Source organism: Cellulomonas sp. PhB150, assembly GCF_003755175.1.
GTDB lineage: Bacteria > Actinomycetota > Actinomycetes > Actinomycetales > Cellulomonadaceae > Cellulomonas.
In genome coordinates, this window is the sequence record NZ_RKHX01000002.1 from 341594 (window position 1) to 572279 (window position 230686).

General features: G+C 73.4%; 206 protein-coding genes, 2 tRNA genes and 1 pseudogene (2 of these 209 cut by a window edge). 143 read left to right on the plus strand and 66 right to left on the minus strand.

The window, feature by feature from the left end; genetic code table 11:
• Nucleotides 1–484 carry the beginning of a prolyl oligopeptidase family protein gene (locus EDF34_RS08995; RefSeq protein WP_123371025.1) on the minus strand. The gene continues 1634 nt to the left of window position 1, outside the view, so only the first 484 of its 2118 coding nucleotides appear in the window; its start codon is at nucleotides 482–484; its stop codon lies off the left edge, out of view.
• Nucleotides 485–566: 82 nt separating this feature from the next.
• Here EDF34_RS08995 and malQ point away from each other — a divergent pair, with 82 nt between their 5' ends.
• Both malQ and EDF34_RS09005 read left to right on the plus strand, forming a co-directional pair.
• Nucleotides 567–2693, plus strand: coding sequence for a 4-alpha-glucanotransferase (malQ, locus tag EDF34_RS09000; protein ID WP_123371026.1), 2127 nt, complete (start codon nucleotides 567–569; stop codon nucleotides 2691–2693).
• 89 nt (nucleotides 2694–2782) lie between these two features.
• Nucleotides 2783–3223, plus strand: coding sequence for a toxin (locus EDF34_RS09005; RefSeq protein WP_233575284.1), 441 nt, complete (start codon nucleotides 2783–2785; stop codon nucleotides 3221–3223).
• A 34-nt stretch (nucleotides 3224–3257) separates the two neighbouring features.
• On the opposite strand, the gene pepN is transcribed toward EDF34_RS09005, so the two are convergent.
• Nucleotides 3258–5852 (minus strand): aminopeptidase N, encoded by a 2595-nt coding sequence (pepN, locus tag EDF34_RS09010; RefSeq protein ID WP_123371027.1) that lies wholly within the window; start codon nucleotides 5850–5852, stop codon nucleotides 3258–3260.
• Nucleotides 5853–5991: 139 nt separating this feature from the next.
• On the opposite strand from pepN, the gene EDF34_RS09015 reads away from it, so the two are divergent.
• The gene (locus tag EDF34_RS09015) at nucleotides 5992–6606 is read left to right on the plus strand and encodes a DsbA family protein (RefSeq protein ID WP_255414182.1); all 615 of its coding nucleotides are present in this window, start codon (nucleotides 5992–5994) and stop codon (nucleotides 6604–6606) included.
• Nucleotides 6607–6673: 67 nt separating this feature from the next.
• A complete protein-coding gene (locus EDF34_RS09020; protein ID WP_123371291.1) occupies nucleotides 6674–7180 on the plus strand; it encodes a hypothetical protein in 507 nt (168 codons plus the stop codon).
• A gap of 39 nt (nucleotides 7181–7219) precedes the next feature.
• On the opposite strand, the gene EDF34_RS09025 is transcribed toward EDF34_RS09020, so the two are convergent.
• Entirely contained in the window at nucleotides 7220–9181 is a 1962-nt protein-coding gene (locus tag EDF34_RS09025) for a M13 family metallopeptidase (RefSeq protein WP_123371292.1), read from the minus strand.
• Between the two features lie 59 nt (nucleotides 9182–9240).
• Here EDF34_RS09025 and EDF34_RS09030 point away from each other — a divergent pair, with 59 nt between their 5' ends.
• Entirely contained in the window at nucleotides 9241–9690 is a 450-nt protein-coding gene (locus EDF34_RS09030) for a ribose-5-phosphate isomerase (protein WP_123371029.1), read from the plus strand.
• Between the two features lie 50 nt (nucleotides 9691–9740).
• Here EDF34_RS09030 and EDF34_RS09035 read toward each other — a convergent pair whose 3' ends face one another.
• From EDF34_RS09035 to EDF34_RS09075, 9 genes are all read right to left on the minus strand, one after another.
• Nucleotides 9741–10532, minus strand: coding sequence for a class I SAM-dependent methyltransferase (locus EDF34_RS09035; RefSeq protein WP_123371030.1), 792 nt, complete (start codon nucleotides 10530–10532; stop codon nucleotides 9741–9743).
• Between the two features lie 3 nt (nucleotides 10533–10535).
• Nucleotides 10536–11798 carry an enhanced intracellular survival protein Eis gene (gene eis, locus EDF34_RS09040; RefSeq protein ID WP_123371294.1) on the minus strand — a complete coding sequence of 421 codons (1263 nt, stop codon included), beginning with the start codon at nucleotides 11796–11798 and terminating at the stop codon, nucleotides 10536–10538.
• Between the two features lie 34 nt (nucleotides 11799–11832).
• Nucleotides 11833–12168, minus strand: coding sequence for an MGMT family protein (locus EDF34_RS09045; RefSeq protein WP_123371031.1), 336 nt, complete (start codon nucleotides 12166–12168; stop codon nucleotides 11833–11835).
• Between the two features lie 7 nt (nucleotides 12169–12175).
• Nucleotides 12176–13210, minus strand: a complete 1035-nt coding sequence (locus tag EDF34_RS09050; protein ID WP_123371032.1) for an LLM class F420-dependent oxidoreductase — start codon at nucleotides 13208–13210, stop codon at nucleotides 12176–12178.
• A 70-nt stretch (nucleotides 13211–13280) separates the two neighbouring features.
• Nucleotides 13281–14252: a DUF1648 domain-containing protein gene (locus EDF34_RS09055; RefSeq protein ID WP_123371033.1), complete on the minus strand. Its 972-nt coding sequence runs from the start codon at nucleotides 14250–14252 to the stop codon at nucleotides 13281–13283.
• Entirely contained in the window at nucleotides 14249–14596 is a 348-nt protein-coding gene (locus EDF34_RS09060; RefSeq protein WP_123371034.1) for a GntR family transcriptional regulator, read from the minus strand. Before EDF34_RS09060 ends, EDF34_RS09055 begins: the two co-directional genes overlap by 4 nt.
• Nucleotides 14597–14776: 180 nt before the next feature.
• Nucleotides 14777–15361 carry a serine O-acetyltransferase EpsC gene (gene epsC / locus EDF34_RS09065; protein WP_123371035.1) on the minus strand — a complete coding sequence of 195 codons (585 nt, stop codon included), beginning with the start codon at nucleotides 15359–15361 and terminating at the stop codon, nucleotides 14777–14779.
• An 81-nt stretch (nucleotides 15362–15442) separates the two neighbouring features.
• A complete protein-coding gene (cysK, locus tag EDF34_RS09070; protein WP_123371036.1) occupies nucleotides 15443–16378 on the minus strand; it encodes a cysteine synthase A in 936 nt (311 codons plus the stop codon).
• Between the two features lie 434 nt (nucleotides 16379–16812).
• Nucleotides 16813–17178, minus strand: coding sequence for a PASTA domain-containing protein (locus EDF34_RS09075; RefSeq protein ID WP_123371037.1), 366 nt, complete (start codon nucleotides 17176–17178; stop codon nucleotides 16813–16815).
• A 347-nt stretch (nucleotides 17179–17525) separates the two neighbouring features.
• Here EDF34_RS09075 and EDF34_RS09080 point away from each other — a divergent pair, with 347 nt between their 5' ends.
• From EDF34_RS09080 to EDF34_RS09100, 5 genes are all read left to right on the plus strand, one after another.
• Nucleotides 17526–18521 (plus strand): ABC transporter substrate-binding protein, encoded by a 996-nt coding sequence (locus tag EDF34_RS09080; RefSeq protein ID WP_123371038.1) that lies wholly within the window; start codon nucleotides 17526–17528, stop codon nucleotides 18519–18521.
• Entirely contained in the window at nucleotides 18521–19576 is a 1056-nt protein-coding gene (locus EDF34_RS09085; protein ID WP_123371039.1) for an iron ABC transporter permease, read from the plus strand. Before EDF34_RS09080 ends, EDF34_RS09085 begins: the two co-directional genes overlap by 1 nt.
• Nucleotides 19573–20616 carry an iron chelate uptake ABC transporter family permease subunit gene (locus EDF34_RS09090; protein WP_123371040.1) on the plus strand — a complete coding sequence of 348 codons (1044 nt, stop codon included), beginning with the start codon at nucleotides 19573–19575 and terminating at the stop codon, nucleotides 20614–20616. Before EDF34_RS09085 ends, EDF34_RS09090 begins: the two co-directional genes overlap by 4 nt.
• Entirely contained in the window at nucleotides 20613–21425 is an 813-nt protein-coding gene (locus EDF34_RS09095) for an ABC transporter ATP-binding protein (RefSeq protein WP_123371041.1), read from the plus strand. The genes EDF34_RS09090 and EDF34_RS09095 overlap by 4 nt, the downstream gene beginning before the upstream one ends.
• Nucleotides 21426–21554: 129 nt before the next feature.
• Entirely contained in the window at nucleotides 21555–22826 is a 1272-nt protein-coding gene (locus EDF34_RS09100; protein WP_123371042.1) for a peptidoglycan DD-metalloendopeptidase family protein, read from the plus strand.
• On the opposite strand, the gene EDF34_RS09105 is transcribed toward EDF34_RS09100, so the two are convergent.
• The 4 genes from EDF34_RS09105 to EDF34_RS09120 all read right to left on the minus strand — a co-directional run bounded on the left by EDF34_RS09105 (nucleotide 22823) and on the right by EDF34_RS09120 (nucleotide 27039).
• The gene (locus EDF34_RS09105; protein ID WP_123371043.1) at nucleotides 22823–23185 is read right to left on the minus strand and encodes a YciI family protein; all 363 of its coding nucleotides are present in this window, start codon (nucleotides 23183–23185) and stop codon (nucleotides 22823–22825) included. The two genes, EDF34_RS09100 and EDF34_RS09105, sit on opposite strands and share 4 nt — an antisense overlap.
• A 78-nt stretch (nucleotides 23186–23263) precedes the next feature.
• Nucleotides 23264–24355, minus strand: coding sequence for a DNA glycosylase AlkZ-like family protein (locus EDF34_RS09110; protein ID WP_123371295.1), 1092 nt, complete (start codon nucleotides 24353–24355; stop codon nucleotides 23264–23266).
• A gap of 52 nt (nucleotides 24356–24407) precedes the next feature.
• Entirely contained in the window at nucleotides 24408–26885 is a 2478-nt protein-coding gene (locus EDF34_RS09115; protein ID WP_158615071.1) for an Ig-like domain-containing protein, read from the minus strand.
• A gap of 83 nt (nucleotides 26886–26968) precedes the next feature.
• Nucleotides 26969–27039: transfer RNA gene (locus EDF34_RS09120), tRNA-Gly, on the minus strand.
• Nucleotides 27040–27143: 104 nt separating this feature from the next.
• On the opposite strand from EDF34_RS09120, the gene EDF34_RS09125 reads away from it, so the two are divergent.
• Nucleotides 27144–27217 (plus strand) — tRNA-Pro (locus EDF34_RS09125).
• A 6-nt stretch (nucleotides 27218–27223) separates the two neighbouring features.
• On the opposite strand, the gene EDF34_RS09130 is transcribed toward EDF34_RS09125, so the two are convergent.
• Complete coding sequence (locus EDF34_RS09130) at nucleotides 27224–28909, minus strand: AMP-binding protein (protein WP_123371045.1); 1686 nt, start codon at nucleotides 28907–28909, stop codon at nucleotides 27224–27226.
• Nucleotides 28910–29104: 195 nt separating this feature from the next.
• On the opposite strand from EDF34_RS09130, the gene tig reads away from it, so the two are divergent.
• The 6 genes from tig to EDF34_RS09160 all read left to right on the plus strand — a co-directional run bounded on the left by tig (nucleotide 29105) and on the right by EDF34_RS09160 (nucleotide 35348).
• A complete protein-coding gene (gene tig / locus EDF34_RS09135; protein WP_123371046.1) occupies nucleotides 29105–30502 on the plus strand; it encodes a trigger factor in 1398 nt (465 codons plus the stop codon).
• A gap of 235 nt (nucleotides 30503–30737) precedes the next feature.
• The gene (locus tag EDF34_RS09140) at nucleotides 30738–31334 is read left to right on the plus strand and encodes an ATP-dependent Clp protease proteolytic subunit (RefSeq protein WP_123371297.1); all 597 of its coding nucleotides are present in this window, start codon (nucleotides 30738–30740) and stop codon (nucleotides 31332–31334) included.
• Between the two features lie 33 nt (nucleotides 31335–31367).
• Complete coding sequence (locus EDF34_RS09145; protein ID WP_123371047.1) at nucleotides 31368–32090, plus strand: ATP-dependent Clp protease proteolytic subunit; 723 nt, start codon at nucleotides 31368–31370, stop codon at nucleotides 32088–32090.
• Between the two features lie 209 nt (nucleotides 32091–32299).
• A complete protein-coding gene (clpX, locus tag EDF34_RS09150; RefSeq protein ID WP_123371048.1) occupies nucleotides 32300–33580 on the plus strand; it encodes an ATP-dependent Clp protease ATP-binding subunit ClpX in 1281 nt (426 codons plus the stop codon).
• 31 nt (nucleotides 33581–33611) lie between these two features.
• Entirely contained in the window at nucleotides 33612–33926 is a 315-nt protein-coding gene (locus EDF34_RS09155) for a chorismate mutase (protein WP_118767765.1), read from the plus strand.
• A gap of 228 nt (nucleotides 33927–34154) precedes the next feature.
• Nucleotides 34155–35348 carry a hypothetical protein gene (locus EDF34_RS09160; RefSeq protein ID WP_123371049.1) on the plus strand — a complete coding sequence of 398 codons (1194 nt, stop codon included), beginning with the start codon at nucleotides 34155–34157 and terminating at the stop codon, nucleotides 35346–35348.
• Between the two features lies 1 nt (nucleotide 35349).
• On the opposite strand, the gene EDF34_RS09165 is transcribed toward EDF34_RS09160, so the two are convergent.
• The 3 genes from EDF34_RS09165 to valS form a co-directional block, all read right to left on the minus strand.
• Nucleotides 35350–37161: a long-chain fatty acid--CoA ligase gene (locus EDF34_RS09165; RefSeq protein WP_123371050.1), complete on the minus strand. Its 1812-nt coding sequence runs from the start codon at nucleotides 37159–37161 to the stop codon at nucleotides 35350–35352.
• A 100-nt stretch (nucleotides 37162–37261) separates the two neighbouring features.
• Nucleotides 37262–40402, minus strand: a complete 3141-nt coding sequence (locus EDF34_RS09170) for a cellulose binding domain-containing protein (RefSeq protein WP_123371051.1) — start codon at nucleotides 40400–40402, stop codon at nucleotides 37262–37264.
• Nucleotides 40403–40618: 216 nt separating this feature from the next.
• Nucleotides 40619–43249: a valine--tRNA ligase gene (valS, locus tag EDF34_RS09175; RefSeq protein ID WP_123371052.1), complete on the minus strand. Its 2631-nt coding sequence runs from the start codon at nucleotides 43247–43249 to the stop codon at nucleotides 40619–40621.
• Between the two features lie 233 nt (nucleotides 43250–43482).
• On the opposite strand from valS, the gene EDF34_RS09180 reads away from it, so the two are divergent.
• From EDF34_RS09180 to EDF34_RS09190, 3 genes are all read left to right on the plus strand, one after another.
• Nucleotides 43483–44016, plus strand: coding sequence for a hypothetical protein (locus EDF34_RS09180; RefSeq protein ID WP_123371053.1), 534 nt, complete (start codon nucleotides 43483–43485; stop codon nucleotides 44014–44016).
• A 143-nt stretch (nucleotides 44017–44159) separates the two neighbouring features.
• Nucleotides 44160–47999 carry a Pls/PosA family non-ribosomal peptide synthetase gene (locus tag EDF34_RS09185; RefSeq protein ID WP_233575285.1) on the plus strand — a complete coding sequence of 1280 codons (3840 nt, stop codon included), beginning with the start codon at nucleotides 44160–44162 and terminating at the stop codon, nucleotides 47997–47999.
• Nucleotides 47996–49288 carry a M1 family metallopeptidase gene (locus EDF34_RS09190; protein ID WP_123371055.1) on the plus strand — a complete coding sequence of 431 codons (1293 nt, stop codon included), beginning with the start codon at nucleotides 47996–47998 and terminating at the stop codon, nucleotides 49286–49288. The genes EDF34_RS09185 and EDF34_RS09190 overlap by 4 nt, the downstream gene beginning before the upstream one ends.
• On the opposite strand, the gene EDF34_RS09195 is transcribed toward EDF34_RS09190, so the two are convergent.
• Complete coding sequence (locus tag EDF34_RS09195) at nucleotides 49278–49838, minus strand: 4'-phosphopantetheinyl transferase superfamily protein (protein WP_148076607.1); 561 nt, start codon at nucleotides 49836–49838, stop codon at nucleotides 49278–49280. The two genes, EDF34_RS09190 and EDF34_RS09195, sit on opposite strands and share 11 nt — an antisense overlap.
• Nucleotides 49839–49940: 102 nt before the next feature.
• Here EDF34_RS09195 and EDF34_RS09200 point away from each other — a divergent pair, with 102 nt between their 5' ends.
• The 3 genes from EDF34_RS09200 to EDF34_RS09210 are packed head-to-tail and all read left to right on the plus strand — an operon-like array spanning nucleotide 49941 to nucleotide 52929.
• Entirely contained in the window at nucleotides 49941–50966 is a 1026-nt protein-coding gene (locus tag EDF34_RS09200) for a TIGR03557 family F420-dependent LLM class oxidoreductase (RefSeq protein ID WP_123371057.1), read from the plus strand.
• On the plus strand, nucleotides 50963–51730 hold the full coding sequence (gene cofE / locus EDF34_RS09205; protein WP_123371058.1) for a coenzyme F420-0:L-glutamate ligase: 768 nt from the start codon (nucleotides 50963–50965) through the stop codon (nucleotides 51728–51730). The genes EDF34_RS09200 and cofE overlap by 4 nt, the downstream gene beginning before the upstream one ends.
• Nucleotides 51727–52929, plus strand: a complete 1203-nt coding sequence (locus EDF34_RS09210) for a glycoside hydrolase family 3 N-terminal domain-containing protein (protein ID WP_233575286.1) — start codon at nucleotides 51727–51729, stop codon at nucleotides 52927–52929. The genes cofE and EDF34_RS09210 overlap by 4 nt, the downstream gene beginning before the upstream one ends.
• Here EDF34_RS09210 and EDF34_RS09215 read toward each other — a convergent pair.
• Together EDF34_RS09215 and EDF34_RS09220 are read right to left on the minus strand one after the other, a co-directional pair.
• Entirely contained in the window at nucleotides 52913–53284 is a 372-nt protein-coding gene (locus EDF34_RS09215) for a YbjQ family protein (protein ID WP_123371060.1), read from the minus strand. The two genes, EDF34_RS09210 and EDF34_RS09215, sit on opposite strands and share 17 nt — an antisense overlap.
• A gap of 17 nt (nucleotides 53285–53301) precedes the next feature.
• A complete protein-coding gene (locus tag EDF34_RS09220) occupies nucleotides 53302–53865 on the minus strand; it encodes an HhH-GPD-type base excision DNA repair protein (RefSeq protein WP_123371061.1) in 564 nt (187 codons plus the stop codon).
• Nucleotides 53866–53908: 43 nt separating this feature from the next.
• On the opposite strand from EDF34_RS09220, the gene cofC reads away from it, so the two are divergent.
• Both cofC and EDF34_RS09230 read left to right on the plus strand, forming a co-directional pair.
• On the plus strand, nucleotides 53909–54616 hold the full coding sequence (gene cofC / locus EDF34_RS09225) for a 2-phospho-L-lactate guanylyltransferase (RefSeq protein ID WP_123371062.1): 708 nt from the start codon (nucleotides 53909–53911) through the stop codon (nucleotides 54614–54616).
• Nucleotides 54617–54764: 148 nt separating this feature from the next.
• Nucleotides 54765–56135 (plus strand): HNH endonuclease signature motif containing protein, encoded by a 1371-nt coding sequence (locus EDF34_RS09230; RefSeq protein ID WP_158615072.1) that lies wholly within the window; start codon nucleotides 54765–54767, stop codon nucleotides 56133–56135.
• Between the two features lie 151 nt (nucleotides 56136–56286).
• Here EDF34_RS09230 and cofD read toward each other — a convergent pair whose 3' ends face one another.
• From cofD to EDF34_RS09250, 4 genes are read right to left on the minus strand one after another with little or no spacing between them, the layout of a single operon-like run.
• The gene (cofD, locus tag EDF34_RS09235; RefSeq protein WP_123371064.1) at nucleotides 56287–57243 is read right to left on the minus strand and encodes a 2-phospho-L-lactate transferase; all 957 of its coding nucleotides are present in this window, start codon (nucleotides 57241–57243) and stop codon (nucleotides 56287–56289) included.
• Nucleotides 57240–58025: a putative F420-0 ABC transporter ATP-binding protein gene (locus EDF34_RS09240; protein WP_123371065.1), complete on the minus strand. Its 786-nt coding sequence runs from the start codon at nucleotides 58023–58025 to the stop codon at nucleotides 57240–57242. Before EDF34_RS09240 ends, cofD begins: the two co-directional genes overlap by 4 nt.
• A complete protein-coding gene (locus EDF34_RS09245; protein ID WP_199737757.1) occupies nucleotides 58016–59053 on the minus strand; it encodes a putative F420-0 ABC transporter permease subunit in 1038 nt (345 codons plus the stop codon). The genes EDF34_RS09240 and EDF34_RS09245 overlap by 10 nt, the downstream gene beginning before the upstream one ends.
• Complete coding sequence (locus EDF34_RS09250) at nucleotides 59050–60045, minus strand: putative F420-0 ABC transporter substrate-binding protein (RefSeq protein ID WP_123371066.1); 996 nt, start codon at nucleotides 60043–60045, stop codon at nucleotides 59050–59052. The genes EDF34_RS09245 and EDF34_RS09250 overlap by 4 nt, the downstream gene beginning before the upstream one ends.
• 271 nt (nucleotides 60046–60316) lie before the next feature.
• Between EDF34_RS09250 and EDF34_RS09255 the strand changes: the two genes are divergently transcribed.
• The 3 genes from EDF34_RS09255 to EDF34_RS09265 all read left to right on the plus strand — a co-directional run bounded on the left by EDF34_RS09255 (nucleotide 60317) and on the right by EDF34_RS09265 (nucleotide 64730).
• Nucleotides 60317–61081, plus strand: coding sequence for an SDR family oxidoreductase (locus tag EDF34_RS09255; protein WP_123371067.1), 765 nt, complete (start codon nucleotides 60317–60319; stop codon nucleotides 61079–61081).
• A 92-nt stretch (nucleotides 61082–61173) separates the two neighbouring features.
• Nucleotides 61174–62949 (plus strand): ABC transporter ATP-binding protein, encoded by a 1776-nt coding sequence (locus EDF34_RS09260; protein ID WP_370450046.1) that lies wholly within the window; start codon nucleotides 61174–61176, stop codon nucleotides 62947–62949.
• Nucleotides 62946–64730, plus strand: coding sequence for an ABC transporter ATP-binding protein (locus EDF34_RS09265; RefSeq protein WP_233575287.1), 1785 nt, complete (start codon nucleotides 62946–62948; stop codon nucleotides 64728–64730). Before EDF34_RS09260 ends, EDF34_RS09265 begins: the two co-directional genes overlap by 4 nt.
• A gap of 3 nt (nucleotides 64731–64733) precedes the next feature.
• Here the strand turns inward: EDF34_RS09265 and EDF34_RS09270 are convergent, their stop codons facing one another.
• Nucleotides 64734–65489 carry a MerR family transcriptional regulator gene (locus EDF34_RS09270; protein WP_123371304.1) on the minus strand — a complete coding sequence of 252 codons (756 nt, stop codon included), beginning with the start codon at nucleotides 65487–65489 and terminating at the stop codon, nucleotides 64734–64736.
• A gap of 235 nt (nucleotides 65490–65724) precedes the next feature.
• Between EDF34_RS09270 and EDF34_RS09275 the strand changes: the two are divergent.
• Both EDF34_RS09275 and EDF34_RS09280 read left to right on the plus strand, forming a co-directional pair.
• Nucleotides 65725–66132: pseudogene (locus EDF34_RS09275) on the plus strand (phosphoribosyltransferase); the annotation flags it as partial.
• 5 nt (nucleotides 66133–66137) lie between these two features.
• Complete coding sequence (locus tag EDF34_RS09280) at nucleotides 66138–67160, plus strand: phosphotransferase enzyme family protein (protein WP_158615073.1); 1023 nt, start codon at nucleotides 66138–66140, stop codon at nucleotides 67158–67160.
• Nucleotides 67161–67169: 9 nt separating this feature from the next.
• On the opposite strand, the gene EDF34_RS17850 is transcribed toward EDF34_RS09280, so the two are convergent.
• Complete coding sequence (locus EDF34_RS17850; RefSeq protein ID WP_233575288.1) at nucleotides 67170–67823, minus strand: HAD hydrolase-like protein; 654 nt, start codon at nucleotides 67821–67823, stop codon at nucleotides 67170–67172.
• A 308-nt stretch (nucleotides 67824–68131) separates the two neighbouring features.
• On the opposite strand from EDF34_RS17850, the gene ileS reads away from it, so the two are divergent.
• From ileS to EDF34_RS09435, 30 genes are all read left to right on the plus strand, one after another.
• Nucleotides 68132–71389 (plus strand): isoleucine--tRNA ligase, encoded by a 3258-nt coding sequence (gene ileS, locus EDF34_RS09290; protein ID WP_123371068.1) that lies wholly within the window; start codon nucleotides 68132–68134, stop codon nucleotides 71387–71389.
• Nucleotides 71386–72765, plus strand: a complete 1380-nt coding sequence (locus tag EDF34_RS09295; protein ID WP_123371069.1) for a folylpolyglutamate synthase/dihydrofolate synthase family protein — start codon at nucleotides 71386–71388, stop codon at nucleotides 72763–72765. The genes ileS and EDF34_RS09295 overlap by 4 nt, the downstream gene beginning before the upstream one ends.
• A gap of 139 nt (nucleotides 72766–72904) precedes the next feature.
• Entirely contained in the window at nucleotides 72905–73900 is a 996-nt protein-coding gene (gene dhaK / locus EDF34_RS09300; protein ID WP_123371309.1) for a dihydroxyacetone kinase subunit DhaK, read from the plus strand.
• A 51-nt stretch (nucleotides 73901–73951) separates the two neighbouring features.
• Nucleotides 73952–74587: a dihydroxyacetone kinase subunit DhaL gene (gene dhaL, locus EDF34_RS09305; protein ID WP_123371070.1), complete on the plus strand. Its 636-nt coding sequence runs from the start codon at nucleotides 73952–73954 to the stop codon at nucleotides 74585–74587.
• A complete protein-coding gene (gene dhaM / locus EDF34_RS09310; protein ID WP_233575289.1) occupies nucleotides 74584–75309 on the plus strand; it encodes a dihydroxyacetone kinase phosphoryl donor subunit DhaM in 726 nt (241 codons plus the stop codon). The genes dhaL and dhaM overlap by 4 nt, the downstream gene beginning before the upstream one ends.
• A 64-nt stretch (nucleotides 75310–75373) precedes the next feature.
• Entirely contained in the window at nucleotides 75374–76048 is a 675-nt protein-coding gene (locus EDF34_RS09315) for a TetR/AcrR family transcriptional regulator (RefSeq protein WP_123371071.1), read from the plus strand.
• 44 nt (nucleotides 76049–76092) lie between these two features.
• Nucleotides 76093–77787, plus strand: a complete 1695-nt coding sequence (locus EDF34_RS09320; protein ID WP_123371072.1) for an MDR family MFS transporter — start codon at nucleotides 76093–76095, stop codon at nucleotides 77785–77787.
• The gene (locus EDF34_RS09325) at nucleotides 77784–78218 is read left to right on the plus strand and encodes a DUF4233 domain-containing protein (RefSeq protein WP_255414183.1); all 435 of its coding nucleotides are present in this window, start codon (nucleotides 77784–77786) and stop codon (nucleotides 78216–78218) included. The genes EDF34_RS09320 and EDF34_RS09325 overlap by 4 nt, the downstream gene beginning before the upstream one ends.
• Nucleotides 78219–78239: 21 nt before the next feature.
• Nucleotides 78240–78674: a nucleoside-diphosphate kinase gene (gene ndk, locus EDF34_RS09330; RefSeq protein WP_123371073.1), complete on the plus strand. Its 435-nt coding sequence runs from the start codon at nucleotides 78240–78242 to the stop codon at nucleotides 78672–78674.
• 47 nt (nucleotides 78675–78721) lie between these two features.
• Entirely contained in the window at nucleotides 78722–82291 is a 3570-nt protein-coding gene (gene smc, locus EDF34_RS09335) for a chromosome segregation protein SMC (RefSeq protein WP_123371074.1), read from the plus strand.
• Nucleotides 82292–82375: 84 nt separating this feature from the next.
• A complete protein-coding gene (locus EDF34_RS09340) occupies nucleotides 82376–82690 on the plus strand; it encodes a hypothetical protein (protein ID WP_123371075.1) in 315 nt (104 codons plus the stop codon).
• A gap of 34 nt (nucleotides 82691–82724) precedes the next feature.
• A complete protein-coding gene (gene ftsY / locus EDF34_RS09345; RefSeq protein WP_123371076.1) occupies nucleotides 82725–83945 on the plus strand; it encodes a signal recognition particle-docking protein FtsY in 1221 nt (406 codons plus the stop codon).
• A gap of 157 nt (nucleotides 83946–84102) precedes the next feature.
• Nucleotides 84103–85422: an ammonium transporter gene (locus tag EDF34_RS09350; protein WP_123371077.1), complete on the plus strand. Its 1320-nt coding sequence runs from the start codon at nucleotides 84103–84105 to the stop codon at nucleotides 85420–85422.
• Entirely contained in the window at nucleotides 85422–85763 is a 342-nt protein-coding gene (locus EDF34_RS09355) for a P-II family nitrogen regulator (RefSeq protein ID WP_123371078.1), read from the plus strand. Before EDF34_RS09350 ends, EDF34_RS09355 begins: the two co-directional genes overlap by 1 nt.
• 4 nt (nucleotides 85764–85767) lie before the next feature.
• Nucleotides 85768–87552: a [protein-PII] uridylyltransferase gene (locus EDF34_RS09360; protein WP_123371079.1), complete on the plus strand. Its 1785-nt coding sequence runs from the start codon at nucleotides 85768–85770 to the stop codon at nucleotides 87550–87552.
• Nucleotides 87553–87600: 48 nt separating this feature from the next.
• A complete protein-coding gene (gene ffh / locus EDF34_RS09365) occupies nucleotides 87601–89190 on the plus strand; it encodes a signal recognition particle protein (protein WP_123371080.1) in 1590 nt (529 codons plus the stop codon).
• 5 nt (nucleotides 89191–89195) lie between these two features.
• The gene (locus EDF34_RS09370; protein WP_123371081.1) at nucleotides 89196–90278 is read left to right on the plus strand and encodes an amidohydrolase family protein; all 1083 of its coding nucleotides are present in this window, start codon (nucleotides 89196–89198) and stop codon (nucleotides 90276–90278) included.
• A 189-nt stretch (nucleotides 90279–90467) separates the two neighbouring features.
• On the plus strand, nucleotides 90468–90884 hold the full coding sequence (gene rpsP / locus EDF34_RS09375) for a 30S ribosomal protein S16 (RefSeq protein WP_123371082.1): 417 nt from the start codon (nucleotides 90468–90470) through the stop codon (nucleotides 90882–90884).
• Nucleotides 90884–91123, plus strand: a complete 240-nt coding sequence (locus EDF34_RS09380; RefSeq protein ID WP_118766875.1) for an RNA-binding protein — start codon at nucleotides 90884–90886, stop codon at nucleotides 91121–91123. Before rpsP ends, EDF34_RS09380 begins: the two co-directional genes overlap by 1 nt.
• A gap of 90 nt (nucleotides 91124–91213) precedes the next feature.
• Entirely contained in the window at nucleotides 91214–91774 is a 561-nt protein-coding gene (rimM, locus tag EDF34_RS09385) for a ribosome maturation factor RimM (protein WP_123371083.1), read from the plus strand.
• A gap of 1 nt (nucleotide 91775) precedes the next feature.
• Nucleotides 91776–92555, plus strand: a complete 780-nt coding sequence (gene trmD, locus EDF34_RS09390) for a tRNA (guanosine(37)-N1)-methyltransferase TrmD (RefSeq protein WP_123371084.1) — start codon at nucleotides 91776–91778, stop codon at nucleotides 92553–92555.
• A 211-nt stretch (nucleotides 92556–92766) separates the two neighbouring features.
• Nucleotides 92767–93132, plus strand: a complete 366-nt coding sequence (gene rplS / locus EDF34_RS09395; protein WP_123371312.1) for a 50S ribosomal protein L19 — start codon at nucleotides 92767–92769, stop codon at nucleotides 93130–93132.
• Between the two features lie 122 nt (nucleotides 93133–93254).
• Nucleotides 93255–94052, plus strand: a complete 798-nt coding sequence (gene lepB, locus EDF34_RS09400) for a signal peptidase I (protein WP_199737758.1) — start codon at nucleotides 93255–93257, stop codon at nucleotides 94050–94052.
• A gap of 2 nt (nucleotides 94053–94054) precedes the next feature.
• Nucleotides 94055–94795 (plus strand): ribonuclease HII, encoded by a 741-nt coding sequence (locus tag EDF34_RS09405; RefSeq protein ID WP_123371085.1) that lies wholly within the window; start codon nucleotides 94055–94057, stop codon nucleotides 94793–94795.
• Nucleotides 94796–94802: 7 nt separating this feature from the next.
• Nucleotides 94803–95126, plus strand: a complete 324-nt coding sequence (locus tag EDF34_RS09410; RefSeq protein WP_123371086.1) for a DUF2469 domain-containing protein — start codon at nucleotides 94803–94805, stop codon at nucleotides 95124–95126.
• A gap of 110 nt (nucleotides 95127–95236) precedes the next feature.
• A complete protein-coding gene (locus EDF34_RS09415) occupies nucleotides 95237–95593 on the plus strand; it encodes a YraN family protein (RefSeq protein WP_123371087.1) in 357 nt (118 codons plus the stop codon).
• Nucleotides 95594–97117, plus strand: coding sequence for a YifB family Mg chelatase-like AAA ATPase (locus tag EDF34_RS09420; RefSeq protein ID WP_123371088.1), 1524 nt, complete (start codon nucleotides 95594–95596; stop codon nucleotides 97115–97117).
• An 80-nt stretch (nucleotides 97118–97197) separates the two neighbouring features.
• Nucleotides 97198–98418, plus strand: a complete 1221-nt coding sequence (gene dprA / locus EDF34_RS09425) for a DNA-processing protein DprA (RefSeq protein WP_233575290.1) — start codon at nucleotides 97198–97200, stop codon at nucleotides 98416–98418.
• Between the two features lie 397 nt (nucleotides 98419–98815).
• Nucleotides 98816–99748: a tyrosine recombinase XerC gene (locus tag EDF34_RS09430; protein WP_123371090.1), complete on the plus strand. Its 933-nt coding sequence runs from the start codon at nucleotides 98816–98818 to the stop codon at nucleotides 99746–99748.
• A gap of 18 nt (nucleotides 99749–99766) precedes the next feature.
• Nucleotides 99767–100714: a FliA/WhiG family RNA polymerase sigma factor gene (locus tag EDF34_RS09435; RefSeq protein ID WP_199737760.1), complete on the plus strand. Its 948-nt coding sequence runs from the start codon at nucleotides 99767–99769 to the stop codon at nucleotides 100712–100714.
• Between the two features lie 7 nt (nucleotides 100715–100721).
• Here EDF34_RS09435 and EDF34_RS09440 read toward each other — a convergent pair whose 3' ends face one another.
• A complete protein-coding gene (locus EDF34_RS09440; RefSeq protein WP_123371091.1) occupies nucleotides 100722–101411 on the minus strand; it encodes a M23 family metallopeptidase in 690 nt (229 codons plus the stop codon).
• Between the two features lie 426 nt (nucleotides 101412–101837).
• On the opposite strand from EDF34_RS09440, the gene rpsB reads away from it, so the two are divergent.
• The 8 genes from rpsB (at nucleotide 101838) to dxr (ending at nucleotide 109011) form a co-directional block, all read left to right on the plus strand.
• On the plus strand, nucleotides 101838–102842 hold the full coding sequence (rpsB, locus tag EDF34_RS09445; RefSeq protein WP_123371092.1) for a 30S ribosomal protein S2: 1005 nt from the start codon (nucleotides 101838–101840) through the stop codon (nucleotides 102840–102842).
• 106 nt (nucleotides 102843–102948) lie between these two features.
• Nucleotides 102949–103794, plus strand: a complete 846-nt coding sequence (tsf, locus tag EDF34_RS09450; protein ID WP_123371093.1) for a translation elongation factor Ts — start codon at nucleotides 102949–102951, stop codon at nucleotides 103792–103794.
• Between the two features lie 125 nt (nucleotides 103795–103919).
• On the plus strand, nucleotides 103920–104663 hold the full coding sequence (gene pyrH, locus EDF34_RS09455; protein WP_123371094.1) for a UMP kinase: 744 nt from the start codon (nucleotides 103920–103922) through the stop codon (nucleotides 104661–104663).
• Nucleotides 104664–104725: 62 nt separating this feature from the next.
• Nucleotides 104726–105283, plus strand: a complete 558-nt coding sequence (frr, locus tag EDF34_RS09460) for a ribosome recycling factor (protein WP_123371095.1) — start codon at nucleotides 104726–104728, stop codon at nucleotides 105281–105283.
• Nucleotides 105283–106119 carry a phosphatidate cytidylyltransferase gene (locus tag EDF34_RS09465; RefSeq protein ID WP_123371096.1) on the plus strand — a complete coding sequence of 279 codons (837 nt, stop codon included), beginning with the start codon at nucleotides 105283–105285 and terminating at the stop codon, nucleotides 106117–106119. The genes frr and EDF34_RS09465 overlap by 1 nt, the downstream gene beginning before the upstream one ends.
• A 26-nt stretch (nucleotides 106120–106145) precedes the next feature.
• Nucleotides 106146–107273 carry a 23S rRNA (adenine(2503)-C(2))-methyltransferase RlmN gene (gene rlmN / locus EDF34_RS09470; RefSeq protein WP_123371097.1) on the plus strand — a complete coding sequence of 376 codons (1128 nt, stop codon included), beginning with the start codon at nucleotides 106146–106148 and terminating at the stop codon, nucleotides 107271–107273.
• Entirely contained in the window at nucleotides 107270–107824 is a 555-nt protein-coding gene (locus EDF34_RS09475; protein ID WP_123371098.1) for a DivIVA domain-containing protein, read from the plus strand. Before rlmN ends, EDF34_RS09475 begins: the two co-directional genes overlap by 4 nt.
• 11 nt (nucleotides 107825–107835) lie before the next feature.
• Complete coding sequence (gene dxr, locus EDF34_RS09480; protein WP_233575291.1) at nucleotides 107836–109011, plus strand: 1-deoxy-D-xylulose-5-phosphate reductoisomerase; 1176 nt, start codon at nucleotides 107836–107838, stop codon at nucleotides 109009–109011.
• Here dxr and EDF34_RS09485 read toward each other — a convergent pair.
• Nucleotides 109008–110291: an FAD-binding oxidoreductase gene (locus tag EDF34_RS09485; protein ID WP_148076608.1), complete on the minus strand. Its 1284-nt coding sequence runs from the start codon at nucleotides 110289–110291 to the stop codon at nucleotides 109008–109010. The genes dxr and EDF34_RS09485 overlap by 4 nt on opposite strands.
• Before the next feature lie 146 nt (nucleotides 110292–110437).
• On the opposite strand from EDF34_RS09485, the gene EDF34_RS09490 reads away from it, so the two are divergent.
• The 4 genes from EDF34_RS09490 to EDF34_RS09505 all read left to right on the plus strand — a co-directional run bounded on the left by EDF34_RS09490 (nucleotide 110438) and on the right by EDF34_RS09505 (nucleotide 114317).
• A complete protein-coding gene (locus tag EDF34_RS09490) occupies nucleotides 110438–111748 on the plus strand; it encodes an RIP metalloprotease (protein WP_123371101.1) in 1311 nt (436 codons plus the stop codon).
• 22 nt (nucleotides 111749–111770) lie between these two features.
• Complete coding sequence (locus EDF34_RS09495; protein WP_123371102.1) at nucleotides 111771–112118, plus strand: iron chaperone; 348 nt, start codon at nucleotides 111771–111773, stop codon at nucleotides 112116–112118.
• Between the two features lie 114 nt (nucleotides 112119–112232).
• A complete protein-coding gene (gene ispG / locus EDF34_RS09500; RefSeq protein WP_199737806.1) occupies nucleotides 112233–113369 on the plus strand; it encodes a flavodoxin-dependent (E)-4-hydroxy-3-methylbut-2-enyl-diphosphate synthase in 1137 nt (378 codons plus the stop codon).
• A 57-nt stretch (nucleotides 113370–113426) separates the two neighbouring features.
• Nucleotides 113427–114317, plus strand: a complete 891-nt coding sequence (locus tag EDF34_RS09505) for a DUF4081 domain-containing GNAT family N-acetyltransferase (protein ID WP_123371104.1) — start codon at nucleotides 113427–113429, stop codon at nucleotides 114315–114317.
• A gap of 3 nt (nucleotides 114318–114320) precedes the next feature.
• Here EDF34_RS09505 and EDF34_RS09510 read toward each other — a convergent pair whose 3' ends face one another.
• Nucleotides 114321–115211, minus strand: a complete 891-nt coding sequence (locus EDF34_RS09510; RefSeq protein ID WP_123371105.1) for an Fpg/Nei family DNA glycosylase — start codon at nucleotides 115209–115211, stop codon at nucleotides 114321–114323.
• Nucleotides 115212–115296: 85 nt separating this feature from the next.
• Here EDF34_RS09510 and EDF34_RS09515 point away from each other — a divergent pair, with 85 nt between their 5' ends.
• On the plus strand, nucleotides 115297–117066 hold the full coding sequence (locus tag EDF34_RS09515) for a proline--tRNA ligase (RefSeq protein ID WP_123371106.1): 1770 nt from the start codon (nucleotides 115297–115299) through the stop codon (nucleotides 117064–117066).
• A gap of 4 nt (nucleotides 117067–117070) precedes the next feature.
• Here EDF34_RS09515 and EDF34_RS09520 read toward each other — a convergent pair whose 3' ends face one another.
• Nucleotides 117071–118138: a DUF4439 domain-containing protein gene (locus tag EDF34_RS09520; RefSeq protein WP_123371107.1), complete on the minus strand. Its 1068-nt coding sequence runs from the start codon at nucleotides 118136–118138 to the stop codon at nucleotides 117071–117073.
• A 118-nt stretch (nucleotides 118139–118256) separates the two neighbouring features.
• Between EDF34_RS09520 and rimP the strand changes: the two genes are divergently transcribed.
• The 5 genes from rimP (at nucleotide 118257) to rbfA (ending at nucleotide 123665) form a co-directional block, all read left to right on the plus strand.
• Nucleotides 118257–118805: a ribosome maturation factor RimP gene (rimP, locus tag EDF34_RS09525; RefSeq protein WP_123371108.1), complete on the plus strand. Its 549-nt coding sequence runs from the start codon at nucleotides 118257–118259 to the stop codon at nucleotides 118803–118805.
• 1 nt (nucleotide 118806) lies between these two features.
• Nucleotides 118807–119820 (plus strand): transcription termination factor NusA, encoded by a 1014-nt coding sequence (gene nusA, locus EDF34_RS09530; protein ID WP_123371109.1) that lies wholly within the window; start codon nucleotides 118807–118809, stop codon nucleotides 119818–119820.
• Entirely contained in the window at nucleotides 119817–120155 is a 339-nt protein-coding gene (locus EDF34_RS17950) for a YlxR family protein (protein ID WP_123371110.1), read from the plus strand. The genes nusA and EDF34_RS17950 overlap by 4 nt, the downstream gene beginning before the upstream one ends.
• A 143-nt stretch (nucleotides 120156–120298) precedes the next feature.
• Nucleotides 120299–123109 (plus strand): translation initiation factor IF-2, encoded by a 2811-nt coding sequence (infB, locus tag EDF34_RS09540; protein WP_123371111.1) that lies wholly within the window; start codon nucleotides 120299–120301, stop codon nucleotides 123107–123109.
• A 106-nt stretch (nucleotides 123110–123215) separates the two neighbouring features.
• A complete protein-coding gene (gene rbfA, locus EDF34_RS09545) occupies nucleotides 123216–123665 on the plus strand; it encodes a 30S ribosome-binding factor RbfA (RefSeq protein ID WP_123371112.1) in 450 nt (149 codons plus the stop codon).
• Between the two features lie 100 nt (nucleotides 123666–123765).
• On the opposite strand, the gene EDF34_RS09550 is transcribed toward rbfA, so the two are convergent.
• Entirely contained in the window at nucleotides 123766–125232 is a 1467-nt protein-coding gene (locus EDF34_RS09550; RefSeq protein ID WP_123371113.1) for a DHA2 family efflux MFS transporter permease subunit, read from the minus strand.
• A 78-nt stretch (nucleotides 125233–125310) separates the two neighbouring features.
• Between EDF34_RS09550 and EDF34_RS09555 the strand changes: the two genes are divergently transcribed.
• Together EDF34_RS09555 and truB are read left to right on the plus strand one after the other, a co-directional pair.
• Entirely contained in the window at nucleotides 125311–125934 is a 624-nt protein-coding gene (locus EDF34_RS09555; protein ID WP_233575293.1) for a TetR/AcrR family transcriptional regulator, read from the plus strand.
• Nucleotides 125931–126863 (plus strand): tRNA pseudouridine(55) synthase TruB, encoded by a 933-nt coding sequence (gene truB / locus EDF34_RS09560; protein ID WP_123371114.1) that lies wholly within the window; start codon nucleotides 125931–125933, stop codon nucleotides 126861–126863. Before EDF34_RS09555 ends, truB begins: the two co-directional genes overlap by 4 nt.
• A gap of 1 nt (nucleotide 126864) precedes the next feature.
• Here truB and EDF34_RS09565 read toward each other — a convergent pair whose 3' ends face one another.
• Nucleotides 126865–127272, minus strand: coding sequence for a DUF3224 domain-containing protein (locus EDF34_RS09565; RefSeq protein WP_123371115.1), 408 nt, complete (start codon nucleotides 127270–127272; stop codon nucleotides 126865–126867).
• Nucleotides 127273–127386: 114 nt separating this feature from the next.
• Here EDF34_RS09565 and EDF34_RS09570 point away from each other — a divergent pair, with 114 nt between their 5' ends.
• Both EDF34_RS09570 and EDF34_RS09575 read left to right on the plus strand, forming a co-directional pair.
• Nucleotides 127387–127713, plus strand: a complete 327-nt coding sequence (locus EDF34_RS09570) for a YciI family protein (RefSeq protein WP_123371116.1) — start codon at nucleotides 127387–127389, stop codon at nucleotides 127711–127713.
• Entirely contained in the window at nucleotides 127710–128930 is a 1221-nt protein-coding gene (locus EDF34_RS09575; RefSeq protein WP_123371117.1) for an RNA polymerase sigma factor, read from the plus strand. Before EDF34_RS09570 ends, EDF34_RS09575 begins: the two co-directional genes overlap by 4 nt.
• Nucleotide 128931: 1 nt before the next feature.
• On the opposite strand, the gene EDF34_RS09580 is transcribed toward EDF34_RS09575, so the two are convergent.
• Genes EDF34_RS09580 through EDF34_RS09595 form a run of 4 tightly spaced genes read right to left on the minus strand, consistent with a single transcriptional unit; the run spans nucleotide 128932 to nucleotide 131417 of the window.
• Complete coding sequence (locus tag EDF34_RS09580) at nucleotides 128932–129717, minus strand: alpha/beta fold hydrolase (RefSeq protein WP_123371118.1); 786 nt, start codon at nucleotides 129715–129717, stop codon at nucleotides 128932–128934.
• A 25-nt stretch (nucleotides 129718–129742) separates the two neighbouring features.
• Nucleotides 129743–130045, minus strand: coding sequence for a DUF3349 domain-containing protein (locus tag EDF34_RS09585; protein ID WP_123371119.1), 303 nt, complete (start codon nucleotides 130043–130045; stop codon nucleotides 129743–129745).
• Nucleotides 130045–130266 carry a hypothetical protein gene (locus EDF34_RS09590; RefSeq protein WP_123371120.1) on the minus strand — a complete coding sequence of 74 codons (222 nt, stop codon included), beginning with the start codon at nucleotides 130264–130266 and terminating at the stop codon, nucleotides 130045–130047. Before EDF34_RS09590 ends, EDF34_RS09585 begins: the two co-directional genes overlap by 1 nt.
• Before the next feature lie 11 nt (nucleotides 130267–130277).
• Nucleotides 130278–131417, minus strand: a complete 1140-nt coding sequence (locus tag EDF34_RS09595; RefSeq protein WP_233575294.1) for an inorganic phosphate transporter — start codon at nucleotides 131415–131417, stop codon at nucleotides 130278–130280.
• A 200-nt stretch (nucleotides 131418–131617) separates the two neighbouring features.
• Here EDF34_RS09595 and EDF34_RS09600 point away from each other — a divergent pair, with 200 nt between their 5' ends.
• Together EDF34_RS09600 and EDF34_RS09605 are read left to right on the plus strand one after the other, a co-directional pair.
• Nucleotides 131618–134929 carry a glycoside hydrolase family 9 protein gene (locus EDF34_RS09600; protein ID WP_148076609.1) on the plus strand — a complete coding sequence of 1104 codons (3312 nt, stop codon included), beginning with the start codon at nucleotides 131618–131620 and terminating at the stop codon, nucleotides 134927–134929.
• A 162-nt stretch (nucleotides 134930–135091) separates the two neighbouring features.
• Nucleotides 135092–136096 carry a bifunctional riboflavin kinase/FAD synthetase gene (locus EDF34_RS09605; protein ID WP_123371123.1) on the plus strand — a complete coding sequence of 335 codons (1005 nt, stop codon included), beginning with the start codon at nucleotides 135092–135094 and terminating at the stop codon, nucleotides 136094–136096.
• Between the two features lie 7 nt (nucleotides 136097–136103).
• On the opposite strand, the gene EDF34_RS09610 is transcribed toward EDF34_RS09605, so the two are convergent.
• Together EDF34_RS09610 and EDF34_RS09615 are read right to left on the minus strand one after the other, a co-directional pair.
• On the minus strand, nucleotides 136104–136955 hold the full coding sequence (locus EDF34_RS09610) for a YrhK family protein (protein WP_158615074.1): 852 nt from the start codon (nucleotides 136953–136955) through the stop codon (nucleotides 136104–136106).
• On the minus strand, nucleotides 136952–138364 hold the full coding sequence (locus tag EDF34_RS09615; protein WP_123371124.1) for a glutamate decarboxylase: 1413 nt from the start codon (nucleotides 138362–138364) through the stop codon (nucleotides 136952–136954). Before EDF34_RS09615 ends, EDF34_RS09610 begins: the two co-directional genes overlap by 4 nt.
• Before the next feature lie 205 nt (nucleotides 138365–138569).
• On the opposite strand from EDF34_RS09615, the gene EDF34_RS09620 reads away from it, so the two are divergent.
• The 9 genes from EDF34_RS09620 to EDF34_RS09660 all read left to right on the plus strand — a co-directional run bounded on the left by EDF34_RS09620 (nucleotide 138570) and on the right by EDF34_RS09660 (nucleotide 148375).
• On the plus strand, nucleotides 138570–139643 hold the full coding sequence (locus tag EDF34_RS09620) for a semialdehyde dehydrogenase (protein ID WP_123371125.1): 1074 nt from the start codon (nucleotides 138570–138572) through the stop codon (nucleotides 139641–139643).
• Nucleotides 139644–139645: 2 nt separating this feature from the next.
• A complete protein-coding gene (locus EDF34_RS09625; RefSeq protein ID WP_158615075.1) occupies nucleotides 139646–140896 on the plus strand; it encodes an NAD(P)/FAD-dependent oxidoreductase in 1251 nt (416 codons plus the stop codon).
• A gap of 72 nt (nucleotides 140897–140968) precedes the next feature.
• Complete coding sequence (rpsO, locus tag EDF34_RS09630; RefSeq protein WP_118766485.1) at nucleotides 140969–141238, plus strand: 30S ribosomal protein S15; 270 nt, start codon at nucleotides 140969–140971, stop codon at nucleotides 141236–141238.
• Between the two features lie 215 nt (nucleotides 141239–141453).
• The gene (locus EDF34_RS09635) at nucleotides 141454–143673 is read left to right on the plus strand and encodes a polyribonucleotide nucleotidyltransferase (RefSeq protein WP_123371127.1); all 2220 of its coding nucleotides are present in this window, start codon (nucleotides 141454–141456) and stop codon (nucleotides 143671–143673) included.
• Nucleotides 143674–143675: 2 nt separating this feature from the next.
• Complete coding sequence (locus tag EDF34_RS09640; protein WP_123371128.1) at nucleotides 143676–145016, plus strand: pitrilysin family protein; 1341 nt, start codon at nucleotides 143676–143678, stop codon at nucleotides 145014–145016.
• A gap of 20 nt (nucleotides 145017–145036) precedes the next feature.
• The gene (gene manD, locus EDF34_RS09645) at nucleotides 145037–146284 is read left to right on the plus strand and encodes a D-mannonate dehydratase ManD (RefSeq protein WP_123371129.1); all 1248 of its coding nucleotides are present in this window, start codon (nucleotides 145037–145039) and stop codon (nucleotides 146282–146284) included.
• A gap of 45 nt (nucleotides 146285–146329) precedes the next feature.
• Nucleotides 146330–147139, plus strand: coding sequence for a hypothetical protein (locus EDF34_RS09650; RefSeq protein ID WP_123371130.1), 810 nt, complete (start codon nucleotides 146330–146332; stop codon nucleotides 147137–147139).
• Nucleotides 147140–147164: 25 nt separating this feature from the next.
• Nucleotides 147165–147914, plus strand: a complete 750-nt coding sequence (gene dapB / locus EDF34_RS09655; RefSeq protein ID WP_123371131.1) for a 4-hydroxy-tetrahydrodipicolinate reductase — start codon at nucleotides 147165–147167, stop codon at nucleotides 147912–147914.
• Nucleotides 147914–148375 carry a hypothetical protein gene (locus tag EDF34_RS09660; protein WP_123371132.1) on the plus strand — a complete coding sequence of 154 codons (462 nt, stop codon included), beginning with the start codon at nucleotides 147914–147916 and terminating at the stop codon, nucleotides 148373–148375. Before dapB ends, EDF34_RS09660 begins: the two co-directional genes overlap by 1 nt.
• A 19-nt stretch (nucleotides 148376–148394) precedes the next feature.
• Here the strand turns inward: EDF34_RS09660 and EDF34_RS09665 are convergent, their stop codons facing one another.
• From EDF34_RS09665 to EDF34_RS09680, 4 genes are all read right to left on the minus strand, one after another.
• Complete coding sequence (locus EDF34_RS09665; protein WP_123371133.1) at nucleotides 148395–148949, minus strand: GNAT family N-acetyltransferase; 555 nt, start codon at nucleotides 148947–148949, stop codon at nucleotides 148395–148397.
• Nucleotides 148949–149533 (minus strand): TIGR00645 family protein, encoded by a 585-nt coding sequence (locus EDF34_RS09670; RefSeq protein WP_123371134.1) that lies wholly within the window; start codon nucleotides 149531–149533, stop codon nucleotides 148949–148951. Before EDF34_RS09670 ends, EDF34_RS09665 begins: the two co-directional genes overlap by 1 nt.
• Before the next feature lie 95 nt (nucleotides 149534–149628).
• On the minus strand, nucleotides 149629–149949 hold the full coding sequence (locus tag EDF34_RS09675; protein ID WP_123371135.1) for an AzlD domain-containing protein: 321 nt from the start codon (nucleotides 149947–149949) through the stop codon (nucleotides 149629–149631).
• On the minus strand, nucleotides 149946–150644 hold the full coding sequence (locus EDF34_RS09680) for an AzlC family ABC transporter permease (protein ID WP_123371136.1): 699 nt from the start codon (nucleotides 150642–150644) through the stop codon (nucleotides 149946–149948). Before EDF34_RS09680 ends, EDF34_RS09675 begins: the two co-directional genes overlap by 4 nt.
• A 269-nt stretch (nucleotides 150645–150913) precedes the next feature.
• Here EDF34_RS09680 and EDF34_RS09685 point away from each other — a divergent pair, with 269 nt between their 5' ends.
• The 5 genes from EDF34_RS09685 (at nucleotide 150914) to EDF34_RS09705 (ending at nucleotide 156415) form a co-directional block, all read left to right on the plus strand.
• Nucleotides 150914–152215: an HNH endonuclease signature motif containing protein gene (locus tag EDF34_RS09685; RefSeq protein ID WP_158615076.1), complete on the plus strand. Its 1302-nt coding sequence runs from the start codon at nucleotides 150914–150916 to the stop codon at nucleotides 152213–152215.
• 224 nt (nucleotides 152216–152439) lie between these two features.
• Nucleotides 152440–153243, plus strand: coding sequence for a thymidylate synthase (locus EDF34_RS09690; protein WP_123371138.1), 804 nt, complete (start codon nucleotides 152440–152442; stop codon nucleotides 153241–153243).
• Nucleotides 153240–153737: a dihydrofolate reductase gene (locus EDF34_RS09695; RefSeq protein ID WP_123371139.1), complete on the plus strand. Its 498-nt coding sequence runs from the start codon at nucleotides 153240–153242 to the stop codon at nucleotides 153735–153737. The genes EDF34_RS09690 and EDF34_RS09695 overlap by 4 nt, the downstream gene beginning before the upstream one ends.
• A 60-nt stretch (nucleotides 153738–153797) precedes the next feature.
• The gene (gene dapA, locus EDF34_RS09700) at nucleotides 153798–154715 is read left to right on the plus strand and encodes a 4-hydroxy-tetrahydrodipicolinate synthase (protein WP_123371140.1); all 918 of its coding nucleotides are present in this window, start codon (nucleotides 153798–153800) and stop codon (nucleotides 154713–154715) included.
• Between the two features lie 14 nt (nucleotides 154716–154729).
• Complete coding sequence (locus tag EDF34_RS09705) at nucleotides 154730–156415, plus strand: ribonuclease J (protein ID WP_123371141.1); 1686 nt, start codon at nucleotides 154730–154732, stop codon at nucleotides 156413–156415.
• Between the two features lie 126 nt (nucleotides 156416–156541).
• Here EDF34_RS09705 and EDF34_RS09710 read toward each other — a convergent pair whose 3' ends face one another.
• A complete protein-coding gene (locus EDF34_RS09710) occupies nucleotides 156542–157516 on the minus strand; it encodes a DMT family transporter (RefSeq protein WP_123371142.1) in 975 nt (324 codons plus the stop codon).
• Between the two features lie 127 nt (nucleotides 157517–157643).
• On the opposite strand from EDF34_RS09710, the gene EDF34_RS09715 reads away from it, so the two are divergent.
• Together EDF34_RS09715 and EDF34_RS09720 are read left to right on the plus strand one after the other, a co-directional pair.
• Nucleotides 157644–158396, plus strand: a complete 753-nt coding sequence (locus tag EDF34_RS09715) for an MBL fold metallo-hydrolase (protein ID WP_123371143.1) — start codon at nucleotides 157644–157646, stop codon at nucleotides 158394–158396.
• 40 nt (nucleotides 158397–158436) lie between these two features.
• Nucleotides 158437–158886, plus strand: coding sequence for a hypothetical protein (locus tag EDF34_RS09720; RefSeq protein WP_123371144.1), 450 nt, complete (start codon nucleotides 158437–158439; stop codon nucleotides 158884–158886).
• A 1-nt stretch (nucleotide 158887) separates the two neighbouring features.
• On the opposite strand, the gene EDF34_RS09725 is transcribed toward EDF34_RS09720, so the two are convergent.
• Both EDF34_RS09725 and EDF34_RS09730 read right to left on the minus strand, forming a co-directional pair.
• Nucleotides 158888–160033 carry a winged helix DNA-binding domain-containing protein gene (locus EDF34_RS09725; RefSeq protein ID WP_123371145.1) on the minus strand — a complete coding sequence of 382 codons (1146 nt, stop codon included), beginning with the start codon at nucleotides 160031–160033 and terminating at the stop codon, nucleotides 158888–158890.
• 34 nt (nucleotides 160034–160067) lie between these two features.
• Nucleotides 160068–160649, minus strand: a complete 582-nt coding sequence (locus EDF34_RS09730) for a TetR/AcrR family transcriptional regulator (RefSeq protein WP_123371146.1) — start codon at nucleotides 160647–160649, stop codon at nucleotides 160068–160070.
• A gap of 75 nt (nucleotides 160650–160724) precedes the next feature.
• Here EDF34_RS09730 and EDF34_RS09735 point away from each other — a divergent pair, with 75 nt between their 5' ends.
• The 3 genes from EDF34_RS09735 to EDF34_RS09745 all read left to right on the plus strand — a co-directional run bounded on the left by EDF34_RS09735 (nucleotide 160725) and on the right by EDF34_RS09745 (nucleotide 166126).
• Nucleotides 160725–161126, plus strand: a complete 402-nt coding sequence (locus tag EDF34_RS09735; RefSeq protein ID WP_233575295.1) for a hypothetical protein — start codon at nucleotides 160725–160727, stop codon at nucleotides 161124–161126.
• Nucleotides 161127–161198: 72 nt separating this feature from the next.
• Complete coding sequence (locus EDF34_RS09740) at nucleotides 161199–163883, plus strand: DNA translocase FtsK (RefSeq protein WP_123371147.1); 2685 nt, start codon at nucleotides 161199–161201, stop codon at nucleotides 163881–163883.
• Nucleotides 163880–166126 (plus strand): bifunctional diguanylate cyclase/phosphodiesterase, encoded by a 2247-nt coding sequence (locus EDF34_RS09745; protein WP_233575296.1) that lies wholly within the window; start codon nucleotides 163880–163882, stop codon nucleotides 166124–166126. Before EDF34_RS09740 ends, EDF34_RS09745 begins: the two co-directional genes overlap by 4 nt.
• A 3-nt stretch (nucleotides 166127–166129) precedes the next feature.
• Here EDF34_RS09745 and EDF34_RS09750 read toward each other — a convergent pair whose 3' ends face one another.
• Nucleotides 166130–167434 carry a CapA family protein gene (locus tag EDF34_RS09750; RefSeq protein ID WP_123371149.1) on the minus strand — a complete coding sequence of 435 codons (1305 nt, stop codon included), beginning with the start codon at nucleotides 167432–167434 and terminating at the stop codon, nucleotides 166130–166132.
• A gap of 52 nt (nucleotides 167435–167486) precedes the next feature.
• On the opposite strand from EDF34_RS09750, the gene pgsA reads away from it, so the two are divergent.
• The 3 genes from pgsA to EDF34_RS09765 all read left to right on the plus strand — a co-directional run bounded on the left by pgsA (nucleotide 167487) and on the right by EDF34_RS09765 (nucleotide 169082).
• The gene (pgsA, locus tag EDF34_RS09755) at nucleotides 167487–168074 is read left to right on the plus strand and encodes a CDP-diacylglycerol--glycerol-3-phosphate 3-phosphatidyltransferase (protein WP_370450047.1); all 588 of its coding nucleotides are present in this window, start codon (nucleotides 167487–167489) and stop codon (nucleotides 168072–168074) included.
• Entirely contained in the window at nucleotides 168075–168554 is a 480-nt protein-coding gene (locus EDF34_RS09760; RefSeq protein WP_123371151.1) for a CinA family protein, read from the plus strand.
• 186 nt (nucleotides 168555–168740) lie between these two features.
• Nucleotides 168741–169082: a helix-turn-helix domain-containing protein gene (locus tag EDF34_RS09765; protein WP_123371152.1), complete on the plus strand. Its 342-nt coding sequence runs from the start codon at nucleotides 168741–168743 to the stop codon at nucleotides 169080–169082.
• 75 nt (nucleotides 169083–169157) lie between these two features.
• On the opposite strand, the gene EDF34_RS09770 is transcribed toward EDF34_RS09765, so the two are convergent.
• A complete protein-coding gene (locus EDF34_RS09770; RefSeq protein ID WP_123371153.1) occupies nucleotides 169158–169916 on the minus strand; it encodes a DNA-formamidopyrimidine glycosylase family protein in 759 nt (252 codons plus the stop codon).
• Entirely contained in the window at nucleotides 169917–174914 is a 4998-nt protein-coding gene (locus tag EDF34_RS09775; protein WP_123371154.1) for an ATP-dependent helicase, read from the minus strand.
• Between the two features lie 59 nt (nucleotides 174915–174973).
• Between EDF34_RS09775 and EDF34_RS09780 the strand changes: the two genes are divergently transcribed.
• The 6 genes from EDF34_RS09780 (at nucleotide 174974) to rny (ending at nucleotide 181774) form a co-directional block, all read left to right on the plus strand.
• Nucleotides 174974–175207: a DUF3046 domain-containing protein gene (locus tag EDF34_RS09780; protein WP_123371155.1), complete on the plus strand. Its 234-nt coding sequence runs from the start codon at nucleotides 174974–174976 to the stop codon at nucleotides 175205–175207.
• The gene (locus EDF34_RS09785) at nucleotides 175204–177318 is read left to right on the plus strand and encodes an alkaline phosphatase family protein (protein WP_123371156.1); all 2115 of its coding nucleotides are present in this window, start codon (nucleotides 175204–175206) and stop codon (nucleotides 177316–177318) included. The genes EDF34_RS09780 and EDF34_RS09785 overlap by 4 nt, the downstream gene beginning before the upstream one ends.
• A complete protein-coding gene (locus EDF34_RS09790; protein ID WP_123371157.1) occupies nucleotides 177315–178079 on the plus strand; it encodes an MBL fold metallo-hydrolase in 765 nt (254 codons plus the stop codon). Before EDF34_RS09785 ends, EDF34_RS09790 begins: the two co-directional genes overlap by 4 nt.
• Nucleotides 178080–178327: 248 nt before the next feature.
• Nucleotides 178328–179368: a recombinase RecA gene (gene recA / locus EDF34_RS09795; protein WP_118765759.1), complete on the plus strand. Its 1041-nt coding sequence runs from the start codon at nucleotides 178328–178330 to the stop codon at nucleotides 179366–179368.
• Nucleotides 179369–179381: 13 nt separating this feature from the next.
• Nucleotides 179382–180092 (plus strand): regulatory protein RecX, encoded by a 711-nt coding sequence (locus tag EDF34_RS09800; RefSeq protein ID WP_233575297.1) that lies wholly within the window; start codon nucleotides 179382–179384, stop codon nucleotides 180090–180092.
• A gap of 143 nt (nucleotides 180093–180235) precedes the next feature.
• Nucleotides 180236–181774: a ribonuclease Y gene (rny, locus tag EDF34_RS09805; RefSeq protein WP_233575298.1), complete on the plus strand. Its 1539-nt coding sequence runs from the start codon at nucleotides 180236–180238 to the stop codon at nucleotides 181772–181774.
• A 2-nt stretch (nucleotides 181775–181776) separates the two neighbouring features.
• On the opposite strand, the gene EDF34_RS09810 is transcribed toward rny, so the two are convergent.
• The 4 genes from EDF34_RS09810 to EDF34_RS09825 all read right to left on the minus strand — a co-directional run bounded on the left by EDF34_RS09810 (nucleotide 181777) and on the right by EDF34_RS09825 (nucleotide 185101).
• A complete protein-coding gene (locus EDF34_RS09810; protein ID WP_123371159.1) occupies nucleotides 181777–182640 on the minus strand; it encodes an amino acid ABC transporter permease in 864 nt (287 codons plus the stop codon).
• Complete coding sequence (locus EDF34_RS09815) at nucleotides 182637–183326, minus strand: amino acid ABC transporter permease (protein ID WP_123371160.1); 690 nt, start codon at nucleotides 183324–183326, stop codon at nucleotides 182637–182639. Before EDF34_RS09815 ends, EDF34_RS09810 begins: the two co-directional genes overlap by 4 nt.
• 75 nt (nucleotides 183327–183401) lie before the next feature.
• Nucleotides 183402–184247, minus strand: a complete 846-nt coding sequence (locus EDF34_RS09820) for a glutamate ABC transporter substrate-binding protein (protein WP_370450042.1) — start codon at nucleotides 184245–184247, stop codon at nucleotides 183402–183404.
• A 71-nt stretch (nucleotides 184248–184318) separates the two neighbouring features.
• The gene (locus tag EDF34_RS09825; RefSeq protein ID WP_123371161.1) at nucleotides 184319–185101 is read right to left on the minus strand and encodes an amino acid ABC transporter ATP-binding protein; all 783 of its coding nucleotides are present in this window, start codon (nucleotides 185099–185101) and stop codon (nucleotides 184319–184321) included.
• Between the two features lie 118 nt (nucleotides 185102–185219).
• On the opposite strand from EDF34_RS09825, the gene miaB reads away from it, so the two are divergent.
• Both miaB and EDF34_RS09835 read left to right on the plus strand, forming a co-directional pair.
• Nucleotides 185220–186770 (plus strand): tRNA (N6-isopentenyl adenosine(37)-C2)-methylthiotransferase MiaB, encoded by a 1551-nt coding sequence (gene miaB, locus EDF34_RS09830; protein WP_123371325.1) that lies wholly within the window; start codon nucleotides 185220–185222, stop codon nucleotides 186768–186770.
• Between the two features lie 27 nt (nucleotides 186771–186797).
• A complete protein-coding gene (locus EDF34_RS09835; protein ID WP_158615077.1) occupies nucleotides 186798–188168 on the plus strand; it encodes an NYN domain-containing protein in 1371 nt (456 codons plus the stop codon).
• Here EDF34_RS09835 and EDF34_RS09840 read toward each other — a convergent pair.
• Complete coding sequence (locus EDF34_RS09840) at nucleotides 188165–188689, minus strand: YbjN domain-containing protein (RefSeq protein WP_123371163.1); 525 nt, start codon at nucleotides 188687–188689, stop codon at nucleotides 188165–188167. The genes EDF34_RS09835 and EDF34_RS09840 overlap by 4 nt on opposite strands.
• Nucleotides 188686–189276 carry a YbjN domain-containing protein gene (locus EDF34_RS09845; protein WP_123371164.1) on the minus strand — a complete coding sequence of 197 codons (591 nt, stop codon included), beginning with the start codon at nucleotides 189274–189276 and terminating at the stop codon, nucleotides 188686–188688. Before EDF34_RS09845 ends, EDF34_RS09840 begins: the two co-directional genes overlap by 4 nt.
• 107 nt (nucleotides 189277–189383) lie before the next feature.
• Between EDF34_RS09845 and EDF34_RS09850 the strand changes: the two genes are divergently transcribed.
• Genes EDF34_RS09850 through EDF34_RS09870 form a run of 5 tightly spaced genes read left to right on the plus strand, consistent with a single transcriptional unit; the run spans nucleotide 189384 to nucleotide 192826 of the window.
• Nucleotides 189384–189926, plus strand: a complete 543-nt coding sequence (locus EDF34_RS09850; protein ID WP_123371165.1) for a YbjN domain-containing protein — start codon at nucleotides 189384–189386, stop codon at nucleotides 189924–189926.
• An 8-nt stretch (nucleotides 189927–189934) separates the two neighbouring features.
• The gene (locus tag EDF34_RS09855; protein ID WP_123371166.1) at nucleotides 189935–190639 is read left to right on the plus strand and encodes a hypothetical protein; all 705 of its coding nucleotides are present in this window, start codon (nucleotides 189935–189937) and stop codon (nucleotides 190637–190639) included.
• On the plus strand, nucleotides 190636–191592 hold the full coding sequence (miaA, locus tag EDF34_RS09860) for a tRNA (adenosine(37)-N6)-dimethylallyltransferase MiaA (RefSeq protein WP_123371167.1): 957 nt from the start codon (nucleotides 190636–190638) through the stop codon (nucleotides 191590–191592). Before EDF34_RS09855 ends, miaA begins: the two co-directional genes overlap by 4 nt.
• Entirely contained in the window at nucleotides 191589–192518 is a 930-nt protein-coding gene (dapF, locus tag EDF34_RS09865) for a diaminopimelate epimerase (RefSeq protein ID WP_123371168.1), read from the plus strand. Before miaA ends, dapF begins: the two co-directional genes overlap by 4 nt.
• On the plus strand, nucleotides 192515–192826 hold the full coding sequence (locus EDF34_RS09870; protein WP_123371169.1) for a thioredoxin family protein: 312 nt from the start codon (nucleotides 192515–192517) through the stop codon (nucleotides 192824–192826). Before dapF ends, EDF34_RS09870 begins: the two co-directional genes overlap by 4 nt.
• Here the strand turns inward: EDF34_RS09870 and EDF34_RS09875 are convergent.
• Together EDF34_RS09875 and EDF34_RS09880 are read right to left on the minus strand one after the other, a co-directional pair.
• Complete coding sequence (locus EDF34_RS09875) at nucleotides 192790–194199, minus strand: MFS transporter (RefSeq protein ID WP_233575299.1); 1410 nt, start codon at nucleotides 194197–194199, stop codon at nucleotides 192790–192792. The two genes, EDF34_RS09870 and EDF34_RS09875, sit on opposite strands and share 37 nt — an antisense overlap.
• Nucleotides 194196–194813, minus strand: a complete 618-nt coding sequence (locus tag EDF34_RS09880) for a class I SAM-dependent methyltransferase (RefSeq protein WP_123371170.1) — start codon at nucleotides 194811–194813, stop codon at nucleotides 194196–194198. The genes EDF34_RS09875 and EDF34_RS09880 overlap by 4 nt, the downstream gene beginning before the upstream one ends.
• A 151-nt stretch (nucleotides 194814–194964) precedes the next feature.
• Between EDF34_RS09880 and hflX the strand changes: the two genes are divergently transcribed.
• The 3 genes from hflX (at nucleotide 194965) to EDF34_RS09895 (ending at nucleotide 199713) form a co-directional block, all read left to right on the plus strand.
• A complete protein-coding gene (gene hflX / locus EDF34_RS09885; RefSeq protein WP_123371330.1) occupies nucleotides 194965–196485 on the plus strand; it encodes a GTPase HflX in 1521 nt (506 codons plus the stop codon).
• 53 nt (nucleotides 196486–196538) lie between these two features.
• On the plus strand, nucleotides 196539–198647 hold the full coding sequence (locus tag EDF34_RS09890; RefSeq protein WP_123371171.1) for an ATP-dependent DNA helicase: 2109 nt from the start codon (nucleotides 196539–196541) through the stop codon (nucleotides 198645–198647).
• A gap of 64 nt (nucleotides 198648–198711) precedes the next feature.
• Nucleotides 198712–199713 carry an L-lactate dehydrogenase gene (locus EDF34_RS09895; protein WP_123371172.1) on the plus strand — a complete coding sequence of 334 codons (1002 nt, stop codon included), beginning with the start codon at nucleotides 198712–198714 and terminating at the stop codon, nucleotides 199711–199713.
• 57 nt (nucleotides 199714–199770) lie between these two features.
• Here EDF34_RS09895 and lexA read toward each other — a convergent pair whose 3' ends face one another.
• On the minus strand, nucleotides 199771–200511 hold the full coding sequence (gene lexA / locus EDF34_RS09900; RefSeq protein WP_199737763.1) for a transcriptional repressor LexA: 741 nt from the start codon (nucleotides 200509–200511) through the stop codon (nucleotides 199771–199773).
• Between the two features lie 331 nt (nucleotides 200512–200842).
• Here lexA and EDF34_RS09905 point away from each other — a divergent pair, with 331 nt between their 5' ends.
• From EDF34_RS09905 to EDF34_RS09920, 4 genes are all read left to right on the plus strand, one after another.
• Entirely contained in the window at nucleotides 200843–201232 is a 390-nt protein-coding gene (locus tag EDF34_RS09905) for a LysM peptidoglycan-binding domain-containing protein (RefSeq protein WP_123371174.1), read from the plus strand.
• 399 nt (nucleotides 201233–201631) lie between these two features.
• The gene (gene nrdR, locus EDF34_RS09910; RefSeq protein ID WP_123371175.1) at nucleotides 201632–202123 is read left to right on the plus strand and encodes a transcriptional regulator NrdR; all 492 of its coding nucleotides are present in this window, start codon (nucleotides 201632–201634) and stop codon (nucleotides 202121–202123) included.
• A 34-nt stretch (nucleotides 202124–202157) separates the two neighbouring features.
• Nucleotides 202158–204080, plus strand: a complete 1923-nt coding sequence (locus EDF34_RS09915) for a S9 family peptidase (RefSeq protein WP_123371176.1) — start codon at nucleotides 202158–202160, stop codon at nucleotides 204078–204080.
• 91 nt (nucleotides 204081–204171) lie between these two features.
• Entirely contained in the window at nucleotides 204172–204360 is a 189-nt protein-coding gene (locus EDF34_RS09920) for a DUF5302 domain-containing protein (protein ID WP_123371177.1), read from the plus strand.
• Nucleotides 204361–204442: 82 nt separating this feature from the next.
• Here EDF34_RS09920 and serA read toward each other — a convergent pair whose 3' ends face one another.
• Nucleotides 204443–205642: a phosphoglycerate dehydrogenase gene (serA, locus tag EDF34_RS09925; RefSeq protein WP_123371178.1), complete on the minus strand. Its 1200-nt coding sequence runs from the start codon at nucleotides 205640–205642 to the stop codon at nucleotides 204443–204445.
• 61 nt (nucleotides 205643–205703) lie between these two features.
• On the minus strand, nucleotides 205704–207902 hold the full coding sequence (locus EDF34_RS09930; protein WP_123371332.1) for an AAA family ATPase: 2199 nt from the start codon (nucleotides 207900–207902) through the stop codon (nucleotides 205704–205706).
• 267 nt (nucleotides 207903–208169) lie between these two features.
• Between EDF34_RS09930 and EDF34_RS09935 the strand changes: the two genes are divergently transcribed.
• The 5 genes from EDF34_RS09935 to EDF34_RS09955 all read left to right on the plus strand — a co-directional run bounded on the left by EDF34_RS09935 (nucleotide 208170) and on the right by EDF34_RS09955 (nucleotide 212861).
• Nucleotides 208170–209378, plus strand: a complete 1209-nt coding sequence (locus EDF34_RS09935) for a PP2C family protein-serine/threonine phosphatase (protein WP_370450043.1) — start codon at nucleotides 208170–208172, stop codon at nucleotides 209376–209378.
• A complete protein-coding gene (locus EDF34_RS09940) occupies nucleotides 209375–210958 on the plus strand; it encodes an ATP-binding protein (RefSeq protein ID WP_233575300.1) in 1584 nt (527 codons plus the stop codon). The genes EDF34_RS09935 and EDF34_RS09940 overlap by 4 nt, the downstream gene beginning before the upstream one ends.
• Before the next feature lie 25 nt (nucleotides 210959–210983).
• Complete coding sequence (locus EDF34_RS09945) at nucleotides 210984–211424, plus strand: response regulator (RefSeq protein WP_118766220.1); 441 nt, start codon at nucleotides 210984–210986, stop codon at nucleotides 211422–211424.
• A gap of 145 nt (nucleotides 211425–211569) precedes the next feature.
• Complete coding sequence (locus EDF34_RS09950; protein ID WP_123371179.1) at nucleotides 211570–212502, plus strand: PAC2 family protein; 933 nt, start codon at nucleotides 211570–211572, stop codon at nucleotides 212500–212502.
• A gap of 155 nt (nucleotides 212503–212657) precedes the next feature.
• Nucleotides 212658–212861: a cold-shock protein gene (locus EDF34_RS09955; RefSeq protein ID WP_118766222.1), complete on the plus strand. Its 204-nt coding sequence runs from the start codon at nucleotides 212658–212660 to the stop codon at nucleotides 212859–212861.
• Nucleotides 212862–212927: 66 nt separating this feature from the next.
• On the opposite strand, the gene EDF34_RS09960 is transcribed toward EDF34_RS09955, so the two are convergent.
• Complete coding sequence (locus tag EDF34_RS09960) at nucleotides 212928–213728, minus strand: spermidine synthase (RefSeq protein WP_233575301.1); 801 nt, start codon at nucleotides 213726–213728, stop codon at nucleotides 212928–212930.
• A gap of 174 nt (nucleotides 213729–213902) precedes the next feature.
• Here EDF34_RS09960 and EDF34_RS09965 point away from each other — a divergent pair, with 174 nt between their 5' ends.
• The 3 genes from EDF34_RS09965 to EDF34_RS09975 are packed head-to-tail and all read left to right on the plus strand — an operon-like array spanning nucleotide 213903 to nucleotide 216161.
• A complete protein-coding gene (locus tag EDF34_RS09965; RefSeq protein WP_158615078.1) occupies nucleotides 213903–214418 on the plus strand; it encodes an SAV_6107 family HEPN domain-containing protein in 516 nt (171 codons plus the stop codon).
• Complete coding sequence (dinB, locus tag EDF34_RS09970; RefSeq protein ID WP_123371181.1) at nucleotides 214415–215722, plus strand: DNA polymerase IV; 1308 nt, start codon at nucleotides 214415–214417, stop codon at nucleotides 215720–215722. Before EDF34_RS09965 ends, dinB begins: the two co-directional genes overlap by 4 nt.
• A 37-nt stretch (nucleotides 215723–215759) precedes the next feature.
• Entirely contained in the window at nucleotides 215760–216161 is a 402-nt protein-coding gene (locus EDF34_RS09975; RefSeq protein WP_123371182.1) for a DUF3040 domain-containing protein, read from the plus strand.
• Here the strand turns inward: EDF34_RS09975 and EDF34_RS09980 are convergent.
• The 3 genes from EDF34_RS09980 to EDF34_RS09990 are packed head-to-tail and all read right to left on the minus strand — an operon-like array spanning nucleotide 216106 to nucleotide 220642.
• Nucleotides 216106–218400, minus strand: coding sequence for a DUF3488 and transglutaminase-like domain-containing protein (locus tag EDF34_RS09980; protein WP_123371183.1), 2295 nt, complete (start codon nucleotides 218398–218400; stop codon nucleotides 216106–216108). The two genes, EDF34_RS09975 and EDF34_RS09980, sit on opposite strands and share 56 nt — an antisense overlap.
• Nucleotides 218397–219644 carry a DUF58 domain-containing protein gene (locus tag EDF34_RS09985; RefSeq protein WP_123371184.1) on the minus strand — a complete coding sequence of 416 codons (1248 nt, stop codon included), beginning with the start codon at nucleotides 219642–219644 and terminating at the stop codon, nucleotides 218397–218399. Before EDF34_RS09985 ends, EDF34_RS09980 begins: the two co-directional genes overlap by 4 nt.
• Nucleotides 219644–220642 (minus strand): MoxR family ATPase, encoded by a 999-nt coding sequence (locus EDF34_RS09990; RefSeq protein WP_123371185.1) that lies wholly within the window; start codon nucleotides 220640–220642, stop codon nucleotides 219644–219646. The genes EDF34_RS09985 and EDF34_RS09990 overlap by 1 nt, the downstream gene beginning before the upstream one ends.
• Before the next feature lie 368 nt (nucleotides 220643–221010).
• Here EDF34_RS09990 and mraZ point away from each other — a divergent pair, with 368 nt between their 5' ends.
• From mraZ to ftsW, 9 genes are all read left to right on the plus strand, one after another.
• On the plus strand, nucleotides 221011–221487 hold the full coding sequence (gene mraZ / locus EDF34_RS09995) for a division/cell wall cluster transcriptional repressor MraZ (protein WP_123371186.1): 477 nt from the start codon (nucleotides 221011–221013) through the stop codon (nucleotides 221485–221487).
• Between the two features lie 199 nt (nucleotides 221488–221686).
• Nucleotides 221687–222718, plus strand: a complete 1032-nt coding sequence (gene rsmH, locus EDF34_RS10000; RefSeq protein WP_123371187.1) for a 16S rRNA (cytosine(1402)-N(4))-methyltransferase RsmH — start codon at nucleotides 221687–221689, stop codon at nucleotides 222716–222718.
• Complete coding sequence (locus EDF34_RS10005; RefSeq protein ID WP_123371188.1) at nucleotides 222715–223128, plus strand: hypothetical protein; 414 nt, start codon at nucleotides 222715–222717, stop codon at nucleotides 223126–223128. The genes rsmH and EDF34_RS10005 overlap by 4 nt, the downstream gene beginning before the upstream one ends.
• The gene (locus tag EDF34_RS10010; RefSeq protein ID WP_233575302.1) at nucleotides 223125–224960 is read left to right on the plus strand and encodes a penicillin-binding protein 2; all 1836 of its coding nucleotides are present in this window, start codon (nucleotides 223125–223127) and stop codon (nucleotides 224958–224960) included. The genes EDF34_RS10005 and EDF34_RS10010 overlap by 4 nt, the downstream gene beginning before the upstream one ends.
• Before the next feature lie 73 nt (nucleotides 224961–225033).
• The gene (locus EDF34_RS10015) at nucleotides 225034–226635 is read left to right on the plus strand and encodes a UDP-N-acetylmuramoyl-L-alanyl-D-glutamate--2,6-diaminopimelate ligase (RefSeq protein ID WP_123371189.1); all 1602 of its coding nucleotides are present in this window, start codon (nucleotides 225034–225036) and stop codon (nucleotides 226633–226635) included.
• Nucleotides 226632–228071 carry a UDP-N-acetylmuramoyl-tripeptide--D-alanyl-D-alanine ligase gene (gene murF, locus EDF34_RS10020; protein WP_123371190.1) on the plus strand — a complete coding sequence of 480 codons (1440 nt, stop codon included), beginning with the start codon at nucleotides 226632–226634 and terminating at the stop codon, nucleotides 228069–228071. Before EDF34_RS10015 ends, murF begins: the two co-directional genes overlap by 4 nt.
• A complete protein-coding gene (gene mraY, locus EDF34_RS10025; protein WP_123371191.1) occupies nucleotides 228068–229150 on the plus strand; it encodes a phospho-N-acetylmuramoyl-pentapeptide-transferase in 1083 nt (360 codons plus the stop codon). Before murF ends, mraY begins: the two co-directional genes overlap by 4 nt.
• Nucleotides 229151–230572, plus strand: a complete 1422-nt coding sequence (gene murD, locus EDF34_RS10030; protein ID WP_123371192.1) for a UDP-N-acetylmuramoyl-L-alanine--D-glutamate ligase — start codon at nucleotides 229151–229153, stop codon at nucleotides 230570–230572. It abuts the gene before it with no gap.
• A protein-coding gene (gene ftsW, locus EDF34_RS10035; RefSeq protein WP_123371193.1) for a putative lipid II flippase FtsW crosses the window boundary here: on the plus strand, nucleotides 230569–230686 show its start. The gene runs 1121 nt beyond the window's last position; only the first 118 of its 1239 coding nucleotides appear in the window; it begins with the start codon at nucleotides 230569–230571; the stop codon falls past the right edge of the window. Before murD ends, ftsW begins: the two co-directional genes overlap by 4 nt.

Below are 230686 nucleotides of genomic sequence, written 5' to 3' on the forward strand. Positions count from 1 at the left end.
CGAGGACGTGCAGGACGCTCTCCTCGGTCCCCCCGGTGGACACCTGGTACGCGAGCAGGTGGCCCTCCTTGGAGGGCTGCCAGGCGTCGAGCGTCGTCGTGCCGGCCGGGTCGAGCGCCACCGGGTCGACGAGCACGCGCTCGTCGTCGCCCTCGGCGACCACCACCACGGCGTGCTCCTGGTCGCCCGACCGGCGGGAGAAGAAGCGCCGGTCGCCGCGCCAGGCGGGCGTCCCGACGAAGCCGGCGCCCAGCAGCTCGCCCAGCCGCGCGGTCAGCGACTCGGCGCCGAGGGTGCCGTCGGTGCGGTACGTCGCGCGGTGCGCCGCGTACAGGTCGTCCTGCGCCGACGACCACGCCTCGGTGTCCGCGGCGGCCGCGTCCTCGAGCCAGCGGTAGGGGTCGGCGACCGCGTGGCCGTGCAGGTCCTCGACGAGGTCGAGCCGGTGGGCGGGCGGGTACGTGCGCAGCGGGGTGGCCGTCATGGGTCGCAAGGCTACGACGGAGCGGCCCCACGGCCGACGTTGCTCCTGCGTACCGGCCTGTCCCTCTGGCAGGATCAGTCCAATGGTCGACGACACGGACGCACCCTCCGACGCCCTGCTGCGGCTCGCCGCCGCCCACGGCGTCGCGCCCGACCACTGGGGGTTCCACGGGGAGCTGAAGGCGGCGACCGCGACCACCTTGCGTGGCGTGCTCCGCGCGCTCGGCGTGGACGCCTCCTCGCCCGAGCGGATCGACCTCGCGCTGAGCCACGTCGACGACACGCCGTGGCGCCGCGTGCTGCCGCCCGTCGTCGTCGTGCGCGAGGGCCGCACGGTGCACGTCCCGGTCCACGTCACCGACGGGGACCCGGTCTCGCTGTGGGTCGAGCTGGACGAAGAGGCCGGCGGCGGGCGCCGCGACCTCACGCAGACCGATGCCTACGTCGCGCCCCGGACGGTCGACGGCCGGCTCGTCGGCCGCGCGACCTTCACCGTTCCGACCGACCTGCCCCTGGGCTGGCACGAGCTGCGCGCGGACGGCCCGAGCGCGCAGGCGCGTGCCGTGCTCGTCGTGACGCCCGACCGCCTCGAGCTGCCCGCGTCGCTGGACGGCCATCGGCAGTGGGGGCTCATGGCCCAGCTGTACTCGATCCGGTCGGAGCGCTCCTGGGGGATCGGGGACCTCGTCGACCTCGCCGACCTGGGCGTGCTCGCCGGCGGCATCGGCGCCGACTTCCTGCTCATCAACCCGCTGCACGCGGCCGAGCCCGTCGCGCCGATGACCCCGTCGCCGTACCTGCCCACGACCCGGCGCTTCGTCAACCCGATCTACGTGCGGCCCGAGGCCGTGCCCGAGGCCGCCTACCTCGCGTCCGCCGACCGCTCGCTCGTCGAGTGGGCGGCCGAGCCGGTCACGGCGCTGGACACCGACCCGGGGCCGATCGACCGGGACGCCGCGTGGGAGGCGAAGCGCTCGGCGCTCGAGGTCGTCTTCGCCGTGCCGCGCGGGGCCGCGCGGCAGGCGAGCCTCGACGCGTTCGTCGCGGAGCAGGGTGCGGGGCTCGAGACGTTCGCGCTGTGGAGCGCTCTCGCGGAGAAGTACGGCTCCGAGACGATCCCGGCGACGCTGAGGGACCCTGCCTCCGCGGCGGTCGCCCGTGAGCGCGAGGTGCTCGCCGAGCGCGTCGCGTTCCACACCTGGCTGCAGTGGGTGGCCGACGAGCAGCTCGCCGCCGCCCAGCGCAGCGCACGCGAGAACGGGATGGCGCTCGGCATCATGCACGACCTCGCGGTGGGCGTGCACCCCGCCGGCGCCGACGTGTGGGCGCTCGGCGACGTGCTCGTGCGCGGTGCCACCGTGGGAGCCCCGCCGGACATGTACAACCAGCAGGGCCAGAACTGGTCGCAGCCGCCGTGGCACCCCCAGGAGCTGGCCCGCGCGGGCTACCGCCCGTACCGCGACATGCTGCGCACGGTGCTCCGGCACGCGGGTGCCATCCGGATCGACCACGTCATCGGCCTGTTCCGGCTGTGGTGGGTGCCGGAGGGCGCCGGGGCCGACGAGGGTGCGTACGTCCGCTACGACCACGAGGCGCTCATCGGCATCCTCGCCCTGGAGGCGCAGCGGGCGGGCGCGGTCGTCATCGGCGAGGACCTCGGGGTCGTCGAGCCGTGGGTCCGCGACTACCTGACCACGCGCGGCGTGCTCGGCACGTCGGTCCTGTGGTTCGAGCACGACATGCACGGCAACCCGCTGGCGCCGCAGGACTACCGCCAGCTCGTCCTCGCGACGGTCACCACGCACGACCTGCCGCCGACGGCCGGCTACCTCGCGGGCGAGCACGTGGCGATCCGCGAGCGGCTGGGCCTGCTCACCGAGCCGGTGCCCGTGGTGCGCGCGGCGGCGGACGCCGAGCGCGACCGCATGCTCACGGCCCTGCACGAGCGGGGCCTGATCAGCGACGACCCGTCCGAGCGCGAGGTCGTCGAGGCCATGCACCGCTACATCATGGCCACGCCGGCCGTGCTGCTCGGGGTCGCGCTGACGGACGCCGTGGGGGAGCGGCGCGCGCAGAACCAGCCCGGGACGGACCAGGAGTACCCCAACTGGAAGGTGCCGCTGGCGGACTCGTCGGGCCAGCTCGTCCTCATCGACGACCTGTTCGACAACGCCCGGCTGCGCTCGCTGGCGGCCGTGCTCGGCTCCTGACCGGGCCCGCCGCGCGGCGCATCCGCGTCGTCGGCAACAGCGGCGCGGGCAAGACGACCTTCGCGCGCGATCTCGCGCGGCGACTGGGCGTGCCGGCGCTCGAGCTCGACGAGGTCTTCTGGGACGCCGGCTGGACCAAGCGGGACCCCGACGAGGCACGAGCGCTGATCCGGGACGCCGTCGCCCGAGCACCGGAGGGCTGGGTCGTGGACGGCAACTGGACCAGCAGTGTCGGCGACACCCTGGACGCTGTCGAGGCCTGGGTGTGGCTCGACTACCCGCGTCGGGTCGTGCTGCCGCGCGTCGTCCGCCGGACGCTGCGGCGGGGCATCACGCGCGCCGAGCTGTGGCACGGCAACCGCGAGGACCTGCGCTCGCTGCTGAGCCGCGACCCGCACACGAACATCGTCGCGTGGTCCTGGACCGCACACCGACCGACCCGGGAGCGCTACGCGGAGCTCGCCCGCACGAAGCCGGTCGTCCGCCTCCGCACCCCGCGTGACGCGAGGCGCTGGCTGGACGCGCTCTGAGGAGGTGCGCCCCGCAGGGCGCACCGCCTCGGAGTCAGGGGCGCAGGCGGTCCGCCGCCTGGGCGGCCAGCGCGCGGCGCACGCCGTCACGGGCCTCGACGACGAGCCGGCGCAGGGCGGGCGACGCGTCGGGGTGCGCCTCGAGCCACGCGTCGGTCGCGCCGGCCACGTCCACGCGGGAGTCGTCGGCCAGCTCGGTCGGGTAGAGCCCGACCACGATGTTCTGCGCCATCTCGTTCGTCTTGCCCGCCCACACGCGCTCGAGCTCGGCGAAGTACGGCTCGACGTAGGGCACCAGCAGCCCGCGGTCGTGCACCCGGCCGAAGCCACCGATCGTCGCGCCCTGGATCGCGTTGGCGAGGTCGTCACCGTCCAGCACGGCGCTCCACGCCGCGGCCTTGGCCTCTGCGGTGGGGATCGACGCGCGCGCCGCGGCGGCGGCCCGCTGGCCGGTGGCCGTCGCGTCGGCGGCGAGCTGCACCGCGATCTCGGTCTCGCCCGAGCGACCGCCCGCGACGAGCGAGGACAGCAGCTCCCAACGCAGGTCGGTGTCGATCGACAGGTCGCCGAGCGTCTCGCGCCCGTCCAGGATCGCGGCGACCGCGTCGAGGTGCGCCTCGGTCGACGCCCGGCCCGCGAACGCCTTGACGAGCTGGAGCTGGGTGTCCGAGCCGGCCTCGGCCGCGCGCGCCAGGGCGAGCAGGGCGTCCGCCGCGGCGACGTCCGTGGCCTCGCGGTGCTCGGGGGCGACGTACAGGTCGAGCGTCGTGGCGAGCTGACGCAGCAGCACGAGGACGACCGACGAGTCGGACTCCTGCGCGATGTTGCCCAGCACGAGGTCGACGAAGTCGCGGCCGGGCGTCTCGCCGTCGCGCGTCGCGTCCCACGCGGCCGCCCAGACGAGGGTGCGCGGGAGCGAGTCGTCGAACGCGCCCAGGTGCTCGATCGCGGCGGCCAGCGAGTCGGCGTCGAGGCGGATCTTGGCGTAGGCCAGGTCGTCGTCGTTCACCAGCACCAGCAGCGGGCGCCTCGTGCCGACCAGCTGCGGGACCTCGGTGCGGGGGCCGTCGACGTCGAGCTCGACGTGCACGGTGCGCGCGAGGCGGCCGTCGACCAGGTCGTAGCCGCCGATCGCGAGGCGGTGCGGACGCTGCACGGGGTACTCGTCGGGCACCTCCTGCAGGACCGCGAACGCGGTGATGACGCCCTCGTCGTCCACCGTGAGATCGGGCCGCAGCAGGGTCACGCCGGCCTTCTCCAGCCACAGGGCCGACCACGAGGCGAGCTCGCGGCCCGAGGTGACCTCCAGCTCGGCGAGGAGGTCCTTCAGCTCGGTGTTCCCCCACGCGTGCTTGGCGAAGTACGCCCGCACGCCCTCGAAGAACTCGTCCTGGCCGACCCAGGAGACGAGCTGCTTGAGCACGCTCGCCCCCTTGGCGTAGGTGATCCCGTCGAAGTTGACCGCGACGTCCTGCAGGTCGCGCATGTCGGCGACGATCGGGTGGGTCGAGGGCAGCTGGTCCTGGCGGTAGGCCCAGCTCTTCTCGAGCGAGGAGAACGTGGTCCACGCGCTCGTCCAGCGCGTCGCCTCGGCCGTCGCGAGCGTGGAGGCGTACTCCGCGAAGGACTCGTTGAGCCACAGGTCGTCCCACCAGCGCATGGTCACCAGGTCGCCGAACCACATGTGGGCGAGCTCGTGCAGGATCGTCACGGCGCGGCGCTCGACGGTCGCCTCCGCCACCTTCGAGCGGAAGACGTAGGACTCGAGGAACGTGACGGCTCCCGCGTTCTCCATCGCGCCCGCGTTGAACTCGGGCACGAAGAGCTGGTCGTACTTGGCGAACGGGTACGGCGCGGCGAACGCCTCCTCGTAGAACGTGAACCCGGCACGCGTGACGTCGAGGATCGCGTCGGTGTCCAGGTGCTCGGCCAGCGACCCGCGGCAGTACACGCCGAGCGGGATCTCGCGGCCGTCGCTGCTCGTCAGGGAGCTGTGCTCGTGGTGGTAGGGGCCCGCGACCACCGCGGTGACGTACGACGCGAGGCGGGGGGTCGTCTCGAACGTCCAGGTCGCGGTGCCCTCGTCGACGCCGCCGTTGAGGTTGGTGCCGCCCTCGACCGGGGCGGGTTCGCCGATCACCGGGTAGTTCGACACGACGACCCAGTGCGCGGGCGCGGTGACCGTGAACGCGAAGGTCGCCTTGAGGTCGGGCTGCTCGAAGACCGCGAACATGCGGCGCGAGTCGGCGACCTCGAACTGCGAGTACAGGTAGACCTCGTCGTCCACCGGGTCGACGAAGCGGTGCAGGCCCTCGCCCGTGTTCATGTACGCGCAGTCGGCGACGACGACGAGCTCGTTCTGCTCGGCCAGGTCCGCGAGCGCGATCCGGGAGTCGGCGAACACCGCCTCGACGTCGAGCGACCGCCCGTTGAGCGTGATCTCGTGCACCGTCGGGGCGATGAGGTCGACGAAGGTGCTCGCGCCCGCGGTCGCGGCGAACCGCAGGACGGTCCTCGACGCGAACGTCGTCGGCCCCGTCGTCAGGTCCAGCTGCACGTCGTACGACTGCGTCGCCACGAGGGAAGCGCGCTCGCGCGCCTCCGCACGGGTCAGGTTCTCAGCGGGCACGCGGGTTCTCCTTCGAGCGATGGATCGGTGGCTGGTGGCCGCCGCCGATCATCCCACGTGGTCGCCCGTCGGTCCCGATGTGCACAGGGGGCACCCCCGGGGTGAGACTGCAGGTCCATCGTCTTCACCGGAGGAAACCGTGCCCCAGAACACCGCCGTACCCGTCGTCGACTTCTGGTTCGACCCCGCCTGCCCGTGGGCGTGGATGACGTCGCGCTGGATGGACGAGGCCGCGCGCCAGCGCGACGTCGAGGTGCACTGGCACGTGATGAGCCTGGCCGTGCTGAACGAGGGCCGGGACCTGCCGGAGAGCTACCGCACGATGCTGGACGGTGCCTGGGCCGCGGTGCGCGTCGTCATCGCCGCCGAGCGCGACCACGGGGAGAAGGTCGTCAAGCCGCTGTACGACGCCCTCGGCACGCGCATCCACCCGGGCGGCCGCAAGGACACCGCCGCGATCATCGCCGAGGCGCTCGAGGAGGTCGGCCTGCCCGCCGAGCTCGCCGCCGTCGGCGACACCGACGAGGTGGACGACCTCCTGCGCGCCTCGCACTCCCGCGGCATCGGCCTCGTCGGCGAGGACGTCGGCACGCCCGTGGTCGCGATCGACGGTGTCGGCTACTTCGGCCCGGTCATCACACCCGCGCCGACCGGGGAGGACGCGGCGCTGCTGTTCGACGGCCTCGTCGCGATGGCCCGGGTGCCCGGCTTCTACGAGCTCAAGCGCACCCGGACCGCCGGCCCGCAGTTCTGACCAGCCGGTTGGCAGGTCCGGTTCGTCCCGTGTGATCCTGGGTGCCGAACCGACCCACGGGAGCACCATGACCTCGACGCGCGCCATCCGTACCTGGCTGGTGGTCGACGTGCTGCTCGTGATCGTGCTGCTCGTGCTCGTCGTCGTGGTGACGTCCGGCGGGTCACCCAGCGCGCACGCGAGCGCGCCGACCGTGACGCCGTCCACCTCCGCGCCCAGCGCGGCCACGGAGACCGCGGCCGTCCGTCTGCCGAGCGGCAACATCGCGTGCACGCTGTCCGACGACGGCGTGACCTGCACGATCGCGAGCATCACCTTCGACCCGCCCGCCGTTGCGGGCTGCACAGGCGAGACGGGCCACGTGATCGTGCTCAACGACGCGGGGGTCTCGTTCACGTGCGAGACGGGACCCGCGCCGACCGTGGCGGGCGCGGACGTGCGGACGCTCGACTACGGCTCGGACGTCACGGTCGGCGACTACACGTGCACGAGCGCGACCAACGGCGTGACCTGCGTGGACGGCGACGGCAAGGGCTTCCGCCTGGCCCGCGCGGCGTGGACCGAGGTGGGCTGAGCGGGCCCCCTGCCGCCCCGCTCAGCCCTCACCGGCCGATCACCAGATGCGGACGCGCTCCGCGGGGTCGAGGTACAGAGCGTCTCCCGGCTGCACGTCGTACGCCGCGTAGAACTCGTCGATGTTGCGCACCACGCCGTTGCAGCGGAACTCGTTGGGGGAGTGCGGGTCCATCGCGAGGCGGCGGATGACCTCCTCGTCACGACCCTTGGAGTTCCAGACCTGGCTCCAGCCGAGCATGACGCGCTGGATGCCGGTCAGGCCGTCGATGACGGGTGCCTCCTCGAGGGGCCGGCCGAGCGCGATGCGGTAGGCCTTGAGCGCGATCGACAGCCCACCGAGGTCGCCGATGTTCTCCCCGATGGTCAGCGCGCCGTTGACGTGGTGCGATCCGCCGAGCTGGGCGGGCGAGAACGCGTCGTACTGCGCGATGAGCGCCGAGGTGCGCTTCTCGAACTCGGTGCGGTCCGCTGCCGTCCACCAGTCCTCGAGCCGGCCGGCGCCGTCGTACTTCGAGCCCTGGTCGTCGAAGCCGTGCCCGATCTCGTGGCCGATGACCGCGCCGATGCCGCCGTAGTTGACGGCGTCGTCGGCCTCCGCGTCGAAGAACGGCGGCTGCAGGATCGCGGCCGGGAAGACGATCTCGTTCATGCCCGGGTTGTAGTACGCGTTGACGGTCTGCGGCGTCATGAACCACTCGTCGCGGTCGAGCGGCTTGCCGATCTTGCCGAGCTCGCGGTCCTGCTCGAACGCCGACGCACGGCGCACGTTGCCGACGAGGTCGTCGGCCGTCAGCTCGAGCGCCGAGTAGTCGCGCCACCGGACCGGGTAGCCGATCTTCGGGGTGAAGGAGTCGAGCTTGGCCAGGGCCTTCTCGCGCGTCTCCGCACCCATCCAGTCCAGCGCGGTGATCGACTCGCGGTACGCCTCGACGAGGTTCGCCACGAGCTCGTCCATGCGCGCCTTGTGGGTGGGCGGGAAGTGCCGCTCCACGTAGACCTCGCCGACGGCCTCGCCCAGCACACCCTGCACGAGCGCGACGCCGCGCTTCCAGCGGTCCCGCAGCTCCTGCGCGCCGGTGAGCGTGCGGCCGTAGAAGTCGAAGTTGGCCTCGACGATCTCCTGGGTCAGGTACGGAGCGCGGTCGCTGACCACGTGGTACGTCAGCCAGGCCTTCCAGTCCGCGAGCGGCTCGGACTGCCACAGGGCCGCGAACCCGCTCGCAAACGTGGGCTCGCGCACCACGACGTGGTCGAGCGAGCCGGCCGGTGCGCCGAGCGCGAGCGCCCAGGAGTGCCAGTCGAACCCCGGCGCCTGCTCGGCGAGCGCGGTCAGAGTCGTCGGGTTGTAGGTCAGGTCCGCGTCGCGGTCCTTGACGACGTCCCAGTGGGTCGCCGCGAGCTTGGTCTCGAGCGCGACGACGCGCGCCGCCGCGTCCTCGGCCCCCGGCACGCCGGCGAGCGTGAGCATGCGGGCCACGTGCGGGCGGTAGGCCGCCAGGACGGACGCGTACTGCTCGTCGCGGTAGTACGCCTCGTCGGGCAGGCCCAGGCCCGCCTGGTTGAGGTAGACGACGTACGTCTCCGGGTCCTTGGCGTCGTTGTCGACCCAGAAGCCGATCGCGCCGCCCGCGCCCGTGCGCTGGAGTGCGCCGAGGGCGCCGGTGAGCTCGGCCTGCGTGGTGGCCGACTCCACGATGCCGAGGTCGAGGCGCAGCGGTGCGGTCCCGGCCGCCTCCACCGCGTCGGTGTCCATGAAGCTCGCGTACACGGCGCCGATCTTCGCGGCGACACCCTCGGCGTCCTCCGTCGCGGCGTCGGTGATGATGTCGCGGACGTGCTCCTCCGCCTGGTCGTGCAGCGCGCGGAACGAGCCGTCCATGGCGCGGTCCGCGGGAATCTCGTGGGAGTCGATCCACCGACCGTTCACGTGCCGGAACAGGTCGTCCTGGGGGCGGGTGTCGGGGTCGATGGCGCTGAGGTCGATGCCGCTTCGAGTCATGACCACAGCGTACGGACGCGCGCCGACATGTGGGGTCGACCTGCGGCAGGATGGGGGTCATGCGCATCCACATCGGTTCCGACCACGCCGGTTACGAGCTCAAGTCCGCCCTCGTCGAGCACCTGCGAGCCGCCGGCCACGACGTCGTGGACCACGGCGCGCACACCTACGACGCGCAGGACGACTACCCGCCGTTCTGCCTCGAGACCGGCGAGGCCGTCGTGGCCGACCCCGGCTCGCTCGGCGTCGTCATCGGCGGCTCCGGCAACGGCGAGCAGATCGCGGCCAACAAGGTCGACGGCGTGCGCGCGGCGCTCGCCTGGAACCTGGACACCGCCAGGCTCGGTCGCCAGCACAACGACGCGAACGTCGTCGCCGTCGGCGCCCGTCAGCACTCGGTTGACGAGGCCACCGCGCTGATCGACGCCTTCGTCGCCGAGCCGTTCAGCGGCGACCCGCGCCACCAGCGGCGCATCGACCTGCTGACGGCGTACGAGGCCAGCCGCTAGGGCTCCGCACCGACCGCACCGACCGCACCGACCGCACCGACCGCGCGCGGCTACGCGTGCGTCAGGAAGGCGGTGAACTCCTCACCGGGCTCGCCTGGCTCGCAGTCGCCGGGAGCGCTCGGCGGATCGACCTCCCGGACGGCCAAGCCGGCCCGGGCCGCCAGGTCGGCGATGGTCTGGCGCGTCTGCCAGTGGATCACCCACAGGCGGTCGACGACCTCAGGCGGGCCGACGGTGGGGATGCGCTCGTAGGTGACGGCGGTACGGCGGGTACGACGTGCCGGGTCGTACTCCTCGGACAGGGCGGTGTAGCGAAGCACCGTGCCGTCGTCGTCGACGGCCTCGCGCGGTACCCCGAGCTGCACGGCCGGTGTGGGCTCCGCGATCCACAGCGGGACCATGATCGTGCCGCCCGGGGAGAGGTGGCGACGGAACACCTCCAGCGCGCGCAGGGCAAGGTCGTCGTCGGGCAGCAGCTCGAAGGTCGGGCCGGCCAGGTAGATCGACCGGTACTGCCTGCCGAGGTCCATCTCTTCCATCCGGGCGACGTGGAGCCCGACGTCGAGTCCCTGCCGTCGGGCCTCGGCACGCGCCCGTCGGATCATGTCGGACGAGGAGTCGACGCCGTCGACGTCGAGCCCGTCGCGGACCAGATGGAGCAGGGGTTCGCCCGCGCCGCACCCCACCTCCAGACCCGGCTGCCCCTGCGCGCGGACGAACGCGGCGTACCGCTCAGGGTCGAAGGCGTGGGACCTCAGCGCTGAGTACGCCTCGGCGACGAGCCCGGTGTAGAAATCGGCAGGATCGGCGACGTCGTCAGACCTCGCCTGGTCGGGAGACACGTCCTAGAACACCCAGCTGCAGACGGGCGCGACGGGCCACGCGAACGCGCCGCCCGCGGCCTGGGCCGCCCCGGGGCGATGCTCGACGACGAGCCCCGCAGCGGCCAGCGCCGTGAGCGAGCGGCCGCCGAGGTAGGCGGCCCCGAGCTCGCGCACGTCGACGGCCAGGTCGGCGGCCGCGTCCGAGGGCTCGACGCGGGCGTCGTACGTGCCGTCGTCGGCGCGCTCCCCGGTCACCAGGCGCCAGGCGCGGGCGTTGGCGGGCAGGCGCGCGTCGGCGACGTCGAGGACGACGTCCAGCGGCGCGCTGTACCGGCGCCCGGCCAGGGCCGCGGGCACGTCGAGCAGCCGGACCCAGATGTTGTCGTTGAGGCGAGGGACGACGGCGCGGGCGTCGACGAGCAGGTGCAGCAGCGCGTCGTCGACGGGCATCATCCCGCTCTCCACCTCGTGGGTGAGGTCGAGGTCGAGCAGGAACGACCAGAGCCGGTGCGTCGCGGCGGCGTCGACCGCGACGGCCTCGCGGATCTTGACCGGGTAGCGGGGCCCGGGCTCGGCCCAGACCTCCTTGCGGCGCAGCGTCGCGTAGGCACGCGGGTCGCCGGTCGCGTCCCGCACGACGACGATGCGCAGCGGCTCGGCGCCGTCGCGCCAGGCCGGCGGGTCGTTGAGAGTGCGCAGCGCGTCCGTCGTGCGCAGCACCCAGCCCGGGCGGCCCGCGCCCGCGCGTCGGTGGACGTCCTGGACGAGGTCGGTGTGGCGCTCGCGGTCGACCGTCTCGAACGTCACCGTGAGCTCCTCGGTGCCCGGGACGTCGCGCAGCGCGGCGCCGCGCGGGATCTTGACCCGCACGTCGTCGGCGGCCGACCCGTAGCCGAACCGGCCGTAGATCGCAGGCTCGGCGGCGAACAGGGCGGAGACCGGCTCGCCGCGGCCGAGCGCGCGCTCGAAGTGGGTCGCGATCATCGACGTCAGGAGCCCGCGGCGGCGCTCGTCGGGCCGCGCACCGACCCAGGTCAGCCCCGCGCACGGCACGGTGGCGCCCGGGACGGGCAGCGTGAACGCGTACGACGAGTGCACCGCGGCGAGCACGCCGTCGGGCCGCTCGACGGCCATCGTGCGGTCCCACTCGAGCGTCGTCGGGACGATCGCTCGCGTCTCCGGCGTCGCCTCGAACGCGAACGCGAGCTGGTCGACGTCACGGAACTCGTCCTCGCGCTCCGCGGGGACGGCGACGGTGCGGTATCCGGCAGGCAGCGGTGTCATGCTCGCCATCGTGCCGCGCGACCTGCGCGCCGGCCTAGTCGATTTCGTCGGGGAACCAGACCGCCAGCCGCAGCCGCACGCGCGTCCCGTCCGCGCTCCGAGGCGTCCCCTCGGCGACCAGCTGCTCCATCGCTCGCGCCAGGTGCCGGGCCGGCGGGTTGCCCGACGCGTTGACCACGCGCCACCAGGGCACGCCGCTGCCTGCCTGGGCCAGCACGGCGCCGACCTGCCGCGGCCCTCCGCGCCGCGGCAGCCCGGCGGCCTCGAGCCCGTCGGAGACGATCTCGGCGATCAGCCCGTAGGTCATCGCCCGGCCGGGCGGGATGGCCCCGACGAGGTCGAGCACCGCCTCCGCGTAGTCGTCGTCCACGTGCTCCTCAGTCCTCGGTGAGCAGACCCGCGATCGTCGGCAGGGTACGTGGGTCGCCCTGCACGAGCATCGTGGTGACCGCGGTCGAGCGCCAGGCCGGCAGCTGGGCGCGGATGTCGTCGGGGGTGCCGACGAGCGCCACGTCGCGGATCAGCTCGATCGGCACGGCGGCCGCGGCGCGGACCTTGTCGCCGGCCAGGTAGTGGGCCTGGATCTCGTCGCACGCGTCGGAGTAGCCGAGGCGGTCGAGGACGTTGCGGTGGAAGTTGGCGCCCTTGGCGCCCATCCCGCCCGCGTAGAGGGCGACGAAGGGCCGGATGGTGTCCGCCGCGCTGTCCACGTCGTCGCCGAGGACCACCGGCACGGCGGCCGTGATCTCGAACTCCGCGGGGTCGCTCAACCCGGCCTGCCGGACCGCGAAGCCCTCGGCCAGCAGCGCGCGGTACTCGTCGTCCATCCGCGGGGAGTAGAACATCGGCAGCCAGCCGTCCGCGATCTCCGCCGACATCGCGATGTTCTTCGGCCCCTCGGCGGCCAGGTGGATCGGCAGGTTCGCGCGCAGCGGGTGGACCGTGGAGCGCAGCGGCTTGCCCAGGTGCGTGCCGCCGTCGAGCGGCAGCTGGAAGAACTCGCCGTCGTAGGTCACCGGCGCCTCCCGCGCGAGGACCTGCCGCACGATCGCGACGTACTCCCGCGTGCGCGCCAGCGGCTTGGGGTAGGGCTGGCCGTACCACCCCTCGACGACCTGCGGGCCGGAGGCGCCCAGCCCGAGGACGAACCGGCCGCCCGAGAGGTGGTCGAGGGTGAGGGCGGCCATGGCGGCGGCGGTGGGCGTGCGCGCGGACAGCTGGGCGATGGCCGTGCCGAGCCTGATCCTCTCGGTGCGCGATCCCCACCAGGCCAGGGGGGTCAGGGCGTCCGAGCCGTAGGCCTCCGCCGTCCAGACCGAGTCGAAGCCCAGCTGCTCGGCGGCGACGACGGTCTCCTGCGCGCCGACCGGGGGACCGGCCGACCAGTAGCCCATGTAGTAGCCCAGACGCACGACGACCTCCCTCTCGACGCGTCGGCGGTGACGCGAGCGCCCAGGCTATCGGGTGGTTACTCGCGAGTAGCTATGCCGTCCGCGCGCGGTCGGCGAGCGTGTTGAGCAGCGCGGCGCCGGTCTCCGCGTCGTCGACCGTGATCACCGCGACGCGGTCGCCCGTGCGGCGCACCTCGAGCGCGTCGCCGCCGCGCAGCACGATCCCGGTCCGGCCGCCGCGACCCAACCGGTAGCCCCAGCCGCCGAAGTCCTTCATCGGCTGCACGGTCGTGACACCCGCCGCGACGACCTCGGCGAGGGGGACGCGCAGCGTCGGCCAGCCGAGCAGGCCGCGGGCGACCAGGCCGCGCTCGTCGACGGTCACGTCGAAGGCGACCATCGTCAGCAGCAGGACCGCCAGCAGCACGGCGAGCAGGCCGAGCGGCCACACCCGCGTGACGACCGTGAGCACCAGGATGACGAGGACCGCCGCGACGCCGACGACGAGCGTGCTGCGGGAGAACGCGCTGCGGTGCCACACCGCGCGCTCGGACCCTGCCAGCGCCAGGCGCGGGGCGTCGGCGGCGACCGGCCGGGTCGAGGGCTGGTCGGCGTCACCCGGCGTCACGAGCGCCGCGACGGCGCCCGCAGCGATCCCGGCGGCGATCGCGACCAGCAGGCTCGTCGTCACTCCCGAGGCCTGCGTGGCATCCGCGAGGCCGCGCTGCGCGTCCAGCGGCCCGAGCAGCACCACGCCGAGGAAGGCGGACATGCCGACGCTCGAGCCCGCCGCGATCCTGCGGGTCGACGCGGAGTGCCCGGCGAGGAACGCGAGCGCCCAGGCGCCCATCGCCAGCAGGGCGCCCACGACGACGATCGGGACGATCGCCGAGGCGAGCGTGCCGAAGCCGGCGGGTCCGTCGGTGCCCCAGTGGACGGCGACGGGGTCCGGCAGGTCCGCCGACCAGCTGAGGGCGACGAGGACCGCGGCGCCGAGGACGACGAGCGGGACGACGAGCGTGATGAGCGTCGTCGCGACGCGGTGGGGGACCGGGGACCTCATCGCAGTGCCTCCTTGAGCAGGGCCACCGTGGTGGCCGGGGGGATGTCGAGCCGGCGGGTCGTCGCGACCAGGGCAGCGATCGCCTCGTGCAGCGGGCCGTGGTCGGGCGCGCTGGCGACCACCGCGCCGCGACCGCGCCGCAGCTCGATCACGCCGTCGTCGCGCATCTCCTGGTACGCCCGCAGGACCGTGTGCAGGTTCACGTCGAGCGACGCGGCCAGGTCGCGCGCCGAGGGCAGCCGCGTGCCGACCGGCAGTTCCCCGCGCGCCACGAGCGCACGCACCTGCCCGCCGATCTGCTCGAAGAGCGGCTCGGCAGACGAGGAATCGATCCGCAGCAGCACAAGCCCACCCTACTTGTTACCCCACAACTAGAACAACTCGGGGAATGCCGATCGGAAGGCCGAGCGGGCGGTTGCGCACGCTATGCGGGCGGGAACCGTGCGTAACCCCCCGTTCGGCGGGCGGGGTCGGCCGGGAGGGGAGGGGCGGGCGGGCGGGGAGGGCCGGGGTGGGGCGGGCTGTCAGATGTAGATGGCCGGGTCGTCGATCTCGGCGTCGAAGGGGGGCGTCGTCGGGCGGAGGCGGATCTTGGCGGGGATGCCGACAGCGATGCCGTTGGGCGGGACGTCGTGGATGACCACGGCGTTCGCGCCGATCTGCGCTCCGTCGCCGATCCAGACCGGGCCGAGGATCTTCGCGCCCGCTCCGACGACCACGTTGTCGCCGAGCGTGGGGTGCCGCTTGCCGTGCCGCATGGACTTGCCGCCGAGAGTCGAGCCGTGGAAGAGCACCACGTCGTCGCCGACCTCGGCCGTCTCGCCGATCACCACGCCCATGCCGTGGTCGATGAACAGGCGGCGGCCCAGCCGCGCGCCCGGGTGGATCTCGATGCCCGTCAGCGCACGCACGAACTGCGAGAGCAGCCGCGCGGGCAGCCGCAGCGACGGCGTGCGCCACATGTGGTGCGCGAGGCGATAGGTCCACACCGCGTGCACCCCCGGGTACGCCAGGGCCACCTCGAGCAGGGAGCGCGCGGCCGGGTCGCGGCGGCGTGCGGCGTCGAGGTCCTCCCGGAGCGTGGCGAGGAGGTGCTGCGGGTCGGACATGGTGTCTCGGTTCTGTGGAGCGGGTGGGGGACGCCGCGCCCGGGCCCGCGCGGTCGGCGCGGGCCCGGGGTCGGTGCGTGATCAGTCGAGCAGGTCCGCGTAGAGGATCGTCGACAGGTAGCGCTCGCCGAACGACGGGATGATCGCGACGATGAGCTTGCCGGCGTTCTCGGGACGCTCGGCCAGCTGCTTCGCGGCGTAGAGCGCGGCGCCCGACGAGATGCCGACGAGCAGGCCCTCCTCCGCGGCGGCGCGGCGGGCGTACTTCACGGCCGTCTCGGCGTCCACGTCGATGACCTCGTCGTACACCGTGGTGTCGAGGATTTCCGGGACGAAGTTGGCGCCGATGCCCTGGATCTTGTGCGGGCCGGGCTGGCCGCCGTTGAGGATCGGGGACTCGGCGGGCTCGACGGCGACGATCTGGATGCCGGGCTTGCGCTCCTTGAGCACCTGGCCGACGCCCGTGATGGTGCCGCCCGTGCCGATGCCGGCGACGAGGATGTCGATCTCGCCGTCGGTGTCGGCCCAGATCTCCTCGGCCGTCGTCCTGCGGTGGATGGCCGGGTTGGCCTCGTTGGCGAACTGGCGCGCGAGGATGGCGCCCGGGCGCTCCGCGACGATCTCGTCGGACTTGGTGACGGCGCCCTTCATGCCCTCGGAGGCGGGCGTGAGGATGAGCTCGGCGCCGAACGCGCGGAGCAGCGCGCGGCGCTCCTTCGACATCGACTCCGGCATCGTCAGCACGACGTTGTAGCCGCGCGCCGCACCGACGAACGCCAGCGCGATGCCCGTGTTGCCCGACGTCGCCTCGACGATGGTGCCGCCGGGCTTGAGGTCACCGGACGCCTCGGCGGCGTCGATGATCGCGACGCCGATGCGGTCCTTGACCGAGTTCGCGGGGTTGTAGAACTCCAGCTTGCCGACGACCGTGGCGGGTGCGCCGTCGGTGATCTTGTTGATGCGGACCAGCGGGGTGTTGCCGACCAGCGCGGTCGCGTCGTCGTAGATGCGTGCCATGGTTCCTCTTCGGTCGAGCCGCCGTCGACGACGGCGTGCGGGGGACTGCCTGACGGGGTTGCCGCGTCCCGGGTGGGAGTGGCGTGGTGGGGGACCCTCACGCGGCGGCGAGGGGCGGGGCGAGCACTGGCGACGGCGCGTGCCCGGTCAGGGGCTGCGCGCGTGCGGGAGCGGCCAGCGCTCTACCGACAGCGACAACAGGGCGCGAGCAGGGCGCGCGGGGAGGTGGCGGGGGCGGCATTCTGCACGCTCATCGCTCGAGTCCCTCCGAGACCGGTGTGGTCGGATGCGGCCGTGGCTACGGACGCGATCGACACTGACGCTAGCCGCAACGTCGGGAGGTGCGCAAAGCATCCCCACCAGGCGGACACCCGCGGGTGACCTGCGGGTACGACGAAGGCCCGCACCCGACGAGGGTGCGGGCCTTCGGGTCGTCAGGAAGCCTTGCGCACGACGAGCGTGACGGCGCTCCCCACGGGGACCGTGCCGGTCTCGGGGTCCTGCGAGACGACGAGCCACTTGGCACCGTCGTCGCCGATCACGACGCCCTTGCCGTCCTCGTCGACGATGTTCGTCGTGAGGCCGAGCAGGTCGAAGGTGCCCTGCGCCGCGTCGACGGTGAGGTTCGTCTGCGAGATGACCTCGACCTCGGTCGGGGCGGCGGTCGTCTCCGCTGCCGACGCGGACATCGACGGCGAGGCGGCCGCGTCGGAGTCGGAGTCGGAGTCGTCCGAGCAGCCGGCGAGCAGCAGGCTCGAGGCGAGCAGGGCGGCAGCGGTCAGGGTGATGGTCTTCTTCATGGTGGGAGGCCCCCAGGTCGATCTGATGTCGGTCGTTGCCCCGCGTGGGGCGTCCCCGGGCGGCATGGGCCCGGCGTGCCGCGAACCCGCAGGTCCGCGGCGTGAGTGCGGCGACGCAGGCGTCGCCGGATGTGCCTGATCGACCGTACGTCCGATCACCCGGACGGGGGCTACCTATTTAGGAAGATCCATGACAAGTCGGACAGCGACGAAGATCACTTTCACGGGGCAATCGTCGCCACGCCGCTGGTCGGACGGGGCTTGACCGGCTCAGGGGCAGTCCATAGGTTTGCCTCACCTAACTCGACGCGGCTCTCGCGTCGGTGACCCTCGGAGGACCCACCCCCATGCAGCGACGCCTCGGCGCCCTCGCCCTTGCCTCGATCCTCGTGCTGGCCGGCTGCTCGTCGGCCGACGAGCCCGCGTCCCAGGAGACCTCGGCCTCCTCGGCGGGCTGGACCTACGTGTCGGGCGACGGCAAGACCTACACGGCCGACGCCGTGCCGACGCGGATCATCGCGCACGCGTACGCCGCCAAGGCGCTCATGAGCTACGGCATCACGCCCATCGCGATCTACGCCGACGGCCCGATCGACGGCGACGTCGGCCTGAAGGGCGCGGACTTCGACGGCGTCGAGATCCTCAGCGAGGAGTGGGGCGTCATCAACGTCGAGAAGGCCTCGACCCTGAAGCCCGACCTCATCGTCGGCGACTGGTGGCCGGCCGAGGACGCGTACAGCGGCTTCGAGGGCGGCGTCGAGGAGGCCAGCAAGAAGATGGCCGACCTCGCGCCGGTCGTCGGCCCGTCCCAGGGGGACTCGATCGTGGGCCTGGTCGACGGCTACGCCGAGCTCGCCGCGTCGCTCGGCGCGGACACGAGCATCGTCGACCAGCAGCGCGCCGACTTCGACACCGCGCTCACCGCGTTCAAGGCCGCGACCGCGGCCAAGCCCGACCTCGACGTGCTCGCCATCAGCCCGTGGGAGGACACGTACGCGGTCGCGGTCCCGAAGTACGCGCCCGAGCTGCTCGACCTGCAGAGCTGGGGCCTGGACGTCATCGACCCGACGACTCCGGACGCCGACTTCCCGTACTGGGAGTCGCTGTCCTTCGAGAACGCCGACACCTACCAGCCGGACGTGCTGCTGTACGACGACCGCAACTACCCCGGCAACGCCGACACGCTGGCCAAGCAGCCGATCGCCGCCAGCATCAAGGCGTTCGCCGCGGACTCGACGACGACGTGGCCCGCCTACTGGCTGCACACGTACCCCGACTACACCGCGCAGCTCGAGCGGCTCACGACGTTCGTCGACGGGGCCGACGAGACCATCGGGGACTGATGGCGGCGGCGTCCTCGCTCGCCGTCCCGGTCGCCGCCCGGACCCGGGGCGGTCGCCCGCGCGGTGCGCTGCTGGCCGGCCTGCTCGTGGCCCTCGTCCTGCTCGCCGTCGTGGCGTTCGCGAGCGTCGCGCTCGGCTCGCGCGCGATCACGCCGGCGACGCTGCTGCACGCCTTCACGGCGTTCGACCCGACGAGCACCGACCACACGGTCATCCGCGACATGCGCGTGCCGCGCACGCTGCTCGGCCTCGCGGTGGGGGCAGCGCTCGGCCTGAGCGGCGCGCTGCTGCAGGGGGTCGCGCGCAACCCGCTCGCCGATCCCGGGATCATGGGGATCAACGCCGGCGCGGCGGTCGCGATCGTCCTCGCGGTGCTGCTGCTCGGCGTGCAGCAGGCCTCGACGTACGTGTGGTTCGCGTTCGCCGGCGCGGGCGTCGCGACCGTGATCGTGTACGGCATCGCGTCCTTCGGCCGCGAGGGGGCGACGCCGGTCAAGCTCGCGCTCGCCGGGGTCGCGGTGACCGCGGCGTTCTCGTCGATCACGTCCGCGGTGCTGCTGACGAACGTCGACGCGCTCGAGCAGATGCGGATGTGGCAGGTCGGGGCGCTCGCGGGCCGGTACGCGCCCGTCCTGCACCAGCTGGCGCCCTACTTCGTCGTCGGGATCCTCGCTGCGCTCCTCGCCGGTCGGGCGCTCAACGGGCTCGCGCTGGGGGATGACGTCGCGCGCGCGCTCGGGCAGCGGGTGACGCTGACGCGCGGCGTGCTGTTCGCGGTCGTCGCCCTGCTGTGCGGCGCGGCGACCGCGGCCTGCGGGCCGATCGTCTTCCTCGGCCTCGTCGTGCCGCACGTCGCGCGGATCATCACCGGCCCCGACTACCGCTGGCTGCTCGCGTACGCGGCGGTGCTCGGGCCGCTGCTGCTCCTGGCCTGCGACATCGTCGGCCGGCTCGTCGTCGCGCCCGGGGAGCTGCAGGTCGGCGTCGTGATCGGCCTGCTCGGTGCGCCGGTGTTCGTCGCGCTCGTGCGCTACCGACGGATGGTCGAGCTGTGACCGCGCTGCTCGAGCCGGCCGTCGCGTTCGCCCACCACCGGCGGGCCCGCGCCCGCCGCGCGCTCCTCGTCACGGCCGGGCTCGCGGTCGCCGTGGTCGCCGCCTTCGTCGTGACGATGTCCGTCGGCAGCTCGGGCGTTCCGCCGCTCGACGTGCTCCGCTCGGTGCTGCACCTGGGCAGCGACCCCGGGACGGACTTCATCGTCCGCGAGCTGCGGCTGCCGCGCGCGACGGCCTCGCTGCTCGTGGGGCTCGCACTCGGGGTCGCGGGAACGGTGTTCCAACGGATGCTCGCGAACCCGCTCGCGTCCCCGGACATCCTCGGCATCGCCTCGGGTGCGGGCACGGCAGCCGTCGCCGGGCTGGTGCTCGGCAACCTCGGCGGCCTCGCGCTGTCGGGCGCCGCGCTCGCGGGTGCGCTGGCCACCTCCGCGGTCATCTACGGGCTGGCGTGGCGGGGCGGCCTGTCGGGCTACCGGTTCATCCTCGTCGGGATCGGCGTCGGCGCGCTCATGGAGTCGGTGACGAGCTACCTCATCTCGCGCGCCGAGGTGAAGGACGCGCGGGCGGCCGTCGCGTGGCTGGTCGGCTCGTCGGGCCTCGCCGGGCCGACCCAGATCGCGGTGCTCGGCGTCGCGGTGGTCGTTCTGCTGCCGACGGCCGCGCTGCTCGGGCGGCGGCTGACGGTCCTCGAGCTCGGCGACGACACGGCCCGCGGTCTCGGGCTCGACGTCGAGACCTGCCGCCGGCTGCTCATGCTCGTCGCCGTCGTGCTCGTCGCGCTCGCCACGGCCGCGGCGGGCCCGGTCGCCTTCGTCGCTCTCATGGCCGGGCCCCTCGCCACCCGGTTGCTCGCCGGTGCCGGCTCGGGCGTCGTCGCGTCCGCCTGCGTCGGCGCGCTGATCATGCTCGTCGCCGACCTGCTCGCGCAGCACGCGCTGCACACCCCCCTGTCCACCGGCGTCGTCACGGGGCTCATCGGCGCCCCGTACCTCGTCTGGCTGCTGATCGCCACCAATCGGAGCGGAGCCGGCGGATGACCGCCCACCACACCCTCGACGTCGTCGACCTGCGACTGGGCTACGAAGGCGGCCCCGACGTCGTGCCGGGCCTGACCGCGACGATCCCCACCGGGGCCGTCACGGCGATCATCGGCGCCAACGCGAGCGGGAAGTCGACGCTCCTGCGGGGGATCGCGCGGCTGCTCGCGCCCCGCGGCGGCCAGGTGCTGCTCGACGGCGCCTCCGTGCACGCGATGCGCAGCACCGAGGTCGCGAAGGTGATGGGCCTGCTGCCGCAGTCGCCGGTCGCGCCCGACGGCATCACCGTGGGCGATCTCGTCGCGCGCGGCCGGTACCCGCACCAGGGCTGGTTCCGGCAGTGGACCGCGGCAGACGACGCCGCCGTCGGGTCGGCGCTCGCGGCGACCGGGACCGCGGACCTCGTCGACCGGCACCTGCGCGACCTGTCCGGCGGGCAGCGGCAGCGCGTCTGGATCGCCATGGCGCTCGCGCAGGAGACCGACGTCCTGCTGCTCGACGAGCCGACGACCTTCCTGGACATCAACTTCCAGGTCGAGGTGCTCGACCTGCTCACCGACCTCAACCGGGAGCGGGGCACGACGATCGTCATGGTGCTGCACGACCTCAACCTCGCGTGCCGGTACGCCGACCACGTCGTCGCGATGCGGTCGGGGCGGATCGTCGCCGAGGGACGCCCAGCGGACGTCATCGACGCCGAGGTCGTCGCGGAGGTGTTCGACCTGCGGTGCGACGTGCTCGTCGACCCGCGGTCCGGCACGCCCATGATCGTGCCGATCGGCCGTCACCACGCGGGCGTCCGGGCCTGACCCTCGACGTCTCACCGCAATTCGGTCACCCTGAGGGCTCAGGCTCGTGCCCATGGCAACCGATAAGTCGGTGGGACCCGGACGAGCGATGCCGGTGCCAGCACCGTTCGTCGATCTTGGAGTGATGCCATGAGCCCCCGCCCCGCAACCCGAGCAGTCCTGCGGATCGGAGCGGCCACCGGCGCCGGCGTCCTGCTCGCGAGCCTGCTGCTGTCGCCCGCGCAGGCCGCGACGAGCACGCCGAGCCCGACGTCGACCGCGAAGCCCACCGCGACGGCCACGCCCAAGCCGACGGCCACCGCCACGCCCAAGCCGACGGCGACCGCCACGCCCAAGCCGACGGCCACCGCGACGCCCAAGCCGACGGCCACCGCGACGCCCAAGCCGACGGCCACCGCGTCGCCCAAGCCGACGGCCACCGCGACGCCCAAGCCGACGGCGACCCCGAAGCCCACGCCCAAGCCGACCGCGACGCCCAAGCCCCCGGCCATCCCCAAGAAGCTGACCCAGGCGAAGACCGCCGGCGGCACGACGGTCGTCCTGCCGCTGGTCGCCAAGTCGTACACGATCACGTCGGCCTACGGCGCGCGCTGCATCCCGGTCCGCGGCGGCTCGACCTTCCACTACGGCCTCGACCAGGCCGTCGCCGACGGCACCCCGATCTACGCGGTCGCCTCGGGCACGGTCTCCTCGGTCGTCCCGCCGCGCAACGGCGCCGCCGGGTACGTCTCGGTCCGCAGCGTCATCGACGGCCAGGTCACGTACATCGGCTACGTGCACATGTGGAACCCGGGCAAGTACGTGAAGCTCGGCCAGAAGGTGTCGGTGGGCCAGCACATCGCGGACGTCGGCTCGTCGGGTCCGGCCACCGGCCCGCACCTGCACCTCGAGGTGTGGAAGAACGCGTTCTACGGCTGGGGCACGGCGGTCGACCCGGCGAAGTGGCTGGCCGCGCAGCACCTGCCGGTGATCTCCCTGGCCAAGGCGTACCGCGCCGCGGCCGCGCCGACGAGGTGCACGTACTACCCGACGTACGGCCTGCGCCTGCGCACCGGCCCGTCGACCTCGGACAAGATCCTCACGACCGTCCGCGCGAACACGACGCTGGCGAACAAGCCGGGCGTGAAGGTCAACCGGTTCATCCCGGTCACCGTCACCACGGCGTCGGGCAAGAAGATCTCCGGCTGGGTCTCGAGTGACTACATCAGCCAGTACAAGACCTACTCGCTCGCGAAGAAGGCCACCGTGCGCGCCCGGGCGACGAGCGCCTCGGCGCGGGTCGCGACGGTCTCCGCCGGTCGGCAGCTCACGCTGCTGGGAAAGTCCGGCAAGTGGAGCCACGTGCGCGTCGCGGGCTACACGGGCTGGGTGCCGACGACGTCGGTGCGCGGGGGTCTCTAGTCGCCCGAGTGGTCGATCGTCGGGCGGATCTCGGCGGTCTCGGTGAGGGTCTCCGCGACGAGTGCGACGAGGCCGTCCAGGTCCGCGGTCCGCACGACGTAGAACCCGCCGAGCTGCTCGACCGCCTCGGTGAAGGGCCCGTCCGTGATCTCGGCGGGTCGCCCGACGCCACGTCGGACGATCCGCGCCGTGCTCGCGATCGCCAGCTCCTCGCCGGCGACGATCTCGTGGCCGCGGTCCCTGCAGCGCGCCGCGAAGGTCCGGTGGCTCTCGTCCAGCGCCGCCATCGACGTCTCGTCGCGCGCCGCCCACTCGCTCTCGTCGCCGTGCAGCAGCACCACGTAGGTCGCGGTCGTCATGTCATGCCCCTCTCGTCGGTGCAGGGCGCTCGTGCCCCGCTGATCCCATGACGCGCCGCGACCGGGCGATCGACACTGTCACCGGGGGAGAACCAGCTCGAGCTCGAGCCACGCGGCCAGGTCCACGATCTCGCGGTGCACCGCCTTGGCCACGGTGGCGCTGAACGGGTCGTCCTCGTGCACGGCGTGCACGCGCAGCACGCCCGCCGTGGTGTCGGCGCGCGCGTCGAGCTTCCCGACCAGCCGGTCGCCGTACAGGATCGGCAGCGCGTAGTAGCCCCAGCGCCGCTGCGCCTCGGGCTTGTACATCTCGAGGACGTACTCGTACTCGAACAGGTCGCCCATCCGCTTGCGGTCGCTCAGCAGCCGGTCGAAGGGGGACAGCAGGGCCGCGCGGCCGCGGAACGGCTGGCCGAGCAGGCTCGGGTCGACGCGCCACTGGCCGCGCACGCCCTCGATCACGGCGGGCTCGCCGGCCTCGTTCACGTCGAGGGGCTCCCCGGGGGTCGCCGGGCCGCGCGCGCGGGCGATCCCGAGGGCGCTCAGGCGACGCGCGTCGCGGCGGGCCCGTGCCTCGTCGGCAGGGAGCGGGTCCTCGTCGTCCGGGTAGATGCGCTCGGCCAGGTCCCACAGCCGGTCCCGCCCGCGGCCACCGGCGGCCGCGACCTCGCCCCGCTGGACCAGCAGGTCGAGCATCATGCGCACGTTGCGGTTGTCGTTCCAGCCGCTCGACCTCCACGGCCGTGCGCAGGTGTCGGGCAGCTCGCTCGTCGGCAGCGGCCCGTCGCGGCGCAGCCGGTCGAGGATGTCGAGCCGGCACGCCCGGTTGTCCTGGACCCACTGCGCGAGGCTCGCCTGCCACTCACCCTCGCCGGGCCATGCGGCCATCTCCGGACGCAGGAGGTTGATGTCCTCGGCCACGCGCACCATGCCGCGGAACTCGACGAGCCGCAGCTCGTCCATCGCGTCGCGCAGGTCCCGCGGGTCGTAGCCCGGGCCGAGGCGGCTGAACAGCACCAGGTCGGCGCTCGGCGCGACCGCGCTCGTCGGCTCGAGCTGCACCAGGCCGACGCCGCGGACCGCGTCGAGCAGATCCGTGGGCCGCTCGGCCGTGAGCCGCTGCGCACGGATCGCCACGCGACGCGCGTCGGCACGGCTGAGCTGGTGCATGCCGGCGAGCCTAGGAGAGCCCGCCGACACGCGCCGCGTCAGAGGGGTGTCGTCAGGAGCGTCCGTGGCGGCGTGCGCGCGTCGCCAGCGCCGCGCCGAGGAGCAGCAGGGCCGTCGCGAGCGCACCGACCGGCCAGACCGACGCACCGGTCCGCGCCAGGTCGTCGGGAGCAGGTGACGGGGTGGGCGTCGCCGTCGGGGTCGCCGTGGGGGTGGGCGTCGGGGTCGGGGTGGGCGTCGGTGTCGGTGTCGGTGTGGGCGTCGGCGGGACGACGGCCGGCCGCACCGTGACGGTCACCGTCGCGTCGTCGCACAGGACCGGCGTGCCGTCGTCGCACACGATGACCGTGAACGTGTCCCGACCCACGAAGCCGGCGTCGGGCACGTAGGTGTACGTGCCGTCCGCCCGCACGGTCGCCGTGCCGTGGTCGGGCTCGCCGACGAGCGAGACCGTGAGCGTCTGGCCGGCGTCGGGGTCCGAGGTCTCGACCGTGCCCGGCACCGCGGTGCCCTCGGTGGTCGTCACCGCGTCGTCGTCCGCCACCGGCGGGAGGTTGCTGGGCGGCGCCACGGTCACTGTCACGGTGGCCTCGGCGCAGACGTCGGGGTCCTGCGGCGAGCAGATCTCGTAGTCGAAGGTGTCCACGCCCGTGAAGCCGGCGTCGGGCGTGTACGTCACCTGCCCGTCCGCGCCGACGGCGACCGTGCCGTGGTCCGGCTGGTCCGTGACCACGGGCGCGTCGACGTCGCCCCGGTCGTTGTCGAGCACGGGGATCGCGACGGCCGTGCCCGGCGTCGTCGTCGCGGCGTCGTCGCGGGCCAGGGGCAGGACGTGGATCGTGATCGTGCCGGTGTCGCACAGGCGGGGGATGCCGTTGTCGCAGACCTCGTAGGTCAGCGTCTCGGTGCCCGTGAAGCCGCGCGCCGGCAGGTAGACCGCCGTCCCGTCGGGCCGGAGGACCGCGCGCCCGTGCTCGGCGCTGCCCGTGAGGGTGTACGTGAGCTGCTGGTTGGTGTCGGCGTCGGTCGCGACGACCGCGCCGTTGACCGGGATGTTGACCGGTGTCGTCACGGTGACGTCCGGCGCGACGGGCGGGGAGTTGGTCGGCAGTGCCGGAACCACGATGGTGCGGACGGTGGCGGCGGGGGAGGTCCCGTTGTTGTCCGACGGCTCGGGGTCGTCCGTCGCCGACGTCCCCGACGCGGTGTCGGTCAGGACGCCGCTCGCCGGCGCGGTGCCGGTCAGGGTGAGCGTCCGGGTCTCGTCGACGCCGAGCGTCCCGAGCGCCCACGTCACCTCAGCAGGTCCGACGACGCCAGGAGCCGACGCCACCGGGTCGAGCAGCGCCACCGGGTACGCGTCGCTCACGACGACGGCCGTCGCCTCGTCGGGCCCGGCGTTCGTCACCGTGATCGTGTAGGTCACGGGCGCCCCGGCGAGGACGAACGCCGGCCCGGACTTCGACACCGTGAGGTCCGCGGACCGCTCGGTCGGCACCGGCGGCGTGGCGCACGACGCGGGCGCGTAGCCGGCCGCGGGCGGCTCGACCGTGCCGGCGACGACGTTGACGACGCTGCCGGCGCCCGCGTCGAAGATCGGGCCGGTCGGCGTGGTGTCGTCGACCACGATGGGCTCGGCCGCGGAGTCTCCCGCGAAGCTGCCCTGGTTCGTGGTGTCGCCCGTGAAGCGGTACTGCCCGTAGCCCGTGAAGTCGCCGTCGTTGCGCAGGCTCGCGCCCGTGGTGATGCCCGGGGTCGTCTGCGACCACGACGCGTTGTTGGTGACGCCCCCGACGACCACCAGCGAGCCCGTGTTGAGCGTGCTCCCGTCGTTGATCAGCGTCGACTCGGCCCGCAGGACGCACGCGTTGGTGACGGACGCGTTCGCGTTGATCTCCACCGCGCCCGTCGTGACCAGGACGCCGGAGTTCCGGACGTCCCCGTCCGTGACGAAGGCGTTCGCGACGCGCATCACGCCGGAGTTGTCGACCGACGTGTCCGCGTTGAGCTCGAGCCGCGCGAAGTTCGCCGTCCCCTCGTTGGTGAACGACGTGCCGGCGGACAGCGTCATGTCCGAGGAGACCGCCCAGATGCCGCCCGCGCGGTTGACCAGGACGGCGGCGCCGTTGGTGTTGAGCCCCGACGCGATCGTGACGCGGCCTGAGCTGTCGAGCACGAAGCCGGTGCTCGTGCTCAGGCTCGGGAGGTTGACCGTGCCCTCGCTGAGCACGTGGCCGGCGGCGTTGTTGATGTACGACGGCGCGAACGTCGCACCGTCCGCGACGCAGACCACGGCGCCCGCGTCGAACGCGTTGAGGCCGCCGCTGAACGTGCCGGCGGCCAGCAGCGCGACGTCGCCGGCGTGCAGCTCTGCGGACGCGGACGACGAGGCGTCGAGCGTGACGGTCGGGTCGGCGCAGTCGGTGGCGAAGTCGCTGCGCGGCTCGGCCGATGCGGAGGAGGTCAGGCCGAGGGTGAGCATCCCGGCGACCGCGACGAGGGCGGCGGACCGGTGGAGCGGGACGTGCACGTACACCTCGCGAGTTCTCAGGCCCCTGCCGTGACATGGCATCGGCAACCACGCGCCGGTCGCCGGCCGTGAGAACCGTTCCGAGCGGACGACGGGAATCGAACCCGCGTAGCCAGTTTGGAAGACTGGGGCTCTACCATTGAGCTACGTCCGCACAGGTCCTGGCGCTGTACTGCCCAGGACCGCGCCACCCAGGGTACCGGGTGCGCGGGGGCGGATCGTGCACCGGCCGGGCTCGCGCCCGGATGCCGGTGTGCACGGGATGTGGCGCAGGTTGGTAGCGCGTCCGCTTTGGGAGCGGAAGGTCGTGGGTTCGAATCCCGCCATCCCGACTGACGTCAGGAGGTCGTCGCGAGCAGGTAGTCGTCGCGCACGACGCGCCGCAAGACCTTGCCGATGAGCGAGCGGGGCAGCTCGTCGAGCACCACGAGGTCGCGGGGCACGGCGTACTTCGCCACCCGCGGGGCGAGCCAGGCGCGCACGGCCGCGAGGTCGACCGACGCGCCGGGGGACAGCGTCACCGCGGCGACCACGTGCTCGCCGAGGTCGCCGGCCGGGACCCCGATCACGGCGACGTCCGCCACACCCGGCATCTCGCGCAGTTGGTCCTCGACCTGGGACGGGTACACCTTGAACCCGCCGGTGACGATCATCTCCTTGATGCGATCGACCAGGACGACCATGCCGTCGTCGTCCATCCGCACGATGTCGCCGGTGCGGAGCCAGCCTCCGGGCAGCAGCTGCTCGGCGGTCTCGTCGGGTCGGTTCCAGTAGCCGGCGAAGACCTGCCGGCCGTGGATCAGCAGCTCGCCCTCGTCGACCTCACGCGTCGTGTCCTCCGGGTCGACGATGCGGATGTCGGTGCTCGGGAACGGCAGACCCAGCGCGCCGGGCCGGCGGGCGGGGGACAGCGGGCTGCCGAGCGCGACCGGCGAGGTCTCGGTCAGGCCGTAGCCCTCGACGACGTACCCGTCCGTGAGGCGCTCCCAGCGCTCCGCGGTCGCGCGCGGCAGCGGCATCGCCCCGCTGATCGCGTAGCGGAAGGACGTGAGGTCGGTGCCGGCCGCCTCCGCGGCGGCGGCCAGGCGGTCGAGCATCGGCGGGACGGCAGGAAGGAAGGTGCCGGGCCGACGACGCTGCGCGGCGAGGACCTGCGCGGGGTCGAACTTGGGGAAGACGACGAGCGTCGCGCCGATGCGGCTCGCGTACGTGAGGCACAGCGTGAGGCCGAAGGCGTGGAAGAACGGCAGGACGCCGTAGATCGTCTCGGTGCCCTCCTCGGCCCCGGTCCACGCCTGGCCCTGCACGGCGTTGGCGACGAGGTTGGCGTGCGTGATCATCGCGCCCTTGGGCGTGCCTGTGGTGCCGCCCGTGTACTGGATCAGCGCGAGGTCGGACGCGTCCGGCAGCGGGTGCGTGGCGGCCAGCGGGGCTGTGCGCGCGACGAGGCGGTGCCACGACGGCGTGCCGGACGGCACGGGACCCCGCAGGGCGTCGCGCGTGCGACGGGCCGCGGGGACCGGCAGCCGCAGCGCGAGCCGCGAGCGGCGCGGGAGGTCGGCCGACAGGTCGACGGCGACGACGGTGCGCACGGCGGTCTCGGCCCGGACCGACAGGACGGCCTCGACGGCCTTCTCCCAGACGACCGCGACGACGGCCCCGCTGTCGGCGAGCTGGTGGGCGAGCTCGCGGGCCGTGTAGGTGGGGTTGTGCTCGACGACGACCGCGCCGATGCGCAGCGCGGCGTGGAACGCGACGACGTGGGCCGCGCAGTTCGGCAGCGCGATCGCGACGCGGTCGCCGGGCCCGACGCCGAGGTCGACGAGCGACTGGGCGGCGCGTGCCACCTCGTCGGCCAGATCGGCGTACGTCGTCGTCGCGCCCAGGAAGTCCACGGCCACCCGGTCCGGCCACGCGGCCGCGGCGCGTGCGAGCGAGGCCGGCACGGCCTCGTCGGGGATCTCGACGGCCGCGGGCACGCCCGGGCCGTAGGACGCGTGCCACGGGCGGGAGAGGTCCGACATGACGCCACCGTAACCTACGGAACCGTAAGTTACCCGTGAGTAGCAACACAGGCTGGTTGCCCGGTTTGGTGGGGGCCGGGGCCCGTGGCGTACCATCGAGGGTCGCTTGCGCGCCGATGATGTCGGCTGCGCGGCTCATCGTGCCAGCCGCCGGACTCGCCGGTGCAGGCCCCCGATCAGTTGGAGACCATCGAAGTGAAGAGCGCCGTCGAGACCCTGGAGCCCACCAAGGTCAAGCTGACCGTCGAGGTGACCTACGACGAGCTCAAGCCGAGCATCGCGCACGCCTACGAGCACATCGCGCAGGACGTGAACATCCCCGGCTTCCGCAAGGGCAAGGTCCCGCCGCGCATCATCGACCAGCGCATCGGCCGCCCCGCGGTCATCGAGCACGCCGTCAACGAGGGCCTGTCCGGCTTCTACGCCGAGGCCGTGCGTGACAACAAGCTGCGCCCGCTCGGCCAGCCCGAGGTCGAGGTCACCAAGGTCCCCGGCCTCGTCGCCGGCGACGAGGGCGAGCTGCACTTCTCGGCCGAGGTCGAGGTCCGCCCGGAGATCACGGTCCCCGAGCTGGACGGCCTGTCCGTCACGGTCGACGACCTCGAGGTCTCCGACGAGGACGTCGACGGCCGCCTGGACGCGCTGCGCGAGCGCTTCGGCTCGCTCGTCGGCGTCGACCGCCCCGCCGCCGAGGGCGACTTCGTCGTCATCGACCTCGTCGCCACGATCGGCGACGAGGAGGTCGACAACGTCTCCGGCGTCAGCTACCAGATCGGTTCGGGCAACATGCTCGAGGGCCTGGACGAGGCGCTGACCAGCCTGTCGAGCGGCGAGACCACCACGTTCGTCACGAAGCTCGCCGGCGGCGAGCACGAGGGCGAGGACGCGCAGGTCACGGTCACCGCGACCACGGTCAAGGAGCGCCAGCTGCCCGACGCCGACGACGAGTTCGCGCAGCTCGCCTCGGAGTTCGACACGCTGGACGAGCTGACGGCCGACCTGCGCGAGCAGGCGTCGAAGATCAAGGCGTCCAACCAGGCGGTCCAGGCCCGCGACCTGCTCCTGGAGCAGCTCCTCGCGGCCACCGAGATCCCCGTCCCGGTCGGTGTCGTCGAGGCCGAGGTGCACCGTCACCTCGAGGGCGAGGGTCGTCTCGAGGACGACGAGCACCGCGCCGAGGTCGGCGAGCAGGCCACCACCGCGCTGCGCAACCAGATCCTGCTCGACACGCTCGCCGAGACGCTCGAGGTCAAGGTCTCGCAGGGCGAGCTCGTCGACTACCTCGTGAGCGCGTCGCGCCAGTACGGCGTCGACCCGAACACGTTCATCCAGAGCCTGGACCAGAACGGCCAGATCCCGGCCATGGTCGCCGAGGTCGCGCGCTCCAAGGCGCTCGCCATCGCGCTGCGCCGCGTCGCGGTCGTCGACGGTGCCGGCACGGCCGTCGACCTGTCCGAGTTCATCGGCACGGACGAGGACGACGCCGCCGAGGCTGCCGCCGAGCAGGCCGCGACCGAGGGCGTGACGGACTCCGCCACGGACATCTCGTCGGTCGCCGGCGGCTCGGACACCGAGGACGACGTCAAGGCCTGACGCACCACCCGAAGGGGCCTCGCCGCGACCGCGGTGGGGCCCCTTCGTCGTCCGCCTGCGCGGTGCTGCGCCGACAGCGAAAACGGCCCCGAGCGGGACTGGGACCGCCCCGTGGTCGCGTTAGGGTCACTGCAGCGCGAGAGGCGGACCGTCCAGGTCGGCCCCACGCACCGCAGGACAGAGAACGACGCAGCCGCCAGACGAAGGAGCCTTCGTGAACCAGAACGTGCCGGCGATGGCCCGGAACGACTCCCCGGCCTTCGGCCTCAACGACAGCATCTACAACCGACTGCTGCGCGAGCGCATCATCTGGCTCGGCTCCGAGGTCCGCGACGAGAACGCCAACGCGATCTGCGCGCAGATGATGCTGCTCGCGGCGGAGGACCCTGACAAGGACATCTTCCTGTACATCAACTCGCCCGGCGGATCGATCACCGCGGGCATGGCGATCTACGACACCATGCAGTACATCCAGCCCGACGTCGCCACGGTGGCGATGGGCATGGCGGCCTCGATGGGGCAGTTCCTGCTCTCCTCGGGCGCCAAGGGCAAGCGCTACGCGACGCCGCACGCCCGCGTGATGATGCACCAGCCCTCGGGCGGCATCGGTGGCACGGCCACCGACGTCCGCATCAACGCCCAGCTCATCCTGCACATGAAGACCGTGCTGGCCGAGCTGATCGCCGAGCAGACCGGCAAGGACGTCGAGCAGATCACCGCCGACTCGGACCGCGACCGCTGGTTCACCGCCCCGGAGGCGCTCGAGTACGGGTTCATCGACCACGTCGTGGAGTCGGCGGGATCCGTCGCCGGCGGCGGCGGCACGGCCTGAGCCCCTTCCACTCCAGACGCTGAGGAGAATCACGTGAGCACCGAGTCCCAGTTCATCGCCCGCGCGGGCCGGCTCGCCGGGCCGTCCGGCTTCGGCGGGTTCGCCCCCGCCGCGCCCTCGTCGCGCTACGTCCTCCCGCAGTTCGAGGAGCGCACCGCCTACGGCTTCAAGCGCCAGGACCCGTACACCAAGCTGTTCGAGGACCGCATCGTGTTCCTCGGCGTGCAGGTGGACGACGCCTCGGCCGACGACGTCATGGCGCAGCTGCTCGTCCTCGAGGGCACGGACCCCGAGCGCGACATCACCATCTACATCAACTCGCCCGGTGGCTCGTTCACCGCCCTGACGGCCATCTACGACACCATGCAGTACATCAAGCCGGAGATCATGACGGTCTGCCTCGGCCAGGCGGCGTCCGCCGCGGCCGTGCTGCTCGCCGCCGGCTCGCCGGGCAAGCGCCTCGCGCTGCCCAACGCGCGCGTGCTGATCCACCAGCCCGCGATGGAGGGCGGCGGCTACGCGCAGGCCTCCGACATCGAGATCCACGCCAACGAGCTCATCCGCATGCGGGAGTGGCTCGAGGAGACGCTCGCGCACCACACGGGCCGCGACCTCGAGCAGGTCCGCAAGGACATCGAGCGCGACAAGATCCTCACCGCCAAGCAGGCGCACGAGTACGGGATCGTCGACCAGGTGCTCGCCAGCCGCAAGGGCGTGCGGGCCACCACGGTCGAGCCGTCGCAGATCGAGGCGTGAGCCCGTTCTAGCTCCGAGCGTGCGGTCCGGACCTGCGTCCGGGCCGCACGCTCGAGTTTTCAGCCAGGTTGGAGCAGGACACGCCGCGCCCGACGACGGGGTACGGCTGACATCGCGCCCGTCGTGGTGTGCAATGGGGTGGGCGCCCCCGATGCCGGGGGCCAGACGCACCGTCCGTCCGGGCGGCGCACAGATCGAAGGGACATGACGTGGCGCGAATCGGGGACGGGGCCGATCTCCTCAAGTGCTCGTTCTGCGGCAAGTCCCAGAAGCAGGTCAAGAAGCTCATCGCGGGCCCGGGCGTCTACATCTGCGACGAGTGCATCGAGCTGTGCAACGAGATCATCGAGGAGGAGCTCGCCGAGGCCACGGAGGTCGGCCTGGTCGACCTGCCGAAGCCGAAGGAGATCTTCGAGTTCCTCGAGAACTACATCATCGGCCAGGAGTCCGCGAAGCGGGCCCTGTCGGTCGCGGTGTACAACCACTACAAGCGCATCCAGGCCGGTGAGGGGCTCCGCACCACCACTGAGGACCACATCGAGATCGCGAAGTCGAACATCCTGCTCGTCGGCCCCACGGGCACGGGCAAGACGTACCTCGCGCAGACCCTGGCCCGCATGCTCAACGTCCCGTTCGCGATCGCGGACGCCACGGCCCTCACCGAGGCGGGCTACGTCGGCGAGGACGTCGAGAACATCCTGCTCAAGCTCATCCAGGCCGCCGACTACGACGTCAAGAAGGCCGAGTCGGGCATCATCTACATCGACGAGATCGACAAGATCGCCCGCAAGAGCGAGAACCCGTCGATCACGCGCGACGTCTCGGGCGAGGGCGTGCAGCAGGCGCTGCTGAAGATCATCGAGGGCACCACGGCCTCGGTCCCGCCCCAGGGCGGGCGCAAGCACCCGCACCAGGAGTTCATCCAGATCGACACGACCAACGTGCTGTTCATCGTCGCCGGTGCGTTCGCCGGCCTCGACGACATCATCGCGGCGCGTGCCCGCAAGCGCGTCGTCGGGTTCGGCGCACCGCTGGTCGAGGCGCACGACGAGGGCGACCTGTTCTCCGAGGTCCGCCCCGAGGACCTGCAGAAGTACGGCCTGATCCCCGAGTTCATCGGCAGGCTCCCCGTCGTGGCGGCCGTCAACCGGCTGGACCAGGACGCGCTCGTGCGGATCCTCACCGAGCCGCGCAACGCTCTGGTCAAGCAGTACCAGCGGATGTTCCAGATCGACGGCGTCGAGCTGGAGTTCGACGAGGGCGCCGTCGCGGCGATCGCCGACCAGGCGCTCCTGCGCGGAACCGGTGCGCGCGGCCTGCGGGCCATCCTCGAGGAGGTCCTGCAGCAGGTGATGTTCGAGGTGCCCAGCCGCGACGACGTGGCCCGCGTGCTCATCACGCGCGGCGTGGTGCTCGAGAACGTCAACCCGACGCTCGTGCCGCGGGACGTCCCGCGCGAGAAGCGACCGCCTCGCGAGAAGAGCGCCTGACCGCAGGTCGGTCGCGCCTAGGATCGGCCCCGTGAGCGACCTGCCTGCCCCGATCCCCGCCGACCTCGCACGCCTGCGCGGCAGCATCGACAACATCGATGCCGCCCTCGTCCACCTGCTCGCGGAGCGGTTCAAGGCGACCCAGCAGGTCGGTCACCTCAAGGCGGCCCAGGGGCTCCCGGCGTCCGACCCCGGCCGTGAGGCCGAGCAGGTCGCCAGGCTGCGGGACCTCGCGCACCAGGCGGACCTCGACCCGGTGTTCGCGGAGAAGTTCCTGGCGTTCATCGTCAGCGAGGTCATCCGTCACCACGAGGAGATCGCGCAGGCGTCGCGAGACGACTCCTAGGGCCAGCCGGTCAGGCGCACGCAGGAGCGCGCCGGTGCGCGCAGGTCGTCGAGTCGCGGAAGGTCACGTCCGGGATCGCCACGGCGTGCAGCCTGTCGCCGGGACCCGGATCAGGGGTGGCGCGCGGCGGCCAGGTGGGCGAGGGTGGGACGGGTCAGTTCCGGCCGGCCGACAGGGACGGTACGTGCCCGCGGTCGCCGGTGATCGCCGCTCCCGGAGGTGCTGCCCATGGACCTGCACTGGCTCAAGCCGCTGCTCGGACGCCCGTCCCCCTTCACCACCGTCTTCCTCGACGTGACCCGGGCGGAGGTGGCCGGAGAGGCCGAGGCGGCGGACCGGTGGAGGTCGTTGCGGCGCTCGCTCGAGCGCGACGGCGCCCCGGCGGCCGTGCTGGACGAGATCGGCGAGCTCATCGCCGTCCCCACGGGCGGCCGCGGCCCGCACGGCCGCGTGATCATCGCGGACGCCGAGGGCGTGCGCGTCGACCGCGTCCTGTCGGAGCCGCCGGCGCAGTCGGTGGGCGTGCACGGCCCGCTGCCCGCACTGCTTCCCGCGATCCGCTCGGCCGACGAGGCCGTCACGGCGCTGCTCGTCGTCACCGACCGCACGGGCGCCGACCTGACGTGGCGCTCGCTGGGCGCCGCCACCGAGGGCACGTCCGAGACCGACTCCGTCGAGGGCGGTCACGACGACGTGCACAAGACCCGGGAGGGCGGCCTCGACCGGCGCAGCCAGACCCGCGCCGAGGACTCCTGGCAGCGCAACGCCGAGGCGGTGGCGGCCGAGGTCGACCGCCGCGTGCGCGAGAAGGCACCCGACCTGGTGCTCCTCACCGGCGACACGCGTGCCGTCGGGTTCGTGCGTGACGCGCTCGGCCAGGAGGCACGCAGCCTGCTCGTCGAGGTGGCCGGCGGTGGTCGCGGCGAGGGCGTCAACGCCGCGGCGTTCGAGGCGAAGGTCGCCGAGTCCGTCTCGACGTTCCGCCAGTCCCGCCGCCAGGAGGTCCTCGACCGGTTCGCGACCGCACAGGGGCGGGGCGAGAACGCGGTCACCTCGCTCGACGACGTCGTCGAGGTGCTGCGGCGCGGTCAGGTCTCCGAGCTCGTCCTCCACGTCGACGCGCTGTCCGGTGCGCTGGGGGAGCGGGAGCTGTTCGTCGGCCCCGGCCCGCTCGAGCTCGCGACCAGCGCGGAGGACCTCGCGGCGATCGGCGTCGAGGGGGAGGGGGCGCGCTACACGGCCGACATCGCCCTGGTGCGCGCCGCCCTCGGTCAGGAGGCGGGCGTGACCTTCGCGGAGGACGGCGCGGTCGACCTCGTCGACGGCGTCGGCGCGCTGCTGCGCTGGTCCGACGGCTCGACGCCCAGCGAAGCCGTGCCGACCCAGTCGGGGGACCAGGCGCGGCTGCGGACGGTGGTGTAGCTCAGTCGCCGTGGCGGGTGTCGACGTACAGGGCGTCGACCTCCGCCGCGAAGTCCTTGAGGACGAGCGCCCGCTTCACCTTCAGGGACGGCGTGAGGTAGCCGTTCTGCTCAGTGAAGTCGGTGTCGAGCACGCGGATCTTGCGGATCGACTCGGCGCGGGAGACGGCCTCGTTCGTCCGCGCGACCGCCCGGTCCAGGGCCTCGAGCACCTGGGGGTCCTGGCCGGCGGCGTGCGCGTCCATCACGGGCAGGCCGTGGTTGTGCAGCCAGCCGGGGAGCATGTCGGCGTCGAGCGTGACGAGCGCGCCGACGAACGGTCGCTGGTCGCCGACGACGACGACCTGGCTGACGATCGGGTGGCCGCGCAGGCGGTCCTCGAGCGCGGCAGGGGCGACGTTCTTGCCGCCCGCGGTGACGATCAGCTCCTTGGTGCGGCCCGTGATGCGCAGGTACCCGTCGTCGTCCAGCGAGCCGACGTCGCCCGTGCGGAACCAGCCGTCGACGAGTGCCTCGGCGGTCGCCTCCAGGTCGTGACGGTAGCCGCGGAACACGTGCGGGCCCGAGACCCAGATCTGGCCGTCGTCGTCGACCCGCAGCGCGGTGCCCGGGAACGCGGGGCCGACCGTGCCGACCTTGGTCAGGCCGGGACGGTTGACCGTCGTGGGCGCGGTGGTCTCGGTGAGGCCGTAGCCCTCCAGGACGCGCACGCCGATCCCGCGGTAGAAGTGGCCGAGGCGCTCGCCCAGGGGCGCGCCGCCGGAGACGGCCCACTCGCAGCGCCCCCCGAGCGCGGCCCGCAGCCGGGCGTGCACGAGGCGTCCGGCCAGCGCGTGCCGGCTGCGGAGCGCCGCGCTCGGGCCGGCGGGCTCGTCGAGCGCTCGCGAGTAGTCCTCGGCAGCCTTCGCCGCCCACCGGAACAAGCGCAGCCTCACGCCGGAGCCGGCGGACTGCTCGGCCGAGTTGTAGACCTTCTCGAACACGCGCGGCACCGCGAGCAGGAAGGTCGGCTGGAACGAGGCCAGGTCGGGCAGCAGGTGCCGGGCGTCCGGTGCGTGGCCCAGGACCGCGCCCGACGGCACGCACAGCACCTGGATGAAGCGCGCGAAGACGTGCGCGAGGGGCATGAAGAGCAGCGTGCGCGCACCCGGCACGGCGCAGACGTCGCCGAGGCCGTCGACCGCGTTGAGCGCGAGCGTGACGAAGTTGCCGTGGGTGAGCTCGACGCCCTTGGGCCGGCCCGTGGTGCCCGAGGTGTAGATGATCGTCGCGAGGTCGTCGAGCCCGGCCAGCGCGCTGCGGCGCGCGATCTCCTGGTCGTCGACGCCCGCGCCGTCGGCGACCAGCTGGTCGAGCGCGCCGTCGTCGATCACGAGGACCTGCGCCAGGCCCGGCAGGTCGTCGCGGACCTGGGCGACCGTGCGCGCGTGGGCCGGCGTCTCGACGACCGCCAGCCGCGTGCCCGTGTCCGAGGCGATCCAGCGCACCTGCTCGGCCGAGTCGGTCTCGTACACCGGCACGCCGATCGCGCCCGCGGCCCAGATCGCGAAGTCGAGCAGGGTCCACTCGTACCGGGTGCGGGACATGATCGCCACGCGCTCGCCGGGCTCGACGCCGTGCGCGACGAGGCCCTTCGCGAGCGCCGTCACCTGCTCCGCGAACGCGGCGACGGAGACCGTGGTCCACGTGCCGTCCGCCTCGTGGCGCTCGGCGAAGACGCCGTCGGGGTCGCGGGCCAGCCGCGCGGCGAGCAGACCGGGGATGCTGTCGCCCGCGTCCGTGCGGACCGTGCTGGGGGAGCTGAACTCGCGCATGCGCAGACCCTATCGGCGCGCACCGGGCACGACGACGGGCACGACGACGGGCGGGGCCCGAGTGGTCCCCGCCCGTCGTCGTGCCGTCAGGCCCGGTGCGTCAGCTCACGGTGCAGGCGGCCCCGTTCAGCGAGAACGCCGTCGGGCGGGCGTTGGAGCCCGAGTAGCTCGCGCTGAACCCGACGTCGGTGCTCGCGCCCGCGGCGAGGGCGCCGTTCCAGGCCGCGTTGCTCAACGTCACCGCGGCGCCGGACTGGGCCGGGACCGCACCCCACGCGCTGGAGACCTGCTGGTTCCCCGCGAAGGAGAAGCGCAGCTGCCACCCGGTCAGGGCGGTCCTGCCCGTGTTGGTGACCTTGATCGCCCCGGTGAAGCCCGAGCCCCAGTCCGACGCCGTGTAGGTCACGGCGCACGCGCCCGTGGTCGAGGTCGGCGTCGAGGTCGGCGTCGAGGTCGGCGTCGACGTGGGCGTCGAGGTCGGGGTGCTGGTCGGGGTGGAGGTCGGCGTGCTGGTCGGGGTGGTCGTCGGCGTCGGGCTGGTGCCCCCGAACGTCACCCGCAGCGTGCCGTCGGCCGCGAACGACCAGCCCAGCGCGCCGGCGTAAGCGGAGCACGCGGCAGCGTTCTTGCCCGCCCACCACGCGTTGTTGCCCTTGTCGGTGCCGACGATGCGGTCGTTGGACCCGCTGTCGCAGGAGACGTTGCCGCTGAACACCGAGGTGCCGCCGTCGAAGTTGAAGTTCCGCTCGCCGTTGCCGACGCTCACGTTGCCGGAGATGGTCAGGGAGCCCGGGTTGCTGTTGAACGTGAACCCGTGCTTGCCGTTGTCCACCGCGTAGCTGTTCTTCACGACGTGGTCGACCTTGATGTCCTCGCCGCCCAGCTTGAAGCCGTTGCGGTCACCGGCGCCGGCCTGGCCGCCGTTGCTCAGCGTCCCGTTCTCGTACGCCAGCGAGCTCTCGATCGTCACCGGGCTGATCGCTCCGGTGTCGGTCTTGGTGTACAGGTCCCAGCCGTCGTCGATGTTGTTGTGCGAGACGGTGTTGCGGAACACGTTGCCCGGACCGACGGTGAGCTTGGCCGCGAAGCCGTCCGCATCCTCCCCGTCCGAGTCGACGTTGTCGTGGGACTCGGACGTGATGACAAGGTTGTTCGAGGGCCAGTCGGCCTTCGGGGTCTCGGTGGCGATGCGGGAGATCTGCAGGCCGCTGTCGCGGTTGTTCCGCGTCACCACACGCTCGATCACGTTGTTGCTGCCGCCCACGGAGATCCCGTTGTCGCCCGCCTTCTGCACGACGATGCCGTACAGGCGCCAGTAGTCGGCGTTGAGCGACAGGCCACGGTTGGTGGACAGCTCGGTCTGGGCGGAGAAGTCCAGCACCGGGGTCTCACCGGGGTAGGCCGACAGCAGCGTGCGGTCGCTCGCCGTGCCGTCGTTCCCCGGGGCGATGACGATCGTCTGCGACAGGTTGTACGTGCCGCCGCGCAGGAAGATCTCGCCGCCCGAGGCGACCTTGGTGATGGCCGAGGCGAGCGTGGTCGGGCTGGCCAGCGTCCCCGGGGCGGACGCGCTGCCGCCGGGTGCGACGTACAGCGTGCCGGTGCCGGGCTGTGGGCCCCCGGTCTGGGTGGGGGTCGGCGTGGGCGACGTGGTGGGCGTCGTCGTCGGGGTGGGCGTCGGCGTGGTGCCGGCGCTCGCGTACGTCTCCAGCTCGGCGATCTGCGGGGTGCCGCTCGCGCCGTTGATCTGGAGGGTGACCTTCTTCAGCGACGTCGCCGAGAACGTGATCGTCCCCGCGCCGCTGCCGGTCTTCAGCACGGCGCCGGTGTCACCGTTGAGCAGGCTCCACGAGCCGAGCCGGCCGGTCGCGCCCGAGGCCTCGACCACGACGACCGACGCGACGGTCGTGGCGGTCGGCCACTTGACGGAGATCGTGCCGGTGGTCCCGGCGGGCGACCAGTAGGTGGTCCGGTTGCCGTCGATCACGTTGCCGTAGCTCGTGCCGCTCGCCTTGCTCGATCCGTCCGCACCCGCCCCGAGGCTGAGGTTCGTCCCGCTCGGCGCCGGGGTCGTGGGGTTGGAGGTCGGTGTGGTGGGCGTCGTGGTCGGGCTGCTCGTCGTCGGGTTGGGCGTCTGCGGGGTGCAGCTCCCGTCCGAGACCTTCAGGCCCTTGTTGGCGCCGGCCGTCGCGGCCACGACGGCCGGCACGCAGCTCGCCGCGTCGAGGGCGTAGGTGTAGGGGATCGACACGGTGGTCGTCGACGCCATGCCGGGGCCCGCGGGGTTGTTGTCCGCGGCCTTGGCCGTCCACGTGACGTTGTCGAGGATGTTGCCGCTGGTCTGCCAGTAGCCGGCCGCGTCCGTGTAGAACGTGCCCAGCGGGTCCTGGGAGTTCTGGAAGTAGTTGTTCTCCACCTTCGCCTTGGCGCCGGCACGCGAGTTGATGCCGGACTTGACCAGGCCGCGGTAGTGGTTGTCGTACATGTGGGCGATCCCGCCGCGCAGCAGCGGCGCGCGCGAGTCGATGTTGTCGTACAGGTTGTGGTGGAACGTGATGAAGGAGTTCGACACGTCGGACTCGCTCGATCCGATGAGCCCGCCGCGGCCGGAGTTGCGCAGGATCGAGTAGGACAGCGTCACGTACTTGACGTCGTCCTTCATGTCGAACAGGCCGTCGAAGCCCTCGTCCTCGCCGCCCGACGCCTCCAGGGTCACGTGGTCCACCCACACGTTGCGGACGGTGGACTCCATGCCGATGGCGTCCCCGCCGTTGGACGTGGGCGAGCCCGACTTCTTCACGTTCTTGACGTTGACGTTCTGGATGATGATGTTGCTGGAGTCGCGGATGTGGATGCCGATCTGGTCGAACACCGCACTGCCGACGCCCACGAGGGTGACGTTGCTGATCTGCTTCAGCTCGATCACCCCCGCCGCCGTGTTGCAGCTGCTGCCCGAGACCTTCGCGGTGTTGCCGACCGTGATCGTGCCGGTCACCTCGATGATCAGGGGCGTGCTCGCACTGGCGCGGTTGCACAGCGCCGTGTGGATCGCGGTGCCTGTGCTGGCCTTGACGGTCTGGCCGCCCGCGCCACCGGTGGTTCCGCCGTTCTGGGTCGCGAAGCCGGTCGCACTTCCCGTCGCGGCCTGGGCGGTACCCGACACGGCCGTGAGACCGAACGCGGCCGCGAGGACCGCGACGGAGCCGGCCGCGAGTAGTCGCGCTGAAGCTGCTCGTTGCATGAGGTTCTCACCTTCGTCTGTGCATGCATGGGTGGTCGCCGGAGGCCGGGGCCCCGTCTCGGGGCGGCGGCTACGCACGCGTGCGCACCGGGGCGCGACGACTCGTCGATGAGGCGACACGCCCGGGAAACCGGTTACCCAAATGTCAGGCAGCGGTCGGGTGATGACAACCGGTGAAACGATTCGTGCCGGCAAGTGGCCGGCAGCAGGCCGGCCTCAGCCGCGCGTGACGGGCTCTCCGAGCGTGGCGTCGCGTGCGACGACCGCGTCGGTCTCCACCGAGGCGAGCTCGAGCGTGCCCGTGGCCCGACCGGCCGCACGGATGTCGTCGAGCGCGAGCTCGACGGCCCCGCGCGCGGCGGCGGGGACGTCGAGGGTGACAGCGAGGATCTCGGTCCGCATCGAGACCTTGGCCTCGGACTTCACCTTGCGCAGGGCGGCGAGGGCCGAGCCCGCAGCGCCGACGAGGGCCGCGTCCGCGTCCGCCGCGGCCGCGCGCAGGGGCTCGGCCACGGGCCAGGCCGCGCGGTGCACCGAGCCCTCGCGCCACCAGGACCAGACCTCCTCGGTCGCGAACGGCAGCACGGGTGCGAACAGGCGCAGGAGCGTGTCGAGCGCGATGCCCAGGGCGGCCCGTGCCGAGTCGGCGCCGGGGCCCTCGCCGTAGGCGCGGTCCTTGACCAGCTCGAGGTAGTCGTCGCAGAACGTCCAGAAGAACGTCTCGGACAGCTCGAGCGCGCGGGTGTGGTCGTAGGCCTCGAGCGAGGCCGTCGCACGGTCGACGACGTCGGCCAGGCCGGCGAGCATCGCGCGGTCGAGCGGCACCGTGACGAGCGCCGGGTCCAGCGCGACGGTGCCGAACGAGAGGGCGAACTTGCTCGCGTTGAGCACCTTAATCGCGAGGCGGCGGCCGATCTTCATCTGGCCGACCTCGAAGGCCGCGTCGGTGCCCAGGCGTGCGGAGGCGGCCCAGTAGCGCACCGCGTCCGAGCCGTGCTCGACGAGCAGGTCCATGGGCGTGACGACGTTGCCCTTGGACTTGCTCATCTTCTTGCGGTCGGGGTCGAGGATCCAGCCGCTGATCGCCGCGTCGGACCACGGCAGGCAGCCGTGCTCCTGGTGCGAGCGGACCACGGTGGAGAACAGCCAGGTGCGGATGATGTCCTGGCCCTGGGGGCGCAGGTTCATCGGGAAGACGCGCGCGAACAGGTCGGGGTCGCTGCGCCACCCGCCGGCGATCTGCGGCGTCAGCGACGACGTCGCCCACGTGTCCATGATGTCGGGGTCGGCGACGAACCCGCCCGGGACGCCGCGCTGGTCGGCCGTGTAGCCGGCCGGGACGTCGGACGACGGGTCGATCGGGAGCTGGTCCTCGGACGCGACGATCGGGCGGGAGTGGTCGGGCTCGCCGTCCGCGTCGAGCGGGTACCAGACAGGGAACGGCACGCCGAAGAAGCGCTGGCGGCTGATGAGCCAGTCGCCGTTGAGGCCGCCGACCCAGTTCTCGTACCGGACCGCCATGAACTCCGGGTGGAAGTCGAGCTCCGCACCGCGTGCGAGCAGCTCGTCGCGCAGGGCCGCGTCGCGGCCGCCGTTGCGGATGTACCACTGGCGGCTCGTGACGATCTCGAGGGGCTTGTCGCCCTTCTCGTAGAAGTTGGCCTTGCGCTGCGTCTTGACGGGCTCGCCGTCCAGGTCACCGCTCTCGCGCAGGCCGGCGACGACGAGCTCGCGCGCCGAGAACGTCGTCTTGCCGGCGAGCTCGCCGTACAGCGCCTGGCCCGCCTCGGTGGTCAGCCAGTCCGGGGTGTCCGGCAGGAGCCGGCCGTTGCGGCCGATCACCGAGCGCGTGGGCAGCTGCAGCTCGCGCCACCACTGGACGTCGGTGAGGTCGCCGAAGGTGCAGCACATCGCGATGCCCGCGCCCTTGTCCCGCTCCGCGCCGGGGTGGGCGAGCACGGGGACCTCGACGCCGAACAAGGGAGAGGTGACCGTGGTGCCGAACAGGTGCTGGTAGCGCTCGTCGTCCGGGTGCGCGATGAGCGCGACGCACGCGGGCAGCAGCTCGGGGCGGGTGGTCTCGATGTAGACGTTGCTGCCGTCGGCGCCGTGGAAGGCGACCCGGTGGTACGCACCCGGGTAGTCGCGGGCCTCGAGCTCGGCCTGCGCGACAGCCGTCTGGAACGTCACGTCCCACAGGCCGGGGGCCTCGGCCTGGTACGCCTCGCCACGGGCGAGGTTGCGCAGGAACGCCTGCTGGGCGACGGCGCGGGCGTCGGCCGAGATCGTCTGGTAGGTCTTCGACCAGTCCACCGACAGGCCCAGCCGGCGCCACAGCGTCTCGAACTGGCGCTCGTCGTCGACCGTCAGACGCTCGCACAGCTCGACGAAGTTGCGGCGGCTGATCGGCAGCTGGTCGCCCGCCTTGCTGCTCTTGTTGTCGCCGCCCTCGAACGGGGGCGTGAAGTCGGGGTCGTACGGCAGCGACGGGTCGCAGCGCACGCCGAAGTAGTTCTGCACGCGGCGCTCGGTGGGCAGGCCGTTGTCGTCCCAGCCCATCGGGTAGAACACCTCGGCGCCCCGCATGCGGCGGTAGCGCGCCACGACGTCCGTGTGCGTGTAGGAGAAGACGTGACCGACGTGCAGCGAGCCGCTCACCGTGGGGGGCGGGGTGTCGATCGAGTAGACCTGCTCGCGCGTCTTGGTGCGGTCGAAGCCGTACAGGTCCTGTGCGGACCACGCCGCGTCCCAGCGCTCCTCGACCCCGTCCAGCGAGACCCGGTCCGGTACCTGCCGCGTGCCTGCGGAGGTGTTGACGGGCTCGGGGGCAGCGTTCAGGTCGGTCATGGACCACATCATTCCAGACGGACGGCGCCCTGCGGCCGCCCGAGGCGACGGTGTCGGGGCGGGGGCAGGGAGCAATGGATGAGGGCCATTCGGATGAATGTCATGAAATGGCCCACGCGTGCGCAATCCGCCTGAAAGACTCCGTGCGCCGGGACCGAGGGTGTTTCGGGCTACCAAGATGCAAGGGGTGGAACATGACGAGGTCCAGGTGGTTCCGGGTAGTTAGCGCGGCAGTGGCGGCAACAGCCGCACTCGCGATTGCGGCGCCTGCCGAAGCGTCGACCCGGCTGATCGACGTCCAGTACGGCAAGGCCTGCAGTGTCAATGACTTCTACGCGACGGTGAGCGCTTACGGTGCTCGCGACGGCGACTCGAAGATCGATCTCACCAGCCTCAAGTTCGGAGCGGCGGCCCACCTGATCTGTGATGGCATCACGCAGATCTGCATCGACGCGACCGTCATCGGGTATGGCAACAAGTATGGATTCGTGGGGTCGACCCCGACGGGCGGAATTCCGCTGTACTTCACGACACGGAGTTCGGTTTGGAACCCGTCGAATAACACGTACACGTTCAAGGGGACCAACTGTTACAGCACGACTGACGAGAACGTCGGTCGCGCGGTGAACGTGCCGAATGAGAGCGGCTACGTCTTCACGGGCGGTTACGGCAAGCTCAGCAAGGTGACGATCTCGAGCCGCGCGCGGGTCCTCGTGAGTGGCAAGTGGCACTCGAGCCCGACGGCGACCCAGACCTACTCGGGTTGACCGCTACCCGTCGGGTCGCCGCCGGTCGGCGCCCGGCCCGACGGGGTCCTTTCGAGTGGCTCGGCGAACGTTGGTCGACGACACGGTGAATAGAACCTGCGCGTGGCCGGTCCGCCACAGCGCGGCTGAGAGAATCGCTCGACGTGACCACTGACGGGTTCCTCCGCGCCGCGCTCGCCCCCGAGCCGCGGACGCTGCTCGACGTGCTGGCCGCGTCGGTGGCGGCGCACCCCGACGCGCCCGCGGTGGACGACGGCCGCACCGTGCTGACCTACCGGGAGCTCGCGGCCGCCGTGGCGGCCGGGGCGGCGGGTCTCGCGGCGGACGGGATCGGGCGCGGGGACCGGGTGGGCGTGCGCATCCCGTCGGGCACCGCCGAGCTCTACACCGCGATCCTGGCCGTCATGGCGGCGGGTGCGGCGTACGTGCCGGTGGACGTCGACGATCCCGACGAGCGGGCACGGACGGTGTTCCGCGAGGCCGCGGTCGCGCGCGTGCTGGCCGAGGGGGACCTGCCGACCGGGCGTGGTGCGGCGCCCCAGGCGCCGGGGCTGACCGACGACGCCTGGATCATCTTCACCTCCGGCTCGACCGGCACGCCCAAGGGCGTCGCGGTCACGCACCGGTCGGCCGCGGCGTTCGTCGACGCCGAGGCCCGGCTCTTCCTGCAGAGCGCCCCGCTCGGCCCCGGCGACCGCGTGCTCGCGGGGCTGTCGGTCGCGTTCGACGCGAGCTGCGAGGAGATGTGGCTCGCGTGGGGGCACGGCGCGTGCCTCGTCCCCGCGCCGCGCGCGCTGGTGCGCACCGGCATGGACCTCGGGCCCTGGCTGGTCGCGCAGGGCATCACCGTCGTCTCGACCGTGCCGACCCTGGCCGGGCTGTGGCGGTCCGACGAGCTCGTGGCCGTGCGGCTGCTGATCTTCGGCGGCGAGGCGTGCCCGCCCGAGCTGGCCGCCCGGCTGACGGGTCCGGACCGCGAGGTCTGGAACACGTACGGGCCGACGGAGGCGACGGTCGTCGCGTGCGCGTCGCTCATGTCCGGGGTCGGCCCGGTGCGGATCGGGCATGCCCTGGACGGGTGGGACCTCGCGGTCGTCGGCACCGACGGTCTCCCCGTCGCGGACGGCGAGACGGGCGAGCTCGTCATCGGTGGCGTCGGGCTCGCGCGCTACCTCGACCCCGCGAAGGACGCCGAGCGGTACGCGCCCGCGCCGGCGCTGGGCTGGGACCGGGCCTACCGCTCCGGCGACGTCGTGCGACTCGAGGCCGAGGGGCTGGTGTTCGTCGGGCGCGCCGACGACCAGGTCAAGATCGGCGGGCGCCGCATCGAGCTCGGCGAGGTCGACTCGGCGCTCGCGGCCCTGCCGGGGGTCGCCGGGGCCGCCGCCGCGGTCAGGCGCACGCCGGCCGGGTCGTCGGTGCTCGTCGGGTACCTCGCGCCCGCGCCGGGGGTCGAGCTGAGCCTCGACGAGGCTCGCGCGCAGCTGCGCGTCGCCCTGCCCGCCGCGCTCGTGCCGCTGCTCGCGGTCGTGCCCGAGATGCCGACGCGGGGTTCGGGCAAGGTCGACCGCGACGCGCTGCCGTGGCCGCTGCCCGGCCTCGACGCCCCGGGCCGCTCCGCCGCCCTGACACCGACGCAGGAGTGGGTCGCGCAGCGGTGGACGGCGACGCTCGGCGCCGCGGTCGCGGGCCCGGACGACGACTTCTTCGCGAGCGGCGGCGGGTCGCTCGTCGCCGCTCAGCTCGTCTCGGCGCTGCGCGAGCGCTACCCGACCGTGACCGTGGCCGACGTGTACGAGTTCCCGCGGCTGGCGGACCTCGCGCGCCGGCTGGAGGAGCTCGAGCCGGCGCCGGCGGCGGTCGAGCGCACGGTGACGCCGACGCCGCGACGCGCCCAGGCCGTCCAGCTGCTCGCCGCGATCCCGCTGGCCGCCCTCGTCGGGCTGCGCTGGCTCACCTGGCTGGTCGCGGCCGACGCCGTGCTCACGTCGACGGGTGGGATGGGCTGGGTGCCGTCGGTGCCGCACGCGTGGTGGTGGGTGGCGCTCGGCTGGGTGGTCCTGATCAGCCCGCTCGGCCGCATGGGCTCGACCGTGCTGGTCGCCCGGACGCTCCTGCGCGGCCTCACGCCGGGGCGCTACCCGCGGGGCGGGTCCGTCCACCTGCGGCTCTGGTTCGTCGAGAGCTGGGCCGCCGCTGCGGGCGCGGGCAACCTGTCCTGCGCGCCCTGGACCGCGACGTACGCGCGAGCCCTCGGCGCGAAGGTCGGCAGCGACGTGGACCTGCACACGATGCCTCCCGTCACGGGGCTGCTCACGCTCGGCAACGGCTGCTCGATCGAGCCCGAGGTCGACCTGACCGGCCACTGGCTCGACGGCGACGTGCTGCGCGTCGGCAAAGTGCGGATCGACAAGCGGGCCACCGTCGGCACGCGCAGCACCATCGGGCCAGGCGTGCGCGTGGGCCAGGGTGCGGAGATCGCGCCGGGCTCGGGCGTGCTCGTCTCGGTGCCGCCGGGGGAGCTGTGGGTCGGGTCGCCGGCCGCGTTCGAGGGTCCGGCGCGCGAGCACTGGCCGCACCGGCCCGCACCGCGGGGTCGCCGGTGGGTCGGGGTCTACGGGCTGAGCGCGGGCGTGCTCGCCGCGCTGCCCGTGGTGGCGGCGGTGTGCGGGCTGGTGGTCGTCGGCTGGTTCGTGCGCGACTCCGACGAGTGGTCGCAGGCGGCCGTGCGTGCGCTCGCGGCGGTGCCGCTGGGGGCCGTGACGATGCTCGTCGTGCTGCTGGTCGCCACGCTCGTCGGCGTGCGGCTGCTGGGGATCGGCATGACCGAGGGCTACCACCCGGTGCGCTCGCGCGTGGGGTGGCAGGTGTGGGCGACGCAGCGGCTCATGGACGACGCGCGCACGCTGCTGTTCCCGCTGTACGCGAGCAGCCTGACGCCGCTGTGGCTGCGGGCGCTGGGGGCGGATGTCGGGCGCGACGTCGAGGCGTCGACCGTGCTGCTGCTGCCGTCGATGACCACGGTCGGCGACGGCGCGTTCCTCGCCGACGACACGCTCATCGGCTCCTACGAGCTGGGGCGCGGCTACCTGCGGATCGAGCGCGCGAGCATCGGCAAGAAGGCGTTCCTGGGCAACTCCGGGATGATCGCGCCCGGGCGGGCCGTGCCCAAGCGCGGGCTCGTCGCGGTGCTGTCGGCGACGCCCGAGCACGCCAAGTCGGGGTCGTCGTGGCTCGGGTCGCCGCCCGTGAAGCTGCGCAGGGCGGCGAGCGAGGTCGACGCGGGGCGGACCTTCGAGCCGCGCGCGCGGCTGCGGGTCGCACGAGGCCTGGTCGAGGCGTGCCGGGTGGTGCCCGTGATGATGACGTTCGGGCTCGGGGTCGTCGTGCTGCTCGTGCTGCAGGCCGTGGTCGACGCCGGGGGGCTCGGGGTGGCGGCGTGGGCCTCGCCGCTCGTCGTCCTCGGGGCCGCGACGCTCGCGTGCGGTCTCGCGACGGCCGCCAAGTGGCTGCTCGTCGGGCGGCTGCGGGCGGGCGAGCACCCGCTGTGGAGCTCGTTCATCTGGCGCAACGAGCTCGCGGACACGTTCCTCGAGACGGTCGCCGTGCCGTGGATCGGGCCCGCGACGGTGGGCTCGCCGGCGCTCAACCTGTGGCTGCGGACGCTCGGCGCACGCATCGGGCGGGGCGTGTGGTGCGAGACGTACTGGCTGCCCGAGGCGGACCTCGTGGAGATCGGCGACGGGGCGACGATCAACCGCGGTTGCGTGCTCCAGACACATCTGTTCCATGATCGGGTCATGAGCATCGACTCCGTGACCATCGGCGCGGGCGCCGGCATCGGCCCGCACGGCGTCGTGCTGCCCGCAGCGCACGTCGGCGACGGCGCCAGCGTCGGGCCCTCGTCGCTCGTGCTGCGCGGCGACCACATCCCCGCGGGCTCGCGCTGGGCGGGCAACCCTGTCGCGCCGGTGAGCGCATGAGCTTCGGGCCGTCCGAGGGTGCGCTGGACGTCTCGCGCTACGAGCTCGAGCTCGACTACCGGGTCGCCGGCAACCGGCTCGACGCGCGGGCGCGCGTGCACGGGACGGCGCGACGCCACCTCGACCGGTTCTCGCTCGACCTCGCGGGCCTGCGGGTCAGCCGCGTGCTGCTCGACGGCCGGCGGCCCGAGCGGTGGACCCACCGCGGGGGGCAGCTGACCATCCGGCCGGGCGGCGTGCTGGCGCCCGGCGCGCCGGTCGTCGTCGTGGTGCACTACACCGGCAACCCCCGGCCGATCCGGGGGCCCTGGGGCGAGGTCGGGTGGGAGGAGCTCACCGACGGCGTCATCGTCGCGGGGCAGCCCGACGGAGCGCCCTCGTGGTTCCCGTGCCAGGACCACCCGGCCGACAAGGCGTCGTTCGGGATCGTCGTCACCACCGATGCGGGCTACGAGGTCGTGTGCAACGGGGTGCTGGTGTCCCGCACCGCGCGCTCGAGCCGCGTGCGCTGGGAGTTCGACCAGCCCGAGCCCACGGCGCCGTACCTCGCCACCGTGCAGATCGGCCGGTACCGGCGCTGGACGAGCGCGACGGCTCCGGTGCGGCAGGAGGCCGTCGTCCCCGCGCGGCTGCGTGCCGAGTTCGACCACGACTTCGCGCGGCAGCCGCAGATGATCGAGGTGTTCGAGGGCCTGTTCGGGCCGTACCCCTTCCGGGAGTACACGGTCGTCGTGACCGACGACGACCTCGAGATCCCGCTCGAGGCGCACGGGCTGTCCGTGTTCGGCGCCAACCACGTGGACGGCCACCGGGGGACCGAGCGGCTCGTCGCGCACGAGCTCGCCCACCAGTGGTTCGGCAACAGCGTGACCGCCTCGAGCTGGCGGGACATCTGGCTGCACGAGGGGTTCGCCTGCTACGCCGAGTGGCTGTGGTCGCACGCGTCGGGCGGGCGGACGGCCGACGAGCAGGCGCGCACGGCCTTCACGCGGCTGGGCGGGCTGCCGCAGGACCTCGTCGTCGGGGACCCGGGGCCGGACCTGATGTTCGACGACCGTCTGTACAAGCGCGGGGCGCTGACCCTGCACGCGCTGCGCCGGACCGTGGGCGACGACGCGTTCTTCGACACCCTGCGCGCCTGGACGGCCCAGTTCCGGCACGGCAGCGTGAGCACGGCGCAGTTCGTCTCGCTCGCCTCGGGGATCGCCGGGCGGCCGCTCGACGAGCTGTTCGACGCGTGGCTCTACGCGGCGCCGCTGCCGACCATGCCGGCGGCCGTCACGGCGTGACCTCCCGGACGGCCACGACCGCGCCGACCGGGACCGCCACCGCGCCGAGGTGCCCGGGCGGGTCCACGTCGTGCAGCTCGCAGCCGCCGATCCCGTGGGGTGCGTCGACGACCTGACCGTCGCGCAGCACGACACTGCGCGGGTCGACGGTCAGGCCGAGGCCGGACGCCTTGAGGACCGCCTCCTTGCGCACCCAGGCGCGCAGCCGCTCGTCGGTGGTCGCGACGTGCTCGCCTGGCGCCAGGGCCAGGTCGTCGAAGCCCGGCCAGAGCTCGTCGCGGCGTTGCTCCAGGTCGATGCCGACGGGGCCGACGGCCGAGACGGCGACCGCGACGACGCCCGTCCCGCGCGTGATCGAGACGTGCGCGCCCGTCGTCATGGGGGCGCCGTGCGCCGTGCTCCCGCAGGTCGGGCAGCGGCGGCCGACGACGACGTCCGCCGGGTCGACGCCCCGCACGTGGGCCACGGCGCGGCGGGCCAGCGCGGGGGCCTCGTCGGGCGCACCGGGTGCGTGACGGGTCCACCAGACCAGCACCCGCGGTTCGCTCACGCGGTCATCTTGCCGTGCGGCCCGCCCGGAACACGCCGGACCGGTCCCGGCGTTAGGGTCGCTGGAGGCAGCCCGGACGGGGCCGCCGACGATCGACGAGGGATGTGTGGCGTGTCAGGTGTGACGGCGGCCGGTCTGACGGTCGGCTATGCGGCAGCGCTCGAGCAGTTCCCGCCCATGGAGGCGGTCGAGCTCTCGGCGTACGCGGAGCAGCACGGGTTCTCGGGCGTCATGGCGGCCGACCACTACCAGCCGTGGGTGCCCGCGCAGGGCGAGGCGTCCTTCGTCTGGAACGTGCTCACCGCGCTCGGCGAGCGGACGTCCGGGGACATCGGTCCCGGGGTCACCGCCCCGACGTTCCGGTGGCACCCGGCGATGGTCGCGCAGGCGTCGGCGACGCTGGCCGCGATGTACCCGGGGCGGCACTGGCTCGGGCTGGGCTCGGGCGAGGCGCTCAACGAGCACATCACCGCGCAGTACTGGCCCGAGGCGCCCGAGCGCATCAACCGGATGTTCGAGGCCATCGACATCATCAAGAAGCTGTTCTCGGCCTCGCTCGCGGGCAAGGACGTCAAGCACGCGGGCCAGTTCTACAAGCTCGAGTCGACCCGGCTCTGGACCATGCCCGAGGTCGCTCCCGAGATCCTCGTCGCGACCGCGGGGCCGGTGACCGCCAAGCGGGCCGGGCGGCACGCGGACGGGCTCATCACGGTCGGGGCACCGCTGGAGAAGATCAGCGGGCTGTTCGGCAAGTTCGAGGAGGGCGCGCGCGAGGCCGGCAAGGACCCGTCGACGATGCCCAAGGTCCTCCAGGTGCACATGTCGTGGGCGCCGACGGACGAGGAGGCCATGGCGAACGCGATGCACCAGTGGCCCAACGGCGGCATGAAGTTCCCCAAGGGCGACATCCGCACACCGTTCGACTTCGAGCAGATGGCCAAGCTGGTGCGGCCCGAGGACTTCGAGGGACGCATGGTCGTCTCCGCCGACCCGGACAAGCACCGCGCCGACCTGCAGAAGTACGTCGACCTCGGCTTCGACCGGATCTACCTGCACAACGTGGGTCGCAACCAGCGCGAGTGGATCGAGACGTTCGGCGCCGAGGTGCTGCCGAAGCTGGTGCGATGAGCTTCGAGGTCTGGGCGCCCTCCGGGCTGGGGGAGATCACGGCGGGGGACGACCTCGTCGTTCTCCTGGCGGACCTCCTGCGGTCCGACGAGCACGGGCTGGAGGACGGGGACATCCTCGTCCTGACCAGCAAGGTCGTGTCCAAGGCCGAGGGGCGCTCGGTCTCGGCCGACGACCGGGAGCAGGCGATCACCGACGAGACCGTGCGCGTCGTCGCGACCCGTGAGCACCCCGGCGGCGTGACGCGCATCGTCGAGAACCGGCTGGGGCTCGTGATGGCCGCGGCGGGGGTCGACGCGAGCAACACGCCCGTCGGGACCGTGCTGCTGCTGCCCGTCGACCCGGACGGGAGCGCCCGCGCACTGCGCGCCGGCCTCTCGGCGGAGTTCGGTGTGCGGATCGGCGTGATCGTCTCGGACACCGCGGGGCGGCCCTGGCGGCAGGGGGTCACCGACATCGCGATCGGGGCGGCCGGCGTCGTCGTGCTCGACGACCTGCGCGGGCAGCACGACTCGTTCGGGCGTCCGCTGGTGATGACGGTCGCCGCGGTGGCCGACGAGGTCACCGCCGCCGCCGAGCTCGTCAAGGGCAAGGCCGACGGCCGGCCGCTCGCCGTGGTGCGCGGGCTGTCTCACCTCGTGACGGCGGACGACGGCCCGGGGGCCGCGGCGCTCGTCCGGCTCGGGCCGGAGGACATGTTCGCGCAGGGGAGCGCCGAGGCGTACGCGCAGGGCTGGAAGGACGCGCTGGAGGGCAAGGCGTGAGCTCGCGGCGGGCGCCGTGGGTGACGCTCGGGGTCGTCGTGACGCTGGGGGCTGCCGTGCTCGCCGTGTGGTTCGCGCGGCCCGCTGCTGCGCCGGAGGCCGCGCCCAAGCCGGTGCCGTCGTCGGCGACCCCCTCGCCCTCGCCCACGCCCAGCGCCACCCCGGACCCGTGGGACGGGTGGACCCTCGAGCAGCAGGTCGGCCAGGTGTTCATGGTCGGCGTGAACGTGGGCGACCCGAAGGCGGTGAGCACGTCCGCGATCCGCGACGACCACGTCGGCAACCTGTTCCTGCAGGGCCGCACGACGGCCGGAGCGGATGCCGTGCGCTCGTTGGTCGACTCGTTCACGGCCCTCGTCGGGCCGACGTCGACGCACTCGACGCCGCTGCTCGTGGCGACCGACCAGGAGGGCGGCGAGGTCCAGGTGCTGCGCGGGCCCGGGTTCTCGACGATCCCGTCGGCGCTGGAGCAGGCGTCGCTGTCGCCCGCCGCCCTCCAGTCCCGGGCCGCGACCTGGGGGTCCGAGCTCGCGGCGGTCGGCGTCAACCTCGACCTCGCACCCGTGATGGACCTCGTCGACGGCGTGCCTGCCGACAACCCGCCGGTCGGCGCGCTGGACCGTTCCTACGGCTTCACCGCGGACTCGGTCACGACCCACGCGAACGCCTTCAGCGCGGGCCTCTCGTCGGCCGGCGTCGGCGTCTCGATCAAGCACTTCCCGGGGCTCGGGCGGGTCACGGCCAACACGGACGACACCGCGGGCGTCACCGACTCGGTGACCACGCGCGACGACGCCTCGGTGGGGGTGTTCCGGGCCGGCATCGCCGCCGACCCGATGTCGGTGATGGTCTCGACCGCGATCTACAGCCGCATCGACCCGGACAACCCCGCGGCGTTCTCGTCGACCGTGGTGACCGGGATGCTGCGTGGCGACCTCGGCTACGACGGGCTCGTCGTGACCGACGACCTGTCGGGCGCGACGCAGGTCGTGGCGTGGGAGCCGGGCGAGCGGGCCGTGCTCGCGCTGCAGGCCGGCGTGGACCTGGTGCTGGTGTCGAAGGACCCGACGGTCGCCCACGAGATGGTGACCGCCGTGCTCGACCGCGCGCGGAGCGACCCGGCGTTCGCCGCGCAGGTGCGGGCGGCCGCCCAGCGCGTGCTCGTCGCGAAGGGCGAGTGGCTCAGCCCTGCGCCGTGATCTGCGCCGACTGGCCCGTCGCGCCGGGCTCGCCGGCGGGGATCGGCTCGACGATCACGGCCGTGCCGTAGGCGCAGACCTCGGAGAAGTTGCCGATCGCGTCGGTGTCGAACCGCATCGCGACGATGGCGTTCGCGCCGCGCGCCTCGGCGTCGGTGACCATGCGGTGCATCACGTCGTGGCGGCTCTGCGTCACGATCTTCGTGTACTCCGGGATCTCGCCGCCGCCGATGGCCCGGAAGCTCGCGGTGATGCCCGAGCCGATGTTGGTCGAGCGCACCGTGATCCCCATGACCTCCCCGAGGACGGCTTGGATGCGGTAGCCGGGCAGGTCGTTCGTCGTCACCACGATCATGGGTGCGATCGTGCCATCTACTGGGCCTTCGCCGCGGCCTTCTTCGCCTGCTTGAACTCGCGGACCTTCTGCAGGGACGCCTCGTCGACCACGTCGGCGACCGAGCGGTACCCCTCGAGCGCGTAGTCACCCGCCGCGGCTTCCCAGCCGTCCGGCCGGACGCCGAGCTGCTTGGCGAGCAGCGCGACGAAGATCTGCGACTTCTGCTTGCCGAACCCCGGCAGGGCCTGGAGGCGGTTCAGCAGGTCCTTGCCCGACGTCGCCTCGGTCCACAGCCGGGTGGTGTCGCCGTCGTAGTCGTCGCGGATGATCCGGGCGAGCTCCTGCAGCCTCGCGGCCATCGCCGCCGGGTAGCGGTGGATCGCCGGGGGAGTGCTGCACAGCGCGGTGAACTCCTCGGGGTTCGCCGCCGCGATCTCCCGCGGGTCCAGGTTCCCGAACCGCGTGAGGACCTTCCACGGCCCGCGGAACGCGTGCTCCATGCCGTACTGCTGGTCGAGGAGCATCCCGACGAGCGGCGCGAACGGCTGCTCGTCGAGAACCTTGTCAGCAGCCGCGTCGTTGGCGATCCCGAAGCCCATGGGGCCATCGTCGCACGTTCGGATCTGAGTGAGAATTGGTGTCGTGACCTCGGGATCTGCTGCTGCGCGCTGGGTCGTCGTCGTGCCCGTCAAGGTGGCGACCGCCGGGAAGACGCGGCTGTCCGGGGTGCTCGACGACCGGGTGCGCGCAGCGCTCGTGCGGGCGATGGCGCTCGACACCGTGGATGCCGCGCTCGCGGCCTCGCGGGTGGGGCACGTCCTCGTCGTGACCGCGGATCCCGAGCTGCGGGCGGCGGCGGGCCGGTTCGGGGTTGTGGACGAGCCGGGCCTGGGTGGTGAGGGTCCGCGCGCTCCTGCGGCGTCGCCCGACTCTGGTCGTGCCGCGTCGGCTGTCTCGCCGCTGGATGCGGCGGTCCTGGCGGGCGTGGCCGCAGCCCGGTCCCGTGTCCCGGGGGCGGCCGTGGCGATGCTCCTGGGCGACCTGCCCGCCCTGCGGCCGGACGACCTCGATGCGGCACTCGACCTGGCCGCCGCGGTGCCGCTCGGCTACGTCGCCGACGCCGAGGGGACGGGGACGACGATGCTCACAGCCGCTCGCGGCGAGACCCCACAGCCGCGCTTCGGGGCCGGTTCCGCGGCTGCGCACGGGTCCGTCGGCCACGTCCCGCTCGCGGTACCTGGGTCATCGAGTCTGCGCCGGGACGTCGACCTGCCGGCCGATCTCGAGGAGATCGCGCGGCTCGAGCTCGGGGTGCGGACGGCTGCCCTGCTCGCTCGGCTGCGCGGCTGAGGTTGTCCACAGGAGCCCGGCTTGATGTCAGTGGTCGGTCGTACAGTTGTTCGAGTCAGGTTCGGGCGGCTGGGGAGGGTCGATGGGCAAGCCGGGTGGGTTCGTGTCGTCCAGTCGTGACGCGCTGGCCGGTGGTTCGCTGCCTGCGGTGACACCTGACCCGATCGTGCTGCCGGCTGAGGCCTATGAGGCCTCGCCTGCCGGGCTGGTCCCGACGTTCCCCGTGCGCGCCACGTTGACGCAGGTCGCGGGGTTGTTGGAGTCGCTGGACGTGGCGGATCTGAGTACCGCGGAGCTGGTCGAGGTGGTGGCGGGTTGGCAGCAGGCCGCCGCGATCGTCGCTGCGCACCAGGCGCGCGCGGTCCAGGAGGTGCTGACGCGGCGGACCCCGTTGGGGGACTTCGCGACCGACGAGCTCGCGTGCGCGATGGTCACGACGAAAGCCGCGGTCGACGTCCTGGCCGGCCGTGCGTCTGGTATCGCCGCTCATCCGTGCCTGTCCGATGCACTGCTGGCCGGGACGGTCGACGTCCGCAAGGTCGACATCATCCTCGACGGCACCCTCGCGCTGGGGCTGTGCGAGGCGCGGGACCGGTTGATCGTGGAGGCCACCGAGGTCGCCCGCGGGCTGACCCCGACGCAGCTGGTGCGCTGGTTGCGTCGCCGGGTCCTGCTGATCGACCCCGACGTGGCCCGCAAGCGTTGCGAGGCCGCCCGCGAAGATCGCGGGGTGGAGCTGCAGTGGGCGAACGACTCGATGGCGCGGCTGATCGCGTTCCTGCCCGCCGAGGACGCCGTGGCGGCGTTCACCGTGATCGACGCCCTGGCCGGGAGCTCGGACGACACCAGTGCGGACCGGAACATCCACCAACGCCGCGCGGATGCGTTCAGCGACCTGTTCAGCGACATCCTCGACGACCAGGTCACCCCCGGTGGTCGCCCGGTCCCGCAGCGCCACGGGCAGCGCGCGACGTTGCACGTGACCGCCGCCGCGACGACCCTGCTGGGTCTGGACGAGCTGCCCGGTGAGCTCGACGGGTACGGGCCGATCCCGGCGTTCTTGGCCCGTGAGCTGTCGAAGGACGCAACCTGGCGGCGGATCTTCACCGACCCCGCCACCGGCACCTACCTCGGCGCCGGCGCCCGCACCTACCGGCCCGGGGCGGACCTGTCCCGCTCGGTGCGGACCCGGGACGTGACCTGCACCTACCCCGGCTGCCGCCAACCCGCCATCAGGTCAGAACTCGACCACGTCGTGCCGTTCGACAAGACCCGGCCGGCGGAGGAGCAGACGACCGAGGCGAACCTGCACGCCCTGTGCAAACGTCACCACCAGGCCAAGACGAAGAAGATCTGGAACGTCCGCCGCGACAAAGCCACCGGCAACACCGAATGGACCAGCCCCCTGGGGATCACGTACTACCGATCACCCATCCCGGTCCACATCAGCCCCAAGCTCTTCGAGCGTGCGAGTCGGCCACGCCCCGCACCCGACTACGACGGCGACCCACCCTTCTAGGCCTCCGTGCCACCGCGCGCCTCTCGGCTCCATCCCCTCGCACCTCACCTCGGTGTCGCTGTGCTGCGCCCGATGGTCATGGCGCCCGACGGTCGTGGTGCCCGACCGTTGTGGTGCTCCACCATCGTGCGGCTCGACTACGGCGCCGCTACTACGGTCGTGCGCCAGCCAGGTCGAGCGCGGCGGCGGCGATGCGGGCGGCCGCGGGGACGTCGACCATCAAGGTGTCGGTCGCCGAGCTCGTCCAACCCATCGCGCGGAGCGGGTCGACGACGGCGTCGTCGGCGGTGTCGACGAGCCAGGCGTCGAGGATGCCGCCGTCGGCACGCAGGCCGTAGTGCTCGGCCACCGCCCGCGCGCTGGTCTCGACGCCGATCGCGTCGAGGCAGGCGTCGGCCATCCCGCGCACGGGTGCGCCGCCGACGATCGGGCTCACGCCCACCACCGGCCCCGCGCAGGAGCGGAGCGCGTCCCCGACGCCGGGCAGAGACAGGATCGTGCCGATCGACACCACGGGGTTGGACGGCGGCAGGACGATGACGTCGGCCTCGGCGAGAGCGGCAAGCACCCCGGGTGCCGCGGTGGCGCCCTCGAGCCCGACCTGCACGAAGCCCTGGGCGGGGACGGCTGCCCGATGCCGCACCCACCACTCCTCGAAGTGGATCAGCCCGTCGGCGGTGACCACGTGCGTCTCCACCTCCTGGTCGGTCGCAGGCAGGAGGCGCACCCCCGGTTGCCACCGCTCGCACAGTCGCGCCGTCACCTCGGACAGCGGCGACCCGGCACGGAGCAGCTCGGTCCGCGCCAGGTGCGTCGCGAGGTCGAGGTCTCCGAGCGTGAACCACTCCCACCCCAGCCCGTAGGCGGCGAGGTCGTCGCTCGTACGGCGGGACTCGTCGCGTCGGCCCCAGCCCTGCTCCTCGTGCACGCCGCCGCCGAGCGTGTACATGAGCGTGTCGAGGTCGGGGCACACGCGGACGCCGTGCAGCCACATGTCGTCACCGGTGTTGGCGATGACGGTGACGTCCGCCGACGAGCCGAGGTGGGCGAGCAGGCCGCGCGTGAAGCGTGCGCCGCCGACCCCGCCCGAGAGCACGGTGATCTTCATGGCTGGTCCTCCGAAGGTGGCGGGGTGGTCTCGTGGAAGGCGATCACGGGCCGACCGGTGCGCGGGTGCGTGAGCACCTCGGCCTCGACGCCGTAGACCTCGCGCAGCAGGTCGGGTCGCAGCACGTCGGCGGGGTGCCCGGCGGCGACGAGGCGCCCGGCGGACAGGACGAGCACGTGCTCGCAGAACGCGGCGGCCAGGTTGAGGTCGTGCAGCGCGGCGACGCTGGTGATCCGCAGGTCGCGCACGAAGGCGAGCAGCGAGAGCTGGGCGCTGATGTCGAGGTGGTTGGTCGGCTCGTCGAGCAGCAGGAGGCTCGGCTGCTGGGCCAGGGCCCGGGCGATGTGGACCCGCTGGCGCTCGCCCCCGGACAGGGTCGCCCAGGAGCGCGAGGCGAGCGTGGTGGCTTGCGCGGCCGCCAACGCGCGGTCGACTGCCCCCTCGTCGTCGTCCGCGCCCCACAGGGAGCGGAACGGGATGCGCCCCAGAGACACCACCTCGCGGACGGTCAGCGGCACGGTGCTCGACGACTCCTGCTCCACGAGGGCGATCTGGCGCGCTCGTGACCGGCGCGGCAGGTCGTGCACGGGGGAGTCGTCGACCAGCACCGCGCCGGACTCGGGCACCAGCAGCCCGGCGACGAGGCGGAGCAGGGTCGTCTTCCCGGCGCCGTTCGGCCCGAGCAGGCCGGTGAGCGCGCCGTCGGGCGGTGTCGCGTCGATGCCGTCGACCACCCACCGCCCACCGAGCCGCGTGCCGACCCCGGCGATCGTCAGCTCCATGCCGCCCCCTGACGACGGCGCAGCAGCACGGCGAACACGGGCACACCGACCAGCGCGGTGACGATGCCGACGGGCAGCTCGCGCGGGTCGAACACCGTCCGGGCCAGCGTGTCGGCCCAGATCAGGAACACGGCGCCGGCCAGCGCGGTGACGGGCAGCAGTCGACGGTGCGCGGGCCCGGTCAGCGCGACGACGGCGTGGGGCAGCACGAGGCCGACGAAGCCGATCGCCCCGCTCACGGCGACCATCGCTCCCGTGAGCAGCGCGACGAGCGTCATCAGCGTCCAGCGAGTCCGGTCGACGTCGATGCCGAGCGCCCCGGCGGCGGTGTCGCCGAACGCGTACGCGTCGAGCCGCACCGCCTGCGCCAGCACGATGCCGCCGACGCCGAGCACGGCGATCCCGGCGATCGCCACGGACTGCCAGTCCGAACCGGCGAGCGAGCCGAGCAGCCACGACAGGATCTCGCGGTAGGAGTCGCCGGTCGCGGTCCAGAAGATGACCAGCGACGTCCCGGCCGCGCACAGCTGCGACACCGCGAGACCGGCCAGCACCGCGCGCCCCGGCGTGAGCGTCCCGCCCGTGCGGGCGAGCGAGAACGTCGCGACGAGGGCGAGCAGCGCGCCCGCGAACGCGGCCACGGGCAGCAGCAGCGCCACCCCGACGACGAGCACCGCGACCGCCCCGAGCGACGCGCCCGACGACAGGCCCAGCAGGTACGGGTCGGCGAGCGGGTTGCGCGTGAGCGACTGCATGACCGCCCCGGACAGCGCGAGCCCCGCACCGACGGCCGCCGCCGTCAGCACGCGCGGCAGCCGCAGCTCCCAGACGATGGCGTCGTGCAGCCGCGGGACCGGCGTGACGTCGAGGCCGAGGTGCCCGCCGATGCTGCGCGCGACCTCGCCGACCCCGAGCCCGGCCGGCCCGATCGCGACCGCCACCAGGACGGTCACAACGAGCAGCGCCAGGCCGACGACGACGAGGGGCGCCAGCGGCGTGCGCCGGCGCGCGGGGACGGGAAGGATCACTTGCCGAGCGCCGCCAGCTGCTCGTCGAGCGAGACGACCGAGTCCGCGTTCCGCACACCGGCCTCGGTGGCGGCGAACGGCAGCGTCAGGAATCGCTTCTCGCGGACAGCGGTCAGCTCGCGCGTCGCGGCGTTCGTCTCGAGCAGCGTGATCTTGTCCGCGGCCGTGTTCCACGACGCGTCGACGAGGACGATGACGCTCGGGTCGGCGGCGACGATCTTCTCCCAGCCCGCCGAGGTCCACGTGTCGTGCACGTCGGCGAAGATGTTGGTCAGCCCGGCCGCGTCCATGATCATCTGCGGCGAGCCGATGCCCGCGCCGACGTACGGGGTGTCCGTGCCCGACGAGTACCAGAGCGCGGTCGTCGGCTCGGCCGGGGTCTTGGCCGACGAGAGCGTCGCCTTCATGTCCTCGACGACGGCGTCCGCCCGGTCGGCGACCCCGAAGATCGAGCCGACCTCGCGGACCTCGCCGAACACGTCGTCGAACGTGAGCGGGTCCGGCATGTAGTCGGGCTCCTTGCACGCGGCGGGGGAGACGTAGGTGCCGATCCCCAGCTTGCCGAGCGCCGCCCTGTCGCCCGCTCCGTCGTCGGAGAAGTTCGACTCCCAGCCCGCGTAGACGAAGTCCGGGTCGAGCCCCAGCAGTGCCTCCTGGCCCGGGACCTGCGGCGAGAGGACCGGCACGTCGGCAGCGGCAGCGGCCCACTCGTCGGGCACCGGGCCGTCCGCGAACGCCGTGCCGACGAGCCGGTCGCCCAGCCCGAGGGCGAGCATCATCTCGGTCGTCGACGACTTGATCGTCACCACCCGCTCGGGCGGGCTGGTGACCGTCACGGCCGTCCCGCAGTTGTCGAGGCTCACGGGCGCGAAGCCTGCGGACGACGAGGCCGACGCGGTCGGCGACGCGGCGGGCGCGTCCGACGAGCACGCGGCGAGCCCGAGCGTGAGCACGAGCCCCGCAGAGGCGATGGCGAGGCGGGACGTGGGCATGCGGCGGCTCCGGGTGGTGAGGGGGTCGTGGCTCGGCCGGGGTGGGCACGAGCGTTCACGGGCTGGGCGCAACACGCGCCACCGGAGGCCGCCCAAAGGCCGGGCGGCGGTTCCCCGGCCACGTCCGGCCGGGTTCCTGAGGTCAGGTTAGTGCCGGTGGCCGCGGTGGGCCGCGCGCAGTGGTGTGACGAGGGCCGCACCTCCGTCCGGATCGTGGGCGACGACGAGGCCCCGCGCGCACGCCACGCCCGGATCCGCCTACCGTGACGCCATGAGCACATCGCAGAACCGCCGCGCCCTCGTCACCGGTGCCTCGTCCGGGATCGGCGCCGCGACCGTCCGCAGGCTGCGCGCCGACGGCTGGGACGTCGTCGCCACGGCCCGCCGCGCCGACCGCCTCGCCGCGCTCGCCGAGGACACGGGCGCCGAGGTGTTCGCGGCCGACCTCACGCAGGCGGCCGACGTCACGGCCCTCGTCGACTACGTCGAGCAGACCGGCGGGCTGGACGCGGTCGTCAACAACGCCGGTGGTGCGCTCGGCCTCGACCCGGTGGCCACCTCGGACGTCGAGCAGTGGCGCGCGATGTACGAGATCAACGTGCTCGGCACGCTCCAGGTCACGCAGGCGGTGCTGCCGCTGCTGCGCGCCCGCGGAGGGGGAGACGTGGTCGTCGTGACGTCGACCGCGGCGGACGGCGCCTACGAGGGCGGTGCGGGCTACACAGGCGCCAAGCACGCCGAGCGGATGCTCGCGACGACGCTGCGCTGGGAGATCGTCGACGAGCCGATCCGCGTCATCCAGATCGCACCGGGCGCGGTCGCGACCGAGGAGTTCTCGCTCGTCCGGTTCGGCGGCGACGCGGAGCGCGCGGCTGCGGTCTACGACGGTTTCGAGCCGCTCGTGGCCGACGACATCGCCGACGCCGTCTCGTGGACGCTGAGCCGCCCCGCGCACGTCAACGTCGACCTGCTCGTCGTGCGCCCCCGCGCGCAGGCCAGCAACACCAAGACGTCCCGCAAGGCGTCCGACGTCTGAGGCCCGCGCGGCCTGTCGGTGGCCGCGCCTATGGTGTCCAGGTGCCTGACGCAACCAAGCGGGACGCCACCAAGCCGGACGCCACCAAGCCGGTGACGGCGCCCTCCACGACCGCCGCGCTGCTCCGGCTGCGGGACTGGGCGCGGCCCGCGCAGCGTCGGATCCTCATCGGGGGCGTGATGGCCCTCGGCGCGAGCCTGCTCTCGCTGGTCCTGCCGCAGGTGCTCGCCTGGCTGGTCAACGGGCCGCTGCTGACCGACGGCTCGCGCGCGGGCGTCGTCGGGGCGGCCGCCGTGGTCCTCGTCCTCGGGCTGCTCGAGGCGTTCCTGGTCTGGTGCCGCCGTGCCTTCATCGCGACGCCGGGCACGAACGTCGAGCGTGACATGCGGGTCTCGATGTTCCGCCACGTGCTCGACCTGCCGGTGGAGTTCCACGACCGGTGGTCGGGCGGGCAGCTGCTGTCGCGGTCGATGGCCGACCTCGGCTCGATCCGCCGCTGGCTCGTGTTCGGGCTCGTCATGATGTGCGTGAGCGCCGCGACCGTCGTGGTCGGCGTCGCGCTGATGATCGCGACGAGCTGGCAGCTCGGCCTCGTCTACGTGGCCGGCGCGGTCCCGATGATCTGGCTGAGCTTCCGCTTCCGGGAGGACTACAAGGTCGTCGCCCGGCGAGCGCGGGACCAGGCGGGCGACCTCGCGACCGCCGTCGAGGAGTCCGTGCACGGCATCCGGGTGCTCAAGGCGTTCGGCCGCGCGCAGGACGCGCTCGACGACTTCTCCCGGCAGGCCGACGCGCTGCGCGACACCGAGGTGCACAAGGCCAAGACCTTGTCCCGGGTGACGTTCGCGCTGGGCGCGATCCCCGAGGCGATCCTCGCCGTGTCGCTCGCCGTCGGCGTGCCGCTGGCCGCGCACGGGCACATCAGCGTGGGCGCGCTCGTCGCGTTCTTCGCCACCGCGACGATCGTCAACCGGCCGGTGGAGCGCCTCGGGCAGTTCCTCGCGATGACCCTCGACGCACGCGCGGCCACCGACCGGTACGTGCAGGTCATGGACACGGTCTCGGCGGTGCGGGACCCCGAGGTGCCGGTCGCGCTCCCCGCGGCCGGCCCGGGCGGCACGCGCGTCGAGCTCGCGGGGGTGTCGTTCGCGCACCCCACGGGCGCCGAGGTCCTGACGGGGGTCGACCTCGTGCTCGAACCGGGTCTGACGACGGCGCTCGTCGGGCTGACGGGCAGCGGCAAGTCCACGCTGCTCCAGCTCCTGCCTCGCCTCTACGACGCGAGCTCGGGGCGGGTGCTCATCGACGGCATCGACGTTCGCGACCTGGCGCGCGCGGAGCTGCGCGGGGCCGTCGCCGTGGCGTTCGAGGACCCGATCCTGTTCTCCGCCTCGGTGCGCGACAACGTGCTGCTCGGCGCCGACGCCGCCGACGAGGCGCTCCTGCACCTCGCGCTGGACGTCGCGAGCGCGGACTTCGTGGCCGGCCTCCCGCGCGGCGTCGACACCGTGATCGGCGAGGAGGGGCTTAGCCTGTCCGGCGGGCAGCGGCAGCGCATCGCGCTCGCGCGCGCCGTGGCGGCCAGGCCCCGCGTGCTGCTCCTCGACGACCCGCTCTCCGCGCTCGACGTGAGCACCGAGGCGGCCGTCACCGCACGGCTGCGCGAGGTGCTGGTCGGCACGACGACGCTGGTGGTCGCGCACCGGCCCTCGACCGTCGCGCTCGCCGACCGGGTGGCCGTGCTCGAGGACGGGCGCATCACGGGCGTCGGCACGCACGCCGACCTGCTCGCGAACCACCCGCACTACCGCTACGTGCTGACCGCCCTCGCGGCCGAGGACGTCGAGCCCCAGGCGGTGGCGCTGTGAGCACGCAGGCGCACGACGAGCAGCGCGCCATCCGGACGCGGTCGCTCGCGCTGCTGCGCGAGATGATCCGGCCCGTCGCGCGGCCCGCCGCGGGCGCCGCGGTCCTCGTCGTGCTGGCCCAGCTCGCGCTCGTCGCGGGACCCGCGCTCGTGGCCTACGGCATCGACAGCGCGCTGCCCGCACTGCGCGAGGGCCGGTCCGGGCCGCTCCTGCTCGCCGCGGGCGCGTACCTGGTCGCCGCGCTCGCGGGCGGCTGGCTCGGCGCCGCGACCGTCCGGGCGTCGGCCCGCGTCAGCCAGACGATCCTGCTCGAGCTGCGCCGGCGCGTGTTCCGGCACACCCAGCGCCTCGACCTCGAGTTCCACGAGCGCTACACCTCGGGCCGGATCATCTCTCGCCAGACCTCGGACCTGGACGCCCTGCGCGAGCTGCTCGACGGCGGCCTGACCACCCTCGCCTCGAGCGTCCTGGCCATCGCGTTCACGGCGATCGGCCTCGCGGTCCTCGACTGGCGCAGCGGGCTCCTGCTGGTCGCCGCCGTGGTCCCGGGAATCGTCCTGACGCGCTGGTTCCAGGTGCGCTCGCAGGCGCAGTACCGGGCGTCACGGACGTCCGCGGCGCGGCTGGTCGTCCAGTTCGTCGAGGCGATGACGGGCATCCGCGCGGTCCAGGCTTTCCGCCGCGAGGCGCAGACCGAGGCGGCCTACGACGAGCTCGCCGAGGAGTACCGGGCGAACAGCGCCGAGGCGATCCGAGTCAACGGCATCTTCGACACGGGCCTGACCCTCATCGCCAACGTCACGGTCGCGGTCGTGCTGCTCGTCGGCGGTCTCCGCGTGCTCGACGGCGGCCTCGAGGTCGGCGTCCTCATCGGCGCCGTGCTCTACACCCGCCGGTTCCTGGCGCCGCTCGGCCAGATCGGCATGTTCTACAACTCCTTCCAGTCGGCGACCGCCGCGCTCGAGAAGGTGGCGGGCCTGCTCGCCGAGGAGCCCACGGTCCCGGACCCGGTCCGCCCCGTCGCGCTGCCGGCCGTGCGCGGCGACCTCCGGTTCGCCGACGTCACGTTCGGCTACGGGGGCGGCCCGATCGTCCTCCCGCACCTCGACCTGCACGTCCCCGCCGGGCAGGCCGTCGCGCTCGTCGGCCGGACCGGCGCGGGCAAGTCGACGGTCGCCAAGCTGCTCGCCCGGTTCTACGACGTGCGCGACGGGGCCGTGCTGCTCGACGGCGTCGACGTCCGGGAGATCGCGCCGGGCGACCTGCGGCGCGCGGTCGTCATGGTCACGCAGGAGGCGTACCTGTTCTCCGGGTCGATCGCCGCGAACATCGCGATCGGCCGGCCGGGCGCGACCGCCGCCGAGGTGGAGGCGGCCGCGCGTGCCGTCGGCGTGCACGAGCTCGTGGCGGCGATGCCCGACGGGTACGACACCGACGTGGACAAGCGCGGCGTGCGGCTCTCGGCAGGGCAGCGGCAGCTGGTCTCCTTCGCGCGGGCGTTCCTCGCCGACCCGGCCGTCCTCGTGCTCGACGAGGCCACGAGCTCGCTCGACGTGCCCGGTGAGGCGCAGGTGCAGCGCGGCCTGCGCACGCTGCTCGCGGGCCGGACCGCCGTCGTCATCGCCCACCGCCTCTCGACCGTCATGGGGTCGGACCGCGTGCTCGTGGTCGACGACGGCCGCGTCCTGGAGGACGGTTCGCCCGCCGAGCTCGTGGCCGCCGGGGGCCGGTTCGCCCGGTTGCACGAGGAGTGGCAGCGCTCGCTGGCTACGCAGCCCTGAGGCTCACAGGTGGCGCGCCGCGAACAGGTGCAGCGCGTCGCGCACGAACGTCGCGCCCGCCTCGCCGCCGTAGGTCGCGGCGAACCGCGGGTCGGCGACGTACATGTCGGCCAGGCCGGTCACGTACTCGCGCACGGGCGCCGAGCCGTGGCCCGGCGTGCCCGGGATCGAGCCGAGCCAGGCGACGTGCCGGCCCGCGAGGTCCTGGGCGAACTCGCTCGCGGGGTCGTGCCCGGCGCCGGCCGCGGCGGCCCACTCGTCGGCCAGCGCGGCCGTGCGTGACTTCCAGTCGGCCCGCTCGGCCTCGCTCATCGAGCGCCACCAGGCGTCCGACGTGTCGTACGCCGTGCGGCCCCAGCGCTCGACGACCTCTTCCTCGTGCTGCGTGTGGTCGAACCCGTCGAACATCTTCTCGGCCATGACCGTCCCTCCCTGCTCCCTCGTGCTGATGGTGGACTCGACCGCGGCGATCTGCCGGTCGAGGCGGCGCTTCTCGGACTCCAGCCAGGCCAGGTGCCGGCGCAGCGCCGCGGTGCCGTCGTGCTCGTCGTCCAGCGCGCGGCCGATCTCGGCCAGGCCGAGCCCCAGCTCGCGCAGCAGCAGGATCCGCTGCAGCCGCACGAGCGCGTCGTCGTCGTACCAGCGGTACCCGTTGTCGCCGACCCTGCTGGGCGCGAGCAGGCCGACGGCGTCGTAGTGACGCAGCGTGCGGCTCGTCGTGCCCGTCAGCCGGGCGACCTCCTGGATCGATGCCTCCATGCCGACCACGGTAGAACTTGACGTCGCGTCAAGGTCAAGCCCGCGGTGCGGACCGTCCTGCACAGGAACCGCAAGGCGGCCGCGACGCGACGGCAACGTCGCGGCAACATCGGGCGCCTAGCCTGCGGGAGTGACGACGACCGAGGCCGCTGCAGGTCAGGTGCTCCCGCCCGAGCGCGAGGTGCTCTCCTACGACAGGTTCGGCGTGGCGGTGCGCTAGCTCGCCCAGTCCGTCGCCGACGCGGGCTACGTGCCGGACCTGGTGATCGCGGTGGCCCGCGGCGGGCTGCCGCTGGGCGGCGCGCTCGCGTACGCGCTCGGCACCAAGGCGGTCGGCACCTTGAACGTCGAGTTCTACACGGGCATCGACCAGCGCCTGCCCGACCCGGTGGTCCTGCCGCCGCTGCTCGACATCGAGGCGTTGCGGGGCGCGCGCGCGCTGGTCGCCGACGACGTCGCCGACACGGGGGAGACCCTGGCGCTCGTCGGGCAGCTCATGGCCCTGCACTGCGCCGAGGTCCGGACCGCAGTGCTCTACGCCAAGCCCCACTCGGTCGTCGACCCCGACTTCGTCTGGCGGCGCACCGACCGGTGGATCACGTTCCCCTGGTCGGACCAGGAACCCGTCGTGGCGGCGGGCTGACGCCCGTGGCACCTGTCGAGGTCGCGCCAAGCGACGTGGGCTGGCGGCACGACGACGAGCTGGGGGGTCACCTGCGCGCGGGCTTCGGGGTCGTCGTGACGGCCGTCGAGCCCGTCAGCGGCGGCACGGAGGCGCGCGTCTGGAAGGTGCGCGGGGACGACGGGCGGACCTGGGCGGCGCGCTGGTCGCCCGCCGGCGTACCGGTCGGGCAGCACGTCGCGGCGGCCCTCGCGCTCGCCTGCCCGGGCGGCGGACAGGCCGTGCCTGCGCGCGCGACCGACGGCAGCCTCGGGTACGCGTGCGCCGGTGGCACCCTCACGCTCACGTCGTGGCTCGAGGGCCCGACGGCGCTCGCCGAACCCCTGACGGCACCGGCCTGGCTCGCGCTCGGGCGTCTCGTCGGGCGCCTGCACGCCGTCGACCCCGCGTTCGTGCCGGGCCTGCCGGTCGTCGACTTCACGCCCGGCTGGTGGCGAGAGGCGTTCGACGCCGTCGAGCGTGCGCGGGAGTCGCCCGCTGCCGACGAGCGCGCACGCGCCACGCTCGAGACGTGGGACGGCTCGCGTCGGCGCCTGCTGCTCGTGCGGGAACGCACCGAGCGGGTCGGCCACCGCCTGCACGAGCTGCAGCGGCACGAGCCCACGGCCCTGCCGATGGTCGTCTGCCACGGCGACCCGCACCAGGGCAACGTGATCGTCACCGGGCCGGACAGGGTCGCGCTCGTCGACTGGGACTCGGCCGTGCTGGCCCCGGCGGAGCACGACCTCATGTTCGTCCTGGGCGGCACGTACAGCGCCCGGCCGATCACCGACCTGGACGCCGCCGAGTTCTTCACCGGCTACGGCCGGGTCGACATCGACGACGACCGGCTGGCCTACGCACGCGGGGTGCGGCTGCTCGAGGACGCCTCGGACTGGGCCCGCCGGGCGCTCGACCCGCAGCGCCCGGACGACGAGCGTGCGGGGGGGCACGAGATCCTGCGCACCGTGCTCGGCCCGGACGGGCTTCTCGACCTGGCGCTCGGGTAGCGCGCTCAGCTAGAGACCGAGCCGCCGCACGGCCGCCGCGACCAGCGCGTCGGGGGAGTCGACGACCTCGACCGCGCCGGCCGCCTCGAGCTCGTCGTCCTGCGCGTAGCCCCACGCCACGCCCACGCAGTCGATCCCGTGCGCGCGCGCACCGATGACGTCGTGCTCGCGGTCGCCGGCCATCAGCCGGGCCTCGCCAGGCTCCCGGCCCGTCAGGGCGCGGGCGATCACACCCGCCTTCGTCGCGCCGTCGGCCTCGAGCGAAGCGCCGAAGATCCCGTCCACGAGGGGAGCGATGCCGAGGCGCTCGCAGATCGGCACGGCGTAGACCTCGGGCTTCGACGTCGCGACCAGCAGCGTGGCGCCCGCTTCGCGCAGCGCCGCCAGCGCCTCGGTGATGCCCGGGTAGACCGCGTTGTCGAACATCCCGCCCGCCACGTACGCCGAGCGGTAGTGCGCGACCATGGTGTCGGCCTGGGAGACCGACATGCCGCGCTCGAGCAGCGCGTCGTGCAGCGGCGGGCCGACGAACGAGCGCAGCTCGGTCGGCGTCGGCACCGTGAGCCCTGACGCGGTGAAGGCGTGCACCACCGACGACGCGATGCCCGGGTAGGAGTCGGTGAGCGTGCCGTCGAGGTCCAGGAGCAGCAGGGGTCCGGTCACGGGACCAGTCTGGCGCGGCCCGCACCCGGACGGCACGCGCGGGACGGTCCGCGAGCCGTCGGCTAGGCTGGGAGCACAGGCATCGACCCGGCCATCACCGGAGAGCCTCCGGAAGAACGGGCCGCTCCGCCAGGGTCCCAGTAGAACCGGACGGGTAGGCCCGTCACAGCCCTCACGAGTGGTCGACGCCCAGCGCACAGCCCGTGCGCAGCGGACGCCGGCAAGCGAGGTGGTACCGCGGTGGTCCCGGTCCGTTCCGGGGCGATCGTCCTCGTAGCCGCACGCGAACGACCACAGGAGACCGCACGGTGGCCACGAACTACCCGCTGCACCGGACCGATTCCGCTGTCCCCGCATCCCCGGACCTGCCCGCGCTCGAGCGCGAGGTCCTGGCCCACTGGGACGCCGACGGCACCTTCCAGGCGTCGATCGACCAGCGGGACGCGGGCGAGAACGGCGCGAACGAGTACGTCTTCTACGACGGCCCGCCGTTCGCCAACGGCCTGCCGCACTACGGGCACCTGCTCACCGGTTACGCGAAGGACGTCGTCCCGCGCTACCAGACGATGCGCGGCCACCGGGTCGAGCGCCGGTTCGGCTGGGACACCCACGGCCTGCCCGCCGAGCTCGAGGCGCAGCGCGTGCTCGGCATCACCGAGAAGTCGCAGATCGATGAGCTCGGCATCGACAAGTTCAACGCGGCGTGCCGCGAGTCGGTGCTGAAGTACACCGGCGAGTGGCGCGAGTACGTGACCCGCCAGGCCCGCTGGGTCGACTTCGACCACGACTACAAGACGCTCGACACCCCCTTCATGGAGTCGGCGATCTGGGCGTTCAAGCAGCTGTACGACAAGGGGCTGGCCTACGAGGGCTACCGCGTCCTGCCGTACTGCTGGGTCGACGAGACGCCGCTGTCGAACCACGAGCTGGGCATGGACGACGACGTCTACCAGTCGCGCCAGGACCCGGCGCTGACCGTCGGCCTGCGCCTGGAGACGGGCGAGCTCGCGCTGATCTGGACGACGACGCCGTGGACGCTGCCCAGCAACCTCGCCGTCGCGGTCGGTCCGGACATCGACTACGTGACCGTCGAGCCCGCGCCGGGCTCGCCGTTCGCGGAGGCCCACCCGGGCGAGCGCGTCCTGCTCGCGGAGCCGCGGCTCGCTGCGTACGAGCGCGAGCTGGGCGAGGCGACCGTCGTCGCCACCGTGCGCGGCGCCGACCTCGCGGGCCGCCGCTACACGCCGCCCTTCGACTACTTCGCCGACCGCGAGAACGTCCACCAGGTGCTGGTCGCGGACTTCGTCACCACCGAGGACGGCTCGGGCATCGTGCACCTCGCCCCCGCCTTCGGCGAGGACGACATGACGGTCTGCGAGGCGGCGGGCATCGCGCCCGTCGTGCCCGTCGACTCCGGCGCGCGCTTCACCACCGAGGTCCCCGACTACGTGGGTCTGCAGGTGTTCGAGGCGAACAAGCCGATCATCGCCGACCTCAAGGCGGGCACCGGCCCGCTCGCGCGCGTCGCGGCCGAGCAGCGCAGCGTCGTCGTGCGGCACGAGACCTACGAGCACTCCTACCCGCACTGCTGGCGCTGCCGGAACCCCCTGGTCTACAAGGCGGTCTCGAGCTGGTTCGTGCGCGTCTCGCAGTTCCGCGACCGCATGGTCGAGCTCAACCAGCAGATCACCTGGACGCCGGAGCACATCAAGGACGGCCAGTTCGGCAAGTGGCTGAGCAACGCCCGTGACTGGTCGATCAGCCGCAACCGCTACTGGGGCACGCCCATCCCGGTGTGGGTCTCGGACGACCCGAGCCACCCGCGCGTGGACGTCTACGGCTCCCTCGCGGAGCTCGAGGCCGACTTCGGGCGGCTCCCGGTCGACGAGCGCGGCGAGGTGGACCTGCACCGGCCGTTCATCGACGACCTGACGCGCCCGAACCCCGACGACCCCACGGGCGCGAGCACGATGCGGCGCATCCCCGACGTGTTCGACGTGTGGTTCGACTCGGGCTCGATGCCGTTCGCCCAGGTGCACTACCCGTTCGAGAATGCCGACTGGTTCGAGAACCACTACCCGGGCGACTTCATCGTCGAGTACATCGGCCAGACCCGCGGCTGGTTCTACACGCTGCACGTGCTGGCCACAGCGCTGTTCGACCGTCCCGCGTTCAAGAACGTCATGTGCCACGGCATCGTGCTGGGCGACGACGGCCGCAAGGCCAGCAAGTCGCTGCGCAACTTCCCCGACCCCGTGATCATGTGGGACAAGTACGGCTCCGACGCGGTGCGCTGGTCGCTCATGTCGAGCCCGATCCTGCGGGGCGGGAACCTCGTCGTCACCGAGGAGGGCATCCGCGACGGCGTGCGCCAGGTGCTGCTGCCGCTGTGGTCGACGTACTACTTCTTCACGCTCTACTCGGGCGCGGCCGCGGGCGGTGCCGGCTACCGGGCGACGCGGGTGGACGCGGCTCGAGTCGCCGGGATGGCGCCCATGGACCGCTACGTCCTGGCGCGGACGGGTGACCTGGTCGACGACGTCACCGCGCACATGGACGCCTACGACATCGCCGCGGCGTGCGAGGCCGTGCGCGTGCACCTCGACGTCCTCACCAACTGGTACGTCCGCACCCAGCGGGACCGGTTCTGGGCGGAGGACGACGACGCGTTCGACACGCTCTGGACGGCGCTGGAGACGCTGACCCGCGTGATGGGGCCGCTCGCCCCGCTGGTCACCGAGGAGGTCTGGCGCGGCCTGACCGGCGAGCGCAGCGTGCACCTCACCGACTGGCCGACCCGCGACGAGGTGCTGGCCGCGGACGCGGACCTGGTGCGCGCGATGGACCAGGTGCGTGCGGTGACTTCGACGGCGCTCGGCCTGCGCAAGGCGAACTCGGTCCGCGTGCGGCAGCCGCTGCACCGCCTCACGGTCGCGGTCGACGATCCGTCTGCGCTCGCGCCCTACGCGGCGCTGCTCGCGGCGGAGCTCAACGTCAAGGCGATCGACCTCGAGCAGGCCGACGCCGGCGCGGCCGAGCGGTTCGGCATCAGCCAGCGCCTCGCGGTCAACGCCCGCGCCGCCGGTCCGCGCCTGGGGCGCGGTGTGCAGGCGGTCATCCAGGCGTCCCGGTCGGGTGCGTGGCGCGTCGACGGCGAGACGGTCGTCGTGACGACGGCCGACGGGGACGTCGCGCTCGAGCCCGCCGAGTACGAGCTGACGACCGTGGTCGCCGGGGGGGCGCAGGACGCCAGCACGGCGGCCGTGCTGCCCGGCGGCGGGTTCGTCGTGCTCGACCTCACGCTCGACGACGCGCTGCTCGCCGAGGGCTACGCCCGCGACGTCGTGCGCGCCGTGCAGGACGCCCGCAAGGCCGCCGGCCTGCAGGTGGGGGACCGGATCGTCCTGTCCCTCGACGTCCCGCGCGAGCACGTCGGCGCGGTCGAGGAGCACCAGGACTTCATCGCCCGCGAGACGCTCGCGGTGGGCGTGACGATCGACGTGTCGCCGACCCCGGAGCTCGCGGTGAGCGTCGAGGCAGTCGAAGCCGGAGGGTACGAGGCATGAGCACCAGCGGAGCGGACCACACCCGGCGCCAGGCCGAGCGCGAGGCGCGGACGGCGGCCGACGAGGTCTACCGGGCGATCCTGTCGCGCGCGCCGGAGCACGACATCGACCCCACCCTCGAGCGCGTGCGCCAGGTGTGCGAGCTGCTCGGCGACCCGCAGAAGGCGTACCGCGTGGTGCACCTGACGGGCACCAACGGCAAGACGTCGACGAGCCGGATGGTCGAGCGGCTCGTGCGCGAGCACGGCCTGCGCACCGGCCGGTTCACCAGCCCGCACCTGACGCGCGTCACCGAGCGGATCGCGATCGACGGCGAGCCCATCAGCGACGAGCGGTTCGTCGAGGTCTGGCAGGACGTCGCGCCCTACGTGCACCTGGTCGACCAGCGCTCCGCGGAGAAGGGCGAGCCGCGGCTGTCGTTCTTCGAGGTGTTCACGGTGATGGCCTTCGCCGCGTTCGCCGACGCACCCGTGGACGTCGCGATCATCGAGGTCGGGATGGGCGGTGCCTGGGACTCGACGAACGTGGCCGACGGCGACGTCGCGATCATCACGCCGATCGCGATGGACCACGAGCGCTACCTCGGCGAGACGCTCGTCGAGATCGCCTCGGAGAAGTCCGGGATCGTCAAGGACGGTGCCACCCTCGTGCTCGCGCGCCAGACCGAGGACGTCGAGGGCGTGGTCCTCGCGGCCGCGGCCGAGCGCGGCGCGCGCGTGATCCGCGAGGACGTCGAGATCGCGGTCGTCGAGCGCTCGGTCGCGGTGGGCGGGCAGCTGCTCACCCTGCGCGGCACCGGCGGCACATACACCGAGATCTTCCTGCCGCTGCACGGCAGGTTCCAGGCGCACAACGCGCTGCTCGCGCTCGCGGCCGTCGAGTCGCTCATCGCCGGCGGCGCCGCGCTCGAGCCCGGGATCGTCGAGGCGGGGTTCGCGGACGTCGACTCGCCCGGGCGGCTCGAGATCGTGCGCACGAGCCCGACGGTCATCGTCGACGGCGCCCACAACCCCGCCGGGATGGAGGCGCTGGTCTCCTCGCTCGACGAGGCGTTCGCGTTCCAGAGCGTCGTGGGCGTCGTCGGCGTGATGGCGGACAAGGACCCCGAGGGCATCCTGTCGGTGCTCGAGCCGGTGCTCGACCAGATCGTCGTGACGGCCGCGAACAACCCCCGTGCGCTCGAGGCCGACGACCTGGGGGAGATCGCGGTCGAGGTCTTCGGCGAGGACCGCGTGCACGTCGTCGAGCGGCTCGACGAGGCCGTCGACCTCGCAGCCGGGCTCGCGGAGCGCGACGTCGAACGCGGTGCCGCGGTGCTGGTCACGGGCTCGATCCTGCTCGTCGCGGAGGCGCGAATCCTGCTCGGTCGCGCCTGAGCAACGCCGTGCACGAATGTGCACACCCTGCGCACGTTCTCACCTTGACGGCCCTGACGGGTGACGTGAAGGTGGGGATCGGGGGCAGTCCAGCACGCACCGTGGTCGGGTGAGGATGCCCGCCGAAGGGATGGTCGACGTGAAGAAGCTCATCAACGATCCGCGCACCGTCGTCGCCGAGTCCCTGGAGGGATTCGCTGCGGCCCACGCCGACCTCGTGGTGGTGAACGCGGAGCCCGCGTTCGTCACGCGGGCCGGTGGAGCGGTGAGCGGCAAGGTGGGGCTCGTCTCGGGCGGCGGCAGCGGGCACGAGCCGCTGCACGCGGGGTTCGTCGGCGTCGGGATGCTCGACGCGGCGGTGCCCGGTCCCGTGTTCACCTCGCCGACGCCCGACCAGATCGCGCCGGCCCTGCAGGCCGCGGACAGCGGCAAGGGCGTGCTCGCCATCGTCAAGAACTACACGGGTGACGTGCTCAACTTCGAGACCGCCGCCGAGCTCGCCGAGGCCGAGGGCGTCACCGTCCGGACCGTCGTCACGAACGACGACGTCGCCGTCGAGGACTCCCTCTACACGGCCGGCCGGCGCGGCGTGGCCGGCACGGTGTGCGTCGAGAAGATCGCCGGAGCGGCGGCCGAGCGGGGCGACGACCTCGACGCGGTGGTCGCGGTCGCGGAGAAGGTCAACGCGAACGTCCGGACCATGGGCGTGGCGCTGACCGCCTGCACGGTGCCGCACGCGGGCAAGCCGTCGTTCGACCTGCCCGAGGACGAGATCGAGATCGGCATCGGCATCCACGGCGAGCCCGGTCGTCGGCGCATCCCGCTGGCGAGCGCGGACGAGATCACGGAGATGCTCCTGACGCCCGTCGCGGACGACCTGGCCCTCGCCTCGGGCGAGAAGGTGCTGCTGTTCGTCAACGGGATGGGCGGCACGCCCGCGTCCGAGCTCTACGTCGTCTATCGTCGGGCCCGCGCGCTCCTGGAGGCGCGTGGCGTCGAGGTGACCCGCTCGCTCGTGGGGAACTACGTGACGTCGCTCGAGATGCAGGGAGCGTCCGTGACCGTGCTCCGCCTGGACGAGGAGACGACCCAGCTGTGGGACGCTCCGGTCCACACGACGGCGCTGCGTTGGTGACGTGCTGGTGACGTGCCGTCGTGCCGATGAGTTCGTAAGGGGAGTGCGTGGATGAGTGTTGACGTGGCGTGGGCGATCGACTGGGTGCGCCGCAGCGCGCAGACCATCGCCGAGCACCGGGACGAGCTCATCGAGCTCGACCGGCAGATCGGCGACGGTGATCACGGCGAGAACCTCGACCGCGGCTTCCGGGCCGTCGTGGCGAAGCTGGACGCGCTCGAGGAGCCGCCGGCGGAGATCGGGGACGTCCTCAAGCTCGTCGCCACGACGCTGATGTCCACCGTGGGCGGCGCGGCCGGCCCGCTCTACGGCACCGCGTACCTGCGGGCCGCCAAGGTCACCGCCGCCGCCGAGCTCGACTCGGCCGGCGTGGTCGCGCTCATCGAGGCGGCGCTCGAGGGCATCGTGGCGCGCGGCAAGGCGACCACCGGCGAGAAGACCATGGTCGACGCGTGGTCGCCCGCCGCGGAGGCCGCGGTCGCCGCGGCCGACGCGGGCGGCACGCCTGCGGACGTGCTGGCGGCGGCGGCGAAGGCCGCGACAGCCGGTGCCGAGTCGACCGTGCCGCTCGCGGCGACCAAGGGTCGCGCGAGCTACCTGGGCGAGCGGTCCATCGGGCACCTCGACCCCGGCGCACGCTCCTCGGAGCTGCTCCTCGCCGACGCCGCCGCGGCGGCCGCCGCGTGAGCGCACCCGGCGGCCGCGACCTGGCGCGCGTCGCGCTCGTGCTCGTCTCGCACTCGCGCGACCTGGCGGCCGGCACGGTCGAGCTCGCCGGGCAGATGGCACCGGGCGTGCTGCTCCTCCCCGTCGGGGGGACGCCGGACGGGCAGCTCGGGACCGACTTCGACGGCATCGAGCGCGCGGTCGCGCAGGCCACGGCGGACGGCCGCAGCGCCGTGGTGCTCATGGACCTCGGGTCGGCCGTGCTCACGACCGAGTCCGTGCTCGACCTGGCCGACGAGGAGCTCGTCGCGCGCGTCCGGCTCGCGGACGCACCCTTCGTCGAGGGCGCCGTCGCCGCCGCGGTGACCGCCCACGGGGGAGCGGACCTGGACGCGGTGCTCGCCGCCGCCGAGGGCGCGGGCCGGATGTACCCGGTCGAGGAGGCTGCCGGGGACCTGCCGGCGCCGTCCGAGCCCGCGGACGACGGCGTGGTCCGCGAGACCCGCACCCTGCTCAACCCGATGGGCCTGCACGCGCGGCCCGCCGCCGTGATCTCCCGGATGCTCGCCGCCTACGACGCGAAGGTCACGGTCAACGGCGTCAGCGCCGCGAGCGTGCTCGCCCTGATGAAGCTCGGCGCGACGCAGGGCACGGAGCTGCGCATCGAGGCGGAAGGCCCGCAGGCGGCCGAGGCGGTCAAGGTGTTCGTCACCGAGGTCGAGCGGGGCTTCGGCGAGATCTGACGCGGTGACGCCCGCCACAGAAAATGCACGCGATGCAAAGTTGCAGTCCGTGTAACATTCCCGGGTGATCTCGAACGCGCAGCATGACGCGCCCGCAGCGCAGGACGCAGAGGGCGACCTGCAGCGCCTCGCGGACGCGTTGACGCCGGCCCCCGACGGCGGCCTGCGGGAGCGCAAGAAGCGCGCGCGCCGTGAGGCGCTGATCGACGCCACGCACCGCCTCGTCGAGGCGCACGGGCTCGACGCCGTGACCGTCGAGGCGATCTGCGCCGAGGCCGGCGTGTCCACGCGGACGTTCTTCAACTACTTCGAGACCAAGGACGACGCCGTGCTGGGCCACGTGCCCTGGCAGCTCGACTCCGAGGCGGCGGTGGCGTTCGCGGCGGGCGGCCCGACGGGCCACCTGCTCTCGGACCTCGAGAGCCTCGTCGGCTCGTTCCTGCAGGACCCGCCGGTCGGGCGCGACCGGTTCAACCGCGCGTTCGAGATCGCGGCGCGCGAGCCCCGGCTGCTCGCCCGGCACCTGGCCTGGTTCGAGCAGCACAAGGGGCAGATCGTCGCGCTCGTCGAGCAGAGGCTCGGCGACCAGCCCGAGCGCAGCCCGCTCGTCGTCGCGGCCCTCGCGCTCTTCCTGACCCACGCGACCTTCATGCACTGGGACGAGTCCGGCGGCGCCGGCGAGGGCGGCGACCACCTCGCCTTCGTCGTGGCCGAGCTCCGCGCACTCGTCACCGACTGACCCACCAGACCCCCGCTCCACCCGCACAGAACGAGGACCCCCGCATGGCCACCGCAGCACCGACGACGAGCGACAAGCCGCTCGTCGTCCTCACCCCCCGCACCGTCTGGCTCATCTTCGGTGCGCTCATGGCGAGCATGTTCCTGTCGTCGCTCGACCAGTCCATCGTCGGCACCGCGATGCCCACGATCGTCGGCGAGCTCGACGGCGTCGCGCACCAGGGCTGGGTCGTGACGGCCTACATCCTGGCGATCGCGATCGTCATGCCGCTGTACGGCAAGTTCGGCGACCTGTGGGGCCGGCGCTGGCCGTTCCTCGTCGCGATCGGCCTGTTCACCCTCGCCTCGGCGGGTGCCGGCTTCGCGCAGTCGTTCGGCGAGCTCGTGTTCTGGCGTGGCGTGCAGGGCCTCGGCGGCGGCGGCCTGATGATCCTGTCGCAGGCGATCATCGCGGACATCGTGCCCGCCAAGGACCGCGGCAAGTACATGGGGCCGATGGGCGCCCTGTTCGGCATCGCGGCCGTCATCGGCCCGCTGCTCGGCGGTCTGTTCACGCAGCACGCCGACTGGCGCTGGTGCTTCTGGATCAACATCCCGATCGGCGTCGCGGCGTTCGCCACGGCGTGGTTCACCCTCAAGCTGCCCAGCCACCGATCGGGCAAGAAGATCGACGTCGCGGGCATCTTCTTCATGGTGGTCGGCACGTCCGGCCTCGTGCTGGCGACGAGCTGGATCTCCTGGTCGGGCAACGCCACCTACGACTGGGGCAACACCGGCCTGCTCGCGCTCGTCGGCGGCACCCTGCTCGCGATCGCGCTGTTCATCGTCGTCGAGCTGCGCGCCAGCGAGCCGCTGCTGCCGCTGCGCCTGTTCAAGAACCGCACGTTCACCATCGCGACGGTCATCGGCTTCATCCTCGGCATGGGCATGTTCGCGGCCCTGGCGTTCCTGCCCACGTTCCTGCAGATGTCCACGGGTGCGGGCGTCACCGAGTCCGGCTTCCTCATGCTCCCGATGATGGTCGGCGTCATGATCACCGCGATCGGCTCGGGCATCGCGATCACCAAGACGGGGCGCTACAAGATGTACCCGGTCGCGGGCCTGCTCATCACGGCCGCCGGCCTCGTCTGGCTCACCCAGATCACGGGCGACATGTCCATGTGGCTGTTCGGCGCGATGATCTTCGTCCTCGGCGCCGGCATGGGCCTGGTCATGCAGACGATCGTGCTGGCCGTCCAGAACGCCGTCGACCCGCACGAGCTCGGCACCGCGACCTCGGCGAACAACTTCTTCCGCGAGATCGGCGCTGCGGTCGGCACCGCCGTGTTCAGCACGATCTTCACCACCGCCCTGACGAGCAAGCTGGCGGACGTGTTCGCCGACGCGCCGGGCGGCGGCGCCGACCCGAGCGCGAGCCTGACGCCCGAGTTCGTGCAGACGCTGCCCGAGCCGTACAAGTCCGGGGTCATCGACGCGTTCGCGGGCACGCTCGCGCCGTCGTTCTGGTACTTCGTGCCGCTGATCCTGGTCGGCTTCGTGCTCGCGCTGTTCCTGCGCGAGGTCAAGCTCTCGGGTGTCGCCGGCATGGTGGCGCGCGGCGAGGCGCTCGCGGCGGACGGCACCGGCGTCTCCGGGCCCGACGAGGTCGTCGTCGACGAGCTCACGGCCTCGGCCGACGAGCTGCTGCCGACCCAGCGACCGGCGGGTGACGACGTGCCCGCCGGTACCCTGGAACGGTGACCGCAGCAGCCGAGACACCGCGGATCCGTCGCAAGCGGCCCGCCAAGCCGCAGTTCGCCCAGACGATGCTCGTCCTCGAGGCGCTCTGCGTGTTCTTCGCGACGCTGGTGGCCTACGGCCTGAGTGCAGGCGACGACCCGTGGATCGACGTCGAGCCGGCGTGGGTGTGGGGGATCGGCGGCGGGCTCACGCTCGTGCTGATCCTGGTGTCCGGGTTCGTCTCGCGGCCCGGCGGGTACGTCGCCGGGTGGGTCGCGCAGGTGTGGGTCGTCGCGGCCGCGCTCGTGCTGCCGTCGGTGGCACGGGGGATGGCGCTGGTCGTCGCGGCCGTCTTCATCGCGCTGTGGGCGGTCTCGCTGAGGCTCGGCGGGCGCATCGACCGGGAGCGGGCCGAGTACGACGCGGCCCACCCGGGCGAGGTCGGGCCCTGACGTCGCGTTAGGGTTTCGCCCATGACCGACGCACCCGTCCAGCAGCGCACCCTCGTCCTCGTCAAGCCTGACGGCGTCCGCCGCAGCCTGACCGGGGAGATCCTGCGCCGCATCGAGGCCAAGGGCTACACGCTCGTCGCCGTCGAGCTGCGCCAGGCGTCCGACGAGCTCCTCGCCGAGCACTACGAGGAGCACGCCGGCAAGCCGTTCCTGGCGCCGCTGATCGAGTTCATGGGCTCCGGCCCGGTGCTCGCCGTCGTCGTCGAGGGGCACCGCGCGATCGAGGGGTTCCGCTCGCTCGCCGGCGCTACCGACCCGACCGTCGCGGCGCCCGGCACGATCCGCGGTGACCTCGGGCGCGACTGGGGCCTGAAGGTCATCCAGAACCTCGTGCACGGCTCGGACTCCGAGGAGTCGGCGGCGCGGGAGATCGCGCTCTGGTTCCCGGCGCTCTGAGCGCGCGGCTCCCCGGCGCGCGTCACCGCGCGCTCTAGGCTGCCCCCGTGCACCTCAAGACCCTGACCCTGCGCGGGTTCAAGTCGTTCGCGTCCGCGACGACGCTGAACTTCGAGCCCGGGGTCACCTGCGTGGTCGGGCCGAACGGGTCGGGCAAGTCGAACGTGGTCGACGCGCTCGCGTGGGTGATGGGGGAGCAGGGGGCCAAGTCGCTGCGCGGCGGCAAGATGGAGGACGTCATCTTCGCCGGCACGTCCGGCCGCCCGCCGCTCGGCCGCGCCGAGGTCTCGCTCACGATCGACAACACCGACGGTGCGCTGCCGATCGAGTACACCGAGGTCACGATCTCCCGGACGCTGTTCCGCAACGGCGGCTCGGAGTACGCGATCAACGGGCAGGGCTGCCGGCTCCTCGACATCCAGGACCTGCTGTCCGACTCCGGGCTGGGCCGCGAGATGCACGTGATCGTCGGGCAGGGCCAGCTCGACGCCGTGCTGCGCGCGACGCCCGAGGAGCGTCGCGGGTTCATCGAGGAGGCCGCGGGCGTCCTCAAGCACCGCAAGCGCAAGGAGAAGGCGCTCCGCAAGCTCGACGCGATGCAGGCCAACCTCACGCGCCTCGGGGACCTGACCGGCGAGATCCGGCGCCAGCTCGGCCCGCTCGGTCGGCAGGCGGAGGTCGCGCGCAAGGCCGCGGTCGTCCAGACCGACCTGCGCGACGCGCGCGCCCGGCTGCTCGCGGACGACCTCGCCCAGCTCACCGCACAGCTCGACCAGGAGCTCGCCGACGAGAGCGCCCTGGCGGCCCAGAAGGCCGAGGTCGAGACCGTCCTGACGCAGACCCGCGCCCGGCTCGCCACGCTCGAGCGCGAGGCCGCCGAGGCCGCGCCGGCCCTGAGCGAGGCGAGCGAGGTCTGGTACCGGCTCTCGTCGCTGCGCGAGCGGCTGCGGGGCACGTCGTCGCTCGCCGCCGACCGCGTGCGGCTGCTGGGCGTCGCGGCGCCCGAGCAGTCCTCCCGTGGCGGCTCCGACCCCGACGACCTCGCCCGGCAGGCCGAGCGCGTGCGCGTCGCCGAGGCCGAGCTCGCGGCCGAGGTGGACCTCGCCCGCGCCGGCCTCGAAGGCGCCGTGAGCGCGCGCCAGGAGGCCGAGCAGGAGGCAGCCGCGGCGGAGAAGGAGCTCGCGACCTCCCTGCGTGGCGCGGCCGACCGCCGTGAGGGAGTGGCCCGCCTCGCCGGCCAGGTCGCCGCGCGCCGCAGCCGGGTCGAGGCGACCCAGGCCGAGCTCGGTCGACTGCGCGAGTCGCTCGTCGCCGCCCAGGCGCGTGGCGCCGAGGCGACCACCGAGTTCGCTGCGCTCGAGTCCCAGGTCGCGGGTGTCGAGGAAGGCGAGGAGGGGCTCGACGCGGAGCACGAGGCCGCGCTCGAGGCCCTCGAGACCGCGACCGCCCAGGTCGCCGACCTCACCGAGCGGCTCGGCGCGGCGGAGCGCGAGCGCACGGCGCTCGAGTCCCGCGCGGAGACGCTCGAGCTGAGCCTGACGCGCAAGGACGGCGTCGGGGCGCTGCTCGCGGCCGACGACGTGCGCGGCACCATCGGCACGGTCGCGGCCCTGCTCGCCGTGGACCCGCGCGACGAGGAGGCCGTGGTGGCCGCGCTCGGCGCGATCGCCGACGCCGTCGCCGTGGAGTCGGTCGAGGCGGCCGTCGACGCGATCCGCTACCTGCGCACCGAGGACGCCGGGCGGGTGTCGCTGCTGGTCGGCGGCTCGCCCAGCGTGCCCGCGGCTCGCGGCCCGATCGACGGCGCCCAGTGGGCGATCGACCTCGTGCAGGCGCCCGAGCACGTGCGCGGCGCGGTCGCCGAGCTGCTCGACGGTGTCGTCGTGGTGGACGACCTCGCGCAGGCCCGGGCCACGCTCGCCACCCACCCCGACCTCGTCGTCGCGACCCGCACCGGCGACGTCCTGTCCCGGCACCAGGCGTCCGGCGGCTCCGCGACGGCGCCCAGCGCGCTGCACCTGCAGACGGCGCTCGACCAGGCGCGCCACGGCGCGGCCGAGGCCACCGCGACCGCCGAGCGGCTGCGCTTCGAGCTCGCCACGGCGAGGACGGCGCTGGCCGCGGCCGACGACGCCCACGAGGCGACCCTCGAGCGGCTGAACGAGTCGGACGCGGCGCTGGCCGCCGTGGCCGAGCAGCTCGGCCACCTGGGCTCGACCGCCCGCGCCGCGCGCGCCGAGGCCGAGCGCGTCGAGGCGTCGCTCGAGGTCGCCTCGCGCACGCTCGAGCAGGACACGGCCGACCTCGCCGAGCTCACCCAGCGCCTCGCCGCGGCCGAGGTCGAGCCCGCCGAGAGCGAGGCCGCGATCCTCGAGGGGACCAACCGCCGCGACCGGCTCGCCGAGCTCGCCACGGGCGCCCGGTCCCGGGAGACCGAGTCGAGGCTGACGCTGCGGACCGTGGAGGAGCGCGCCCGGGCGCTCGCCGGCCGCGCCGAGTCCCTCGAGCGGGCCGCCCGCACGGAGCGGGTCGCGCGCGAGAAGGCCGCCGAGCGCGAGCGGGCCAGGGCGCGCCAGGTCGTCGTCGCGCAGGCCGTGCGGATCGGCGCCGAGCGCTCGCTCGCATCGCTGGACGTCTCGCTGCGGCGCGCGTCCGACGAGCGGGACGAGGCCGAGACCGCGCGCGGGGAGCGGGACCGGCTGATCGCCGTGACCCGCGCCGACGTCGAGCAGCGGGCGGCCGAGCTCGCCCGCCTGACCGACGTGGCGCACCGCGACGAGGTCGCCCGCACGCAGCAGCGGCTGCGGGTCGAGGCGCTGCAGAACCGCTCCATCGAGGAGCTCGGGCTCGACCCGGCGGTGCTGCTCGACGAGTTCGGGCCCCACCAGGACGTGCCCGTCGTCGTCGTGCCGGGTACCGAGGTCGACCCCGAGGCGCCGACCGCCGTGCCGTACGTGCGCGAGCAGCAGGAGAAGCGGTTGCGCTCCGCCGAGCGGGCCCTGTCGCTGCTCGGGCGCGTCAACCCGCTCGCCCTCGAGGAGTTCGCGGCGCTCGAGGAGCGGCACAAGTTCCTCACGGACCAGCTGGCGGACCTCAAGAAGTCCCGCGCGGACCTGCTGGTGATCGTCAAGGAGATCGACGAGCGTGTCGAGCAGGTGTTCGCCGAGGCCTACCGCGACACCGCGGCCGCGTTCGACGTGGTCTTCCCGCGGCTGTTCCCGGGCGGCGAGGGCCGGTTGGTGCTGACCGACCCCGACAACATGCTGACGACGGGCATCGAGGTAGAGGCGCGTCCCGCCGGTAAGAAGGTCAAGCGGCTCTCGCTGCTGTCCGGCGGCGAGCGGTCGCTGACCGCCGTGGCGATGCTCGTCGCGATCTTCAAGGCGCGCCCGAGCCCGTTCTACGTGATGGACGAGGTCGAGGCGGCGCTCGACGACGCGAACCTCGGCCGGCTGCTGGAGATCTTCCGCGAGCTGCAGGAGGACTCCCAGCTCATCGTCGTGACGCACCAGAAGCGCACGATGGAGATCGCCGACGCGCTCTACGGCGTGACGATGCGCGGCGACGGGGTCACGACCGTGATCAGCCAGCGGATGCGCGAGGACGCCGCCGTCTGACCTGGTGTGGAGATTGTGTGCCGGGTTGGCAGCGGTCCCGCCCGGTGCCCCGCTGCGGCGGCCGACGGCGCACAGACTGGTCCCGTGGTCGTCGTCATCGGAATCCTCGTCGCTCTGCTCGCTGCCGGCCTCGTGCTGCTCGTCGCGAGCGTCACGAGCGCGGGTGACGCCCAGGGCTCGCCCTGGCGCAGCTTCCGGGCCGGCTGGGCCGCCCGGGGCACGCGCGACGAGGCGGCGCAGGCCGCAGAGGCCGAGCCGGTCGATCTCAAGCTCGCCGAGTTCCTCGCGGTCACGGCCGACCAGGGGGACGCGTACCTGCACGTCGAGGAGCTGGGCGACAGCCTGCACCGTGCTCGGGAGAAGGCGCTCGGCGCGCTCCCGGGGACGCGTCGTTCCTGACGCCTCGGTCGGCGCCACCTGACAGACTGACCCGGTGAACCCGGACACCTGGACGTACCTGCTCGCTGCCGGCATCCCCGCCGCGCTCCTCGTCGCCGTCAGCACGGTGTTCGTGCGCCGGCGGCGCGACCAGGCCGACGACGCGCCGGACGTCACCGCTCCCGGTGCGGAGGGGTCCGACGTCCTCACCGCGCCTCCCGTCGCCCCGGCGACGAGCACCGACCCTGACCTGCTCGAGCCTGCCGTCGACGAGGACCTCGTCGTTCCCGACGGCGTCACCGAGGGCGACCTCGACGTCCAGCTGGACGTCCCCGCGCCCGTCGCGGGCCGGTTCGCCAAGCTGCGCGGGCGGCTCGCCCGCTCCGGCTCGCCGCTCGGCGCGCGCCTGCTCGCCGTGCTGTCCCGGGACCACCTGACCGAGGACGACTGGGACGAGCTCGAGGAGACGCTCCTGCTCGCCGACGTCGGCGCAGGCCCCACGGGTGACCTCATCGACGCCCTGCGCACCCGCGTCCGCGTCGACGGCGTGCGCGAGCCCGGCGAGGTGCGGGCGCTGCTGCGCGAGCAGCTCATCGCGCTCGTCGACCCGACCCTCGACCGCTCGCTGAACCTGGCCCCGGGTGCCGACGCCGCGGGCGAGCCCACGCCCGCCGTCGTGCTCGTCGTCGGCGTCAACGGGACCGGCAAGACCACGACCGTGGGCAAGCTCGCGCGCGTCCTGGTCGCGGAGGACCGCTCGGTGGTGCTGGGTGCTGCGGACACGTTCCGCGCGGCCGCAGCCGACCAGCTCCAGACGTGGGGCTCGCGCGTCGGGGTGCCGACCGTGCGCTCCGATCGCGACGGCGCCGACCCGGCCGCCGTGGCGTTCGACGCGGTCCGCACCGGCAAGGCCTCCGGCGTCGACGTGGTCCTCGTCGACACCGCCGGTCGCCTGCAGAACAAGGCCGGCCTGATGGACGAGCTCGGCAAGATCACACGCGTCATCACGCGCGAGGCGCCGCTGTCCGAGGTGCTGCTGGTGCTCGACGCGACGACGGGCCAGAACGGCCTCAACCAGGCGCGCGTCTTCGGCGAGGTGGCCGGCGTGACCGGCATCGTGCTGACCAAGCTGGACGGCACCGCCAAGGGTGGGATCGTCGTCGCGGTGCAGCGTGAGCTGGGCGTCCCCGTCAAGCTCGTCGGGCTTGGCGAGGGGCCCGACGACCTGGCGCCGTTCGACGCCGCGTCCTTCGTCGACGGGCTCCTCGACGCCTAGGGCGATCTGGACATCCGCTCACCACGAAACCGAACGTTTACCTGTGCGTGAGGCTTGTCACACGGCCGTAACGCGTCCCGCGAGCGACGGAAACCCCGACCGTCGACTGTAAGTGCGGACCAGCCACCCCGGGCTGGCGAGGGGAGAGGCACTCTCGATGGACTTCACACTAGACAGCGGGAACACGGCGTTCATGCTCGTCGCCGCATCGCTCGTGCTGCTGATGACGCCTGGACTGGCGTTCTTCTACGGCGGCATGGTGCGCGGCAAGAGCGTGCTGAACATGATGATGATGAGCTTCGGAGCCCTCGGGCTCGTCGGGCTCATCTGGGTCCTGTACGGCTACTCGGCCGCGTTCTCCACCACGGACACCAACCCCGACATCGGCGGGTTCTTCGCTGACCCGACCACCTGGTTCGGCCTGCAGGGCGCGACCGACGCGGACAGCCTGATGGCGTCCACGGGCGTGCCGTTCCTCGTCGGTGCTGGCTTCCAGCTCACCTTCGCCGTCATCACCGTCGCGCTCATCTCGGGCGCCGTGGCCGACCGCATGAAGTTCAGCTCGTGGCTCGTCTTCGGCGGCATCTGGGTCACCGTCGTCTACGTCCCGATGGCCCACATGGTCTGGAACGGCGGCAACCTCGGCGCCGACGGCATCACCAAGTCGATCTCCACGCCGATCGACTTCGCCGGTGGCACGGTCGTCCACATCAACGCCGGTACCGCGGGCCTCGTGCTTGCGCTCCTGCTGGGCATCCGCAAGGGCTTCGGCAAGGAGCCCATGCGGCCCCACAACCTGCCGTTCGTCATGCTCGGCGCCGCGCTCCTGTGGTTCGGCTGGTTCGGCTTCAACGCCGGCTCCGAGTTCGGCGCCGACGGCGTCGCGGGCCGCGCGTGGCTCAACACGACCGTCGCGACCTGTGTCGCGATGCTCGCCTGGCTCGCCACGGAGAAGCTGCGTGACGGCCACGCCACGTCGCTCGGTGCCGCGTCCGGTGTCGTCGCCGGCCTCGTCGCCATCACGCCGGCCGCGGCCGCGGTCGACAGCTACGGCGCGATCGCGATCGGCGCCATCGCCGGTGTGCTCTGCGCCCTGGCCGTGGGCCTGAAGTACAAGTTCGGCTACGACGACTCGCTCGACGTCGTCGGCGTCCACCTCGTCGGTGGTCTGGTCGGCACGCTGCTGATCGGGTTCTTCGCCACGGCGGACAACAGCACCTTCCTCCCGGACGGCGCGAAGGAAGGCCTGTTCTACGGCGGCGGCATCGACCAGCTGCTGACGCAGGCCATCGTCGCTGCCGCGGCGATCCTGTTCAGCTTCACGGCCACGTTCGTGATCGGCTACATCCTGAAGAAGACGATCGGCATCCGGGTCTCCGAGGAGGCTGAGGTCGGCGGGATCGACCTCGCCGTGCACGCCGAGTCCGCGTACGAGACGCTGGGCGCTGGCTCCCGCGTCGTGACGGAGGTGAAGTGATGACGAAGCTTGTGACCGCGGTCATCCAGCCGCACCGGCTGGACGATGTGAAGTCCGCGCTCGAGGCCGCCGGAGTGCGTGGCCTGACGGTGAGCGAGGCGAGCGGCTACGGCCGCCAGAAGGGCCACACCGAGGTCTACCGCGGCGCCGAGTACACGGTCGACCTGGTCCCCAAGGTCCGGATCGACGTGCTGATCGGCGACGAGGACGTGGCGAGCGTGACCGACGTCCTGGTCAAGGCGGCGCAGACCGGCAAGATCGGTGACGGCAAGGTCTGGGTCGTGCCGGTCGAGGACGTGGTTCGCGTCCGCACCGGCGAGCACGGCGACGACGCGCTCTGACCGGATGAACAACCAACGGCCGCCCGTGGGGGCAGCGGCCGGGGACGAGTCGACGCAGGTCCCGCACCCCGTACGTGGGGTGCGGGACCTGCGTGTCGAACGGCTCGACCTCGCCGCCGGACTCACCGGCCCACAGTCCGACGGCATCGCCCGTCGCGCCGCGATCGCGCGGCTGGTCGTCCAGCGGCTCGCCGAGCTCTGGGACGACGCGACGGCCGACCAGGACGTCAGCGGTGTCGCCCTGGGGGCCGTCGGCAGCATCGGCCGCGGCGACGCGAGCCCCGTCAGCGACCTCGACCTCCTGCTGGTGCACGAGGGCCGGGGCCACAGCGCCGAGGAGCTCTCGGCGCTCGCCCAGCGCCTCTGGTACCCGATCTGGGACGCGGGCCTCGACCTCGACCACTCGGTGCGGTCCCTGGCCCAGTGCCGGCAGGTGGCGTCCAAGGACCTGCCCGCCGCGGTGGGCCTGCTCGACCTGCAGCCGGTCGCCGGCGACGCAGTGGTCATCTCCCGCGCCAAGTCCGCCCTCCTGGAGGACTGGCGCTCGGCCGCCCGTCGCCGCCTGCCCGAGCTCCTGGCCTCCACCAAGCAGCGCGCCGACCGCCACGGCGAGCTCGCCTACCTGATCGAGCCCGAGCTGAAGGAGGCGCGTGGCGGGATCCGCGACGCCGTCGTCCTCTCGGCGCTCAGCGCGTCCTGGCTGACGGACCGGCCCCACGGGGCCGTCGACCGCGCCTACGCGCACCTGCTGGACGTGCGGGACAGCGTCCAGGTGGTCACCCGCCGGCACACGAACCGGCTCCTGCTCGCCGACCAGGACGAGGTCGCGGCCCTCGTCGGCTTCGACGACCGCGACGACCTGCTGGCGAGCATCGCCGAGGCCGGCCGCGTGATCTCCTACGCGCTCGACACGACGGCCCGCAACGCACGCCAGGCCCTGCAGCGCCCGGCCCGCGGCCCGGTGTTCGTCCGCGGCCGGCGCACCCCGCCGCGCCTGCGCGCCATCGCCGAAGGGCTCGTCGAGCACGACGGCGAGATCGTCCTCGCGGTGGACGCGAAGCCGGCCGAGGACCCGCTGCTCGCGCTGCGCGCCGCGGCGACGGCCGCTCGCACCGGGCTCGTCCTGTCCCCGCTGTCGGTCGCGAACCTCACCGCCACGCCGCCGCTGCCCGAGCCGTGGCCGAAGGCCGCGCGCACGTACCTGCTGCAGCTGCTCGGCTCCGGGCACGCCCAGACGCCCATCTGGGAGGCGCTCGACCTGGCCGGCGTCGTCACGACGTGGATCCCGGAGTGGGCCGCGGTCCGCAACCGGCCGCAGCGCTCGCCCGTGCACCGTCACACCGTGGACCGGCACCTCGTCGAGACTGTCGCCAACGCGTCGCCCGACCGTCGCGAGCTCGCGCTGGGGGACACCCTGCTGGTCACCGCGCTGCTGCACGACATCGGCAAGCGGGCGGGGGCCGGGGACCACTCGATCGAGGGGGCGAGGCTCGTCGGGCCGATCGTCCTGCGCATGGGCTTCGGCGAGCAGATGGCGGCGGACGCGACGCGGCTGGTGCGCGAGCACCTCACGCTCGTGGACCTGGCCACGACCGCCGATCCCGACGACCCCGCGACCGTCGAGCGGCTCCTGGTGGCCGTCGACCGCCGGGCCGACCTGCTCGCGGCGCTGCGCGTGCTGACCGAGGCCGACGCGGTCGCCGCGGGCCCGGCGGCGTGGAGCACGTGGCGCGCGACGCTCGTCGACGACCTCGTCGCGCGGGCCCTGCGTGAGCTGGCGGGTGGCTGACAGGTACGCTTGACCGTCCCTGATCCATCGAGCCGTGAGGACCGCCAGGTGTTCGCCACCCTGTCCGACCGACTGACGTCGACCTTCAAGAACCTGCGCACCAAGGGGCGGCTGTCCGAGGCGGACATCGACGCCACGGTGCGCGAGATCCGCCGCGCCCTGCTGGACGCGGACGTCGCCGTCCCCGTCGTCCGCTCCTTCACGGGAGCCGTGCGCGAGCGCGCGCTGTCGGCCGAGGTCTCGGCCGCGCTGAACCCGGCGCAGCAGATCGTCAAGATCGTCAACGAGGAGCTCGTCGCCATCCTCGGCGGCGAGACGCGCACGTTGAACATGGCGAAGAACCCGCCGACGGTCATCCTGCTCGCGGGCCTCCAAGGCGCCGGCAAGACGACCCTGGCCGGCAAGCTCGCACTGCACCTGAAGTCGCAGGGGCACACCCCGCTGCTCGTCGCGGCGGACCTGCAGCGCCCCAACGCGGTCACGCAGCTCCAGGTCGTCGGCGAGCGTGCCGGCGTGCCGGTGTTCGCGCCGCACCCGGGCAACCAGGGCTCCGACGACGTGCTGCCGTTCGGCGCGGACCCCGTGGGGGTCGCACGGGCCGGCCTCGAGACCGCGCACCAGCGCCAGCACGACGTGCTCATCGTCGACACCGCCGGCCGCCTGGGCGTCGACGCCGACCTCATGCAGCAGGCGTCCGACATCCGCGACGCGGTGAGCCCTGACGAGATCCTCTTCGTGATCGACGCGATGATCGGCCAGGACGCGGTCACGACCGCGCAGGCCTTCGCCGACGGCGTCGGCTTCACCGGCGTGGTGCTCTCCAAGCTCGACGGCGACGCCCGCGGTGGTGCGGCGCTGTCGGTCGCCTCCGTGACCGGCCGGCCGATCATGTACGCGAGCACGGGTGAGAAGCTCACCGACTTCGAGGTGTTCCACCCCGACCGGATGGCCTCGCGCATCCTCGACATGGGCGACGTGCTGACGCTCATCGAGCAGGCCGAGAAGAACTTCGACGCCGACCAGACCGAGAAGATGGCGGGCAAGCTCGCCGCGGGCGAGGACTTCACGCTCGAGGACTTCCTCGAGCAGATGAACCAGCTCAAGAAGATGGGCTCGATGAAGAAGATGTTCGGGATGCTCCCGGGCATGGGCCAGATGCGCGAGGCGCTGGACAACTTCGACGAGCGCGAGGTCGACCGGATCGAGGCGATCATCCGCTCGATGACCCCGGCCGAGCGGCAGAACCCCAAGATCATCAACGGCTCGCGCCGATCGCGCATCGCCGCCGGTTCCGGCACGACGCCGAGTGCGATCAACCAGCTGCTGGAGCGCTTCGACGGCGCCCAGAAGATGATGAAGCAGATGGCCAAGGGCGGCGGCATGCCCGGGATGCCGGGCATGGGCAACCTGCCGGGCATGGGCGGCAAGAAGTCGCGTGGCCGTCAGGCGCCGGCCCGCAAGGTCAAGGGCAAGTCCGGCAACCCGGCGCTGCGCGCCCAGCAGGAGCGCGGCGTCGCGACGAAGCCGGCGGCCCCCGCGGGCTCGTCGTTCGGGCTCGGGACCCAGCAGCCCCAGGGCGTCGACCCGTCGACGCTCGACCTGCCCGCGGGCTTCGACAAGTTCCTCGGCGGACGCTGAAGCACGTGCCCGACCTGCACCTCCGGGGAACGGTCGTCCTGGACGACGAGCGCGAGGTCGGCGAGGTCTGGGTCGTCGGCGGGCGCCTGACGTTCACGCGTCCGTCCGCGCCGACGACGACGATCGAGGGCGTCGTGCTGCCCGGCCTCGTCGACGTGCACTGCCACATCGGTCTCGCCGCGGACGGACCGGTGCCCGACGAGGTCGCCGAGCAGCAGGCGCTGGCCGACCGTGACTCGGGCGTGCTGCTGGTCCGCGACGCGGGGTCGCCCGCCGACACGGCGTGGGTGCACGAGCGCGACGACCTGCCGCGGCTGATCCGCAGCGGCCGGCACCTGGCGCTGCCCAAGCGGTACCTGCGGCACTACGGTCGCGAGCTGGCCTCGCCGTCCGAGCTGCCCACCGCGGTGCGCGAGGAAGCTGCGCGCGGCGACGGCTGGGTCAAGCTCGTCGCGGACTGGATCGACCGGTCGCTCGGGGCCGACGCGGACCTGACGCCGCTGTGGCCGCGTGCCGTCCTCGCCGACGCCATCGCCGCCGCGCACGACGCCGGCGCGCGCGTCACCGCCCACACCTTCGCGACGGAGTCGCTCGACGACCTGCTCGACGCGGGCATCGACTGCCTCGAGCACGCCACCGGGGCCTCGCCGGACCACATCGACCGCATCGCGGCAGCCGGTGTCCCGGTCACCGCGACCCTGCTCCAGGTCGCGCAGTTCCCGGCGATCGCCGCCCAGGGCGCCCGTTTCCCGCGCTTCGCTGCACGCATGGCGGCGATGGGGGAGCGGCGCTACGAGCACGTCCGGAACCTGCACGAGGCGGGCGTACCGGTGCTCGTCGGGACCGACGCGGGCGGGACGATCGGGCACGGGCGGATCGCGGACGAGGCGCGGGAGATGGTGCGGGCGGGCATCCCGGCACGGGAGGTGGTGGCCGCGGCGAGCTGGCGCACGCGCCGGTGGCTCGGGGTGCCGTCGATCGAGGAGGGCGCGAGCGCGGACGTGGTGGTCTACGCCGAGGATCCGCGGGTCGAGATCGACGCACTGCGGTCGCCGAAGGCCGTGATCCTGCGGGGCGTGCGCCGGTAGCGCGACGCCGCCCGGTGGCGCCGGTCACGGTGTTGGGACTGCCCCGCCTCGTCTGGCACAATGGTCGGCTGTACCCGATGGCAGCAGCCCCTCTACCTGCGGCCGTCGCGTCCTTCGCGCCACCGGCGAGCCCAACCCCACGGGCACGCGGCGGCGCAACCACAGCAGACCTCAGGAGAAGACCACACCGTGGCCACCAAGATTCGTCTCAAGCGCCTGGGCAAGATCCGCGCGCCGTACTACCGCATCGTCGTCGCCGACTCGCGCACCAAGCGCGACGGTCGCGTCATCGAGGAGATCGGCAAGTACCACCCCACCGAGGAGCCCTCGTTCATCGAGGTCGACTCCGAGCGGGCGCAGTACTGGCTCGGCGTCGGCGCGCAGCCGACCGAGCAGGTCGCCGTCCTCCTCAAGATCACGGGTGACTGGCAGAAGTTCAAGAACCTGCCCGGCCAGGAGGGCACCCTCCGCACCAAGGCCGACAAGGTCGACCCGAAGGCCGCCATCGAGGCTGCCGCCGCCGACGCCGAGAAGGTCAAGGCGAACGCGTCGCAGAAGAAGGCTGAGGCCCCCGCGGCCGAGGCCACCGAGGACGAGCAGGCCTGATGCTCGCCGAGGCGCTCGAGCACCTGGTGCGCGGCATCGTCGATCACCCGGACGACGTCCGCGTGAGCTCCTCGTCGCTGCGACGCGGCGAGCTGCTGGAGGTCCGGGTCCACCCCGAGGACCTCGGTCGCGTGATCGGCCGTGCCGGTCGGACCGCCAAGGCCCTGCGCACGGTCGTCGGGGCACTGTCCGCCGACGGCTCGGTGCGGGTCGACGTGGTCGACGTCGACCGTCGCTGACTCAGCCTCGGCACTGCATCACCCAGCTTCACGAAGGCCCGGTCCCCTACCCTGGGGGCCGGGCCTTCGCCCACGTCACGGAGGAAAACCATGGAGCTCATCGTCGCGGTCGTCAGCCGCGCCCACGGACTGCGCGGCGAGGTCGGTCTCGACCTGCGCACCGACGCGCCCGACGAGCGGCTCGCGGTCGGCTCGGTCCTGACGACCCAGCCCGCCTCCGCCGGCCCGCTCACCATCGTCAGCACCCGCAACCAGCAGGGTCGCTGGTACGTGCAGTTCGCCGAGGTCAACGACCGCACCGCCGCCGAGGCGCTGCGCGGGACGACGATCGTGACCGACTCGGACGAGGCCGACGACTCCGACGACGAGGACGCCTGGTACCCGCACGAGCTCGCCGGCCTGCGCGCCGAGCACGTCGACGGCCGGGTCCTCGGGGAGATCGTCGGCCTCGAGCACCTGCCGGCGCACGACATGCTCGTCCTGCGCGAGCCCGACGGTGCCCGCACGCTCGTGCCGTTCGTGCGCGCCATCGTCCCCGTCGTCGACGTGCCGGGCGGACGCGTCGTGCTCGACCCGCCGGGCGGCCTGCTGGCCTCGGACGCCGCGAACCTCGTGGTGTCCGACGAGACCCGCGGCCCGGCCGAGGACTGACGTGCGCATCGACGTCGTCTCGATCTTCCCCGGCTACCTCGCACCGCTCGACCTGTCGCTCGTCGGCAAGGCCCGCGAGACCGGCCTGCTGGACCTGCGCGTGCACGACCTGCGGGACTGGACCACGGACCGGCACCGCACGGTCGACGACACGCCCTTCGGCGGCGGCGCCGGGATGGTGATGCGACCGGACGTGTGGGGGACCGCGCTCGACGACGTGCTCGACGACGGTGCCCATCTGCTCATCCCGACGCCGTCGGGCGAGCCGCTCACGCAGCGCACCGCCGAGGCCCTGGCCACCGAGCAGCACCTGGTGATCGCCTGCGGCCGCTACGAGGGGATCGACGCCCGCGTCGCCGAGCACTACCGCTCGCGTCCCGGGGTCCGCGTCACCGAGTTCTCGATCGGTGACTACGTGCTCAACGGGGGAGAGGTCGCGGCGCTCGTCGTCGTCGAGGCCGTCGGGCGCCTCCTGCCGGGCGTCGTCGGCAACCCGCACTCCCTGGTCGAGGAGTCGCACGGCGCGGCCGGGCTGCTCGAGTACCCCGTCTACACCAAGCCGCCGGCGTGGTCCGGGCTCGAGATCCCGGAGGTGCTGGTGTCCGGGCACCACGCGCGGATCGAGCGCTGGCGTCGTGACCAGGCGCTGGAGCGCACCGCCGCCCGGCGGCCGGACATGCTGCGCGTGCTGGACCCCGCGGTCCTCGACAGGGCGGACCTCGCGACGCTCGCGGACCTCGGCTGGGCCGTCGAGGACGGGCGCCTCACGCAGGCTGATTAGCAGCGCACGGGCCCGCTGTGGCAGAATCGTGCGCTGGTGCGCGTACGGCTGCGTCTCTGCCACAGGGGAGACGATCACGGCCACCCGGGACATGTTCTCCCGGACGCACCGGAACCAGACCACGGGGACGCCGTTCCTCGCCTGCTCGCGCGGGCGGCCGGCTGCCCACGATGACGCTTCTGACCTGTGGCAGGGCGGGAGAGTGAACACCATGCACACGCTCGACCAGGTCGACGCAGCGTCGCTGCGCTCCGACATCCCGGACTTCCGTCCCGGCGACACGCTCAAGGTCAACGTCAAGGTCGTCGAGGGCAACCGCTCGCGGATCCAGGCGTTCCAGGGTGTCGTCATCGCCCGTCAGGGCGAGGGCGTCCGCGAGACCTTCACGGTCCGCAAGGTCAGCTTCCAGGTCGGCGTCGAGCGCACGTTCCCCGTGCACTCCCCGAGCCTCGAGTCCGTCGAGGTCGTGACGCGCGGTGACGTGCGCCGCGCGAAGCTGTACTACCTGCGCAAGCTCCGCGGCAAGAAGGCCAAGATCAAGGAGAAGCGCGACGCGGTCCCGGCCAAGAAGGCCTGACCACGCAGCACTCCAGACGGGCGGTCACCCTCGCGGTGGCCGCCCGTCGGCGTACCCGGGCGCGGTCGTCTCGGAGCGCGGCACTGTGCGCGCTGCACGGTTCGGCGTGCGAGAGTGTCCGGGTGATCGACCCCGCCGACGAAGCCGCCCCGCCGACCGCCACCGGAACGCCGAGCACGGCGGCCGGCGACGACCACGTGGCACCCCGGCACGCAGCCGCTCCCGACCGGCGCGACAAGCGCCGGAGCACGGGTGCGTCGTTCCTGCGTGAGACGGTCATCATCCTGGTCAGCGCGCTCGTGCTCTCGCTCATCGTCAAGACCTTCCTGGTGCAGGCGTTCTTCATCCCCAGCGGGTCGATGAACGACACGCTCATCGAGAACGACCGCATCCTCGTCAGCAAGCTGACGCCCGGCCCCTTCGACCTGCACCGCGGCGACGTCGTCGTGTTCAAGGACCCGAACCACTGGCTCGGCGACGAGGCCGAGGACACGCCGACCGGCCCGGTCGGCACCGTGGTCCGTGACGCGCTGACGTTCATCGGCCTCTACCCCGAGGACGCAGGCGAGCACCTCGTCAAGCGTCTGATCGGCCTGCCCGGGGACCACGTCGCGTCCGAGGGCGCGGGCAAGCCCGTCACGGTCAACGGCGTCGCGATCGACGAGCCCTACCTGGCGCCCGGTGCGCAGCCGAGCGAGTTCGCGTTCGACATCGTCGTGCCGCCCGACAGCATCTGGGTCATGGGCGACAACCGGCAGCACTCGGCCGACTCGCGCTGGCACCAGGGCGAGCCCGGCGGCGGCTCCGTGCCGATCGGCAACGTGGTGGGCGTGGCCTTCGTCATCGTCTGGCCCGCCGCCCACTGGGACATCCTGCGCAACCCGGGCGACACGTTCGCGGACGTGCCGCCCGCGTCGTGAGCGTGACCAGCCCCGTCGCGGCGGTCGCCGTCCGGCCGGCCCGGGCGGCGCGGCCCGGGCCGCACCTGCGGCACGAGCGTGTCCTGCTGCGCACGGGGGCACGCCTGGTCGCGGGCATGGACGAGGTGGGCCGCGGCTCGCTCGCCGGCCCCGTGAGCGTGGGCGTGGTCGTCGTCGACGTCACGACGCGGTCGGCTCCGCGTGGCGTGGCCGACTCCAAGCTGCTCACGCCCCTGGCGCGCACCGCGCTGCTTCCGGCGCTGAGCCGATGGGGCACCGCGCGGGCCGTCGGGCACGCGAGCGCCGCCGAGATCGACGAGATCGGGATCATCGCTGCCCTGCGGCTCGCCGGGACCCGCGCGCTGGCCACCGTCGCCGAGCGTGTCGGCCCGGTGGACGTGGTGCTGCTCGACGGCTCCCACGACTGGCTGACGCCTCCCGCGCAGGCGAGCCTGTTCGACGAGGCCGCCTCCGCGGACGGCCCGCGCGTCCACATGCGCGTCAAGGCCGACCGGACCTGCGCGAGCGTCGCCGCCGCAAGCGTGCTGGCCAAGTGCGAGCGCGACGCGATGATGGCGGCACTGGCACCCGAGCATCCCGCCTACCGGTGGGACGAGAACAAGGGCTACGCGTCGCCGGACCACCTTGCGGCTCTCGCGACGCTCGGGCCGAGCGTGCTGCACCGACGGTCGTGGCGGCTGCCCGGTGTGGGGGTCACCGACGAGTCCCCCGGTGGGGGATGATGGGCGCGTGAGTGCCGAGGACCTGGAGAACTACGAGACCGACATGGAGCTCGCGCTCTACCGCGAGTACCGCGACGTCGTCGGCCTCTTCTCGTACGTGGTGGAGACCGAGCGCCGCTTCTACCTGGCGAACCAGGTGGACCTGCAGGTGCGGTCCGCCGCCGGTGAGGTCTACTTCGAGCTCACGCTCGCCGACGCCTGGGTGTGGGACGTGTACCGCTCGGCGCGGTTCGTGAAGTCGGTGCGCGTCGTGACGTTCAAGGACGTCAACGTCGAGGAGCTCGCGAAGGCCGAGCTCGACCTCGGCAGCGGCGCGGGCTTCCCGCGCTGATCGTCCCCTCGCGTCAGCGAGCCGACCACAGCCCCGCAGCTCGGCGCGGTCGTCCCCAGACCTGAGCACCGGCTCCTTCCCAGCCTGCCCGCATGCGGCACGGTCAGGACATGCGAGCCAAGGATGCGGTCGGTCGGTACGGCGAGGACGTCGCCGCGCAGCACGTCCTGCAGGCGGGGTGGCAGGTCCTCGACCGCAACTGGCGGTGCCGCGACGGCGAGATCGACCTGGTCGGGCTCGACGGGGACGAGCTGGTCGTCGTCGAGGTCAAGACGCGGCGGTCGACGGCCTACGGGCATCCGGCGGAGGCGGTGACGCGGCTCAAGCTGGCTCGCGTGCGGCGGCTCGCGGCCGCCTGGCTCGCCGCGCACGACCAGCGGGTCGCGTCGGTGCGGGTCGACGTCATCGCGGTGCTGCTGCCGCCGCGCGGCGCGGCCGTCGTCGAGCACCTGGTCGGGGTGATCTGAGTGGTGCTGGGACGCACGCTCGCGGTCGCGCTCGTCGGGCTCACGGGCCACGTGGTCGAGGTGGAGGCACACCTGGCCCCGTCGCTGCCCGCGTTCACGCTCGTCGGGCTGCCCGACGCCTCGCTCGCCGAGGCTCGTGACCGCGTGCGCGCCGCCGTCACGTCCTCGGGGCTGTCGTGGCCGAACCGGCGGATCACGGTCAACCTGTCGCCGGCGACGCTCGCGAAGTCCGGCTCGTCCTTCGACTTGGCGATCGCTGTCGCGACGCTCGTCGGCGCCGAGGTGCTCGACGCTGCGGCCGCCGTCGGCGTCGTCCACATCGGCGAGCTGGGGCTGGACGGGCGTGTGCGGCCCGTGCGGGGCGTGCTCCCGGCGGTGGCGGCGGCCGTCGCCGCGGGGCACCCGCGGGTGGTCGTCCCGCACGCCAACGCGGCCGAGGCCGCCCTCGTGCCGGGTGCCCGCGTCGCCGGGGTCGGCTCGCTCGCCGAGGTGGCCGCCCGCTACGGCGCCGACGTGGACGTGCCCGAGCTCGCGGTGGCGACCCTGGAGGCGGTGCCTGCGCCGCCTCCGCGGGGCGTGCTCGACCTGGCTGACGTGGTGGGCCAGGGTGACGCGCGCGAGTGCCTCGAGGTGGCCGCCGCGGGCGGCCACCACCTGCTCATGGTCGGGCCGCCGGGGACGGGCAAGACGATGCTCGCCGCGCGGCTGCCCGGCCTGCTCCCCGACCTCGACGAGGCGGACGCGGTCGAGGTCACGGCGGTGCACTCGGTCGCCGGCACGTTCGACCCCGGCGGCGGCCTGCTCCGGCGGCCGCCGTTCGAGGACCCGCACCACACGGCCACGCCGGCGAGCGTGGTGGGCGGCGGCTCGGGCACGCCGCGACCGGGCGCGGCGTCGCGGGCGCACCGCGGGGTGCTGTTCCTGGACGAGGCACCGGAGTTCTCGACGGCCGTGCTGCAGACGCTGCGCCAGCCGCTCGAGCACGGCGAGCTCGTGCTGCACCGCGCGCAGGGCGCCGCGCGGTACCCGGCGCGCTTCCAGCTCGTGCTCGCGGCCAACCCGTGCCCGTGCGGCAAGGCGGTCGGCAAGGGCCTCGACTGCACGTGCCGCAGCGAGCAGCGGCGGCGGTACTTCGGCAAGCTGTCCGGCCCCCTGCTCGACCGGGTGGACCTGCAGGTCGAGCTCCAGCCGGCGCGGGCAGGGGGCGCCGAGGGGGAGTCGACGGCCGTCGTCGCCCGACGCGTGTCGGCGGCCCGGGCGGCGGCCCGCGACCGGCTCGCGGGCACGCCGTGGCGCACGGGTGCCGAGGCGCCGGGTGGGTGGCTGCGGGAGCGGCTCGGTGCGGACGCCTCCCTGCTCGGCGACCTGGACCGCGCGCTCGACCGCGGCACGCTCAGCATGCGCGGGGTCGATCGCGTGCTGAGGGTCGCCTGGACGCTGGCAGACCTCGAGGGCCGTCCGGCGCCCGGGCGTGCCGACGTCGGCCGCGCCCTGCTGCTGAGGACACGGGGGCACGGGGCATGACGGCCCATCGGGAGCCGGACCCGCCGCGGGACGCGCGTCGACTGAGAGGTGCAGTCCCCTCGCGCCGGCTGGATCAGGCGATGTCGGACGACCGCGTGGCTCGCGCGGCCTGGAGCGCGCTCGCGGAACCGGGCGACCTCGTGGCCGGCGCCCTGGTGGCGACGCTCGGGGCCGTCGACGCACTCCGGCTGGTCGTCGCTGCGGCGGAGGTCGGGCTCGCCTTCGCGTGGGCCGACGTCGTGGGGGAGGGCGCGGTCGACCGTGAGCAGGCGGCCGGGGGGCCGGGTCCGGGTCCGGTCCTGGGTCTGGGCGGCGTCCGGTTGGCGCGCGCCGTCGAGCGGTGGTCGGTCCGCCTGGAGGACGTCGCGCCCGAGAGGGACCTGGGCGTGCTCGACGCGCAGGGTGGCTCGTTCGTGGTCCCCGACGACCCGGGATGGCCGACCGGGCTCGACGACCTCGGAGCCGGTGCGCCCTTCGGGCTCTGGGTGCGTGGCGAGCCCGACCTCGGTGTGCTCCTCGGGCGGTCGGTGGCGCTCGTGGGGTCGCGGGCGTCGACGACCTACGGGGAGCGGGTGGCGGTCGACCTCGCGGCGGGCGCGGTCGATGCACGTGCGTGCGTCGTCTCCGGCGGCGCGTACGGGATCGATGCCGCCGCCCACCGCGGCGCGCTGTCGCGCGGAGGCCGGACCGTGGTGCTGCTCGCGGGGGGCGTCGACCGGGCCTACCCCGCAGGGAACGCGCGGCTGTTCGAGGCGGCGGTCGGTCAGGGCGGCGCGCTCGTGGCCGAGGTGCCGCCGGGTAGCGTCCCGACCAAGGGCCGGTTCCTCCAGCGCAACCGTGTGATCGCGGCGGGCGCCCGGGCGACGGTCGTCGTCGAGGCGGCCTGGCGGTCGGGTGCGATGAGCACGGCCCACCACGCCGCACGGCTCCTGCGACCCGTCGGGGCGGTGCCCGGGCCCGTCACGTCGGTCGCCTCGGCGGGGTGCCACCGGCTGCTGCGGGAGGGGTCTGCCGTCTGCGTGACGGACGCCGCCGAGGTGATGGACCTCGCGGGGCTCGTCGGAGCGGACCTCGTGGCGGAGCCGGCCGAGCCGGTCGGGCCGTCGCGTCGGGCGGACGGGCTCGACCCCGGGGCGGTGCGCGTGCTCGACGCGCTCCCCGTCCGGGCGGGCGTCACCGTCGACCAGGTCGCGGCGCGGGCCGGGGTGACGGTGGGGGAGGCGCGGGCCGCACTCGGGTTGCTCGAGCTCGAGGCGCGGGCCGCACGGGACGGCGACCGGTGGAGGCTGGCTCCCGCATGAAGGGCCCGCCCGGACCGGGCCGCGACGGGCCGCGACCGGGTAGCGACAAGCCGCGACGGGCAGCGACGGGAAGGAATTGGGCCGGCGGAGCCGGGAACGGCTCGTGGCCCACATTCGTTGGAAAGCACGCCGACCGATGCATGTCCGGTTCGGTCCGTCACGCACCTTTCGCTCCACCGGCGTGTCGCCGCGGCCGAACGGGTGTACGCGCCACCCCGGGAGGGTGACGAGGGCATTTCGACCCGGAGACTGAAGTGGCGAGCGGGTGAAAAACCGGCCGTGTGGCCCTTCTCACGACCCCACAATCGGACATTCCGGTGGCATTCGACCAGCATTAGCCCAGGCAGGTGAATTCTGCCCTTGTCTTGGCTGTGTGTTTCAGGTCACCGTAGGGCCCATGACCACGACCGAGCTCATCGAGAAGGCGCCCTGCCGGGCTGCGCTGCTCGATGCCTTCTCGTCGTACGTCTCCGCTCAGCGAGGCCTGTCGAGCCACACCGACCGGGCCTACCGCAGCGACATCGAGGCCCTGCTCGGCTTCTCCGTCCGCCACGGCGCCACGACTCTCGACGACATCGACCTGCGGATGCTGCGGGCCTGGCTCGCAGCACAGGCGGCTGCCAAGCGCAGCCGGGCGACGCTGGCCCGCCGCGGCGCCGCCGCCCGCACGTTCCTCGCGTGGGCTGCCCGGACCGACCGCATCGCGGTGGACCCGTCCCTGCGGCTCGCGACGGCCCGCGTCAGCGCGCCGTTGCCGACCGTCCTGCGCACGAGCGCCGTCACGGCCGTGATCGAGGCCGCACGTGAGCGCGCCGCAGACGGCGAGGCCGCCCACGTCCGCGACTGGGCGATGCTCGAGCTGCTCTACGCCACCGGCGTCCGCGTCGGCGAGCTCTGCTCCGCCGACCTGCGCGACGTCGACCTGGCCGAGCGGACGCTGCGGGTCCTGGGCAAGGGGTCCAAGGAGCGCGTCGTCCCGTTCGGGGTCCCGGCTCGTGCCGCCCTCGTCGCCTGGCTCGACGGTGCCCGCCCCGCTCTCGCGCGTCCCGACTCACCCGACGCGCTCTTCCTCGGCCTGCGCGGCGGTCGCATCGACCCGCGCCAGGTGCGGGAGGTCGTGCACAGCGCGACCGCGGCTGCCGACGTCGAGGACCTCGCACCCCACGGCCTGCGGCACACCGCCGCGACCCACCTCCTCGAGGGTGGCTCGGACCTGCGCAGCGTGCAGGAGATCCTCGGCCACGCCAGCCTCGCGACCACACAGCGCTACACCCACATCTCGGCCGAGCGACTCCGCTCGGCCTACGCACTCGCCCACCCCCGCGCCTGAGCCACCCCGGAGCCCCCAATGACGACGACCCAGGTTGACGCCGCCGCCGCATGGCTGGCCCACGTCGGTGCCGACGCCGCCCCCGCAGGCGTCGTCCCGCAGCCCCGCAACCAGCAGGCTGACGCCGCGGTCGACGCCGAGCTCGGCTCGCTCGTGGCCGCGCCCGAGGTCCCGACGCAGCGCTCGCCGCTGGTCGACGAGGCCGCGGCCGCGCTCGCCCTCCTGTGGGTCGACCTCAAGGACAAGGGCTGCGCGACCGCTCGCCAGAACCTGATCCTGCACTACGCCCCGCTCGTCTCGGCCGTCGCCGGCCGCGTCGGGATGCGCCTGCCCAGCACGGTCGAGCACGCCGACCTCGTGTCCTACGGAATGTTCGGTCTGATCGACGCGATCGAGAAGTACGAGACCGACCGCGCGGTGAAGTTCGAGTCTTACGCGAGCTCGCGGATCCGCGGCGCGATCATCGACGAGCTGCGCGCCATGGACTGGGTGCCGCGCTCGGTGCGCACCAAGGCCCGCGCTGTCGACCGCGCCCACGCCGAGCTCGAGGCCAAGCTGCACCGCGCCCCGACCGAGATCGAGATCGCCCGCCACATGCAGGTGCCGCTCGCGGACCTGCGCGCGGTGTACTCGCAGCTCTCCTCGGTCAACATCGCGGCGCTCGACGAGCTGCTCGGCGGCGGCGAGGAGCGCGTCGGCGGAGTCTCGCTCGTGGACACCCTCGGCGACGACCGCTCGCAGGACCCGGCCGGCAGCGTCGAGGCGGCCGAGACCTCCTTCCTCCTCTCCCGCGCGATCGAGCAGCTCGGTGAGCGCGAGCGCATCGTTGTCGTCATGTACTACTACGAGGGCCTCACGCTCGCCGAGATCGGCCGCGTCCTCGGCGTGACCGAGTCGCGCATCTCGCAGATGCACACGGCCGCGATGCTCCGCCTCCGTTCCCGGCTGACCGCCGCCGGGGTCTGACCGGCCCTCACGGCCAGGTCGCGCGCCCAGCGACGGGTAGGCCGGGCGGGTCGGGCAGCAGGACGATCGGGCCCGAGCCGCCGACGAGCGCCATCGGGTCGAGGTAGACCGGTGGGTCGGCTCGCCCCGCGCGGACGCCCCAGTGCACGCACGGCCGGTCGCAGTGGCCACCCGTGGCGGCGACCGAGCCGACGAGGTCGCCAGCCGTCACCCGGTCACCGGCGGCGACGTCGGGCACGACAGGCTCCACGCTCGAGCGCAGCCCGCCCGCGAGGGCGACCGTCACCAGCGGCCGACCCGCCACGCGGCCCGCGAACGTCACGACCCCGTCGCCGGGCGCGAGCACGTCGCCCCCCACGACGGCCGCCAGGTCGACGCCACGGTGACCTGCCGCCCACGGGGCGGGCGGCCGCTCGAAGCGCCGCAGCACGTCGGCGCGACCTGGGACGGGCAGGACCAGCGCGCGCGTCGCCGTCGGCGTGGGCGGCTCGGGGCCTGGCCCGGCGGCAGCCGGCGCGGCGAGCGCGGCGATGAGCAGCACGAGCCCGGTGACGTGCGACGCGACACGCGCCCGGGGGCTGGCGGCGACCGGCCCGAACCGCGCCCGCACGGCGGGCCCGAACCGAGCCGGGAACCGGGCGGCGGCCGAGACGCCAGGTGCCGGTGGGGGAGGTCCGGAGCGGGTGGAGGTCGTCATGCAGCGAGAATGTGCTCGGCAGCGTCCGCTGCGCCGCGGCACCGGCCAGAACGGTGGACGCGGCCAGGCGGCCCGGGGGCTGTGGTCGGCTCGCCGCGGCAGGTGACCCCCCCCGCCGTTCGGTGGCGCGTCCCACAGGTGCCGGGGCCCGCGTGACGCGGCCGACCCCGCCGATCGGTTAGACTTCCGCATGCGACCGGTCCGTGCCGGTCGACTTCGCGCGTCTTCCACCCGCACCCCTCCCGCTCCGGCGGGTCATGGGAGCGGGGTCGCCACCGCAACGGTCCGGGCCTCAGGGTCCGGCGCGGTCGGGGACAGGACGCCAGGGGCACCGGCAGACGTCGGCGCCACAACCGAGATGCGGGCTCCGTCGCAGGGGTCCGCCATGACGCGCGCACCGGCAGGTGCGCGCCGGAAGGACGTGCCATGGCCGTCGTGACCATGCGCCAGCTGCTCGAGAGCGGTGTCCACTTCGGGCACCAGACCCGCCGCTGGAACCCCAAGATGAAGCGCTTCATCTTCACCGAGCGCAACGGCATCTACATCGTCGACCTGCAGCAGTCGCTGTCGTACATCGACAACGCCTACGAGTTCGTCAGCCAGACCGTCGCGCACGGCGGCACCATCCTGTTCGTCGGCACCAAGAAGCAGGCGCAGGAGCCCGTGGCCGAGCAGGCCGCACGCGTGGGCATGCCCTACGTGAACCAGCGCTGGCTCGGCGGCATGCTGACCAACTTCGGCACCGTCCACAAGCGCCTGCAGCGCCTCAAGGAGCTCGAGCAGATCGACTTCGACGACGTCGCCAGCTCGCCGCTGACCAAGAAGGAGCTGCTCGTCCTGCGCCGCGAGAAGGACAAGCTCGCGAAGACGCTGGGCGGCATCCGCGACATGGCCAAGGTTCCCTCGGCCGTGTGGATCGTCGACACGAACAAGGAGCACCTCGCGGTCAACGAGGCGCGCAAGCTCGGCATCCCCGTCGTCGCGATCCTGGACACCAACTGCGACCCCGACGTCGTCGACTACCCGATCCCGGGCAACGACGACGCGATCCGCGCCGTCCAGCTGCTCACCCGCGTGATCGCGGACGCCGCGGCCGACGGCCTGCTCAAGCGCCACTCGGGTCGCACCGCGGCCGCCGAGGGCACCGAGGCCGCCGAGCCCCTGGCCGAGTGGGAGCGCGAGCTCCTCGCCGGCGCCGAGGCCGACCTGGCCGCGACGGAGGCGGCCCCGGCTGCTGAGGCCGCGCCCGCCGAGGCCGCTGCCGAGGCCACCCCGGCCGAGGCTGAGGCCGCTCCGGCCGACGCTGCCCCCGCCGAGGCTGAGGCCGCTCCGGCCGAGGCCGAGACCGCCGAGGTCGCCGCCGAGGCGCCCGCCGCCGACGAGGCCCCCGCGGCCGAGGCTGCCGCCGAGGGCGACGCCGACTCCAAGTGACCCGCTCGGGTGCCGGCGGACCTGACCAGGTCGCCGGCACCCGGCACGTCACCGACCCGCCAGGGTCCCGCATCAACTCACGCGACTCACGAAGGACGGACCACTGATGGCGAACTACTCGCTCGCAGACATCAAGGCGCTGCGCGAGAAGACCGGCGCAGGCATGCTCGACGTCAAGAAGGCGCTCGAGGAGGCGGAGGGCGACGCCGACAAGGCGCTCGAGATCATCCGCGTGAAGGGCCTCAAGGGCGTCGGCAAGCGCGAGGGTCGCTCGGCCTCGGACGGCCTCGTCGCCGCCCACGTCGGCCCGACCGCGGACGGCGAGGGCCAGTCCGGCGTGCTCGTCGAGATCAACTCCGAGACGGACTTCGTCGCCAAGAGCGAGAACTTCATCTCCCTGGCCGAGCGCGTCCTGAACGCGGCCGTCGAGACGGGTGCCCGCGACGCGGACGCCCTGACCGGCGCCGACTACCAGGGCACCACGGTGCAGAACATCGTCGACGAGACGGCCGCCACCCTGGGTGAGCGCGTCGTCGTCCGCCGCCTGGCCCGCGTGGCCGGCGAGCACGTCGAGGTCTACCTGCACAAGGTCAACAAGGACCTGCCCCCGCAGGTCGGCGTCCTCGTGGCGACCGACGCGGCCGGCGCGGGCGTGGCGCGCGACATCGCGACGCACATCGCCGCGTTCTCGCCGACGTTCCTGACGCGCGACGAGGTCTCGCCCGAGACGGTCGAGAACGAGCGCAAGATCGCCGAGGAGACCGCGCGCAACGAGGGCAAGCCCGAGGCCGCGCTCCCGAAGATCATCGAGGGTCGCCTCAACGGGTTCTTCAAGGAGAACGTCCTGCTCGACCAGGCGTTCGCCAAGGACCCGAAGAAGACGGTCGCCCAGGTCCTCTCCGAGGTCGGCGGCACCCTGCAGGGCTTCGTGCGCTACCGCGTGGGAGCCTGACCCCAGCACCATCCGGTGGCCCCGCCCGTCCAGGGTCGGGGCCACCGGCGCAGGACCGGCCAGCGGGCCGGGCGGAACCCCGCCAGCACGGCAGCGACGGTACGGACGACACCCAGGAGGAACGCGTGAGCCAGCAGCCCACCGACGTGACGACCGAGACCGCCCCGCGGCGCGTCCTGCTCAAGCTCTCCGGGGAGACCTTCGGCGGCGGTGACGTGGGCCTCGCGGTCGACGTGGTCCGCCGGGTCGCCGAGGAGATCGCCGTGGCCGTGCGCGAGGGCGTGCAGGTCGCGATCGTCGTCGGCGGCGGGAACTTCTTCCGCGGCGCGCAGCTCTCGCAGAGCGGGCTCGACCGGGCGCGTGCCGACTACATGGGCATGCTCGGCACGGTCATGAACTGCCTGGCGCTGCAGGACTTCCTCGAGCAGGCGGGCGTGAGCACGCGCGTGCAGACGGCCATCACGATGGGCCAGGTCGCCGAGCCGTACATCCCGCTGCGCGCGATCCGGCACCTCGAGAAGGGCCGCGTCGTGATCTTCGGCGCCGGAGCCGGCATGCCGTACTTCTCGACCGACACGGTCAGCGTGCAGCGGGCCCTCGAGACGCACTGCGACGAGGTGCTCATGGGCAAGAACGGCGTCGACGGCGTCTACAGCGCGGACCCGCGCAAGGACCCCGACGCCGTGAAGCTCGACCACCTGACCTACACCGACGCGATCGTCGGCGACCTGGCCGTCATGGACTCCACGGCGCTGTCGCTGTGCCGCGACAACGACGTGGTCATGCGCGTCTTCGGGCTCGAGGACGAGGGCAACGTCACGCGGGCCCTCCAGGGTGAGAAGATCGGCACGCTGGTCACCGCGGGCTGACCACGCCCAGCACCGCACGCACGGCACGCACCACCACCGACACGAACGAGACGGAGCACCTGGTGATCGACGACACCCTCCTCGAGGCCGAGGAGAAGATGGACAAGGCCGTCGAGGTCGCCAAGGACGACTTCGCGACCATCCGCACCGGCCGGGCGAACGCGGCGATGTTCTCGAAGATCTTCGTCGACTACTACGGCAGCCCCACGCCGCTGCAGCAGCTCGCGTCGTTCAACGTGACCGAGGCGCGCACCATCCTCATCTCGCCCTTCGACAAGTCGGCCAGCGTCGCCATCGAGAAGGCCCTGCGGGAGTCGGACCTGGGCGTGAACCCGACGAACGACGGCAACGTCATCCGGGTCGTCCTGCCGGCCCTGACGCAGGACCGCCGCAAGGACTTCGTCAAGCTGGCCAAGAACAAGGCCGAGGACGCGCGCATCTCGGTGCGCTCGGTGCGTCGTCGGGCCAAGGAGGAGCTGGACCGCATCGTCAAGGACGGCGAGGCCGGCGAGGACGAGGTCAGCAGGGCGGAGAAGGAGCTCGAGGTGCTCACCAAGAAGCACACCGAGCTCATCGACCACCTGCTGGCGTCCAAGGAGAGCGAGCTGCTCGAGGTCTGATGACGGAGCTCGCCGCCCCCCGCACGTCCCGCTCGGGTCGCGACCTCCCGGTCGCGATCGCCGTCGGCCTCGGCATCCTCGTGGTCGTCGTCGCCTCCTTGTTCATCGTCAAGGAGGTCTTCGCGGGCTTCGCGGTCCTCGTGGTGTGCGCGGCCCTGTGGGAGCTGGCGCAGGCCTTCACGCGCCGCGGCATCCACCTGCCGCTGCTGCCTCTGCTCGTCGGCGCCGTCGGGATCCTCGTCTCCGCCTACACGGCCGGGCCCGAGGCCCTGTTCGTGGCGTTCATGCTCACGGTCGGCGGGGTCGTCATCTGGCGCGTGCTCGACGGCAGCGGCGAGCAGGCGCTGCGCGACGCGACCGCGGGCACGTTCGCCGCGGCCTACCTGCCGTTCCTCGGCGGCTTCGTCATGCTCATGCTCGCGGAGCCCGACGGCCCCGCGCGCGTGCTCGTGTTCATCCTCCTGTGCGTCGCGAGCGACACGGGGGGGTACACCGTCGGCGTGCTCGTCGGCCGGCATCCTCTCGCGCCGTCCGTCAGCCCCAAGAAGTCCTGGGAGGGCCTGGTCGGCTCGGTCGTGCTCGCGTGCGTCGTGGGCGTCGTGAGCATGCAGATCGCGTTCGACGGCAACGCACTCGTCGGGGTCTTCCTCGGCCTGGCGACCGTCGTGACGGCCACGCTCGGCGACCTGTGCGAATCCCTGCTCAAGCGGGACCTCGAGCTCAAGGACATGGGCTCGCTCGTCCCCGGGCACGGCGGCATCCTCGACCGGCTCGACTCGCTCCTCCTGACGGCGCCCGCCGTCTACCTGATCCTCGCGGTCCTCCAGCCCGCGTGACCCGAGTACTCCAGAAGGGGGTGCCCATGACCGGGACACCCGTCCGCCTCGACCTGTCGTCACCGACCCGAGGCCCCCGCGGCAAGCCGCCGCAGCACTTCGTCGACCTCACGCCCGAGGAGCGCGTCGCCGCCGTCACGGGTCTGGGGGAGAAGCCGTTCCGCGCCAAGCAGCTCGCGACGCACTACTTCACGCACCTGTCCTCGGACCCGTCGACCATGACGGACCTGTCGAAGGCGTCCCGCGACAAGCTCGCCGAGAGCCTGTTCCCGCCGCTGCTGACCAACGCGCGCACCCTGACCGCCGACGGCGGCACCACGGTCAAGACGCTGTGGCACCTGTTCGACGGCGCCAAGGTCGAGACCGTCCTCATGCGATACAAGAACCGCTCGACCCTGTGCATCTCGAGCCAGGTCGGCTGCGGGCTGGCGTGCGGGTTCTGCGCCACGGGCAAGATGGGCCTGACCCGGAACCTGTCGACCGCCGAGATCGTCGAGCAGGTCCGTGAGGCCGCGCGCGCCCTGGGCGCCGGCGAGATCCCGGGCGGGCCGGCGCGGCTGACCAACGTCGTCTTCATGGGCATGGGCGAGCCCCTGGCCAACTACAAGGCGATCATGGGCACGGTGCGGACCCTGGTCGCGCCGACGCCCGACGGCTTCGGCATGTCGGCCCGCAACATCACGGTCTCGACCGTCGGCATGGTGCCGGCCATGCTCAAGCTGGCCGACGAGGGCATCCCGGTGACGCTGGCGCTGTCGCTGCACGCGCCCGACGACGAGCTGCGCAGCGAGCTCGTGCCGGTCAACACGCGCTGGGACGTGGACGAGGCGATCGACGCCGCGTACCACTACTTCGAGGTCACCGGCCGCCGCGTCTCCATCGAGTACGCCCTCATCCGGGACATCAACGACCACGCGTGGCGCGCCGACCTGCTGGGCGAGAAGCTCAACGCGCGGGGCAAGGGCTGGGTGCACTGCAACCCGATCCCGCTCAACCCGGTGCCCGGCTCGAAGTGGACGGCGAGCGATCCCGGGGTCGAGGACGAGTTCGTGGCACGCTTGCGGGCGCACGGGATCCCGACCACCATCCGGGACACGCGCGGTAGCGAGATCGACGGAGCCTGCGGCCAGCTCGCGGCGGAGGAGGACGAGTGAGCGACGGGATGTTCCGGACGGCGTCGGGGCTGCGCAGCGGCTACGACCCTGACGAGGTCGACGACTTCTTCGAGCACGCTCGGTCCGTCTACGAGCAGGGGCCGGCCGGCGCACTGGCCGCCAAGGACGTGCGGGGCGTGGCGTTCGACGTGGTCCGGGGCGGGTACGTCACGGCAGCCGTCGACGCGGCGCTCGACCGGCTCGAGGCCGCGTTCGTGGCCCGCTCGCGCGCGGAGTTCGTCGCCGAGAACGGCCAGCAGGCCTGGTTGGCCAAGCTGGGGGAGCAGGCGCGCACGCTCTACGGCCGGCTGGGCCGACCCGACGGGGACCGGTTCGCGCCGCCCGAGGGTCGCCACCAGGGCTACGAGCCCGCCGACGTCGACGCGCTGTGCCACCGCCTGGTCGCCTATTTCGACAAGGGTGCGCCGCTCGCGGCCGCCGAGGTCCGGGCCGCGACGTTCCGTGCGCGCAAGGGGCACAACGCCTACGGCGAGGCCGCGGTGGACGCGTTCTTCGCGCGCGCGGTCGAGGTGCTGCTCGGCGTCGAGTGATGATGGTCGGCGTGAGCCAGCCCACCAGCCAGCGCAGCGTCACCCTCCTGGGGTCCACCGGATCGATCGGCACCCAGGCCGTCGACGTCATCACCCGCAACCGTGAGCGCTTCGACGTCGTCGGGCTCAGCGCGGGCGGCGGCGACGTCGCACTCCTGGCGCGGCAGGTCGTCGACCTCGACGTACCGGTCGTCGCGGTGGCCGACCCCAGCGCCGCGGCTCCGCTGCGCGAGCTGCTGACGGGCCGCGACGTCGAGGTGCTCGTCGGGCCGGAAGCCTCCACCGAGCTGGCCGGCCGCGGCGCGGACGTCGTGCTCAACGGCGTCACGGGCTCGGTCGGGCTCGGGCCGACGCTCGCCGCGCTGGCCGCGGGCAGCACCCTCGCGCTGGCCAACAAGGAGTCGCTCGTCGTCGGCGGCGCGCTCGTGCAGGCCGCGCGGCTGCGCGCCGACCAGATCGTGCCGGTCGACTCCGAGCACTCCGCGATCGCCCAGGCGCTGCGCGGCGGGTCGCGACCCGAGGTGCGCAGGCTCGTCCTCACGGCGTCCGGCGGTCCCTTCCGCGGCCGGTCTCTCGACGACGTCAAGGCCGTGACGCCGCAGCAGGCGCTCGCGCACCCCACGTGGTCGATGGGCCCGGTGGTGACCATCAACTCCTCGACGCTGATGAACAAGGGGCTCGAGCTCATCGAGGCGCACCTGCTGTTCGACGTGCCGATCGACGACATCACGGTGGTCGTGCACCCGCAGTCCGTCGTGCACTCGATGGTCGAGTTCGTCGACGGCTCGACCATCGCCCAGGCCTCCCCGCCGGACATGCGGCTGCCGATCGCGCTGGGCCTGTCCTGGCCGGACCGGGTCGCCGACGTCGCGCCTCCCTGCGACTGGACGACCGCGGCGACGTGGACGTTCGAGCCGCTCGACGAGGAGGTCTTCGGGGCCGTCCGTCTCGCCCGAGCGGCGGTGGCGGCGTCCGCGACCCACCCGGCGGTCTACAACGCGGCCAACGAGGAGTGCGTCGCGGCGTTCCTCGACGGGCGCATCGGCTTCCTCGACATCGTCGGGACGGTCGAGCGCGTGCTCGACGAGCACGCGGGCACGGCGGCCGCGGACCTCAGCCTGGAGGCGGTGCTCGCCGCCGAGACGTGGGCGCGGGCGCGCGCCCACGAGGTGCTCGCGCGGAATTAGCCGATCGGGACCCGGTCGAGCACGGCCGCCGCGGTGCGGCTCCGCCGGCCGGCGCTCTCGGCAGCGTCCGCGCGCGCCGCCGCACGCATCGCGAGGCTGACCGCCGCGCCGCCGAGCGGGGGCCAGTCCGGGGAGCGGTGGCCGACCCACGGCAGGTGCACGAGCGACGACTCGACACCGCACGCCAGGTCGGCGAGCGTGCGTCCCGCGAGGTTGGCCGCCGTGACCCCGCTGGCCCCGAACCCGCCGGCACCGCCGAGTCCCGACGCTGGGTCCAGCTCGACCGACGGGAGTCCGTCGCGCGGCACGCCGAGCCGGCCGGACCAGCGGAGCGCACCCGCCGGGTCAGCGACGGGGAAGAGGGTGGCCAGTGCGCGGTCGAGCGCCGACGGGTGGCCGGCACCGGTCAGGAGGAGCCGGTCGTCGGCGGTCCGCCGGGCCTGCACGGGCAGGTGCGCCGCCTCGCGCACGACGACTCCGGGCTCGAGGCCGATCTCGCCCCACGCGCGCGCGTCGAGCCGGGTGGTGGCCAGGGCGTGCGCGGGAACGGCCGCGAGCGTCCGACCGGTCGCGACACCCGGCACGCCGGCCTCCACGGTGGTGAGCACGACCGGCGCACGCACCGTGCCGCGGTCGGTGAGCACGGCGTGCGGCGAGACACGCTGCGCGGTCGTCCGCTCGGCGAGGCGCACGCCGCGCGCGAGCAGCACGTCGAGCAGGCCGCGGACCAGGCGGGCGGGGTCGAGGACCGCGCAGTCCGGGGTCCACGCGCCGGCCTTCACGCCGGGTACCCGCACGTGCTCCTGCGCACCGGCGGCGTCGAGCAGCGACCACTCGTCGCCCCACGTCGGCGCGGTCGCGACGAGCTCGCCGAGCCGCTCGACCTGCGCGGTGCTGCGCGCCACGCGCAACGCGCCGCCGAAGCCGAACCCGCACTCGACCTGCTCCAGGGCGAGCGCCCCGCCGACCTCGACGACCGCGTCGCGCATCGCGGCCCGCAGGTCCAGCGCGGCGTCCCGGCCGAACGCGAGCGCGACGCGCTCGGCGCTGATCGCGAGGTCCGCCGAGCACGCGCCCAGGCCCTGCGTGCTCGCGCCCTCGCCCACGACGCCCGCGTCGAGGAGCAGGACGTCGAGCGCGGCATCGGCGTCGAGCAGGTAGTACGCGGTCCACAGCCCCGTCAGGCCGGCGCCGACGACGACCACGTCGGCGGTAGTGTCGCCGTCGAGCGGCTCGGTCGGGCGGCGGTCGGCCAGGTGGGCGGACCAGAGCGACGTCATGCTCGGACGGTAGCCGGTCGCCGCGCACGCGTGCGGGCGGCGCGACGTGCGCAGTCTCACCCTGCTGGCTGTCAGCGGATTCCCAGACGATGACGGCAAGATAGGTCGACGCGCGCGACTGCGCGTCTCGAATCTGCGGAGGGTCGATGGCCTACCTGGTCGGCGTGCTGATCGTCGTCGTGGTCCTGCTCCTGTCCATCGGGCTGCACGAGATCGGGCACATGGTCCCCGCCAAGCGCTTCGGCGTGCGCGTCAGCCAGTACATGGTGGGCTTCGGCCCCACGCTGTGGTCGCGCACCAAGGGGGAGACCGAGTACGGGCTCAAGGCGATCCCGCTGGGTGGCTACGTGCGCCTCGTCGGCATGTACGCGCCCGACGAGGCGGTCGGCAACCCTCCGGCGAACACGTGGTTCCGGCGGCTGTCCCGCGACGCGCGGCTCGCGAGCGCCGAGGAGATCCAGCCCGGTGAGGACGCCCGGGCGTTCTACCACCTGTCCACGCCCAAGAAGCTGGTCGTGATGCTCGGCGGGCCCGTGATGAACCTGGTCATCGCGTTCGTGCTGCTCGGGATCGTCGCCGTGGGCTTCGGCACGCCGACGACGACCCCGACGCTGTCGACCGTCTCCCAGTGCGTCATCCCGTCGGACGCCGACCCGGACCGCACCTGCCAGCCGACCGACCCGGCCGCACCCGGTGCCGCGGCCGGCCTGCTGCCGGGCGACACGGTCGTCAGCTACGACGGCGTCCTGATCGAGTCCTGGGACCAGCTCACCACCGCGATCCGTGCCACGGGCGACGAGGCGACCCCGATCGTCGTCGACCGCGACGGCGAGCAGGTCTCGCTGACCGTGACGCCCGTGGTCGCCCAGCGCGGCGTGTACGACGAGAACGGCCAGCCCGTGCTCGACGCGTCGGGCGTCCAGGAGACCCAGGCGGTCGGCTTCCTCGGCATCTCGCCGAGCGAGGTCATGGAGCGCCAGTCGCCGCTCGCCGTTCCCGGCATCGTCGCGGACACCACCTGGAAGACTATCTCGGTGGTCGGCACGCTGCCGAGCCGCGTCGTCGACCTCGCGCAGACCACGTTCGGCGACAAGGAGCGCGACGTCAACAGCATCGTCGGCGTCGTCGGCATCGGCCGGTTCGCCGGTGAGATCGCCTCGGCGAACGACGTGAGCGAGGGGATCAAGGCGTCCTCGCTCCTGTCGATCCTCGCGGTGCTCAACATCTCGCTGTTCGTCTTCAACCTCATCCCGCTGCCGCCCCTAGACGGCGGGCACGTCGCCGCCGCGCTGTGGGAGGGCGGCCGCCGCCAGGTCGCCCGGCTGCGCGGCCGGCCGCGGCCCGGCCCGTTCGACTCGGCCAAGCTCGTGCCGCTGGCGTACGCGGTGTTCGTCGTGCTCGGTGCCGTGGGGCTGCTGCTCGTCTACGCCGACGTGTTCAACCCGATCGCCATCTGAGGTCGTCGCTAGCCTGGTCGGCATGTCGGAGCTGAGCGAGTACCTCGAGAGCCTGCCCGCCGGACGTCGCGCCGCCATCGAGCGGGTCTACGCGCGTGCGCGCGCACTCGTGCCCGACGCCGAGGACGGCGTCGGGTACGGCATGCCCGCCCTGCGCTACCGGGGCAAGCCCCTGCTGTCGGTGATGTCCGCGAAGGGGCACATCGGTCTGTACCCGTTCAGCCCGCCCGCGCTCGACACCGTGCGCGACGAGCTCGCGGACTTCTCGCTCGCCAAGGGCACGCTGCGGTTCTCCGAGGACCAGCCGGTGCCCGACGACGTGCTCGACCGGCTGCTCCTGGCCCGGCGCGACGAGATCGACGGCGCCTGAGCGCCACGCGCGGGTGAGGTTGCGTGGTGAAGTCGTGCAGGCGCACGCTCCCGCGCAGGTACGGGGCCCGGACGGTGCGATGATGAGCGGGTGAGCATCCCGATCAGCCTCGGCATGCCGGAGGCCCCCGCACCCGTGCTGGCCCCGCGTCGCCGTACCCGCAAGATCCGTGTCGGCAAGATCGAGGTCGGTGGCGACGCCCCCGTGAGCGTCCAGTCCATGGCCACGACGCAGACGTCGGACGTCAACTCCACGCTCCAGCAGATCGCCGAGCTCACGGCCGCCGGCTGCGACATCGTGCGGGTCGCCGTGCCGACGCAGGACGACGCGGACGCGCTGCCCGCGATCGCCCGCAAGTCGCAGATCCCGGTGATCGCCGACATCCACTTCCAGCCCAAGTACGTCTTCGCGGCGATCGACGCGGGCTGCGCGGCCGTCCGCGTCAACCCGGGCAACATCCGCAAGTTCGACGACCAGGTCGGCGCGATCGCTCGCGCCGCGGCCGACGCCGGGACGAGCCTGCGCATCGGTGTCAACGCCGGCTCGCTCGACCCACGGCTGCTCGCGAAGTACGGCAAGGCGACCCCCGAGGCTCTCGTCGAGTCCGCCGTCTGGGAGGCGTCGCTGTTCGAGGAGCACGACTTCCACGACTTCAAGATCTCGGTCAAGCACAACGACCCCGTGGTGATGGTGCGCGCCTACGAGCTGCTGTCCGAGCGGGGCGACTGGCCCCTGCACCTCGGCGTCACCGAGGCGGGTCCGGCCTTCCAGGGCACGATCAAGTCCGCGACCGCGTTCGGTGCGCTGCTCAGCAAGGGCATCGGCGACACGATCCGCGTCTCCCTGTCCGCACCTCCCGTCGAGGAGGTCAAGGTCGGCATCCAGATCCTGCAGTCGCTCAACCTGCGGCCCCGCAAGCTCGAGATCGTCTCCTGCCCGTCCTGCGGGCGTGCGCAGGTCGACGTCTACACGCTGGCCGAGAAGGTGACCGCCGGGCTCGAGGGCATGGAGGTGCCCCTGCGCGTCGCGGTCATGGGCTGCGTCGTCAACGGCCCCGGCGAGGCTCGGGAGGCCGACCTCGGCGTCGCGTCCGGCAACGGCAAGGGGCAGATCTTCGTGCGCGGCGAGGTCATCAAGACCGTCCCCGAGGCGATGATCGTCGAGACCCTCATCGAGGAGGCCATGCGCCTCGCCGAGGAGATGGACCCCGTCGAGGCGGGCGACGGCTCCCCGGTCGTCACGGTCGGCTGACGGCCGCGCGGTCGCGTCGCAGCGCGCGCGGGGTGTGACCTGGTGCACAATCACCCCATGGCACCACGTCGCGCGACGGCGCTCGACGAGCGGACCGGGGGGCGCGTCCTCGACGACGGCGACCTCGCGGCCGCTCTGGCCGTCTGCGCGCAGGACCCGGTCGGCTCCGTGCTGGCCACGGCACGGCTCGAGCAGGCGCTCGAGATCGGCATCCGGCGCGCCGGCGGTGAGCTGTGGGGCTACGAGAAGGACGGCCGGCTCGAGGGTATCTGCTGGGCCGGCGCGAACATGGTGCCCGTGGTTCCCGAGGCTCCCGGAGTCGACCCCGACCGCGCGATCGAGTCGTTCGCGTCGATGGCCCGCCGCCAGGGCCGACGCTGCTCGTCGCTCGTCGGACCTGCCTACGCGGTGCTCGGCCTGTGGGGTCGGCTGCGTCCGGCCTGGCCCGGCGCGCGCGAGGTGCGCGACGACCAGCCGTCGATGGTGATGGACGGCCCGCCGGTCGTCGCGCCCGACCCCCGGGTGCGGCCCTCGCGGTTGGACGAGCTGCCGCAGGTGCTCCCGGCGTGCGTCCGTATGTTCACCGAGGAGGTGGGCTACTCGCCGGCGAGCGGCCCGGGCGGCCCGTACGAGACGCGCGTGCGCGGGCTGGTGACGCAGGGGCGCTCGTACGTGCGCATGTCCGACGACGAGGGCTCGGTGGTGTTCAAGGCGGAGCTCGGCGCCGTCGCCGGGGGAGTCGCCCAGGTGCAAGGGGTGTGGGTCACGCCCGAGCACCGCGGCAAGGGCCTGTCCGAGCGGGGGATGGCCGCCGTCGTCGAGCTCGCTCTGGCCGAGGTCGCGCCGGTCGTGTCGCTCTACGTGAACGCGTACAACGTGCGCGCGCTCGCGGCCTACCGCCGGGTGGGCTTCCGCCAGGTCGGCTCGTACGCGACCGTGCTCTTCTAGGCGCTACCGCAGCAGGCGCGACATGCGCCGGTCGGCGAGCGGCTTGCCGCCGGTCTGGCACGTCGGGCAGTACTGCAACGACGAGTCGGCGAACGACACCTCGTGCACGGTGTCGCCGCACGGCGTGCCGTCCCAGCCCGGGCAGGGCTCGCCCGTGCGGCCGTGCACGCGCATGCTGCGGCGCTTCCCGTCCTTGAGGTCCGCGGCAGGGCGCCCCGCCGCGACCGCGACCGCGCCCGTGAGCACCTCCCGGATCGCCGCGTAGAGGGTGCTCGTCCTGGCCTCGTCGAACGACCGGGTCATCGCGAACGGGGACATGCGGGCCTCGAGCAGGATCTCGTCCGAGTACGCGTTGCCGATGCCGGCGATGGTCCCCTGGTCGCGCAGCAGGCCCTTGACCTGCTGGTTCTTGGCCGCGAGGAGCTCGGCCAGGCGCTGCGGCGTGAACTCGTCGGACAGCGGCTCGACCCCGAGCGTCGCGATCTGCGGGACGTCGTCGGGCTCGCGGACCACGTGCACGGCGAGCCGCTTGCGGGTGCCGGCCTCGGTCAGGTCGAAGCCCGAGTCGTCGTCGAGCCGCACGCGCAGCGCGATCGGTGACTTGCCGGGGCGGACGGGCGTGGTCGTCAGCTTCTCCGACCAGCGCACCCAGCCCGCGCGCGAGAGGTGCCAGACCAGGTGCAGCGGCTCGCCGGTGCTGGTGGCGACCATGAGGTCGAGCCACTTGCCGTGCCGCGACACGTCGACCACGGTGGCGCCGACGAGCGCGTCCGGCGGCGGGTCGAACGTCTTGAGCGCGCTGATCGCGCCGATGCTCACGGCGGTGACGGCATGCTCGGACGCGCGCTCGCGCAGGAACTGGGCGAGCCCTTCGACCTCGGGGAGCTCGGGCACAGGCCCATCGTGGCGCACGGCACCCACGCGCGCACGCAGGTCATTGCGTTCGAGGGCGCCCGCCCGCACAACTAGGCTGGCGTCCATGCTCCTTCGCCTGTCCACGCTGTTCGTCCGCACGCTGCGCGAGGACCCCGCCGACGCCGAGGTCGCCAGCCACCGGCTGCTCGTGCGCGCGGGGTACATCCGTCGCGCCGCGCCCGGCATCTACACCTGGCTGCCGCTGGGCCTGAAGGTGCTCGCGAAGGTCGAGGCCGTCGTGCGCGAGGAGATGGAGGCCGCGGGGGCCCAGGAGGTGCACTTCCCGGCGCTGCTGCCCAAGGAGCCCTACGAGGCGACGGGCCGCTGGACCGAGTACGGGCCCAACATCTTCCGGCTCAAGGACCGCAAGGGCGGCGACTACCTGCTCGCGCCCACGCACGAGGAGCTGTTCACGCTGCTGGTCAAGGACCTGTACTCGTCGTACAAGGACCTGCCCCTGACGCTGTTCCAGATCCAGACGAAGTACCGCGACGAGGCGCGCCCCCGCGCCGGCCTCATCCGCGGCCGCGAGTTCGTCATGAAGGACGCGTACTCGTTCGACGTCGACGACGCCGGCCTGGACGCGAGCTACCAGGCGCAGCGCGACGCGTACCGCCGCATCTTCGACCGGCTCGGCCTCGAGTACGTCATCGTCGCGGCCACCTCGGGCGCGATGGGCGGCTCGCGCTCCGAGGAGTTCCTCACCCCGACCGCCATCGGCGAGGACACGTTCGTGCGCTCGGCCGGGGGCTACGCGGCGAACGTCGAGGCCGTGACCACGGTCGTGCCCGACGCGATCGCGTTCGACGACGCCCCGCAGGCGCACGTCGAAGACACCCCCGACACCCCGACGATCGACTCGCTCGTCGCGATCGCCAACGCGCAGCACCCCCGCCCCGACCGTGCCTGGACCGCCGCTGACACGCTGAAGAACGTGGTCGTCGCGCTCGTGCAGCCCTCGGGCGAGCGCGAGCTGCTCGTCATCGGTCTGCCCGGTGACCGCGAGGTCGACCTCAAGCGGCTCGAGGCCGGCGTCGCGCCCGCCGAGGTCGAGACCGCGGGCGACGCCGACTTCGCGCGGCACCCCGAGCTCGTGCGCGGCTACATCGGCCCGTCCGTGCTCGGCCCGAACGGCGCCGATGGCTCGGTCCGCTACCTGCTCGACCCCCGCGTCGTGCCCGGCTCCCGCTGGATCACGGGCGCGAACGAGCAGGGGCGCCACGTCTTCGACCTCGTCGCCGGCCGCGACTTCACGGCCGACGGCACGGTCGAGGCCGCCGAGGTGCGCGCCGGGGACCCCGCGCCCGACGGCTCGGGCCCGCTCGAGCTCGCGCGCGGCATCGAGATCGGCCACATCTTCGCGCTGGGCCGCAAGTACGCCTCCGCACTCGGCCTGACGGTCCTGGACCAGAACGGCAAGGCGCAGGTCGTCACGATGGGCTCGTACGGCATCGGCGTCACCCGCGTCCTCGCGGCCCTGGCCGAGGCGAACCACGACGAGCGCGGGCTCGCCTGGCCCGCCCACGTCGCGCCCGCCCAGGTGCACGTCGTCGCGACGGGCAAGGACGAGGCCGTCTTCGAGGCCGCCGAGTCCATCGCCCAGACGCTGCACTCGCGCGGCATCGAGGTCATCTACGACGACCGTCCCAAGGTCTCGCCCGGCGTGAAGTTCGCCGATGCCGAGCTCCTGGGCGTGCCGCTCGTCGTGGTCGTCGGCCGAGGGCTGGCCGAGGGCGTCGTCGAGGTCCGGCCTCGCGTCGGCGGGACCGCCGAGCAGGTGGCTGTCGCCGAGGCCGCGGACCGCGTCGCGGAGCTCGTCGACTCGCTGCGCTGAGCGCTCAGGCCTGAGCGCGCTCCGGCAGGCCGGGGAACGCGACCGCCGCGCCGCCCCACGAGCGGGCAGCGGCGGTCGCGGTCCGCAGCCCGTCCATGAACGGCTGGCGCTCACCCGCGGGGGTGCGCGCGACGAGGGTCGCGTTCGCCTCGGCGATCGCCGACTCGAGCGAGACCGCAAGCCTGCGCGCGGTCTTCAGAGTCGTCAGGCCGTCCGGCAGCGCGTAGGCCGCGCGGCGGGGGTCGTCCTTGGTCTGGGCGGTACCCGCGGCGACGGCCCAGCGCTGGGCCTCGTCGCGGTGCGCTGCGGCGGCGTCCCGGGCCTTGGTGCGCACGTCGCCCGACTGCTGGGCGGCGATCACCTCGTAGGCGTACCCGGCCTGGTCGTGCGCGAGGACGAGAGCGTCGAGGTCGTCGGCGGACGTCGCCTCGGCGGCCTGCGTCTGCTCGGGCGACGGGGTCGGCTCGGGGGCCGGGCTGCCCGTCACGCTCGGCGCGGGGGTCGGCGCCACGACGACGTCGAGATCGGGCGTCTTCGCGCCCGTCGCGCGGGCGAGCCGGCGGGTGAGCTGGTCGCGGGCGGTCGCGATCGAGGCGACCAGTCGGGCGAGGCCGGCGTCGTCGACCTCGTCCGCGTCGGCCAACGCGGTCCGGGTCGCGTCGGCCAGGTCGTCCAGGACCGCGGCGGGGTCGCTCGCGGGCGGCTCGGTCGTGGCGGTGGGGGAGGGCGACAGGCCCGAGTCGTAGGCGGGACCGAGCTGCGCCGCGTGCTGGTCGGAGAAGTCGGCCACGTCGGTCAGGACCGCGGCGACGCCCTTGGGCGGCTTCGTCGCGAGCGCGGACCGCGCGGCCCCCGCCAGCTCGGCGGCGTCGTCGAGCGTGCGGGCGCGCACCTGCTCGACCGCGCCGGGGGAGGGCTCGACCTGCGCGGGGGTCTCGAGCCGGATCGAGCAGGCACCGAGCAGTCCCAGGGCGACCAGGACCGCCGTGATCCTCACCACGTGGGCCGCGGCGCGCCGGGGCTGCCGCAGGCGGTCGTCGTGCGGGAACGGGCGCGTCGGGGTGGTCCTCATCGCGGCAGATCCTGCCACGCGAGGCGGTGCCCGGACGTCGGGCGCGCGCGGACTCGTTAGGCTGGGCCGACAACATCACAGGGTCGAGCGACCCGCGGGACCAGAACGGAGGCCGGTCATGGCCGCAGCCGCTGGCGCAGAGCAGGTCCGCGAGATCCTCGAACCCGCCGTCGCCGCCCAGGGACTCGTGCTCGACGACGTCGAGATCCACCGGGCCGGATCACGGTCGACCGTCGTCGTCTCGCTGGACCTGGCCGAGGACGACGAGGGCGAGCTCGACCTGGACCGCGTCTCCGACGCGACCCGTGCCGTCTCCGACGCGCTCGACGCCGCCGACCTCATCGCCGGCCACTACACGCTCGAGGTCGGCAGCCGGGGCGTGGACCGCCCGCTCACCGAGCGCCGGCACTTCGTGCGCGCCGTGGGCCGCACCGTGACGCTGCAGCTGGCCGACGCGACCACCGTCGCGGGCCGGCTCACCGAGGTCGTCGACACGGAGATCGTCGTCGTGCCGGTGAAGCCCGGGCTCAAGGGACGGCGCCCCACGGTGGGCGAGCCGGTGCGGGTCGCGCTGACCGACGTGCGCGACGCCCGCGTCGAGGTGGACCTGACGGGGCTAGGCCCCGTGGACGACGAGGCCGGCGCCGACGCCGGACAGGAGAGCTGACATGGACATCGACATGCAGGCGCTGCGGCTGCTCGAGCGCGAACGGGAGATCAGCCTCGACGTGCTGGTCTCCGCGATCGAGCAGGCGCTGCTGTCCGCCTACCACCGGACCCCGTACGCCCACCAGCGCGCGCGGGTCGAGGTCGACCGCAAGTCCGGGCACGTGACGGTGTGGGCCCGCGAGCCCATGGCGGTCGACGAGGACGGCCTGACGACCGGCGTCGAGGAGCCCGAGTTCGACGACACCCCCGACGGCTTCGGCCGCATCGCGACGGCCACCGCGCGCCAGGTCATCGTCCAGCGGCTGCGCGACGCCGAGGACGACCAGGTGCTCGGCAACTTCCGCGGCAAGGAGGGCGAGGTCCTCGGCGGCGTCATCCAGCAGGGCCGCGACCCGCGCACCGTGCTCGTCGACATCGGCGGCGTCGAGGCCGTGCTGCCCGCGCACGAGCAGGTGCCCGGCGAGGAGTACGTGCATGGCGAGCGCATCCGCGGGTTCGTGCTCGAGGTCGCCCGCGGCCAGCGTGGACCGCAGGTCACGTTGTCCCGCTCGCACCCGGGCCTGGTGCGCAAGCTCTTCGCGCTCGAGGTACCCGAGATCGCCGACGGCACCGTCGAGATCATGTCGATGGCTCGCGAGGCCGGCCACCGCACCAAGATGGCCGTCCGCTCGACCGTCGCCGGCGTCAACGCCAAGGGCGCCTGCATCGGCCCCATGGGCGGCCGCGTGCGCGCCGTGATGGCCGAGCTGCACGGCGAGAAGATCGACATCGTCGACCACTCGGACGACCCGGCGGAGATGATCGCTCACGCGCTCTCGCCCGCGCGGGTGGTCTCGGTGACGGTCGTCGACCCCGAGGCCCGGGCGGCGCGCGTCGTCGTGCCCGACTACCAGCTGTCGCTCGCGATCGGCAAGGAGGGCCAGAACGCCCGCCTCGCCGCCAAGCTCACCGGCTGGCGCATCGACATCCGGTCCGACGCGGAAGTGCCGGAGGCTCAGGGTCACGCCGAGTGAGTGCACGCGGTAGACTGACTGGCGCTGGGCATCAGGCCCGGCTCCCCTCGCGTGAACCACGACCGCACAGCGGTCCCGTTCGCACGTGCGTCGGGTGCCGTGCTCCTGGTTCCCGAACGGCCCTGCTGAGGGTGGTCGTCGTCCGTGACCTGCTGGTCGTGGACGTCCGACGCTCGATGCCGGGCAGGGGTGCGTGGCTGCACCCCGACCCTGGATGTCTCGAGCTCGCGACGCGTCGACGCGCGTTCGGGCGGGCCCTGCGTCACGCAGGCCCGTTCGACACGGCCGTCGTCGCCGAGTTCCTCGAGAGCCAGCTGCAGCACGACGCCGGGTGAGGCCCGGCGTCGACCGTCGAATGGGAAGCGGGTCTGGAAGCCGATGGCTACCCGATGAGAACGCACCGATGAGTACCCAGCGATGAGTACCTCGCACTAACGACGGTCCGACCCTGTCCGGGCGGACCGAGACAGGGAGAGATGTGGCTAAGGTCCGCGTCTACGAGCTCGCCAAAGAGCTCGGGGTTGACAGCAAGAAGATCATGACGACGCTCACCGAGATGGGCGAGTTCGTCCGCTCGGCGTCCTCGACGATCGAGCCGCCCGTCGTGCGCAAGCTGCGCGACACGTTCCCCGCCGGCAGTGGCGCCCCCGCGCCCGCCCCGGCACCCAAGGCTGCGGCACGCCCCGCGCCTGCCCCGAGCGCACCGGCCCCCGCGGCCCCGGCAGCCCCTGCGGCCGCCGCTCCCGCGCCGGCCCCGGCTCCCGCTCCGGCGGCGGCGCCTGCCGCCCCCGCCCCTGCCCCCGCTGCACGTCCGGCCGCTCCGGCGCCGGCCGCTGCCGCACAGGCGCCGGCGACCACGGCACGGCCCGGGGCTCCTCGCCCCGCCGCCGCGCGGCCCGGCAACAACCCGTTCGCGCCGTCGCAGGGCATGCCCCGTCAGGGCGAGCGCCCCGGCGCCGGCCGCACCGGTGGCGGCCCCCGTCCGGGCAACAACCCGTTCGCGCCGTCGCAGGGCATGCCCCGCCCGGGCGAGCGTCGCAACGCGCCCGAGACCGCAGCCCCGGCCGCGTCCGCGGGCGAGCGTCCCGGCGGTCCTCGTCCCGGTGGTCCCCGTCCCGGTGGCCCGCGCCCAAGCCCCGGCATGATGCCGGGCCGGACGACCAGCGGTGTCGGTCGTCCCGGTGAGCGTCCCGCGCCCGGTGGCCGTGGCGGTGGCGCCGGTGGCGCCCGCGGCGGCTACGCCGGTCGTCCCGGCGGCGGCGGTGCGCCCGGTGGCGCTCCCGGTGGTGGCGGCGGTTTCGCCGGTCGCCCCGGTGGCGGTGGCGGTCGTCCCGGCGGTGCCGGTCGTGGCTCGACCCAGGGTGCGTTCGGTCGCGCCGGTGGTCGTCCCGTGCGCGGACGGAAGTCGAAGCGCGCGAAGCGCCAGGAGTTCGAGCAGATGCAGGCGCCGTCGCTCGGTGGCGTGCAGGTGCCCCGCGGCAACGGCTCGACCACGGTCCGCCTGCGTCAGGGCTCGTCGCTGAACGACTTCGCCGACAAGATCGACGCCAACCCGGCCTCGCTCGTCACGGTGCTGTTCCACCTCGGTGAGATGGCCACGGCGACGCAGTCGCTCGACGAGGACACGTTCGGCACGCTCGCGACCGAGCTCGGCTACGTCATCGAGATGGTCTCGGCCGAGGAGGAGGACCGCGAGCTGCTCGGGGCCTTCGACATCGACCTGGACGCCGAGCTCGAGGCCGAGGGCGACGACGAGCTGCAGGCTCGCCCGCCGGTCGTCACCGTCATGGGTCACGTCGACCACGGAAAGACCAAGCTCCTCGACGCCATCCGTTCCACGGACGTCGTCGCTGGCGAGGCCGGCGGCATCACCCAGCACATCGGTGCCTACCAGGTCACCAAGGTGCACGAGGGCAACGAGCGCGCCATCACCTTCATCGACACCCCGGGTCACGAGGCGTTCACCGCCATGCGTGCGCGTGGTGCTCAGGTCACCGACATCGCGATCCTCGTGGTCGCGGCCGACGACGGCGTGATGCCGCAGACCATCGAGGCGCTCAACCACGCCCAGGCGGCCGGCGTCCCGATCGTGGTCGCGGTCAACAAGGTGGACAAGGAGGGGTCCAACCCCGACAAGATCCGCCAGCAGCTGACCGAGTACAACCTGGTGGCCGAGGAGTACGGCGGCGACACGATGTTCGTCAACGTCTCCGCGAAGCAGAACATGGGCATCGACCAGCTGCTCGAGGCCGTGCTCCTGACGGCCGACGCCGCGCTCGACCTCCGGGCCAACCCGGACAAGGGTGCGCGTGGTGTCGCCATCGAGGCGAACCTCGACAAGGGCCGCGGCGCCGTCGCGACCGTCCTGGTCCAGTCCGGCACGCTGCGCGTCGGCGACGCGATCGTGGCGGGCACGGCCTACGGCCGCGTCCGTGCCATGTTCGACGAGCACGGCGAGACGCTCACCGAGGCTGGCCCGTCCCGCCCGGTGCAGGTGCTCGGTCTCGCGTCGGTGCCCAGCGCCGGCGACACGCTGCTGGTCGCTCCCGAGGAGCGCACCGCGCGGCAGATCGCCGAGAAGCGCGAGGCCGCCGAGCGTGCCGCCCTCCTGGCCAAGCGCCGCAAGCGCGTCAGCCTCGAGGACTTCACGCAGGCGCTCGCACTGGGCAAGGTCGAGACCCTCAACCTGGTCCTCAAGGGCGACGTGTCGGGTGCCGTCGAGGCGCTCGAGGACGCGCTGCTCAAGATCGACGTGGGCGAAGAGGTCGACCTGCGCGTCATCCACCGCGGTGTGGGTGCCATCACGCAGAACGACGTCAACCTGGCGACCGTCGACTCGGCGATCATCATCGGCTTCAACGTCAAGTACGCCGAGCGGGTCGAGGCCCTGGCTGACCGCGAGGGCGTCGACGTGCGCTTCTACTCGGTCATCTACCAGGCGATCGACGACGTCGAGGCGGCCCTCAAGGGCATGCTCAAGCCGGAGTACGAGGAGGTCCAGCTGGGCACCGCGGAGATCCGCGAGATCTTCCGCTCCTCGAAGTTCGGCAACATCGCCGGCTCGATCGTCCGTTCGGGCGAGATCCGTCGCAACACCAAGGCGCGCGTCCTGCGCGGCGGCAAGGTCGTCGGGGACAACCTCACGATCGAGTCGCTCAAGCGGTTCAAGGACGACGCGACCGAGGTCCGCGAGGGCTACGAGTGCGGTATCGGGCTCGGGTCGTTCAACGACCTGCAGTCCGAGGACATCATCGAGACCTGGGAGATGCGCGAGAAGCCTCGCGCCTGATCCTCAGGTTTGATCGACCGCGGGGCGGGCGAGGCATCGTCCTCGCCCGCCCCGCGCCGTTCGCTGCGGCACCCGTCGAGGGTGCCTGACCAGAAAGGTCCCGTTCATGGCTGACAAGGGTCGTGCTCGCAAGCTCTCCGAGCGCATCCAGCAGGTGGTCGCGCAGATGCTCGACACCCGCATCAAGGACCCGCGCCTCGGGTTCGTCACGATCACCGACGTGCGGGTCACCGGTGACCTCCAGCACGCCGACATCTTCTACACCGTCCTGGGCGACGACGAGGCCCGTGCCGGCACGGCCGCGGCGCTCGAGTCGGCCAAGGGCGTGATCCGCTCCGAGGTCGGCAAGCAGACCGGCATCCGGCTGACGCCGACGCTCGCCTTCTTCCCCGACGCGATCCCGGACACCGCCGCGCACCTCGACGCCGCCCTCATCGAGGCTGCGCGTCGTGACCGCGAGGTCGCCGCGCTGGCCGCCCAGGCGAGCTTCGCGGGCGAGGCGGACCCGTACCGCCGTCCCGAGGACGACGACGAGGACGAGGCCGAGCAGGCCTGACCTCGCGCATCCCGCCGCATCGTTGAAGGGATCGTCGCAGCGCACGCGCCGTCCGGCGTGACGTCCGCTGCGACGATCCCTTCAACCATGTGCGGGGTCATCAGCCCGGTGAGGTCGCCCGGCCCGTGCTGCGCGGCATCGCGAGGGTGATCACCGCGCCGAGGCCCACGACCGCAGCGCCGACGAGGGCCGCGGGGGCCAGGCCGTCCGCGTAGTCGTCGGGCGTGAGCGTGCCGCCCGACGCGGTGAACACCGCGACCAGCACCGCGACCCCCACCGCCCCGCCGATCTCCCGCAGCGTCGCGTTGACCGAGCTCGCGGTGCCGTGGTCGTCGGGCAGCATGTCCGCGAGCACCGCGGTGGCCGAGGGCGCGAAGGTCAGGCCCATGCCGATGCCGGCGAGCGCGAGGCCTGGCACCAGCTCCGAGTACGAGCTGACGCCCGCGGCCACCGCCAGCCCCTGCCAGGCGAGCCCGGCGGCCTGCAGCGCGAGGCCCGTGCTGAGCAGGGGCCGGACACCGAGCCGTGGAGCGAGCATGCCCGCGATGGGCGCGACGATCATCGGCGCCGCGGTCCACGGCAGGGTGCGGATGCCGGCCTGCAGCGGGCTGTAGCCGAGCGCGATCTGCAGGTACTGCGAGAGCACGAACACGGTCCCGAACACGCCGAGCGAGAACGCGAAGGCGCTCGCGTTGGCCACGGCGAACGAGCGCACGCGGAACAGCCGCAGCGGCACGAGCGGGTGGTCGGTGCGCGACTCGCGCACCAGGAACGCGGCGATCAGCACCGCGCCGAGCACCAGCCCGCCGACGACGCGGACCGAGCCCCACCCGTCGTCGTTGCCGCGGACGACGGACCACACGACCGCGAGCACGCCGGACGCGGCGAGGACCAGTCCGGTCAGGTCGATGCGCTGACGCCGGCCGAACGACTCGGGCAGCGCGTAGCGGACCAGCGGGATCGCGACGACCGCCACGGGCACGTTGATCCAGAAGATCGCCTCCCACGAGATCCCCTGCACGACGGCGCCGCCGATCACCGGTCCGAGCGCGACGCCGAGACCGGACACCCCGCCCCAGATGCCGATCGCCATCGCGCGCCGAGCGGGCGGGACGGCGGCGGCGAGCAGCGTGAGCGACAGCGGCATGATCGCTGCCGCGCCGGCGCCCTGGACCGCTCGTGCGGCGATCAGGGCCTCGGCGCTCGTCGCGAGCGCGGAGGCGATCGAGGCCGCGGCGAACACGACGATGCCGCCGACGAAGAGGCGCCGGCGACCCCAGCGGTCGCCGAGCGTCGAGGCGGCGATCATCAGCGAGGCGAAGCTCAGCGTGTAGGCGTTGACCATCCACTGCAGCTGCTCGAGCGAGGCGGACAGCTCGGTGCGCAGGACGGGCAGCGCGGTGGTCATGACGAGGTTGTCGAGCGTCGCCATGAACATCGGCAGCGACGCGGCGACGAGCGCGACGGCCGTGCCGACGGTGCGTGGTGCGCCGCCCCGGGACGCGCCGAGGCGGCCCTTCGGGCTGGCGGGCTCCGCGGCTCGCGGGGCGGTGGACGTGACGGTCACGGAAGCTCCCGATGTTGGTTGGCATTGATTGATAACTAACGAGAGCGACCGTAGGCATCGGCTGATAACCTTGTCAACATGCCCGCCGACCCGAGTCAGTCCGGACGCGACGAGGACGTCGCGATCGCCCCGCCCACCCGCAGCACGTCGGGCACCCGCATGACCGGCGCCGCGCGCCGCGACCAGATCCTGGCCGCGGCCCGTCGCGTGTTCGCCGAGGGCGGCTACGCCGCGAGCACCGACGAGGTCGCGCGCGCCGCGGGCGTGTCCCAGCCCTACGTCGTGCGGCTGTTCGGCAGCAAGCGCGACCTGTTCGTCGCCGCGTACCAGCAGGCCACGGGTGAGATCCTCGCCTCGCTCTCGGCCGTCCCCGCGGGGCCCGACGCCGGCGCCGCGATGGGCGACGCGTACGTCCAGCTCCTGGCGGACCGCGACCTGCTCCGCCTGGTGATGCACGGCTTCACCGCCGGCACCGACCCGGAGGTCGGGCGTGCCGCACGGCACTGCCTGGGGGAGGCGTTCCGGCTGTTCGTCGAGCGCACCGGCGAGGAGCCCGACGAGGGGCGCCGGTTCGTCGCCTTCGGGATGCTCATCAACGTGCTCATGGCGACCGACGCTCCCGCGCACGTCGGCGAGGACGCCGGCATGGACGCCTTGATGATCTGCGTGCAGGAGTCGGTCCAGGAGCGACGCACGGCATGACCACCCAGCAGCAGCGCCCACGGCGTCCCACCGCGCCCGACGGGCTCGTGGTGGTCGACAAGCCGCAGGACTGGACGAGCCACGACGTCGTCGCGCGCATGCGCCGGCTCGCCGGCACCCGCAAGGTCGGCCACGCGGGAACGCTCGACCCGATGGCGACCGGCGTCCTCGTGATCGGCATCGGCCGCGCGACCCGCCTGCTCACGTACGTCGTCGGGGCGGACAAGGAGTACCTCGCGACGATCCGCCTCGGCGTCACCACGAACACCGAGGACGCCGAGGGGGAGGTGCTCGTGGTGAGCGACGCGTCCGCCGTGACGCGGGACGCCGTGGCCGCGGCCGCGCTGCCCCTGACGGGCACGATCGCCCAGGTCCCCTCGGCCGTCTCGGCGATCAAGGTCGACGGGCAGCGCGCGTACGCCCGGGTCAGGGCGGGGGAGTCGGTGGAGCTCGCGGCCCGCGAGGTCACGGTCTCGACGTTCGACGTCGGTGAGGTGCGCACGGCGTCGGTGGACGGGACGCCCGTCGTCGACGTGGACGTGAGGGTGGTCTGCTCGTCGGGCACCTACGTGCGCGCGCTCGCACGCGACCTCGGCGACGCGCTCGGCGTGGGCGGCCACCTCACCGCGCTGCGCCGCACGCGGGTCGGCGGCTACGGCATCGACGGCGCGAGCACGCTCGACGAGCTCGCCGAGGTGCCCGACGACGTCCCTCTGAGTGTCCTGTCCCTCGCCGATGCCGCGCGCGCCACGTTCCCCGTGCGCGAGCTGACCGAGCCCGAGGCGCGCGCGCTGTCCTACGGCCAGGCGATCCCCGCCGACGGCGTCGACGCGACGACGGCGGCCATCGGGCCGGACGGCACGCTCGTCGCGCTGGTCGAGCCGCACGGCCCGAAGGCCAAGCCGGCGCTGGTGTTCGCGCCCGCCTGACCTAGGCCAGCTCGCAGTCCAGGTGCAGGCGGTGCGTCCCGTCGGCGTCGACCCACAGCGCGCCCGACCCGGTGAGGCCGGCCAGGGCGCCCGTGCCGCTGCCCGGCACCAGGGCGAAGTGCTCGTCGAACCGGTCGTCGCCGTGGGTCGAGGCGGCGTGCACGAACGCGAAGGTGCCGCCGTGCCCGCCGACGGTGCCCTCGAACGACTCGATCGCGAGGTACGTGCCCTCGCCGCGGCCGGGGTCGAACGCCGAGGTGAACAGCGTCGACGAGCGGCCGACCACGTCTCCCGCGAACTGCTTGCCGAGGGTCGCCACGCCGATGCTCACCGCCGTGGTGACGGGGTCGGGCGGCATCACGTCGGCCGGGGTGAAGTGCGTGACGGTGAAGGTCGATTCCAGGTGCATCCCTGGAACCTAGGTGCGAGCACTGACATCACGGCATGCTGTCGGATCTGGCCCGGACCGTTCGTCGCAGGGGTGAGAGGCGGCGCCTGGCCGCCCGAACGACAGGAGACGACCATGACGCAGTACCTGGTGTCCGTGCTCGACGACCGGACCGGCTCCGGCACCGAGGACGAGATGGCCGCGATCGACGTGTACAACGACGGGCTCCGGGCGGACGGCCACTGGGTGTTCGCCGGCGGCCTCGGCGGGCCGGAGACGGCGACCGTGATCGACGCCCGGCACGGGGAGCCGGTGCTCACCGACGGCCCGTACGTCGAGACCAAGGAGCACACGGCCGGCTTCTGGATCATCGAGGCGGCCGACCTCGACGTCGCGCTCCGCCTCGCCGCCGAGGGCTCGCAGGCGTGCAACCGCAGGGTCGAGGTGCGGCCGTTCCTGTGACGTCCGACGTCGGTGACGCGATCACCCGGGTCCACCGCGAGGAGTGGTCCCGGGTGGTGGCGACGCTGGCCCGGCGCTTCCGCGACCTGGACCTCGCCGAGGAGATGACCGCCGAGGCGTTCGCGACCGCCGTCGCCCGCTGGCCCGTGGACGGCGTCCCGCCGAACCCCGGCGGCTGGCTCACCACGACCGGCTACCGCAAGGGCGTCGACCGGCTGCGGCGCGAGGGTCGGCGCGACGCGAAGCACCTGGAGGCGCTCATGCTGTCCGGCCCGGCCGACGCGCGCGGCGCGATCGACGACGACCGCCTGCGCCTCCTGTTCACCTGCTGCCACCCCGCGCTCGCGATCGAGGCCCGGGTGGCGCTGACGCTGCGCATGGTCGGCGGGCTCACGGTGCCCGAGATCGCGCGCGCGTTCCTCGTGCAGGAGTCCGCCATGGGTCGGCGGATCACGCGTGCGAAGACCAAGATCGCCGCGGCCCGGATCCCGTACCGCGTCCCGTCGCGGGAGGACCTGCCCGCGCGCGTGGCGGGGGTGCTCGCGGTGCTCTACCTGGTCTTCAACGAGGGCTACCTGGCCTCCGACCCGCAGCAGCAGCCGGTCCGCGCCGACCTCACCGCCGAGGCGATCCGGCTGACGCGGCTCGTGCGCGAGCTGCTGCCGGACGACGGCGAGGTTGCCGGCCTGCTGGCCCTCATGGTGCTGACCGACGCCCGCCGGACCGCGCGCGTCTCGGCGAGCGGCGAGCTCGTGAGCCTCGACGAGCAGGACCGCGGTGCCTGGGACCTTGCCCTGGTCGCCGAGGGGCACGCGCTGGTGCGGGAGCGCCTGGCGAGCGGCGAGGCGCCGGGTCGGTACCAGGTGCTCGCGGCGATCAATGCCGTCCACACCGACGCCCGCGAGGCGCGGGACACCGACTGGTGGCAGGTGGTGGCCCTCTACGACCAGCTGCTCCGGATCGACGGCTCGCCGATCGTCCGCCTCAACCGGGCGGTCGCGGTCGCCGAGGTCGACGGCCCCGAGGTGGCGCTCGCGCAGGTCGACGCGCTGCCGCTGGACGGCTACCACGCCTTCCACGCCACGCGCGCGGACCTGCTGCGCAGGCTCGGGCGCAGCGCGGAGGCGCGCGCCGCGTACGACCGTGCGATCGAGCTGGCCGGCAACTCCGCGGAGCGGGCCTACCTCACGCGGCGCCGCGACCAGCTGGCGCGCTGAGTCACGCCCCGGCGAACGCCACGACCGCCGCGGCGACGGCACCGGGATCGGGCTCGTGGTCGCGGCCCGGGACGACCTCGAGCCGGGCGTCGGGCAGCGCGCCGGCGATCGCCGCCGCGGACTCGACGAGCACCGGCCAGGTGTCCCTGGCCCGCACGACGAGCGCGGGGACGGCCACCGACGAGAACGCCGCGGGGTCCGGGAACCGGTCGGTCACCGCCCAGTCGTACAGCAGGCTCGGCGCGATGGCCTCGAGCGCACGGAACCACGGCTGGTCGCGCTGGCCGGAGGCCAGGTGCGGCGGCAGGCCGACGACGCGCGACTGGTAGAGCTCGACGGCGCCGGCGTGGTCGCCACCCCGGACCAGGGCCTCCAGCTGCGGGCCGACGGACGCGTCGCGCGGGGGAGCGCTCGGGACGACGACGGGTGCCTCGAGGACGACGAGGCGCCGGACCGGGACGCCCGCAGCGGCTGCCGCCAGCGCGAGGACGCCTCCCGAGGAGTAGCCGAGCAGGGTCACGTCGTCGCCCAGGTCCGCGACGAGCGCGCGCACGTCGTCGACCTCGCGCTCCACGGCACCGGCGATCCCGGATCCCTCGTCGGTGCTGTCGCCGCGCGCCCTGCGGTCGACCGCGATCCCGCGGTGGCCGAGCGCGGACAGAGCGGCCGCGAGGGGCAGGAGCCGTCCGCGGTCGTTCATCGCCCCCGGGAGCAGGACCACCGGCGGGCCGGAGCCGAGCTCCTCGACCGCGAGCAGGGTCCCGTCCGACGACTCGATGTGCCGCATGGACCCCACCGTAGGGGGCGCGGCGTCAGGCGTCGACGTCCGCCAGGGGCCACCCGGCCGCGGCGAGCACCGCGCTGACGCGCGCGACGTCGCCGGGCAGCGCCTGCTGCTCCAGGAGGCCCTCGATCTCGGCCGCCACGGCCTCGGACGTCGCGCCGCCGCCTGGGTGCGCCAGCACGATGCGGTCGGCGACCTCGATGACCTCGTCGTGCGTGAGCGTGCGCTTGAGCAGCGCGAGCACCGCCACGTAGTCGTGCTCGGGAACCCCGCTGGGGTAGCCGGCACGCAGCCAGTCGGCGACCCGTCGGACGACCCCGTCGCGCGCCATCACTCGCTCCCGACGACGAGCTTCGCGACACCCACCACGACAGCCGCGGCGCACACCGCGAAGCAGAGGTAGGCCGCCGAGCGCCGCAGCGCGGTCGTCGTGCCGTCCACCGGGGCGAGCGCGCGCACCCCGAGCGCGAACACCGCCGGCACCCCGGCGCCGAACACGAGGCTGAGGACGATGACCTTCGTCAGCGCCTCGCCGTCGACCAGCTGGTCCATCTCGGTCCTCCTCAGGCGGCCGGGACGGTGGCCGGGCGGTCCGGCGTCGTCCAGTCGTCGTTGACGTTGGTGTGGTCCACCGCGCTCCTGCGCGAGGCGAGCCAGAGGCCCGCGCTCGCGGCGACGAGGATCGCCAGGACGAGCAGGGTGCCGGCGGCGCCGTCCAGGACGCGCTGGATGCCCTCCGCGCCCGCGCCGACGAGGGCCGACGCGGGCAGCGTGATGAGCCACGCGACGACCATCCGGCGGGCCACGCCCCACCGGACCGGTGTCCGCCTCCCGACGCCCGACCCCATGATCGAGCCGCTCGCGACGTGCGTGGTGGACAGCGGGTAGCCGAAGTGGCTCGAGACGAGGATGACCGCGGCCGAGGAGGTCTCGGCGGCCAGTCCCTGCGGCGGCTCGATGTCGACCAGGCCCTTGCCGAGCGTCCGGATGACGCGCCAGCCGCCCAGGTACGTGCCGAGCCCGATGGCGCAGGCGCAGGCGATGATCACCCACACCGGGACCTGCGCGTCGGCCGGCAGCTCGCCGCCGGCGATCAGGGCCAGCAGGATGATGCCCATCGTCTTCTGCGCGTCGTTCGTGCCGTGCGCGAGGGAGACGAGCGACGCGGACCCGATCTGGCCCCACCGGAACTCCGACTCGCGCGCCCCGGACCCCACGCTGCGCGTGATCCGGTAGACGAGCCACGTGCCGGTCAGGGCGATGAACCCCGCGGCGACGGGAGCGATGACCGCCGGGATGACGACCTTCGACAGGAGGCCGGACCAGATGACGCCGTCGAGGCCCGCGGCGACGACGACCGACCCGACGAGCCCGCCGATGATGGCGTGCGACGAGGACGACGGCAGGCCGAAGTACCACGTCACCAGGTTCCAGATGATCCCGCCGCACAGACCGGCGAACACCACGGACAGGGTCACCGCGTCCTGCTCGACGATGCCCTTGGCGATGGTCGCGGCGACGGCGAGCGACAGGAACGCGCCGACGACGTTCAGCACCGCGGACAGCAGCACGGCGACCTTGGGTCGCAGGGCCTTGGTCGCGATCGACGTGGCCATGGCGTTGGCGGTGTCGTGGAAGCCGTTGGTGAAGTCGAACGCGAGGGCCGTCACGACCACGAGCACCAGGAGTGCGATTCCGTCCACGTCACCGACGATGCGGGCCGTGCCGAGGGGCGGCAAGAGGGGGCGCCTGTTGTTCATGCACGGTTCGCCCGAAAGTCACAGTTTGGGTCGGATCGTTCCCATCGCCCGATCTCGCTGCTACCTTGCCGTCACAACTGTATCGCTCAAGACGTACCGGCCCGGTGCGTGAGAGCGCTTCCACACAAGCCCCAGGAGACAGCGTGGTTTCCTTCCTTCCCGGTCGCCGTCGCGCGACCTGGGCCGGCGCAGCAACCGCCGGCCTCGCCACCCTCGCCCTCGTCGTCGCCCCGATGGCAGCGGCCAACCCGATCGGTGAGGTCCACGACTTCGCCGACGGTCCGCAGGGCTGGTTCAGCTACGGCGGCACGTCGTCGTCGTCCGTCGACGACGGCGAGCTCTGCGTGGTCGTCCCCGCGGGGACGACGAACCCCTGGGACGTCGCCGCGCAGCACGACGACGTGACGCTGGCGGCCGACTCCCCGGTGACCGTCTCGTTCCGCGCGCACGCCACGGCCGACGTGTCGGTCAACCTGCGCGCCGGCATCGGCTACCCCGACGACGTGTCGTCGTCGGTCGCGCTGACCTCGGCGCCCACCGACTACTCCTTCACCTGGACCCCGGGCTTCAGCGGCACGGGCAACACGTCCTTCCAGCTCGGCGGGCAGGCGAGCGACTACACGTTCTGCCTCGACGACTTCTCGATCTCGGGCGACGACGAGCTGCTCGGGACGACGACCTTCGCGGGCGACACGCTCCCCGCGGGCTGGTCGCTCCCGGCCGACTGGGCCGTGACGTCGGCCGCCGGTGACCCGGCGTTCTGCGTCGCGGTCCCCGCCTCGGCGGGTCAGTACGACGGCCTGGTCTACAACGGCGTGCCCGTCGAGGACGGCGGCAACTACGCGCTGTCGTTCACGGCCAGCGCCAGCAACGGCGCCACCGTGCGCGCGCTCGTCGGGGAGAACGGCGGCGCTTACCGCACCGCGTACGTCGCCAACCCTGCGCTCACCGCGGAGCTGGCCTCCTACGACTACCCGTTCACCTCGTCGCTGGCGTTCCCGGCCGACGAGGGCGCCGTGGGCCAGGTCGCGCTCCAGCTGGGGGCGCGCGGCGACTACACGTTCTGCGTGAGCGAGGTGTCGCTCCGCAAGACCGCGACCCCGCCGCCCGCCTACGAGCCCGACACGCGCAGCCGCGTGCGGGTCAACCAGGTCGGCTACCTGCCGCAGGGGCCCAAGCGGGCCACCGTGGTGACCGACGCGGCGGCGCCGGTCGCGTGGGAGCTGCACGCCGCGGGCGGGGCGCTCGTCGCGAGCGGCAAGGCGGCCCTGGCCGGCACCGACCCGACGTCGGGCCTGAAGGTCCAGACCGTCGACTTCAGCACGGTCACCGCGAAGGGGGCGGGCTTCACGCTCGTGGCCGACGGGGAGACGAGCGACCCGTTCGCGATCAAGACCGACATCTACGCCCAGCTGCGGTACGACGCGCTGAACTACTTCTACCCGGCACGCTCGGGCATCGCGATCGACGCGCCCGGCACGGTCTACGACCGGCCCGCCGGGCACGTGAGCGGACCGGACGGCGCCGTCAACAAGGGCGACCTGGACGTCGCGTGCCTGACCGCGGCCGACGACGGCGCGAGCTGGTCGTACGGCACCTGGACCTGCCCCGCGGGGTACGCCCGGGACGTGGTGGGCGGCTGGTACGACGCCGGCGACCACGGCAAGTACGTGGTCAACGGCGGGATCGCCGTGCAGCAGCTGCTCAGCACGTACGAGCGGACGCTGTACGCGACCGACGCGGCCAAGGGCGCCCTCAAGGACGGCACGCTGGAGGGCCCGGCCGACGAGAGCGGCAACGGGGTCCCGGACGTCCTGGACGAGGCACGCTGGGAGCTCGAGTTCTTCCTGGCGATGCAGGTCCCGGCCGGATCGGGCATGACGGTGTCGAGCACGGACAGCCGCTCGCTCGACGGCATGGTGCACCACAAGATCCACGACGTCGGCTGGACCGGCCTGGGCCTGCTGCCCTCGGACGACCCGCAGCAGCGTCGTCTGCACCGTCCGTCCACCGCCGCCACCCTCAACGTCGCGGCGACCGCGGCGCAGGGTGCCCGGCTGTTCGAGAAGTACGACAAGGCGTTCGCCGCGAAGCTCCTGGCGGCGAGCAGGACGGCCTACACCGCGGCCCTGCGGGTGCCCGACCTGTACGCGCCCGCCAGCGCCGGTGCCAACGGTGGCGGTCCGTACGACGACACCGAGGTCTCGGACGAGTTCTACTGGGCCGCGGCCGAGCTGTACCTGACGACGAAGTCGTCGACCTACAAGAAGGACGTCGAGAAGAGCGCCCACCGCACGGACGACATCTGGACCGAGGGCGGCTTCAACTGGGGCAGCACCGCCGCCCTGGGTCGGCTCGATCTCGCGACGGTGCCCAGCGACCTCCGCACCCAGGCGCGCACCAGCGTCGTCGCGGGGGCCAAGAAGTACCTGACGTGGCAGAAGGCCCAGGCCTTCGGCACGGCGTACCCGGGCAGCAACGGCACGTACGACTGGGGCTCGAACTCCATGGTCGTGAACAACCAGGTGGTGCTCGCCACGGCGTTCGACATCACGCGCGACAAGAAGTTCAGCCGCGCCGTGCTCGAGTCCATGGACTACCTGCTGGGCCGCAACGCGCTCAACAACTCCTACGTCACGGGCTACGGGACGCAGTTCTCCAGCCACCAGCACAGCCGCTGGATGGTCCCGCCGCCGAACGGCTCGCTCGCGGGCGGACCCAACTCGCTGCGGAGCACGTGGGACCCGGTGATGAACACGCTGTTTCCGGAGTCCAACCCCTGCACGCCGCAGCGGTGCTACGTCGACGACATCGAGGCGTGGTCCGTCAACGAGATCACCGTCAACTGGAACTCGGCGCTGTCCTGGATCGCGTCGTTCGTCGCCGACCAGGGTGCGGCGCCGCAGCCGGTGGCGCCGAAGATCACCAAGCAGCCGACGTCCGTGTCCGGTGCCCTGAAGGCGAAGGTCACCCTCTCCGCCGCCGCCTCCGGCGTGCCGGCGCCGACCGTCAGGTGGCAGCGCCGGGCGCCGGGCGCCACCGCGTGGAAGGACGTGCGCGGGGCGACGAGCACGACGCTCAAGGTGGTCATGACGCGCGCCGAGCACCGGGCGGGCTACCGGGCGGTGTTCACCAGCTCGGCCGGTTCGGCGACGACCGCGACCGCGACCGTCACGCTCCGCAAGGCGCGCCCGGTCATCACGTCGCAGCCCAAGGACGTCACGGTGCGCTCCGGCGCGCGCGCGACCTTCCGGGTGGCGTACGACGCCTACCCGGCGGCGCACGTGCAGTGGTGGGCCAAGAAGGGCAAGACGTGGGTCAAGGTCCCCGGCGCGCGCGCCCAGACCCTGACGGTCAAGGTGACGGGCACGTCGTCGAAGCACTACCGCGTCGTGGTGAAGAGCTCGCAGGGGCAGGTCACCTCGCGCACGGCGCACGTCACGATCCGCCGCTGACGGCGGGCTGACGGACGACGCCCCGGACAGGTCTCCTGCCGGGGCGTCGTCGTGCCGGGCGACGACGCACGGCCGAAGAGGTGGCAGGCTTGCTCGCTGGGCCACCGCCGTCGCGGTGGGTCACCGATCGGATCGTCCGGTCAGCAGCGGACAGGAGCAGGCGTGCACCTCTGGCGTGATCTCGCCGACGTCCCCGACGGATTCGGCCCCTCCGTCGTGACGATCGGCAACTTCGACGGCGTGCACCGCGGGCACGCGGGCGTGCTGCAGCGCATGTGCGCCGACGCGCGCGGCGCGGGCGCGAGCGCGGTGGCCGTCACGTTCTCGCCCCATCCGCTCCAGGTGCACCACCCCGACACCGCGCCGCCGCTGCTCACGGGCGACACCGACCGGCTGGAGCTGCTCGGGGCGACGGGGCTCGACGCGGTCCTCCTGCTGCCGTACTCGCTCGAGTTCGCGCGGCAGTCGCCCGAGGAGTTCGTCCGGCGCTACCTGGTGGAGGGTCTGGGTGCCCGGGTCGTCGTGGTCGGCCGCGACGTGCGGTTCGGCTGGAAGAACTCCGGCGACCTCTCGACGATGGTCGAGCTGGGCCGCTCCTACGGGTTCTCGGTCGAGGTCATCGAGGACGTGACCCCGACGCCGGGCGCCGACCCGGGCAGCGCCGAGGACCACGTCGCTGACCCGCTGCGCCGCCGCTGGTCCTCGACCTGGGTGCGCGAGCTGCTCGAGGCGGGTGACGTGGTGCAGGCCGCGCGCGTGCTCGGCCGCCCGCACCGGCTGCGCGGCGAGGTGGTGCACGGCGACGCCCGCGGCCGCGAGCTGGGCTTCCCGACCGCCAACCTCAGCCAGGACGCCGAGGGCATGGTCCCGGCGGACGGCGTGTACGCGGGCTGGCTACGGCGTCCCGACGGAACGGTGCTGCCGTCGGCGGTCTCGATCGGCACCAACCCGACGTTCGACGGCGTGCAGCGCCGGGTCGAGGCGTACGTGCTGGACCGGACCGACCTCGACCTGTACGGCGAGCAGGTGGTCCTCGAGCTCGTCGAACGTCTGCGTCCGACGCTGAAGTTCGACGGCATCGAGCCGCTGATCACGCAGATGCACGCCGACGTCGAGCGGGTGCGCGAGGTGCTGGCACCCGTCACGGCGCCGACCACCGAGGCCTGACGGCCGGTCAGTCCTCCGACCGGTCCCGCGCCGACTCGACGGGCAGCAGGACGGCGCCGACGAGGAAGCACACGGCACCGAGGAACGTCCCCGTGTTCACCAGGGCCACGTTCGCGACGGCCCCCGACGGGTCCACGTACCGGGCGGCGACCGCCGCGACGCCGAAGGCGACGGACCCCAGAAGGTTCACCCCCGCGACGTGCCACCCCACGGACCGGTCCGGGCGGGGCAGGACTCCGCGGTTCACCTCGGCGAACGCGAGCCAGCTGGCGACGAGGAAGCACACCGACCCGCCGACGTCCGGCGCCCAGACCAGGCGGCGCGCCTCCTGGCTCGACAGGTCGGAGGCGGTGGCCGCGAACGTGCTGACGTTGAACAGCAGCGTCCCGACGAGCTGGACGAGGACGGCCCAGAAGTCGATCCGGCGCGGTCGCCAGCCGACCAGCGAGCGCAGCCGCCCGGGCCGCACCGAGCCGGACACGACCCCTCCCGGCGCGCGCAGCGTCTCGTGCAGCTGCAGGTACGCGGCGGTCGTGAACAGCAGCGAGCCGGCGAAGAACGTGGCCGCGACGCCCGACGGTGCGATCGTGTCGAAGAACGCCGGGACCGACCCGAGCGCGAAGCACACCGAGCCGCCGGCGAACAGGCCACCGATCCAGAAGCTCGAGGCGCTGGCCCGGCCTCCCGCCGGGCGCGCCTCGGCGGGCCGCAGGCCCAGGCCCTTGCGGTGACGCCGCGAGCTCCACTCGACCCGCGTCCCGTCGGGCCGCGCGAGCACCGCGTGCGTGACGAATCCCGCCGGGCCGTGCGTGCTCAGCACCTGCCAGTCGGCGGGGACGTGCGGGACGCCCGCGGTCACTGCGCCAGGCCGGTGCGCGCCTTGCTCTTGGCTGCGGCGTGCGCGGGGGAGGTCCAGACGTCGGGCTTGCTCCGGGCGCGCTCCACGGGCTGCTCGGCGACGAGCGCGTCCCAGGCGGCGAACAGGTCGCGGAGCAGCATCTCGATCATGAGGCGGCTGAGGTCGAGGCGGACGACGACGCGCATGAGGTGCACCGCGTCGGCGTCGGGCGGCAGGCTGTAGGCGGGCACGATCCAGCCGTCCTCCCGCAGCCTCGCCGACAGGTGGTAGACGTCGAAGCCGGGGTCGCCCTTGATCGAGAACGTGACGACCGGTTCGGCCAGCCCCGGGTTGAGGATCGTGAACTTGCCGCTGGCCTCGAGGGTCTCGTTGAGGAACCGGGCGTTGGCCAGCATCGTCTCGACGATCGCGGTGTAGCCGCTGCGGCCGAGGCGCATGAAGTTGTACATCTGGGCCTGGACCATGGCCGAGCCGCGCGAGAAGTTGAACGTGTAGGTCGGCTGTGCGCCGCCGAGGTAGTTCACGCTGAACACGAGGTCCTCGGGGAGCTTCGAGGCGTCGCGGAAGACGAGCCAGCCGACGCCGGGGTAGACGAGCCCGTACTTGTGCCCCGAGACGTTGATCGACGCGACCTGCTCGAGGCGGAAGTCCCAGCGCAGGTCGGGCTCGCTGAAGGGGGCGATGAACGCGCCGCTGGCCCCGTCGACGTGCAGGGGGACGTCCCAGCCCTTGTCCGCCTTGATCCGTACCAGCAGGTCGTTGATCTCCTCGATCGGGTCCGCCTCGCCGACGTGGGTCGTCCCCAGGACCGCGCCGACCGCGATCGTGTTCTCGTCGACGCGCTCCTCGACGTCCGCCGCGCTCAGCACGAAGCGGTCGGGCTTCATCGGGATCTTGCGCATCTCGACGTCGAAGTAGTTCGCGAACTTGTCCCAGACCACGTGGGTCTCCGCGCCGAAGACCACGTTCGGCCGGTCGGACGGCAGGCCCGCCGCCCGGCGCCGGTCCCGCCACGCGCGCTTGTGGGCGAGGAGCCCGAGCATGATCGCCTCGGACGAGCCGATCGTCGCGACGCCGACGACCTGCGCGGGGTCCGGCGCGTTGAAGAGGTCGCCCAGCATGTGCACGCAGGCCTCCTCGACGAGCGACGCGGCCGGGTACTCCTCGTGGTCGATGTGGTTCTTCCGGATCGTGTCGTGGATGAGCTGCTCCGCCTGCGGCTCCATCCACGTCGTGACGAAGGAGGCGAGGTTGAGCGTCTCCCGCCCGTCGAGCATCAGGCCCGTGTGCAGCAGCTCGTACGCCTCGTCGGGGTCGAGGCCGTGCGCGGGGAAGGTGCCACGGTCGACGTGGTCGCGGAAGCTGGCCCGGCCGTGGATGGGGCCGTAGGGGTCGGACGTCTCGCTCACGGGTCGCTCCTCGGTTCGTCCTGCCGGAGCTGTGGCTGGCTGCCGTCCCCGACGCTCACCTGCACGCCGACCGTAGCGCGGTACGTCCCGGTGTGTCCCGGTCCTGGAGGTGCGGGATCGGCGGGGTGAAGTGGGCCCCGGTCCGTATCACCCGGCCGCTCCCGGCCCTCCTGAGCGGCACAGTCCCCGCCGCCAGGAGCCTCCCGTGTCCCAGTTCGCGTTCCTCGTCCACCCTCGCGCCGACGTGTCGCAGGACCTCGCACGCGTGTGGTCGCCGTTCGGCGCGGTGCCCTCGGGCGCGCTGGAGTGGGGGCTGCGCCACCTGCCGGTCCCGCCCCTGACCCTGGGCACCGTGTCGCGGCCCGACGAGGGCGGCGTGGCCGGCTGGCTCGTCGTGGTCCCCGTCGGGGCGCGGCAGATGCTGCACGCGGACCGGCGGTGGGTGCTCGGCAAGGTGGAGCGCGCCGTCGACCTCGCCGTCGACCTCGGGGCGGACGTCGTCGGCCTCGGGGCCCTGACGGCTCCGGTCACCGGTGGCGGCCGGCTGCTGCGGCCGCGGGAGGGCGTGACGGTCACCAACGGCAACGCGTTCACCGCGCAGCTGACCGCGCAGGCGGTGCGGCGGCTCGTCGCGGGGATGGACCGGCCGCACGTGGCGGTGCTGGGGGCGACCGGAAGCGTGGGCTCGTGCGTCGTGCAGCTGCTGGCCGACGACCTCGACCTCGGTGCGCTCACCCTGGTCGCGCGTCGCCGCCACCGGCTCGCCGAGCTGGCGCAGGTCATGCGCTCGACGCGGCCCGGGCTGCCGGTCCACGAGGCGACCGAGGTCGACGCCGTCCGGGACGCCGACCTGGTCGTCGTCCTCACCTCGTCGACCGAGGCCCTGCTGCGGTCGGAGCACCTCAAGCCCGGCGCCGTGGTCCTCGACGACACCCAGCCACGCAACACCGACCCCGCGCTCGCGGTCGAGCGACCGGACGTGCTCGTCGTCGACGGCGGGCTGGCGGACGTGCGCGGGCTCGACGTCCGTGCGGACATCGGGCTGCCGCACGGCTACGCCTACGCGTGCCTGTGCGAGACGATGCTCATGGCGTTCGACGGCTGCACGACGCCGGCCGTGGGCGACGCGACGCCCGCGCACGCGCGGCGCATGCAGGCCGCGGCCGACCGGTTCTCGCACCTCGGGTTCGGGCTCGCCGAGCCGCTCTCGTTCGGGCGGCCGCTCGCGGCCGGTCGAGGGTCCGCCCGCGACCTCGTCGGGCTGCGAGGACCGTCGTGAGCGTGCACGAGCCGACCCAGGTCGTCGTCCTCGGCGGCGGCTACACGGCGGTGTGGGCGGCTCGGGCGCTGGCCCGCGGGCTGCGGCGGCGGCTGCGCGACGGCTCCGTGCGGGTCACCGTCGTCTCGTCGAGCACGACGCACGCCTTCCACGGCTGGACGGGCGAGGTGCTGTCCGGCCACGTGCGCGGCGAGCGGGCGCGCACGGCCCTCGTCGACCTCGTGCCGGCCGCGTGGGTGCTGCACGGCTGCGCGACGGCGCTCGACACCGTCACCCGCACCGTCGCGGTCACCACCGACGAGGGCGTGCGGCTGCTGCCGTACCACCACCTGCTCGTCGCCACGGGCTCGCGCGACGCGCGCGAGCGGGTGCCCGGGCTGGCGGAGCACGGGTGGTCGCTCAAGGACGACGGCGGGCTCGACGCGCTCGTCGGACGGCTCGACGGGGGAGCGGGCCCGGCGGTGGTCGTCGGTGGGGGACTGGCGGGGACCGAGGCCGCCGTCGCCATGGCCGCGCGGCTGCGGCGCGAGGACCCCGAGGCTCGCGTGGTCCTCGTGCACGGCGGCGACCGCGTGCTGCCGGAGCTGCGGCCGCGGTTCGAGCGCGTGGCGCGCTACGCGCTCGAGCAGGCCGGGCGGGCCGGGGTCGACGTCCGCTGCGGGGCCAGGGTGGTGCGGGTCGACGACGGCGTCGTGGTCCTGGATGACGGCTCGACGATCCCGGCCGGGACGGTCGTCTCCGCGGTGGGGCAGCGGGTCGTCACGCTGCCCGGCCTCGCGGCCGACCGCGCCGCCGACGGGCGGCTCGTGACCGACCGGCTGCTGCGGACGTCGATCGACGGGGTCTGGGCCGGCGGCGACGGCGCGGCCGTGCCGCAGCCGAACGGGTCCGGCCCGTGCCCGCCGAACGCGCTGTGGGCCCTCAAGGCCGGGACGCGCGTCGGGCGCAACATCGCGCGGACCGTGCGCGGGCGCCCCGCGCGTGCCTTCCGGTTCCCCGGGCTGGGTCAGGCCGCGAGCCTGGGCGTGGGCCGCGGGGCTGCCGAGCTGTACGGCGTGCAGCTCACCGGGTGGGCCGCGTGGCTGACGCGGTGGGTGTTCTTCCACGCCTTCATGCCGTCGCGACGGGTAGCGCTCGCGGCGATGGGAGACTGGCTGGTGCTCGGCCTGCGCACGCTCGGCGGTCGACGTGCGGTGGCTCACGCCACGCGCGGCGCCGTCTCGAACACTGGTACCCTGGACGCTGCCGTCTGAACGGCCGCGGAACGAGAGAGCCCGGGTGGACAAGCCCCGGAGCACCGCGCAACGAGTCAAACCAGGAGAGCCGTGCCCCTCGACAACGCCATCAAGGCCACCATCATGACCGAGTACGCCACGCACGAGGGCGACACCGGTTCCCCCGAGGTCCAGATCGCGGTGCTCACGCAGCGCATCAAGGACCTGACCGAGCACCTCAAGGAGCACAAGCACGACCACCACAGCCGCCGCGGTCTGCTGCTGCTCGTCGGTCGTCGTCGTCGCCTGCTCGGTTACCTGCAGAAGGTCGACATCAACCGCTACCGGGCGCTGATCGAGCGCCTCGGCCTGCGCCGCTGAACCACCGGACCAGCCCGGACCCGCCGTAGGGTCCGGGCTGGTCTGATGTTCCCGCAGCACCAGCACCACCAGCAGTACGCGGAGTACCAGCACGATCCACCGCGTCGGCCCGCTCGTCTGGTCCTCGGTAGTGGCTCCCGGAGCGTGACGTTCCGGGGACCACGGTCGAAGACCGTCGAGGCCGGCCGGCGCCTTCGAGAACAAGGAGGGCACCCGTGGAGGGTCCCGAGATCCAGTTCGCCGAGGCCGTCATCGACAACGGTCGCTTCGGCACCCGCACCATCCGCTTCGAGACGGGCCGCCTGGCCAAGCAGGCCGCCGGCTCCGCCGCCGCCTACCTGGACGGCGACACCATGCTGCTGTCGGCCACCACGGCCGGCAAGCACCCGAAGGACCACTTCGACTTCTTCCCGCTGACGATCGACGTCGAGGAGCGGCAGTACGCCGCCGGCAAGATCCCCGGCTCGTTCTTCCGCCGCGAGGGCCGTCCCTCGACCGAGGCGATCCTCGCCTGCCGGCTCGTCGACCGCCCGCTGCGCCCCCTGTTCGTCAAGGGCCTGCGCAACGAGGTCCAGGTCGTCGTCACGGTCCTGGCCATCCACCCGGACGACTCGTACGACGTGCTCGCCATCAACGCCGCGTCGATCTCGACGCAGCTGTCCGGCCTGCCGTTCTCCGGCCCGGTCGCCGGCGTCCGCATCGCGCTGATCGACGGCCAGTGGGTCGCCTTCCCGCGCTACTCCGAGCGCGAGCGCGCCACGTTCGACATGGTCGTCGCCGGCCGCGTGGTGGGCGACGACGTCGCCATCGCGATGATCGAGGCCGAGGCGCCCGAGAAGTCGTGGAACCTCATCCAGGAGGGTGCCACCGCGCCCACCGAGGAGGTCGTGGCCCAGGGCCTCGAGGCCGCCAAGCCGTTCATCAAGCAGCTCGTCGTCGCGCAGCAGGAGCTCGCGTCGAAGGCCGCCAAGGAGACCCAGGTCTTCCCGACGTTCCCGGACTACCAGGACGACACCTACGCCGCCGTCGAGTCTGCCTCGACGACGTCGCTGGGCGAGGCCCTGAGCATCGCGGACAAGCAGACCCGCGAGAACCGCCTGGACGAGATCAAGGCCGAGGTCGTCGCCTCCCTCTCCGCGCAGTTCGAGGGTCGCGAGAAGGAGCTGTCCGCCGCGTACCGCTCGGTGCAGAAGAAGCTCATCCGCCAGCGCATCCTCACGGACGGCTTCCGCATCGACGGCCGCGGCCTGCGGGACATCCGCACGCTCTCGGCCGAGGTCGAGGTCCTGCCCCGCGTGCACGGCTCGGCGATCTTCGAGCGCGGCGAGACCCAGATCCTGGGTGTCACCACGCTGAACATGCTGCGCATGGAGCAGCAGCTCGACACGCTCTCCCCGGAGACGCGCAAGCGCTACATGCACAACTACAACTTCCCGCCGTACTCGACCGGTGAGACGGGCCGCGTGGGCTCGCCCAAGCGCCGCGAGATCGGTCACGGCGCGCTGGCGGAGCGGGCGCTCATGCCCGTGCTGCCCAGCCGCGAGGAGTTCCCGTACGCCATCCGCCAGGTCTCCGAGGCGCTGAGCTCCAACGGCTCGACCTCGATGGGCTCGGTCTGCGCGTCCACCCTGTCGCTGCTCAACGCCGGTGTGCCGCTGCGCGCGCCCGTCGCGGGCATCGCCATGGGCCTCGTGTCCGACACGGTGAACGGTGAGACGCGCTACGCCGCCCTCACCGACATCCTCGGTGCCGAGGACGCGTTCGGCGACATGGACTTCAAGGTCGCCGGTACCCGTGAGTTCGTCACGGCCATCCAGCTCGACACCAAGCTCGAGGGCATCCCCGCCTCGGTGCTCGGCGGCGCGCTGACGCAGGCCAAGGAGGCGCGCCTCGCGATCCTCGACGTCATCGCCGAGGCGATCGACGTCCCGGACGAGATGAGCCCCTTCGCTCCCCGCGTCATCACGGTGAAGGTCCCCGTCGACAAGATCGGCGAGGTCATCGGGCCGAAGGGCAAGATGATCAACCAGATCCAGGAGGAGACCGGCGCCGACATCTCGATCGAGGACGACGGCACGGTCTACATCGGCGCCACCGACGGTCCGTCGGCGGAGGCCGCGCGGGCGGCGATCAACGCGATCGCCAACCCGCACATGCCCGAGATCGGGGAGCGCTTCGTCGGCACGGTCGTCAAGACCACGACGTTCGGTGCGTTCATCTCCCTGTCGCCGGGCAAGGACGGGCTCCTGCACATCTCGCAGATCCGTCGCCTCGTGGGTGGCAAGCGCGTCGAGAACGTCGAGGACGTCCTGTCCATCGGGCAGAAGGTCCAGGTCGAGATCGGCGAGATCGACCCCCGCGGGAAGCTGTCGCTGCACGCTGTGGTCGAGGACGAGGCGCCCGCCGAGGGTGCCGCCGAGTCGGTCGACGCCTGACGATGCCGCTGGATCTTCCGCTGGTCGGCCCCGGCACGTCCGGGGCCGACCGGTCCGCCGAGCAGGACGGCGGCGCCCTCGTGCGCCGTTCCGTCCTGCCCGGCGGGGTCCGGGTCCTGACCGAGCACATGCCCGGTCTGCGCTCGGCCACGGTGGGTGCGTGGGTCGGCGTCGGCTCGCGCGACGAGGAGTCGGGCCACCACGGCTCGACGCACTTCCTCGAGCACCTGCTGTTCAAGGGCACGGCTCGTCGGACGGCGATGGACATCGCCGAGGCGTTCGACGAGGTCGGTGGCGAGGCCAACGCCGCCACCGGCAAGGAGCACACGTGCTACTACGCACGCGTGCTCGACACGGACCTGCCGATGGCGGTCGACGTCATCACGGACATGGTCACCTCTGCGCGCCTGGAGACCGACGAGCTCGAGACCGAGCGCGGCGTGATCCTCGAAGAGCTCGCGATGAACGACGACGACCCGAGCGACGTCGCGCACGAGCAGTTCGCCGCCCTGGCGCTCGGTGAGCACCCCCTGGGCCGGCCGATCGGCGGCACGCCCGAGTCCATCCGCGCGGTCCCGCGCGACGCGGTCTGGGAGCACTACCGCTGGCACTACCAGCCCGAGACCCTCGTCGTGAGCGCGGCCGGCGGTGTCGACCACGACGCGCTGTGCGCGCAGGTCGAGACCGCGCTGGCGGACGGCGGCTGGGACATGACCGGCGGCGCCCCGCGCGGCCGGCGCGCCCCCGCGCTCGGCGTCCCCGCCGGCACCGCGGGCATCCCGGCGGCCGGCGTCGAGAAGACGATCCGCCGCCACACCGAGCAGGCGAACGTCATCGTCGGCGGCACCTCGCTGACCGCGACGGACCCCCGCCGCTTCACGCTGTCCGTGCTCAACGCGGTCCTGGGCGGCGGGATGTCCTCCCGCCTGTTCCAGGAGATCCGCGAGAAGCGCGGCCTGGCGTACTCCACCTACTCCTTCTCGTCGGGCCACTCCGACACCGGCGTCTTCGGCCTGTACGCGGGCTGCACGCCGGCGCGGGTCGACGAGGTCCTCGCGCTGATGATCGCGGAGCTCGAGCGCCTCGCGGACGCGCCCATCACGGCCGCCGAGCTCACCCGCTCGATCGGGCAGCTGTCCGGCGGGCTGGTGCTCGGCATGGAGGACTCCGGCTCGCGGATGAGCAGGCTCGGCAAGGCCGAGCTGGTGCACGGCGAGCTGCTGAGCATCGACGAGTCGCTCGAGCTCGTCCAGGCCGTGACCGCCGCGGACGTGCAGGCGCTGGCCGCCGAGCTCGCGTCGCGGCCGCGCTCGGTGATCCGCGTGGGGCCGTTCGGGGACTGACACCCCGATAGGTTCGAGCCATGCAGATCATCTCCGCCGAGGTGCTGGTCTCCAGCCCCGGCCGCAACTTCGTCACCCTGCGCCTGACCACCGACGACGGGCTCGTCGGGCTGGGCGACGCGACGCTCAACGGCCGCGAGCTCGCCGTGGTCGCCTACCTCACCGAGCACGTCGTGCCGCTGCTCCTCGGTCGCGACGCGCACCGGATCGAGGACACCTGGCAGTACCTGTACCGGGGCGCCTACTGGCGGCGCGGGCCGGTGACCATGGCGGCGATCTCCGCGGTCGACACGGCGCTGTGGGACCTCAAGGCGCGGGCCGCCGGGCTGCCGCTGTACCAGCTGCTGGGCGGCCGGAGCCGCGTCGGGTGCCTCACCTACGGTCACGCGAGCGGTGCGGACCTGCCGGAGCTGTTCGACTCCGTGCGCGACCACCTCGAGCAGGGCTTCCGGGCCATCCGCATCCAGACCGGCATCCCCGGGCTCGGCTCGGTGTACGGGGTCGCGTCGAGCGCCAACGCCGCCGCGGGCGCCGACGGCGTCACGAGCCGGTACGACCACGAGCCGGCGCGCCGGTCGGCGGCACCCGTGGAGGAGGCGTGGGACACCCGCGCGTACCTGCGCCACATGCCCGGGGTCTTCGAGGCCGTCCGCAACGAGTTCGGCCCGGAGCTGCCGCTGCTGCACGACGCCCATCACCGGCTCACGCCGATCCAGGCCGCCAAGCTCGGCAGGTCGCTGGAGCCGTTCGACCTGTTCTGGCTCGAGGACGTCACGCCGGCCGAGAACACCGCCGTGCTGCGGCGCGTGCGTGAGCACACCACCACGCCGCTGGCCATCGGCGAGGTGTTCAACACGATCTGGGACTACCGCGAGCTGTTCGAGGAGCAGCTGGTCGACTACGTCCGGTCGCCCGTCACGCACGCGGGTGGGATCACGCCGCTGCGCAGGATCTTCGACTACGCGTCCGTCTACCAGATCAAGTCCGGCGTGCACGGCCCCACCGACATCTCGCCGGTCGGCCTCGCGGCGTCGCTGCACCTCGGCATCGCGATCCCGAACTTCGGCATCCAGGAGTACATGCGGCACAGCGCGGCGACGGACGAGGTCTTCCGGTCCGGCGTGACGTTCGTCGACGGGATGCTCGTCCCGAGCGAGGAGCCCGGGCTGGGCGTCGAGTACGACGACGACGTCGCCTCGCGGTACGAGTACGCGGCGGCCTACCTGCCCGTCAACCGGCTGCTGGACGGCAGCGTCCACGACTGGTGACGCTCGCGGCCCCCATCGGGGCGCCGCCTGCGCGATCATGGGTGTGTGCCCGTCGACCAGGTCCAGTACACGCGCCTCGCCCTTGCTGTGCCCGGGCTCGTCGAGCACGCGTGGGTGGTGCGGGACGAGGACCCGACCCGCGAGATCTTGCTCCCCGACGGGCGAGGGCTGCTCCAGGTGGTGCTCGGCGACGGTGGCGTGCTCGTCGACGTCACGAGCGGCGAGGAGCGCCCCGACGCGACGGGGTTGCGCGGGCTCATGACGCGCCCGGTCGTGCGCGTCCCCTCGGCCTCGGCTGTCCGGCTCGGCATCCAGCTGCACCCGGCCGCCCTCGCGGCGGTGGGGTCGGCGGGGCTCGTCGACGCGTGGGGGAGCGTTGCGCCCGTGCTCGGTGAGCACGCGCTCGGGACGGTCGAGGCGGCGCTGTCCTCCGGTGACGACGAGCGCGCGGCGCGGCTGGTCGTCGACGCGCTGCGGGCCGCGGCCACCGAGGACGCCGACGTCCTCGCGTTCCGCGAGACCGTGCGCACGGTCGACGACGTCGAGGGTGCGATCACGGTGCCCGAGCTCGCCCGCGCCGCGGAGGTGACGGTGAGCGACGTCCACCGTGCGTTCCTGCGGCACCTGCGCGTGTCGCCCGGCAGCTATCTGGCGGCGGTGCGCTTCTCGGTGTTCGCCCGTCGTGCCGTGGGCGCCGGGCCGGTCCGCCCCGAGGCCGTGCTGCGGGCCCTGCGCTGGTACGCGGACGCCGGGTACGCGCCGCGCGAGGTCGAGCGCACCGCGGGGATGTCTCCTGTCGAGCTGCGTCGGGTCGAGGAGCGCATCGCGGTGCTCATCGGCGCGTCGGGGTCGTAGCGCTCGCGCACTAGGCTGCTCTCTCGTGAGCGAGCGCATCAAGGTGGCCGTCCTCGGGGCGGCGGGCCGCATGGGATCCACGGTCGTGCGAGCAGTGCAGGGAGCCGACGACCTCGAGCTCGTCGCGACGCTCGACGCCGGGGACGACCTGTCGGCAGCGTCGGCGGCCGACGTGGCGATCGACTTCACCGTCCCAGCGGTCACCGAGTCGAACGTCCACGCGCTCGTCGACGCGGGTGTGCACGTCGTCGTCGGGACGACCGGCTGGGACGACGCGGCCAAGGACCGGGTGCGCGACCACCTCGCCGACCGGCCCGGCGTGGGCGTGCTCATCGCCCCCAACTTCGCGCTTGGTGCGGTCTTCGCGATGGCCTTCGCCGCACGGGCCGCGGCCTGGTTCGAGTCGGTCGAGGTCATCGAGCTGCACCACCCGGACAAGGTCGACGCGCCGTCGGGCACCGCGCAGCACACGGCCGCCGCGATCGCCGCCGCGCGCGCGGCGGCCGGGGTCGCGCCCAGCCCCGACGCGACGACGCAGGAGATCTCCGGCGCGCGCGGGGCGGACGTCGACGGGGTCCGGGTGCACGCGGTGCGGCTGCGCGGGCTCGTCGCGCACGAGGAGATCCTGCTCGGCAACGCCGGCGAGCAGCTGACGATCCGGCACGACTCGTTCGACCGCGTCTCCTTCATGCCGGGCGTGCTGCTCGGGGTGCGGCAGGTGGGATCGCGCCCGGGCCTGACGGTGGGCCTCGAGCACCTGCTCGACCTCGGCTGATGGCGTCCTCGTCCCGCACCCGTCGCACGGCGGTGGCCGGTGCCGTGGTGCTCACGGCGCTGCTCGGCGTCTACGTCTGGCTCGTCGCCGCGCGCTCGGTGGCCCTGATCCAGACCGGCAAGGTCGTCGGCATCCTGCTCGGCGTCGCGTTCCTCATCCTGCCGCTGGTGGTGATCTGGCTCGTCGTGCGCGAGTGGATGCTCGCGATCGACGTGCAGCGCATGGCCGACGAGCTCGCGGCCGGCGACGAGCTGCCGGTCGACGACCTGCCGCGCTCGCCCGGCGGGCGGATCGACCGGTCCGTCGCGCGCGAGCGGTTCGACGCGGCGCGCGACGTCGCTGAGGACGCGCCCGAGGACTGGCGCTCCTGGTACCACCTGGCGTTCGCGTACGACGCGGCGGGGGACCGGAAGCGCGCGCGCGAGTCGCTGCGGACCGCTCGGCGGCTGTACCGGGCCTGACCGGGCTCGACGTACCGGCCTAGATGGCCGCCCACCACCGGTGCTCGGTGACGACCCGGTGGCTGCCGTCGGGCTGCGTGCCCGAGGCGAGCTCGCGGGTCGTCTCGTCGGGCCCCAGGCCGGCGCCGCGCAGGAACTGCGCTCGCGCGTCGTCGCCGTCGAGGACCCACGTGTGCACCTGGTCCGCACCCTGCTCCCGCAGGAGGTCGACCGCCGCAGCCAGCAGGCGCGAGCCGTGCCCACCGCGCTGGGCCTGCGGGAGGACCTCGAGGGCCAGGATCACGCCCCCCGGCGCCGCCTCGTCGGGGGCCGGGACCGGGGCGATGGCCGTGAAGCCGACCACGGTCGCGCCGTCGCACGCCACCAGGACGCGGTGGCCGGTCGGTGCGGCGCTGATCGCGCTCGCCCACTGGCCGACCACCGCCTCCTCGTCGAGCAGGTCGAGCACGTCCGCGCCCAGCACGTCCGCGTGCTCGTCGCGCCACGCGGCGAGCTGGACGCGGGCGATCGGGGTCTCGTCGCCGGGGACGGCGGGGCGGACGGAGACGTCGGCGTGGTCCGTGAACAGAGGCATCAGGCGACGGTAGCCGGAACCGGCGCCGCGGCCACCTTCGGCGGGTGCTTCGTGGACACCTTGTCGATCCAGGCGAGCGCGATCGCGGAGACGATGAACGCGAGGTGGATGACCGTCTGCCACAGCAGCGCCTCGCTGCCGTTCGGCTCCTGGACCGTGTGCTCGGCCTCGATGAAGCTGCGCAGCAGGTGGATCGAGGAGATGCCGATGATCGACATCGCGAGCTTCGTCTTGAGCACGTTGGCGTTGACGTGCGAGAGCCACTCGGGCTGGTCGGGGTGGTTGTCGAGGCGGATGCGGGACACGAACGTCTCGTAGCCGCCGACGATCACCATGATGAGCAGGTTGGCGATCATCACGACGTCGACGAGGCCGAGCACGGCGATGATGATCTCGCCCTCGTCCATGCCGTGGCCGGTGAGCACACCGTGCGCGAGGTGCCACAGCTCCTTCATGAACTGCCACACGTACACCCCCTGGGCGACGATCAGGCCGAGGTAGAGCGGCACCTGCAGCCAGCGGGACAGGAAGATCAGCGAGCCGATGGTGGAGCCGCGCGTCTGCGCAGGCGTGGGGGTGCTCATGGGGTGGGTCCTTCGTGGCGGGGGTCGCGCGGGCGACCGCGTCGTCGTCGGGCACTCCCACAACGGGCGACGTCCCGCGATCGTGCCCTGCGCGCCTAGCTCATCCCGATCGCGCGCAGCAGTGCGGCCGTGCCGGCGGCGAGGACCACGACGACGATGAACGGCGCCCGCAGCATGAGCGCGACCGCGGCGACGGCGAGCGCCGGGAGTCGCGCGTCGGCGACGAGGTGGCGGCCGATCGTGGCGGCCTGCACCGCGACGAGCGCGGACAGCAGCGCGACCGTGACGAGCGCCGCGGTGCGCGCGACGCGCGGCTTGGCGAGCCAGTGGTCCGGCACCAGGTGGCCGACGAGCTTGAGGCCGAAGACGACCGCGCTGCCGGCGATGACGGCGAGCCAGGTGGCGGTGGGGCTCATGCGGGCTCCCTCGTCTCTTCCTGAGTCTCTTCCTGGGGGGCGACGAGGCCGACGACGATGGCGACGACCGCGGCCAGCAGGACCGGCACCCCGGCGGGCGTGAACGGGGTCAGGGCGAGCGCGACAGCCACCGCGGCGCCCGCGACGAGCCGTGCGAGGCCGTCGGCCAGGCGGGGCCAGACGAGCGCGAGGAATGCCGCGGCGGCCGCGGCGTCGAGGCCGTACTTCCGCGGGTCGCCGAGCGCGTCGCCCAGCAGCGCGCCGAGGAGCGTGAACAGGTTCCACATGACGAAGACGCCGACGCCGGTCCACCAGAACCCGAGCCGCCCCGCGGCCGGGTCGGGTTGTGCGGTGGCGACCGCGGTCGACTCGTCGATCGTGAGCTGGGCCGCGAGCGGCTTGCGCCAGCCGTGCGCGGCCAGCAGCGGAGTGACCTGTGGGCCGTACAGGCCGTTGCGGGCGCCGAGCAGCCCGGCGGTCGCGATGGCCGCGCCGGCGGCGCCACCTGCGCCGATGACGCCGATGAACGCGAACTGCGAGCCGCCCGAGAACATCAGCAGGCTGAGGGCCATCGTCTGCGTCGTGCTCAGGCCGGCGACGACCGAGAGCGCGCCGAACGAGATGCCGTACAGGCCCGTGGCGACCGCGACCGAGACGGACTGGCGCAGCACCGCTCGGCGCGCGTCGGGGGTCATGCGCGACACCCTACGTTCGGCGACCTGGCCGTTGGGCGCGGTGTCACACCCCGATGCCCCCGTTGTCCACAGGAGCGGTTGTGTCGCGGGATCGTGTCAGTGGGTGGTCGTACGCTTGTTCGAAAGGCCATGAGGTGCGAGCTGGAAGAGGTGAGGTCGTGCAACCAGCAGGAGGGTTCGTGACGTCGTCGCGGGGGGCGTCGGTCGACGAGAGGGAGCGTGCCGGCGGGGATCCGCTCGCACCGGAACCGGGGCGCTGCGTCCCGACCATGCCGATCGCCGCGACGGCGTCGACGCTGGTCGCGCTGCTCGAGTCGTTCGAGCTCGCCGACCTGTCGGCGGCGGATCTCGTCGAGGTCGTCGCCGGCTCGGCGCAGGCGTCGGCGATGCTCGCCGCGCTTCAGGCCCGCGCGACGCACGAGCTCGTCGAGCGCCGCCGGCCGGCGGGCGACTTCATGTTCGACGAGCTCGCCTGCGCCATGGTGACCACGCGCGCGGCGGTCCAGGTCCTGGCGGGTCGTGCGTCGGGGCTGGCCGCGTTCCCGGTCGCCGCCGACGCGCTCGCCGCGGGGCGCATCGACGCGCGCAAGGTCGACATCATCATCGACGGCACGCTGACGTTGGCGCACACGGGACAGCGTGCTGCGCTCGTGGCCGAGGCCGTCGAACAGGCTCGGGGGCTCACCGGCCCCCAGCTCGCGAAGTGGCTCCGGCGACGCCTCGTCGAGATCGACCCCGAGACGGCGACCAAGCGTGCGAAGGCCGCGCGCGCCGAGCGCGGTGTCGAGCTCAGGTGCGGCGAGGACTCGATGGCCTGGATCACGGCGTACCTGCCGGCGGCGGACGCGCTTGCGGCGTACACGGTCATCGACGCGCTCGCGGGGGCGGGGAAGTGCGCGGGAGACTCCCGCACCGTCGACCAGCGGCGCGCCGACGCGTTCGCGGACCTGTTCACGAGCATCATCGACACGGAGCAGACGCCGTCCGGCGTCCGGTTGCCCCGGCCGGGCGGCCAACGGGTGTCGGTCAACGTCACGATGGGTGCGACGACGCTCCTGGGCCTGGACGAGCTGCCCGCCGAGATCGCTGGCTTCGGGCCGGTGCCGGCCTCGATCGGGCGGGAGCTGGCGCAGGACGCGACGTGGCGTCGGATCTTCACCGACCCGGTGACCGGGTCGTTCCTGGCCCGCGGGCGCCGCGCGTACCGGCCGGGTGCGGACCTGTCCGCCACGGTCGCGGCCCGGGACGTGACCTGCACGTTCCCCGGCTGCCGCCAGCCAGCGTGGCGTTCCGAGCTCGACCACATCGTCCCCTTCGACTCTCGGCGGCCCGCCGATGACCAGACCGTGGAAGAGAACCTGCACGTGCTGTGCAAGCACCACCACGAGGCCAAGACGCGCAAGCTCTGGAACGTGTCGAGGGACAAGCGGACAGGCAACACGCTCTGGACCAGTCCGTTGGGCATCACCTACTCCAGGTCACCGATCCCGGTCTACGTCGCGCCCGGCGCTCTCGATCACACGTCGAGCCGGACGCGGGTGGCGACGCAGGTCGGGCCCCCACCCTTCTGACCAGGGCGAGAGGGTCGCTGTCCGGGCCGGGTGCACCGTCGTGCCGTCGTGCCGTCGTGCCGTCGTGCCGTCGTGCCGTCGTGACTTGGCTCGGGAGGTCATCACGTCCTCACGTCGTTGCGCCATGGGCCGACGACGGGCTTCGTGCTGCCGTCGGACAGGCTTTGTCGACGTGCCGTGGCGCCCGCGCCCGGCGGCGCCGCTGCGCGCCTACGATGACCGGCATGACGCTCGTCGAGACCCCGTACGAGGACCTGCTGCGACTCGTCCTGGAGACCGGGACCCCGAAGGCTGACCGGACGGGGACGGGGACGCGCAGCGTCTTCGGGCACCAGATGCGGTTCGACCTGTCGGCCGGGTTCCCGCTCGTCACGACCAAGCGCGTGCACCTGAAGTCGATCGCCTACGAGCTGCTCTGGTTCCTGCGGGGGGACTCGAACGTCGGCTGGCTGCGCGAGCACGGCGTCTCCATCTGGGACGAGTGGGCCGACGAGCGCGGCGAGCTCGGACCGGTCTACGGGGTGCAGTGGCGGTCGTGGCCGACGCCGGACGGCGGGCACATCGACCAGATCACCGAGCTGATGGAGAACCTGCGCCGGGACCCGGACTCGCGGCGGCACATCGTCTCGGCGTGGAACGTCGCGGACATCCCGTCGATGGCGCTCGCGCCGTGCCACGCCTTCTTCCAGTTCTACGTCGCCGACGGCAGGCTCTCGTGCCAGCTGTACCAGCGCTCCGCCGACCTGTTCCTGGGCGTGCCGTTCAACATCGCCTCGTACGCGCTGCTGACCCACATGGTCGCGCAGCAGCTCGACCTCGAGGTCGGCGACTTCGTGTGGACCGGCGGTGACTGCCACATCTACGACAACCACGTGGACCAGGTCCGCGAGCAGCTGAGCCGCGAGGCGTACGCGGCGCCGACGCTGCGACTGCGCCGTGCACCGTCGATCTTCGAGTACGCGTTCGAGGACATCGAGGTGCTCGACTACCAGCACCACCCCGCCATCAAGGCACCGGTGGCGGTGTGAGCGTCTCGTTGATCTGGGCGCGCTCGGCCGACGGGGTCATCGGCTCCGGCGGTGGCATCCCGTGGCACCTGCCCGAGGACCAGGCGCGGTTCCGCGCGTTGACCTTCGGTCACCCCGTCGTGATGGGCCGCTCGACGTGGGAGTCGCTGCCCGAGCGGTTCCGGCCGCTTCCGGGGCGCCGCAACGTGGTGCTCTCTCGGACGGTCGGCCTCGAGGTGGCCGGTGCCGAGGTCGTCGCGTCGTTGGCCGACGCCCTGGCGTTGCTCGGTGACGACGAGGTGTGGGTCATGGGCGGCGGCGAGGTGTACGCGCAGGCGTTGCCGCTCGCGACGCGCGTCGAGGTGACGGTCGTCGGCGTCGCCGTCGAGGGCGACACCTGGGCGCCGGACCTGCCTGGGGACGAGTGGCGCGAGACCGCGAGCGACCCGGTGGACGGCTGGCACATGTCGAGCCAGGACGTGCCCTATCGCTTCGAGTCGTACGTGCGTCGGTGACCCGCGCGGACCTGGTGAACAGGGCCGCGCCGTGAGCAGGTCGGGCGGTACGGTTAGCCCATGCCGCCCGTGACGTCGACCCAGCGCCCGTTCGGGGCGGTCCTGTCCGCCATGGTCACCCCGATGACCGACGACGGAGCCATCGACCTCGAGGCCGCCGTGCTGCTGGCACGGCACCTCGTCGACCACGGCCACGACGGCCTCGTGCTCAACGGCACCACCGGCGAGGCACCCACCACGCACGCACCCGAGAAGGCCGAGCTCGTGGCGGCCGTCGTCGAGGCTGTCGGCGACCGCGCGTTCGTCCTGGCCGGCGCGGGCTCGAACGACACGGCGCACGCTGTGCGGATGGCCGAGCAGGCCGCGGAGGCCGGCGCTCATGGGCTCCTCGTCGTGAGCCCGTACTACTCGCGCCCCTCGCAGCCGGGCGTGGTCGCGCACATCAGCACCGTGGCGGACGCCACCGACCTGCCCGTGATGATCTACGACGTCCCCGGCCGCGCCGGTGTGCGGATGGCACCGGGCACGATCGACGAGCTCGCCGCGCACGAGCGCGTCGTGGCGATGAAGGACGCCTCCGGTGACGTCGCCGGTGCAGCCGGCGCGATCGCCCGCTCCGGGCTCGCCTGGTACTCGGGCGACGACGCTGTCACGCTGCCGCTCCTCGCGCACGGCGCCGTGGGCGTCGTCGGGGTCGCGACGCACGTCGTCGGCACGCAGTTCGCCGCGATGATCGCTGCCTGGGACGCGGGCGACCACACCGAGGCGCTGCGGCTGTACCGCGGCGCCCTGCCCGCCGTGCAGGCCATCAACGGCGCAGGTTTCCAGGCGGTCTTCGCGAAGGCCGCCCTGCAGGTCGTGGGCCTGCTCTCGAGCCGCGCCGTGCGGCTCCCGTACGTTCCGGCGTCCGAGCAGGACGTCGACGACATCCGCGCAGGACTGCGCGCCGCAGGGCTGCTCGACGCAGCCCTCGCCTGACACCCAGGAGATCCATGAGTCACCCGCACCCCGAGCTCACCCCGCCGCCGCCGCTCGCGCCCGGTGCCCTGCGCATCGTCGCCCTCGGCGGCCTCGGTGAGGTCGGACGCAACATGGCCGTGCTCGAGTACGACGGGCGCCTGCTCGTCATCGACTGCGGCGTGCTGTTCCCCGAGGACCACCAGCCCGGCGTCGACCTGATCCTGCCGGACTTCGAGTACATCAAGGACCGCCTCGCGGACATCGAGGCGATCGTGCTGACGCACGGCCACGAGGACCACATCGGTGCCGTGCCGTACCTGCTGCGCCTGCGTCGCGACATCCCGATCGTCGGCTCGCAGCTCACGCTCGCGTTCGTGGAGGCGAAGCTCAAGGAGCACCGCATCCAGCCGCTGAGCATGGTCGTCAAGGAGGGTCAGGTCGAGCAGCTCGGCGCCTTCGAGTGCGAGTTCGTCGCGGTCAACCACTCCATCCCCGACGCGCTCGCGGTCGCGGTGCGCACCGGCGCGGGCACCGTCCTGCACACCGGCGACTTCAAGATGGACCAGCTGCCGCTCGACGGCCGCATCACCGACCTGCGCGCGTTCGCGCGCCTCGGCGAGGAGGGCGTCGACCTGTTCATGGTCGACTCCACCAACGCCGAGGTGCCCGGCTTCGTCGCCCAGGAGCGGGGGATCGGGCCCGTGCTCGACCAGGTGTTCGGCGACTCGACGAAGCGCATCATCGTCGCCTCGTTCTCGTCGCACGTGCACCGCGTGCAGCAGGTGCTCGACGCCGCTCACGCGCACGGCCGCCGCGTGGCGCTCGTCGGGCGCTCGATGGTCCGCAACATGGCCATCGCCGCGGACCTCGGCTACCTCAAGGTGCCGGAGAACGTCCTGATCGACATCAAGCGGATCGACGACCTGCCCGACGACGAGATCGTGCTCATGTGCACGGGCTCGCAGGGTGAGCCGATGGCCGCGCTGTCGCGGATGGCGAACAACGACCACCGCGTCTCGGTCGGGTTCGGCGACACCGTGATCCTCGCGTCGTCCCTCATCCCGGGCAACGAGAACGCCGTGTTCCGGATCATCAACGGCCTGACGCGCCTCGGCGCGCGCGTCGTGCACTCCGGCAATGCCAAGGTGCACGTCTCGGGCCACGCCTCCGCCGGCGAGCTCCTGTACTGCTACAACATCCTCAAGCCGCGCAACGTCATGCCCGTGCACGGCGAGGTCCGCCACCTCGTGGCCAACGCCGCGCTCGCGGTGCAGACCGGTGTCCCGGCCGACCGCGTGGTCCTCGCCGAGGACGGCGTGGTCGTCGACCTGGTCGACGGGCGCGCGTCGGTCGTCGGTGCCGTGCCCTGCGGGTACGTGTACGTCGACGGGTCGAGCGTCGGCGAGATCACCGAGGTCGAGCTCAAGGACCGTCGGATCCTGGGCGACGAGGGATTCATCTCGATCTTCGCCGTGGTCAGCTCGGCCGACGGCAAGGTCCTGGCCGGCCCGCAGATCACCGCGCGTGGCTTCGCCGAGCAGGACGCCGTGTTCGACGACATCCTCCCGGAGCTCACCACGGCACTCGAGGACGCGACCCGCGGCGGTGCGACCGACGTCCACCAGCTGCAGCAGATCATGCGCCGCGTCGTTGGCCGCTGGGTGAGCAACCGCCTGCGCCGCCGACCGATGATCATCCCCGTGGTCGTCGAGGCCTGAGCCGGAGCGCAGGGCGGGGTGGGGGTCGCGCAGCGGCACCCGCCACGCCCGGAGCGCAGGCGCAGGCCGACCACAGGATCGAGGCCTGAGCCGGAGCGCAGGGCGCCGAGCGCCGGTGTCGCCGTCCTACGGGGCGTGCGGCACTGGCGCTCCGTCGTCCGTGACGGCCGTGCCCGCGGTGACGGCGTCGATGGTCCCGGGCGCCGGGCCCGGGTGCTGCGCGAGCTCGGCATCGGCCGCGCGCTCGCCGACCCCGCGGCGTGATGCTGCCGCCGAGCCGAGCAGGATGAGTGCCGTGGCGCAGGCGATCGTCCAGGTGAACGGCTCGTCGAGCACGAGCGCGCCGAGCGTCACCGCCACGACCGGGTTGAGGTAGGCGACCAGCGTCGAGCGGGCGGCGCCGACCTCGACGATCAGCCGGAAGAACAGCACGAACGCCACCGCGGTGCAGACGATGCCGAGCGCGGCGAGGGCGAGCACGGCATCCGTTCCGGGCCACGGCTGGCGCCCGCCCACGAGGACGAACGGCAGGTAGACGAGCGCGGTGACGCCGAGGCAGGTGGCGGTCAGCGGGATGGCGGGCACGTCCCGCAGCCCGCGGTCGGCGATGATCGGGGCGGTCGCGTAGCCGAGCGCCGCGAGCAGCACCTGGGTGACGGCCCACGGGTCGTCGGCCGCCGCCCCCGGCCCGAGCAGGAGGGCCACGCCGCCCAGGGCGACGAGCAGCCCGACCCAGCGCACGGCGGCGACCGGCCGGCGGTCCCCGACGACCCGGCCGAGCACGACGGCGGCGATGGGGACGGTTGCCACCAGCAGCCCGGTGGTCGAGCTCGTGAGCGTGCGCTCCGCGTTCGAGAGCAGGATCCACGGCCCGACGATCTCGAGCGCGGCGAAGCCGAGCACCGCGGGCCAGTGCCCACGCAGGACCCGCAGACCGCCACCGCGGAGCGCGAAGGGCAGCAGGAGCAGCGCTCCGAGGGCCGTGCGCACGAAGACCACCGTCACCGGGCTCACCTGGCCGACGGCGATCTTGATGAGGAGATAGGGCACGCCCCAGATCACCCCGACCGCCACCAGCAGCAGCCACCCCCGCTTGCTCATCGCCCCGCCCCCACAGCTCTCGCACGTCCGAGACTCACCCGCGCGACGCTAGACCCGAGCGCCGACACGACCCGTCCGGCGACGGCGCGGGCTGGTCTGGCGCGGGCCGCCGGGGCACGCTGGGCGCATGACGACCCCGATCACCGCGACCCTCGTCGGCGGGCCCACCCTGTCCCTCGCCTACGCCGGCCTGAGGTTCCTCACCGACCCCACATTCGACGAGCCGCGCGAGTACGCGGGCGGGATCCCGCTCCGCAAGCTCGTCGGCCCCGCGCTGCAGCCCGACGCGCTGGGGCCGATCGACGTCGTCCTGCTCTCCCACGACCAGCACCCCGACAACCTCGACGAGTCCGGCCGCGCGCTGCTCGCGGCCGTGCCGACCGTCCTGTCCACCCCCGACGCAGCCGCCCGGATACCCGGCGTGCGTGGCCTCGCGCCCTGGGAGCGGGTCGACCTCGGCGCGGTCGTGGTCACAGCCGTCCCGGCGCGGCACGGCCCGGAGGGTTCGGAGGCGCTCAGCGGCGTCGTCACGGGCTTCGTCCTCGAGGCGCCGGACGAGCCCACGGTCTACGTCGCCGGCGACAACGCCTCGCTCGACGTGGTCGCGACGATCGCCCACCGGTTCGCCGCGATCGACCTGGCGGTCCTGTTCGTCGGTGGGGCCAACGTCGGCCGGTTCGGCGACGAGCCCGTCACGCTCGACGCCGCCCGGGCGAGCGCCGCCGCCGACCTGCTGCCGCACGCCCGGGTCGTCCCCGTGCACCACACCGACTGGGCGCACTTCGTCGACCCGCTCTCGGCGGTGGTCGAGCGGTTCGCCGCGGGCGGCCGGCGCGACCGGCTCGTCGTGCTCGAGCGGGGCGTGCCGACCACGCTCTGACCTGCCTCAAGTTCGTCGTCGGCGAGCCCGATGCCAGGGCATGGCCCGTCTCCACGCCTCCGGTGTCGCCCTCGTGGCCGTCCTCCTGCTGGGCGCTGGCACGTGGAGCGCCGTCGCGCACCACGAGACCGACCGCAGGGAGTCGCTCGCCGCGGCGCGCGAGCGAGACGCGGCCGCCCTGATCCACCTGGCGCTCCCGGCAGGTTTCACGCCGGTCGCCTGCGAGGGGTCGACGGGGAAGTACGACCGGTGCTGGCGCGTCGTCGCGCTGCCGGACGAAGCGGTCGACGACGCCGTGCGCGCGCTGAGCACGGCAGGGGGCGACGACGCGACCCGCGACTGCACGGCCAGCGTCGCGGGCTGGCTGATGGGGTGCAACGCCCGGGCAGGAACCGTCGTCCTGGTGGCGACCCGCGACCTCAACGAGGCCTGGACGAGCAGGGCCGACGTCCTCGCCGACACCTCGACCCTGGCGATCGGGCGGTCCTAGCTCACGCGACGTCGAGGCCGCGGAACTGCGCGAGCCGCTCGTGCTCAGCCTCGATCGCGGCGCGCGTGCGCCGTTCCCACGGCAGCCACTCGTCGAGCTCCAGGGCGAGGGTCTTGCCCTTCGCCCGTGGGCGCCAGGTCCCGATGATCTCGCCGTCGACGAGCACGGCGCCCGGCCGGCCGATCGTGGGCCATAGGGCCTTGTGGCGGCCCGCGTCGGGGACGAGCACGCTCCGGTCGCGCGCCTGCAGGTACAGGTCGAACGGGCCGAGCAGGCGGACGACAGGCTCGTCGGGTGGGTCCGCCGCGCGCTCGAGGGCGTCCAGGTCCGAGGCGAGCACGAAGGCCTCCGCGCCGTCGACGGTGACCGCCACGGCGTCGTCGGGCCATCGGGACCGGACGTCCTTCGCGGGGGAGTCGAGGAACGTGGCGACGTCCTTGACGGTCACCGGACCGAGCAGGTGCAGCACGCCGCGCACCTGGTCGAGCGGCCCGTCGTCGTCGGGAACCGCCCGGTCGAGCACGCCGACCTGGCCCGCCGGCCAGCGGGGGATGCGACGCAGCACCGGGGGAGAGGTGTCGGGCTCGAGCTCGAGACCTGCGTGCAGGGCCGCGAGGCGGAACGACATCTCGTACATGTGGGTCGCGCCGCACGGCTCGCACCACCGCACGTAGGGCTCGCCCATCTCGGCCGTCATGCGCGTCGACAGCGCACCCTTGGCCGTCGGTGCCGTCACCACGTCGCGCATCGTGCGCGCGACCTCTCCGATCGCATCGACGACCGGGACGCCGGCCTCCTTGAGCGGACCCGAGGCGTTGAGCACCCGCTTCGCCGCGTCGGCCTCGGAGAACGGTCGCAGCGCCTTCTCGACCGCCGTCAGGTCCGAGCGGCGGTACGCGTGCGGGGCGCCACGCAGCGTCCATGCCAGGGCGAGCTCGCGCGGCCAGTCGTGCGCCCGGACCGGGACCCCGCGCAGGGCCAGGGCCCACAGCGAGCCGTCAGGGCCGGTGTGCTGCACGCCGAGGTCCAGGACCGCGGCGTCGTCGGGCGGCCGATCGGCGCGCGGGGCGCGGTCCAGCTGCTGCGCGTGGACGCGGTACCGCAGCACCTGCGTGCGGCCTACCCGGAGCGCGACGTCCGACACCATCGGTCCACCGTGCCACGACCCACCGACACGGGCCTCAGGACGGCGGCGCGAGGATGGCCGGGCCGGCGGCCTGCAGAGCCTGCTCGAACCGCGAGGCGGCGTCCGCGGACGGCAGCAGCCCGTTGAGCTCGAGCTCGACCAGCCCGTGGACCAGGGCCCAGAGCGTCATCGCGGGCCGGTCGGCCCCGTCCGGCCCGACGAGCGCGGCGACCGCGTCACGCAGCACCAGGAACGTCGCGCTCCGGGTGGCCTCACCGCGTGCGGCCTCCTGCGCTCCCGCCCCGGCCACGCCGAACATCACGCGGTACTCGTGCGGTGCCTCGACGGCGTGCCGGCGGTACGCCAGGCCGAGCTCCAGCAGGTCCGCACCGGGGTCGGGCGTGCGGGGGACGGCGGCGAGCCGCGCCGCGAAGCGCGCGAAGGCAGCGTCACCGACGGCATGGACGAGGTCCTCGCGGCTCCCGAACAGGGAGTAGACCGCCGACGGCGAGGTGCCGACCCGGGCCGCGAGGTCGCGGACCGTCAAGGCCGGAGCACCCCGCGTCGAGACGAGCTCGGACGCGCCGGCGAGCAGGCGCTCGCGCAGCGCGTCGTCATGGAGCCGGGGCCGGGCCATGCGGAGAGTCTAGGGGGTTGACGACGGTTTGCGAACGGTGTTCCATAACAACGTTCGCAAACGGGAGGAACGCCCATGCTCGAGCTCACGGACGCCGCACGGATCACCGCGGGCGTCGTCGCGCTGTCGATCGTCGCCATCGAGTCGGGTGGTGCCTTCATGCTCCGCGTCGTCACCGGGCGCGAGGAGGCCACGGAGTTCCAGAAGAGCTTCTACCGGGCCGGGCACGCCCACGCCGGCGTCCTGGTCACCCTCGGGCTGGTCTGCCTCGTCCTGGGGGAGGCCACCGACCTGGCCGGACTCTGGCGCTGGCTCGCCCAGACCGGCGTGCTCGTGGCGGCGATCGTCATGCCCGCCGGCTTCTTCCTCGCGGCCCTCGGCGCGGGGCGAGAGCGGCCCAACCGGTTCGTCGCGCTGCTCGGCATCGGCGCCGTCCTGCTGGCCGCGGGGTCGCGACGCTGGGCGTCGGACTGCTGATCGGGTGATCGGCGGCCCGACACGCGCACAGGCGCGCCCGTCCCGGCGCCCGTCCCGGCTAGTTTGAGGACCATGGCGACTCGTACGTCCTCCTCAGGCGCCCGGTCCGGCGCGCCGTCGACGGCGCGCGCCACCGGCAAGGCACCCGCGAAGCGGCCCGCATCCACCCGTCCGCAGGGCCGCAAGCCCGCCCCGGCGCCCCGGCAGACGGCGCTCCCCGTGCGCATCGTCAAGGGTGCGTTCATGGGCTGTGCGCACCTGCTCGGCGGCACCGCCCGGCGGATGGGCCACGGCGCGCGCGACCTCGACCCGGCGCACCGCCGGGACGGTCTCGCGTTCACGCTGCTCGCGCTGGCCGTCGTGGTGGCGGCGCGCGAGTGGTGGGCGCTGTCGGGCACAGCGGGCGACGCGATCCACTCGGTCGTGGCCGGCACGTTCGGCCTGGTCGGCGTGATCGTGCCCGTGCTGCTGCTCGCCACCGCGATCCGGCTCATGCGGCACCCCGAGCGCGTCCAGGCCAACAGCCGCATCGGCATCGGGCTCACCGCGATCATCCTGGCGGTCTGCGGGATCGTGCAGATCTCGAAGGGGCTGCCCGGCACCGACGACTTCGACGCCCTGCGCGCGGCGGGCGGCATCGTCGGCTTCGCCGTCGGCGCGCCGCTCGCGACCCTGCTGACCGGGCCTGTCGCGGTCATCCTGCTCCTCCTGCTCGCGTTCTTCGGCGTCCTGGTCGTGACCGCGACGCCCGTGCACCAGGTCGTCCCACGCCTGCGCGGCGGCTACCACCGCCTCACCGGGGGTCGCACCGCGTCCGACGAGGTCGAGGACGACGAGGTCGACGACGACGCACCCCTGGTCATCCAGGCGCTGCACTCGGCCGTCGACGAGCCCGAGCTGCCCGCCCCCAAGCGCCGGCTCGGCATCCTGGGCCGCCGTGCGCGCGCCGAGGAGAAGGACGTCCCGGACGAGGAGCGGCTCGAGGAGTACGTCGGCGACGAGGCGTTCGTCCGCGCGGCGGTCGTCGTGCCGGACGCCGACGACGGCACGGACACGGTCCGCGAGCCCGCCCCGGACACCGTCCCCACCGCCCTGCTCGAGGCCGCCGACCGCACGATCGTCGCCCCCGCCACCACCCCGGTCCCGCGCGGCGAGCAGCCCATGCTCGAGGGGGACGTGCTCTACACGCTGCCCTCGGAGGACTCGCTCGCGAAGGGCGCGCCCCACAAGGTGCGCTCCGCCGCCAACGACCGCGTGGTCGACTCGCTGACCTCCGTGCTCGAGCAGTTCGAGATCAACGCGCAGGTCACGGGCTTCACTCGCGGCCCGACGGTCACGCGCTACGAGGTCGAGCTCGGCAAGGGCACCAAGGTCGAGCGCGTCACGGCGCTGAGCAAGAACATCGCCTACGCCGTCGCCAGCGCGGACGTCCGCATCCTGTCGCCGATCCCGGGCAAGTCCGCGATCGGCATCGAGATCCCGAACACCGACCGTGAGACGGTCTCCCTCGGCGACGTGCTGCGCTCGAGCGCCGCCAAGCGCACCGAGCACCCGATGGTCATCGGCGTCGGCAAGGACGTCGAGGGCGGCTACGTCACGGCGAACCTCGCCAAGATGCCCCACCTGCTCGTGGCCGGCGCCACGGGCGCGGGCAAGTCGAGCTTCGTGAACTCGATGATCGTCTCGATCCTCATGCGCGCCACGCCCGACGAGGTCCGCATGGTGCTCGTCGACCCCAAGCGCGTCGAGCTGACGATCTACGAGGGCATCCCGCACCTCATCACCCCCATCATCACCAACCCGAAGAAGGCCGCCGAGGCCCTCGAGTGGGTGGTGCGGGAGATGGAGGCGCGGTACGACGACCTCGCCAACTTCGGGTTCAAGCACATCGACGACTTCAACACCGCGGTCCGCGCGGGCAAGGTCAAGCCGCTGCCCGGCTCGGAGCGCAAGATCGCGACCTACCCGTACCTGCTGGTCGTGGTCGACGAGCTCGCGGACCTCATGATGGTGGCACCGCGCGACGTCGAGGCGTCGATCCAGCGGATCACGCAGCTCGCGCGTGCGGCCGGCATCCACCTCGTGCTCGCGACGCAGCGTCCATCGGTCGACGTCGTGACGGGCCTCATCAAGGCCAACGTGCCGTCCCGCCTCGCGTTCGCGACGAGCTCGCTGACCGACTCCCGCGTCGTCCTCGACCAGCCGGGCGCCGAGAAGCTCATCGGCCAGGGCGACGCGCTGTTCCTGCCGATGGGCGCGGCGAAGCCGATGCGCACGCAGGGTGCCTGGGTCGCGGAGTCCGAGATCCACGCGGTCGTCGAGCACGTGAAGAAGCAGCTCAAGCCGTCCTACCGGCAGGACGTCACCGTGGCGGCGACCAAGAAGCAGGTCGACGAGGACATCGGCGACGACCTCGACCTGCTGCTGCAGGCCGCCGAGCTCGTCGTCACCACGCAGTTCGGCTCGACGTCGATGCTGCAGCGCAAGCTGCGGGTCGGCTTCGCCAAGGCCGGTCGGCTCATGGACCTGCTCGAGTCGCGCGAGATCGTCGGCCCGTCCGAGGGCTCGAAGGCGCGCGAGGTGCTCGTCCAGCCCGACGACCTCGCGGGCACGCTCGAGATGCTGCGCGGCGCTCCCGCGCAGGATCCGTACGCCACCTCCGACGGCGGCATGCCGGGTGACCCGCCCGTGGCGACAGACTACTTCGACGACGACGAGGGAGACGACGCCGGGCCATGGTCCGGCGGACGCCGGTGACCCACGGGGCCGCCCACGGCGCGCTCGACACGTCGTTCCTGGGCTCGTCGGACACGGTCAGCACGGTTACCAGCGCGATCGGCTGCATCGCGATCATCGCCCTTCTCGCCGTCCTGGTCCTCATGGCCCGCCAGCGCCGCGAGGTGCACCGCGCGAACGCCGCGCTCGCCCTGTCGCGCGAGCTGCGCCACCGGTACGACGCGCTGCAGGCCGTCACCCGCGAGGGCGCGCTGGTGTCGTCGCTGTCCGGCCGGGTGCTCGACATCTCCGAGCGCGCGGCCGCGATCCTCGGTGTCGACGCCGCCTCGTCCGTCGGCCAGCAGATCGGCGACCTGCCGGTCGTGCTGGTCAACGAGATGGGCCTGTCGATGAACCCCGCCGCCGTGCTCGGGCACCGCGGCGGGCTGGGGCACACGGGCTTCACGGTCGACTCCGAGCTCGTCGGCGTCGCGCTGCCGGGCGGCGCGCAGGCGCAGGCGCGCATGGTCCAGGTCGCGAGCCAGCTCGTGCCCGCGGGCGACGGCGACGCCGCGGCGGTGCTGACGACGCTCGTCGACGTCACCGGCCGGCGCGAGGTCGAGGCCGCCCTCTCCCGCAGCGAGACCCAGTTCCGCGTCGCGATGGAGAACGCGCCGATCGGCATGGCGCTCGTCGACCTCGACTGGCGCATCGTCGAGGCCAACGCGGCGCTGGCGGAGCTGCTCGGGACGAGCGTGGGTGCCCTGCGGGGCTACCCGATGGCCGACCTGTCCACGCCCGACACGCGCCCGTCGGAGCGGCTCGAGGTGGACCGGCTGCTGGGCGGCAGCCAGCACCGGTTCTCGCTCGAGAAGCGCTACCAGCGGGCGGACGGGCACCTCGTGTGGGTCGTGCTCGACACCGCCCTCGTGCGCACGCCCAACGGGTCGCCGGACCACTTCGTCGTCCAGGTGCGCGACTCGACCGAGTCCCGCCTGCAGGCCGAGATGCTCACGCACCGTGCGATGCACGACCCCCTGACCGGTCTCGCCAACCGCACGCTGCTGCAGGAGGTCCTGCAGTCGGTGCTCGAGCAGCCCGGCATCGTCGACCGCGTCGCGGTGCTCGCATGCGACCTCGACGGCTTCAAGGAGATCAACGACCGCTACGGGCACGCCGCGGGCGACGAGGTGCTCGTGCACGTCGCGAGCGTGCTGCGGGTGGCGACCGCCCGGCGCGGCACCGTCGCGCGGCTGGGCGGCGACGAGTTCGTCGTGGTCGTGCAGGACGTCGACGGCCCCAAGGCGGTCTTCGAGGTCGCCGCGGCGATCCACGCGGGCCTCGAGGAGCCGGTCCGCGTCGCGCGCAGGCGGCTGAGCGTGGGGGCGAGCATCGGCATCGCGCTCGCCGACCCCGAGGCGATCGAGGGCGGGGCGCCCGCCATGCTGGCCGCCGCGGACGCGGCGCTCTACCGGGCCAAGGCCGCCGGGCGGGGACGCACCGAGGTCTACGACCAGAGCATGAACCGCGGCAGCGGCGCCGACCTGCACCAGGAGCTCGCCGCGGCGCTGGAGTCCGGCGAGCTCGTCGTCTACTACCAGCCGATCGTCGACCTCGGCGACCAGAGCGTCGTCGGCTACGAGGCACTCATCCGCTGGCAGCATCCCTACCGAGGGCTGCTGCTGCCGAACGCGTTCCTCTCGATGGTCCAGGAGGCCGGGCTGGCGGTCGCGCTCGGTCAGTTCGTCGCGCGGCGCGTCGTCGAGGCGGTCGCCGCGATGAAGGACCAGACCCGCTGGGTGTCGGTCAACGTGTCCGCGGACCAGCTCGGCGACGGCGAGTTCGCGACGACGCTGCTCGCCGAGATCTCCCGGCACCGTGTGATGGCGGGGCGGATCGTCGTCGAGCTCACCGAGACCTCGCTCGTCGCGTCCGGCACCCGCATCCGCCACGAGCTGACCCAGCTGTCCGCGGCAGGTGTGCCCGTGCTCCTCGACGACTTCGGCACCGGCGTCTCCCCGCTGTCCTACCTGCGTGACCTGCCGGTCGCGGGGGTCAAGCTCGACATGTCGTTCACGTCCGGCATCCCCGACGACCCGACGGCGGGCAAGATCGCCCGCGCGCTGGGCTCGCTGGCGCGCGAGCTGGCGATGGTCACCATCGCCGAGGGGATCGAGCACGCCGAGCAGGCCGAGTTCCTGCACCGCAACGGCTGGCGCTACGGGCAGGGCTGGCTGTTCGGCAGCGCCCAGCCGGTCAGCAGCGTCCTGGGGACGCAGTCCTGAGCGCTACTTCGTGCGCGGGACGACCGTCGGGGGAGGTCCGGTCGACACGACCGGCTCGGTCCGCTCGGGGGCCTCGGGGCCCGCAGCCTGCGCGACCCGTTCGGTGCGCGCCGCGACCTTCGCCTTGCTGAGGGTCGACGTACCGTCCGCGATGTCCGGCAGCGCGTGCACCTCGTGGCCGCCGAGCCGGTCGACGGTGATGGGGGTCCACTCGACGCCGACGACGCGCGCGGGCCCCGCCTTGCGGCCCTCGGCCTCGAAGGCACCCGTGCTCTCGACGTGCGCCGTCAGCAGGATCCCCGAGTCGGTGTTGTCGACGCAGCAGTCGCCGTCCTGGTTGGACAGGAAGTTGCCCAGGCCGTAGGCGACCCACATCCCCTCGCCGCGCGGCCCGCCCTTCAGCTCCACGACGGGCTGGGGGACGTGCGCGTGGTGGCCGATGACGAGGTCGATCTCGCCGGAGTCGGCCAGCTCTTGGTCGATCTGCTTCTGCTCGGCCGTCGGTGCGGTCTGGTACTCGACGCAGCAGTGGATGCTCGCGATCACCAGGTCGGCGCCGTCCTTGCGCGCCTGCTTGGCCTGGGCGACGAGGGCCGGCACGTCGATGAGGTTCACCGACCAGGGCTTGTCGGCGTCGATCGGCATCCCGTTGGTGCCGTAGGCCGCGGCGATCTGCGCGACGGTGATCGTCTGGCCCGCCCGCTCGAGGCGGTAGAGCTGCGGCTGCTCCTGCTCGGTCGCGGACCGTGCCGTGCCCACGTGGCCGAGTCCGGCGGCGTCGAGCGTGTCCAGGGTCGCCGTGACGCCCGCGAAGCCGCGGTCGACCGAGTGGTTCGACGCGGTCGAGCAGCCGTCCCAGCCCTGCTGCTTCAGCCCGTCGACGATCTGGGCGGGGCTGCCGAAGATCGGGTAGCCGGTCGGCTTCTTGCCCGGCGGCGCGATCGGGACCTCGAGGTGGCAGATCGCGAGGTCGGCAGCCTGGATCCACGGGTCGAGCGGCGCGAGCAGGGGGCTGAAGTCGTAGCCGTCGGCCGTCTTCGCCGAGGCGATGACCGGGAGGTGGGGGAGCACGTCACCCGCCGCGACGATCGTGAACTGCGCGTCCGGGTCGGCCGTCGGGGTGGGCGTGGGCGTCGGGGTCGGCGCGGGGGCGCTCGTGGTGCCTGCGGCCTCCGGCACCCCGCCGGGGGCGTCGTCGGGGCTGCCGAGGCCGAACGCGACGGCGCCCACGCACGCCAGGACCAGCACGAGGGTGGCGACGACGGCGACGAGCTTCGAGCGGCGGTGGGCGCGGACGTGCCTGGTCATGCGCGGGCCGTGGACTTCGATTGCACACCGGGACTCTAGAGTGTCTGGCGTGATCGACCCGCCACGACCGTCAGCCTGGAACGCGGCGAACCTGCTGACGATGCTCCGCATCGCGCTCGTCCCGTTCTTCGCGTGGGCGCTGCTCGCGGACGGCGGCCACAGCACGTCGTGGCGCCTCGTGGCCACCGCACTGTTCGTCCTCGCGGCCGTCACGGACCGCGTCGACGGCTGGCTGGCGCGCCGCAACAACCAGATCACCGACCTGGGCAAGCTGCTCGACCCGATCGCCGACAAGCTCCTGGTGGGCACGGCGCTGGTCCTGCTCTCGGCGCTCGGCGACCTGTGGTGGTGGGTGACGATCGTCATCCTGGTGCGCGAGGTCGGCATCACGGTGATGCGGTTCTTCCTGCTGCGCTACGTGGTCCTGCCCGCCTCCCGGGGGGGCAAGGTCAAGACGGTGCTGCAGTCCGTGGCGATCGGCCTGTACCTGCTGCCGCTCGACGCGCTGCCCGGCTGGGTGGGCGTGGTCGCCGCGCTCACGATGGCCGCGGCTTTCGTCGTGACCGTCGTGACGGGGATCGACTACCTGCGCATGGCCGCGCGCATCCGCCGCGCCGCCGCCCGCCCCCCGGCGCTCTAGGTGGGGGACGCCCGCAGCCTCCTCGACGAGCTGCGCTCGCGCGGCCTGAGCGTCGCGACCGCGGAGTCGCTCACCGGGGGCCTGGTATGCGCGCGGCTGGTCGCAGTGCCCGGCGCGTCCGACGTCGTGCGGGGGTCCGTGGTCGCCTACGCGACCGACCTGAAGGCCTCGGTCCTCGGGGTCGACGAGGCGCTGCTCGCGGCGCGCGGACCGGTCGACGCCGAGGTCGCGCTCGCGATGGCGCGCGGGGTGCGGGCACGGCTCGGTGCCGACGTCGGCCTCGCGACGACGGGCGTCGCCGGGCCGGGACCCGCCGACGGGCACGAGGCCGGGACCGTCCTCGTCGCCGTGTCGACGCCCTGGTCCGACGAGGCCCTCGAGCTGCACGCGCGCGGTGACCGGGAGGCGGTCCGGGGGGCCTCCGTGGACGCCGTGATCGACCTCGCGATCGTGCAGATCACCCGATCGGCCCAGCCCTGACCTGAGACGCGGCTGAGAATCACCCACCCGTCGGGCGGCCCGGGGAACACCGGGACCAGGACAGTCGTTGCAGACACCGTGATCAACACTCGTCCGCCCTCGCGTCCCACCACCCATCGCGTGGGTGGGGCACGGTACGGTGGCATGGCTGTGGTAAACCGGACAGACGCGAGAGGGGGAGCCCCGATGGTCGTACTCCGTCGAGAGATCGGCGACGTGCTGCGGGACGCGCGGCAGCGTCAAGGGCGGACCCTGCGTGAGGTCTCGTCGGCCGCACGGGTATCGCTCGGATACCTGAGTGAGGTCGAGCGCGGGCAGAAGGAGGCGTCGTCGGAGCTGCTGCACAGCATCTGCGAGGCGCTCGACGTCCCGATGTCGCTCATCCTGCGCGAGGTCAGTGACCGCGTCGCAGTCACCGAAGGTCTGCTCATCCCGGACACCGTGCCGATCGACCTGGCAGCGTCGCTCGACGGTGGCGTCGATGCCGGGTGGGCGCGCACGCGGGCCGAGCTCGCACCGATCGGCTAGCAGGCACTCGTTCGACGGGCCGTGGACCTCCGGGTCTGCGGCCCGTCGTCGTCTGGCTCCCGGTGTTGCGTCCCGTCAGGGGCGGGGCTGGCAGTGCGGGCAGTAGAAGATCGGCCGTTCGCGGGGCGGATCGTTCGCCGTGCCCACCGCGATCGGCGTCCCGCACCGGGCGCAGGGCTGACGAAGCCGCCCGTGGACCTTCCCGGGGCGCACGTCGCCGCGCACCGAGCGGCGCATCTGCGTGCGCGCGACGAGCAGCAGGTGCTCGGGATCGGCGACCTCGTCGGCCGGCGTCCACGGCCAGATGTGGTCCGCGAACAGCGACTCCGCGGTGTAGATCGTGCCGAGCCCCGCGACGACGCGCTGGTCGAGCAGCACCTCGGCGACGGGTCTCGAGCCCGCGCCCGCCCAGCGGCGCAGGAGCTCGCCGACGTCGACGTCCGCGCCGAGGATGTCCGGGCCGAGGTGGCCGACGAGCGTGTGCTCCTCGGAGGTCGCGACCACGTCGACCATCCCGAGCAGCCGCCCCACGGCGGTCCACCGCGGTGTGCCGAGGACCGCGCGGACGTCCGGAGCCCGGGCGGCCGCACGCGGGGTGCCCGTCGCGACGACCTGCCACGTGCCGTCCATCCGGAGGTGGGTGTGCAGCGTGCGGCCGTCGTCGAAGCGGGTCAGCAGGTGCTTGCCGTAGGGCTCGGTGCCCAGCACGGTCGCGCCGACGAGGTCGACGGTCGCCACCGAGGGCCAGCGCAGGTCCGCACGCGTGAGCCGCTGGCCGGCGAGCGCGAGGTCCAGGCGCGCGGCCGCCCGTCGCAGGGAGTCGCCCTCGGGCACTCAGGAGCTCCCGAGCCGCAGGCCGCGCGGGGTCGTCGCGAAGCCGGCCGCCACGAGCGCGCGGCCGACCGGCCCGTGCAGCGAACCGCCCGCGAGGACCTCGGCGCCGTCGATGCGGTGGATCGTCAGCCGCCCGACGTGCCGGGTGCGCACCGTCGAGGCGAGCGCATCCGCCGCGGCCCGCAGCGCTGCCTCGCCGTCGGTGAACGACAGCGCGGTCCGGCCGCCGCGCTCGAGGTACAGCGCGAGGGAGCCGTCGACGAGCACGACGAGCGAGCCTGCCTTGCGCCCCGGGCGGTGCCTGCCGCCCTCGGCGACGCGGTCGGCGGGTGGGTCCGGCCACGCGAGCGCGGCGCCGTACGGGTTGGCGGGGTCCGTCGCGGCCAGGACGACGGTGTGGGCCGCCGCACTCGCCCGGCTCTCGCCGTCGAGGCCGTCGGCCACCCGCTCGGCGGCAGCCTGCACGAGCTGCGCGTCGATCCGGAGGCGGTCGACGGCGCCCGGGAGGGCGAACTGGGAACCGCCGAGGCGCTCCACGAAGTAGCCGCGCCGCACCTGGCCGCCCTGCTCGAGCGCGGCGAGCACGCGGTAGACGTCGCCGAACCGCCCGCCGAGGCCCTCCGACGGGGCGATGGCGCGGGTCAGCACGCCGTGCCGGTCGAGCAGCTGGGCAGCGAGGGCGTGGGCCCGCACGGTCGGGTCGAGCTCACGGCCGGGCAGCAGCGACCACCGGCCGCCGGCGGCGCCCGTGCCGCCCGTGGCCGGCGAGGTCGCGCCGGCCAGGCGGACCGTCGCGCGCAGGCCCAGCCGGGGGCGCAGCGCACGGGAGCGAGGCGTCGCGGACCGCGTGCGGTGGGCCGTGGTGCCGGTGCCCAGCCAGGCGCGCAGCGGCGAGAGGCTGTCGTTGGTGACCTGGCCAGCCCACACGAGGTCCCAGAGCGCGGCCGTGACGTCGCCGGGGCCGACGATGGTTCCCGTCGGGTCGCTCGTCGGGTCGCTCGTCGCAGCGTTCGTCGCGGCGTTCGTCGCGGGGTTCGCCTCGTCGGGCAGCTCGTCGATGAGCAGGGCGGCGAGCTCGGCCCGGACACGCTCGGTCAGCGGGCCGACGAACCACGCGCCGCCGCCGGCGAGGGCGGCCCGGACCGCGCGGTGCAGCGGGGTCGACGTGGCGTCGTCCGGCCCGGGCTCGGCGACCGGTGGCAGCGTGAGGTCGGCAACGCTCGTCGGGTGCAGCGAGACGAGCCCGTCGTGCCCGGCGAGCGCGCCGTGGCCCGCCCACAGGACCTCGCCGGCGGAGGTCAGCTCGTCGAGCATCGCGGGGGAGTAGTCCGCGATCCGGGCGGGCAGCACGTGGGTCTCGAGCGCGGACGCGGGCAGGACGCAGCCGGCGAGCTGCTCCACCACGCGCGCCACCCCGTCGACCCCGCGCAGCGAGCCCGTGGCGGACGACCCGGTCGCGCCGGACGGGCCGGACGCGGGCCGCACGCCCTGCCAGCGCGGCAGGAAGACGCCGAGCGCGGCGGGCTCGACGGGCTCGACCTCGGCGCGCAAGGCCGCGAGCGACCGCCGGCGCAGCGTCCGCAGCACGTCCGCGTCGCAGAACTCGTCGCCCGTGCCGCCCAGCACGTCGGGCCGGAGCCGACCCTGCACGAGCACGCCGGACCGCTCGAGCCGGCGCAGCGCGTCCGTCACCACGGCGACGCCCCAGCCGAACCGGGTCGCGGCGGCTGCGGCGGGGAACGGACCGTGCGTGCGGGCGAAACGGCGCAGCAGGTCGGCGACCGGGTCGGGGACGACCTCGGTGAACACCTCGGGCACGCCCACCGGGAGCGCCACGCCGAGCGCGTCGCGCAGGCGACCCGCGTCCTCGATGGCCGCCCACTGCGTCTCCCGGCCGGGTGCCACCCCGCCGAGCCTGACCGAGATGACCCGGCGTGCCGCGGCGAGCTGCTCCAGCCAGGACGGCACCTGGTCGCGCACGTCGGGCTGCACCCTCTCGGCGAGCTCGTCGGCCGTGAGCGGTCCGTGCCGCCGCACGGCGTCGGCGAGCTGCTCGAGCGTGCCCGCCTGCCGCTGCGCGGACCGCCCGCTGATCTCGGCCTCGGTCAGCAGCACCTGGTCCGGGTCGAGCAGGTCGGCCAGCTGGGACTCGCCGCCCTGCCCGAGCAGCTCGGCCAGCAGCGTCGGGTCCAGCGTGAGGGCCGCGGCCCGGCGCTCGGCGAGCGGGGCGTCCCCGTCGTAGAGGAACTGCGCGGTGTAGCCGAACAGCAGCGTCTGCGCGAAGGGCGAGGGCTGGCGGGTGGTCACCTCGACGACGCGGACCCGCCCGGTGCTGACGTCGCGCATGAGCTCGGTGAGCGCGTCGGTGTCGAAGTCGTCCTGCAGGCACTCGCGCACGGCCTCGAGCAGGATCGGGAAGTCGGGGTACTGCGCGGCGACCGACAGCAGCTGCGCCGAGCGCTGGCGCTGCTGCCACAGCGGCTGCCGGCGGTCCGGGCGCCGACGGGGCAGCAGCAGCGCGCGGCTGGCGGCCTCGCGGAAGCGCGCCCCGAACATCGCGGAGGAGCCGAGCTCGGAGCGCACCGCGTCGAGGACCTCGTCGGGCTCGATGAGCAGGTCGGCGAGGCCGATCGCGGGGCCGTCGTCGGGCGCCTCCACGGGGTCGTCGGACCAGCCCGAGCCGGTGTCGAGCACGTCCGGTAGCCGCAGCACGATCCCGTCGTCCGAGTGCATCGCCGCCGCGTCGACGCCGTACCGCTCGCGCAGCCGCGCGCCGATGACGATGGCCCACGGCGCGTGGACGCGGGCGCCGTACGGCGAGTGCAGCACGATCCGCCAGTCGCCGAGCTCGTCGCGGAACCGTTCGAGCACGAGCGTGGTGTCCGACGGGACCTCGCCGGTGGCCTCGCGCTGCTCGGAGACGTAGGTCAGCAGGTTGTCCGCGGCCCACGGGTCGAGTCCGACCCCCTCGACCTCCGCGCGGGCCTCCGCCACGGGCAGCTGCGCGATCGTGCGGACCCAGCCACCCATCGCGCGGCCGAGCTCGGCGGGCCGGCCGGGGGAGTCGCCCTTCCAGAACGGGAGCCGGCCGGGCACGCCGGGCGCGGGGGTGACGAGCACGCGGTCCGGGGTGATCTCCTCGATGCGCCAGGTGCTCGACCCGAGCGTGAACGTGTCACCCGCGCGCGACTCGTAGACCATCTCCTCGTCGAGCTCGCCCACGCGCTTGCCGCCGCGCACGCGCCCACCGCTGGTCTCGGCGTCGACCGGCACGTCGCTCGTCGTCGACCCGCTCGCGAGGAACACCCCGTACAGGCCGCGGTCGGGGATGGTGCCGCCGCTGGTCACGGCGAGGCGCAGCGCCCCGGGGCGGGCCGTCAGGACGTCGGTGACCCGGTCCCAGACCACGCGCGGGCGCAGCTCGGCGAAGTCCTCACTGGGGTAGCGGCCGGCGAGCATGTCGAGCAAGGAGCGCAGCGTCGCGTCGCCGAGGTGGGAGAAGCCGGCCGCCCGCCGCACGACGGTCGCGAGCTCGTCGACCGTCCAGTCCTCGACCGCGACCATGGCCACGATCTGCTGCGCGAGCACGTCGAGCGCGTTCTGCGGCACGGACAGCGCCTCGAGCTGGCCCGTGCGCATGCGCTGAGCCGTGACCGCGGCGGGGACGAGCTCGCCGCGGAACGTCGGGAACATGACACCGCGCGACACCGCGCCGACCTGGTGGCCCGCGCGGCCGATCCGCTGCAGCCCGGAGGCCACCGACGGCGGTGCGCCCACCTGCACGACGAGGTCCACCGCGCCCATGTCGATGCCGAGCTCGAGCGAGCTCGTGGCCACGACGGCCGGCAGCAGCCCGGCCTTGAGCTCGGACTCGGTGCGGGTGCGCTCCGCGCGGCTCATCGACCCGTGGTGCGCGCGCGCCAGGATGGTCGTCGCGTCGCGGGTGTCGACGCCGACCGCGGTGCCGGACTGCGCGGGGACGGCCGCGGGCTGCAGCTCGGCCGGGTCGGGGACGTCGAGACCCTGCCGGGCGGCCCACACCTCGTTGATGCGCGACGTCAGGCGCTCTGCCCCGCGGCGCGAGTTCGTGAAGACGAGCGTCGAGCGGTGCTCGGCGACGAGGTCCACGACGCGCTCCTCGACGTGCGGCCACACCGAGGGCCGGACGAACGAGCCCGCCGCCTCGCCGCTCAGGTCCGGCGCCGGGTCCTCCGTGCGCGTGCCGCCGAGCTCGGTCAGGTCCGGGACCGGGACGACGACCTGCACCTCGATCCGCTTGTCCGACGGCGGCTGCACCACGCGCACGAGGCGGCCGCGCTCGGTCGTCGGGCGCGTGCCGCCCAGGAACTCCGCGACCGCCTCGACCGGGCGGACCGTGGCGGACAGGCCGATGCGCTGCGCGGGTCCCGGGCCGCCGGGGCGGTCGAGCAGCGCGTCCAGGCGCTCGAGCGAGAGGGCCAGGTGGGTGCCGCGCTTGGTCGCGGCGACCGCGTGGATCTCGTCGAGGATCACGGTCCGCACGCCCGCGAGGCCCGCACGCGCGCCGGAGGTGAGCACGAGGTAGAGCGACTCGGGCGTCGTGATGAGGATGTCGGGCGGGCGCACTCCGAACGCACGGCGCTCCGCCGGGGGCGTGTCGCCCGTCCTGATCCCGACCGTCACGTCCGGCAGCTCGACGCCGAGGCGCGTCGCTGCCTGCCGGATCCCGACGAGCGGCGAGCGCAGGTTGCGCTCCACGTCGGTGGCCAGCGCCTTGAGCGGCGACACGTACAGGACGCGGCAGCGCTCCAGCGGGTCGTCCGGCACGGGGCCGGTGAGCAGGCCGTCGAGCGCCCACAGGAACGCCGCGAGCGTCTTGCCCGAGCCGGTCGGCGCCACCACCAGGGCGTGCTCGCCCCCGCTCACCGCCTCCCACGCGCCCTCCTGGGCGGCCGTGGGCTGCGCGAAGGCGCCGGTGAACCAGGACCGGGCCGGGGCGGAGAAGCGATCGAGCACCACGCGGTCATCGTCGCAGGCGCCGCCCACATCCGCCCCGGACAGGTGGCAGGCTGACCCCCGTGAGGTTCAGGGAGTTCTGGCAGCTGGTCGACGAGGTCCTGGGCAGCGCCCACGGCCGCGAGCTGACGCGATCGTTGGTGCTCGGGGGTCTGGACCACCGGACGGCGGTGCAGGCGCTGGACGACGGCGTCGAGCCGCGGTTCGTCTGGCACGCCCTGTGCGACGAGCTCGATGTCCCCGAGGACCAGCGCTGGGGCGCGGACACGCGCCGCCAGGCACCGCCGCGCCGATGACGACCTCGCCGCCCGACCCGCCGCCCACCGGCCAGACGCGGCCGGGCCCCCCGCCGCGCGGCCGCTGGCGGCTCGAGCTCGCCGACGTGGGGGACGCCCTCCTCTCGCTCGCGACCACGGCGCTGGGCCTCGGCATCGCGATCGCCGTCGTCGAGGACGTCGGCGTGCCCGGGGCCGGGCCCGTGATCGCCGCGGCAGCGATCGTCGCCGTCGGCGACCTCGCCCTGCGGCCCCCGATGCTGCTGCTCGCGCGCCGCGCCGGTGCGGGCGGCGCGCTGCTCGTCGGCCTCCTCGCGCAGGTCGCGATCGCGTGGGTCGCGCTCGCGGTCGTCCCCGGCATCGTCGTGGGGTCGGCGTGGGGCTTCGTCGCCGTGCTGGTCCTGACGAGCATCGTCATGGCCGTCGGCCGCTGGCTGTGGGGCGCGAACGACAGCGAGTACGTCGTCGCGGACGTCCTGCGGCGCGCACGCCGGCACGCCCGGCGCACGCGGGGAGCGGTGCCCGACGACGGGTCGATGCAGGCGGGCCTGCTCGTCGTCCAGCTCGACGGCGTCGCGGAGCCCGTGCTGCGCGAGGCGATCGAGGCCGGGCTCGCGCCGACGATGCAGCGCTGGATCGCCGCGGGCACGCACACGCTCGAGCCGTGGTGGGCGCGGATCCCCTCCACGACGCCCGCGAGCCAGGCCGGGCTCCTGCACGGCGACTCGTCGGCCATCCCCGCGTTCCGGTGGTGGGACCGCGAGCTGGGCCGGCTCGTCGTGACGAACCACCCGCAGGACGCCGCGCTCGTCGAGCAGCGCCTCTCGACCGGCGACGGTCTGCTGGCTGGCGGCGGGACGGCCGTCTCGACCATGTTCTCGGGTGACGCCGCCACCTCGTTCCTCGTGATGAGCCGTACGCGCGCGCCCGGTCCCGACGGCACGGGCGCCGGGCTCGGACCGGGACCGGCGTTCCTGCGGTTCTTCGCGAGCCCGTTCGTCCTGGCGCGGGCCGTGAGCCTGACCCTGGGCGAGATGGTCAAGGAGCTCTACCAGGCCCGTCGCCAACGCGTCCGCGACGTGCTGCCGCGCATCTCGCGGTCCGGCTGGTACGTCGTCCTGCGCGGCGTCAGCAACGTGGCGATGCGTGACCTGAACACCTCGCTGGTCGCCGAGGCCGTGGTGCGGGGCGACCCGACGATCTACGTGGACCTCGTCGACTACGACGAGATCGCGCACCACGCCGGACCGACGCGGCCGGAGTCGCTGCGCGCGCTCGAAGGGCTCGACCGGGTGCTCCACGTGCTCGAGCGGGCGATCGCCGTCGCGCCCCGCGCGTACCGGATCGTCGTGCTCTCCGACCACGGGCAGACGCTCGGCGCGACGTTCGAGCAGGTCGAGGGGCGCTCTCTGATCGACACCGTGCGCGCCTTCATGGCCGAGCCGGCAACGGATGGCGTGAGCACCGGCAGCGGCGAGGACTGGGGACCGCTCAACGCCCTTCTGACCAGCGCGTTCAGCAGCCCACGCGCGGTGCTCGGACCGGACGCGTCGCCCGAGGCCACGCGTGCGCGCTCGGGGGCCGAGCTGCCCGACGTGGTCGTCGTCGGCTCGGGCAACCTCGGCCTCGTGTGGTTCCCGCGCGAGCCCGCCAGGCTGACGCTCGAGGACCTGCAGGAGCGGTGGCCGGGCCTCGTCGCCGGCCTCGCGGCCACGCCGCCGGTCGGGGTCGTCGTGGCTGACACGCGCGAGCGCGGGCTGGTGGCGATCGGCGCGAGCGGGATCGTGCTGCTCGAGGGCGACACCGAGCCCGAGGGCGACGACCCGCTCGCCGCGTACGGGCCGCGGGGGCGGGCGGACGTCGTGCGCGCCGCGCGGCTGCCGAACACGGGTGACCTGCTGCTCGTCTCGCGCGTCACACGGGACGGGCACGTGCACGCCTTCGAGGGTCAGGTCGGCTCGCACGGCGGGATCGGCGGTGCGCAGAACCACGCGCTGCTGCTGCACCCGACGCAGTGGGCGATCGACGACGACCTGCGCGAGCGGGTCGGGGGCGACGAGATCCTCGTCGGCGCCGAGGCGGTGCACGCGCAGCTCGTGCGCTGGGCGGCCGCGGCCGGGCTGCGCCCGTGACGCTGCGGGTGCGCTGGCTCGGCCACGCCAGCCTCGTGCTCGACGTCGGTGGCGTCCGGATCCTCACGGACCCGCTGCTGCGCCCGAACGCGCACCTGCTGCGCCGACGTGGCGGCGCGCCCGTGCGCGAGCACTGGGCGGACCCCGCCGCGGTGCTCGTCTCGCACCTGCACCACGACCACGCCGAGCTGGCCTCGCTCCGGCGCCTCCCGGGCACCCCCGTGCTCGCCGCACCCGTCAACGCCCGCTGGCTGCGCGCGCACGACGTCGCGGGCATCGGCCTGGCGGACGACGAGTGGTGGGACGTGCCGGGCTCCGACGTGCGGATCAGGCCCGTGCCCGCCGACCACGGTCACCGCCCGATGCCGCACCGGCCGAACGCGGCGTGCGGGTTCGTGGTCGCGACCCCGACGACGCGCGTGTGGTTCGCGGGGGACACCGCGCCGTACGCCGCGATGGCCGACCTGCCCGGGATGGCGGGCGGGCCGATCGACCTCGCCCTGGTGCCGGTGGGCGGATGGGGGCCGCGCCTGTCCGGTGGGCACATGGATCCCGTGCAGGCGGCGCGCGCGTGCGCGGTCACCGGCGCCGCGGCGGCGGTGCCGGTGCACTGGGGCACCCTGCACACCCCGATCTCCCGGCGCCTGCCGCCGGGATGGATGGACGCCGGCGGGCCCGCGTTCGCGGCCGCGGCGGGGCGCGAGGCGCCGGGGTGCGCGGTGCACGTGCTGCGGCCCGGAGGGCTGCTCGAGCTCGACTGAGTCTCGATCACGTGTTCGACGAGCTTCTCTCGGCGTGTCGCTCGCGTCGAACACCTGTACGGGTATGGTCGTCCCTGGGTGACAGCGATCGAGCCGTCCACAGCCCCGCTCCGGCGTCCGCCGGTGCACAGGCTGGCGAGGGTTCTCGGTCGTGTGTCAGTGGTCGGACATAGCGTCACCCGCAGCGACAACGACCAGCCCCCGCAGGCGCAGCACCAGGCTGCACGAGACGACGAAGGTGGAGCACCATGCCCGCACCGAAGGACCGCGAGAAGGCCCTCGAGGCCGCCCTCAGCCAGATCGACCGCCAGTTCGGCAAGGGGTCGGTCATGCGCCTCGGCGACGAGGGGCGTGCCCCCGTCGAGGTCATCCCCACCGGATCCATCGCGCTGGACGTCGCGCTCGGCATCGGCGGGCTGCCCCGCGGCCGCGTCGTGGAGATCTACGGCCCGGAGTCCTCGGGCAAGACGACCGTCGCGCTGCACGCCGTCGCCAACGCGCAGAAGGCCGGCGGCATCGCCGCCTTCATCGACGCCGAGCACGCCCTGGACCCCGAGTACGCGAAGAAGCTGGGTGTCGACACCGACGCGCTGCTGGTCTCGCAGCCGGACACCGGCGAGCAGGCGCTCGAGATCATGGACATGCTGATCCGGTCCGGTGCGATCGACGTCGTGGTCATCGACTCCGTCGCCGCGCTGGTGCCCAAGGCCGAGATCGAGGGCGAGATGGGCGACAGCCACGTCGGCCTGCAGGCCCGCCTCATGTCCCAGGCGCTGCGCAAGATCACCGGTGCGCTCAACCAGTCCGGCACCACGGCGATCTTCATCAACCAGCTGCGCGAGAAGATCGGCGTGTTCTTCGGCTCGCCCGAGACGACGACGGGTGGCAAGGCGCTGAAGTTCTACGCCTCGGTCCGCCTCGACATCCGTCGCATCGAGACGCTCAAGGAGGGCACCGACGCGGTCGGCAACCGGACCCGCGTCAAGGTCGTCAAGAACAAGATGGCGCCGCCCTTCAAGCAGGCCGAGTTCGACATCCTCTACGGCGTCGGGATCTCCCGCGAGGGCAGCCTGATCGACATGGGCGTCGAGCACGGGTTCGTGCGCAAGTCCGGCGCCTGGTTCACCTACGAGGGTGACCAGCTGGGCCAGGGCAAGGAGAACGCGCGCAAGTTCCTGCGCGACAACCCGGACCTGGCCGAGGAGCTGGACAAGAAGATCAAGGAGAAGCTCGGCATCGGCGCGTTCGTCGACAAGCCGGCCGACGACACGGCCGCGGTCGACTTCTGAGCGTGCGTCGAGCATGACGGCACGGACGTCCGGGCGTCGATCGGCGTCCGGGGCCCGGGTCGGGAGCGGCAGCACGAGCCGCTCCCGACCGACCGGGCACGTGATCGGCTCGGGGATGTCGCCCGAGGAGCGTGACCAGCAGGAGCTCGCTGCGTCGGGCGACGACGAACCCGACGGCGGTGGTCTCGCTGCGGGTGGATTCGCGTCGGACGCCGACGCCGAGGAGGCCGCGCGGGGCATCGCCCTGCGTCAGCTCGCCGCGGCGGCACGCAGCCGGGCTCAGCTCGAGCAGGCGATGGCCAAGAAGCTCGTGCCGGAGCAGATCGCCCGCCGCGTGCTCGACCGGTTCACGGAGGTCGGGCTGATCGACGACGCCGAGTTCGCGGAGATGCTCGTGCGGACCCGCCACGCCGAGCGCGGCCAGTCGCGTCGGGCGATCGCCGTCGAGCTGCGGCGCAAGGGGATCGACGAGGAGACAGCGGCGGCCGCGCTCGAGCAGCTGGACGCCGACGACGAGGAATCCGCGGCCCGCACGCTCGTGCGCCGCAAGCTCGCCTCGGGCGGTTCGCTCGAGCCCGAGGTGCTGAGACGGCGCATCTACGGCGCTCTGGGTCGCAAGGGCTATCCGCCGGGGCTCGTCGCGCGGATCCTGCGCGAGGAGCTCGCCGACGTGGGCGGCGATGGCGACGGAGAAGGTGGCGGGATCGACCTCGACGGCTACTGACGCACGCGACCGTACGGTCCGGGACGAAGGGGACGGCTCCGACGGCCGTCAGTCCACGGGCGCGGCACATCGGCCCTCCGCGCGTGCGGATGGGTCACAATGGCGGTGCTCAGCGGGTCCACCTGCGCCGAGCCGAATCGGAGGTGCCCGTGAAAGACGGCTCGTTGCTCGTCGTGGTCGGGCTGCTCGGTGCGTGCCTGGTCGCGTTGATCCTGGTCCTGGTCGCCCGCCGCGAGGCCTCGGCCCAGCGTGCCCAGGCGATCCAGGACGTCGCGACCATCAAGGACGACGCGCGGGCACTGCTCGCGGACACCCAGCGGCGCGAGGCGCGCCTGTCCGAGCGCGAGGCCACGGTCGCCGCGGAGCGTGCGGAGGTCGATGCCCTCGGCCGGGTCGCCCGCGAGCGTGCCGAGTCTGCCGCCGACGCCGAGCGCCGGGCTGTCCGCGCGCTCGAGTCCGCCGAGCGCGACGCCGAGCGGGTCGTCGCGGACGCGGCCAAGGCGGCCGACGAGGCCACGGAGGCCGCGCGCCGCGGCGCGGTCGACGAGCTCGCGTCCGTCGCCGGACTGACCGCGGACGAGGCCCGTGCCGAGCTGTCGCGCCGGCTGGTCGAGCAGGCGCAGAACGACACGGCCGCGCAGGTACGGCGGATCGAGGCGCAGGCGCGCCGCACGGCCGACGCCAAGGCCCGCCGGGTCGTCGTCGCCGCGCTGCAGCGCACCGCGGTGGCGACGAGCTCGCAGAGCTCGGTCACCGTGCTGCCGTTGCCTTCGGAGGAGATGAAGGGGCGCATCATCGGCAAGGAGGGGCGCAACATCCGCTCCTTCGAGGCGCTGACGGGCGTCAACGTGCTCGTCGACGACCAGCCGGGATCGGTCGTGCTGTCCTGCTTCGACCCCGAGCGGCGCGAGGTCGCGCAGGTCGCGCTCGACGCGCTCATGGAGGACGGGCGGATCCACCCCCAGCGCATCGAGGCCGCGTACGCGCAGGCGCTCGAGGGCGCGGACGACCGCGCGGACGCTGCGGGACACGACGCGGCCGAGCGAGCGGGCGTCGCCGACCTGCACCCGGACCTGGTGCGCACGCTCGGTCGGCTGCGGCTGCGCACGTCGTACGGGCAGAACGTGCTCGAGCACCTGGTCGAGACCGCGTTGCTCGCCGCGGCCCTCGCGGCCGAGGTCGGCGCCGAGGTCGAGCTGACCCGGCGCGGGGCCTTCCTGCACGACGTCGGCAAGGCGCTCACCGCGCAGATGCCGGGCACGCACGCGGCCCTCGGCGGCGACCTGGTCAAGCGGTACGGCGAGTCCGACGTCGTCGTGAACGCCGTCGCGGCGCACCACGACGAGGTCCCGGCGCAGACCGTCGAGGCGGTGCTCGTGCAGGTCGCGGACGCGATCTCCGCGAGCCGGCCCGGCGCGCGGCGCGAGGAGATCGAGCAGTACGTCGAGCGGCTCGACAAGCTCGAGCAGCTCGTCGCTGCCCACGACGGCGTGCGACGCGCGCTGGCGATGTCGGCGGGCCGCGAGGTGCGCGTGCTCGTGGAGCCGTCGGAGGTCGACGACTACGCGCTGCCGCAGCTGGCCGTCGCGATCGCCCGCCACATCGAGGCCGACCTGACGTACCCGGGCGAGATCAAGGTGACCGTCGTCCGGGAGATCCGCGCGAGCGCGACGGCCGGCTGAGCTCAGCCCTTGCCGGTGTCGATCGCCATCGGGGGTGGCGCGGCGCGGGTCTCGCCCGCGGTGCGGCTGCCGAGCCGCGTCGCGAGGAACGAGGCGAGCCGCGTGAGCGCGTAGTTGATGACGATGAAGATCGCGGCCGCGACCACCAGAGCCTGCAGGATGTTGCCCTGCCCGGTGCCGAGCAGGCGCGCCGAGTTGAGCAGGTCCGGGTAGGTGATGATGTAGCCCAGCGCGGTGTCCTTGAGGATGACGACGAGCTGGCTCGCGATCGCCGGGAGCATCGCGATGAGCGCCTGCGGCACCTCGACGGAGCGCAGCGACTGCCCCCGCCGCAGGCCGACGGCCAGGGCCGCCTCTCGCTGGCCGCGCGGCAGGTTGTGCACGCCGGAGCGCACGAGCTCGGCGAACACCGACCCGTTGTAGAAGGTCAGGCCCAGCACGACCGCCAGCAGGGGGACGTCCGAGGCATCGACGATCTTGAGCTGGAGCAGACCCATGTAGAAGAAGATCATCATGAGCAGCACCGGCACGGCGCGGAAGAACTCGACGATCACGCCCGAGACGGCACGCACGGTGCGCGAGCGGGACAGGCGCCCGAGGCCCAGCACGAGGCCGAAGATCGCCGACGTGACGATCGAGATGCCGGCCGCCTCGAGGGTCGAGCGCAGGCCCGGCAGCAGGTAGTCGACCCACGCGTCGGCGTGCAGGAACGGCGTCCACAGGTCGGCGTCGAGCTGGCCCTTCTCCCCGAGCTTGACCAGCACCCACACGCCGATGGCGACGACGACCACCGTCGCGAGGATGTTGACCCACACCATCCGGCGACGGGCGCGGGGCCCGGGAGCGTCGAACAGGACCTGGCTCATCGCGCCACCGCCAGCCGTCGGGACAGCGACGTCGTCGCGAGCCCGATAGGCACCACGATGATGACGAAGCCGAGGGCGAAGACCACGAAGATCGCCAGGATGACGTCGGGCCTGTTCTCGATCATCTCCCGCATCAGCACCGATGCCTCCGCGACCGATCCCGCCGCCGCGACGGTCGAGTTCTTCACGAGCGCGATCAGCACGTTGCCCAAGGGAGCCACCGCGCCGCGGAACGCCTGGGGGAGCACCACGAGGCCCGCGGTCTGGCCGAAGTTCAGCCCGATCGCGCGCGCCGCCTCGGCCTGCCCGGTCGGCACCGTGTTCACGCCCGAACGCAGCGCCTCGCAGACGAACGCCGCGTGGTAGACCGCCAGGCCGAGGACGGCGAGGCGGAAGAAGTTCTGCTGGAACCCGTCACCGAGCGTCACGCCGAGCTGGCCCCACAGCCCCAGCACGCAGCCGACGATGATGATCGTCAGCGGGGTGTTCCGCAGCAGCGTGACGTACGTCGTGCCGGCCCAGCGCAGGCTCGGCACGGGCGAGATCCGCATCAGGGCGAGCACCGTGCCGATCACCAGGGCGAGGATCCCCGCGTAGATGGTGAGCTGGATGTTGACCCAGAACGCCCCGAGGACGTCGTACCCGGTGAACGCCTCACGGACGTCGTCGAGATAGCCCTGCTGCACAGGCGCTCCCTAGCGGTGGTCGGACGGATGGGGGCCGCCGTGCGCCGGGGACGGACCCCGGCGCACGGCGTGCCGTCAGGCGCAGGCGGCGGGCTTGGGCGGGTTGAGCTTCTCGTTCGCCTTGTAGCCCGAGGCGCCGACGTTCTTGTCGAGCAGCTTCTGCCAGGTGCCGTCGTCGACCATCGCCTGGATGGCGGTGTTGATGTCCTCGCACTTGTCGCTGTCCTTGGGGATGCCGACGCCGTAGTTCTCCTCCGAGAACGGGTTGCCGACGACCTTGACCTTCCCCTCGTTGGCGGGCAGCGCCGCGAGGCCGGCCAGGATGATGTCGTCCGTCGTGACCGCGTCGACCTGGCCGGCGGTCAGTGCGGTGACGCACTCCGCGTAGCCGGGCTGCTCGAGCAGCTGCGTGCCGCTGGCGTAGTCGTCCTTGATCCGCTGCGCCGACGTCGAGCCGGTCACGGAGCACAGGTTCTTGCCCTCGAGGTCCTCGGGCCCGGTGATCGACGTGTCGTCCGCGGCGACCAGGAGGTCCTGGCCGGCGACGAAGTACGGGCCGGCGAACGAGACGACCTTCTTGCGGTCGTCGGTGATCGAGTACGTCGCGAAGATCATGTCGACCTGGCCGCCGGAGAGCATGTTCTCGCGGTTGGCCGACGGGGCCTGGACCCACTCGATCTTGTCCGCGTCGTAGCCGAGCTTGCCCGCGACGTACGTCGCGACGTCGACGTCGAAGCCCGTGTAGGTGTCGCCGTCCTTGTAGCCGAGGCCCGGCTGGTCGAACTTGATGCCGATCTTGATGCTGTCGCCCGAGCCGCTGCTCGAGTCGTCGCCGCTGTCGTCGTCGCTCGAACAGCCGGCCAGGGCAAGTGCCGCGCTCGCCAGGAGCGCGGGCGCCAGGAGTCCTCTTCGCATGGTCATCCCTTTCGTGTCGTGTCGGTACCGGTCGCCATCAGGGGGTTGGTTGTCAGGTTCAGGGTCAGATTCGGGGATCAGTGGGTCAGGATCTTGGACAGGAAGTCGCGTGCCCGCTCGGAGGTGGGCGCGGTGAAGAACGTCTCGGGGTCGGACTCCTCGACGATCTGCCCGCCGTCCATGAACACGACGCGGTGCGCGGCCTTGCGCGCGAAGCCCATCTCGTGGGTGACGACGATCATCGTCATGCCCTCGGCGGCGAGCGAGACCATCACGTCGAGGACCTCGTTGATCATCTCGGGGTCGAGTGCGGAGGTGGGCTCGTCGAACAGCATCACCTGGGGGTCCATCGCCAGAGCTCGAGCGATGGCCACGCGCTGCTGCTGCCCGCCGGAGAGCTGCGCGGGGAGCTTGTCCGCCTGGTTGGCGACCCCCACGCGCTCGAGGAGGGCGTTCGCCTTGGCGCGGGCCGCGGCGCGGCTCAGGCCCTTGACCTTCGTCGGGCCGAGCGTGACGTTCTCCAGCACGGACTTGTGCGCGAACAGGTTGAAGGACTGGAACACCATCCCCACGTCGGCCCGGAGCCGGGCCAGCGCGCGACCCTCCTCGGGGAGCTGTGTGCCGTCGATCGAGATGGTGCCGGAGTCGATCGTCTCGAGCCGGTTGATGGTCCGGCACAGCGTCGACTTGCCGCTCCCGGACGGTCCGATGACGACGACGACCTCGCCGCGGTGGACCGTGAGGTTGATGTCCTGCAGGACGTGGAGCGAGCCGAAGTGCTTGTCGACGTGGTCGAGCACGACGAGCGGCTCGCCGATCGGTCGGGACGCGGCGCGGGGCGTCACCTCGGTGTCTGCCATTCGATGACGCTAGGGGGGATTGTCCGATCTGGCTACTCGCATCGGTCATCTCGAAGTCACGATCAGGTAAAAATGTGCGGCGTTCCCTGTGATCGTCGGGGTCGTACCCTTGTCGGTGATGTCCACGACCCTCGACGCACCCGTCGCACCCGCCCCTCCGACGGAGCCCGCTCGCACGTACCTGGTCAAGACCCTCGGGTGCCAGATGAACGTGCACGACTCCGAGCACATGGCCGGCATGCTCGAGCAGGCCGGCTACGTGCCCGCGTCACCGCAGGACGCCGCCGCCGAGGCCGCCGACGTCATCGTCATCAACACGTGCGCCGTGCGCGAGAACGCCGCGGACAAGCTGTACGGCAACCTCGGGCGGCTGGCGGGCGCCAAGCGCACGCGGCCGGGCATGCAGATCGCCGTGGGCGGCTGCCTGGCGCAGAAGGACCGTGCGGGGATCGTCGAGCGCGCGCCGTGGGTCGACGTGGTGTTCGGCACCCACAACCTCGACGTGCTGCCCGCGCTCCTGGAGCGCGCACGGCACAACGAGCGCGCCGAGGTGGAGATCGCCGAGTCGCTCCAGGTGTTCCCGAGCACCCTGCCGACGCGGCGGGAGTCGGTCTACGCCGGCTGGGTCTCGATCAGCGTGGGGTGCAACAACACCTGCACGTTCTGCATCGTGCCGCACCTGCGCGGCAAGGAGCGCGACCGCCGGCCGGGGGAGATCCTCGCGGAGATCTCCGCGCTGGTGGAGCAGGGCGCGATCGAGGTCACGCTGCTCGGGCAGAACGTCAACTCCTACGGCGTCGAGTTCGGCGACCGCGCCGCGTTCGCGAAGCTGCTGCGCGCGGCGGGCGCGATCGAGGGCCTGGAGCGCCTGCGCTTCACGTCGCCCCACCCGGCAGCCTTCACCGACGACGTCATCGAGGCGATGGCGGCCACGCCCACCGTGATGCCGCAGCTGCACATGCCGCTGCAGTCCGGCTCGGACCGCATCCTGCGCGCCATGCGCCGCTCCTACCGGGCCGAGAAGTTCCTCGGGATCCTCGACCGCGTGCGCGCGCAGCTGCCCGACGCGGCGATCACGACCGACATCATCGTCGGCTTCCCGGGGGAGACCGAGGAGGACTTCGCCGAGACGATGCGCGTCGTGGAGGCCTCCCGGTTCGCGTCCGCCTTCACGTTCCAGTACTCGCCGCGCCCGGGCACGCCCGCCGCCGACCTGCCCGACCAGCTGCCGAAGGCGGTCGTCCAGGAGCGCTACGAGCGGCTGCACGCGCTGCAGCAGCGCATCTCGCTCGAGGAGAACCAGGCCCAGGTCGGCCGCGTGGTCGAGGTGCTCGTCGCCGAGAGCGAGGGCCGCAAGGACGGCGCGACCGCCCGCCTGACCGGCCGCGCCGCCGACAACCGGCTCGTGCACTTCGCCGTGCCCGAGGGTGCTGACGCGCCGCGACCGGGTGACCTCGTCCGGGTGCAGGTCACGCATCCCGCGCCGCACCACCTCGTCGCGGACGGCGCCGTGCCCGTGGTCCGGCGCACGCGCGCCGGCGACGCGTGGGAGAAGCGCCAGTCGGGCGACGGGCACGACCACGGCGGCGCGGGCGACGCGTGCGGCACCGGCGGGCCGCCCGGGGTCGTGAGCCTGGGACTGCCCCTGGTGCCGTCGCTGCGTCCCTGACGTCCCGCGTGGGGCACGATGGGCCCCGTGACGAACTCCAGCACCACCGGCTCCGAGCCCGCCCGTCGACTGCGCAGCGCGCTGTTCGTCGACTTCGACAACGTGTACCTCGGCCTGCTGCGGATCGACCCAGTCGCCGCCGAGCAGTTCGCGACCGAGCCCGGCCAGTGGCTGGACCGGCTCGAGGCCGGCGTCGACGCGGACGGCCCGTTCCAGCGCCGCTTCCTCGTCCGCCTGTGCTACCTCAACCCGGCGGCGTTCTCGCAGTTCAGGCCGAACTTCCTGCGCGCGGGCTTCCGCGTGATCGACTGCCCCTCGCTCACCCAGCAGGGCAAGAGCAGTGCCGACATCTACCTGGTGCTCGACGCGGTCGACGCGATCTCCGGCGTGACGCACTACGACGAGTTCGTCATCGCCTCGGCGGACGCCGACTTCACGCCGCTGGCGCTGCGCTGCCGCGCGGCGGACCGGCGCGTCAGCATCATCACGGCCGGCCCGGTCGCGGGCGCCTACCGTGCGGTCGCGGACACGGTGGTCTCGGCCGACGAGCTCGCCGAGCTGGTCCTGCCCGAGCGGACGACGGCGCCGGTGGGCACGGGAGTAGGCACGGTGGGCACGGCCGGTCAGCCGGAGGTCGAGGCCGCACCGGAGCCCAAGTCACGCGCCCGAGCCCCCAAGGCCGCGGCGACGGGCACCGCGCCCGCCGAGAAGCCGGCCACGACCGCTCGCAAGGCCAAGACCCCGAAGGCCGTCGCGCCGCCCGTCTCCAAGGCCCGCGCCGTCGTCGTCCAGCGCGTCACCACCTCGGTCCGCCCGCTGCACGCCTCCACGGTCGCCCAGCTGGCGCAGAACGCGGACGAGGAGCTCGGCTCGACGAACTGGGCCGGCGCCGGCAGCTTCCTCGCGTGGCTCGCGCGCGACGTCCCCGAGGTCGCGTCGGCCACCAAGCCGTCGCCCGGCTGGGTCTGGGACCCGGCGCGGTTCGGCGAGGCCGACCTCCCGCAGCCCGGCGGCCAGGTGAACTCCGCGGCGATCTCCCGCCAGGTCGTCGCCGTCACCGACACGCCCGGACTGACCACCTCGCAGTACGGCACCCTGCTGCGCGCGCTGGCCGACGACCTCGCCAAGGAGCCGTTCGAGCGCGTCGCCACCTCGCGCCGCGTCCGCGAGGCGTGCCAGGCGGCCGGTGCGCCGGTGGGCCGTGCGTCCGTGAACGTGGTGCTCGGGGGCATCGTCTTCGCGGGGCTCGACCTGGCGAAGGCGCCGTCCGCGCAGGAGTGCGCCCGGGCGTGGGCGGACAACGTCATCGGCCTGTGCCGGGGTGCACGCATGGAGCTGTCCGCCACAGACGTCGCCGCGATCCGCTCCTGGGTCGGCGGGGGACTGCTGGACGCCTAGTTGTCCGGCACGTCCGGCGGCGGAGCGGCCTCGTCGCCGGGCAGCAGACCCTCGAGCGTGCCGAACATCTGCACGCCCGTGCCCAGGCCGCACGCGAGCACCTGTGCGAGCTGGTGGTCGCTCACGCCGGGCTCGAAGTCGGCCGACACCTCGCTGTACAGCGCGAGCATGCCCTCCTCCTCGCGCACGTAGGCCTTGGGCCAGATGCGCTCGCGGTTCCAGTCGTTGAGCGCGAGCGACACGGCGGCGCGCTGGTCGAGCGGCAGCGAACGGTGCCAGCGGCCGCGGACCTGGACGATCTCGTCGTCCTCGCCGAGCAGCAGGAACCAGAAGCGGTTGCCGTCCCAGGTGCCCGTGAGGTCGCCGTCGTCGTCGACCACGAACCGGTACTCGTGCTCGAGCAGGTAGTCGCCGATGCGGTCGCGCGTGAGCGGGCGCACCGGGTCCTCGTCGTCGGGGGCCGTCTTGGTCGGCTTCGGCAGGCCGCCGAGGACGCGCAGGAGCCAGCCCGGGCCGCTCACGGCGCACCCCCCGCGGGGTCGGGGTAACGATCGTCGAGGGCGTCGAAGAACATGCTGCCGGTGGACAGGCCGCAGAAGAGCATCTGGCTGAGCTGGGCGTCGTTCACGCCGTGCTCGAGGTCGGTCGCGACCTCCGAGACCACGTGCACGCGGCCGTTGTCCCGCACGCGCACGTAGGCCTTCGGCCAGATCCGGTCCGCGTTCCACTCGTTGCAGATGTCGAGGACCTCCTCGAGCCGCTCGATCGCGATCTCGCGGTGCCACTGGCCCCTGACCTGCAGGATCTCGGACTTCTCGCCGAACAGGAAGAAGTAGAACAGCCGCCCGCGCCACAGGCCGCCCAGGTCCCCGTCGTTGTCGACGAAGTAGCTGAACTGGTTGTCCGTCATCCACGCCGCGATGCGCGCGGGGGTGACGGGGGCGGGGTTGTCCAGGGCGGGATCGGCGACGCCCAGCTCACGGGCCAGCAGCTCGGCCACCTTGTCGTGCAGCTCGGCGTCGCTCGCCTCGACGGGAGCCTCCGGCGGGGTGGGCGTGGGCCGCCCCCGCCGCCACCAGCGACGCGAGCCGTCCGGGTTCGAAGCCATGCGCAGACCCTACCCGCCGCGTCCGACGTCGGTCCGGTGGCGGCAAGGATCGGTCACGGTCGTTAGGGTCGGGGGGCACGACGACCACGATCCGAACGGTGACCCACATGACGAACTTCGACCCCGCCGCGCTCCCTGCGGCCGCGTTCGAGCCCATCGCAGACGATGCCGGCCCCTCGGCGCTCTCCGCGGTCAGCCGCGACCGCATCAAGGCGCGGCTCGACGCGCGCGGGTACAACTACGGCGTCGACGACGACGGCGACATCGGTGGTCGCTGGGACGACCACGTCTTCTACTTCCTGCTGCTCGGCAAGGACTCGGAGTACCTGCAGGTCCGCGGCCGCTGGTCGCGCAGCCTGCCGGCCTCGGAGCTCGGCCAGGCGCTCGTGCTCGCGAACGACTGGAACGCGGGCCGGATCTGGCCCAAGGTCTACGTCCGCGTGGAGGAGGGCGACCTGCTCGGCATCTACACCGAGCACTCGGTCGACTACGAGCCCGGCCTGACCGACGCGCAGCTCGACCAGCACCTGGGCTGCGCCATCTCGACGTCGCTCGCGCTCTTCACGAGCCTGGACGAGCGCTTCCCCGAGGTCGCCGCCGCCGCCAAGGCCGAGATCGCCCGGATCGTCGCCGAGCAGCAGCAGCAGTAGCAGGAGGCGTGCTGCTCGCCGCGGCCCTCGTGCCGGACACCGCCCTGCTGGTCGCGGGTGCCGGTGGTCTCGGCGACCCCGGACGCCGGCTCCGGGCCGCGGCGCTCGCGGTCGTCGACGCGGCCGTCTCGGGCGCGGCGGCGGTCGTCGTCGTCGCGCCCGGGCCCGTGACGCGGGAGCTGGCCGGGCTCGTCGTGGCGTCGCTCGGCGCCGCAGGAGTCCCCGACGACCGGCTCGACTGGCCCGCGCCGGCAGTCGGTGCCGGGGCGCGGTCGCGCGCAGGCGTCCCGGCGTCGGTCGGCCTGCACCTGCTCGCCCGGGCGGGGTTCACCGGGCCGACGAGGGTCGTCGAGGTGGCCGCCGGCCCGGGCCTCGCGGACCTCGGCGCGAGACTCGTGCAGGGGGAGCGCACGGCGCTCGTCGTCGTGGGCTCGGCGAGCGGCAGGCACGGCCCGGACGCCCCGCTCGCCGACGACGAGACCGCGCCGGCCTACGACGAGGCGCTGCTCGCCGACCTCGCGGGCCCGAGCCCCACGGCGCGCGCACGGCTCGCGGCGCTCACGAGCGACGGCGCCCGGGAGCTGGCCGTGACCGGCCGGGCGCCGTGGCAGGTCCTGCTGGGGACGGTCGACGCCGGCGTCGTCGGACACCTCGAGCACGCCGAGGTGCTGGCCGGTGCCCAGCACGCTGCGATCCTCTGGCGGGCGTCGTGAGCCTCGTCGTCGCCGTCGTCGGCCCCACGGCCACCGGCAAGTCCGACCTCGGGATCGCCCTGGCCACCGCGCTGGGCGGCGAGGTCGTCAACACCGACGCGATGCAGCTGTACCGCGGGATGGACATCGGCACGGCCAAGCTCCGCCCGGACGAGCGTGGCGGCATCGCGCACCACCTGCTCGACGTCCTGGACCCGCACGAGGACGCCTCCGTCGCCGACTACCAGGCGCTCGCCCGCGCCGAGCTGTCCGCGATCGAGGCCCGGGGCGCGCGCGCCGTCGCCGTCGGCGGGTCGGGGCTGTACGTCCGGGCGCTGCTCGACGCGATGGAGTTCCCGGGGACGGACGCGGCGGTGCGCGACGCGCTCGAGGCCCGGGTGGAGGCGGAGGGCTCGCGCGCGCTGCACGCCGAGCTCGAGGCGATCGACCCCGTCGCCGCGGCGGGCATCGGGCCCCGCAACGCCCGCCGGATCGTGCGCGCGCTGGAGGTCATCGCCCTGACCGGGCGTCCCTACTCGGCGTCACTGCCGCAGCACGTCTACGAGGTGCCGGCGGTGCAGATCGGCCTCGACCACGAGCGCGCGACGCTCGACGAGCGCATCGAGGCGCGCGTCGCGCGGATGTGGTCGCTCGGGCTGGTCGAGGAGGTCGAGGGTCTCGTCGCCGCCGGCCTGGGCCGCACGGCGTCGCGCGCGGTCGGGTACGCCGAGGTCGTCGCGATGCTCGACGGCACCCTGACCGCCGACGAGGCCCGGGCGGCGACCGCTGCCGGCACCCGTCGCCTGGCGCGCAAGCAGATGGGCTGGTTCGGCCGCGACCCGCGCGTGCACTGGCTCGACGCGCAGGACCCGGACCTGGTCGAACGCGCGCTCGACCTCGTCGCGAGGGCCGACGCCGGGACGCTCGGACCGGCCACCGACGACCCCGCGCCGCGCCGTACGCTGGGCTCATGACCTTCGCGAGCCTGCGTGTGACGAAGGGCCACGGCACCCAGAACGACTTCGTGCTCCTCGACGACCGCGACGGCTCGGTGGACCTGTCCGAGGCGCTGGTGCGCGAGCTGGCCGACCGCCGAGCGGGGCTCGGCGCCGACGGCGTCATCCGCGTCGTCGCGACGGACCTGGTCGCCGAGGGGGCCGCGGTGCTGGCCGTCGAGCCCGCCGCGCGGTGGTTCATGGACTACCGCAACGGCGACGGGTCGATCGCCGAGATGTGCGGCAACGGCGTGCGCGTGTTCGCGGCCTACCTCGAACGGCTCGGGCTGTGGGACGGGGTCGAGGAGCTCGCGCTGGGCACCCGGGCCGGCGTGCGCCGCGTGCGCCGCGTCGCCGCGCCGACCGGCGGCGAGGACTGGTACGCCGTGGACATGGGGCGCTGGACCGTACCCGGTGGGCCCGCCGTCATCGCCGCGGGGTTCGACGCCGAGGTGCAGGTCGCCGGGCTCGAGGTCGCGCGGCCCGCGCTGAGCCTCGACGTGGGCAACCCGCACACCGTCCTGGCGCTGCGCGACGACGAGCTGGACGGCGCGGACCTCACGCGCTCGCCGGCCGTCACGCCCGTGCCGCCGGGCGGGACCAACGTCGAGCTCGTCGTGCCGCTCGGCGAGCAGGACGTCGACGGCGTCGTCGTCGGCCGGCTGCGCATGCGGGTGCACGAGCGTGGCGTGGGCGAGACGCGCTCGTGCGGCACGGGTGCGGTCGCCGCTGCGATGGCGGTGCGGACGTGGGCCGGCGCGGGCGCGCCCGACGTCTGGTTCGTGGACGTCCCGGGCGGGACCGTCCGCGTCACCGCGCTGGCCGACGGCCACGCCGAGCTCGCCGGCCCGGCGGTCCTCGTCGCCGACGCCCAGGTCGATCTCGAGGCCCTGGCGGCGCGATGACCCAGCTCGGCGCCCAGGACCTCGGGATCGCCCTCGGTGCGGGCGCGACCGTCGTGCAGTTCTCCAGCACGTTCTGCCAGCCCTGCCGCATGACGCGGATCGTCGTGGAGCGCGCCGTGGCGACCGCCGACGACGTCGCGTACGTGGACCTGGACGTGGCCGACCACCTGGAGCTGGGTGAGCGGCTGGCCATCGACGCGACCCCCACGGTCCTCGTGCTCGACGCCGCGGGCGAGGTGCGGCACCGCGCGAGCGGGGTGCCGACGCTGGCTCAGGTGCGCGCGGTGCTCGCCTCGGTCGCCGGCTGACGAGTCCGGGACGCCACCCTCGGGGCGACGAGCGCGGCACCGACGGCGAGCAGCGTGGTGAACGCGAGCGTCGCGACGAACGGGCCGTCGAGGCCCGTGGCGGCGTTGAACACCAGCCCCGTGACCGCCAGGGACCACGCCGCGCCCGTGCTGTCGGCGATCGTCAGGCTCGAGCTGTTGGTGCCCTGCGTGCCGGGCTGCGAGTAGCCGAGGACCAGCACCGTCTGCCGCGCGTAGCTCAGCCCCATGCCGGCGCCCGAGCAGGCCCAGGTCACGACGAGCAGCGCGGCCGGCGCGTGCGCGGCGGCGACCACGCACGAGCTGCCGACGCCGACCGCGACCAGCACCGTGCCGATCCGGACCGCGTCCCGGTCGCTTAGCCGGCCGACGAGCCGCCCCTGCACCCACGACGCGCTCGCCCACGTGATCGCGGCCGCGGTCAGCGTGATGCCGGCGAGCGTCGGTGAGAAGTCGTAGCGCCGGGTCAGCAGGTAGGGCAGGTACACCTCGGCGCCGAAGAACGCGCCGGCGAGCAGCGCACGCCCGCTGACCACGCTCGGCAGCCCGCGGGCTGCACGCAGAGCGCCGGGGGGGAGCAGGGGCCGCAGCGCGACGAGGACGACGACCGTCGCGGCGGCGGCCAGGACGAGGTCCCACGGCGTGCTCGCCTGCCCGGCCAGGTTGAGCCCGAGCACGGCGACAGCCGCCAGGCACGCCCACGCGATCCGGCGGCCGCCCGAGGCCGCGGCGGGCTCGTCGGGGGGCCCGAGGCGCGCGACGTGGGCCAGCACGACGAGCGCGACGGGCACGACGATGCCCGCGACTCCCAGGAACACCCACCGCCAGCCGACGTGCTGGGCGACGGCACCGGCCAGCGGCGGACCGACGAGCGAGGGCACGACCCATGCCGCCGAGAAGCCCGCGAACACGCGCGGGTGCAGCAGCGGGGGATAGGCGCGCGCCACGACGACGTAGACGGCGACCGTGATCCCGCCCGCACCGAGACCCTGCACGAGCCGGCCGGCGACGAACAGCTCCATGGTCGGCGCGAGCCCGGCGAGCAGGAGCCCGGTCGCGAACAGGCCCACGGCGGTGGCGAGCGGGCCGCGCGGTCCTCGGCGGTCCGCCCAGCCGCCCGAGACCACCATGCCCACCACGCCCGCGGCGAGCGTGCCCGCGAACGCGAAGGCGTACAGGTCGGCGCCGTCCAGCGCGTCGGAGACCGTCGGCATCACCGTGGTGACGGCGAGGGCCTCGAACGCGGCGAGGAAGATCAGCGCGAACAGGCACCACGTGGTGACGCGCAGGGCCTTCCAGGCGGCGTCGGGCCGCAGCTCGACGGTGCTCGCGGGCGTGGCGTCCGCCGCGCTCACGTCCCGCTCGCCGGCCGGCGCACCGTCAGCACGCGGAAGCCCTTCGAGCTCGCCGTGCGCTCGACGGGCAGACCGAGCGCGTCGGCCAGCCAGCGCTGCAGCGAGTCGGCGCCGAGGTTCTTCCCGACGACGAGGTGCGCCTCGCCGCCGTCCGCCAGGCGCGGGAGCCAGCGCAGCAGGAGCTCGTGCAGGGCCTCCTTGCCGACCCGGATCGGCGGGTTGGACCAGATCGCGGCGAACTGCACGTCGTCGGGCACCTCGTCGGGCGTCACGGCCGTGACACCGCCGAGGTCGTGGCGGGCAGCGTTGCGGCGGACCAGGTCCAGGGCGCGCTCGTTGACGTCGACCGCCCACACCCGGGCGGCGGGGGACTGCAGCGCCAGGCTCAGTGCGATGGGCCCCCAGCCGCAGCCGAGGTCGAGCACGTCGCCGTGCGCCGGGGGAGCCGGGACCTCGTCGAGCAGCACGGCCGTGGCGTGGTCGAGGTGCGCGGCGGAGAACACGCCCGGCGCGGTCTCGACCTCCAGGGACCGGCCCGCGAGGTCGACGGTCAGGGTGCGGCGCTCGTCGGCCGAGGCCGGCTGCGCGGTGAAGTAGTGGTCGTGCCCGGTCACCGGACGACCCTACCCGTGGCCCCCCACGCGCTCGGCCGGCAGCGAAATGGGTCGACCGGGTGGGTGGCGCGTGCGACCCTGGAATCGTCGCGCCGATGGTCACGCACCGATGATCACGCGCCGAGCAGAGCAGTCCGACGAGAGGAACCGCGTGAACGACCCGCAGCCCACCATCCGCGAGACGCAGGACACCCCGGTGGCCCGCAGCGCGCAGGAGGTGGCCGACGACGTCGTCGCGCGGGTGCTCGCCCGGGCCGGCACGGCGCTCCAGGCGGGCGCCACGGTCCACTCCTCCTACGACGGCGACCAGCTGGACCTCGAGGAGCGCACCTCCCTGCGGCGCGTGCGCGGCCTGTCGACCGAGCTCGAGGACGTCACCGAGGTCGAGTACCGCCAGCTGCGGCTCGAGAAGGTCGTGCTCGTCGGGCTCTGGGGCTCGGGCACCGTGCACGACGCCGAGGTGTCGCTGCGGGAGCTCGCGGCGCTGGCCGAGACGGCCGGCTCCGAGGTGCTCGACGGCATGCTCCAGCGCCGCCGGTCGCCGGACCCGGGCACCTACCTCGGCTCGGGCAAGGCCGCGGAGCTCGCGACCGTCGTCGCGGCGGTCGGGGCCGACACCGTCGTCGTCGACGGCGAGCTCGCGCCGTCGCAGCGCCGCTCGCTCGAGGACATCGTGCGCGTCAAGGTCGTCGACCGGACCGCGCTGATCCTCGACATCTTCGCGCAGCACGCCAAGTCCCGTGAGGGCAAGGCGCAGGTCGAGCTCGCGCAGCTCGAGTACCTGCTGCCGCGCCTGCGCGGGTGGGGCGAGTCGATGTCCCGCCAGGCCGGTGGTCAGGTGGGCGGCGCGGGCGCCGGCATGGGCTCGCGCGGACCCGGTGAGACGAAGATCGAGCTCGACCGCCGACGCATCCGCAACCGGATGGCCAAGCTCCGCAAGGAGATCGCCGCGATGGAGCCGGCGCGCCTGACCAAGCGCGCGTCGCGCAAGAAGAACGCGATCCCGTCCGTCGCCATCGCGGGCTACACCAACGCGGGCAAGTCCTCCCTGCTCAACCGGCTGACCAACGCCGGGGTGCTCGTCGAGAACGCGCTGTTCGCCACGCTGGACCCGACCGTCCGCCGCGCGGAGACCACGGACGGACGCGTCTACACGTTGGCCGACACCGTCGGGTTCGTCCGTGCGCTGCCGCACCAGCTCGTCGAGGCGTTCCGCTCGACGCTCGAGGAGGTGGCCGACGCGGACCTGCTGCTGCACGTCGTCGACGCCTCGCACCCGGACCCCGAGGGTCAGATCGCGGCGGTCCGGCACGTGCTGGCCGACATCCCGGGCGCCATGGACGTGCCCGAGATCATCGTGCTCAACAAGGCCGACCTGGCCGCGCCCGAGGTCATCACGCGCCTGCGCTCGCGCGAGCTGCACACGATCGTGGTCTCCGCCCACACGGGCGAGGGCATCGACGAGCTTCAGCTCCTGGTCGCCGACCAGCTGCCGCGTCCGGGCGTGCTCGTCGAGGTCGTCGTGCCGTACGACCGCGGCGACCTGGTCAGCCGCGTGCACCTGCACGGCGACATCGACTCCGAGGAGCACATCGAGCAAGGGACGCTGCTGCGCGCCCGGGTCGACGAGGCCCTCGCCGTCGAGCTGCAGCACGCCGCCGTCGCCGTCTGAGGCTGCCCACAGGGCTGGACCCGGACGTCGCCGGGCCGCACTACGCTGACGCGGTGCCCCCGACCGAAGCCGCCTCGACGACCCCGAAGCCGCGAACCGCCGGGACGGACGAGCCCACGGTCGACGACCTGCTCGACCTCGCCGTCGGCGTCCTGGGCGGGTCCCGCCGCGACGGCCAGCACCAGATGGCGCTCGCGGTCACGGCGGCCCTCGAGACCGGCGACCACCTGCTGGTCCAGGCGGGCACGGGCACGGGCAAGTCGCTCGGCTACCTCGTGCCCGCGGTGCGGCACGCGGTGCTCGAGGACGAGCGCGTCGTCGTCTCCACGGCCACCCTCGCGCTGCAGCGCCAGGTCATCACGCGCGACCTCCCGCTCGTCGCCGACGCCCTTGCGCCGCGCCTGCCGCGCGCGCCGAAGATCGCCCTGCTCAAGGGCTGGCACAACTACGTCTGCATCAACAAGGTCTCCGGCGGCTACCCCGAGGACGAGGGCGCGACGTTGTTCGACCTCGGCGAGAACGCGGGTGCCGCGGAGCACCCCGCGCTCGGCGGGACGGACCGGCCCGGCACGGGCGAGTCGCTCGGCGCGCAGGTCGTGCGCCTGCGCGAGTGGGCCGAGGAGACCGAGTCGGGCGACCGGGACGACCTGGTCCCGGGCGTCACGGACCGCGCGTGGCGGCAGGTGTCCGTCACGTCGCTGGAGTGCATCGGTGGCAAGTGCCCGATGCTCACGGAGTGCTTCCCCGAGCGGGCGCGCGGCCTCGCCCGGGAGGCGGACGTCGTCGTGACCAACCACGCGATGCTCGGCATCGCCGCGTCCGGGTCGCCCAACGTCCTGCCCGAGCACGACGTGCTGGTGGTCGACGAGGCGCACGAGCTCACCGACCGCGTGACCGCGCAGGCCACCGCGGAGCTCTCGCTCGCGACGATCGAGCACGCCGCTCGCCTCGCGCGCCGGCACGGCGGCGTGCCGACGACCGACCTCGACTCCGCCGGGCAGGCGCTCGCGACCTTCCTCGTGACCATGCCCGAGGGCCGGTTCCCGCGGGGGCTGCCCGACGAGGCGCGCGCCGCGGTCGCCGCGGTCCGCGACGCGTCGCGCACGCTGCTCAGCGTCCTCAAGCCCGACACGACGACCGCCAAGGGCGGCGGTGCCGAGGGCGGGCTGAAGATGGCCGCGTCGGCGATGCTCATGCTCTTCGAGGTGGCCGAGCGGATGGCGGCCGACCCCGACGACAACAAGCACACGGTGCTGTGGTGCGCGCGCAGCGAGGACCGGCGCGGCACGCCCATGACCAGGCTGCACGCCGCGCCCCTCGCCGTGAACGGGCTCATCCGCACCCATCTGCTGTCGGGCCGCTCGGCGGTGCTGACGTCGGCGACGCTCGCCCTGGGCGGCTCGTTCGACCCGGTCGCCCGCGCGGTCGGGCTCGAGGTGCGCGCGGACGCCGAGCCGGTCGGTCCCGCAGCCGACGGGGCGAGGCCCGCCGCGCTGACCTGGCACGGGCTCGACGTCGGCAGCCCGTTCGACTACCGCAAGCAGGGCATCTGCTACGTCGCCAAGCACCTGCCCCCGCCGGGCCGCGAGCCCGCGACCGAGGCCCAGCTCGACGAGATCCAGGCGCTGATCACCGCCGCCGGCGGGCGCACCCTCGGTCTGTTCTCGTCCCGGCGGGCCGCGAACGCGGTGGCGGAGGCGATGCGCGAGCGGCTCGACGTGCCGATCCTGCTCCAGGGCGACGACCAGCTGCCGACCCTGGTCGCGCAGTTCGCCGCCGACGAGCCCACGTGCCTGTTCGGCACGCTCTCGCTCTGGCAGGGCGTCGACGTGCCCGGGCCGTCCTGCTCCCTGGTGATCATCGACCGGATCCCGTTCCCGCGGCCCGACGACCCCGTGCGGTCCGCCCGCTCGGACGCGGTCGGCTCGGCGGGCGGAAACGGGTTCATGGCCGTCTCCGCCACGCACGCGGCACTCCTGCTGGCGCAGGGGGCCGGGCGCCTCATCCGTGGCACGCAGGACCGCGGCGTGGTCGCCGTGCTCGACCCGCGGCTGCGCACCGCGCGGTACGGGGACTTCCTCGCCCGCTCGATGCCGGACTTCTGGCCGACGACCGACCGCGCGGCAGTCGTGTCCGCGCTGGAGCGGCTGCGGGGGGCGTGAGCAGCGCGGTCGTCCACCGGCTAGCCTTTCGAGTGCCCAGCCGGACCACGACAGGGAGTGCCCGATGACCCAGCCTGACGACATCGACGAGGTCCCGCTGGGCCCGCGTCCAACCCCCCGCCGGACCTCGAAGCTGGCGATCGTCGGCGCCGGTGCCGTGGGCTCGACGATGGCCTACGCCGCCCTCATGCGCGGCGCCGCCCGCACGGTCGCCCTCTACGACATCAACAAGGCGAAGGTCGAGGCCGAGGCGCTCGACCTCGGGCACGGCATCCAGTTCATGCCCATGGCGGAGGTCGTCGGCTCCGACGACATCGCGGTGTGCGCGGACGCGGACATCGTCATGTTCACGGCAGGCGCCAAGCAGAAGCCCGGGCAGACCCGCATCGACCTCGCCGAGGCCACCATCTCGCTCGTGCGCAAGGTGCTCCCCGCCGTGACGGAGGTCGCGCCGAACGCCGTCTACGTCATGGTCACCAACCCGGTCGACGTCGTGACCTACGCCTCGCTGAAGATCTCCGGCCTGCCGCCCACCCAGCTGTTCGGCTCGGGCACCGTCCTCGACTCCTCGCGGCTGCGCTACCTGATCGCCCAGCACGCCCGCGTCGCGGTGCAGAACGTGCACGCGTACATCGCCGGCGAGCACGGCGACAGCGAGCTGCCGCTGTGGAGCTCGGCAAGCATCGGTGCGGTGCCGCTGCTGGAGTGGCAGGGCTCGAACGGCTCGTCGCCGATGACGGCCGCGGTGCGCGAGGACATCGCGCGCGAGGTCGTCGAGTCGGCCTACCGCATCATCGAGGGCAAGGGCGCGACGAACTACGCCGTCGCGCTGGCCGGCTCGCGGATCATCGAGGCGGTCCTCAAGGACGAGCAGCGGATCCTGCCGATCTCCTCGCTGCTGGACGACTACTACGGCATCAGCGACGTGTGCCTGTCGGTGCCGACGATCGTGGGCTCGTCCGGTGTCGGGGACCGCCTCGCCGTCCCCATGTCGGTCGACGAGCTCGCGGGGCTGCGCGCGTCGGCCGACGCGGTGCGCGCGGTGGCGCGGCAGTTCGGCTTCTAGCTCCCAACACGACGACGGCCCCGACGCTGCTCGCGTCGGGGCCGTCGTCGTACCGGGTCAGAGGCTGCGCAGCACGCTCACCACGCGCCCGAGGACGACCGCGTCGTCCCCGTCGATCGGGGAGTAGGCGGCGTTGGCCGGCAGCAGCCACACGTGGCCGTCGGCGCGCTTGAGGGTCTTGACGGTCGCCTCGCCCTCGATCATGGCGGCGACGATCTCGCCGTTCTCCGCGACGGGCTGGCGCCGCACGACGACCCAGTCGCCGTCGCAGATCGCCGCGTCGATCATCGAGTCGCCGCTGACCTTGAGCAGGAAGAGCTCGCCGTCACCCACGAGCTGGCGGGGGAGCGGGAACACGTCCTCGACCACCTGGTCGGCGAGGATCGGGCCACCGGCGGCGATCCGGCCGACGACCGGCACGTAGCTCGGTGCCGGGGCGCCGTCGCGCTCGGGTGCCTCGTTGTCGACGAACGACGCCGCTCCCGCGGCGCCCCAGGTGCTCACGCCACGCGAGTCGTCGGGGTGGACGACCTCGATCGCACGCGGCCGGTTCGGGTCGCGGCGGAGGTAGCCCTTGCGCTCGAGCGCGGTCAGCTGGTGCTTGACGCTCGAGGGACTGTTGAGCCCGACCGCCTCGCCGATCTCCCGCATGCTCGGCGGGTAGCCGCGCGACTCCACCGACGACCGGATCGTGTCGAGCACGAGGCGCTGCCGGGCCGTCAGCCCGTCGGGGCCTGCTGGGGCGTCGGGCAGTGCGTGCACCGTTGCCAGGTCCTGGGTGGACGTCTCGTCGCTCACGTGCGGCCTCTCCTTCGCGGCTCTGCCCGAGGGGCGAGCTGATCGGTCGTTGCTGATCGGTCGTTCCGGTGGTGGTGCCCGTGCTCCTCGGTATCGCGCAACCGTGCGCGGGACGCCTGGGACCAGTCGTGTCAGTGGTCGGTGGTGCGCTGTACCTACGCGGCCAGCCTAGGCAACCACGTCGAGGATTTCAAACATCTGTTCGACAAAGACTCGACACGTGTCGGCCGCTGCTGGTAGACATCGTACAGACGTTCTACGTACAGACGTTCGAGCAACATCCGATCGGCCGGAACTTCCGGACATCGGGCTCGCGAAAGGTGGAGTCGACATGAGTGCGATCGCGATGGGCCCCCGGGTCCGGACGGCACCGGCATCACGGATGCACCAGGACCGCGCCCCGCGGCCTGCACCGCGCGCCTCCGGGCTGCACGGCCTGACGCTCACCCGGCGCGGCCGCGCACTCGTGCTGGTCGTCGCTGCCGTCATCGGCTCGCTCGTCATCCTCTTCGGCGGCCGCGCTCTGGCCGACGCGCCCGGCTCGACCCAGCAGGTCGTGGAGCACGAGGTCGTCAGCGGCGAGACGCTGTGGGGCATCGCCGCGCAGTCCGTGGTTCCGGGGGAGTCCGTCGGCGACGCCGTGACCGAGCTCGTCCGGCTCAACAACCTCCCGAGCAGCGGCATCATGGCCGGCCAGACGATCCTGGTCCCCCAGCGCTGACGGCACGCAGAACCCCGGGTGGTCGGTGTGGCCGGGGTCACGGTTGCAGTCGGTCGGGCGCTAGGCTAGGTTAGCCTTACCTCATTCGGAGAGCTGGGGGGCTCACGAGAGGCGCGGGAGCCAGGGGGTTGCGATCTCCCGCTCACCCGCAGCACCACGCGGTGGCCGAGGCGAGTCGGCCCCGCACAGGGACGGGGGCGTCCCGGCTCGGGGCGGTCGCCACACGGCGATCGCCCCGAGTGCTGTGCGGGCGCGGCCGGAGCTCGTGCACGGACCGACCTGCCTTGCGGCCCCGCCCGGCCGTGGCCTAGCGTCACGGGGGCGCCCACGGCGGCGCGACGGCCATCGTCGGTCGTGCGCACGCCAGCCGGCCGCGCTCCACCCGAAGGGGATGCTCCGTTGCACTGTCCGTTCTGCCGCCACCCGGACTCGCGAGTCGTGGACTCGCGCACGTCGGACGACGGCGCGTCGATCCGCCGCCGTCGCCAGTGCCCCAACTGCAACCGTCGCTTCACGACGGTCGAGACGACCAGCCTCTCGGTCGTGAAGCGCTCCGGTGCCACCGAGCCATTCAGCCGCGACAAGATCGTCGGGGGCGTCCGCAAGGCGTGCCAGGGCCGACCCGTGAGCGAGGACGACCTCGCCATCCTGGCGCAGAAGGTCGAGGAGACCCTCCGGTCGTCGGGCTCGGCGGAGATCGACGCCTACGAGATCGGCCTGGCGATCCTCGGCCCGCTGCGTGACCTCGACGAGGTCGCTTACCTGCGGTTCGCGAGCGTCTACCAGGCGTTCGAGTCGCTCGAGGACTTCGAGGCGGCCATCACGGTCCTGCGCGCCGGGCACACCGACCACGACGAGGACGACACGGCCGAGGAGCCGTCGGCTCCCTGAGCGGCATGTCGGCGCCCTGACGTACGGTCGTCCGGTGCTTCCTGACGACATCACGCATCTCCACGTCCCCGGCACCCCCGCGGTGCTCCCCGACGGCACGGCCGCCATCGTCTCGGTGCTCCGGCCGGACCTCGAGTCCGACGAGTACGTCGGCGGGCTGTGGCTGGTCCCGCTCGACGGCTCCGAGCGGCGCCGGCTGACCCGCGGCTTCCGCGACACCGCCCCGGCCGTCTCGCCGGACGGGCGCTGGGTCACGTTCACGCGCGCCGAGAAGGGCGGCAAGCCGCAGGTGCACCTGGTTGAGGCGACGGGTGGCGAGCCGCGCCGGCTGACGGACGCGCCGTTGGGTGCGTCCTCGCCGCAGTTCTCGCCCGACGGCACGCGCGTGGCCTACCTGGCCCGGGTGCCCGACGAGGGTCGCTACGAGGCCGACGGCAGTCCCGCGGCCGAGGCGCCGCGCCACATCACCGAGGTCCAGTACCGCGCGGACGGGCTCGGCTTCACCCGGGACCGCCCCCAGCACCTCTTCGTCCTCGACGTGCCGGCCGACGACGCGGAGGTCGAGCCGCTCGCGCTGACGCAGGGCCACCAGGGCGTGCGGTCCTTCGCCTGGCTGGACGACGAGGCGCTCGTCGCACCCATGGCCCGGCACGCGAACCACGAGCAGGACCTGCGCAGCGACGTCGTGAAGATCGCCGCGCGCGCGTTCTCCGGTCCGGTGCCGCTCACCGATGCCGACCACGGCTCGACGCTCGACGTCTACGGCATGCGCCCGTCCGCGGACGGGTCGGTGCTCTGGTTCGTCGCGTCGGACGCCGGTGAGTCGGGCCTCGACTTCGTCGCCGCGCAGAACGGGCTCTTCGAGCTGCCGCTCACCGAGGGCGCGACCCCGCGCCGGCTGACCGACCTCGAGACCGTGGACCTGCTCTCGGACCTGCTGCTCGAGCACGAGGGTCGCCCGGTCGTGGCCGACCAGCGCCGCGGGGCGGTGCACCTCGTGCGGGTGGGCCAGGACGGCAGCCTCGAGGACCTGGTCGACGGCCCCGTCGTGGTGACCGCTGCCGGAGTCGGTGGGGGTGCGCTCGTCGCGGTCGTCGCCACGGCGACGTCGTCGGGCGAGCTCGTCGTCGGCTCCACCATGCTGACGGACTTCTCCGCCGACCTGGTCGCGACCGGTCGCCTCCGCACGGGCGTCGAGCTCACCGCGACGGCCCCCGACGGCTATCCCGTGCACGGCTGGCTGACGCTTCCGGACCCCGAGCGCTACCCCGGCCCGCACCCCACGATCCTGCTGATCCACGGCGGGCCGTTCGCGCAGTACACCCACGCCGTCTTCGACGAGGTGCAGGGCCTGGTCGAGGCCGGGTACGCGGTCGTGCACGGCAACCCGCGCGGCTCGGCGGGCTACGGCCGGGCGCACGGGCTGGCGATCAAGAACGGCTTCGGCACGGTCGACGCCGACGACGTCCTCGCGCTGCTCGACGCCGCCCTCACGCACGAGAAGCTCGACGCGGACCGCGTCGGCGTCATGGGCGGGTCCTACGGCGGCTACATGACCGCCTGGCTCACCACCCGGACGCACCGGTTCGCCGGCGCGATCGTCGAGCGCGGTTTCCTCGACCCGGTGAGCTTCGTCGGGTCGAGCGACATCGGCTGGTTCTTCGGCATGGGCTACCTCGGCGAGGATGCCGACGCCGTCGCGGCGCAGTCGCCGATGGCGCACGTCGCGGCCGTGCGGACCCCGACCCTGGTGATCCACTCCGAGCAGGACTGGCGCTGCCCGGTCGAGCAGGGGCAGCGCTGGTTCGTCGAGCTCAAGCGGCGCGGCGTGCACTCCGAGCTGCTGCTGTTCCCCGGTGAGGGGCACGAGCTCACGCGCTCGGGGCGGCCGAGCCACCGCAAGGCCCGGTTCGAGCAGGTGCTGACCTGGTGGTCGACGTACCTGCCCGTCGGCTGACGTGGAACTCGCTGGCGCCGGGAGCCGGTGTCAGTCAGGCTGGGGTCGAGCCCGCGCGTTGCGGGCGGCACGACGAGACGAAGGAGACGCCATGGCGCAGGACGACAAGGCAGAAGCCGTGAGCGAGGACGCCAAGGCCAAGTTCCGCGAGGCACTGGACCGCAAGAAGTCGGCGAGCCACCGCACGGCGGACGGCACGACGAACACCGGACAGGTGCACGGATCCGAGACCGCGGGCCCGTCCCAGCGGCGGTTCCAGCGCAAGTCCGGCTCGGCCTGATCCACGGCACCACCCGCACGACGAACGGCCCGTCTCCATCGCTGGGGGCGGGCCGCTCGTCTGGGAGGAACTGGGACTGCAACTAGGACAGGACGCGCAACCGGATCGCCGACGGCTGCGACGACAGCGCGGCGACAACCGCCGGGTCGACCGGCGAGCCGGCGTCGGTCACGACGTAGCCGATGTCGCCGCGCGTCGCGAGCAGCTGGCCCTCGATGTTCACGCCGTGCTCGGCGAGCGTCGCGTTGATGCCGGCCAGCACGCCGGGGACGTTGTGGTGCAGGTAGGCCAGGCGGTGCACGCCGGGGTACTGGTCGAGCGCCACGTTGGGCAGGTTGACCGACAGCGTGGTCGAGCCCGTCGCGATGTAGTCGCGCAGCTTGTGGGCGACGAACTGGCCGATCGCCTCCTGCGCCTCCTCGGTCGAGCCGCCGGTGTGGGGCGTGAGGATGACGTTCGGCAGGCCGCGCAGCTCGGACTCGAACGGGTCGCCCTTGCGCTTGGGCTCGACAGGGAACACGTCGACGGCGGCGCCGGACAGGTGGCCCGAGACGATCGCGTCGCGCAGCGCGGCAGGGTCGACGACGAAGCCGCGGGACAGGTTCATCAGCACCGCGCCCGGCTTCATCCGGGCGATCTGCTTGGCGCCGAACAGGCCGGCGTTCCCGGAGCGACCGTCGACGTGCAGCGTGACGACGTCGGCCGTCTCGAGCAGCTCGTCGAGCGTGTGCATCCGGCGGGCGTTGCCCAGCGCGAGCTTCTCGGCGGTGTCGTAGAAGACCACGGACATCCCGAGGTTCTCCGCCAGGACCGACAGCTGCGTGCCGATGTTGCCGTAGCCGATGATGCCGAGGGTGCGACCGCGGACCTCGTGCGCGCCGACCGCCGACTTGTTCCAGACGCCGTCGTGCATCTGCTTGTCGAACTCGGTCAGGCGGCGGGTGAGGCCGATGATCTCGGCGATCGCGATCTCGACGACCGAGCGCGTGTTGGAGAACGGCGCGTTGAAGGTCGCGATTCCGCGCGAGGCGGCCGCGGCCAGGTCGATCTGGTTCGTGCCGATGCAGAACGCACCGATGGAGACCAGGTCGTCGGCCTGCTCGATCGCCGCCGCCGTGACCTGGGTCTTGGAGCGGATGCCGAGCAGGTGGACCCCCTCGAGCGCCTCGATCAGCTCGGACTCGTCGAGCGCACCCGTGCGGGTGACGACGTCGAAGCCGGCCTCCTCGAGGATGGCGCGCGACTGGGGGTGGAGGTTCTCGAGCAGCAGGGCCTTGGGCACGCGCCTATCGTGCGCCTGTCCGAGTGCCGGGCACGGCACCGTCCGACCAGCGGACAGGTGCTCAGCCCGCGATCCCGGCCGGCAGGTCGGCGCTGTGGACCACGTGGAGCACCCTCGTGGGGCGCGTCATCGCCACGTACAGGTCTCCCGCGGACTCGGCCAGGACGTCGGCGGGCTCGACGAGCACGACCGCGTCGAACTCGAGGCCCTTGGCCTCGCGCGGCGTGAGCAGCACGAGGGGCGCGTCGAGGTCGGCGGCGGTCGTCGGCTGACCGACCGCAGGCGTCAGGCCCGCGCCGACGAGCGCGTCGCGCACCGCGGGCACCGACGCGTCGACGGCGACGACCGCGACGCGGCCCGCCCCGAGGTCGTCGGACACGTCGGTGACGGCCTGCTTGGCGCGGTCGGCGACGGCGCCGAGCAGGTCGCCCGCGGGCTCACGCGTGATCCGCAGCGCGTCGTCGACCTCGCGTGCGGAGGTCAGCGGGCTCACGGGCAGGCCCGCGGCCTTCGCCATCCGGACGGCGGCGTCGGCCACCGCCGCGGGCGTCCGGTAGTTCACCGTGAGCTCGTTGAGCCGCCACGAGTCGCGCAGCACCGGGTCGAGCATGCGCCGCCAGCTGCGGGCGCCGCCTGCCGCGGAGGTCTGGGCGACGTCGCCGACGATGGTCAGCGACCGCGTCGGCACGCGGCGCAGCAGCACACGCCAGGCCATGGCCGACAGCTCCTGCGCCTCGTCGACCACGACGTGCCCGTAGGTCCACGACCGGTCGCTCGCCGCGCGCTCGGCCGTGGTCAGCACCGGGCCCCCGGAGGCGAAGCGGTCCGCGAGCAGCTCCGCGGAGACCATCGCGCCGGAGCCCGTCGACTCGAGCACCTGCCGCGCGTAGGCGACCTCCGTGGCCCGTTGCTCCGCGGCGACGCGGGCCTGCGCGCGCGCTGCCTGGTCGTCCTCGCCCAGCAGCTCGGCGGCCTCGTCGAGCAGCGGCACGTCGGCCGGCGTCCACGGCGCGTCCGCGTCACGGGCGAGGAGCGCGCGCTGCGCGGGCGTGAGGTCGGGCGCGGCCGACTCCAGGCGCCACGGCCGGGAGTACAGGTCGGAGAGGAGCTTCTGCGGCGTCAGCGGCATCCAGGCGAGGTTGAGCGCCACGCGCACGTCCCGGTCGCCGCGCAGCTCGCCGATGATCTCCTGGCGCTCGTCGGGCTGGACGTCCCAGCCGAGCTGGGCGGCGTACTGGTCGGCGAGCCGACCGAGCATGTCCCGCACGAATGTCACGCGCGCCTGGTTGTGCGGACGGTGCTGGCGGCGGGCGCGGTGCATCGCCCCGGCGATGTCGCCCGGACGGATGACGATCGTCACGCCGTCGATCCGGACGGTCGTGGACTCCGCGGGCACCCGCTGGCGTGCACGCACGGCGCGCGCGACGACCCCCGCCATCGACGCGCGGCCCTTGAGCTCGGCCACCTGCTCGTCCTCGGTCCCGGCCGCCAGGACGCCGGGCACGAGCTCGGCGATGGTCGTCGTGACCACGCCCGTCTCGCCGAGCGACGGGAGCACCTGGTCGATGTAGCGCAGGAACGTGCGGCTGGGGCCGACGAGCAGCACGCCCGAGCGCTCGAGCATCCGGCGGTGCGCGTACAGGAGGTAGGCCGCGCGGTGCAGGGCCACGGCGGTCTTGCCCGTGCCCGGGCCGCCCTGGACGACGAGCGCGCCGCCGAGCTCGGACCGGATGATCGCGTCCTGCTCGCCCTGGATGGTCGCGACGATGTCGCCCATCCGGCCCGTGCGGCCCGCGCGCAGACCGGCCAGGAGGGCGCCCTCGCCCGAGAGCCCGTCGAGGCGCCCCTGCGCGTCCTCGTCGGTCAGGAGGTCGAGGTCGAGGACCTCGTCCTCGACGCTCGTGACGGTCCGGCCCCGGGTGACGACGTGGCGCCGGCGCACGACGCCGTCCGGGTGGGCGGCGGTGGCCCGGTAGAAGGCCTGCGCGGCGGGTGCGCGCCAGTCGGTGAGCAGCTGCGTCTGCTCGTCGTCCGTCAGGCCGATGCGTCCGATGTAGCGGCGCGTGTCGTCGTCGAGGTCGATGCGCCCGAAAACCAGGCGCTCCTCGACGGCCTCGAGCTGCGAGAGGCGGTCCTCGTAGAGGGTCGCGAACGCGTCGCGCTCGCTGCGGTTCTGCGGGGAACCCGCGGGCCCGGTCCGGCGGACCTCCGCGAGCCGCTCGCGCGTGCCTGACCGCAGCTCGTCGAGGCGTCCGTACATGACGTCGACCGTCTTCTGCTCACCGGTCAGCTCGTCGTTCGTGCCTGTCACGTGCGCGTTCTCCCGTCCACCGACCACCTGCCGACCACGTGCCGCGCCGCGAGGACCGTCGACGGCGCTCGCAGCGGCCGTCCATTATCCGCCCTGCCGATCGCGCGCGCGTCCCCCGTCCGGGGCAGGCGAGCCCGCGGGGGCCGAACGGGTGGTCGGGGGGCAGGCCCGCGGTGCGCACCGTACGCTTCGGGGTGCCCGAGAGAGAGGACGCCCGTGACGGACGTTGCCGCCGCGACCGGCCCCCTGCGTGACCGCGTGACCCCGCGCACCCACGACGAGGAGCGCCAGATCCGCATCCTGCTCGTCGAGGACGACGACGGGGACGCGGTGCTCGTCACGGAGCACCTGCAGGACGCCGGCCTCGACGTCGAGCTGACGTGGGTCCGCACGCTCGACGAGGCCGTCGAGGCCCTCGACGTGGACTGCGTGCTGCTCGATCTCGGCCTGCCCGACGCCACGGGCATCCCCGCCCTCGAGCGGCTCCTGGCCGCGGGCGCCCCCGCCGTCGTCGTGCTCACCGGGCTCCAGGGCGGCGACACGGGCGTCCAGGCGGTGGCCGCCGGCGCGCAGGACTACCTCGTCAAGGACGAGGTGGACGGCCATCGCCTCAGCCGCGCCGTGCGCTACGCGGTCCAGCGACGCCGGCTCGAGGCGACCGACCGTGAGCTCTACCGCAGCCTGGTCCGCGCCGAGGAGACGAACCGGCTCGAGCGCGCTCTGCTGCCCAAGCCGGTGGTCAAGGACGAGGGCCTCGAGGTCCGCGTCGGCTACCGGGCCGGTCGGGACGGCGTCCTCGGTGGCGACTTCTACGACGTGGTCGAGCGGCCGGACGGCACGGTCCTGGCGATCGTCGGCGACGTCTGCGGGCACGGACCCGACGAGGCGGCGCTGGGCGCGACCCTGCGCACCGCGTGGCGCACGCTCGTGCTCACCGGCACCCGCCCCGGCGACATCCTGGGTCTGCTCGAGGTGGTCCTCGAGGCGGAGCGTGCGCGGCCCGAGGTGTTCACCACGGTCGCGATGCTCGTCATCGCGCCGGGCCGCGCCTCGGCGGACATGTACCTCGCGGGCCATCCGGTCCCGCTGATCCTCGGCCCGCCGTCCGAGCTGCCGCCCACGCACCGTCGTGGGCGCGCGCTCGGGATCCCGGTCGGGGGCACCTGGCACGCGCAGGTGCTCGACCTCGGGCCGCGCTGGCGCCTCATGATGTACACCGACGGCCTGCTCGAGGCCACCGTCGAGGGTGGTCCCGAGCGGCTCGGCAAGCCGGGCCTGCTCGCCGTCGTGGACCGGGCGCTCGTCGACGACGCGTCGCGCGAGCCGGTCGACCTCGTCGAGCGCGTCCTGCACGACGTGCGCACGCTGCACGGCGGCGACCTCGTCGACGACGCCGCCGTCGTCGTCCTCGGGTGGGGCGCGTGAGCGTGAGCGCACCGGCACTGCCGGTGACCTCCGCCGCGCCCGGTCGCACGGGCATGACCCTGCGCCGTCGCCTCACGACGCTGCTCGTCGTGGCCGGCGTGGTGCTCGGGCTGCTGCTCGCCGGCGCCGCGTACGTCTTCGCCCAGCTGGCCGACCGCCAGTCCGCCGTCACGGAGGACATCTTCGGGGCCGTCGTCGGCGCCGACCGTGCCCTGGTCGCCTACGTCGACGCCGAGACCGGGCTCCGCGGCTTCGCGCTCACGGGCGACGAGGACACGCTCGCCCCCTACACGACGACCGTCGAGGCCCTGCCCTCGTTCACCGACCTGGCCGACGACCTGGCGGGCGTGAGCACCGAGCCGCGGCTGAACGAGACCGCGGCCGCCGCGGATGCCGCCGCGCGCGCCTGGATCGACGACTACGCCGAGCCGCTCATCGCGCAGGTCCGTTCGCAGGGGTCCGAGTCCGTGACTGCTGCCGAGGTCGAGGCGGGCAAGCAGCAGTTCGACGTGCTGCGCGCCGACGTGACCGCCTTCACCGACGAGGTCGGTGACGTCCGGCGCGACGTGGCGGCCGAACTCGCGCAGTGGACGCGCTACGCCTCAGTCGTCGTCGCGCTGCTGGCGATCGCCGCCGTCACGGTCGGCATCCTGCTGTGGACCGCGCTGCGGCGCTGGGTCGTCGAGCCGCTCGACGACCTGGCCGCCGACGCCCGGATCGTCTCCGACGGCGACCTCACGCACCCGGTCACGGCGACCGGCCCCGGCGAGATCGCCGACCTCGCGCGCGACGTCGAGTCGATGCGCACGGCGCTGCTCACCCAGGTCCAGGCCGTCGAGGAGCAGCACGCGCGCCTCGAGGACCAGGCCGAGGAGCTGCGCCGCTCGAACCGCGACCTCGAGCAGTTCGCGTACGTCGCCTCGCACGACCTGCAGGAACCGCTGCGCAAGGTCGCGAGCTTCACCCAGCTGCTGCAGAAGCGCTACGGCGGGCAGATGGACGAGCGCGCCGACCAGTACATCGAGTTCGCCGTCGACGGCGCCAAGCGCATGCAGCGGCTGATCCAGGACCTGCTGGGGTTCAGCCGGGTGGGCCGCGTGGGTGGCGAGGTCACGGACGTCGACCTCAATGCCGCGCTCGCGGTCGCCCTCGACAACCTCGAGCAGACGATCGCCGACGCGGGCGCCGTCATCACGCACGACGAGCTGCCGACCGTGCGCGGGGAGCTCCCGCTCGTCGTACAGCTCTTCCAGAACCTCGTCGGCAACGCGGTGAAGTTCCGCGCTCCGGACCGCGTGCCGCAGATCCACCTCGGGGCACGGCGCGTGGAAGACTCGTCGAAGGGCGAGTGGGAGCTGCGCTGCCAGGACAACGGCATCGGCATCGACGCGCAGTACGCGGACCGGGTCTTCGTGATCTTCCAGCGGCTGCACGCCAAGGACGTGTACGAGGGGACGGGCATCGGCCTGGCCCTGTGCAAGAAGATCGTCGAGTTCCACGGCGGTCAGATCTGGATCGACCCGCCCGCAGGCGAGGGCACCAGCATCCGCTGGACGCTTCCTGCGGGCACCGACGACTGACCCGCACCCGGGTCGAAGGAGAACAGTGACGGAAGCACGCAAGCCCATCGACGTCCTGCTGGTCGAGGACGACCCGGGCGACGTCCTCATGACGCGCGAGGCGTTCGCGGAGCACAAGGTCGCCAACCGCCTGTCAGTCGTGTCGGACGGCGTCAGCGCGCTCGAGTTCCTGCGCAAGGAGGGCGAGCACGCCGACGCGCCGACGCCCGACCTCATCCTGCTCGACCTCAACCTGCCGCGGATGGACGGACGCGAGGTGCTGGAGGCGCTCAAGGCCGACGACCGGCTGCGCGCGATCCCCGTCGTCGTGCTCACGACGAGCGAGGCCGAGGAGGACGTGGTCCGCAGCTACTCGCTGCACGCGAACGCCTACGTCACCAAGCCCGTCGACTTCGACCGCTTCATCGACGTGGTGCGTCAGATCGACGAGTTCTTCGTCGAGGTCGTGCGGCTGCCCTCCCGCTGAGTCGCGCTGAGTCCCGCTCACAGCGAACAAGGTCGGCGGCCTCCTCGGGAAGAGCGGGCCGTCGACTCGTGTTGACGTAGGTGTGCCGACCCCGACGGCACGGGACCCACCGGTCCCAGGACGAACGAGAGGTGCGTGCCCACGCATGCTGGACCCGAGCGAGATCTACGAGGTCGTCCCCGAGGTCGCTGCCGAGCTCGACGCCCGGACCGCGAGCGGCCCCGGGCCCGTCCTGGTGCACGCCGTGCGCGGCTTCATCGACGCCGGCAACGCGGGCCAGATCGCGGCGGAGCACCTGGCCGAGGAGCTGACGAGCACGCGTCTGGCGTCCTTCGACGTCGACCAGCTCGTCGACTACCGATCGCGCCGTCCGCTCATGACGTTCGACGCCACGACGTGGTCGTCCTACGACGACCCCGAGCTGGTCGTCGACCTCGTCCAGGACGCAGCCGGCACGCCCTTCCTGCTCATGCACGGCTCGGAGCCCGACGTGCAGTGGGAGCGGTACGTCTCCGCGGTGCGCCAGATCGTCGAGCGCTTCGACGTCTCGCTGACCATCGGCCTGCACGGGATCCCGATGGGGATCCCGCACACCCGGCCCGCCTCCGTCACCGCGCACGCGACGCGCCCCGAGCTCGTCGCGGACCACCCGTCGTGGTTCGGCACGGTCCAGGTCCCCGCCAGCGCGAGCTCGCTGCTCGAGCTGCGGCTGGGGGAGTCCGGGCACGACGCGATGGGCTTCGCGGTCCACGTCCCGCACTACCTCACGCAGTCGTCCTACCCGCAGGCGAGCATCGCCGCGCTGCACGCCATCGAGCGCGCGACCGGACTCGAGCTGCGGACCGACGCGCTCACCGCGGCCGCCACCGACGCGACCGCCGAGATCGAGCGGCAGGTCGCGGACAACGAGGACGTGGCCGGCGTGGTGCACGCGCTCGAGGAGCAGTACGACGCCTTCGCCCGCAGCTCGGGCCGCGGCAGCCTGCTCGCCCGGTCGGCCGACCTGCCGACGGCCGACGAGCTCGGCGCCGAGTTCGAGCGCTTCCTCGCGCAGCAGGGCGACGACCCGGCCGTGTGATGTTTACCCAATCGTTGTCGAACCATGGGCGTTCGGCGGCGGAAAGCATGGCGCCGGCCACGTCAGGCATGCAACCATTTGCGCGTTGCGGGGGACTGCAGCAGGGCGCGGAGACGTTCCGTCGTCGTCACCGGTAAGACAGAAGGAAGCAAGACATGGCCCAGGGTGCAGTCAAGTGGTTCAACTCCGAGAAGGGCTTCGGCTTCATCGCCCAGGACGGCGGCGGCGCTGACGTCTTCGTCCACTACTCCGCGATCGCGACCCAGGGCTACCGCTCGCTCGACGAGGGCCAGCGCGTCGAGTTCGACATCACGCAGGGCCCCAAGGGTCCCCAGGCGGAGAACGTCACCCCGCTCTGATCGACGTCCGCCGGCCTCACGGTCGGCGAGGTCCGTAGGGCCGTCTCCCGTGCGCGGGAGGCGGCCCTACGGCGTTCCTGCCGCCGGCGCCGGGTCCCGCAGGACGGGTGCGCGGCCGACGAACGCCGCGAGCTCCTCGCCGTGCAGCAGCCGGGCAGGCGCGGGGAGGCTGCGCACGGCGCGCGCGAGCGCCGCGGACCCGAGCAGGTCCGTGCGGTCGGTGCCGACCAGCACGAGGTTGCCGTACCCGCGTCCCCGCAGGATGCCCGGCTCGGCGATCGCCGCGACGTCGCCGAACGCGTCCGCGAGCGTCGCGCACTCCGACCGTGCGGCAGCCAGCGGAGGGCGGTCCGCGCAGTTGACGAGGTAGACGCCGCCCGGCCGCAGCACGCGCGCCACCTGCGCCGCCATCTCCCGGGTGACGACGTGCGCCGGCGTCGTCGACCCCGCGAACACGTCGCGGACGACGACGTCCGCGCTCCCGCCCGCCATCGCCGTGAGCTGCTCGCGGGCGTCCCCCGCCCGGATGCGCAGCGCGGGGGAGCGGGGCAGGTCGAACCACGCGCGCACGAGCTCGGGCAGCGCCGTGTCGAGCTCGACGGCGACCTGGCGGGAGCCCGGTCGGGTCGCGTGCACGGCACGGGCCAGGGCGCAGCCGGCAGCGCCCAGGTGGACGACGTCGAGCGGCTGTCGGCCGTCGTCGAGCCTGTCGAGCACCAGGGCCATCTGCTGCATGTACTCGAACGCGAGCGCCTCCGGGTCGGCCAGGTCGAGGTAGGAGCTCGGGACGCCGTTGACCAGGACCGTCACACCGTCGGGGTCGTCCGGGTCGCGGACGAGCTCGACCGTCCCGGTGGGGATGCGCACCGGCCCGTCCGGCCAGGCGTCCCGGGCCCCCGGACGTGTGGGTGCTCGGTGGGAGGCTGACGGACGTCGCGCCGAGCGGTCACGTGCAGCCATGCCAGCCACCGTACGGCCTCCGGCGGAGCGGTGTTGACGGACTCGAACAGATGTTCGATGATGGAGGCAGGAGGTGGGGTCATGAGTCAGCTCGACGTGGTGACGCAGCCGGAGTCGCAGGTGCTGGGTACCAACGACAGGCGCCCCGCCGGCGTGCCCCGCGCACCGATCTCTCCGCGCGCCCGTGACCTCGTGCACCGCGCGGACGCCGAGCTGCTGGCTGCCCAGTACTCGTCCGAGGCGTGGGAGCAGTTCAGCCACGCGCACCTGGCAGCCCTGCGCGCGGGGGCGGCGGTCGTCGCCAGCCGTGGGACGCCGGGCGGCCGCCGCGCCCCGCGCACGGTGTGGGCGATGCTGCACCAGGTCGCCCCCGAGCTCGACGAGTGGTCGGACTACTTCGCCGCCGGGGCGTCGACCCGGTCCGCCGTCGACGCCGGACGGTTCGAGGTGGTGACGCCCGACCGCGCGGAGCAGACGCTGTGCGCTGCGGAGGACTTCGTGGACGCGGCGCGCAGCCTCGTCATGGCCGGGCCCGGTGGCTCGCCGGACGTCGTGGTCGCCGGCCGGTCCGCGATGCTCGCCGTGAGGGCGTCGTGAGCCGCGGGCCGCGGTCGGCTGCGGCGCGGCGGGACTGGGGCAGCGAGGAGGACGGCTGCTCGATCCTGCACGTCGACATGGACGCGTTCTTCGCGTCGGTGGAGCTGGCCCGGAGGCCGCAGCTGCGCGGGCTGCCGGTCATCGTCGGCGGGGCGCAGCGCGGCGTAGTCCTCGCCGCGACGTACGAGGCGCGCGCGTTCGGCGTGCACTCGGCGATGCCCATGAGCGTCGCGCTGCGCACGTGCCCGCAGGCGGTCGTCGTCCCACCGGACCACCACGCCTACCACGAGGTCTCGGTCGGGGTGATGGAGATCCTGGGCGAAGTGACCGCGCTCGTGGAGCAGGTCAGCATCGACGAGGCATTCCTCGACGTCGCGGGCGCGCGCCGCCGGCTCGGACCGCCGACCGTCATCGCCGCGCTCGTCCGAGCGCGGGTCCAGGAGCAGTTCGGGATCGCGTGCTCCGTCGGGATCGCCTCGACCAAGTTCGTCGCCAAGCTCGCCTCCAGCCACGCGAAGCCCGACGGCGTCATGCTCGTGCCGCGCGCGGCCACGGTCGACTTCCTGCACGCACTGCCCGTCGGGGCGCTGTGGGGCGTTGGCGAGCGGACCGAGGCCGCGCTGGCCCGGTGGGGGATCGACTCCGTCGCCGAGCTGGCGGCGAGCGACGTCGCGACCGTGCAGCGTGCGGTCGGCAAGGTCGCCGGCGCGCACCTGCACGACCTGGCCTGGGGGCGTGACCCGCGGCCGGTCAGCCCGGGACGGGTGGAGAAGTCCATCGGTGCGGAGGAGACCTTCGTCCAGGACGTGTCGGACCTGTCCGTCGTGCAGGACAAGGCGCTCGAGCTGGCCGACCGGTGCGCGGCGCGGCTGCGCAAAGGGGTGCTCGTCGGCCGCACGGTCAGCGTGAAGGTCCGCACGTCCGACTTCCGCACGCTGACCCGGTCGCGCACGCTGGCCACGCCGACGGACGTCGGCCGGGAGATCTACCTCGCGGCGCGCGAGCTGCTCGCGGCGGCGGACCTCGGTGGCCTGCCCGTCCGGCTCGTCGGCGTGCGCGTGGAAGGGCTCGGCCCCGCGGCCGACACGGTGCGGCAGCCGACCCTCGAAGAGGCGTCGGCCGAGCCGGTCACCCGCGGTGCCGGGGCTTCGCCGAGCGGGTTCACCCCGCGCCGCGAGGCCGAGGTGGCGATGGACACCGTGCGAGAACGCTTCGGAAAGGCCGCAATTCACGCAGGTGCGACAACTGGGAGGCTGTCGGGCACCCGTCTGGCTACCACCTTCGTGCCAGCCGATCTATCCTGATCCTGATACGGATCCACCAGTTTCGACAGGAGTCGGGATGCCTCTCTCCGAGTACGAGCAGCGCGTCCTCGAACAGATGGAGCGTCAGCTCACATCAGACGACCCGCGGCTCGCGAACACGCTCACCCAGAGCGGTCACCGAGCGGTCGGGCGGTACGTCATCGCGTCCGTGGGCGTGATCGTCGGTCTGCTGCTGCTCGTGTTCGGCGCCGCCGGAAGCATCCCCCTGCTGGGGGTGCTCGGTTTCGTCGTGATGTTCGCGGCCGTCGCCTTCGCTTTCGCCAACCCCGGACGTCACCGTGGACGCTCCGGACCGCAGGGAGTCGTCTCCGGCGACGGCTCGGTCCAGAAGCGTCCGGCGCAGCGCTCTCAGCGCGCCGGGTTCATGACCCGGCTCGAGGAGCGGTGGGAGAAGCGCCGCGGCGAGAACGGTCGCTGACCAGCGTTCCCACGGCGTCCGTGATGTCGCGGACCCACTCCTCGAGTACCGCCGGCTCGACCTCGGGTGCGCGCGGCGCGTAACGGTCCTGCTCGACCACCCGTGACAGGGCCGCGAGGCTCTGCTCGCCGACACCCTCGAGCGTCGAACCCGTCTGGGCGAAGAGCTGCTCCTGGACGAGGCTGACCGCCGTGCGGGGAGTGGTTGCGTCGCTCCACCGGATCCCGCGCGATCCCAGCCCCCGGCGCAGGCGTGCCCACGCCGCCTCGGGCGTGAGGTCGACCCGCCGACGACGGCGGTGCGCGAGCGCGACGAACCCGGCGATGCCGGCGAGCAGCATCACGACGACGACGGTCACGGCCACGGGCACCCAGGACGTCGACGTCGCCGCGTCGGGGGTGGACGTGGCCGACCCGGGCTCCTGCGTGGTGGTGGAACCAGGCTCGTTCGGCTGCGCCGAGGGGATCTGGTCCTGGCCGGGGTTGGTCTGCGCCCCGCGGAACGGGTCGCTCCACACCGGGGGCGCTCCGGACTGCACGGCGGGGGTCGGCTCGAAGCGCACCCAGCCGAGGTCGGGCCCGAAGTACAGCTCGGGCCACGCGTGCGCCTGCTTGCCGGTGACGACGAACGAGTCGTCGCCGTCCGACGAGCCGGGCAGGAAGCCGATGCCCACGCGCGCGGGGATGCCGAGCGTGCGAGCCATGATCGTCATCGACGTGGCGAACTGGACGCAGTACCCGTGGGTGTCCTGCAGGAAGTCCCACACCGCGTCGTCCGACTTCGCGGGAGCGACACGGGTGTCGTAGGTGAAGTTGGCAGCGGAGCGGAAGTAGGCCTGCAGCGCCATGGCCTGCTTGTACGGCGTCGAGGCGCCCTCGGTGATCTCGGCTGCCAGCGCGGCGATGTCGTCGCTGTGCGACGTGGCCGGCACGTCGAGCACGCCGGACTCCGCCGCGTCGGCCGGGGGAGGCGTGGAGGCGTTCTCGAGGTCGGCCGACGTGAGGTCGGGCATCTCGACGACCATCGAGTACTGCAGCCCCTGCGACGTGGCGCGGGACCCGAACACCTCGTCGCGCAGGGCGTCGTACTGCCAGTTCCCGGGCACGTCGACGGCACGCGGGAAGATGCCGATGGGCAGGCGGGTCTCGTCGAGGGCGCCGACCTTGACGTCCACCTGCGCGAGCGTGCCCCGCTCGGCGCTCGGCGCCTGGCCCGAGAGGTCGGGGTCGGAGGAGAGCAGCTCACCCGCGGTGACGGCGCCGGTCGCGGTCGGTGCGGTCGGCGTCCACTGGCGCCCGTCGAACTCGGTCAGGGTGAACGCGCGCAGCGGGCCGAGGTTGCCGGCGGTCACGACGGGCCCGCGGGCGGTCGCACTGGGAGCGGGCAGCGGTGCGTCCGCGTCCTCGATCGCGTCCACGGAATACGTGTAGACGGTCTGCCCCGTGCGCTGGCCCAGGCTGTGCCGCAGGTCGAGCTGGTCGCTGAGGCTGACGGGCCCGATCGTGCCGCTCCCGAAGCTCGGCAGGCGGACGGCCGACCATCCCGGCAGCGCGGCGAGCAGCGGGCCGAGGACGAGGGCACCCGCGACGACCGCGGCCGTGGACCACACCGCCGCGGACGCGAGCCGCCCGCGTTCGCGGCCGGCGGCGTGCGGTGCCGCGGTCACCGCGAGGAGCAGGAGGTAGGCGAAGCCCGTCCAGAGCAGCGCCCAGCCGCCGGCACCGAAGCCGAGGGAGATCGACGGGATCCACATCGCCAGGAAGGCGAGGCCCGCCCAGCCGGCGCGGCCGAGGGCGACCGCGAGCAGGTCGGCGACGAGGAAGACGAACAGCGCGCCGACGAGCAGCACGAGCTCGACCGGCCGCGTGACGTCCATGGGCACGACCGACACGTTGATGAGGTCGAGCCCGTCGCCCCACACCGCGCGCGTCCGCTCCCACGCGTCCATGTCGGGGACGAGCTGCAGGCGCCCCGGGGGTGCGCCGTAGCGCAGCACGACGCCGACGAGTGCGACGACCAGGCCGACGAGCGACGGGACGAACCAGGTGCGGGTCAGCGCGCGCACGCCGGCGACGACCGCGGCGAGCAGCAGCACGGCGAACCAGATCGTGCCGCGCGAGGTGCTGCCGCTCAGGAGGTTGGCGATCGCGAGCGTGGACGCGCACGTGCCGATCGCCACGAGGCCGGTCGCCAGTGCCGCGCGACCGCCACGGGGTGCTCGTCGGGCCACGATGCTCATCGCACGCTCCCCAGCATCCGGGTCCACGCCGCGACCACGTCCTCGCCGGGGCTGACGGCGACAGCGCGCCAGCCGGCTCGGCGCAGGGCGCGCACGGTGTGCTCGGAGTCCTGCTGCTGCGACGCGCCGACGCCGTCGGTCCGCACCATCGCCCAGCCCTGCGCGGTGTCGACCACGTGGGCGAGCGACTCGCGGGCCTTGGGCCCCAGTGCGCCGAGCACGGCCAGGACGATCTCCCCGCCGGCCTCGGTGCTGTCGAGCATGTGCGCGGCGGCCACGAGGTGCTTCTCCGCCTCCGCCGCCGAGCGGGTGCTCTCCAGGTCGAGCGTGCGGTCGAGCAGCGCACCGCGCGCGGAGTCGGTGCGGGCGTGCACGAACGGGGTGCCGGCGGCACTCGCCCGCGCGCCATCGAGCATGCGGACGGGGTGCCCGGCGTCCAGCATCGCGAGCGCCATCGAGGCGCCCGCGGAGATCGTCCACTCGAGCGGCACGCCGGCGCGCAGCGGGAGGTCCATGATCACGGAGACGGGGCGCATGCCCGCGCGCTCGTCCGAGCGGACCATGAGCGCGCCGCGGCGGGCGCTGCTGCTCCAGTGCACGCGGCGCAGGTCGTCGCCCTCGCGGTAGTCGCGCAGCGACGCGTCGTCGGTCGACGGCGAGCGTGCGCCCAGGGCGACGCGGTCGGGCTCGCCGACGAGCACGTCGGACGGTGTGGGCAGCGCCGTGATCGCCGGCCACACCGTGACTTCGGCGCTGTCGCCGAGCGTGGTGGACGTGGTCATGGTGCCGAAGACGTCGGTGCGCGTCACGACCAGGGGACCGATGGGCCACCGGCCGCGGCGCGCGGCCTCCACCGTGTAGCTGACGGTCACCTCGGCGCGCTCGCGCAGCACGCGTGCCTTGAGCGGCTTGCCCGCCGACAGCTCGGTGGCCGCCTGCTCGGCGAACTTCAGTCCCGCGAGCCGGGTCCGTGCTCCGGAGTCGCGCGCGCGGATGTGCACGTCGACCCCGACCGCCGAGCCCGCGTGCACCGGGTTCGGCATCACGACGCGGTCCACGTCGATGCGGTGCCGTCCGCGCGCGGGATCGCGCCAGGCGACGACCGCCGCGGAGCCGCCGACGCACAGCAGGGCGAGCAGCGCGATGCGGACGAGGTCGGTCGATCCCATGCCGGTGCCGAGCCCGAGGGTCGCCAGGCCGACGCCCGCCAGGCCCCAGCCGCGGGAGGTGGGACGCAGCCGCATCAGCCGGCGGAGCGGGCGGCGCGGACGGCCGTGGGGGTCGGCAGCGGGATGCGGGCGACGATGTCGCGCACGATCGTGTCGGTCCCGCGGCCGGACAGGCGCGACTCGGTGCTCGGCAGCAGGCGGTGCGCGAGGACGGACTCGGCGAGCTCCTGCACGTCGTCGGGCAGGACGTGGTCGCGGCCGGCCAGGGCGGCGACGCCCTTGGCGGCACGCAGCAGCTGGATCGCGGCGCGAGGCGAGGCGCCGAGCCGCAGGCCCTGGTCCTCGCGCGTCGCGGTCACCAGGTCGACGACGTACCGCTTGACGCCCGGCGCCGCGTACAGCCGGCGGGTGGTGTCGATGAGCCGCCCGACATGGGCGGCGTCGGTCGCGGGCCGCAGGTCGGCGAGCGGGTCGGCGGTCTCCTGCTGGTCGAGCATCGCGAGCTCCGACTCGACGCTCGGGTAGCCGACCGTCAGGCGGGCCATGAACCGGTCGCGCTGCGCCTCGGGCAGCGGGTAGGTGCCCTCCATCTCGACCGGGTTCTGCGTCGCGACGACGAGGAACGGGCGGGGCAGGGGATAGGTGTGGCCGTCGACCGTGGCCTGCGCCTCCTGCATGCACTCGAGCAGCGCGGACTGCGTCTTGGGCGAGGCCCGGTTGATCTCGTCGCCGATGACGATGTGGGAGAACACGGGACCGGGGCGGAACTCGAACTCGTGCGTCTGGCTGCGGTAGATGTTCACGCCCGTGAGGTCGCTGGGCAGCAGGTCCGGTGTGAACTGGATGCGGCCGACCTGGCAGTCGATCGAGCGCGCGAGCGCCTTGGCCAGGGTGGTCTTGCCGACGCCGGGCACGTCCTCGAGCAGCAGGTGCCCCTCGGCGAGCAGGACGGCGAGCGTGGTGCGGACCAGGTCGGGGCGGCCGGTCACCACCTTCTCGATGCCCGCGCGCATGCGCGTCGTGGTCTCGACGAGGTCGTCGAGCTCGCTCGACGTGGGAACGGCCTGCAGCATGGCGCCTCCTTTGGCGGAACTGGTGAGAAGCCTACGTGGCGAGGCCGCCGTCACGGCGGGGTTCGTCCCCCCACTTCGCTCCACCGCGCACCCGTGACGACGCGAGCGCCAGGCAAAAGCGCAGGTGAGCGCGGTGCCTGCAGCGATTCCTCCCGCCGAACGGGTGATTCCTGGCCGGTACGACACGTCGCGGCGCGGCGCGGGTACGAGATCCCTCCACTTCCCACCACGGGCGCTGACCTGCACAAACATGCGGCAGAAGGGTGAATTTAGGGGTTCGCCCCGTTGCCGGTGGAGGAAAGTGGAGTACCGTGGGGGCACGTGGTGAGGCAGGGAGAGCCGAGCTCGAGACAAGGGAGGGAGGCGGGGTGTCCAGTGAGTCGACGTCCGGCCTCTTCGGTTCGTCCGCGCCCTTCCTCGGCACGTACACCCCGCGCCTGGACGAGAAGGGCCGGCTCATCCTCCCGGCCAAGTTCCGTGGCCAGCTCTCGACGGGTCTGGTCATGACCCGCGGCCAGGAGCGCTGCCTCTTCTTGCTTCCGATGGACGAGTTCCGTCGGTACCACGGCCAGCTCGCGCAGGCCCCCGTCACGAGCAAGCAGGCCCGTGACTACCTGCGCGTGTTCCTGTCCGGTGCGAGCGACGAGCTCCCCGACAAGCAGGGCCGCATCTCGATCCCGCCCGTGCTGCGCAAGTACGCGGGCCTCGACCGGGACGTCGCCGTGATCGGCGCCGGCACCCGCGTGGAGATCTGGGACCTGCAGGCGTGGGAGACGTACCTCGCCGAGCAGGAGTCCGGCTACGCCGACACCACCGAGGAGGTCTTCCCGAACGGGCCGTTCTGAGGTGGGACGCACGGCGAGAAGTCGCCCGGTGAGACCTCCTCCCGTCCGCTCTGACGCACTTCCCCGCGTCAGAGGGCCGGTGGGGGATCTGGTCGGACGGCGGAGGGGCCGCTCGACCACACCTTTCTCACCACGCAGGGCAGGTAGGGCACGCAGGAGACGCAGGTCAGGTCAGGACGAGCAGGGAGAGGGGGCGACGGTGAGCGACGAGCGACCGGCCGACGAGCGCCACGTCCCCGTGCTGCTGCAGCGCTGCCTCGACCTGCTGGCCCCGGCTCTCGAGGCCGAGGGCTCCGTGATGGTCGACTCGACGCTCGGCATGGGCGGTCACACGGAGGGCGTCCTGACGGCGTTCCCGCACGTGCGCGTCGTCGGGCTCGACCGTGACACCCAGGCGCTCGAGCTGGCCGGCCGCCGCCTCGCTCGGTTCGGGGACCGGTTCGTCGGCGTCCACGCGGTGTACGACGAGATCCGCGACGTGCTCGACGAGCTGGGCATCCCCGCGGTGCAGGGCGTGCTGATGGACCTCGGCGTCTCCTCGCTGCAGCTCGACGAGGTCGACCGCGGCTTCTCCTACGCGCAGGACGCCCCGCTCGACATGCGGATGGACGCGACCCGCGGACGGACAGCCGCGGACGTCCTCAACACCTACGAGGAGCGCGACCTCGCGCGGATCCTGCGGGTCTACGGCGAGGAGCGGTTCGCGCCGCGCATCGCGCGCAACGTCGTCGCGGCCCGGGCCAAGGCGCCGCTGCAGCGCACGGGCGAGCTCGTCGACATCATCCGCGCGAGCATCCCCGCCGCGAACCGCAAGGTCGGCGGCCACCCCGCCAAGCGCACGTTCCAGGCGCTGCGCATCGAGGTGAACGGCGAGCTCGTGACGCTCGAGCGGGCCGTGCCCGAGTCGATCGAGGCCCTGTCCGTGGGTGGGCGGATCGTCGTCGAGGCGTACCAGTCGCTCGAGGACCGCATCGTCAAGCAGGCCTTCGCGGCCGGTGCGACGACGAGCGCGCCACCCGACCTGCCCGTCGTCCCCGAGACCCACACGCCGTACCTGCGGCTCGTGACCCGCGGCGCCGAGGAGGCCGACGAGGCCGAGCTCGCGCTCAACCCGCGCTCCGCGTCGGTCCGGCTGCGTGCCGCCGAGCGGCTGCGCCCCACCCCGACGCACATGCGTCCCCGCACGAACGAGCCCACTCGACCGAGCAAGAACCGTAGGAGGTCGGCATGAGCGCCCAGGCCACGGCCCGCGTCGCGCCCCCCGCGTTCGCACCCCGCCCCCGGCCGGAGCGCGAGGCAGCTCCCGCCGCCCGGCTGCGCGTCGTCCGCGCACCCGCCCAGGCGCGGACCCGGGTGCCGTTCGTGCTCGTCTGCATGGGCGTCCTCGCGGTCGCGCTGCTGTCCGCGCTGCTGCTGAACACGCAGATGGCCCAGGCCTCCTACGCGATCCACGACAAGACGAACGAGCTGGCGCGCCTCGACCAGGACCAGAAGGACCTCGTCGCCGTCCTCGACCACAAGTCCTCGCCCGAGGAGCTCGCCGAGGCGGCCCGCAAGCTGGGCATGGTCCCCGCGGCCGGCACGGGCTGGGTGCGACTGTCCGACGGCAGCGTCCAGGGTGCCCCGAAGGCGAAGAAGTGAGCGCCCCCACCACCGAGCGCCCGCGCACGCGGGTTCCCGCGGCGCGCCCGACGACACGCCCGACGACCGGTGCGCGGCCCCCGCGCGTGGTGCAGGGCCGCATCGCGACCCCGCCGAGCCACTCGGGCGGCCGCCGACGGATGATCTTCCTCACGGTCGCGATCCTCACGGTCCTGGCGGTGTTCGCGGTCAGGCTCGTGTGGATCCAGGTCCTGCACGGCCCGGCCATCGCCGCCGAGGCGCGCGACTCGCGACTCATCCCGGTGTCGCTGCTCGGCGCGCGCGGCCAGATCACGGACGCGAACGGCGTGGCGCTCGCGACGTCGGTCGAGCGCTACACGGTCTCGGTGAACCAGAAGCAGGTCGGCGACTTCATGGGCACCAAGGACGTGCCGAAGGGCGCCGAGGGCGTCGCGCAGCTGCTCGCGCCGATGCTCGACATGAGCGCGCCCGAGGTCGGCGGGCTGCTCGTCGGCACCAAGGGCTACAAGGTGCTGAAGAAGGGCGTCCTGCCCGCCGTCGTGCGCGAGATCCGTGACCTCAAGCTGCCCGGGATCGGCATCGAGAAGGTCGCCGACCGGGTCTACCCGAACGGCGCGCTGGCCGGGAACGTCATCGGCTTCGTGAACTCCGCCGGTGCGGGCCTCGAGGGCCTCGAGGCCTCGCTCGACGACGAGCTCAAGGGCACCCCCGGCAAGGAGGTGTACGAGGGCGGCGCGGGCGGCCAGGCGATCCCCGGTGGCTACTCGCAGGACACGCCAGCCAAGCAGGGCAGCTCCGTGCGCCTGACGCTGGACTCCGACATCCAGTACAAGGCGGAGGCTGCGCTCGCCGAGGCGATCCGCAAGACGGGCGCCGCGTCCGGGACGGTCGTGGTGCAGCAGGTCGGCTCGTCGGCCATCCTCGCGCTCGCCGACTCCAACACACGTGACCCGAACAACCCGGGCGAGACCGACGGCTCGCTCGCGGCGTCGGTCTCGAACGTCTTCGAGCCCGGCTCGACCGGCAAGGTCATCACGATGGCCGCCGCGCTCGAGAACAAGCTCGTCACGCCGACCTCCGAGTTCAAGGTGCCGTACAGCTACACGACGCCGAACGGCCAGGCGTTCCACGACTCCCACGAGCACGCGACGCTCAAGCTGACGACGACGGGCATCCTCGCGCAGTCGTCCAACGCCGGCACCGTGATGATCGGCCAGGACCTGACCGTCGACCAGCGCTACGCCTACCTCAAGCGCTTCGGCTTCGGCACGCGCACGGGCATCGAGCTGCCGGGGGAGTCGCCGGGCCTGTTCTCGTCCCCGGACGGACGCTCCCGGTACGCGGTGCTCTTCGGCCAGGCCGTCGCCGTCAACGCGCTGCAGGCGACGCAGGTGTTCGCGACGATCGCCAACCACGGCGTGCACGTGCAGCCGCACATCATCGCGGGCTGGACCGCGCCGGACGGGACCTACACCCCGGAGAAGGCCGCCGACTCGACGCGAGTCGTGAGCGCCAAGACCGCGGACACCGTGCTCTCGATGATGGAGAGCGTGGTCGACGACGGCACGGGCTCGAACGCGTCGATCCCGGGCTACCGCGTCGCCGGCAAGACGGGCACCGCGCAGAACTGGATCAAGGGCAAGCAGGGCATCACGGCGTCGTTCATCGGCGTCGTCCCCGCGGACGACCCGAAGATCGTCGTCAGCGTCATCCTGCACAACCCCAAGAGCTCGGTCTACGGCGGCGACGTCGCCGCGCCGGTGTTCAAGGAGGTCGCGTCGTACACGCTCGGCGAGCTCGGCGTCGCGCCCTCGGGCAGCAAGGCGAAGCTCTACCCGACGACGTGGTGAGGCGCCGGTCGGGAGCCACGAGGTGCCCTGGCAGATGCCCGGCACAGCACCCGGCTCGCGGTAGATTCTCCCCATGACCTCACCCGCCCGGATGCGTCCCGCGCATCCCGCGGAGCACGGCCTCGCCGCTCTCGCGGACACGTTCTCCCTGGTCAACGACTCGACTGCCGACCTCGACGGCATCCGGGTCACCGGTGTCACGGTCGCCAGCAACGACGTGGAGCCCGGCGACGTCTTCGTCGCCGCCCCCGGCCTGCGCGTGCACGGCGCCACCTACGCGGCACAGGCCGTCGAGGCCGGCGCGGTCGCGGTGGTCACCGACGCCGCGGGCGCCGCGACGCTGGCCGCGCTCCCGGTCCCCGTGCTGCTGTCGGACGACCCGCGCGCGCTGGCCGGCCCCCTGGCCGCCGTGGTGCACGAGCGCCCGGCCGACCACCTCACCACCGTCGGCATCACCGGCACCAACGGCAAGACGACGACCACCTACTTCGTCGACGCCGCCCTGCGCGCCGTGCACCCGACCACCGCCGTCATGGGCACGGTCGAGCTGCGGATCGGCGACGAGGGCATCGAGAGCCCGCGCACGACCGTCGAGGCCCCCGTCCTGCAGGCGATCCTCGCGCTCGCGCTCGAGCGCGGCGCCGGCGCCGTGGCCATGGAGGTCTCGTCGCACGCGCTCGCCCTCGGCCGCGTGGCCGGGCTCGAGCTCGACGTGGTCGCGTTCACCAACCTGCAGCGCGACCACCTCGACTTCCACGGCGACATGGAGGGCTACTTCCGGGACAAGGCGCGGCTGTTCGCGCCGGGCCAGGGGCGTCGCGGCGTCGTCGTGGTGGACGACGAGTGGGGGCGCCGGCTCGTGCGCGAGGCGCAGATCCCCGTCGAGTCGATCGCCACGCACGTGGGCGCCCCCGAGGGCGCGGACGCCGACTGGGCCGTGGTCGCGGCCGACATCGGGCTCGACGGCGTGGGCTCGTCGTTCACGCTGCGCACGCCCGACGGAACCCTGCTCGAGGCGCACAGCCCGCTGCCGGGCCTGGTCAACGTCTCGAACGCCGCGCTCGCGATCGTCGTCGCGCACCGCGCCGGCGTCCCGCTCGACGTGGCGGCCGAGGCGGTCGGCCACGCCGGGGCCATCCCCGGCCGCATGGAGCGGGTCATCGAGCGTGGGGAGGGCCTGCCGCTCGCGCTCGTCGACTACGCCCACACCCCGGACGCGCTCGTGCTCGCGCTCGAGGCCGTGCGGCCCATCACGCCCGGCCGGCTCGTGATCGTGTTCGGGTCGGACGGCGACCGCGACCAGGGCAAGCGACCGCTCATGGGCGAGATCGCCGCGCGGCTCGCGGACGTGATCGTCGTCACCGACGAGAACCCGCGTTCCGAGGAGCCCGCGGCCATCCGGTCCGCCATCCTTGACGGCGTCCGCGCCGTCCGCCCGGACCTGACCGACGTGCACGAGGCCACGAGCCGCACGCAGGCCATCCACGACGCCCTCGCGCTGGCTCACGAGCCGGACACCGTGATCATCACGGGCAAGGGGCACGAGCCGACACAGGAGATCGCCGGGGTGTTCCACCGGTACAACGACAGGGACGTGCTGCGGTCCGCGCGCGCCGAGCTCTCCGCGCTCGCCGAGCGCACGGGACCGACGTCCGTCGCGGAGGGGCGCGCGTGATCGCGCTGACGGCGGCCGAGATCGCGGCCGCGACCGGCGGCGAGGTGCGCGCGACCGGTCCCGGACCGCTCGTGGTCAGCGGAGCGGTGGTGACCGACTCGCGCGACGTCGAAACCGGCGGGCTCTTCGTCGCGCTGCCCGGCGAGCACGTCGACGGGCACGACTACGCCGCGACCGCCGCAGCCGCGGGCGCCGCGCTGATCCTCGCCGCGCGCCCGGTGCACGCCGCGGACGGCACCGAGCTGCCGTCCGTCGTCGTCGAGGACGTCGAGCGCGCGCTGGGCGACCTCGCGCGCGACGTGCTCGAGCGCCTCCGCGAGGCGGGTCAGGCTCCCGGCGGGTCGGGGCTGCGCGTGATCGGCGTGACCGGGTCGGTCGGCAAGACGACCACCAAGGACCTGCTCGCGCAGCTGTGCGGCGCGGCCGGGCCGACGATCGCCCCCGTGCGGTCCTTCAACAACGAGATCGGCCTGCCCCTGACGGTGCTGCGGGCCGATGAGTCCACCCGGTTCCTCGTGCTCGAGATGGGTGCGAGCGGCCCGGGGCACCTGACCTACCTCACGCGGATCGCACCCCCGGACGTGGCCGTCGTGCTCGTCGTCGGGCAGGCGCACCTCGGTGGGTTCGGCGGCATCGACGCGGTCGCGACCGCCAAGGCCGAGATCGTCCAGGGCCTGGTCAGCGATGGGATCGCGGTCCTCAACGCCGACGACCCGCGGGTCTCGGCGATGGCGTCCCTCGCGCCCGGCGAGATCGTGCTCTTCGGCGCCGCGCCCGCGTCCGACGTCCGCGCCGTCGACGTGGAGATGGACCGCGCGGGCCGCGCCCGCTTCACGCTCGTGACCGCCGACGAGGAAGCGCGCGTCGAGCTCCGGCTCGTCGGCGAGCACCACGTGCACAACGCGTTGGCTGCGGCGGCCGCGGCGCTGGCCGTCGGGCTCACGCTCGACGAGGTCGCCGCGGGCCTCACGGCTGCGGACGCCCTGAGCCCGCACCGCATGCACGTCGTGGACCGCGCCGACGGCGTCACCGTCGTCGACGACTCCTACAACGCCAACCCGGACTCGATGCGCGCCGCGCTCAAGGCCCTCGCCGTGCTGGCGGGCCGGGACCGCCGCTCGATCGCCGTGCTCGGCGAGATGCTCGAGCTCGGGCCGGGCTCCCGCGAGGCGCACGACGCGCTCGGCACGCTCGTCGTCCGGCTGAACATCGGCCTGACGGTCGTCGTCGGCGAGGGCGCGCGCGGCATCCGCGACGGCGCCAACCGCGAGGGCAGCTGGGGCGACGAGGTCGTCCTGGTCGACGACCTGGAGAACGCCCGCCTGCTGCTCGAGCACGAGCTGCGCCCGGGCGACGTCGTCCTCGTCAAGTCGTCCTACGGCGCGGGGCTGTGGCAGCTCGGCGACCTGCTGGTCGAGGGGGGTGGCGCCGCGTGAAGGCGGTCCTGATCTCCGGCGGCCTGGCGATGCTCGTCGCGCTGCTGGTCACGCCCCTGTTCATCCGCCTGCTCGTGCGCAAGCAGTACGGGCAGTTCATCCGCCAGGACGGCCCGACGGCCCACTTCACCAAGCGCGGCACGCCCACCATGGGCGGCGTCGTCATCATCGCCGCGACGCTCATCGGCTGGGTCGGCGCGCTGATCGTCACCGGGACGGCCCCCAGCGCGTCCGAGGTGCTCGTCCTGTTCCTCATGACCGGCCTCGGGCTGGTCGGGTTCCTCGACGACTACATCAAGATCTCCCGGCAGCGCAGCCTCGGCCTGCAGGCCCGGTGGAAGTTCGTCGGGCAGGGCCTGGTCGGCGTGATCTTCGCGGTGGCGGCGCTGCAGTTCCCGAACAGCCAGTTCCGCACGCCCGCGTCCACGCGCATCTCGTTCATCCGCGACACCAACATCGACCTCGCGTTCGCGGGAGCCACCGTCGGGCTGATCCTGTTCGTCATCTGGGCCAACTTCCTCATCACCGCCTGGTCGAACGCGGTCAACCTCACGGACGGGCTCGACGGGCTCGCCACGGGCACGTCACTCATCGTTTTCGGCTCGTTCGTCGTCGTCGGCGTCTGGCAGTTCAACCAGTCGTGCCAGTTCCTCGCGACCGCCGGGCCCAGCTGCTACGAGACGCGCGACCCGCTGGCCCTCGCCGTGGTGGCCGCCGCGATCACCGGCGCGTGCTTCGGCTTCCTGTGGTGGAACGCCAGCCCGGCGAAGATCTTCATGGGCGACACCGGCTCGCTCGCCCTCGGCGGGGCGCTCGCCGGCCTGTCGATCCTGTCCCGCGTCGAGATCCTCGCTGCGATCATCGGTGGCCTGTTCGTCCTCGAGGTGCTCTCGGACGTCATCCAGATCGGCTTCTTCAAGATGACCGGCCGGCGCGTGTTCAAGATGGCGCCGCTGCACCACCACTTCGAGCTCCAGGGCTGGGGCGAGGTCACGATCGTCATCCGGTTCTGGATCATCGCCGGGCTGTTCGTCGCGCTCGGGATCGGGATCTTCTACGCCGAGTGGGTGTCCGGCTAGGTGGCGGGGCAGGACCTGGACGGCGCCCGCGTCGTCGTCGCCGGTCTCGGGGTCTCCGGGCGGGCCGCGGCCGACGTGCTCGCGTCGGTCGGTGCGCGCGTCGTGCCCGTCGACGACGCGTCGGGTGACGTCATCTCGTCGGCCGAGTACCTCGCCGGGACGGGCCTCGACCGGGCCGACCTCGTCGTCGCGTCCCCGGGGCTGCCGCCCCACCACCCGTTGGTCGCCGCCGCCCTCGGGCGCGGGCTGCCCGTGTGGTCGGAGGTCGAGCTCGCCTGGCGGCTGCGTGCGCCGCGCGCCGACGGCGTCGACGGCCCCGCGCCGTGGCTCGCCGTGACCGGGACGAACGGCAAGACGACGACCGTCGGCATGCTCGACGCGATCCTGCAGGCCGCCGGGCGGAGGTCGGCGGCCGTCGGCAACGTCGGCACCCCGGTCGTGCTCGCGGCGACCGACCCGTCCTACGACGTGCTGGCCGTCGAGCTGTCGAGCTTCCAGCTGCACTTCACGCACTCGATGTCCGCGCAGGCCTCCGCGGTGCTCAACGTCGCGGCCGACCACCTCGACTGGCACGGCGACCTCGAGCAGTACGCGGCCGACAAGGGCCGCATCTACGAGCGCGCGCAGGTCGCGTGCATCTACAACCTGGCCGATCCCCGCACGACGGCCCTCGTCGAGCAGGCCGAGGTCGTGGACGGCGCGGTCGCGGTCGGGTTCACGACCGGCACGCCGCTCGTCGGCCAGGTGGGGATGGTCGAGGACGTGCTCGTCGACCGCGGGTTCGCGCGCCTGCGGCACACGCACGCCGCCGAGCTGGGCACGCTCGCCGACCTCGCGCAGCTCGCCGGGCCGGACGGGACCGTGCCGCGGCACGTCGTCGCCGACGCGCTGGCCGCTGCCTCCCTCGCGCTGGCGCACGGCGTCGAGCCGTCCGCGGTGCGCGACGGGCTTCGCTCGTTCGGGCCGACCGCCCACCGCATCGAGACCGTCGCCGTGCGCGACGGCGTCGCGTGGGTCGACGACTCCAAGGCCACCAACGCGCACGCCGCGGCTGCGTCGCTCGGCGCGTTCGACCCCGGCTCGGTCGTCTGGATCGCCGGCGGGCTCGCCAAGGGGGCGCGGTTCGACGAGCTCGTCGCCTCGCGCGCCGACCGGCTGCGCGCGGTCGTGCTGATCGGCGTGGACCGCGAGCCGCTGCGCGACGCGCTCGCCCGACACGCGCCGGATGTCCCGGTCGTCGAGGTGGAGCCCGGTGAGACTGGCACGGTGATGACCCGCGCCGTGCACGAGGCCGCGCGCCTCGCTGCCCAGGCGCCCGGTGCCACGGTCCTGCTCGCGCCCGCCTCCGCCTCGATGGACCAGTTCGCGTCGTACGCAGCGCGGGGGAGCGAGTTCACTGCCGCGGTGCGGGCGCTCGCATGACGACGACCGCACCCCGTCCCACGGCCGAGGCCGAGCCGCCCCGCCGTCGCTCGCTGCTCGGCCAGTGGAACAGCGCGGTCACGAGCTACTACGTGCTCGTCGGTGCCTCGGCGC

Excerpts from the sequence above, each read along its gene's own strand:
- EDF34_RS09920 (WP_123371177.1), top strand. The coding sequence starts at position 204,172 with ATGGCGCAGGACGACAAGGCAGAAGCCGTGAGCGAGGACGCCAAGGCC.
- EDF34_RS09435 (WP_199737760.1), top strand. The coding sequence starts at position 99,767 with ATGACGACGACCCAGGTTGACGCCGCCGCCGCATGGCTGGCCCACGTC.
- EDF34_RS09715 (WP_123371143.1), top strand. The coding sequence starts at position 157,644 with ATGACGACCCCGATCACCGCGACCCTCGTCGGCGGGCCCACCCTGTCC.
- EDF34_RS09565 (WP_123371115.1), bottom strand. The coding sequence starts at position 127,272 with ATGCACCTGGAATCGACCTTCACCGTCACGCACTTCACCCCGGCCGAC.
- miaB (WP_123371325.1), top strand. The coding sequence starts at position 185,220 with ATGTCCACGACCCTCGACGCACCCGTCGCACCCGCCCCTCCGACGGAG.
- ispG (WP_199737806.1), top strand. The coding sequence starts at position 112,233 with ATGCCGGAGGCCCCCGCACCCGTGCTGGCCCCGCGTCGCCGTACCCGC.
- EDF34_RS09670 (WP_123371134.1), bottom strand. The coding sequence starts at position 149,533 with ATGAGCACCCCCACGCCTGCGCAGACGCGCGGCTCCACCATCGGCTCG.
- EDF34_RS09270 (WP_123371304.1), bottom strand. The coding sequence starts at position 65,489 with ATGGAGGCATCGATCCAGGAGGTCGCCCGGCTGACGGGCACGACGAGC.
- EDF34_RS09585 (WP_123371119.1), bottom strand. The coding sequence starts at position 130,045 with ATGGCGCGCGACGGGGTCGTCCGACGGGTCGCCGACTGGCTGCGTGCC.
- EDF34_RS09555 (WP_233575293.1), top strand. The coding sequence starts at position 125,311 with ATGCCCGCCGACCCGAGTCAGTCCGGACGCGACGAGGACGTCGCGATC.
- valS (WP_123371052.1), bottom strand. The coding sequence starts at position 43,249 with ATGACCGACCTGAACGCTGCCCCCGAGCCCGTCAACACCTCCGCAGGC.
- EDF34_RS09965 (WP_158615078.1), top strand. The coding sequence starts at position 213,903 with ATGAGTCAGCTCGACGTGGTGACGCAGCCGGAGTCGCAGGTGCTGGGT.
- EDF34_RS09905 (WP_123371174.1), top strand. The coding sequence starts at position 200,843 with ATGAGTGCGATCGCGATGGGCCCCCGGGTCCGGACGGCACCGGCATCA.
- EDF34_RS09675 (WP_123371135.1), bottom strand. The coding sequence starts at position 149,949 with ATGAGCCCCACCGCCACCTGGCTCGCCGTCATCGCCGGCAGCGCGGTC.
- EDF34_RS09075 (WP_123371037.1), bottom strand. The coding sequence starts at position 17,178 with ATGAAGAAGACCATCACCCTGACCGCTGCCGCCCTGCTCGCCTCGAGC.
- EDF34_RS10015 (WP_123371189.1), top strand. The coding sequence starts at position 225,034 with ATGACCTCACCCGCCCGGATGCGTCCCGCGCATCCCGCGGAGCACGGC.
- EDF34_RS09710 (WP_123371142.1), bottom strand. The coding sequence starts at position 157,516 with ATGAGCAAGCGGGGGTGGCTGCTGCTGGTGGCGGTCGGGGTGATCTGG.
- EDF34_RS09160 (WP_123371049.1), top strand. The coding sequence starts at position 34,155 with ATGGACCTGCACTGGCTCAAGCCGCTGCTCGGACGCCCGTCCCCCTTC.
- EDF34_RS09975 (WP_123371182.1), top strand. The coding sequence starts at position 215,760 with ATGCCTCTCTCCGAGTACGAGCAGCGCGTCCTCGAACAGATGGAGCGT.
- EDF34_RS09140 (WP_123371297.1), top strand. The coding sequence starts at position 30,738 with ATGGCCCGGAACGACTCCCCGGCCTTCGGCCTCAACGACAGCATCTAC.
- EDF34_RS09495 (WP_123371102.1), top strand. The coding sequence starts at position 111,771 with ATGTCGGAGCTGAGCGAGTACCTCGAGAGCCTGCCCGCCGGACGTCGC.
- EDF34_RS09825 (WP_123371161.1), bottom strand. The coding sequence starts at position 185,101 with ATGGCAGACACCGAGGTGACGCCCCGCGCCGCGTCCCGACCGATCGGC.
- EDF34_RS09705 (WP_123371141.1), top strand. The coding sequence starts at position 154,730 with ATGAGTCACCCGCACCCCGAGCTCACCCCGCCGCCGCCGCTCGCGCCC.
- EDF34_RS09220 (WP_123371061.1), bottom strand. The coding sequence starts at position 53,865 with ATGGGCTTCGGGATCGCCAACGACGCGGCTGCTGACAAGGTTCTCGAC.
- EDF34_RS09055 (WP_123371033.1), bottom strand. The coding sequence starts at position 14,252 with ATGAGGTCCCCGGTCCCCCACCGCGTCGCGACGACGCTCATCACGCTC.
- EDF34_RS09690 (WP_123371138.1), top strand. The coding sequence starts at position 152,440 with ATGACGCTCGTCGAGACCCCGTACGAGGACCTGCTGCGACTCGTCCTG.
- EDF34_RS09415 (WP_123371087.1), top strand. The coding sequence starts at position 95,237 with ATGCGAGCCAAGGATGCGGTCGGTCGGTACGGCGAGGACGTCGCCGCG.
- EDF34_RS09930 (WP_123371332.1), bottom strand. The coding sequence starts at position 207,902 with ATGTACGGACGCCTCGACGAGCTGCGGTCAGGCACGCGCGAGCGGCTC.
- EDF34_RS09685 (WP_158615076.1), top strand. The coding sequence starts at position 150,914 with ATGCCGATCGCCGCGACGGCGTCGACGCTGGTCGCGCTGCTCGAGTCG.
- recA (WP_118765759.1), top strand. The coding sequence starts at position 178,328 with ATGCCCGCACCGAAGGACCGCGAGAAGGCCCTCGAGGCCGCCCTCAGC.
- EDF34_RS09240 (WP_123371065.1), bottom strand. The coding sequence starts at position 58,025 with ATGGAGCTGACGATCGCCGGGGTCGGCACGCGGCTCGGTGGGCGGTGG.
- EDF34_RS09730 (WP_123371146.1), bottom strand. The coding sequence starts at position 160,649 with ATGGCCCGGCCCCGGCTCCATGACGACGCGCTGCGCGAGCGCCTGCTC.
- dhaL (WP_123371070.1), top strand. The coding sequence starts at position 73,952 with ATGAGTGTTGACGTGGCGTGGGCGATCGACTGGGTGCGCCGCAGCGCG.
- EDF34_RS09955 (WP_118766222.1), top strand. The coding sequence starts at position 212,658 with ATGGCCCAGGGTGCAGTCAAGTGGTTCAACTCCGAGAAGGGCTTCGGC.
- cofD (WP_123371064.1), bottom strand. The coding sequence starts at position 57,243 with ATGAAGATCACCGTGCTCTCGGGCGGGGTCGGCGGCGCACGCTTCACG.
- EDF34_RS09355 (WP_123371078.1), top strand. The coding sequence starts at position 85,422 with ATGACGAAGCTTGTGACCGCGGTCATCCAGCCGCACCGGCTGGACGAT.
- EDF34_RS09485 (WP_148076608.1), bottom strand. The coding sequence starts at position 110,291 with ATGACGTCGCTCTGGTCCGCCCACCTGGCCGACCGCCGCCCGACCGAG.
- tsf (WP_123371093.1), top strand. The coding sequence starts at position 102,949 with ATGGCGAACTACTCGCTCGCAGACATCAAGGCGCTGCGCGAGAAGACC.
- EDF34_RS09440 (WP_123371091.1), bottom strand. The coding sequence starts at position 101,411 with ATGACGACCTCCACCCGCTCCGGACCTCCCCCACCGGCACCTGGCGTC.
- ndk (WP_123371073.1), top strand. The coding sequence starts at position 78,240 with ATGACCGACGCACCCGTCCAGCAGCGCACCCTCGTCCTCGTCAAGCCT.
- manD (WP_123371129.1), top strand. The coding sequence starts at position 145,037 with ATGCAGATCATCTCCGCCGAGGTGCTGGTCTCCAGCCCCGGCCGCAAC.
- truB (WP_123371114.1), top strand. The coding sequence starts at position 125,931 with ATGACCACCCAGCAGCAGCGCCCACGGCGTCCCACCGCGCCCGACGGG.
- EDF34_RS09430 (WP_123371090.1), top strand. The coding sequence starts at position 98,816 with ATGACCACGACCGAGCTCATCGAGAAGGCGCCCTGCCGGGCTGCGCTG.
- EDF34_RS09250 (WP_123371066.1), bottom strand. The coding sequence starts at position 60,045 with ATGCCCACGTCCCGCCTCGCCATCGCCTCTGCGGGGCTCGTGCTCACG.
- EDF34_RS09030 (WP_123371029.1), top strand. The coding sequence starts at position 9,241 with ATGCGCATCCACATCGGTTCCGACCACGCCGGTTACGAGCTCAAGTCC.
- EDF34_RS09520 (WP_123371107.1), bottom strand. The coding sequence starts at position 118,138 with ATGAGGACCACCCCGACGCGCCCGTTCCCGCACGACGACCGCCTGCGG.
- EDF34_RS09080 (WP_123371038.1), top strand. The coding sequence starts at position 17,526 with ATGCAGCGACGCCTCGGCGCCCTCGCCCTTGCCTCGATCCTCGTGCTG.
- EDF34_RS09505 (WP_123371104.1), top strand. The coding sequence starts at position 113,427 with ATGGCACCACGTCGCGCGACGGCGCTCGACGAGCGGACCGGGGGGCGC.
- rplS (WP_123371312.1), top strand. The coding sequence starts at position 92,767 with ATGCACACGCTCGACCAGGTCGACGCAGCGTCGCTGCGCTCCGACATC.
- dprA (WP_233575290.1), top strand. The coding sequence starts at position 97,198 with ATGTCGGACGACCGCGTGGCTCGCGCGGCCTGGAGCGCGCTCGCGGAA.
- EDF34_RS09680 (WP_123371136.1), bottom strand. The coding sequence starts at position 150,644 with ATGACCCCCGACGCGCGCCGAGCGGTGCTGCGCCAGTCCGTCTCGGTC.
- EDF34_RS09025 (WP_123371292.1), bottom strand. The coding sequence starts at position 9,181 with ATGACTCGAAGCGGCATCGACCTCAGCGCCATCGACCCCGACACCCGC.
- EDF34_RS09810 (WP_123371159.1), bottom strand. The coding sequence starts at position 182,640 with ATGAGCCAGGTCCTGTTCGACGCTCCCGGGCCCCGCGCCCGTCGCCGG.
- EDF34_RS09980 (WP_123371183.1), bottom strand. The coding sequence starts at position 218,400 with ATGAGCATCGTGGCCCGACGAGCACCCCGTGGCGGTCGCGCGGCACTG.
- EDF34_RS09360 (WP_123371079.1), top strand. The coding sequence starts at position 85,768 with ATGAACAACCAACGGCCGCCCGTGGGGGCAGCGGCCGGGGACGAGTCG.
- EDF34_RS10005 (WP_123371188.1), top strand. The coding sequence starts at position 222,715 with ATGAGCGCCCAGGCCACGGCCCGCGTCGCGCCCCCCGCGTTCGCACCC.
- rpsB (WP_123371092.1), top strand. The coding sequence starts at position 101,838 with ATGGCCGTCGTGACCATGCGCCAGCTGCTCGAGAGCGGTGTCCACTTC.
- EDF34_RS09110 (WP_123371295.1), bottom strand. The coding sequence starts at position 24,355 with ATGCACCAGCTCAGCCGTGCCGACGCGCGTCGCGTGGCGATCCGTGCG.
- EDF34_RS09580 (WP_123371118.1), bottom strand. The coding sequence starts at position 129,717 with ATGCGGCACATCGAGTCGTCGGACGGGACCCTGCTCGCGGTCGAGGAG.
- EDF34_RS09740 (WP_123371147.1), top strand. The coding sequence starts at position 161,199 with ATGGCGACTCGTACGTCCTCCTCAGGCGCCCGGTCCGGCGCGCCGTCG.
- EDF34_RS09490 (WP_123371101.1), top strand. The coding sequence starts at position 110,438 with ATGGCCTACCTGGTCGGCGTGCTGATCGTCGTCGTGGTCCTGCTCCTG.
- EDF34_RS09895 (WP_123371172.1), top strand. The coding sequence starts at position 198,712 with ATGACCCAGCCTGACGACATCGACGAGGTCCCGCTGGGCCCGCGTCCA.
- EDF34_RS09725 (WP_123371145.1), bottom strand. The coding sequence starts at position 160,033 with ATGGTGTCGGACGTCGCGCTCCGGGTAGGCCGCACGCAGGTGCTGCGG.
- cysK (WP_123371036.1), bottom strand. The coding sequence starts at position 16,378 with ATGGCACGCATCTACGACGACGCGACCGCGCTGGTCGGCAACACCCCG.
- EDF34_RS09020 (WP_123371291.1), top strand. The coding sequence starts at position 6,674 with ATGACCTCGACGCGCGCCATCCGTACCTGGCTGGTGGTCGACGTGCTG.
- EDF34_RS09085 (WP_123371039.1), top strand. The coding sequence starts at position 18,521 with ATGGCGGCGGCGTCCTCGCTCGCCGTCCCGGTCGCCGCCCGGACCCGG.
- malQ (WP_123371026.1), top strand. The coding sequence starts at position 567 with ATGGTCGACGACACGGACGCACCCTCCGACGCCCTGCTGCGGCTCGCC.
- EDF34_RS09870 (WP_123371169.1), top strand. The coding sequence starts at position 192,515 with ATGACCCAGCTCGGCGCCCAGGACCTCGGGATCGCCCTCGGTGCGGGC.
- EDF34_RS09735 (WP_233575295.1), top strand. The coding sequence starts at position 160,725 with ATGCTCGAGCTCACGGACGCCGCACGGATCACCGCGGGCGTCGTCGCG.
- EDF34_RS09320 (WP_123371072.1), top strand. The coding sequence starts at position 76,093 with ATGGCCACCGCAGCACCGACGACGAGCGACAAGCCGCTCGTCGTCCTC.
- EDF34_RS09785 (WP_123371156.1), top strand. The coding sequence starts at position 175,204 with ATGACGACCTCGCCGCCCGACCCGCCGCCCACCGGCCAGACGCGGCCG.
- rlmN (WP_123371097.1), top strand. The coding sequence starts at position 106,146 with ATGACCGGGACACCCGTCCGCCTCGACCTGTCGTCACCGACCCGAGGC.
- dapF (WP_123371168.1), top strand. The coding sequence starts at position 191,589 with ATGACCTTCGCGAGCCTGCGTGTGACGAAGGGCCACGGCACCCAGAAC.
- rimP (WP_123371108.1), top strand. The coding sequence starts at position 118,257 with ATGGCCGCAGCCGCTGGCGCAGAGCAGGTCCGCGAGATCCTCGAACCC.
- EDF34_RS09765 (WP_123371152.1), top strand. The coding sequence starts at position 168,741 with ATGGTCGTACTCCGTCGAGAGATCGGCGACGTGCTGCGGGACGCGCGG.
- EDF34_RS09215 (WP_123371060.1), bottom strand. The coding sequence starts at position 53,284 with ATGATCGTGGTGACGACGAACGACCTGCCCGGCTACCGCATCCAAGCC.
- EDF34_RS09850 (WP_123371165.1), top strand. The coding sequence starts at position 189,384 with ATGACGAACTTCGACCCCGCCGCGCTCCCTGCGGCCGCGTTCGAGCCC.
- EDF34_RS09465 (WP_123371096.1), top strand. The coding sequence starts at position 105,283 with ATGACGGAGCTCGCCGCCCCCCGCACGTCCCGCTCGGGTCGCGACCTC.
- EDF34_RS09750 (WP_123371149.1), bottom strand. The coding sequence starts at position 167,434 with ATGACCAGGCACGTCCGCGCCCACCGCCGCTCGAAGCTCGTCGCCGTC.
- EDF34_RS09515 (WP_123371106.1), top strand. The coding sequence starts at position 115,297 with ATGCTCCTTCGCCTGTCCACGCTGTTCGTCCGCACGCTGCGCGAGGAC.
- EDF34_RS09100 (WP_123371042.1), top strand. The coding sequence starts at position 21,555 with ATGAGCCCCCGCCCCGCAACCCGAGCAGTCCTGCGGATCGGAGCGGCC.
- EDF34_RS09105 (WP_123371043.1), bottom strand. The coding sequence starts at position 23,185 with ATGACGACCGCGACCTACGTGGTGCTGCTGCACGGCGACGAGAGCGAG.
- EDF34_RS09590 (WP_123371120.1), bottom strand. The coding sequence starts at position 130,266 with ATGGACCAGCTGGTCGACGGCGAGGCGCTGACGAAGGTCATCGTCCTC.
- eis (WP_123371294.1), bottom strand. The coding sequence starts at position 11,798 with ATGACACCGCTGCCTGCCGGATACCGCACCGTCGCCGTCCCCGCGGAG.
- EDF34_RS09665 (WP_123371133.1), bottom strand. The coding sequence starts at position 148,949 with ATGCCTCTGTTCACGGACCACGCCGACGTCTCCGTCCGCCCCGCCGTC.
- rbfA (WP_123371112.1), top strand. The coding sequence starts at position 123,216 with ATGGCTGACAAGGGTCGTGCTCGCAAGCTCTCCGAGCGCATCCAGCAG.
- nusA (WP_123371109.1), top strand. The coding sequence starts at position 118,807 with ATGGACATCGACATGCAGGCGCTGCGGCTGCTCGAGCGCGAACGGGAG.
- EDF34_RS09845 (WP_123371164.1), bottom strand. The coding sequence starts at position 189,276 with ATGGCTTCGAACCCGGACGGCTCGCGTCGCTGGTGGCGGCGGGGGCGG.
- EDF34_RS09380 (WP_118766875.1), top strand. The coding sequence starts at position 90,884 with ATGCTCGCCGAGGCGCTCGAGCACCTGGTGCGCGGCATCGTCGATCAC.
- EDF34_RS09130 (WP_123371045.1), bottom strand. The coding sequence starts at position 28,909 with ATGTCGGACCTCTCCCGCCCGTGGCACGCGTCCTACGGCCCGGGCGTG.
- epsC (WP_123371035.1), bottom strand. The coding sequence starts at position 15,361 with ATGTCCGACCCGCAGCACCTCCTCGCCACGCTCCGGGAGGACCTCGAC.
- EDF34_RS09990 (WP_123371185.1), bottom strand. The coding sequence starts at position 220,642 with ATGCTGCAGGCCGTTCCCACGTCGAGCGAGCTCGACGACCTCGTCGAG.
- rimM (WP_123371083.1), top strand. The coding sequence starts at position 91,214 with ATGGAGCTCATCGTCGCGGTCGTCAGCCGCGCCCACGGACTGCGCGGC.
- EDF34_RS09720 (WP_123371144.1), top strand. The coding sequence starts at position 158,437 with ATGGCCCGTCTCCACGCCTCCGGTGTCGCCCTCGTGGCCGTCCTCCTG.
- EDF34_RS09170 (WP_123371051.1), bottom strand. The coding sequence starts at position 40,402 with ATGCAACGAGCAGCTTCAGCGCGACTACTCGCGGCCGGCTCCGTCGCG.
- EDF34_RS09350 (WP_123371077.1), top strand. The coding sequence starts at position 84,103 with ATGGACTTCACACTAGACAGCGGGAACACGGCGTTCATGCTCGTCGCC.
- EDF34_RS09190 (WP_123371055.1), top strand. The coding sequence starts at position 47,996 with ATGAGCTTCGGGCCGTCCGAGGGTGCGCTGGACGTCTCGCGCTACGAG.
- EDF34_RS09255 (WP_123371067.1), top strand. The coding sequence starts at position 60,317 with ATGAGCACATCGCAGAACCGCCGCGCCCTCGTCACCGGTGCCTCGTCC.
- dapA (WP_123371140.1), top strand. The coding sequence starts at position 153,798 with ATGCCGCCCGTGACGTCGACCCAGCGCCCGTTCGGGGCGGTCCTGTCC.
- EDF34_RS09295 (WP_123371069.1), top strand. The coding sequence starts at position 71,386 with ATGAGCACCAGCGGAGCGGACCACACCCGGCGCCAGGCCGAGCGCGAG.
- EDF34_RS09800 (WP_233575297.1), top strand. The coding sequence starts at position 179,382 with ATGACGGCACGGACGTCCGGGCGTCGATCGGCGTCCGGGGCCCGGGTC.
- EDF34_RS09660 (WP_123371132.1), top strand. The coding sequence starts at position 147,914 with ATGGCGTCCTCGTCCCGCACCCGTCGCACGGCGGTGGCCGGTGCCGTG.
- EDF34_RS09200 (WP_123371057.1), top strand. The coding sequence starts at position 49,941 with ATGTGTGGCGTGTCAGGTGTGACGGCGGCCGGTCTGACGGTCGGCTAT.
- cofE (WP_123371058.1), top strand. The coding sequence starts at position 50,963 with ATGAGCTTCGAGGTCTGGGCGCCCTCCGGGCTGGGGGAGATCACGGCG.
- EDF34_RS09640 (WP_123371128.1), top strand. The coding sequence starts at position 143,676 with ATGCCGCTGGATCTTCCGCTGGTCGGCCCCGGCACGTCCGGGGCCGAC.
- EDF34_RS09950 (WP_123371179.1), top strand. The coding sequence starts at position 211,570 with ATGCTGGACCCGAGCGAGATCTACGAGGTCGTCCCCGAGGTCGCTGCC.
- EDF34_RS09165 (WP_123371050.1), bottom strand. The coding sequence starts at position 37,161 with ATGCGCGAGTTCAGCTCCCCCAGCACGGTCCGCACGGACGCGGGCGAC.
- EDF34_RS09095 (WP_123371041.1), top strand. The coding sequence starts at position 20,613 with ATGACCGCCCACCACACCCTCGACGTCGTCGACCTGCGACTGGGCTAC.
- EDF34_RS09985 (WP_123371184.1), bottom strand. The coding sequence starts at position 219,644 with ATGCGGCTGCGTCCCACCTCCCGCGGCTGGGGCCTGGCGGGCGTCGGC.
- EDF34_RS09820 (WP_370450042.1), bottom strand. The coding sequence starts at position 184,247 with ATGACCATGCGAAGAGGACTCCTGGCGCCCGCGCTCCTGGCGAGCGCG.
- EDF34_RS09570 (WP_123371116.1), top strand. The coding sequence starts at position 127,387 with ATGACGCAGTACCTGGTGTCCGTGCTCGACGACCGGACCGGCTCCGGC.